Genomic DNA, 230,686 nt, shown 5'->3' with positions numbered 1-230,686 from the left:
TAGTAATAGCGCACGCATTTCCAACTGAGATTGATGAATCATATTTTCTACCATACCTAACTGTTTTTTCATTGTTTCATCTTCAGGGGGATTCATATCATTAATTGCTGACATCATCATAGAAGCAGCAAATAATTGCTGACTGACAGAATCATGTAATTCCCGTGCCAAGCGATTTCTTTCTTGTGCTACAACTTCTTGCAAACTCTTTTCTCGCTCTCTTGTTCGTTCCGAGGCTAATCGCTGCGCATGTTCTGTTTGCGATCTTATTTTATTTTGAATTTGATGCAAGTATCGTTGGATAGCTTCTAGATCTTTATATGTTTCCATATGAAACGTTATTCTTTGCCCTTTAATAATTTCGTCCATTTGTCTTTCAACTTGATGAATTCGCTGCCTCCAATAAAAACCAGTGACCGTGCCAATAATTAATCCAGCTCCAATCGCCACGGTAAATATGATGATGAGGAACGAGATATCACCGATTTGCTGTTCAAAGACAAGTGACCAGTCATCGATAAAGGCTACTAGTGTAAGACCGGTCACAACAATAGTTAATGCAATACTAAACATTACTGCAGTAAACACATGTCGTAAAATCAGATTCATATTCGTTTCACCTCAATATCGCCAGATAATAATGAGGTAATGACTTTTACTCGAGGGAATTTCGTATTATAGTTCTCCGTTTGATACAATAATGTTTTATTCATTAGCTTTTCATGAAAATGTCCAAAAATCAATGCACGCCCAAATAAGGAGCTATGGTGAATGCTTACCTCCACGTCATATGGTACATAGATTTCAATATTTCCAACCATATGTCGTATAGAGATAATAGCTGTATCATTTGGAAGTACGGTATTGCTTAAGTCAATAATACGATCACCAAACGCACCGTGGATATTGACATCTTTCCATTGATAAGAAGGTTCTTCGGTTCGCTGGTCATCAAATAATTTATGATCAAACAATGGCTGTTTTCTTATAATAGTTTCATTCGTTTCCTCCCGTTGTTTAAACTCCTTTGGGTGAAGATAAGCTGATTCTTTTTTGGACTTGGAGTAGTGAATAAGAAATAAAATAATTGCAGCAATAATTAAAAATCGTATTGCCAGCATATTAAGGATGGCAAACACGATCCCTACCACACCAACCCAAAAAATAACCTTTCCAAAAAGACTATGATATTTTTTTCGTCCAATATAAATCAACAAGGAGAAGAATAAAGCATTAATTAACATTCCACCGTGGTAAAAGGTAAGTTCAATGATAAAGAGGATTACTCCAATGATTAATATCCAGTTTAGCGTGTCTGTGGTTAATTGTCTAAACATGAAGTAACCTCCCTTCGTAATTATGTAAAACAGACGCAACCCCTTGCGCCTGTATAGTATATCATTTTTTTATTTATTGACGAAGGATTTTATGCTTGTTCTTTCTCCTTCATTTCTTTCTCCAAGTTAGCAATTTTGTTGTCAAAGGTACTACGATAGTATGAACTATTCACTTTATATTCTAGCGTTTCAATATACTTTTCCATTTCAGCGAACTTAGAGAAAGGTTTATCTGATGTTTGCTCCACTACTCGATTCATTTGATGGTTTGCACGAGCAACATTTTCTCGTCCCATTAATTCCATTCTTCGAAGATGCATGTCTTTCAATTTATGTTTCATATCTTCGTATTTTTTTTCTAATGCCTCTAATTCTTCGGCAGCTTCATCACGTGATGTCTTCATCCGATCTGCCCGAGCTTGATACTCTTGATGCTCCTTCATGGCAAATTCATGCATCTGTTCTTCGTTTGCTTTCTCAGCTATTTCAGCTTGCTTTAGGCGTTTGTCTGCTAGATCTTGTGCTAATTGCTGTTCTTTAATAAACTCATCTTTTAGCTTATATTGTCTTTCAACAAGCTTCCGAACCTTCTCTTTTTCCTGCTCGCTTTGGCGTAAATAATGGTTTAAAGCTGCAATTGGATTTTTTTGTTCTTTTTGATCCATCATATGATGAAGATCGCTCGACAACGTATCCTTTATACGAGTAAAAATATTTGTCATCGTCATCTACACTCCTTATTAAGATTTGTTTATTTCAGCCCATTGCCGTTCAAAGTTAGTAAATGGGTCATCATATTTCATTTCATCAACTATGGAATTATGATCAGCTTTCTTCCAGCTTTTATAAATGAGATACAGAGCAATTGCTGCTGCAACTCCGATCAATGCAAACATATTGGAGATGGTGAAGCTTAATACAATTAAACCCAAAATGACCCAGCCAATTTTTCCAGCTGTTGACTCACTTTTCATAAATTGCTTGAAAATCACATAAAGCAACCATATACCGAGTCCCAATAATACCATTGGACCAAGATTAGCTAATAAGATAATCAAAGCAGTTAATCCTGCTAGAAATAAGAGAAATTTCTTCACTGTGTTTCCTCCTTTCTTTAGCTTAATTTCATCATACAAGTTAATAGAATTAAGTGTAATGAACGCTAGGCATATTTTGCACTAGTACCTTAGACGTAGATTTTGTTGCTGAAGGAGAGAAACTAAATCCAAGGATAATAAACGCTATATCAGCTTGTCGTGAAAACCGCTAATTTTCCCCACGTTTCTTGCTATACACTCAGACCTTTCTCTTTTCGCGTACGAGCTCCCCGACTTCCTTGCGAAGTGATGCGCAATGATCTCGGATTAGTTGTTCTTCCGCAGGAGTGGAAGGGTTCTAGTTACTTAAGACAGAAAAAAACTCCCTTTCAGCTAACTCGACTTGGATAGTTGAAGGAGTCTTTTTCATGTTCTGGCATACTGCCTTAAGTAGTGCTTATTCACGCACATTCTATTATCCTTACAGGCGGCAATAACACACGCATGCAATTCTTTTGAATCAGCAAAAAACTACGCTCTACTTTTACTTTTCTCATTCGATACGGTCATTTAATATCCCGTGAGGAATTTGAAGCAATCTAAAAAAGCAGCACATAGCTAGTACCGCTTTTATTCACCGAGGAATGATACGTATTTTAATAATGTCCTTAGTGATGTAAATAAGAGATAGAAAATTCATGTTACTCCTGGCAGGTATTGAAATGAAACTTCTAACTAATGGGATCAGCTACATAAGAAACCAGCACATCCATTGCCATAACAATTTATAACACAGCTTCTGCAATTAATTCATACGAAGCTTTTCTTGATTGATAATCAGGTGTGATGGTAATGATCATCAATTCATTTGTTTGATAAGTAACTGCAAGGTTATGTAGCTCCACCCTTACATCACATGGATCTCCGATTATCATTTTTTGTTTTTGCTTTCGTATCCAATCTAGTTCATTGTTTGTATAGTTATGGCTTTTCGCCTCATTTTCTGTAGGAACAAAAGCATTTTCTTCCCCATTATTCTGTTGCATTTTCCATAAAAGGGCAGCTTGGGCAAGTTCTTGTGCTCGTTCATTTGTCTCTGCACAAATGACAGAGACAGCGACAATGGTATCAGCAGAACTCTGTTGTTTAAATGATTGGAGGATGGCAGGACCATCTTTATCTGTCATAAAATGACCAAATGCATAAGCCATCCCTTTTTCAGCAGCTAGTTTTGCACTTTTTTCACTTGTACCAAGTAACCAAGGAATGGAAGGAGTTGTTGGAACAGGCGTTGGGGCAACTTTGGAATACATGTGATTGTTCAAGAACGATTGATTTAGAAATGCTAACAATTCATCCAATAAATTGGGCATGTCCCGGACATTTTCTAAAAAATTTCCCGATAAGGCAATTGCTGCCTCTGCAGATGCACCTGGTGCTCTTCCAATGCCTAAGTCAATCCTATTTGGATACATGGTAGCTAATAAATTATATCTTTCAGCCACTGGAAATGCTCGGTAATGAGGGAGCAAAACAGCACCAGACCCGATACGAATCTTCTCTGTCTTACTCCCAATGATGCTCAATATCATATCAGGTGCAGGGCAGGCTAAACCTGGCATATCATGATGTTCGGCTACCCAATAGCGATAATAACCAAGCCTATCAGCGAGCTCGGCAAGTTCTAAAGTTTCCTGTATCGCCTGCTTCGATGAGCTATGGTTTAATAGAGGGACCTGATCTAAGATACTAAGTTTCATAAGTTATACACACCTTTATTATTACTTAGCTGTTATGGTTTCTGAAAGCAAATAATGATATAAAAGCAATTCGGTATTTTTTAATGAATCCTCATGTGTTCTCTCAAAAGCATGAGAAGAATCAATTCCGGGACCAATCAAGCCATGAATAATATCATTACCAGCTTTTATTGCAGCTGATGCGTCTGAACCATAATACGGGTATATATCTAATTTATAACTAATATGATGTTGCTTGGCGAGATTTACTAAGTGATTACGCAGCCCAAAATGGTAGGGCCCAGAAGCATCTTTAACACATATGGACACTGTATATTCATCGGTAGATTGACCATCGCCCATCGCTCCCATATCTACTGCTAAATATTCCGTCGTTTCTGGTGGGATATTCGAATTTCCACCATAACCAATTTCTTCATTATTGGAAATGAGAAAATGTGTTGTATAAGGGAGTTCGATATTCTCATCCTTTACACGCTTCATAAGTTGCAATAGGATTGCTACACTCGCTTTATCATCTAAATGCCGTGATTTTATAAATCCGTGGTCTGTTAATTGAACACGCGGGTCAAACGATACAAAGTCCCCCACTTCAATTCCTAATGCACGAATTTCATCAGCAGAAGCTACCCGCTCATCAATACGTACTTCCATGTTTTGTTGATTTCGTTCTGCTTTACCAGCATCTTTATAAACATGTACGGAGGTTTGATGCATTAAGATGGTACCTGTAAAACCCCTACCGTCTGCTGTATGAATCGTACAGTATTCTCCCTCAATAGAATTAAATTGAAACCCACCAATTAAGTCAAGACGCAATCTTCCGTTATCTTTGATTTCTTTAACCATCGCTCCTAACGTATCAACATGAGCGGTTAACATACGATGTTCCCGATTATCTTTCCCTGGCAATGTGGCAATTAATCCGCCCTTTAAATTACGCTTTGTCTCAATATTCCAATCATAAAGTAATCCCTCTACATAACGAATAACCCGATCGGTAAACCCTGAAGGGCTAGGAATAGTTACCAACTCTTGAATCATTAGCTTCGTTTCAGTGACATTTGGATATGTAGACATCGTTATGTTTTTTCCCCTTTCTTCATTTTATTTTTCATTTCTTTCGATAGCGTCCACAATCTTCTCAGCTGCTCTACGATAATAATTACTCATATTGACAAAAGAAGCAACTAATAGCAACTGTTTAAGGTAGTCGGCACGCTTGCTATCATACGCAGATGTATGGTCCTCTACTTCAGTTGTTAATTGCTTCATTTCAACTTTCAATTGTTGCATACGATCATTAGCGATATCGACATAGCTCTCGTATAATTTTGTTAAGTCAAAGTTTTCTTCTGTTATCATCTTGTTTAAAGCGTCTAATGTCATCCTGACGTCATTTATTGATAACGCACCTTTCATCTGATAAATCATGGCAATTAACATTAAATGGTTCTTTGAATATTTTTTGTTTTCGATTGGAAAAAATAGCTTTCCTTTTGCATAGTTGTTGATCATCGTTTTTGTAAGTACTTTTTCTTCCTCATCTCGTTTTAATATACCAAATTTATTCTCAAATAGCTGAATAACTTGATCCATATATAGATCCAAATCTGGAATTTCATCAAGCTTCAGTTGTTTATTTAGCTCCATTTTGTCAACGTATTCATATATATCCTTCATTTATTTAACCTCTTTTAGCTATTATTCAAATCTATTTTATTATACGAGATTAAGATTAACAAGTAAATCTTGACTACATATTAAAACAGCTATATGATTATTATATAGTTTTGAAAACTACATAAAACATGATGAAGGTGTGATTTCATGGGCGTATATATCCGGGAACCAATTAATGGACTGACCCACCTATTTGGAGCAGTATTATCATTTTTTGGTCTACTAGCATTAGTGATCAAAGCAACTGCTACAACCGAATCATTCTTAGCGATAACTGCAGTCATCATATTTGGAATTAGCATGACTTTATTGTATGCTGCTTCTGCTACATACCATATGGTGATAGCAAGAGATAAGGTTATCGCATTTTTACGACGAATTGACCACTCAATGATTTATGTATTAATCGCTGGGACCTATACCCCGTTCTGTTTAATTAGCTTAAAAGGATCCCTAGGTTGGACACTATTTGCAATTGTAAGTACCTTAGCCTTACTTGGAGTTGTATTTAAGTTAGTCTGGTTTCACTCGCCACGATGGCTTTCTACCGCCTTGTATATTGGGATGGGTTGGATTGTCGTATTCTTTAGTTCAGCACTAGCTCCGATTATTAATACAGCTGGTATGATTTTTCTCATTTTAGGCGGCATTTTTTATACCGTAGGTGGCATTATCTATGGCCTTAAACCGAAAGTATTATCATTTAGGCATATGGGATTCCACGAAATCTTCCATATCTTTATCTTAATCGGCAGCCTTTTTCATTTTATTTGTGTATATGGCTATGTATTATAAACGTTGGATTAGTGGTAGAACATGCAGTAGCATTCGCTACTGCATGTTTTTTGCTTCCAAATAAATACGCTGACCCTCATTAAAAAAAGTCAGCGTACCACATTTGAAAGTTTCACTTCTGTGGATCAGATGGATTAGAAATGTTTGACAAAGCTTGCCCTGCTTCATTTCCCAATTGGTTGTCGACAGCCAAGTCTCCTAATGCTACCATCCCAACAATTTGACCATTTTCCACAATTGGCAGCCTACGAATTTGCTGTTGGGCCATTAATTGTGCAGCTTCATGGGCATCCATTTCCGGGGTACCCTGAACTACTTGTTGTGCTGTCATTACTTGCGAAACAGGGGTTTGGGCAGCTTCTCCTTGAGCAGTGGTTCGCAACGTAATATCGCGATCTGTAATAATTCCTACCATGGTTCCATTCTGATCTACAACTGGAAGTGAACCGATATTATGTTCACTCATTAATGCAGCTGCTTCTTGAACAGATTGCATATCGGTCACTTTATACACATTTGATGTCATAAAATTACGTAACTGTTGTTGCATCGTTATAACCTCCTTTTTAACAATAGCATTCTTCTTTTATCCAATTTTTATTACAAAAATACATAAAAATAAAACGTGTCACGAACTTGTGACACGATCCAATCGAAATATGTCTATTTTTTAAAGAAAGTTGTAATGAATGGACTAACTTGACCATATAATTTTCCCATTTGCGACGCAACCTCTGTCATTTTATTAAAATCGAATTGACCATCCTGATCACGAAATTGCGAAATAATGTTTTCTGTAGTAGAAGGTTTTTGTCTAGGCTGTGGTGGTCTCCCAATCCAAGCTGGCTGACGTCTAGGAGTTTCTGGTCTCATCGGTCTTCTCGGTCTATTTGGAAACATACGCATATCACCTCTTCATCGAATTCTGTTATAGTTTATGTGCATCGATTGACAGTGATAAGGATGTTTATCCTATAATTACGCTTCTTCAATAAATTTCTTTCTATAATGAGCGAATGCCAAAAGTGGAAAAATATATTCATAGCTATGATAATGCATATAAAAATTACCTGGCAAAGCTTGCCCTTTGGGATATTCTTTCGTCCACTTATCCTTATTTTCTTGCTCCTTCAATAAGAAGTGAATGCCTTGCTTTAGTTCTATTGTTACTTTATCCTCAGCAGCAATAAGTGTATCTAATGCCCACGCGGTTTGTGTCTTGGTACTTGTTTGTAATGGGATATACGTTTTTGCTTGATCACTTTTACATGATTCTCCCCAACCACCATCTTCATTTTGAATCTGATACAGCCAATCAATTGCCTTTTTTACGGATGAATGTTCTCGGTCAACCCCAGCTGCTATTAATCCGGTGATTGCTGCCCACGTTCCATAAATATAGCAAATGCCCCATCTTCCATACCATGATCCATCTTTTTGCTGATTTTTGATTAACCAATTGACTGCTCGCTTCATAAAAGGATGAGATTGATTTAATTTCGTGTACAATCCCAAAAACTCCAAGGTTCTTCCGGTTAGGTCTGGGGTTGAAGGATCAAGTAAAATTAATTCTGCTCCTTTCACTGGGAGCCATGATAGAAATGGGCTATCTATGTCCTTTTCAAATGCCCCCCAGCCACCATTACCATTCTGCATGGATAAAAGCCATTCGATTCCTCTATCCCAAATGAAGCGATTGGTATTCTTATCAAGAACACTGGTCCGTAAAGCACGTAATGCTGCCGTTGTATCATCATTATCTGGATTGATTGTGTTGATATTTGAAAACCCCCACCCACCAGGTAATACATGAGGCGATTGGATTGCCCAATCTCCATATAAGTGGTGCTGTTTTGACCGAATATATTGTGCAGCTTTATGAATTGTCTCTGATGACGAAGATAATCCTGCCTCTTGGAGACTATAACTAATAAGGGAAGTATTCCAAACAGTTGCCGTAGTAAATTGGATATGTGGTTGATTATTTATGGATATTATGAAAGTTTTTAATCCTGCAACAGCTCGTTGAATAACCGGATGATTTTTTGCATATCCTCTTGCCAACAAAGCAAATATCATCAGAAACGTTGAACTAAAATAGCTATAAAAGGTACCATCTGGCTCAATACGTTGAAGCATATATGTTTCAGCTTGTCTTAACGCCAAATTATGTAATTCATGAGGTAGTCCGATTAATTTTGCTATAGCTTGTTTAATCAAGGAGAAAATGGAGTTCCAATTGCGAAAATCATCATCCCAATTCTCCGTTCTTTTCATGCTTAATTCCGTTAAGTCTGGAGTTAAAGGAGTCGTTACTTGTATTTTTTTATCAGCGATAATTAAAATTGGAGTTAAATGTGCGCGTGCATACATCGATAGATCAAAGAAATTAATTGGAAAAGAAGCAGGCAATAATAGACTTTCAATTGGTATTGGAATATGGTTTGGCCATTGAAGCTGGCCAGTTAATGCAAGCATGATTTTCGTAAATAAGTGAATACGGCTGAGCCCGCCTTTATTCATAATAAAGCGCTTTGCCAAGCGCATATGTCTATCATTTCTCGAATAAAACCCACTATACAGTAAAGCATAGTAGGCTTCCACAGTTGCTGTTAGATTTCCTCCTCCTTCTTCATCATAATATAACTTCCACGCCCCATTCGGACCCTGCTTGTTAGCAATACGTTCAGCTAATGACCAAATTAAATCATGGTCATCGATTTCCAACGAACGTAATAATATAATCATATAACTATCCGTTGATACTCCAGTCTCAAATGGATAATTCCATGAGCCATTAGGACGTTGCTTCTCTTTCAATTCATCCACCAATTCATTGATTTTCGATCCAATTCGTTTATCCATATAGTAGGTACTCCTTTTCAAATCATTATGCAAAAAACATATGTCGATTGCTCGAAGCATATGCCTTAAAAGGAGGTGCTTTATGATTAATTGTTTTAAAAAACGGCCCAAGATAAATCAGAAACTGAAAAAACAATTAAAACAAAAAGCAAAACAATTGCCTTCTTCATTTTCAAAATCAGATCTCACTCCATGGGAAATCAACATTATTGAACAGATAGATAAAAAAACAACAAAATTCAATAAAAATAATATAACTCGAACGAAAGCGTATTATGAATTTTATCGTGCTCATCCAGAAATACACTGGGCATTGCTTGGCCATTTAGTATCACGTAATGGTGGTTGGAATATGACGGATTTAAAAGGCGACCTATTGCCGAGGTTAATGACAAATAGAGAACGAGAGAATTTTTTTTCATTTTTAGAACGTGGAAACTGGTTAATCTTTCAAGATGTCTTCCCTCAATGCTTATTGTATCAACAAAGTCTTGCAAAACAAAAAAACTTATTCTACTTACTTCCTTATTTAGATGTCTCGATTTTCATGGAGGTGATTTGGAATAATTTTTGGGAGTACCGAGATTGCAGGCAATTAGCCATCGCCATGATTATTAATGAACAAAATTACCTAGAAGAACGTGTGATTCAAAACAAACATTTTCAGGACACGGTACTACATACGATCGAATTTAAACTATATGATACGTTTCGTTTTAATCACATTATCTTCCCTAAGCTTAATGAAATAACTGGGAGACCAAGTGTTGTTGGAGACACCCTCTATCAGTTTGACGAGCTTCATCAACGAATTAACATAGGTATTCGATTATACGACTTACTATTTCAACGTAAAGCAAGGTTACAAGCTATTATTCAATGGGCGGCCAAGCACCCTCATACTGGGTCTAGATCAGATTATTGGAAGGACCTCTTTCATCCAGTGAATGAATCTGCTCCAGGACCAAGTTACAAGCGAAGGACAAAAAACTGTAGATTAAAAAAAGGAAAAACAAGAATTTATAGCCCGCCATTACAGTTTGCTTGGGCAGATGTAGAACATAAAGAGGCAGAAAAGAAGGATTGGTTCCATGATTATCAAGTATTGTATTATTTAGATAAATCGGAAAAAGAAATAGGTGGGGAAATATATGATGATTATTGTAACGCACTTGAAAAAATCGAACTTGCAATCATCGCAAAAAATGCGATCTTTTTCAAATAAGTCTAATATAATAGCTTCTTGTTTGATTGCTTTATTTTCATGCATACTTGGTACATACTTAGACCTGTTTTTTGTTGGTAAAGGCCTTTATTCCTTCCCTGAACGACTTTTTCCAGAAGTATTTCAAGTAAATATTTTATTCACTATCTTCATTCTTCCAACAGCTACTGTTCTTTATGTCTATATGATCCGTTCGTTCCGAGGACTGTCAAGAATAATTTTTATATTCATATGTAGTTTGAGTGCTTTTATTATGGAGCATATTGCAGAACATTATGGGTTATTTGTTCATGCTGCAAATTGGAGTCATTTGTATAGCTTCGCTGGTTACTTCGTTTACTTCATAGCCATCTGGACGTTATACTCAAGGATTAAAAAGATATTAAAATAGACTAAGAATTACTTATTTTTCTCTGCATTTACCATTTATTTGACCATTATGTGAAAAAAAGACATTTTTAATGCTTTGCTAGCTTTTTTTGATAAAATGGAAGGGTAAGAAAGAGAGATGGTCAGATGCAGAAGAACGATAACCGAGTCGAATCCAAACAAACCTTGGTAAACGCACTCGCACAGACAGTAAAGACAGGGATTATAAAATCAAATTTAATCCCCATGTTTGCTGGATTATTTTTAGCTATTTATACCTATCAATATAGTCTAACTGAAAAACTTCCCGAGATTTTATTCGCTCTTATTGGGACAAGTTTAGTAATAGGAGCCGCTGGGGCATTAAATAATTTGTATGACCGAGATATTGATAAAATCATGGAAAGAACAAAAAATAGACCAACCGTTACTGGCAGAATTAAACCTAGAAATGTTTTACTACTTGGCATTACGATGGCTGTACTGGGTATTTTCATGTTGGCTCTAGCTACGCCATTAGCAGGTTTATTAGGATTTTTAGGGTTGTTCTTTTATACCGTACCTTATACGATGTGGAGCAAACGTCGAACAGTATATAATACAGAAATTGGGAGTATCTCTGGCGCCATGCCACCTCTCATTGGCTGGGCATCTATTTATCCTGATATCACCCACCCTGCTATTATTGGTCTATTTATTATATCAATTATTTGGCAAATGCCTCATTTCTATGCCATTGCCATACGCAAACACAAAGAATATCAAGCCGCAGGAGTTCCTATGCTACCAGTAGTTAAAGGAATACGTAGAACGTATATCCAAACCAATATTTATTTAATTGTTGTGGTAGCAACCAGCTTCTTACTAGGTACCTTAAGTTTAGGACTTCAATTAGTCGCTCTTCTTTTAAGCCTATCCTGGCTAACGCTTAGTATCCTTGGGTACCATAAGATGGACTCAGAGAAATGGGCAAAATCCATGTTTCTATTCTCTCTTATTTATATGACGGTACTATTCTCTACAGTTATTATCTATTCATTAATGGGGACAATATTTGATTTATAACGTATTAAAACCACCTTGGTAAGACTGAAAGGTGGTTTTCTTTTTTCTCTAATTATATATAACTTTATCCTAACTTATTGCTATAATATAACTAAAAAGGGAGAGATAACATGGAACAATGGGAGGTAGCTGCTGGGATTATAGAAGGAGAAGGAACAATTACGTTAACCAGAAACCACTCAAAAGAAAATAGAAGTATTTAATACTTTAAAAGCTATCTATCCTTATCTAAGAATCAGCAAAAAAAGAAAAAGAGCGAATTGGATATTAAAAACTATGAGTTGGTTACTCCAAGAAATGGAAAATATACTCCATCGGCTTTTAAAAAAAATTACTATTTGAAGAAGAATTCTTTCTACAATAAATTTAATAAACAATAAAAAACCACCAATTATGTATTGGTGGAGACGGTGGGACATGCACTCCATGCTTTCGTCATGGCACTGACTATATCTTGAACCCTTGTAAAGGTTCTTCGGCGTCTTATGTGAAATTTAGATTTACTTTACAAGCAGCATTTCACATCCTAGTACTACCTATAAGGTAGCCTATAAGTCGATACATGGCTGTTGAATTACTTCAATCACCACTCGGTATTGCCTTATTACTAATCAATATAGCAACTTAGGTTTCACCGATAAAGCCGAATTATCACTTTTACGTTACCGTAAAAGGCGACTATTTACTAATCGAACCCACGTCCAGAGATATCGCCACTCAGGCTTCTACACGCTTATTCGGTATATTATCATTTACTTACTCTGCAGCCTACCGACGGGCTTTAGAGAAGCTAGTCTGATTCGTTTCAACAACCATCCTCAGACGGCGAATGATTGTATAGCCCGTTTCATTTGAGACCCTTCAATCTGCTACACGGGCAATAGCAGGAAGGATCGCTTAGCAGAGCTTACGCAGCTGCTAAAGCAGGTTGATTGTTTTCTTTGCCAGTTATATTTAGGCATAACGTTTTACGAGCCGTAACCTCGACGTGCAACCTGAGCTCAATCTATCCCTGTCGAATCCGTAACGTCCCCATATAAAATAAGAGTAACGCTCGGAAGAATGAGCATATTTATATGATTGTTTTAACTTCCTAATGACAATTCCTATTATAGCATTTTTGGCGAAAAAGTCAAGTTACTAGTAAGGTTACAGCTAGCTTTATCGCGTCTGTTCTTTAATCGCACGATCAGCATCTCGCTTCATTTGCTTTCGTTTCAGATCCTCGCGCTTATCGTATTTCTTTTTCCCTTTTCCTAAACCTAGTAATACTTTAGCATATCCATTTTTAATATAGATCTTCAATGGAACAAGTGCGTAGCCCTGTTGTTGTGTTAATCCAATTAATTTATTAATTTCTTTCCGATGTAATAATAGTTTTCTTGTACGAGTTGGGTCGTGATTGAATCGATTTCCTTGTGCATATTCTGCTATGTGCAGATTAATCAATTTAACTTCTCCACGATCAATTCGGGCATGGGAATCTTTAATGTTTACTCGACCTGCTCGAATGGACTTGATTTCAGTACCTTGCAGAACGATACCTGCTTCATAGGTATCTTCAATAAAGTAATCATGAGAAGCACGTTTATTTTGTGCGACTGTATTTCCTTGTCCTTTTGGCATAAGAACTTCCTCCTACTGCTTGCATGCCCCTTATTTTATCAAATATTCTAACGTATTCCAATTATAATTGCGTCTTAATTTAATAATAATAAACTTAAAGCCATTACAGCCATGCCGCTAATAACACCATAAATAGAAAGGTGTGCCTCATCATATTTCTTAGCTGCTGGCAATAATTCGTCTAAAGAGATAAACACCATGATCCCCGCCACCATAGCAAAGATAATCCCAAACATTAGGTCTGTTAAAAACGGCATTAAAATAAGAAACGCGACAATTGCCCCAATGGGTTCAGCCAGTCCAGATAAAAACGATAAGCGAAAAGCTTTCCGTTTATTATTAGTTGCATAATAAATGGGTACTGATACGGCAATTCCTTCAGGAACATTATGTATTGCTATCGCTATAGCAATAGCTAAACCAAGCGCAGGATCTTGCAACGCTGAAATGAATGTTGCAATACCCTCAGGAAAATTATGAATTGCAATTGCTAATGCAGTAAAAACACCCATTTTTAATAAATCAGGATCATTTATTACTGCTTGGGGATGCTTCATATCTTCTACTTTTTTCAATTCATGCGGGTTAGTACTTTTAGGAATAAAACGATCAATGAAAAGAATAAATAGGATTCCAACAAAAAAAGATCCAACCGTGGCCCAGTTCCCATATCCATCGCCAAGTTCAGTTATTAAGGCATCTTGGGCTTTGACAAAAATATCGATCATGGAAACATAGATCATAACACCAGCTGAAAACCCTAATGCGTAAGATAAGAATTTAGTATTTGTCGTTTTCGTAAAAAATGCTAATAAACTCCCTATTCCTGTAGCTAAGCCAGCGAATAAAGTGAATAAGAATGCTACGATTACCTCCTGTGTCATGATCTGCTCCTTTGACTTAAAAACCGCTGACCGATTATGGCAACAGCGGCTTCTTCACTATTTTTTTGCTTTCTTTGCTTTTATTCGTTTCTTCTTTTTCGGTTTTTCTGCATAAACCATTTCAAAGTCTACCGTACGTTCATCTGTATTAACACCAGCTACTTTTACCTTCACTTCATCTCCAATGCGGTACATATTCGCTGTACGCTCACCAATCATGGCTTGACTTCGTTGATCATAGTGATAATAATCATCGGTTAAATAGCTAACATGAATTAACCCTTCAATCGTATTCTCTAGTTCAACAAATAAACCAAAATTGGTAATGGAACTAATCACGCCAATATATTCTTCGCCAATCTTATTTTGCATAAATTCTGCTTTTTTCAAATCATCCGTTTCACGTTCAGCATCTACTGCTCTTCGTTCTGCTTCCGATGTTTGTCTAGCAATTTCCGGCATTGCATCCTTCCATTTCTGCAATGTTTTCTGATCCATATTTTTTTGAATCAAGTACGTACGAATAAGGCGATGTACAGTTAAATCCGGATACCTGCGAATTGGGGATGTGAAATGCGTATAGAATTCGGTTGCAAGTCCAAAATGACCAATACTTTGAGGATCATATTTTGCTTGCTGCATCGAACGAAGCATTAACTTGGAAACAATCATTTCTTCTGGTTTTCCTTGTACTTCTTCTAATACTTTTTGTAATGCTTGGGGATGGATCTCATTATTTGCCCCTTTCACTACATAACCAAGACCAGCTAGAAATTCAAAGAATGTTTGTAATTTCCCGGGATCCGGATCTTCGTGAATTCGATGAATAAATGGTACATCCATCCAGTGGAAGTGTTCAGCTACTGTTTCATTTGCTGCGAGCATAAATTCTTCAATAAGACGCTCCGCAACAGAACGTTCCCGTAGCACCACGTCTTCCGGTTTGCCGTTCTCATCTACTAGCACCTTCGCTTCCTTGAAATCGAAGTCAATCGCTCCTCGGCCCATTCGTTTTCCTCGTAATATGGCGGCTAGCGCCTCCATATCTTCAAAGAAAGGTACTAATTCTTTATAATGGTTACGTAACTCCTCATCCTTATCCACTAAAATTTTGTTGACATCGGAATATGTCATTCGTTCATTCGTACGGATAACGCTTTGAAAAATTTCATGATCCACTACATTTCCAGAACGGTCTATTTCCATTTCACAACCTAATGTTAGACGATCCACCTGTGGGTTTAATGAACAAATTCCGTTGGATAAACGATGTGGAATCATTGGAATAACACGGTCAACGAGATAGACACTTGTACCTCTTTCTAGTGCTTCTTGATCAATTGGACTTCCTTCATCTACGTAGTAACTAACATCCGCAATATAGACACCTAATCGATAGTTTCCATTCTCTAATTTTTTTACAGAAACGGCATCATCCAAGTCCTTGGCATCGGCTCCGTCAATGGTGACAATGGTTTCATCACGAAGGTCTCTTCTCTCCTTAATCTCATCTTCGGATATGGTTTCTGGAGTATTAGCTGCTTGGTCCAATACTTTAGTTGGAAAGTCAACCTTAATTCCGTGCTTATGAATGATCGATATGATATCAATTCCCGGATCATTCTTATGACCAAGAATATGAATGATTTCTCCTTCAGCACTTTTTCTACCTTCAGGATACTTTGTAATATGGGCAATTACTTTATGTCCACTTACTGCACCGTTAGTCATGCTTTTCGGGATAAAGATATCATTTGGAATCCGCTTATCATCCGCAATGACAAAACCAAAGGAACGATTATCTTCAAACGTCCCAACAACTTGCAGCGTTGCGCGTTCTAATATACGAATAACGGTCCCCTCAGGGCGATTCCCATCCTTATCTCTTTTCTCAATACGTACTAACACTTTATCGTTATTCATCGCAGAAGCAAGATCAGAATGATGAATATACACATCATCTTGTTGTTCATTATCAGGGATTAGAAATGCAAATCCTTTCGCGTGCATCTGAATTCTACCACGAATTAAATTCATTTTTTCTGGCAGTCCAAAACGATTTTTTCGTGTCCGAACAAGTTCGCCTTCTTCTTCCAATTCATTTAGTGCTTTAACTAGTTGTTTAAATTCTACTGCATCTTCAATTTCTAATACTTCTTCTAATTCATCTACAGCTAATGGTTTGGTTCCATTTTCTTTGAAATAATTTTGTATTTTTTCTTTCACTTTCTTCACCTTCTTTCTTTTTATTGTTCACGTTCTTTGATAATTATAATCATTCTTCCCAATCCAATGTTTCAAGGAATTGATAAATATCTTCAAACACTTGCTCTTTCTCTTTATCCATGGTGATTACATGTCCAGAATTTTCGTACCAGTTCAAAGCCTTATGATCTGATTCTACATTCTCATAAATATAATTGGCGCTATCTGTATTAATCATTTCGTCCTGTCTTGCTTGAACAACCATTGCTGGTGTATAAATAGTGTCTACTTCATTTTTTACTTCTGTAATAAATTTGCCTAATTGCTGGAATACTTCCGTTGATTGCTCAAGTAATTCCTCTACTTCTTTTTCAATAACAGCTTCATCTTTCCCTTCTAATTGTTTGTATTCTTTAGAAAAAGTTTGGAAGCCTTTTGTAAGTTGTGTCTCATTGTCAAAAAACATTGGAGAACACATGGTTACTACTGCTTTTGTTTTTTCCGTGAAGGCTAATTTCAAGCTTAATACCCCGCCTAAAGATAACCCTGCCACCGCTATTTCCTCATAACCAAGTTCCTTCAGATGATTATATGCTTCTTTGACATCGGCCCACCATTCTTTTGGTGTAGCTTTTACTAGTTCTTCTGGTGGTAATCCATGACCACGGTAAATCGGGGCGTGACTCGTGTAACCCCTTTTTTCTAAATATCTTCCTAACATACGAACATCAGCTGAATGCCCAGTAAACCCATGTAATAATAATACCGCACGTGGTCCTGCTTCAAACGTAAAAGGTTGTGGTTGTTTTACTTTCATTCTTCCTGCAACTCCTTCTGCCATTCTTCTTTAGTACTTTACCCATATTCTAAAATTAAATCATAAAGCCTATTTTAAATGATAATGCAGACTACTCCCACATTATATAATAAAAACCCTTATCACTATTAGCGATAAGGGTTTCGTTATTTATTGTAAAACATATGCGCTTAGGAAAGCTAGTACAAAAAAGATAACTGCTGTTACAATTGTTCCTCGGTGTAAGACAAGATCAATCCCTCTTGCTTTCTGTTTTCCAAACAATTGCTCTGCACCACCAGAAATGGCACCAGACAGACCTTCACTTTTCCCAGACTGCAATAAAACAAGTACAATCATAATAATTCCATCAATCACTAATAATACGTTTACGATTCCTAGCATATTTGTATGATACCCCCTGTAACCTATACCAAAACCAAAAAATCTGGAATTCTTCCGCTGCTTGTATGTTAGTAGAAAAAACATACGTGAACTTATATTAACTTTAGCATAGTTTACTTTGAAATAGCAAGCTTTTTCCTATGCTCAGCGGTTAATGTGACACTTTTTAAAATTGCTATCTCCTATTCCTAGAAAAAGTGTAACGAATTATAATAAAAGCATATTAAATTGATGGGAGCTTATGATAATGATAAAAGAATCATTTTGGTATCCATCCAAGGATGGCACTTGCCTATTTACTAGGGTATGGAAACCGAATCTATACCCAAAGGCAATTATACAAATTGCACATGGTATGATGGAGCACGGTGAAAGATATGATGAATTTGCAAGTCATTTAGCTTTAAAAGGATTTATTGTATACATAAATGATCACCGTGGCCATGGTAAAACAGGAGAACGACAAGGGCAACTTGGATTCTTTGCAGACTCAGATGGCTTTATGAAAACAGTGGATGATCTTACCCAATTATCCAAAAGGATCAAAATAGCGTTTCCTGAACTTCCGCTGTACTTAATTGGTCATAGTATGGGTTCTTTTTTAATACGTATCTATCTTCAAACCAATAGTCACCTAGCTAACGCAGCTATTCTTTCTGGTACCGGCTATTTTCCATTTGTAAAGACTTTAGCAGGCAAGTGGTTTGCTTCTTTTTTACCAAGTAGAAAAGAATCCCCCCTTATGAATAAGCTTGTTTTTGGAACCTATAATAAAAAAATACCCCATTCGCCTACTGGTTTTGAATGGCTAAGCAGGAATGAAAGTACCATAAAAAACTATATGAAAGACCCTTATACTGGCTTTACTCCAACCGGTAGATTCTTTTATGATTTAATGAATGGGTTAATTGCCATGCAGAAAACAAAGCGGAACCGACAAATACGTCCTGATTTTCCAATTCTTATATTAAGTGGAGATCGTGATCCAGTTGGCAATTATACAAGAGGTGTGTGGAAAACAGCTACGACCTATAAAAAAGTTGGTCTAGAGAATGTAACTACCATGTTCTTTGCAAACGGACGACATGAATTATTACATGAGGATAATAGACAAGAAGTATTTGACTTACTAACAAAGTGGTTAGAGGCAATTAAAGAGAATGAAGAAGCCTAGTTGTTGTATTGGATAAAATTAACATTCCTTTTAAAAAAGCTATTTTTCTAGTTTTTTCGACAAACTTTTAAGAAATTGCCTCTGATTGCTTGTACCTAAAATGTCGACAGGTTAAAATAGAAAGTGATTGAAATGTAGAAAGGTTGGAAATGATTATGTCGAATGTTCAAGGAATTGCAGCATCTTCTGGAATTGCAATTGCGAAAGCTTATCAGCTTGAAACCCCAGATTTATCATTTGAAAAAGTCTCTATCGATAACCCAAATGAGGAAATCGAACGATTAAATAAAGCATTGGAAATTTCCAAGCAGGAATTAGAAAAAATTAAAGCCCATACAAAAGAGGCGATTGGTGATGAGCATGCGGAAATATTTTCAGCTCATTTGTTAGTTCTTAACGACCCTGAACTCATTAATCCAATTAAAGATAAGATTACTACCGAAAATGTCATGGCTGAAGCAGCACTTGATGAAACTGCTAATATGTTTATTGATATGTTCAAAAACATGGATAATGCATACATGAGGGAACGAGCAGCCGATATCCATGATGTAACGAAACGAGTAATGGCTCATTTATTAGGGGTTACTTTCCCCGATCCTGCTCTAATTAATGAAGAAGTAATTGTAATTGCTAATGACCTAACTCCTTCCGATACGGCCCAATTAAATCGCGATTTTGTAAAAGGGTTTGCAACAGACATAGGAGGACGTACTTCCCACTCTGCAATTATGGCAAGATCTCTTGAAATACCAGCTGTTGTTGGTACAAAAGAGGTTACTAAAATAATTAAACAAGGAGACCTCCTGATTGTTGACGGGAATGAAGGTGATGTCATTATCAACCCTTCTGAGGATCAAATTGCAAGTTACCGTCAGAAGCAACAAGAATTTGCTGAAAAGAAACAAGAATGGGCGAAATTAAAAGATGAACCTACATTTTCTTCAGATGGAGAACAGGTAGAGTTAGCTGCTAACATCGGAACACCTGAAGATGTTGCCGGTGTACTTGCCAATGGTGGTGAAGGTATCGGACTTTACCGAACAGAGTTTTTATACATGGGCAAAAGTCAATTGCCAACAGAAGAAGAGCAATTTGATGCTTACAAATCTGTCTTAGAACAAATGGAAGGAAAACCAGTGGTAGTTCGCACATTAGATATTGGTGGAGATAAGGAATTAAATTACTTAGATCTTCCAGAAGAACTAAATCCTTTCCTTGGATTTCGTGCTATTCGTTTCTGCTTAGAAAACGAACATGTCTTCCGTCCACAATTAAGGGCTCTTTTGCGTGCTAGCGCATACGGTAATTTAAAAGTGATGTTCCCAATGATTGCAACCCTTGAAGAATTCCGTAAAGCGAAAGCACTTTTATTAGACGAGAAAGAAGCTTTACAAAAAGAAGGTTATGATGTCTCTGAAAATATCGAGGTTGGAATTATGGTAGAAATTCCTTCTACAGCTGTTACAGCAAAACAGTTTGCAAAAGAAGTTGATTTCTTCAGTATTGGGACGAATGACTTGATTCAATATACAATGGCTGCGGACAGGATGAATGAACAAGTATCTTATCTTTATCAACCGTATCACCCGGCAATTCTAAATCTTATTCACAATGTGATTGAAGCTGCTCATCAAGAAGGAAAATGGGCCGGAATGTGTGGTGAAATGGCAGGCGATTCCATTGCAATTCCGATATTATTAGGACTTGGTTTAGATGAATTCAGTATGAGTGCAACTTCCATCTTACCAGCCCGTACACAAATTCTTCGCCTTTCTAAAGAGGAAATGACTGCTTATAAAGAACAGATTCTATCCATGGGAACAGCTGAAGAAGTAGTCGAATTTATTAAAGAGAAAACGCAATAACATATTTCCCCTATAGTTGATAACTATAGGGGTTATTTATTTCGCATATCCATCAAATCTTTCGCCTGTCATAATTGACATCAAATCGATATAGAACTTCTGGTAATCTAATTGAAAAGCAATGCGATGAATTTTTCCACCCACTGCTTCATCTGTTTGCATATCTTCCAAATTAGCATATGGACGAATATCGGCAATACTCTGTCCCCTAACTATACCGCTTTTAGCTTGCACAATATGAATAGGCAACTTTTGATAACTTAACATACCTGGTTTATAAACAGCCATTAACGTTAACACATCATGTAATGGGCTTCCCTGGATAGTTGGATTTCTTTTTTTATAAAAATCATAATAATAATCCAATAGTACTTTAACAATATGTACAGATCCCATTTGATCGATAAAATCAACCATTTGTGGTGTAGCGATAGCATATTTGGTTACATTTAAAGGGATTATCGTTACATTTTTTGCATTTTCTAAGACAATTTGCGCCGCAACTGGATCACCATGAAAATTCGCCTCAGAAACTGCTGTAATATTACCAGGGACCCAAAAAGCTCCTCCCATAATGTAATATGCTTTAATGGAAGACATGAGTGATTTATAAAGAATAAATAAACTTGCTAATGAGGTTAATCGACCAATATTTACAATAACCAATTCATCTTTATACCTATTGATTAATTCGACAACTTCAAAGAAGTTCTCACTTATTCCATTGCTCAAATGTTTTTTTGGTGGAGTAATTGGACCAAGGCCATATTCGCCATGGATCTCTGGTACGTATTCAGGAGCTTCCCCAGTCATCGGGATATGCGCGCCAGCAATAACTTTTATATCTTGCACTTCCTGTGTAGGAAATAAACTTCGTATATACAAGATATTAGCAATAGCATTATCTCTAGATACATTCCCATAATCCGCCACAATCCCAACAATCTCTATATCATCGTTGAGATACGCGTAAATTAAAGCAATGGTATCATCTATACCAACATCACCAAATAAAAGCACTTTTTGAACCATTCTACCCCTCCATCATCCAGCTTCATCCCATTTTGTATTATATTCCCAACACTTTTCGTCCTATGATTACCTTTTATCTATATTTAAAGCATAATCTAATTTTTTACTACGGCTTAGGCTTGTTTCAATCATAAGAAAAACCAAAAGTGACTTTACAAGAATTTTCGCATTATGCGGTATGGCCAGACTTATTGTGCTGATTGCTTAAGCCGGACGATGGGTAATTCACTTATTTCGTTAGTACAATTGTAAAATTTTATATTTCTTAGACCAATAAAAAACCTCTTGAAGCATCACCCTTCAAGAGGTTTTATTATAAGATTATTTGTTTAGATTATAGAATGCTGTTTTACCAGCGTATTCTCCCATACCTGCTAGCTCATCTTCAATGCGAAGTAATTGATTGTATTTAGCTACGCGATCCGTACGAGATGGTGCACCGGTCTTAATCTGTCCTGCATTGGTAGCAACAGCAATATCCGCAATCGTAGCATCTTCTGTTTCACCAGATCGATGTGAAATAACAGCAGTATAACCAGCACGTTTAGCCATTTCGATTGCTTCAAATGTTTCAGTTAACGTACCGATTTGATTTACTTTAACTAAGATCGAGTTTCCAATACCTTTTTCTATACCCTGGGAAAGTTTATTCGTATTGGTTACGAATAAGTCATCTCCAACAAGTTGGACACGTCCACCAAGACGATCTGTTAAGACTTTGAAACCATCCCAATCATTTTCATCAAGGCCATCTTCAATTGAAATAATTGGGTATTTATTAATCATATCTTCATACCAATCAACCATTTCTTCAGATGTACGAACGACTCCTTCACCTTTCAAATTGTATTTACCATCTTCGTATATTTCAGATGCTGCTACATCCATAGCTAGCTTTACTTCTTCCCCAGGTTTATACCCAGCTGCCTCAATTGCCTCAACAATTGTTTGTAGGGCTTCTTCATTGGAACCAAGATTTGGTGCAAAACCACCTTCATCACCTACAGCTGTATTATAGCCCTTTGAATTCAATACTTTTTTCAATGAATGGAAGATTTCAGCACCGGTACGTAACGCTTCCTTAAAAGATTCTGCACCAACTGGCATGATCATAAATTCTTGGATATCCACGTTGTTATCAGCATGTTCCCCGCCATTTAGTATATTCATCATTGGTGTTGGCAAAGTTTTCGCGTTAAATCCACCTAGATAGTTGTATAATGGCACTTCTAAATAACTAGATGCCGCATGCGCTACTGCCATGGAAACACCAAGAATCGCATTGGCACCAAGCTTCCCTTTATTTTCCGTTCCATCTAATTCAATCATTAATGCATCAATGATATTTTGACGAGTAACATCAATACCCAGTAGTTCCGGTGCAATCACTTCATTTACGTTTTGAACTGCTTTTTGAACACCTTTTCCTAGATAACGATCTTTGTCTCCATCTCGTAATTCTACCGCTTCATATTCACCAGTAGAAGCTCCACTTGGTACAAGTGCAGATCCAAATGCTCCAGATTCGGTAAATACTTCTACTTCCACGGTAGGGTTACCGCGCGAATCTAATACTTCACGTGCATAAACATCAGTAATGTATGGCATAATTATTCTCTCCTTTAGTTTTCGTTTTATTTTATTAATGAATTGCCAGTCATTTCTATTGGTTTTTCAATCTCTAATAGATCCAGTAAAGTTGGTGATAAATCTGCTAAAATCCCACCATTCCGTAAGGTAACATCTTGTTTCGTTACAATTACCGGTACTGGATTCGTTGTATGAGCGGTCATCGGTTTGTCGTCTACAGTAATTACTTCATCGGAATTACCATGATCGGCCGTTATAATGGCATTCCCACCAAGTTCTTTAATTTTATCAACGATTTTTCCAAGACATTCATCCACTGCTTCAATAGCATCAATAGTCGGCTGGAGTTTTCCTGAATGTCCAACCATATCTGGATTAGCAAAATTTAGGATAATCGCATTTTGTTCCCCAGTGTCAAGTTCTTTTAGTAACGCGTCCGTCACTTCATAAGCACTCATCTCTGGTTGTAAATCGTAGGTTGCTACCTTTGGTGAATCAATTAAAATTCGTTTTTCTCCTTCGAATTCTTGTTCACGTCCACCACTCATAAAGAATGTTACATGCGGATATTTCTCCGTCTCAGCAATCCGTAATTGTTTCATACCATGTTGCGATAACACTTCCCCAATCGTATTATCTAAGTTCACTGGCTCATATGCTACATAACCATCTACGGTTTCACTAAAGTTTGTTAACATCACAAAATCTAAATTCTTTGGTATATGTTCACCACGGTCAAATTCGCGAAAATCTTCGTTAGCAAACGTACGTGAAATTTGGATGGCACGATCTGGACGGAAATTATAAAAGATAATGGAATCCCCATCCTGTACTTTCCCTACTGCTTCACCTGTCTCATCTGTAATAACAGAAGGAATAACGAATTCATCATAGATTTCATTCGCATAGGAGTCATCAACGACATCGATTGGGTCTTGATATGCTGGCCCTTCACCGTAAACCATTGCATCATATGCTTTTTTCACTCGATCCCAGCGTTTGTCACGATCCATCGAATAATACCTACCAGAAATCGTGGCAAATTCTCCAACACCATAGTCGTTCATTTTTTCTTGGGTCTGTTTAATATATGTTTTTGCTGTTTGTGGACCGACATCTCGTCCATCAAGAAATGCATGAACATATACTTTTTGCAGTTCATTATCTTTTGCTAGTTTTAATAATGCGAATAAATGATTGATATGACTGTGCACACCACCATCTGATAGTAAGCCAAAGACATGCAGCGCTTTATTATTTTTCTTTGCATTCTCAATTGATTTCTTAAACGCTTCTTTTTCAAAGAAGTCTCCTTCTTTAATCGATACATTCACACGTGTTAAACTTTGATAAACAATACGCCCTGCTCCAATATTTAAATGACCAACTTCAGAGTTGCCCATTTGGCCTTCTGGAAGTCCAACAGCTTCTCCACATGCAGTTAATTGGTTATGCGCATAGGTATTCCAATATCGGTCAAAATTTGGGGTGCGAGCTTGCTTGACAGCATTCCCTTTTTCTTCGTCTCGAATAGCAAAGCCATCTAAGATGATTAATGCTGCTAATTTATCTTGTTTCATTTTGTACCTGCCTCCACTAATTGTAAGAAGGAATCTGATTTAAGGCTAGCTCCGCCTACTAATGCTCCATCAATATCCGATTGAGCTAACAATTCTTCAATATTAGCCGGTTTTACACTTCCACCGTATTGAATAACCACTTTTTCTGCTGTTTCTGGTGAAGTAATTTTTCCAATAACTTGGCGAATATGAGCACATACTTCATTTGCCTCATCACTTGTAGCTGTTTTACCTGTACCAATTGCCCAAATCGGTTCGTAGGCAATGATTGTATCTGCTACTTGTTGATTAGATAAACCTTTTAATGCTTTTGTAACTTGGTTCTCTACATGATCCATTGTTTCATTTGCTTCACGCTGTTCTAAAGTTTCACCAACACATACAATTGGAACCAAATGATGGTTAAACGCAGCATGTGTTTTCTTGTTTACCGTTTCATCTGTCTCGTTATAATATTCTCTACGCTCAGAGTGTCCAAGAACGACATGCGAAACGCCTAAATCTTCAAGCATAGTTGGGCTAACTTCACCAGTGAACGCTCCGCTTTCTTCATAATGCATCGTCTGAGCAGCAACTTTTAGGTTTGTATTTTTGGTTTTATCCACAATCGCTGCTAGAAATGGAAATGGAGCACAAACAATTGCCTCCACTTGTTTATCTTCAGGTACTTTCGCTGCGACCTCATCAACAAATTCATTTGCTTCGGTGGCAATTTTATTCATTTTCCAATTTCCAGCGATTACTTTCTTCCGCATCCGTCTCACCTCATTATCGTATTATTTGTCACTTAATGCTTCGACTCCAGGTAGTACTTTCCCCTCCATAAACTCTAAAGAGGCGCCTCCTCCTGTGGAAACGTGATCCATTTTATCACTTAAATCAAATTTTTCTACTGCAGCAGCAGAATCTCCACCACCAATTACAGTGTAACCTTCTGTTGTTGCTAATGCATCCGCAACAGCTTTTGTTCCATTAGCAAATGCTTCCATTTCGAATACGCCCATTGGTCCGTTCCAAATAATTAACTTGGAATCTGCCACTACCTGTGCGTATTTCTTTCTTGTCTCTGTACCAATATCTAGCGCTTCCCAATCAGCAGGAATTTGATCAATACCAACTTCTTTTGTATTCGCAGTTTCTGAAAAATCGTCTGCAACAATCACATCTACTGGAAGTATGAAGTTGACTCCCTTATCCTCTGCTTTTTTCATGAATTCTTTCGCTAGTTCAATCTTATCTTCTTCTAACAAGGATTTTCCAACTTCATATCCTTGTGCTTTAACAAAGGTATAGGCTAGTCCGCCACCGATAATCAAATTATCTACCTTATCAAGTAAATGATCAATAACATTAATTTTATCTTTTACCTTTGCTCCACCGATAATTGCTGTAAAGGGGCGTTCAGGGTTTTCTAATGCCTTGCCGAGTACTTCAATTTCTTTTTCCATTAAAAATCCTGCAGCGGCTGGTAATTTTTCAGCAACTCCTGTAGTAGATGCATGTGCACGATGCGCAGCCCCAAAAGCATCATTCACATAGTAATCAGCCATATTAGCAAATGCTTTTACAAGATCTTCACCATTCTTTTCTTCACCGGCTTCAAAGCGAACATTTTCAATTAAAATAATATCGCCTTCACTTACTTGGGAAATAGCTTCATTGACTTCATTACCATATACAGCATCCGTCTTCACTACTTCTTTTTCAATTAAATCACTTAAACGTTCTGCCACTGGATCTAGACGCAACTCTTCAACTACTTCGCCTTTAGGTCGACCAAGGTGACTTGCTAAAATGGTGATTGCCCCGTGATTTGAAAGGTATTCAATCGTTGGAAGTGCAGCTTTTATACGTGTATCATCCGTTACTTTACCTTCACTCATCGGAACGTTAAAGTCCACACGGCAAAATACTTTTTTTCCTTTGACATCAAGGTCTTTCAATGTTTTTTTGTTCATTTTATCTACCTCCCAATTTTAGGAATATGTACCATTTACTCTCATTTATTAGGGATTCCCTCAGGTGGGATCATTAATCATTCATTTAATTCAGCAGAGCTATTTTTACACATGGAAACGGAGGAGGATTTGGTTCCTCCTCCGCAACTCCTATTCTTATAGTCCTTGTTTTTTCAAGAATGCAGCTAAGTCCACACAACGAGAAGAATATCCCATTTCATTATCATACCATGAAATTACTTTTACCATATTATCTTCTAATACCATTGTAGATAAACCATCTACGATAGAAGAATGTGTGTTACCTACAATATCTGTTGATACAAGTGGTAGTTCACTGTATTCAAGAATTCCCTTCAATTCACCTTCAGCAGCTTCTCTTAATGCTGCATTCACATCTTCAGCTGTTACATTTTGATCTAATTCTGCTACAAGATCTACTAATGAACCATCTGGAGTAGGAACACGTACTGCTCCACCGTTTAGCTTCCCATTAAGTTCCGGTAATACTTTACCTACTGCTTTAGCAGCCCCAGTAGTTGTAGGAATGATATTTTGAGCTGCTGCACGAGCACGACGATAGTCTTTATGCGGCAAATCAAGGATTTGTTGGTCGTTTGTGTAAGAGTGGATCGTTGTCATTAAGCCACGTTTAATCCCGAATTTGTCATGTAATACTTTAGCATATGGTGCAAGACAGTTTGTTGTACAAGATGCATTCGAAATAATGTTGTGTTTAGCAGGGTCATATTGATCGTCGTTAACACCCATAACCATTGTAAGGTCTTCATTTTTACCAGGTGCAGAGATAATTACTTTTTTCGCTCCTGCATCAATGTGTTTCTGTGCATCTTCACCATTTGTAAAACGGCCAGTAGATTCAATTACTACTTCGACGCCAAGATCTCCCCAACCTAAGTCAGCAGGGTCACGTTCAGATAATACTTTAATCTCTTTTCCACCAACTACAATATTGGAACCATTAACCGTCACTTCTTCTTCAAGATGACCGTGAACAGAATCATATTGTAAAAGGTGAGCTAACATATTAGCATCTGTTAAATCATTAACTGCAACTACTTCCACCTCATCATTTTTTAGAGCTTGACGAAATACATTACGTCCGATTCTACCAAAACCGTTAATTCCTACTTTTACTGCCATGTATATTCCTCCTAAAATTTGTTTTTGACTATTTATATTTAAAGAGATTAATTTCCCTTTAAAATCTGTTCTGCGGCTGCTTCATCTGTAATAAGCAGATCGCTCTTGCCTTGTTTAAAATAGGATGCTATTGCCCGGGCTTTAGATTTCCCTCCAGCGATGGTGATTACATAAGGCATACGCTCTAAATCTTCTAGTTGAATTCCTACTGTACGCACCTTATGTACAACATTTCCTTCTCCATCAAAGTAATAACCGAATGCTTCACTTACAGCATGGTTGTCTTTTAACTTTTGAATGATAGCATCCGTTGTTTTTCTACGTTGTGCCATGGTTAGTGCGTCCCCAACTCCATGCATTGCAATGGTTGCACTTTTTATTTGCTGCAATGTTTCGTTGACAGAGGGTTCTTGAATAATAGACTGATAAGCTGACTCACTTAATGGATCTGGAACATAAAGTAGTCGATAGTCTCCATTGGCTTTGCGAGCCATTTCTGAAGCAATGGTATTTGCTTGATTTTCTACTTTTTCCCCTATTCCACCACGAGCCGGGACAAATAAGGGATCGCCTTGGTTTGTTAAAGCCGTCATCATTCTGGCAGCTGCAGCCATCGTTGTACCACCAGTAACTGCGATCGTGTTGTTATCACCTATGATGGTTTTTAAAAAGGCTACGCTTGCTTTTCCCATTTCTTGTTTGACCCATTCATGGCTATCACTATTACCAGGTACTACAATAGCACTCCTTACTGATAATTTATCCTGAAGCTGCTGTTCTAAAACACGCAAACCCATAATTTCGCTCATAAATGAAGCTAATTTTTCTAAAATTACTTTACCCTCTTCTGTGATAAACATTCCTTTTGCAGTAATTTGAATTAAATCCTGCTTCTGAAAAAAATCAACTTCACTACGAACACTTCGTTCGGTAATATTTGTGTTTTCAGCTAGCCCCCTTCTGCCGATTGGTTGAAGTAAGTCAATGCTACGCAGAATAGCATAGCGTTGCTGCATAATTTCTAAAACATCTGGCAATAATTTCTTTTGTAATTCAATTAACTCTCTCATTAAAGGACTCCTTCGCATGGACACAAATAGTCCCACATGGTTATATTATGTCCCGGAAGCATCAAAAAAATTAATCCTTCCTTCAAATTCATTATAGCAAAGATCAAAAATTTCACAACCAAAATGACTATAATAAGCAAAAACCCTATATTAACAAGGGTTCTACGCTCATTATAAGCATAGATCTGATCTTATTTCAATCCAGCTCGTTCGATTGTAATGCTTGCTCTAATGTGTTCCAATTCATTTGTGAACCATCAATCGTATGTTCTCCGATAATCACATAAGGTATTCGTAAGTGATAGTTTTCTAACCATTTTTCATTATGGTGTATATTTCGTTCTTCTATATCAAATTTGTATTCTTTCATTAGAAGTTCGAGCATCATCTTCGCGTCATCACATAAAGGACAATGGTCTTTTGTATAAAATATTACGTGGCTCATCTTAATTTTCCTTTCGCTTAGCAGAGGATGGAAGATTTAATTGTTTACGGTACTTCATAATTGTTCTCCGTGCTATTTCAATTCCATGCTCTTGGTATAGTTTATCCATTAATTTTTTATCTGATAAGGGCTTTTGTTTATTTTCATTATCAATAAATTCAGTGATAAGACGTTTTATAACAAAGGTTGAAGTCTTTGAACCATTTTTCTGCTGAATACCTGTCTGTAAGAAGAAATTTAACGGCAACACACCATTCGGTGTTTGCACATATTTATTAGAAATGGCTCTGCTTATTGTTGATATATGCAAATCCAGGTAATCAGCAATTTCTTTTAATGTTAATGGCTGAAGGAAATGGATGCCATTCTCAAAAAAAAGATATTGTTTTTCCATAATACATTGAATTACGCGCTCTAACGTATTTCTCCGATACGAAATTGCTTTTTTTAAATCTTCAACTTGTTTCCATTTATTCTTGAGATAATCTACCGTTTGCTTTTCCCTATCCATGAGTTGCTTGTAATCTTGATTTAGCTGTAATGTTGGAGAGCCCCATGAAAAGAATGTAACTACCCACTTACCACTTTCCTTGAAAATAGATGCCTCCGGAATAATGTAGCTCGACTGTTTAGTAGATAATAGCTGACCGGGTTTAGGATGGCAATTCTTGATTTCTTCAAGCAATTCGCTAATGTAAGATTCTGGCAGCTGGTAGCTAGATGAAATGGTAGGAATCTCTTCTTGAGCAATCCAATCCAGATGATTTTCCAACAGATCTTCTAAAAAAAGTGGATCGTGCATGGATGTGTCCAATTGCAAACGAATACACTCGCTTAATGATCTCGCTCCAATCCCTGCAGGCTCTAATGATTGGATATGCAAAAGCGCCTGTTCCACATGATTTATAGTGGAGTGACATTTCTCCGCCCAAAGCTCCATTTCGACTTCTAGGTAACCGCTTTCATTTAATGAATCGATACCAAATAAAACCAACGGCCTTATTTCCTCGGCAATATCCAGCATGAATAATTGCTTCTTTAGTTGTTCATACATGTTCAATTCCTTCGCATTAATTTCCCCAGCAGCTGTATTATTATCAGCTGATGAATGATAATATGTTAAATCATCCTGGTATTGGATTTCGTCAATTAATGGATTTTCTTTCTCAACTTCTTTGATATAATCCATTAATTCTATACTGGAGAATTGCAGAATTTGAATTGACTGCATAAGGGATTGATTCATCTTCCATTTTAGAACTTGTTCATTAACAAGTTGTAATTTCATACATACCCTCTCCCAAATCAACTGCCGTTTCTTTTATTTTGACACAAATTTGCTTTTCCTTCTAGTCTATTTTATACAGCGAAATTTTTTACTTCATAAAACTATGCTATACTTACTATTCAGAATGACTAAAAAAGGGGTAGATTTTCTATGATCGAAGTATACACAGATGGTGCAGCCAATGGAGATCCAGGGCAAAGTGGTGCTGGTATTTATATGAAACAAGGAAAATCAACCTTTGAGTATACAATTCCACTAGGCATTCTTTCCAATCATGAAGCTGAATTCTTTGCAGTTATAAAAGCATTGGAAATATGTAAAGAACAATTCCCTGATGAAATATTATCGTTTCGTTCCGATTCCAAATTGGTTGTAGAGACAATTGAAAAACGTTTTACAAGAAACCCAAAATATATGCCTTTATTAGAAGTGATTCTTACAGAAACTGAGCACTTCCCTTATTTCTTTATAAAATGGATTCCTGAAAAGCAAAATATTCACGCGGATAAATTGTCTCGACAGGCAATTCATTTACATTGAATCCCAATGAATTACGCTTCCTGTCCCCACCTCTAGCATAAACCTAAATTGCAATTTAATCCGTCGGCTTCCTTCACCGTGAGCAGAAAACAATACCTACCACAGATTGAACTTGCCCTCTACCTAGAACATTTACTTGGATACGGATTATAATAAGAATAAGGTATTCATTTTTTTAAAGCTTCTTAGAGAGTTTGTAGACACTCCTATCTTCTACACGGACTTTTAATCCAGGCTATATGGTGCCTCTACCCTAAACATTTACCCAGTATTTTGATCCATCTTTGTTTCGTTTCATAAAACCATAATCAATTAGATATCTTCTAATTATCGCAAAATCACGATAAATTCTTTTTAGTACATCATTTACTTCTTTCTCTGTATAATTTTTGGTTTGATCAAATCGAGTGATTATATGTTGTAAGATAATTAGCTTTCGTTTTTCTTTACTAGGAAATGTTTCAATTGGTCCATCTGCACCCTTTTTAAAAAACGTACGTAACACCTTTTCTTGTTCTTCCATAGTTGCAACATATCGTTTATCCAACCTTTTTCCCTCCTTGTGAAAATGTATAAATGCTCGCTATATATCTTTATCCTAATCACAACGAATGAAAATAGGCCTGACTCCAGCGGAACAACACGGATTATAAGCTCATAAGCTACACCCAGTGGAAGTGCTTTTACTTCCCGGGTTAGCCATTGCTGCGTCCGCAAAGAGCAGTGCCTATTTCAGTTGGTTTAGCGAATAAATCGATAATTACTAAGAGCTAAATATCTCATCCTCTGAAGTCATAATAAAATCACCGATCTATTATAGAATTTGGCTTAATCCATTGAAGGATGATTTCCTCCTTGTGAAATTATTGATCGTTGTTATTCACTCTCGATAACCTGTATTTGCTTTTACTTGTACCTCTGCAAATCGTTTTAAATCCGCTTCCTTCGAAAATACCGTTCCCAAGTATCCACCAATAAATCCTAAAGGAACAGATATTAAAGCTGGATTAGTAAGTGGAAAAATAGGTTCACCAACTAATATGGCGGCTCCTTCTGTAGGAGAAAATACATTTGGACTTATGGATACCAAGATAATGGCGGAAAGTAAACCAAATAGCATGCCTGTAATTGCACCAGTTGTATTGAACCGTTTCCAATAAATGGTATAAAGGATAACAGGTAGATTCGCACTAGCGGCTACACAAAACGCTAACGACACCAAAAATGCAACATTCATGGTTTGGGCGAATAAAGCACATAAAATTGAGAAAACAGAGACACCTAAAGAAGCATACCGTGCAGCAATCATTTGTTGTTTATCTGTGGCCTTTCCTTTTTTAATAATTTGGCCATATATGTCATGCGCAAATGCAGAAGCACCAGATAAAACCAATCCTGCAACAACAGCAAGAATGGTTGCAAATGCTACTGCTGAAACGAACGACATGAGTAGATTACCACCAAGAGCCTCTGCTAATAATGGTGCTGCCATATTCCCTGCTGGATTGGCTGCAGTAATAAGCTCTTCTCCTACAAAAGCAGCTGCTCCAAACCCTAAGAAGATGGTCAGTACATAAAATATCCCTACAACCCACGTAGCTGTAACAACAGAACTCCTTGCTGTTTTTGCATTTTTCACAGTAAAAAACCGCATCAAGATATGAGGCAATCCTGCTGTTCCAAGCACTAAGGCTAACATTAATGAAATCGTATCGAGTGGTACTTTATACTTTAAGCCAGGATTTAAGTAATCAGCGCCATGGCTTGTCACGGTTTTCATTTCACTAAACATACCTAGAATATTAAAGTTAAACTTAGCCAATACCATAAATGCTATGATTACTGTACCAATCATCAATAAAACTGCTTTTATTATTTGTACCCAGCTAGTAGCTGTCATTCCACCAAATAATACATAAATTGTCATCATGACTCCAACAATTAATACGGCTATCCAATAATCAATATCAAATAATAGCTGAATTAATGCACCTGCTCCAACAAGCTGTGCAATCATGTAAAAAATCACAATCGTAATTGTACTTAAAGCTGCGATCGCTCTTACTTTTTTAGCATCGAATCGTGCATTAATCATATCGGCGAGTGTGTATTTCCCTAAATTCCGTAATGGCTCTGCAACTAAAAACATTACAACTAAGTAGGCAATTAAAAAACCAATGCTATAAAAAAATCCATCGAAACCATAAAGTGCAATTGCTCCGGCAATACCTAAAAACGAAGCGGCTGATAAATAGTCCCCTGCAATAGCAAGTCCATTTTGCCAGCCAGTTAAACCTCCTCCTGCCGTATAAAAATCACCAGTCGTCTGTGTTTTTTTAGCAGCGTAATATGTGATAACTAGTGTGGCAAGGACAATTGCTAAAAACAATGTAATAACGGTCGCATTCATTCTCGTTCTCCTCCTAATTGATCTTCAATAATTTCATCCGATTGACGATCAAACTGGGCTGATTTCTTCACATAGATAATGCAGAAAACCCAAGTCATAATAAATTGCGCAAAAGCAAACAACCATGCCCACGATATATCCCCTATCGCTGGAGTATTCAAAAAGGTAGTATAAGAAGTTAGAACTGGAAGTAGAAAATAAAACACTAAAAAGAAAATGGTAAGGGGAATAATAAATCGTTTTCGTCTTGTAATTAAATCCTTAAATGAAGCACTTTCAGCCACCTGTTGATAATCAGGTTTTGTTTCTTGATACGACAATTCTTTGTAATCGCTTCCAACGTTCATATTGTTTCCTCCTTTTTTCCTGCTATTACTTAAAATAGCAGGCTTATTTTTCAATAACCAAATCGTATACTAATTTAAAACAATATTCAATAAATTATAAAAATTAAACCGGAATTTAGTAAAATAGTTGGATGCCTTCAAGGGACTCTTATAGCTTATAAACTTATCAATAAAATAAGGCCTTCCATACATATATGCTGGTAAGGCCTTTGTTATTATCATCGTAAAGATTATTCAACTACTTTATTTTCCATGTGTCCAATCTGTTCAACTTCAACTCCTACTACATCCCCATCTTGGAGAAACTGGGCAGGATTTCTAGCAAAGCCAACTCCATTAGGAGTACCTGTCATAATGATATCCCCTGGTTTCAATGTTATCAGTCTTGATATAAACTGGATAAGAAATGGGATATCGAATATGAGATTACTTGTATTCGATGATTGTCGTTCCTCACCATTTACAAATGATTTAATCTGTAAGTTCGCAGGATCTGTTATTTCATCAGTAGTTACTATACATGGCCCAATAGGTGTAGACCGATCTAACGTCTTTCCTTGCAGCCATTGCGGTGTCCGTTTTTGTAGGTCTCTAGCTGTTGTATCATTTCCAATGGTATATCCAGCGATATACTGAAATGCCTCATCCTTGAGTACTTTTGATGCCTCTTTTCCAATTACCACTGCGAGTTCTACTTCATAGTCAAGTTCTTTTGTAAACGCAGGCTTTTCAATATAAGCTTCTGGTCCAATTAATGCATTATCGTACTTGGCAAACAATACAGGAAACTCTGGAATATCTCCCTTCATTTCTTCTACATGATCAGCATAGTTTTTTCCAATACATATAATTTTTGAAGGAGAAGGAACTGGAGTTTCTAACCGTAGTTCTTCTCGGTTCATTCGTAACTCTATTGCTTCTTGCTCTAAGTTATAGTTTAATGCCTTTTGCGCTTTCTCAATTGCTGGGATACCTCTTGTAAAAAAATGTTGCGGATTAGATGGAAGTTCTTGTTCTAATTGGTCTACTGACTTCTCCTCATGTACGGAGATCAGATACTGTTTGTATGCATCTTGTAAATCCAATACTTGATCATTAATTAGGCAGCCAACTCTCGACTCATCCAATTCTTTCAACTGATAATTCACTAACTTCATTTCCTTACACTCCTTTCCTTTTTAAGGCAAACCATTGTAATATTTTAAAAATACAGGGAATTCCTCCTATTGTCTAGGTATAGTTTAAACAGGAAATTATCGTTCTTTTTTTATATAATGTTATATAAGATATTGTACAAGGAGGGTAAAAACTTGGACACCAATACGATTATTGAGTTAGCAGAGAGTGTTAACATACAGAATGAAAAACAATCATTAACCGTTGCTGAGAAACATCCATCATTAGAAGTTATTGGTGTAGGACGTAGTGCGGTTGTCTTTAAAATCAAGTCTACTTCCAAGGCCCTCAAAGTCTTTCCACCAGAATACGAACACATTGCATCAGAGGAAGCAGAAATTTATCAATTATTAAATGAAAACTCTTTTTTCCCTAAATTATATCAATCCGGAAAAAATTATCTACTAATCGATTATATTAATGGATACACATTATATGACTGTTTAACACTTGGCATTCCATTAACAGAAGAAAATATAAAAGAGGCAGACTTTGCTTTAAAACTCGCTAAACAGCAAGGGTTAAATCCCTCGGACATTCATTTACGAAATATTATTTTAACCCCAGAAGGAAATATAAAATTAATTGATGTTGCTCGTTTTCGACAGCTCTCACACGATCATCAATGGGATGATATTAAATTTATGTTCTCACGTATGTATTTTAGGAAATACAGCCCTAAAAAAGTACCTGCGTTTATATTAAATGGGATTGCGTATTTATATAAGAAAAAAGTAATACAAGTTCCGCTAATAAGATTGAAAAGGACTGACAATAAATAACAAAAAACTTCTATCGAAATGGTTTTTCTTTTTTGCAGGTGACATAAATAGCAGGTACAGGGTTTTTCCTGTACCTGCTATTTATTAAAATATACCTAGCGAAGCTAAAATAATGGCTACAATTACAGATATTACTGGAATCAAAACAGCTACTACAAAAATATCTTTATAACTATCTTTATGGGACATACCAGTAATGGTCAGCAAGGTTAAAACAGCTCCATTATGTGGCAGCGCATCTAGACCACCGGATGACAATGAAGCGATACGATGAAATGCTTCCGGTGAAATACCGGTATTCATAGCAATTTCGTAGTATTTTGACCCCAATGCTTCAAGGGCAATTCCCATCCCTCCTGAGGCTGACCCAGTTGCTCCAGCCAGCACATTGACAGCAACTGCTTCTGAAATTAACGGGTTTCCTTTGATGCCCATTAGGATTTCGGTTAGTTTCTCAAATCCTGGTACAACTTTTACCACAGTTCCGAATCCAACTGCCGCACTTGTATTTATAATAGCAATCACTGACCCTGTAGCACCATTATTAATCGCTTTAACAAAACTTTTTGCTTTGTGTAGATTTAAAAATAATAGCAGGGTAATACCCGAAATTAAGGCAATAACAATATCCCATTTGAAAACATTTAAGGTAATGAGAACGGCTAATAATGGTAAAAGAGATAATATAAAATTCGGTGTGGGTGCTTCCTTATTTTCGATATTATTCTCTTTCGGCTCTGTATAGGTTTCTCCATTCTTTGTTAATTTTTTCTCTCGCCAGCTTAGATAAAAATAACCACCGCCAGCCATTATTAAAGCTGCAATAATCCCCATTATTGGTGCAGCTGTGGCACTTGTCTGAAAGTAATCCATAGGAATTAAATTTTGAATTTGAGGTGTTCCTGGCAATGCAGTCATCGTAAATGTAAATGCACCTAATGCAACTGTTGCAGGAATTAGCCTTCTGCTTATATTCGCTTCACGAAATAATGTTAAAGCTAGTGGATAAACGGCAAACACCACTACAAATAAACTAACCCCTCCATAAGTCAAAACTGCTGATGATACTAATACCCCCAAGATCGCACGCCTTGTACCAATAATTTTCGTTAAAGCAACTGCAACGGATCTAGCCATCCCTGTATCTTCCATTAGCTTTCCAAATATCGCACCTAACATAAACACAGGAAACCATTGCTTAGCAAAAGATACAAATCCCCCCATGTATGTATCTTTGTATGCATCGAGCAAGTCTAATCCTCCTGTTAATGCAACCACTCCTGCTGCAATGGGTGCTACCCAAATAATTGACCACCCTAAGTAGGCTAACAGCATTAATACAATCAACCCCAGAATGATACCGATCATGAACAATCCCCCCCCCTATTTTCTTCTTGTTAACTGATTACATAACTTCTACTATCATGGCTATTCCTTGACCTCCGCCAATGCACAATGACGCCATGCCATGCGTTTTGTTTTTACGATGCAGTTCTTTAATAAGTGTATATAATACACGCGTTCCACTAGCACCAATTGGATGCCCTAAAGCAATTGCACCGCCATTTACATTGACTTTATCTCGATCTAGCCCCAGTTCTTTTTCTACGGCTAAATACTGTGCTGCAAAAGCTTCATTCACTTCGAAGAGATCAATGTCTGACAACGATAATCCTGCATTCGCCAATGCTTTTTTCATAGCAGGAACAGGGCCTATTCCCATAATAGAAGGATCTACTCCAGCTATCCCCCATGAAATAATTTTAGCTATTGGTTTTAAACTGTTTTCCTGAACAAATTGCTCTCCTGCTAACACAACAGCTGCTGCTCCATCATTAATACCACTTGCATTTCCCCCAGTTACCGTACCATCTGATGTAAAAGAAGGCTTTAGTTTTGCTAATCGCTCCATCGTTGTATCTTCTCGAATATGTTCATCGGTATCCATTAGGGACATTCCTTTTCTTGTTTTCACCTCAACGGGGACAATTTCATCGGTAAATATCCCTCGATTCCTTGCTTCAGCTGCACGACGATGACTTTCGTATGCATACGCATCTTGAGCTTCTCGGGAAATATCATATTTTTTCGCTAAATTTTCTGCAGTTACCCCCATCCCTGCTCCAATATATTCATCGGTAAGAGCCGCCCAAAGCATGTCATCCATTTTGGGTGTTCCTAATTTTGAACCAAACCTGCTGCCTCTCAATGCATATGGGGCTAAACTCATATTTTCAACTCCACCAGCCAGTGCTGCCTGTCCTTCTTGTAATTGAATTGATTGCGCAGCATTGATAACCGCTTGTAGCCCAGAACCGCATAATCGATTCACAGTTAGGGATGGACTTTCTAATGGAATGCCCGTTTGCAACGACAAATGTCTCGTTAAATAAGGGGCGTTTTTAGCTGAGTGAATCACATTTCCCATAACAGTGAAATCAATTGAACTAGCATCCATTTTACTTCGATTGAGTGCTTCTTTGCTTGCTATCACTCCAAGCTCCGTTGGATCAATATCTTTAAGAGCTCCACCAAAAGTACCAAATGGAGTTCTTGCGCCTTCTAATAGATAAACATTTTCCATGTCTGTTACTCCTCTCTTAATTATTGTGCTGTATAGCCGCCATCAATAACGATCGCCTGCCCAGTGACACCTTTCGCCTTATCACTTGCTAGGAAGATGGTATAGTCCGCAATTTCTGCCACGGACAATAACCGCTTTTGTGGAACCAGAGGATAAATAACTTCTTCCAACACTTTCTCCAGAGAAACATCTCGCGTTTTTGCCAGATCCTCCAGTTGATTACGAACCAATGGTGTATCCACATAACCTGGACAAACAGCATTCACCGTTATGCCATCTGAAGCACCTTCTAAAGCTGCAACTTTTGTTAGTCCAATTATTCCATGTTTGGAACTGTTATAAGCAGCTTTACCCGCAAATCCAATAACCCCATTAATCGAAGATATATTTATAATCCGTCCACTTCCTTGTTGCTTCATGATTGGGAAGACATGCTTCGTTGCAGCAAACGGTGCTACTAGCATTACCTTAGTCATAAACTCGAACTTCTCTGTCGGAAATTCCTCGATGGGAGATACATGCTGCAAACCAGCATTATTAATGAGAACATCAAGTCTTCCATAATGCTTAACTGTTTGATCTATTGCCTGTTTTAGTTGATTCTCATTTGTTACATCACATGTTAATCCGAGACAATCATAGCCTTGTTCCTTCAATTTATTTACTACTTCATTAACCTTTGTTTCATTTATATCTGTAAAAACAACGGAAGCATTACTTGTTAAAAACGCGACACCAATTTCATAACCAATTCCACTTGCTGCACCAGTAATAAATACTACTTGATTCTCTACCATTTTTAGTTCCTCCCATTTTTTAAAACGCTTCTTCAATTAGCTGTTTGCTTACATGGAGCTTAGCACCTGTTGATTCCTTTACTTCATCTATTGTCCATCCTTGCGCCGTTTCTTGTAAAACAAAGCCATCCTTGGTGACGTCAATAACCGCTCGATCTGTAATAATTCGATCCACTACATTTTTTCCGGTTAATGGCAACTGGCATTCTTTTAAGATTTTGGGTTCCCCATGCCTTGTCAAATGATCCATAATAATAACTATTTTTTTTGCACCGTGAACAATATCCATAGCCCCTCCCATTCCTTTAATCATTTTTCCTGGGATCATCCAATTTGCTAAATCACCCGATTCAGAAACTTCCATACCACCTAAAATGGCAAGATCTAAATGTTCTCCACGAATCATTGCAAAAGACTCTGCACTGCTAAAATAAGCTGCCCCAGTAACAGCTGTCACCGTTTCCTTCCCCGCATTAATTAAGTCTGGATCAACTTCATGTTTATCCGGAAACCTTCCTATTCCAAGCAAACCATTTTCTGATTGAAGAATAACTTTTTTATCAGCTTGAATATAATTGGCTACCTTTGTTGGCATGCCAATTCCTAGATTAACATAGGAACCGCTTACAATTTCACGCTCAGCTCTTATTGCGATTTTTTCTCTTGTGGATACCTTATCAAATTGTTTTAACATCATGATTACCTCCCTATTACTAATCTTCTTGTTGTACCGTTAATCTTTCAATTCTTTTCTCCTGTTTCCCTTCAATTATGCCATCTACATATATTCCTGGTGTATGGATATATGCTGGATCTATTCTACCTGTTTCCACTACCTGCTCGACTTCAGCAATTGTTACCTTACCAGCTGCAGCCATCATTGGATTGAAATTTTGTGCTGTTTTTGCATACTGTAAATTCCCGTGTTTATCCCCTATCGCTGCTCTAATAAGACTAAAATCGGATTTGAGCGCAGTCTCAAGCAAATAGTCTTTTCCTTCAAAACTCCGAATTTCCTTTCCTTCAGCTAAAGGTGTGCCAACACCTGCAGGCGTATAAAATCCTGGAATCCCGGCTCCACCTGCTCTAATTCTTTCTGATAACGTTCCTTGAGGGACAAGTTCCACCTTTAATTCTCCCGATAATACTTGGCGTTCAAATGCTTTGTTTTCCCCTACATATGATCCAATCATTCGATCAATTTGATGATTTTTTAATAATAAACCTAACCCCCAGTCATCGACTCCACAATTATTCGAAACAACCGTTAAATGCTTTACATTGGATTCAACTAAAGCCAAGATAAGATTTTCCGGAATTCCTACCAAGCCAAAGCCTCCTACCATAATTGTTGCTCCATCTTCCATTTTTTCTATAGCTTCTGTAAAGGTTTGATATATTTCCTTCATCCCTTAACACCCCTTTCCCTCATATATAGCAAAAATTATGCCAAATAATTTTTATTGCTTAACCACTGTCTTCCATTTGAAATGGATCTGCATAACAAAGGATAATTCCTTTTTTACAATTTGATTAATAAAAAAACCAATCTTCCACAAGAATGGAAAATTGGTTCATATCAGTTATATAAATAATGTAAGCACTTACTGTTTTCAGTATCCTACCAATGATTCCGAAAAGGTGGAATCTTTTCCGGAAAATCGGAACTAGGATATACCATACTTTTTTAGTTTTTCATATAGACTGGATTTCTTTATTCCTAAGGTTTTCATCGCGGCTTCTTTATTTCCTTTTGCTTTTTCAATTGCATATTGAATTGCTGCTTTTTCTGCGTTCTCCAATATTTCTTTTAAGTTACCAGTTTGTTTCACTGTGTTGATTTGTGAACGCAATCGATCTGGTAGATCATCTACACTAATTCTCTCCTGATTGGTTAAATGTATGGCTGATTCAATTACATTTTCCAATTCACGAATATTTCCTGGCCAGCTGTAATGAGTAAGTTGACTCATAGCTGCTGAATCAATATCCATTATACGCTTGCCTGTACGTTTTCTCACTTTGTGGAGAATAAACTTTGAAATCAAACGAATGTCATCCGGTCTTTCACGTAATGGTGGAATAAATAGTTGAACGACATTGATTCGATAGAACAAGTCCTCTCTAAATCGTTGGGTCTCCATTAACTCCTCTAATGGCTGATTGGTTGCAGCGATAATCCTCACATCTATCTTCTGAGGCGTTTCTGAACCAATTGATTCTATCTCTCCTTCTTGCAGGACTCGTAAGATTTTCACTTGTGCACTCAATGGCATATCACCAATTTCATCTAAAAACAATGTTCCTCCATCCGCTAATTGGAACTTACCTAGTTTTCCGCCTCTTTTTGCTCCAGTAAACGCTCCTTCTTTATAACCAAATAGTTCCGATTCAATTAGGTGTTCAGGAATTGCTGCACAATTCACTTTTACAAATGGCTTTGTATTTCGTTCACTTAAATGATGGATACTATGAGCAAACAATTCCTTTCCCGTACCGCTTTCTCCTCTGAGAAGTATCGAGACATCTCCAGGGGAAACTTTCTTTATTTTTTCTTTTAAATCACTCATTTGCTTAGAGCTTCCAGCTATATCATGAAGCGAATACGTAATACCATGTTGTTCCTTTAATTGATTGCGATAATGTTCTATTTCCAGCAACAAATCTTTAATATGACTATTCATAAGCATCCATTCTTTTGTATCTCGATACAGAACCGTCCCTACTGCACCTACTACATTTCCATTGGAACGAACTGGAATTCGATTGGCAATCATATGGTTACCGCGAATGTACTGAAGATCTGCTATTTCTTCCTTACCTGTTTGGACTACGATATGCATCCGCGTATTTTCGATCACGTTTGTGACATGCTTACCAATAACTTCCTGCTTATCCATCTCAAGAAAACGGCAATAGCTTTTATTCATGTAAGTTACTATACCATCCTCATCAACAACCACAAAGCAATGGTAAGCATTCTCGAAAACGGTTTCAAAAATCTCATCTTTATAATGGGATGTTAAGGTTGTCATGACACACTCCTCATTTCCATGTTATTAGTTATATTATAATTGGAATGTCAACGAAATTCATTTCTAAATAACAGCTATTTTCTGTAAAATCCTCTTGGCGAATATGTTGCTAGTAAAAAAGCAAGATCCACCTATAGGAGCTTGCTTTCATTTCAATTCTTTGAATGATAGTGAAGTCTGCCGAGTAAATATTTTAATTCTTCAGCTTCAATCTGACCTGGAGCAGAAGCTTGTTTACCTGAACCAAATGTTGCTGCTGATCCTACCATTTCTCCAGCAATTCTGCTTAGTAACCCCATTTGACCCATTGCTATTGTAATAAATGGCTGCTTCGCATAAGTCGTCTTCATCGTTTCTGCAACGGCTAATAGCCGCAAAACATCCATTATACACGTTGGCATTACCGCAATCTTTAGGATATCTGCACCAGCTTCTTGCATGGTAACTAATCGATTTATCATTTCCTCATTCGCAGGTGTTGCTTGAAAATCATGATTAGACATAATGACCATTATTTGCTGCTCTTTTGCCTTTTTCACCAGTCTCTTAACGATAGAAGATCCAATAAATAATTCAATATCAACCAAATCAGGATATTTAGATTCAATTACCGCTGTCAGCAAGTTCATATAATAGGAAGAACTGGTTTCCTTCTGCCCTCCTTCTTTGTACGAGCGAAAGGTAAACAGCAACGGAATTTCACCCAACGCTTCTTTTATTTCTGAGAGCACATGGATTACCGTTTCTAGCTTATCCCCTTCTATTAAAGCATCTGCTCGCCATTCAACCATATCCGGATTTTCTTTTTTCACTTCTTGGATTTCTATCTTTAATTCATGTGCTGTAGCCGCCATCAAAGGTATAATGACTTTCGGGATACCTGTACCAATTTGTACATTTTTTACAGATACAATATTCAACTTTTTCTCCCCCATTAACGTATTAACTATTTATTATAATCGTTACATGATATGTTGCCAACAAATACAGAACATCCTTTTTTGCCTCGTGCATAGATATTCAATTTGGTCTATAATTGGAAAAAATGATTGGAAAGAAAGAGGTAACGTATGAACGGACAAGATATACCATTACGACAAAAAAGTATTGTTTTGATTGGATTTATGGGAGTTGGAAAAACAACTATTGGCAAAGAAATAGCCAAAAAGCTGTTTCGAGATTTTATTGATGCAGATCAAGAGATTGAGGCAACATTTGGTTTACCTGCTTCTGAGATTTTTCAAACCTATGGCGAGCATGTATTTAGACAGAAAGAAAAAGAAATTATCCAAGGACTTTGTAATCAAAAGCTAAAAATTATTTCTCTAGGTGGCGGAGCATTTCTTCAAGAGGATATAAGGAAAATGTGTCTAGACAAGTGCATTGTCTTTTACTTAGATTTATCTTGGGAATCTTGGCAAGATCGAATTAGTTTACTTATTGACAGCCGGCCTGTCCTACAAGGGAAAAGTCTTGACGAAATAAAAGCATTATTCGAAGAAAGGAAATCCATTTATCAAGACCATCATTCAACCGTTCCCACTGACCAATTAATGATTGATGAAGCAGCCTCTTATATTGTGGATTCTTTAAAAACAGCTTGGGACATATATGAACCACAAAAATAATAACTTGGAGTTTTCTTTTTCTTTTTAGTGGGGTATAATATAATTAGTTAATCATAAGATAAGAATGGTCTTACTTTTGAAGAATGTAAAGACCGATGGTGCTGGTACACCATCGGCCATGTACAATAGCCCTTCAAGGGGGCGGCTCACACAGTTTATAGAAAATAACTACCCACTATGCTTGCCAGGCTTATGGGTGGTTATTTTTTTTGTGACAGCAATGCAACAACTAATGAACCAAACGAGATCATCAGCACAAGCGCTTCAAACACTGTCATAGGCATCACCCCCTCTCCTGCAATTCAGTCAGGGAGTGAAACCGCCACCCACGAAAGCCATATTGTACAGCTATATTGTAACAAAAATTATGCTTAATTCCTATTTTTGGATGTAATGCCCATCTACATCATTATTTAATCAACCCAGATATCTAGAATATTTATCCGTTCAATCGCCGTCTCATTGTCTAAGGTTAATCTATTTTTATTAATATTTTTTAATTTTCCTCTATGGGTTAAATAATCTCGACCATTATAATGCTTAATTTCAATTGTCAAATCATTACATATAGCTAATTGCAGTTGAGCATCCATTTCCACAAGCCGCTGTTCATCCAGGACAGGTTTTTCCTTATATTCCTGTTCCGCCCACATTCTATTCAATAATTCCACATGTTCAGGTAACATCATTGATGTCCATTTAATGGATCCACGATCATTCATACTCATTAAGCACTTTCCTTTCTTTTAACTGGTCCACATGAAAGAATGTTTTTAAAGGTAAACCTTCGCAGTTGTTGACGATAAAAACAATATGCCAATATGGAATTTCGGTTTATTTCTACCACCCTTATTAATCGTTGTGTTATCTGATTGTCGTGATCAATATAAACTAAAACGAGTTTTTGCTTTTTTTCTTTTGAACGTTGAAGTAATCCTATCACAATATGACACCTCTTCAAGAACGTTTGTTCTTATTGTATCACAAAAACAGAACATATATGCGTGTTTTTAACTAGTAATTTTTTCATATCTGTTTATTTATTTTTTTCTGTATCATCAGCTGTTGTTTCTTCTATCTTCATATTTTCTAAATCAAGCAAGGAAAGCATTTCACGAACCACTATGTTAATTTTTTTGTCGATCACTGCCTCCCCATATTTTTGCTTAGCAAGTTCGATGTTTTTTATTACATCCTCTCCAAATTGAATAATTGGAACATCCGTTTCTAAATTATTAAAAAGATCGATAAATTCATCCAAAGCCTTATCAAACCGTTTGCTTTCCATATCATTAGCCTTCATATTTATCACCCAGTATTAGGATAACCAAATATCATTATAGAAATCACCTCAACATATGAAAGAACGCTGCTTTTTAATACAAGCTTATTCACATGGCAACCGCATGGAATGGAGATGTTAGAAGTAAGGGTTCGAACCCACGTAAGACCAGGCCTTTGAGAAATGTACTGTACCATTCTCTGTATAAAAAAAATCCATCGAGCATCCCCTCGATGGACAAAACGATTCGTAATATCTTAGTCTTTCACTATTTAATTAAATGATTTGCTTGCAGTACTTCTTTTTGTTGTCTTCCCCGTTCAGTAATGTAATTATTTTTAAACCAAGCCCAAATACTAGCAAAAGCTGTAAATAACAAGGAAAGAATTTCACCCCAAAGTTCTTGGGAGCCAGGAATCGGATTTTTTCCTGCTGCAATAAGAAATTGATTAATTAATGCTAATACCAAAACAATCGTACGAATAAGCGTGCCTCGGTCCATGTTGTTCACCTCCATCTTGTAAAAATAAAGGTAAGCGAATTGCTTGTACTTATATATATGCCAAGAAGGTGTGACTTTATGGTAAAAACATTCGTAACATTTTTGCACCATTACCAATAGAGTTCTACGTTTATCAATAAATACGACAAATATCGCTTTCATTCCTGCTTACTTCTATCAAAATTAACGAAAAATTAATGCTCAATATAAAAGCACGTATAAACAAAACCTTTGTTTATACGTGCTTTTAAAGGATTAACTAACGCGCCCGGAGGGATTCGAACCCCCGACTCACGGTACCGGAAACCGGATTAAACACCGTATAAAGCCGGAATCCTTACGTAGCCTTGCGTCAGCTTTATCGGTGAATCAAACGGTTAAATTCGTATCTCACATTACTTACTACGTTCATGTAATTTTGCGTTTATTATACGGTATCATCCGAAAAAAGACAAGCCATATTTCGTAAATCACGATTTATTCCTAGAATGTATCAGTTGAAATAACACAACCTCATTCTTCCCGCTTATATGTGTACAAGTCATCGATGGATACTTCGAGTAAGTCCGCAAGTTTATGCGCATCCTCCATTTTAGGCGAGTGCTTCCCGGAACACCAACTCGATAAAGTATTCCTCGAGACTCCCATATAGTCCTGTATATACTCCCGTTTATATGGCGACTTCTTTATTAAATCTCCTATATGACTAATTAGCATAAATACCACCTCGAATACTTTCACGCAATTTATAATCATTTTTGCACAGAATTTTTGTGATAGACACGCATTATTTTACTAACTTAACTATAGTATATAGTGTATCGCAAAAACGGAATAGTTAAAATACTTGTACATATATTATCTTATCAACTAATTACCTATTTCAATCTCCTATTCCAGGTGGGAATACCTAAAAGAACACCTGAAGGATCAGAAAAAAGAATAGAAGGAGGAATATCTATGCTTACTAACTGGACGTATAAGAAACGCTTATCCGTCATCTTCCGTCGCACGAACTTTCTGCGAGAGTATCGCGATTTCCTAGGCAACTTAAAGGAAACTCAACCGCGTTATCTACAGACGAACAAAGAAACGCTATACACGGAGTATGTCTATTCGATTCCACTCGGAAAGGTATTAACGGACTCACTTGAGAAAGCGATTGTCGGGGCATTTGACCGCGTATGTAAGGTTAAAAGCGCAGGTGGCCGATTATACGTACGTATTTATAAGTATAAACTACCTGATCACGTCGCCTACGAGCAATTAAAGGAAATTAACGTAGATACTAAATACACCGTGCCTATCGGTTTAACTCTCGATGATCTAATTCTCCATAATTTCGACGTAACACCGCATATGACCGTAGCAGGAGCGACTAGACAAGGGAAAACGGTATTTCTAAAGCAATTGATTACGTACCTTTGCGAAAATAACCCTACGGAGGATATTCGCTTGTACCTAATCGATCTCAAAGGCGGACTCGAGTTTGGGCGATATGCGGATTTAAAACAGACAGTTCGAGTCGCAAGTAATGCTTGTGAGACTGCGAAATTGCTAGAGGAAGTACAATCGGAAATGAATCGCAATATGTCCGTATTTAGAAAGCTTGGTTATACAAATATCGTGGATACGCCAATTAAGACACGTACATTTGTTATCGTCGATGAAGCTGCGCAACTATCCTCGGAACCATTTATGCAACAGGAAACTAAGGAACAACTCGGCTATTGTCAACATGCTTTATCAGAAATAACTCGTATCGGTGGAGCGTTAGGATACCGTTTAGTATTCGCTACTCAATACCCTACGTCCGACACGTTACCTCGCCAAATCAAACAGAACGCAGACGCGAAGTTAAGTTTCCGTTTAACAACCGAAGTTGCATCGCGTGTTGCACTCGACGAACAAGGTGCGGAGAAATTAACAGTGCCTGGACGTGCAATCTATCGGACTATTGATAAAGTCGAGATACAAGTGCCGTATATAAGCGATAAAGAATCGGAGGAGAGACTGGCGAAATTTAAGGAGGTCGATCAACGTGACGGTGCATCATACGATAAAGTTTCAAGAACGGACGATGACGATCCTCTCCAAACTGGATGAGTTGGCGGTTGCTGACGGCAGGCAATTGCAGGAGATATGTGCGCTCGGAGGTAAACGAAATACTAATCGGATACTTGCTCGTATTGAATCGGAGGGGTATTTGCGATCATTTCGACGCCAGCAGAAAGTCTATGTATTATCGAAAAAAGGTCGCGAGGTAATCGGTAGTGAACGTAAAGTATCATCCGGAGGTTATCTCGAACATGCGTTAATGAGGAACGATATATACCTCGCATTAGATAAGCCGAAAGACTGGCGGATAGAATGTCCTGTAACATATACCGGCAAGTATAACCGCAAACAACGTATTATCCCCGACGTCCTTACTACCGTTAAAAGGCGATTAACGTTGATCGAGATTGATCGCACACAGCGTATGCAAGAAAATCGGAATAAAATAGCGCTGTATGCGGATTTACAGGCGCGTTATTATCGGAAAACGATGAAAACTCCGCCTGCTGTGCAGTTTTATACGGTAAGTGACGTTAGGGCGGAAAAGTTGCGGAGGATTGTGCGTGAGGTTAGTGCGATGGATATCGAGGTGATGCGGGCATAAAAAAGGCGAACAGTGATAAGTACTGTTCGCTAAATTCTTTTTATTTTTGCGCCCAAATGATTCCAAAATGTGAAGTAATGCTACTAAATGCAGTGGCGTTAGTATCTGATAACACCGGATGATTATCAGCAGAAGAGGAAGTTTTACAGTTATGTGCATGAATAGTTGATCCCCGATTTACCCTAAGGTCTTGCCCACTTGCCCCAGTTACAGTAGATTCCGTCACAACAATATTAGAACCTTTTTCAGAATAGACACCGTGACCCAACGATCCAGAGTGATTAATATCTGTTATTGTACATAAAGGTGCAATTATCTCTGATCCTCCGGTTGCATACAGTCCATAAGCATGGCAGTTCGTTACCCTGCCAGAGCCAAAACTTACTTTACCTCCAATATCAGCTACGACTCCATATAAAATACCATTACCAACGGTTGATTCAGAGCCATTTACCTCGCCGTATCTAGTTGCTTTAATACCTTTGTCAGTACAATTTAAAGCAGTTCCTTTAAAGAAATTAACTTTACTGTTTTGATCTGCAATTACTCCGGTTTCACTACCATCAACAACCGCTAACTCAGCGTCTATGATACTCGCGTTGTAAGACATAATCCCTGCTACTCCCGCATTTTTAGCTGATATACCGTTAGCGTTTAATATCCCCGCATCCCTTGCGTATATTCCATAGGCTCCGGCATTATCCGCTTGCGCGTCACGCGCATCAACTGAACCAGCATTGGTCGATCGAATCCCATGCCTTCCGCAATTGTTTGCAATCCCGTTTCTAAAAGACAACGATCCTCCCGCAGCGGCTTGCGCTCCGTAAGTTTTCGAATCACTTACATCCGCTCTTTCTGCGTGAATTGTTGCTCCCCACGCAAGTATTCCGGACCATCCTTCCGCTGAATTACCGGCTTGTGATCCATGTGTGAAAATACCATCGTCCGCGAATATTATCGATCCATATCTACCGTATAAGTTATTTTGGTTCGCGTATTTAAATCCTTTCCCTGCTCTGACTTCAAGGTGGGAATTATTATATACACCTAACCCGTTACGACAGTAGGCTTGACCATTAACTAGTATATTCCAAACTAATCCTCTAGCATTTTTCAATGTTAATAAATCAATATCTACACTAGGGAAAGAAGCTCCAACATTTACTTCCGTATCTGTACTAGTTATTTCGAATTGACTATAATCCCCATTGGATAAAATGATTGGATCATTAAGTTCGTAACCTGACTCCAAATTAATCTTTATCGTAGTTCCTTGATTCGTTCTTCGCTGACTTAAAGTATCGATAGCTATTTGTATATTTTCGAAATCAGACGGTACATTAACTATCAAATCAGCAAACTGTTTTTCCACTCTTTGATTTACTTTGTCATCGATAGTCTGATTAATTTCTGTAATATCTTGCATACTGGCTTTATTTGCTAGTTCCGTAGTTAGTCTGCTGTCTAATTCATTTATCGCTGTCGGATCAAACTCTTGTATTAATTCCCAATCAGAACCGTTATATCGATACACCTCTGCTACGCCAGCTCCATTATCACGTACCATAACAGCATCGCCTACATTAGCAGTTGAAGGTAGTTCTGATTTAGTTGCAACAGGTGCTAGCCAATTAATTTTTGCACTATCTATAATTTGTTGAACTGCTTCTTCGGATATGGTCCCAACTATATTATTTAATTTCGTATAAAGTTCTTCAAAATTGTGATTAATGTTGTTTCTTGACTCACGATCCCACAATGTATTTATTTCTTTTTTCCCCAATTAACATATCCCCTTTTTAACATAATAAAAAGGATCAAAACCAAGTTCTGACCCTCAAATTAGATATATTTTACTTACCTTTATGGAAAGTACCTCCCTATACTCGCATCTACCGCATTACCTTCGTTAATTTTTGCGCGTAACCATTCGTTATCGGCCTCGAGATTAACGTTTACTTCGCGCGTTCTTCGTAACTCGTCACGTATCTCCGCCAATATACCGTTATCAGTACCGCCGCTGTCTCCGTAGCTACCTCGATTTACTTCCGCCTGTAGCCTCGCAGTCATTTGCTTACTTTGTCCGCGGAAGTCTCCGATATCTATTCCGGCAAGTTTCGGCTGTTCTGGCGTTGCTGCTTCCGAAAGGCGTTGCGCCATTTTTGTAACGTTGGATATTTCGTCTTTAATACCTAACGCTAAGCCTTCTCCGAGCATCTTACCAATATCATTACGGAACATTCTTGAAGGTGATTTAATGCCGAAAAATCTTTTTGTAGCAGACTCTACCCGTCCAGCTACGGATTGGGCTGCGCTAACCACATCATCCGCCTTATCTTCAATACCTCGCTTTAATCCGCCTAATAGGTCTTTGCCTGCGTCAAACATATCACCGGCAAAGTCCCCGATCCCGTCGAGTAATTTGCCTCCGATTTCTGCCGCAGCTTCGCCAATATCCGGAAGCATGTCGAGTAAACCATCGATAAGTTCGCCTATTAACTCGACCCCAGCGTCAAATATATCCGGTAACATATCCATTAGCGCTTTTATCAGTTCGGTAATAAGTTTACCGCCTGCTTCGAGTAATTCGGGCAGTATTTCGATAATCCCATCGATAAGCGCGAAAAGTATCTCAACTCCTGCGTCAAACAACTTCGGTAAATTATCGATGAAAACATCAACTAACGCGAATAATATTTCGAGCGCCGCGTCCAATAACGTCGGCAAGATCGAAATAATTCCGTCTATAAGCGCCATTAAAATGTCAACGCCCGCTTGGAGTATGACGGGTAGGTTTTCGACGATTACGTCTAAAATCGCCATAATTAACTGTAACGCTGCATCTAGTAAAGCCGGTAAACTCTGAATAATTCCGTCAATAAGCGAAGTTAAAATATTGATACCTGCATCCACTACCCTCGGTAAATTCTCGACCAACGTCTGTATAATCGTCGTGATTAGCGTTATAGCCATCTCGATAATCAACGGTAAATTCGTGATAATCGCATCTATTAACGTCATCAATATTTGAATTCCGGTTTCGATAAGCATCGGCAATAACGTAAATATCGTTTCGACTAGCGTAGTAAATAATTTCGTTGCCGTTTCGATAACCATCGGTAAAGCCGACACAATGCCCTCGATAAGTTTAAGTACCAGCCCTAAGCCAGTCTCGATAAGCACCGGCAATAACTCCGTAAACTTTTCGATTAGTAACGTAATTATTTGCGTCGCTGTATCGATTAGTCCGGGTAAAGCTGCGGTAATCCCTTCGATTAGCTTTACGATAATATCGGTACCTGTTTCGATGGAGGCTGTTAACATCTCGGATAATTTATTGATAAACTGCACGACCATATCGCCCATATTTTCGATCGCTTCCGAGAACTCCATTTCTCCTTTAAATACCTTGATCATATCGGTTACTATGTTCGTCCTGGTTGCGAGGAAAGTTAATCCGCTGACGACCCATCCGATCGGACCGGCTAATCCGCCAAGTAGTATAACTAACGACGTCATAGGTCCGGCTAGATTACGAAGTACATCCGTTACGGTGATTCCGGATTCTTTTAATACGTCTAATCCTTTCGCCGCTAGCTCGCCAAGCGTACCTAATCCAGACAACGCCTTCTCAAACGCGCCGACGGAAAAATCCTTAACCGAATCCGCGAACTTTTGTACCGCTTTTGCAGCCACCGGAAACTTATCCGCAAATGCCTGCGCAAAATCTTCCAGTGATTCTTTAACCAATTTAGCAAGCGAAGCAACGGAGTTAGCTATCGACGTAGCCATGTCGGACGCTTTCGCCTTTATCTTATCGAAGTTTTTCGCAGCTACTACGATACCTGCGATTGCTGCCGGAAGTAATGTAAAGGCTCCTATTAACCCGAGAATGACCTTCCCGACAACAAGCGCTGCTCCTCCCAGTCCGCCAAAAGCTATAGAAGCTACGCCGATCGTACCGACTAGCCCACCTAGCGCCATTAAAAGCAAACCGATTCCTGCACCAATTGCAGCTATTACCGGTATAAGTAAAACAGCCGTTGTAATAAACGTTTTCATCGGCTGACTTGCATCGTTAAACCACTCCGCAAACCTTTCAACCGCGGAAATAACCGGGTCTAGTGCATCTAACATACCACTTAACACGTCCATAAATGGTCCGCCAATTAGTGAAGCTATGTTTTTCACCCTGTTACGTACCATTTTTAGCTTACTTATAAAAGTCTCGTAACGCGTGTTTGCTTCTTTTGCGAGCGCAGTGTTTTCTTTCCAAGCGTTAGAACCGATATTTAACGCGTCAGAAAATAAACCGGACGCTTCACTCGCTCTTAATAGCGTGTCTCTAACGCGAAGTTCCGAGAAGCCTAAGTCGTCCAATACTTTAGTTGTATTGCCGCCCTCTTTACCGATTTTGCCGAGTCCGGATAAGAAGGTTGTTATAGCCCCCGCCGCGTCATCTTCGAAAGCTGTAGCGAAATCATCGGCTGACATACCGGCAATCTTGGCGAATTTCTGTAACTCCTTGCCTCCGTCCATAACTGCGGTATTCATTTCGAGGAATACTCGCGAAAAGGCACTCCCCGCCATCTCTGCCTCCAATCCGACTGATGATAGTGCTGCGGAAAAGGCTAAAATATCCGACTCTGACAAGTTAATCTGCGCACCAGCACCGGCAAGTCGTTGCGCCATAGAAACAATCTTATCCTCATTTGTGGCCATATTGTTCCCCAAATCCACAATGACGCTTCCTAAACGGTCTATATCGTCCATCGACATTCCGACTACATTAGCGAATTGAGCTAACGATTGTGCCGCATCTTCGCTAGACAAATTCGTTGTTTCTCCTAAATCGACCATCGTACGGGTAAACTTTAATATGTCATCAGACTTAACGCCCAACTGTCCCGCAACAGCAGCAACCTCAGCGATACTATTCGCACTTGCCGGGACTTCTTCCGACATATCACGTATCCCTTTAGCTAGCCGCGCGAAATCCGCCTCTGTTCCGTCCACCGTTTTTCTAACTGAAGCGAACGAATCTTCCCACTCTGCGGCTGCCTTAACCGTGCTACCTACGGCTAGAGCGCTACCTGCAGCAATGGCACCGAAACCCGCCGCAATAGTCGAGCCTACAGAGCTTATATTCGATCCGAACTCTTGCATCCTATCCGCAGCTTTTTTTATATTTTTGTCATAATCGGAGATGTCTGCACCTATTCGTACTAATACATCGCCTATCATTTGCCGTCAGTCCTACGCGTGTAATCATTTGCGAGCCTTACCGCGTTGTTCATTTTACGCTTATGTTTGATTTCGTTTGCTTGTGCGCCAGCTTCTAGCGCTTGCCTGAGTTCCGACATAGCCTCGCGAAGCACACTTAAATGTCTTCGGTCGGCCGCAGATAACCTCAACCGCTTTAACTTTCGCTCGCCAGTTGCGACCATTTTCGCCGATTCTTTATATGTCTGTAAGCTCGGTCTGCTTTTAATTTTCTCTGTCGGCCCACCGACGTATTCCGCAATAATCTTCTGTATATCTTCCTTTGTATGTTTCATTGCTCCATCCCCTTAAAAAATAAATCCGAAAATAAATTGAATTCCTGCCAGTATCAACCCGAAAATCAGTAAAAAGAATCCCGAAAGTATTACAGTTGAAAATGCGTACGTGAAAAATCGTGTAAATTTCGTCATATAACCTCTCCCTTTCGTTTTGTTTGCGCATAAAAAAAAAAGAGATGCCCGCGGTACATCTCTTCACAAATCCCCTCCTGCATCCCCCAAGCAGTACAAACGGGATGTATTTAACTTTCAATTTCCTTTATTTGCTTTAGTTCCTCCATCATTCGTTTTTGCCACGTTAAGGCATCATTTGGCTTCTTTCGTTTCCTTACATCCTTATCACTGCGTAGTAGTTTATTCCGTTTTTTCAACGTTTTCACCTCTTTCTCTATAATCGTCAAAGTCCATCGACCATCCGCTGACTTCGACTTTGTCCGGATACCGCAAACCGCGCCTCGTTAACTCTGATAGCGTGTTGAAGATGTTACCGTAAATACCTTGCGCTAATGTTTGGCCGTCACAAATCAACGTATAATATCGGTTAGGCTTGTCAAGGACCAGCGTCAACTCTCCGCATATAAGAGGTGACTGATTGCCTTCCCTATCTTCTACGATTAGTTCTGTGTCACCGGAACCTAAGGCGCCCCAGTACGTATGTTTTTTATAGACACATCCTCGCATTTACTTATCCCCTTCCTTTACAATCAAAAAAGACCTACCATATAAGCAGATTTTCAAAGAAATTAGAGCAAATAAACCTTTTGTAATTAACTTCGTTAGTATTTATACCTTGGAAAGTTAAAACGGCTCAGATCGTTTTAAATCATTAAAAATCTGTCATGATAGTTTCACTCCAAATCGACGTTCTGCCTGCCTTCTATCCTCCATCGGGATTTTAAATTGCACTCCAATCAATTTACCTCGGTGGAAATAGTCACACATAATACGCCAATTTTTATTTGAGCGTTTAATATTACGAATAACATCTCGATCTTCCGTGTATGCTGCTATCCATCCAGATTCTAACTTCCATAACTCGTTCTGCATTTAGTTCCTCCCCAATAAAAAAAGACGCTTTGTGCGCCTCAGTTAAATTTTTATTTAAGAATCCCTTTTGTTGCTGCGTCTTTTTGTTCGTCATCTGCGATAAAGTAAATTTGCTTGTAATCTCCGTTTCTATGTGAACTTAACTCCGGAATATGTCCGCCAATATTAGCTTTATAGCCTTCGAGTTTGTGTATCCGCGCCCATAAATCCGCCTTTTGCTCCTCTAATTCGTCGATCTTCCATTGATCGCTGCGTCCTCCGCCCATAGATACGGAGCCGTCCGGTGCTAACCGATATAATTCAAGGTCTACTTCCTGCGCTTTTCTGCGTAGTTTATCAGCTTCACGTCCTATTGGTTGCGTCAATTCCGACAACGTATCATTTGCCTCCGAGACAACCTCGTTAATCTCATTTTTCAATCGGTAATGTGCGACCAAACTATCGAGGTACACTTTCTTTGCCTCTGCGATCGCCTCGCGCGCTTTTTCCTCTTCTGCCTTTTTACCATCGATTACTTTGGAAGCTTCGTCCTTTACTGTTTCAATATGCGATGATACCTCATCAAAGTCGTAATCCGGTGTGTCCTTTTTCGTCTGATTAAGTACGAAGATTTCCTTTTCCGCAGCTTCGATCTGTGCGTCGAGTTCGTCTATCTTTTTAGGGTCGAACGGCTTCAATGGATCGTAGTTCGCAATTATTTCCGACTTTTTAGCATCAAGGTCGGTTATGTTCGTTTTTAGCTCATGTTCGCGGTCTAAAAACGCCTGCTTTCGTTCTCCTTTTTTCTGTAAAAACTTCTTCGCTTTGTCTAAAAATCCCATATTATTCGTCCCCCTTAGTATTATTTGCTTGTTGAATTAACGTATCTATTCGCATTAGTTCCGCAGCTTGTCTTCCGGAACCTGCGCCGCCTTCGTAGGCTTCGGATTTCTCTGTATATAACTCTTTAAGTTGGCTAACCGTCATACCTCCGTATGGATCGCTAGGCTTGCCCGATTCGTGGTCACCGTTTTGAATTTGCGTGTAATAAGACATCACGTCACTTCTGGCTTGTCGGTACTCCGAATCTGATACTGTACGTTCGTATGGAGACAATGCGCCCTCATACTTCATTACCGTTTGCTTGGCGTCAATAAGATTACGCTCGAGTTCGGCGCGTTCATTGAGCCAGTTTGGATTCTCGCTTGTCATTTCGTTACTCCTCCCAAAAAAATTAATTATTGACATCCCGGACCTATTGACATATAATTATATTGGATCATAATATCCTCAATAAATAATCAAAAGTAAAAAAATTAGATTGCTAGTTTTTTGCTTCTTTCTAGGTAATCCATAAATTCTTCCGTAGGTTCAAATTTCATTGCAATCTTAGCTCTAATTACATCCGATACACCACGATTACCGGCCTCGATTTTAGATACTGTTGACTGAGCAACGCCTAAATACTCACTGTATTTTAGTTGACTCATACCCAAATATAGTCTTATTGCCTTAAATGTTTCTTTTTCCATTACATTCCCTCCTTTTTATGCCATATTGTACAAAAATTATCGGCTAAGACGCTGCCGGCTGGCGTCCTAACCCGTCTACTATTATAGGGATTTCCCCCACGGATATTCGGCATTTTATTAATATATTTTTCTAGTTTTTTCGACTTTATTTCTTCGCTCGTTAATTCCGATAAATAGTACGTCGTAACAGGATATACAGGCGGCTTTTCTCGTTTTAATGGCGCATATCTAATCGGTCGATTCTTATTTATTTCTTTCTCGAGCGAGTCCGTTTCTGTTGGCATATCCCGTCTACGTGTACGATCACCTACCGTATCATCTAACGCAGGCATATAATACCACCTCGGAAGATACGATCCGGTTTCTTTATAACGTTTTATTGCGTCGTGGTGTGCGTCCTTACACTTTTCACAGCAAAATCGACTATCACTACGTTTAACTCGCTTTCCTTTAAAGTTAGCGCTATCTATCGGATACATATTAAGGCAAAACTTATGCGCACACTTCCGCCACTTCTTCCGCTCTTCTTGATAATCCGCCCATGTTGCACGGTCATCTTCTATTTCGTCCTTATAATCGCTATACAAAGACATAATCGAATAATCTGCTCGTTCCACGTATGCTCGATCATAGACCGGAGGATTCGCCTTGATTCGTTCCTGCTCGGTGTGTTGTGCGTTCAAGATAAGTGTATTAGCTACGCCCTCTAACGTATTTAACGGCGCTCTCTTTAAGGTAACGTCAGCAACGTTGGCAAATCGTTCTAAGCCGGTATATGTGCGTTTCGGAAAGTCTGTGCTGTATTCTACGGCATGGCGGGCTTTGAGTTTTTTTATTTCTTTTAAGCTCATTTAATCGTCTCCTTTGCTGGTTTATAGTTAGGAGCCTGGAGTCGGCTAATTTTGAAAACTTTTATTATTAATTTTGAAAGTATTCTTTTAATCTTTTAATACCTCCGACAAATACCTATGTCCGCCTAATACTTAATAGGAAGGACTTTCGTCAGAAAGGACTTCCGGAATACAATGAGCGTAAGCGAATAAGTATTCCATTACTTGATAGTAAAGACATTCGATAGAATGGATTTACAGTGTTTTGATCTTTAATCGCTATTAGTATAAATCTTGCTAATAAATCTAGTTAAATAAATCTAGTTATACGGTAATTAGTTACCGGTGGTTAATTAATTGTTTTACCGTTAGATTTTTTCTATTTTACCGGTACTTCCTTTATATCCTACCACCACGCCTTCTTTCGGCATCCTCAGCTTGTTTATTATCGGTAAATTTTTTCTGCGCTTCTGGACATTTCTCGAACAATTCACGTTTACTTAGCGGCTTATATGGAACGTAAATTTTATTCCCTTTCGGTTTACTTATCTTGATTAATCCGAAACTCTCTAACGCACGTAAATGCGTACGAACCGTTTGGATACCTTTTCCATATCGTCGCGAAATTTGCCACTCGGTAGGATATGCGTACCCATAATCGACGTTATAGTAATCAACGATGATAGCGTATAAGTAGTTGTATTCCGGCTTATAATTCGGAACATGTACATAATGCATAATATCTGCGGGCATCTTTACGAAGAAACTCTCCTTACTTTTTTCCGATTTGTTAAATACTTCTTTTGTGCTTGGCAATAATAATTGTTGTGTCATAGTCATATCGGCTCCTTTTAATTATAGTTTTTGATGGATATTTTCTAGTGCCTTAGAGAATCCCGGAGTTAACTCAAATATAAACGCAGCGTTCCCTCGTACTTTCGTTGATGGTCTTATTTCAATTACCTGAAACCCTTGTTTTATAAGTGCGTCAGCAACTCTTAAACTTAAAATCACTTTTCGATGCTTCATTGGATCACTCTCCTTTACGCTGATTTAAAATACCTTATATATATATAAAGATGCATGAGAACGCCTTTAGCGCACAGAATCGAAAATTTCTTCAACTTTTTTGCCCTCAGTATGTAATACGCATCACTAAGACAACCCGCGCAATTTTTCATAAAATTTTTATTGCCCTTACTTGTAAATACGTATCTAAATCTATTCTGCGCACATCTCCACCAAAAAATATTTCCCACTATATAAGACGATTCAGTAAGCAATTCATCACAAAAAAGACGAAACAACTTTTGCCGAAATTGCTCCGTCTTTCCCCGTCCTTACCTACAGTTATCCGCGTACTTCGGTGCGCAAGGGATATACGGTCGAATCACGCCAGTTGCCGCTGCCGTAATTCCCGTATTCGCTCGCACAATTCTAATATCGTAAATATTCGTCCTATTTTAACCGGTAATGTTTTCCAATAACGATCAACGAGTTAATCCGTAATACAAAAACGCTAATACTATACCGAACATAACGAGGTATACTGCGTCCCATCCGTCTAATTTAAACGTCCAGGTTTTATCTAGAACCTTCCGCAAGTTTTCGCACCTCCTCGAGCATTACAGCCCATTCCGTGGCATTGAAATCACAGCCGAGCAATAAATCCTCGATCCAAGCCGGCAGTTGTCCGGGTGATACGTGCGTATACAGATACGCCCTTACTATCTCGTCATAGTTCGCTGATTGCTCCGCATATAACGCCTCTTTTTGCGGGTGTTCCTCGGGTAAGTCGTGACGTGCATCCGATTGTAGTCGGTTGTGCTTCGCCATTACCTCCGAATAGTTTGGCGCGAGTTGTGCGGGTTCCCCTCCGTCGATCCAAGTGATATTATTATTGCTTTCGTGATTGAAATGAGTTGCTTGCATGTTAACCTCTCCCTTTTTATTAATTTATTCGGTTTATCCGAATGATTAACCTAAGTATATATTCGGTTTAATCGAATGTCAAAGATAAATTTACGGTTTAACCGAATAAGTGTATAATTACATCATAAAATATCGATAAAGGAGCGTGCTTTATATGAAAGTACGGATACATTTGCAGGAAATTTTAAAGAGGGAAGGAGTCAGTCAAAACGAATTGGCCAAACGTTTAAATTTAAGTCCGTCAACTGTTAACGATATGTGTAAAAAAGATATCAAGAGAGTAAATACGGATACTATCGCTAGAATTGCAGAAATGTTTAATATTGAGGATATTCGAGAGATTATTTCATTGGATAATGTGGATAAATAATGGTGTTTAAATTTTTTTTTAAAAATTTCAGCCCATTAAAACGTTGATATACCAGTGTTTTTTAAATTTTGAGGATATAACACCATGTAATGAACTTAGCAAATCGACAATTCATGGGTTATAATCATTTCAGAGGCAACCGGTTGTATCTCTAATTTACTTTTCGGAGGTAATTATGGAGATATTTTATGCTATCTTAATCTTTCTTCACATCTCGAGAAAATTAAACATAACGATTACTATAAATAAAAAATAACATAGATTTCATAAACGAAAGTCGTTAGTCTTAAGCTAGCGGCTTTCTTATTTCCTTTACGCCGTATTTTCGACGTAAACAAAAAAGCGCCAATTACGGCGCCTTATTTTCCGATATTCTCTAACGCAGATTTATACTCGTTATACTTGCTTTCTTCTAAATCGCCGTTAATTTGTACGAGAACATTTTCGTGCTTAATCGTCCAAGAGAAGAGCATCGCAGTTTCTTCGCCTAAAGTGTCGTAGTACTCTTTCATTTCGTCTAAATCCGATTCATTCTCGTATGTAAATATGCGCCCTCCCGAATCTTCTCCAAGCGATGGAATAAGGAAACGTACACCCTCGTCTGCTTTCATCGGTGCGATTCCGTAGTCATCCTTTGTCATTTCTTTCGGTTCCTCCGCCTCTAGTCCGGCATCCTTAAAGGCGGATACGACATCATCCGTTGTTAAATCCTCCGAAGCACCAGCGTTATTACAAGCGGACAAGGTAACTAGAAATACGATACCAATAAATAAAATTAGATATTTTTTCATAGTAAAATAGACCTCCTTTTTATTCATATAGCTTACACTATTTCCAATATTATGTAAATACGGCCAAAGCGTTATTTTATATCCCGTATCAAAACTCTAGCTGACAACGATCTCTAACTACGGACCACCCCGGCCCCGATTAAATTTTTATACATGCGATCGTTTTGTTGCGAATATATTTAGCTATATTTAACGTATGTAATTCCGATTTCCAATTTGCTCGCTTGTTATCCGCTTTCATCTCCTTCTTTCCTCGTACACATTACTCACGGACTAGTACGAAGATAATCTTAATTATTATAATTAATTTGCTAAATAACATTTGCGCTAACATCCTCCGTATACTTCTGACTAAAGCATTCTAATATCGTAGTCTATAAAACGAAAGATAAATAGACGATTAGTTTCCGCTCCTATTTCACCGTATATTTACAGATAAACAGTCTATAAAATCGTTCATAAATCACAGTTGACTTTACCATACGTTTTATGTACTATAATTATAGGAATGAACGGAAAATAGACGGAGGTAATTGTGTATGAAAGTCGGATATGCTCGAGTTAGTACGAAAGATCAGTCGTTAGAGTTGCAGGAAGATGCGCTAAAAAAAGCCGGTGCCGAACGGATATACTCCGAGAAAGAATCTGGCGGAAAATGGGACAGAGTCGAGCTACAACGGACACTGGAAATGCTACGACCTGGCGATACATTAATCGTGTATAAACTCGATCGCCTTGCGAGAAGTACGAAGCAGCTAATCGGGATAGCCGATCGGTTGAAAACGGACGATGTTGAACTCGTAAGCCTAACGGAACAACTCGACACACGTACCGCAATCGGCAAGGCTATGTTCGGCATGATCGGTGTTATGGCTGAATTAGAACGCGATATGATACGCGAACGTACATCGGCAGGACTCGAAGCTGCTCGCGCTAGAGGTCGTAAAGGCGGTAGACCTAAAGCCAATCCAGCGAAGGTACGGAAGGCACTCGCATTGTACGATAGCAAGGCGTATACAGTACCGCAAATAACCGAGGAAACAGGCGTTAGCAAAGCGCTACTATACAAGGAATTGAAAAAGCGTAAAACAACGGAGGCTTAACGGCTTCCTTTTTTTTATGCGGATTTTCGACCCCTTCGTCTGGTGAACGGGTGCCCGACAATTCAAAGCGATCGGAGGGTCACGCGTCAGGCGGTGACGCCCGATAAAACGAACATAATCGAACATAAAATATCCGCGAAATAGTCCGATATAGTCCGGCAATAATAACGGACATTCTCCGACTTTCTTCTATTATGTGAACGCGGAAATATATAATCGGACTGTTGCCGAAATTTACGCTAATATCCGATGTTCTATAATTACCGACTACTACCGATAAAATGCCGTAAAATTTCGCATGAAATCCCAAGTTAAAATCGCCGTTAAATCGGAAATATTCGGAAGCCAATAATCGCAAATATGTAACCGAATGCGAATCGGTAATTCCGAGTTTCTTCTTATATTAGTGTCCGCTATTTTACCAGGTACTAATCGTTATACATTCACCATTTCCGACTAACCTATTTCGATAATTTTTACCAACTTGGGATCGTACGACATTACCCATTATTTTTACGCTTACAAACGATGCAACGTCCGTCATAAAATGAATAGCGATGTTTTCGGAATATCCAGCAGCCTATGATATATTTTAACCGCATAATGGGTTCACCTCCTCGAGGAATAGTTTGCGACTCAACTTGCGTATACTTGCGTAAATATAGCCGTCTAGGTTGCGAATTTCCCCGAGTTTGTACCGGCGAATACAATCGATTAAACATGCGGTAAATGCGGCTGTGTGCGTTTCTAAGCGTGTTTTAGCCGACTTTGCACGAAAGACAATGCCGACGTATTTGCGAAGTTCTGCGCCATAAAAGAATGGTGATAATATTTCGTAGAGTGATTTCGGAATGTTGTTGCGTGCTCCCGCGGCTTCCATGGTCTCTAGTACGTAATCTTTTAAATAACGCTTATTGCAAGGTTCATTTCCGGATTTAATACGGCTTTCCCTTTGCTCGCTTGTCTTATCGTCGACTTCACGCTCTGACAAACGATCTGACACGAATGGCAATAATTGAATAATATTCGCACCAACTCCGCCACTTTTCGGGCGTATCATGCCTATCCGTTTAATTATACCGAGCGTTTCAAGGCACTTTAATACACGGCGTACAGTACGATCTGACTTGTCGATAGATTCCGCGATTGTCGCAACCTTTAAATGCGCTGCACCTGCGTACTTGACACTGTACCTCGCAATGAAACGAAGTACCGTTCGCATAGTTGCGGTTAGTTGGTCCGTGTTATATTGCTCGTGTTGCTTGACGTGGTAATTAAGTTCTTGCGTATTATCAAACGTTGAATAGTCGGATAAATAGTGCATTGTCGTTTCTAACCTCCGATAGAGGCGCATTAACACGAATGTACGTTCGGTTATAAGCGTACAACAAATAAACCTTGCGAATATCCACTTTTTTCGATATAATTACCGTAGGCATAGGAGTTATATCGATTGTGAAGCAAGTCTTTACTTTCGGTATAGCGCCTTATTTTTTTGTTTAATTTTTGTATTTATTTCTTAGTCGAGAAATCGGACTAAACTGCGCATGTTGTTTCTTTAAGTCATCGTCCGTCATTTGTATATATTTTCTAGTAGTAGATATTTCTGCATGACCGGCGATCCTTTGAAGTGTAAATATATCTCCACCATTTAAAATATAATTACGACAAAACTGGTGTCTTAGCATGTGTGGAGTTACTCGCTTATCGATATTAGCTCGATTCTTATAAATAAAGAGCCTACGTCGAAAACTATTCTCTTGATACCTCTCTCCGAAATTTGAGACAAATACATAACTCGTATCGAAATTGGTCTTTACTTCCGAAATTAACTCCATAAGTAACCGTAATACTTGATTAGATAAGGGAAGTATTCGTGGCTTTCTGTTTTTACTTTTCGAAGCCGGCAAAAGTATCGCACGTTGCTTAAAATCCACATCTTGAATTTCAAGGTTAAACATTTCTTTTGATCTAATTCCGCAATCTAACATAACGAACATAGACACTAAGTCTCTAAACTGTGCGTATTCCCTTACGTCGGGCGCTTTAAGTAGTTTATTGATCTCATCGTCGCTTAAAGGCGTAAATGTATCCTCATCCACTTTCATTAATTTAATATTTAACGCAGGATTATTATTCGATATATTTTCACTTTGAAGCACGCTAAAAAATACTTTAAGAAATCGCAGTCGAATATTTACCGTATAAGGCGATAATCCTATACCACCCGTTTTTTCGTTTCTCTTTTCCTCGGATAGGTAAATAACATACTCTCGAATTAATCCTGGCGTACAATCATTAGCAGTAACAATTTCCGGATGCTCATTACATAACCACTCCGAAAAATAACCGTATAAATCGTAATAATCACTAACAGTGCGTTTTCTAACTCCCTCTGTCTTTTTAAAGGCAACGAAATACTCAAATGCATCATTTAACGGTAAGTTCATTGATTGATCGGAAAATATTTCGCTGGTTGATCGGTTGTTTTCTAAATTTGTACGTGTACGGCGCCGTATAATAGGCTTTCCTTTTCGTTCGCCCAACGTAAAAAACGCCCCTTTCCATTACGTAATAAGTAACGAAAAGAGACGTTTAACCGTCTTAAAGTATTCGAATTTATCCGATCGGAGACCGTGCGCCTTCCGACAAGCTTTCCGGTTGAATCAACGGCTATAAACCGTGTTATAATAACGTTTAACGCGCCCGGAGGGATTCGAACCCCCGACTCACGGTACCGGAAACCGTTGCTCTATCCCCTGAGCTACGGGCGCATGTACTATTATGTAAATGAGACACATAGAATATTATAACGTCAACTCAGCTGTTACACAAGTATTTTTTCTCTAAGATAGGTTTATTTTTTATTCAGATGGGAATGAATGTATGTGTATTTTCCTTTGCTATCATTGAAAGTTTTCGTTTGACCTTTTTTGACCTATTAGTTATGATAAGTATATCCGATCATATGGATACTTGAATAGATAAGGAGGATTTTTCATGAATTTAATTCCTACAGTTATTGAACAAACAAACCGCGGAGAGCGCGCCTATGACATTTATTCACGGTTATTAAAAGATCGTATCATTATGCTTGGTAGTGCAATTGATGACAATGTTGCTAACTCAATTGTAGCACAACTACTATTCTTAGAAGCAGAAGATCCAGAAAAAGATATTTCCCTATACATCAATTCACCAGGTGGATCGATTACAGCTGGAATGGCAATTTATGATACGATGCAATTTATTAAATCGGACGTATCTACAATTTGTACCGGAATGGCTGCATCTATGGGAGCATTCTTACTGACAGCTGGTGAAAAAGGTAAACGTTTCGCTTTACCTAATAGTGAAGTAATGATTCATCAGCCTTTAGGTGGTACTCAAGGTCAAGCAACAGATATTGAAATCCATGCTCGCCGAATCATTCAGATGCGGGAAAAAATCAATCAAATTCTTTCTGAACGCTCGGGACAGCCAATTGAAGTAATTGAACGTGATACAGATCGCGATAACTTTATGACAGCTGAGAAATCCGTAGAATACGGCTTGATTGATAAAGTTTTAGAACGTAAGCCAGAATAGTAAAAAAATCCCTTTCAGTCTTTGGACTGAAGGGGATTTTTTTACTTCTTCGAAACAAAAGAAACCAATTCGGTCATCGCTGTTTCTTCATCCATCCCATCAGCAATAAGCGTTATTTCTTCACCAGCAGTAACCGCTAAACTCATTAAACCCATAATACTTTTCGCGTTCACCTTTTTTCCATTCTTCTCTAAAAAAATATGAGCCGTATATCGGTTTGCCTCCTGAACAAATTCAGCTGCCGGTCTCGCCTGTAATCCTGATGGTAATTCCACTTTAATTATCTTCTCAACCAAAACCTCACTCTCCCCTTTTTGTAAGCGCTAACAAATTATAATGTATCTTCGATCTATATTATTCTCGTGAATCAGTAAGTATTCCCTACTAATCCACGATTTTATATAAATCGAGATCGTGTGTTTGGAAAATTCTTGCATTCAATGATTACACGTATTATAGCATGAATAGGAAGTAAAGAAAATAAATTTACTGTATACCTTCTCCACTTTTTATTTTTTCAGCAAATGCATCGATTTTCTTCAGTCGATGGTTAACACCAGATTTTGAAATTTTACCGCTAGAGACTAATTCTCCTAATTCCTTTAATGAAACGTCCTGATGTTTCACTCGGAGTATCGCTATCTCTCTTAATTTTTCTGGCAATTGGTCAAGACCGACTGTCCGTTCAATTAATTGAATATTTTCAATCTGTCTGAATGCAGCACCAATGGTTTTGTTTAAATTTGCTGTTTCACAGTTTACTATGCGGTTAACAGAATTACGCATATCTCGCACAATACGTACATCTTCAAATTTAAATAACGCATTATGCGCGCCAATAAGTCCAAGAAATTCAGTTATTTTCTCTGCTTCTTTTATATAAACAATGTATCCATTCTTCCGCTCATGCTTACGTGCATGAAGCTCAAAATCATTTAGAAGATGGCATAAAGAATCATTATGCTCTTGGTAGAAATTAAAGATTTCGAGATGGTATGAAGACGTTTCTGGATTATTAATTGAACCACCTGCAAGAAATGCTCCGCGCATATATGCCTTCTTACAACAGGATTTATCCATAAACTTCTCAGAAATCGTTCGCTTAAAAGCATAAGCTTCTTGTAATATATTTAAGTCAACTAATAACGAACGTACTTGCTCTTTCAAACGAACAATATATACATTATTTTTCTTAAGCTTCATCTTTTTTCGAACAAGCAATTCCACAGGCATATCATAAACAGCTTTGATTAGTGTGTAAATACGTCTCGCAATTGCTGCATTCTCTGTTTGAACATCTAATGTATAATTTTGTTTCGATAATGAGATCGCTCCATTCATTCGAATCAATGCAGCTAACTCAGCATATTTACAACAATCCTCTACTTCCATAGCGGTTAGTTCTTTTTTTATCTCCGACGCGAAGGACATCGAATCCCTCCCTTTATTGACTCTACTTAAAAATCAGTTGTTGTTTTTAATAAGGAATATAACAAAGATGAAACTTTCGTATTATCATGTCGTAATGTTGATCTGGTTGGATCAATGATATCCCCTTCAATAATTTGTAATCCCATATCTAATAACCGGTCCGTATCATAGATTACCGGAGCTGCATTTTCTTCAGCGTAAATAGCACGAACCGCTTGTTCAATTGGTTCATTGTGAACAACAATCGCATCCACACTTGAATCCCCAATATGGTCGCGAATAGCTTGAACATGATCAGCTGCTGTATATCCAGTAGTTTCACCTGCTTGCGTCATTACATTACAGACATAAACAACCTTTCCTGACGTCTCACGAATTGCTTCATCAATTTGCGGCATAATAATTGTTGGCATAATGCTAGTATAAAGACTGCCAGGTGCAATAACAATAAGGTCGGCTTTTTTTAAAGCTCGAACAGCATTAGGTAAGGGTTGTACGGGCTGCGGACTAAGAAAAACACGTTCAATTTTTTTATTCGATAAAGGGATATTTGATTCTCCGGAGACTACGGTACCATCTGTCATTCTGGCATGTAGCGACATATTATCATTAGATATCGGATATATCTTCCCTTTTACATTTAATACACGTGATATTTCCCGAATTCCCATATTAAAATTTCCAGTGATAGATGTCATCGCTGCTAATAGTAAATTACCCATCGAATGCCCTGATAATCCATTTCCAACATCAAACCGATGCTGAAATAATTCAATTAACATCGGTTCTGCGTCGGAAAGTGCAGCAATAACATTACGAATGTCCCCAGGTGCAGGGATAGCCATTTCATTACGCAATCTTCCTGTACTTCCACCATCATCAGCTACTGTCACTAATGCAGTCAGTTGGATTGGAAGATCCTTTAATCCTCGAAGCAATACAGGCATACCTGTACCACCCCCTACAACGACGACATGTGGGAGGTTTTCTTTAGTCATATTTAACGTCCCTTTCTTTTGTCAATATCACGATGACTAACATGAGTAATGTAATTCGGAGCTAACTCTTTAGAGAAGTGTTCTGCAAGAGCAACAGACCGATGTTGTCCTCCAGTACAGCCGATTGCCACAACCAGTTGTGACTTGCCTTCTTTTTTATATTGTGGAAGCATAAATTGAAGAAGGTCGAGGACCTTTGCAATAAATTTCTGTGTATCTGTCCATTTAAATACATAAGAAGATACATCACTGTTAAGCCCCGTTAACGGTTGTAAATTTCCAACATAGTGGGGATTTGGCAGAAAACGCACATCAAATACAAGATCAGCATCAATCGGCAATCCATACTTGAATCCGAAAGAGACCATGTGTACAGAAAATACTTCTTGTTCTTCCTCTGCATATTTTTGAACAATTTTTTCACGAAGTTCTTTTGGCTTCAGATTTGTCGTATCAATAATACGTTGAGCTCTTCCTCTAAGTTCATCTAGTATCTCTCTTTCTTGACGTATTCCTTTTAGCGGGAGGCCACCAACTGCTAATGGATGTGAGCGCCTTGTTTCCTTATATCTACTAACAAGCTTTTCGTCTTTTGCATCCAAAAAAAGAATATGTTCATCGAGCCAATCTTCTGTGGCCAGTACATCTAATGCATCGGATAATGTATCAAAAAATTCCCTAGCGCGTAAATCCATTACAAGTGCAACTTGTTGAATATTATTTGTAGAGTCTTTCATTAGTTCAATGAATTTAGGCAATAATGTAGGAGGAAGGTTATCCACACAATAATACCCCAGGTCTTCAAAACTTTGTACAGCTACCGTTTTCCCTGCGCCGGACATTCCCGTAATGATTACCAGTTTTGTTTCAAGTTTTCCGCTTCTCATTCTGTGACTCCCCTTTACCTCGTCCTATAATGGATCTATCCGATAATTAATTAGTTCATCTTCCTCTGTATAAGAAAAAGCTCCAGTTACTACCGTTTCATGTTGCAGTACATGTTCATATATCATTCGGTCACCTTCAGCCATAGGTAGAGATTTTATTCGGTCTATTTCAACCCACTCAAGTTCTCCTTCTCTACAAAAGTCCGTTAGCTGCCCCTCATAATGCTCACACACGAATGTATACATCATCCATTCACGTGTAGAAGTTGTGTCTTCCAAAATACTGAAAGTAAAGACTCCAGCTAATCTTGGATGGTGGAGAGACAGCTCTGTTTCTTCCTGATATTCTCGAATTACCGATTCCCGGATTGTTTCTCCCTGCTCCATTTTACCCCCAGGAATAGCATACCAGCCATGTTTTGGTTTTTTTATTACTAATATATGGTTATTATCTATTACTATGCAATTGGTCACACGTTGCATTCCAATTCACCTCAATACAAAAACGGTATTTCGTTCATTCCAAATTTAATTATACTAGTTCCGACAAAAAACTTCCATAAGCCTGTCCTGTAGTTATTTACCAACAACTTATTTCAAGCAAAAAAAAAGAGCACAGGTTACAACACCTGTGCCAAAAAACTAATCTATCTATTAAAAGGGGGTCAATTAGTTACTTCTTATTATACCCCATAATTATTGCGAATATATTACAACGCCATTAAAAACCAATTACTATTGGTAAATTTTTCTTAAAAACGGTATTTTGTTATTAAGAGTTCGCTGTTTTTAATTCTTCGTTAAGGTCTTCTACATATTTTATGGCAGCTTCTGCTGCAATACTTCCATCTCCGGTTGCAGTCACAATTTGACGTAAGGTTTTATCACGAATATCGCCAGCAGCAAAAATTCCAGAAATATTGGTTTCCATATGCTCATTTGTAGGAATGTAGCCTTCATCATTTGTTATTCCGAGAGACTTAAATGGTTCACTTAATGGCACCATGCCAATATAAACAAATACTCCATCGATTGCATGATCGTATTTTTCCCCAGTTTTATTGTTCTTTAAAGTTACGCTTCCGACTTTTCCGCCAGATTCGTTAATTTCTTCAACTACTGTATCCCAAATAAAATCAATTTTATCATTATCAAATGCTCGATCCTGAAGGATTCGTTGTGCACGTAAAGCATCACGACGATGCACGACAGTTACTTTATCTGCAAAGCGCGTTAAATAAATCCCTTCTTCTACAGCTGAGTCTCCTCCGCCGATTACAATAAGATTTTTCTCTTTAAAGAAGGCACCATCACAAACAGCGCAATATGAAACGCCACGCCCACCTAATTCTTCTTCTCCAGGGATGCCGAGTTTTTTATATTGTGCACCAGTTGTTATAATTAGTGCTCTGGTGTTATATTCTTTTTTACCAGCAACAACTGTTTTGTACTCACCGTGATCAATTACTTCTTTAATATCACCATAAGCATATTCTGCACCAAACTTTTTTGCATGTTCGAACATTTTATTTGATAAATCAGGTCCTAAAATATGGTCGTAACCTGGATAATTTTCCACATCTTCGGTATTTGCCATTTGACCTCCGGGAATGCCTCGCTCAATCATTAGCGTGTTTAGGTTTGCACGAGAAGCATACACAGCGGCAGTCATACCAGCAGGGCCAGCCCCTGCAATAATAACATCATACATTTGGTTTTCGGACATCACTATCGCCCCTTTTTCTATTATAATTCAGCCATACTTAGCTTATTAAAATCAACTGGATTCGTCTATTATTATGCTCAAGTATCCATTTCCCAAGGAGCTAACTCATTGGTTAAATTAGAATGTTTCTTTGTTCCTTCTTGCCAGATCAGTTCAGCCTTGGCTGTTTCACCGATATAATAAGCTGATAAAGCATACCATCTAAAGTAGGATGGATGACCAGCTACTTTTGGTTTTGCAAGTAACACAAACCGACGATAAGCTTCGACATGTTGTCTTGTTCTTGACAGCGTAACAGCAATCCGTAATTTTTGCTGTTCATGAATAGGATATACATTTAGTAATGTCTGAATATGAAAATCATATTCTTTATGATTATCCATTGTATAATAAAACAAAGCTAAATTTGTATGACTGTATAAAGAAGTAGGGTCTTCTTTAAGCTCATTTATTTCTAATTCAATTGCTTTAGCTTGATAACCGGAAAAGAATAGAGCTTGTGTATAATCATGCTTGGTGATTTTATGTTCAGGAAATAAATACATCATTTCTTCTAACAAAGGGATCGCTTTATCCCATTCTAAATTCTCCATATGATAAAAGACGGTTTCTTGATAAATGAGCAATTCATCTTCATCTTCCATTTCCCAATCGTCTTCATCATCTTCAATATCAATTAAATCTAATAAACGAAGCGTATCATCTTTAAAGTCACCTTCAGGCTGTTTTTCCAAATAAAGATCGGCATATTTTTTAGCATCATTTAATAAACCAAGATGCGCATAGTTGTTAGCCATTAAATAATAGCAATCTACATACTCAGATGATTGTAATACCTTCGTTAATAATTGATTGGCAGCATGATAAGCACCAATTTCTGTATATATAATCGATAGTTGGCATTTATATAATGGATCCGCTGGCTTTTGTTCGATCGCTTTTTTCATCCATTTAATTGCTATGTCGAATTTTCTTTTTTGAAAAGCTTCTACACCTTTTGTGAAATAAAAATCACCTTCAGGAATGAAAGGGAGAACATTGTTTTGTTTTCCACTTGATTTACTTGTAACCTGTTGCATGTGTATCCCCCTAGTTTGTAAACATACGAACAAAGTATATCATAAATAGGCGGGGAATTATATAGTAGTAAAATCGAACCATTTTCAAAAGCAAAAAGGAACACCTACGCGAATTCCTCAAGTTGTCTGGAAAGTCTTCGTAGGTATTCCTTTAAAGGCATATTAGTTAGCAACCGGATGTGTGGCATCATACATTAAGTCGTCCAACTGTTTTGTAAATACTTCTTTTTGGTCATCCGTCCAGTTCAGTGTTTGAGCCATATAGTCAATGACATTATCTTTATGTGATCTTACCCATTCAATGTCGAAGAATAATGCTCCTGTACGTCGAATAAAGAAGTCTACTGGTTTATAAGCCGCTTCGTGTTTAATAGCATATAGAAGTTGTGCAAAGACTACTGGATCGATATCTGCTTGTTTGGCTTCTCCTTGTTTTGTACGATAAAGCTCAAGAACAGTCTCAAAGTTAGCGCCATATTTTTGAATTAAATTACGCGCTGTTGATTCATCTATACCTTCTGCCACTGCTTCAGCAGACTTTCTTTCCATGAATTTTTTAAACCCTTGCGATCCACCAACTTCTCCACCAGATATAGGTAGATGTATCGTATCCGATTTAGAATACATAATACCTTCTTCTTCTTGAAGCTGTTTTGTTACCGTATTTACTGCTTGTTCAGCCATCTTACGATACCCCGTTAACTTACCACCAGCCATTGAAATTAAGCCAGAATCAGATACGAAAATTTCATCTTTTCTAGAGATCTCACTAGGATTGTCTGTTCCTTCTTCAGCAATTAACGGACGTAAGCCAGCCCAGCTTGATTCTACATGGTCAGCAGTAATATTTAATGAAGGGAACATATAATGGATTGCATTAATTAAATAATCACGATCTTCAACTGTCATTTTTGGATTGGCAATGTCTCCCTTATAGCTTGTATCCGTAGTACCTACATAGGTAATATTTTCTCTAGGAATAGCAAAGATCATCCGACCATCCGGCGTATCAAAGTAAACGGCTTGTTGCAGCGGGAAGATTTCTTTCGGAAATACCAAATGGATTCCTTTGGTTAGATGAAGTGCCTTTCCTTTTTTAGATCCATCTTTTTCTCTTAACTCATCAACCCAAGGACCACCAGCATTGATAATTTTTTTAGCAAAAATACGATATTCTTCACCATTGATTTGATCCTCAACGACAACTCCTTCAACCTTGTTGTTATCATTATAGATAAAATCAGTGACTTTCATATAATTAGCAGCTTGTACTCCCTTTTGTACAGCTTTCTTTAATACTTCAATTGTCAGACGAGCATCATCTGTTTTATATTCAACATAATAGCCTGCGCCTTTTAAATTATCTCTTTTGACCAGTGGTTCGCGATTTAAAGCTTCTTCAGGATTAAACATTTTACGCCGTTCATTTTTTTTAACCCCTGCAAGAAAATCATAAACACGAAGACCAATATTTGTTGTAAACGGCCCAAATGTTCCACCTTTGTGGAATGGAAGCATCATCCACTCTGGAGTGGTTACATGGGGACCATTTTCATAAACAATCGCTCTTTCCTTTCCGACTTCAGCTACCATTTTCACTTCAAATTGCTTTAAGTAACGAAGGCCTCCATGTACTAACTTGGTTGATCTACTAGATGTTCCAGCAGCAAAATCCTGCATTTCTAAAAGACCTGTTTTTAATCCTCTTACTGTGGCATCTAGTGCGATTCCTGAACCAGTTATTCCTCCACCAATGACAAGTAAGTCCAGTTTTGTATTTTCCATTTCCTTTAATCGTTCTGTTCGTTTATAACTAGAAAAGTTATTCACATGATCACTCCCCAATTTCCACTAATGTCTATACATATAAATACCCAAATTTATGGATAGTCATGTATGGGCAGACGGAAAATATTCAATTAATCAAAAAAGAAGCCGCAAAACAAACAAATATACAAGGTATATTTGTTGATTGCGGCTTCTCCTTTTCTCCGTCCACATATTAACTTAATTAGAAGTATAGCATATAAATTATGAAAGGTAAAGTGGTAAGTATTTTGGTCTGTACAGGCTTATTTAAATGATTGCGCTGCTTTCACCGCTTGCTTCCATCCATTGTACAACTCTTCTCGTTCTCCTTTTGAAATGGTAGAAGTAAAGGTTCGATCAATCTTCCATTGATTCGCGATTTCCTCTTTGCTTTCCCAGAAGCCGACCGCAAGTCCAGCAAGATAAGCTGCACCTAAAGCCGTCGTCTCATTAATAACAGGACGTTCAACATCAACATTCAACATATCACTTTGAAACTGCATAAGGAAATTATTTTGGACTACTCCACCATCCACTCTAAATTTCTTCACCTGCATTCCTGCTTCTTGTACCATTACATCAACAACGTCTTTAGTTTGGTAAGCTAATGCCTCTAACGTAGCCCGAACAAAATGTTCTTTAGATGTACCTCTCGTTAATCCGAATAGTGAACCTTTTACATCACTATCCCAATAGGGTGTGCCTAGACCGACGAAAGCAGGCACAAGATAAACTCCTTCTGTTGAAGAGACAGCATTCGCTAAGCTTTCAGTTTCCGAAAATGTATGAATAAGTTCTAAGCCATCACGCAGCCATTGGATTGCTGAACCTGCAACAAATATACTTCCTTCTAATGCATATTCTACTTTCCCATCTACACCCCATGCTATGGTTGTCAATAATCCGTTTTCAGACTTCATACCTTTTTCTCCAGTGTTCATAAGCATGAAACAACCAGTACCATAAGTGTTTTTGGCCATTCCTTTATCAAAACAAGCTTGGCCGAATAAGGCTGCTTGTTGATCACCTGCCATACCAGCAATTGGAACCTCATAACCGAAGAAATGATAATCCACTGTATTGCCATATACCTCTGATGATTGTTTTACTTCTGGTAGCATAGATGTAGGAATGCCAAGAATTTCTAATAATCCTTCATCCCATTTTAGATCATAAATATTATACATTAATGTTCTTGAAGCATTGGAATAATCCGTAATATGTTGCTTTCCTCCTGATAGTTTATAGACAAGCCAGGTATCAATCGTACCAAACAAAAGATCACCGTTTTCTGCTTTCTCTCTTGCACCTTCCACATGATCAAGTATCCATTTTACCTTTGTACCCGCAAAATATGGGTCTATAAGTAATCCTGTTTTATCACGAAATGTATCGCTATAGCCATCATGAATCAATTGTTCGCAGATATCTTTTGTTTGTCTTGATTGCCAAACAATCGCCTGATAAATTGGCTTACCAGTATGTCTATCCCATACAACGGTTGTTTCTCGTTGGTTAGTGATACCAATCGCCGCAAGATCCGAAGGCTCTATATCTGCTTTACGTAACGCATCAGAAATACATGCCAACATGGATGTCCAAATCTCATTGGCATCATGTTCTACCCATCCTGGTTTCGGGAAATACTGTTGGAATTCCTTTTGAGCCGATTCTACTACTTCTCCTTCATGATTAAAAATGATCGCTCGAGAACTTGTTGTTCCTTGATCTAAAGCTAGTATATAATTTTTCAATTCTATTCCTCCCCAACAATCAACTACTAATTTACCACCACTATGACGCTTTCTTCAACTCTTGTAGTAATGCAGTAGCAAATAATAATAAAATTCCTATGCTAAAGACCCAAAATATTATTGTACCATTTGTTTTAAAAATTGCCTCATAAAAAAGCCCGCCATAGATTCCACCAAGGGCCGGCCCAATTACTGGTATCCACGCATAACTCCAATTGGAATGTCCCTTTCCAGGAATTGGTAAAAACCAATGTGCAATTCGTGGTCCTAAATCACGAGCCGGATTAATAGCATAACCAGTTGTGCCCCCAAGTGACATACCAATAACCACAATTAATAAGCCGACAATTAATGGATTCAGTCCTTCGGTAAAAGTATTCGCCCCAATAAACAGCAGTCCCATGACTAATACGAATGTCCCGATCATTTCGCTAATTAAATTTGCCATCGTACTAGGAATCGCAGGTCCCGTAGAAAAGACACCAAGTTTGACAGCAGGATCGTTCGTTTCTTTCCAATGCGGCAAATAATGAAAAAACACAATGACTGCACCTATCATTCCACCTAACATTTGTGCACAAATATAGATAGGCACTTTCGCCCAAGGGAATTCACCAATCGAAGCAAAACCTAATGTAACAGCGGGATTCAAATGGGCACCGGTAATACTACCTACTGCATAGACCCCCATGGCAACTCCTAATCCCCAAGCAAAAGAGATAAGTACCCATCCTGAGCCTTCCGATAATGTTTTCTTCAAATTTACCCCTGCAACTACACCGCCCCCGAAAATAATTAAAATCATGGTACCAATTAATTCACCTATGAATTCAGACATATCCACACCTCATTTATCTAAGATAGCCGCTCTTTTGTTATTCCACAAATTGAGCAAACTTATAACAGGTATGTGCTTAACCAATTTGATTGCCTAGATTCCCACAAAAAAAAGCCATTTTTTGTAAATGGCTTTTGACCCGATCACTTCACATTCCAAAGCGCGGTATTTGAAGTTGAAACACCAATAGCTCCAGCAGTTAATGCTGCCTTTACTTCCTCTTCCTTTGTTATTAAACCTCCTGCTATCACCGGTAATTCTGTTTGCTCATGTATGTATTGAATCATCGTTGGTATTAAACCAGGTAATACTTCAATACAATCTGGACGAACTCGATTAATTAATTTTATATTTTGTTCCAATGCCAAACTATCCAATAGAAATACACGCTGGATGGCTAGTAATTGGTGCTTCTTTGCCATACTAATAACATTAGCTCGTGTTGACAGAATTCCATCGGGTTTGATTTCACGAATTAAAAATTCCATCCCATAATCATCAGATTTCAGCCCCTGAATTAGATCAAAATGAATTAAAATTTGCTTGTTTGCACGCTTCGAATAGTTTACCAAGCTTTTAATCTGAGATAACCGTGTTTCTAAAATAACAATAGAATCATGAGGAGTTTCTAATGCTTTATCAAAATCTTTCATCTTTCGGATCGCCGGTAATATACCAGTTGGCACATCCACTCCAATCACCTACTCTAATTTCTTTTTTCTTCTCGCTGTTCCATTTCTTCTTTTGTGTAAATCACTTTCATTGGGTTGCCGCCAACAAATGCACCTGCAGGTACATCTTTATGCACAAGGGTACCTGCTGAGACGATTGCATGATCGCCAATAGTCACTCCTGGTAAGATCGTAGAATTTGCTCCAATCATGACTTCGTCACCAATCATAACTTCTCCAATCCGGTACTCTTTTATCAAATACTCATGGGCTAAGATTGTTGTATTATAACCAATCACACTATTTCTACCCACTTTAATCTTTTCTGGAAACATAATATCTGGCATCACCATTAAAGCAAAAGCAGTATACTCTCCTACTTCCATGAATAACCATTTACGATAGAACCAATTTTTTATTTCGATGATTGGGGTATACCTTGCTAATTGGATGACGATAAAATTTTTCATTACTTTCCAAAAAGGTACCGTATTATAGATTTGCCATAAAGCATTTGTATCTTTTACAGGAAATCGTTTCGTTTTACGCATTTAACTACACTCCAGTTAATACTAAAAGATCACGAATATCTTCTAACATATAAGTTGGTTCATATTCCATTAATCGTTGTTTCCCTTTGAACGACCAAGCTACACCAGCGGTTTGTACACCTGCGTTTTTTCCAGATTCTATATCATGCGAATTATCTCCAACCATAAGGGTTGTTTCAGGATTTGCCTGTAACGTTCTCATTGCTTTTAGAACAGGTTCGGCATCTGGTTTAGGGTGATTAACATCATCGATCGTAATTACGGTACTGAAAAATGAATCTAGTCCAGTGAGCACCAGCCCTTTATTTACACTTTTTCTCATTTTTGTTGTCACAATCGCAAGTTGAATACCTTTATCCTTCAGCTGCGATACTGTTTCAACTACATTAGGAAAAGCTATTACATAATTATCATGTTCCTGTAAATTATGTTCACGGTACGTTTGAACCATGGCATCAGCTTGTATTGGATTGATTTTCTTAAAAGTATCGACAAGTGGAGGGCCATTAAATTCAATAATTTCTTCCCTTGAGAAGTCTAAGTTATAGAAATGAAACGTATGAATAAATGAAGCAATTATCAATTCATTTGTATCAATTAATGTTCCGTCTAAATCAAAGAGTATTGTACGTATGCTCATTCGTTGTTTCCCTTCTATGTTTCTTTTTATCCATATTTTTCCATACAAAAGCGATAGTCATTGTTAATACAATAGCAGTAATTAATCGAATTAGTAATAGTGGCCAAACAGGAATCCCCAATGGAATAAATACTAACGTATCTTCTACAACAGCATGACAGGATACGAGGAAGATAAGCGCAAGTATCATATCCTTTTTTTCTACACCATCTTCTTTTACAGCTTGAATCATTACTCCAGCTCCATATGCTAAACCAATTGTAAGTCCAGCAACCATAGTCATTGATGTGTTTTCTTTCATTCCAAGTACTTTTGTAAACGGAGCGAACTTGTTTGACAATATTGTTAGCCATCCTTTTTCACGTAAGAATTGCATGACCACCATCAACGGAATGACGATTAACGCTAATTGACCAACTGCAATAATTGCAGTTTGAATTCCTTGTAATACGATTTCTCCCCAACCATCTAAAGCGGGATCCCCATTAGAAATAAATCCATAAGCCGCTTGTTCTGAACCGCCATTCCAAACAAGATTGATAATAACTGCGGATACAATCGCTAAAGCTATTCGTATTCCTGCAATTAGCCACCAACTAACCCCGACTTTTGATGCTACCGCAGATTCAATAAACAAGTTATGGGAAAAGGATAGCATTACTGCCATGATAAATACTTCTTTAACTGTAAAATCAAAGGATACAATGGCTGCTATACCTGCATATAAATTTAAACTATTTCCTAAAACTAATGGTACTGCCGCCTCTCCAGATAGACCAATCAGCCCCATTAGAGGGGTTAACTGTTCAATAACCCATGGTAATACTGGTGTAAATTGTAGAATAGTCACAATTAACGTAATGGGAAAAATAACCTTGCCCAATGTCCACGTAGTATGTAACCCTTGCTGTAGTCCTCGATGTAAGATCCCATACATTCCATATTCCCTCTTTCATATGAAACTTTCGTTTATTTGAGTTACCAGACCTTATTTTTTCTTCTTCTTTTGCTTCGTTGTTTTCTTTCCTTTGCTGCCATTAGCTTTCATACTATTGTCTTTGTATCTTGCTTGAACTGTTTTGCGGCGATAAATAATTAAGATAATCGCTACAACAATGATGACAATAGAAATCAATTGTGCTTGTCGAAGTGAGCCTATTAAATAAAGACTGTCCGTTCTCATTCCTTCAATAAAGAATCTTCCAACGGAATAAGCAATTGCATAACCAAGGAATAATTCACCACGAATTGGATTAAATCTCCGAATCATTAACAGAAGGACAAACACCAAAATATTCCAAACGGATTCATATAAAAAGGTTGGATGATACATAACACCGTCAATACACATTTGATTCATAATAAAATCAGGTAGATATTGATGAAAATTGGTATATGTAGATTCCGCAATGGGGCCCCCATGTGCTTCTTGATTCATAAAATTTCCCCATCTACCAATTGCTTGACCGAGTATGATACTAGGTGCTGCAATATCAGCCAATTGCCAAAACGATACATCTTTTACTTTTGCATAAATAATCGCAGTAATGACTGAGCCAATTAATGCTCCATGTATTGCTATGCCGCCTTCCCATATTGCAAATATGTCTGTCCATGGTCCACCTACATAACGATCCCATTCAAAAATAACGTAATAAATCCGAGCAGATATTATGGCAATAGGTATAGCAAAAACAACTAAGTCAACCATAATATCTTTCTGCATGCCTAGTTTATTCGCTTCCCTATTTGCTAAAAATAAACCTAAAAAAGCCCCGGCAGCAATGATGACTCCATACCAATAAATTGGCAAACCGCCAATTTGTAAGAACACGCGATCCAGAGCAGGTGCTGAACAACTCATTCGATGTACCTCCTATACTTTATCTTCATTTTCCTGATCAATCATATTCGTTAAACGCTCGGAGAATTCTTCTGCTGCATTAACTCCCATTCGTTTTAAACGAAAATTCATCGCAGCTACTTCAATAATGACTGCTAAGTTGCGTCCAGGTCGCACTGGAATTGTAGCTTTTGGTAATTCTACATCCATAATCTTCATTTTATCTTCATCAAGGCCCAACCGATCATATTGTTTCTTTTGATCCCAGATCTCTAAGTTAATAATTAAGGAGATTTTTTTATTACTACGTACGGAACCCGCTCCAAAAAGTGTCATCACATTAATAATTCCAAGACCTCTTATTTCTAATAAATGTTCAATTAATGGAGGAGGATTACCAATTAGGCTGTCGTAGTCCTCCTGTCTGATTTCGACACTATCATCTGCTACTAGACGATGACCTCTTTTCACTAATTCAAGCGCAGTTTCACTCTTACCAACACCACTTTGTCCCATTATGAGTACACCGACCCCGTAAATATCCACAAGTACACCATGAATCGCAGTAAAAGGAGCAAATTTTGCTTCTAGATAGTTCGTCAAACGACTAATCACTCGTGTTGTTTTTCTTGGTGAATGAAGAATCGGCACACCAGATTCATTTGCTGCATCTATCATTACTTGGGGAATTTCCATATTTCGTGTAACGACAATACCTGGCGTAATATCCGTACATAAGTGATCGACTCGGTCCAGCATTTCTCTCTCGGTCAAATCTAAGAAATAAGCCATTTCCGTTCGACCAATGAGTTGCAGACGTTCTTTCGGATAATACTTAAAATACCCTGTCATTTCAATACCAGGTCTTGATATATCACTTGTCGTAATCTCTCTATGTAATCCATCTTCACCAGCTACAAGTGTTAGATTAAAATTATCTAATAAATCCTTGGTGCGTACGGTTGACATTTGTTTATCCTCCTTGTAGTAAGCATAACCATACTACCTTTTATAAAAACCAGCCTTATTAAGGTGAATTTTCTGATTGTGACATCGATATGTCATTGAAATGCTACCTGCTTTGTACATACGGTTATGAACTTGTCCTAAAAGGGGACAAGTTTTCTTCATTGTAGCATATCCCAATAAAAAATCGTAGGCAAATTGCCCACGATCTTACCTCACGGAATCTCTCACCAAACGATTTAAAAGTAAGTTTATCACCGAAATAATAATAGCAGCGATAATGGCCGTCCCAAATCCATCTATTACGAATGAATGATCCATTAGCGCTTGTGTGATCATTAATGTAACCGCGTTTATAATAAAAAGAAATAAACCTAGTGATATAACAGTAATTGGTAGGGTTAATATAACCAAAATTGGCTTAACAATAATATTTAAAATAGCTAAAATGAAACTCGCTAACAATGCAGTCACAAATCCATCCATGTGGAAGGATTCGAATAATTGCGCAACCGCAATAAGCGCAACTGCATTTAAAAGAATGGAGACTAGCCATTGTAACATCGTTAGTGAATCTCTCTTTCATTTGGAATAATAAAAATAGCCACTAAGTAAACCAAAGCAAAGGTAAATGCACTCATAAATAATAGAACAACGAATACAAGCCTTAATATGGTCGCATCGATATTAAAATACTCAGCTAATCCCCCAAGTACCCCAGCTATCATCCGCTGCGTGTTGGAACGATATAATTTTTTCATACAATATCCTCCTTTAATCATTATGAATAGTAACCTTTTCTTGTTATCTTTAAACATTATACGAATTAAAGGGGCAAAAGGTTTTCGTTTTCTTCTTCACTTTTATTCATACGGTTAGTTATCAAAGTTCCACGTATAAAACGTTTCTGTTCCAAATTGTTCTTTCGCTTGTTGTAGAACGTCATTACCAAGTTTTTTATAGTCTTTTAATTGACCAATAATCCCACCAGCTTGGGAATCATGACATAATATGGCTTCCATTTTCTTCTCAAATAGATCAAGCACATCATTTACGACATCCGGCTCACCAAGATCATCTTTAAATCCACGTGCAAATGCTTGCGTCCAGACAACCGGACGTTTTTCTACTTCCATTAATTCAACTGCTTTGATAGCTGCTGCACCTAATGCATTGTGATCTGGATGTACAGCATATCCCGGATAATGTGTAATTACCAGACTCGGTTCAATCTCATCTAATATTCCTTTTAAATGTTTAGCAATCTCCATGCGATCTTCAAATTCAATGGTTTTATCACGGTATCCAAGCATTTGTAACTTCATATCAAGCACCTGGCAAGCATTTTGTAATTCTTGTTTTCGAATTAACGGTAATGTTTCACGATTTGCAAATGGGGGCGTTCCCATATTTCGTCCCATTTCTCCCAATGTTCCACATAAGTATGTTACCGGTATGCCTTGACTACGAAAGTTTGCGATTGAACCCGCTGATCCAAAAGACTCGTCATCTGGATGCGGTAAAATAACAACAACATGTTTCTCCACGCTCATCACCTATCTCTCCTTCTCATTTTCTTAATAATCAAATGGGGTTTCACTAATTTGTAGTGCAACCATTAACTTGCCATCACGATCATGGCCAGCAAGTAATAATTTTGACTCCTCATGAATCACCCAATCCGTTAGTCCCTCGGCATAAATCCAGCCATTATCTGTTTTTAAGCCAACACGATGTGCGTTACCATCACCGACAATTTTCGCTTGTTGAAAGGTAATTTGTACATTTCTAACGTAGGCCCCAACATTATAGGCTTTATCATCAAAGTGACTTGCGTAAGCTCCGTTCGTCGTTTCAACATGTATATAGACTTGCTTATTTGTAAACGCATCTAACCAGTTTTGTACGTTTTCCATTTCGATTGGTTTCATTTCATGTCCTCCCAATTTACACTCTTCTTTTAGCTTATCGAAAGAACTGAAAACCGTCAAAAGATTGAACCATGATGACATTAACATGGGTTTGAACCTTCAACCTGTTTCACACTATAAAAAATAAGTGTAGAAAAACAAATAAGTTTTTCTACACGCTGTTTCTTTTATTTAGAGGCTACTTTTTCTTTGGACTCCATCGTTTCTTTCATCCGCTGTTGGTCACGCTCTAATACCGGCTTTAAATAGTTACCGGTATAGGATGCTTCTTCTTTTGCAATTTGTTCAGGAGTGCCAGAGGCAATGATTTGTCCACCGCGGGCCCCTCCCTCAGGTCCTAGATCAATTAAATGATCGGCTGTTTTTATAACATCTAAATTATGCTCAATGATTAATACACTATCTCCATTGTCAACCAGTCGATGTAATACCCTGAGTAATCGATCAATATCATCTGCATGTAAACCAGTCGTTGGCTCGTCTAAAATATAAAATGACTTCCCGTTCGACCTGCGATGCAGCTCGCTAGCTAATTTCACTCGTTGCGCTTCCCCACCTGATAACGTAGTGGCAGGTTGACCAAGTTTAACATAACCTAATCCTACATCGTAGATTGTCTGCAGTTTACGTTTAATTTTAGGGATATTTGCAAAGAATTCTAGCGCTTCTTCCACTGTTAACTCTAATACTTCTGAAATGTTTTTTCCCTTATATTTTACTTCCAATGTTTCTCGATTATAACGACTGCCATGGCATACCTCACAAGGTACATATACATCAGGAAGGAAATGCATCCCAATCTTTATAATGCCATCTCCACGACAAGCTTCACAACGGCCGCCTTTCACATTAAAACTGAAACGTCCTTTTTTGTAACCACGAACCTTTGCTTCATTTGTTTGAGCAAATACATCTCGAATATCATCAAATACGCCTGTATATGTTGCTGGATTAGATCTTGGAGTTCTTCCAATTGGCGATTGATCAATATCAATGACTTTATCAATATTCTCTATCCCTTTGATTTTCTTATGTTTTCCAGGCTTAACCTTCGCACGATGCAATTCTTTGGCTAATGACTTGTATAATACTTCATTGACGAGTGTACTTTTTCCAGACCCAGATACGCCTGTTACAACAGTCATTAAGCCGATCGGAAATTTCGCTGTAACTTTCTGCAAATTATTTTCCTCTGCTCCGACTACTTCAATCGCACGCTTATCTTTTTTTCGGCGCTTGGTAGGTAAAGGAATAAATTTCTCACCAGCTAAATACTGACCAGTTAAGGATTGCTTCTGTTTCATTACGTTTTCTGGTGTGCCGCTAGCAACAATCTCTCCACCATGCTCACCAGCACCTGGCCCAATATCTATTAGCCAATCGGCTGCTAGCATCGTATCCTCGTCATGTTCTACCACGATCAACGTATTATCTAAATCACGCATTCGCTTCAATGATGCAATTAATCGATCATTATCACGCTGATGTAAACCAATCGAGGGTTCATCTAACACATACAAGACTCCTGTTAATGCAGAACCTATTTGAGTCGCTAACCGTATACGCTGTGCTTCACCACCCGATAAAGTTCCTGATGCACGTGACAATGTTAAATAATCCAATCCTACATTATTCAAGAAATCCAAGCGATTATCGATTTCCTTTAAAATCATTTTAGCTATTTTAGCTTCCTTCTCAGAAAAGTCTACCGTATTAAAAAACTGTTTTGCTTCTACAATCGAATTATCTGTTACTTGACTAATATGCTTTCCATTGATAAGTACAGCTAGTGCACCTTCTTTTAAACGGTGTCCTTTACATGTCGGACAATTTTTTTGTGACATATATTTTTCTAGTGTTTCACGAATGAAATCAGAAGAGGTCTCTCGGTATCTCCGTTCGACATTATTGATAACTCCTTCAAATACAACATGACTATCACGAACACTACCAAAATCATTCACATAATGAAAATGTATTTTTTCCTTTCCACTTCCATATAAGATTTTTTCCATTTTCTCTTTCGGTATATCCTTCACAGCCTTATTCATATCAATATCATAATGTTCACAAACACTCTTCAAAAGCTGTGGATAATATTGGGAGCTAATTGGCTCCCATGGAGCAATAGCATGTTCTGTTAATGATTTCGTCCAATCGGGAATAATTAAATCTAAATCTACTTCTAAATTGGTACCTAATCCATCACAAGTCGGACATGCACCGAATGGGCTGTTAAACGAAAACAACCGCGGCTCCAATTCTCCAATTGAAAAACCACAAATAGGACATGCATGGTTCTCACTAAAGGTTATTTCTTCATCTCCTATGATATCAACAATGATATTCCCTTCTCCTAAAGACAAGGCTGTTTCAATGGAGTCACTGAGGCGGCCTGCTATCCCCTCTTTTACAACAATTCGATCGATGACTACTTCAATGGAATGTTTTTTATTCTTTTCTAATCTTATATCTTCCGTAACTTCACGCATTTCCTTATCAACACGAATCCGAACATACCCTTCTTGCTTCAATCTTTCGAATACCTTTACATGTTCTCCCTTTCTCCCTGAAACAACTGGAGCAAGGATTTGCATTTTTGTCCGTTCCGGGTATTCCATAATTCGATCAACCATTTGCTGAACCGTCTGTGAAGATATTTCAATGCCATGTTTAGGACAAGTCGGATGCCCGACCCTTGCGTAAAGCAAGCGCAAATAATCATATATTTCCGTAACGGTCCCTACAGTTGATCTAGGGTTTTTACTAGTTGTTTTTTGGTCAATTGAAATTGCAGGTGACAACCCGTCAATGGCATCAACATCTGGCTTATCCATTTGGCCAAGGAATTGTCTTGCATACGCAGAAAGAGATTCTACATATCTCCGTTGTCCCTCTGCATAGATCGTATCAAATGCTAACGAAGATTTCCCTGAACCGGAAAGACCTGTGAGTACAACTAATTTATTTTTAGGAATTGTAACATCGACATTCTTTAAATTATGAGCCCTGGCACCTTGAATATTAATTGATTTACTAGGCATTTCATCACCTTCCTGCTTTTAGTTCAAGTAGAATATCACGAAGCTCTGCAGCCTTTTCGAAATCTAGAGCTTTTGCAGCGTCTTTCATTTCTTTTTCCATTTGTTCGATTACCTTATCTTTATCTTCAGATGCTAACTTACTAATACTTTTGGTTTTTCCATCATCATAGTCTGCCTGCTCTTCTGCAGCAACGGTTGCTTTTATAACATCACGAACATCTTTTTTAATCGTCATTGGTGTAATATCATGCGCTTCATTATAGGCCATTTGTTTCTGACGACGGCGGTTGGTTTCTTCTATTGCTATTTGCATCGAGTTCGTTATTTTATCAGCATACATAATAACCATCCCATTTTCATTACGAGCTGCGCGTCCCATCGTTTGAATAAGAGAGCGCTCAGAACGTAAAAATCCTTCCTTGTCTGCATCTAAGATAGTTACAAGTGATACTTCCGGAATATCCAGGCCTTCCCTAAGTAAATTAATCCCAACAAGAACATCGTATTTACCAACCCTTAGATCTCGAATTACTTCTATTCGCTCTAATGTTTTTATTTCAGAATGTAGATAAGCAACTTTAATGCCGATCTCTTTCAAATAATCCGTAAGGTCCTCTGACATTTTTTTCGTTAACGTCGTCACAAGAACACGTTCATTTCGTTTGGTACGGTTATTAATTTCTCCGATTAAATCATCAATTTGTCCTTCTATTGGACGCACATCTACAACTGGATCTAATAATCCAGTTGGTCTGATAATTTGTTCTGTCATCTCTGGTGAATGCTCTTCTTCATATGGACCAGGCGTAGCAGATACATAGACAAGCTGATTGGTAGCTTTCTCAAATTCTTCAAATTTCAATGGCCGATTGTCCAATGCAGAAGGGAGTCTAAATCCGTGATCTACTAAAACTTGTTTTCTTGCTTGGTCACCATTATACATTCCACGAATTTGCGGTAAGGTAACATGTGATTCATCAACAACCACTAAATAATCTTCAGGGAAGAAATCAAGTAAGGTATAAGGTGTTGCTCCGCTTTCACGAAGCGTCAAATGGCGTGAATAATTCTCAATCCCTGAACAAAAACCCATTTCATTCATCATTTCCAGATCATAATGTGTACGTTGTTCCAACCGCTGCGCTTCCAATAATTTATCTTGTTCTCGTAATTCCTTTAACCGTTCCTCTAATTCCTGCTCGATATTTTTAATGGCTACTTTCATCTTTTCTTCTCTTGTAACGAAGTGAGAAGCAGGGAAGATTGCAATATGTTCCCGATCGCCAATAATTTCCCCAGTCAAGGCATCGACTTCACGAATTCTGTCAATTTCATCTCCAAAGAATTCGATACGAATACAATGCTCTTCCTTTGAGGCAGGGATTACTTCAACAGAATCGCCACGTACCCGAAACGTACCACGTTGGAAGTTAATGTCATTTCGCGCATATTGAATATCAACAAGTTCACGCAAAAGTTGATCTCTATCTTTTTCCATGCCTGTACGTATGGATAGAACCTGACTCTTATATTCTTCTGGAGAACCTAACCCGTATATACAAGATACACTCGCAACAATTAATACATCATTCCGTTCAAAAAGCGCTGAGGTTGCGGAGTGTCGTAATTTATCTATCTCATCATTAATACTTGCGTCTTTTTCTATAAATGTGTCTGTAGAAGGGACATAAGCCTCTGGCTGATAATAATCATAATAGCTGACAAAGTATTCGACAGCATTATTAGGAAAGAATTCTTTAAATTCACTATATAGTTGCCCAGCTAATGTTTTATTGTGGGCAATCACTAAAGTTGGTCGATTTATTTCTTTAACAACATTAGACATTGTAAATGTTTTTCCAGTGCCTGTTGCTCCCAATAATGTTTGATGACGCTGACCAGCCTTTACTTTCTCGACTATCTCTTTAATTGCATTTGGCTGATCGCCACGTGGTTCATAACTTGCCACCAGTTCAAACTTATTTTCCACTAGAAACTCCTCCGATCCTAATAACTACAACTATAATATCACACTTTCCATACATTTTAACACAAAAACGAACAGATATTCGATTATTTTGCTTTTCCTTCTTCTTCTAGCATTCCCTTAACACGAAATCAGGAACCATTCTATTCTAATAAAAAATCATTAGCATAGGATTGCCAATGATTTTAACTGTTCATGATTCGTTGTATTAGTTCTCCAATTGTTTGGTTTATTCGTTCTTCATCGTACCTTTTTAATTGATTCATAAAATAGCTATCATTACCTTCCATAAAATAACGATTTATTTGTGTTTCAAGTGCTTCTTCACCTAATTGATGTATTAAACCTAATTGAGATAATTCCTGCACATTTATTTTTTCTTGGCCAGGTAATGCATTGTAAATAAAGATCGGCTTCTTTTTTATTAAACATTCGCTAATTGTTACCCCGCCGGGTTTCGTGATGACAGCGTCTACCTTTTGATAAAGCTCATTCATTTCTTGCTTTGATTCGATATATGGAATAGGAGTGATCATCGGTAGTTGCTTTTGTAATAAATGTTGATATAATTGGCGATTCTGCCCACACAAAATATATAGATGCCATTGTGTAGGCAAATTACCAGAAGATAATAACTCATTCATTCTCCCCGTTCCAAGGCTGCCTCCTGTAACAAGGAGGGATTGACGAAATGCTGTCTGTACTCTGCTTTGACGGAAGACGGGATGAACTGGTATACCAGTTACAAAAATAGCATCTTCTCTAACTCCTAAACGAATCAAGAAATCCCTTACGGATACGGAGGGAACAAAATGAAAATCAATTCCATTAATCCCCCATAATCGATTAATAAAAAAATCAGTGTACACATTCACCGTAATGGCTGACAACTTTTTCTTTTGTTTTAATACACTAGCCATATTAGAGGGTAAAGCATGGGTAAAAAATAAAATTTCAGGATTTGTATCCTTTATTAGTTTATCTAAGAATGGTCGAAATAAGAGTTCGTAATGAAAATGACGGGTACGCTTTGTTGCCTTTTTAAATGCTAGTTGTTGATATAATCGATCATAAGAATCAGGAAAGTACTTTATCCAATTTGTATAAATGGAGGAAACAACTGCCTCTAGATTTCCATAGCTATAGGCTAATAAATCCAATTTAATCGATCTTTTTTGAGGATAAACCTGGTTATATTCTGTCATGAGCGTATCAGCTACATGATGATGTCCACTTGGAATTTGCAAAAAGGGAAGAAATAACGCTTCTGTATCTGATAATCGATTCATAATAAACTCCACCCAATAGACAAATTACTTCGTATTTGTCCCGTATTTGTTCAATAATTTATTTTTTGACATAAATAGATAAACAGGTTCTATACCTTTGTTGGAAGCTAATAGGTTTATTGGTAATAAGGTTGCTTTTTTATACATCCGATAATAACGATTGCATAGAGCTGATTTTTCAAATCCAAGTCTTTCTGCTCCCCGACATAAACTTGTTATCCCAATGATTCCTTTTATTTGTCTGCTGCTTGGATGGCTTTGTAAAAACATGGCTAAATTTGGCATCGCTTGTTTTATGCTATGATAAATGAAAACAGCTCGTTTCATTTCGTTTGGAATGGTGCTCAATTCCTTAATCAATTTTACATTATGAAGATGGATTTTTACTAACACATCATTTTTTTCGATGATGGTACCATCTGATAGTACAATTCTCGCTCCTTTATACTTTGTAAGGCGTACACGTAGAAGGGTTTTTTGCTGATTCGTATCCGCAACATACCTTAAACGTGTACATGCAAAATAAATTGGATCAACACTTCCCCAGAACCCTAATAAATACTCTCTCATTGGCATTTTACTCCACTCCAAAATATCACTTTTTATTATTTTGGATGAATTTATTAATAATATAAAAGGAAGTTTTTGGCTTCCTAATGGTCCACACCTACTTTCCTTTTCCCTTATACTGTTCAACCAATGCAATAATAAAAGATTTCATATCAACAATTCGAGAGAAACGTGGCTTCATCTTTGTACCGGCAATGATGAGTGGTACAAGCGATTCTTGTTTATGCAATGATCCATGTGCAGCTCCACTTAGGTGAAATGGTGTAGATTGCGCTTTAAATTCACAACCAGGTTTCGCATTTACGACAATACAATTTGCTTGTTGCGAAAACAAAGCTCCATATAAACGAGCAAGCGCATCAGGAAAATCCCCATATTGCAGCTTATTCCCTTGCCATGATATATCTAACAGGTCAAGCCTCCCTTCTAAACTCCAAAATTGACCATAAACATCTTGATCTTCTCCATTTGGATGAAAGGTTAATCTTCCTTTATTCATGCCTGATTCTACATAGACAGACCCTTTTTCCTTCCATGCGATAACATCAATTCGATGATCATGTTTTAATTGTTTAATAATCGCATGTGTCTGCACCTTATCATCTAATTTATAAATATAAGCCATGCGTTGATTAACACAAAAAGCCAGTTGGTCTTTCTTTTGTATGGAACGCTGAATTTTAGCGATGCGGTACTTGGTCAAAACCTTTCGTAAATCAATTACCACATCTTTATATTTAATCCCTGTTGCAGAATGGCCATTATCGCCAATAACAATCCAAATAGATTGTTTAATTGCCTCATTCCAATCCGAGTACATGTTTAAGATTTTTTGGATTTGACGATCCACCTTAACTATGCCTTTGATATCCATCGGTCCTTTAAAATGTAATCGTGCATCCATATCTTGAAAGATACAAAAAGTAAACGCTGGTAATTTATTTTTTCGTATTAAGTAACGAAGTTCTCTAGCGGTATATTTAAGATTACCAGCAGCGATCTGTGGGGTAAAACCCGTAGGTCGGATCTTGGAAAATGTCCCTAAAGAAAAAAGCGAGGTAGCTTGGGTGGACCATTCTCCGTTTTTAAAATATGTAAAGGCGCTTAGAAATCGAGGTGTTTTTAATCGATGTGGGACATTCCCCCTGTAGACAAACGAATTAATGGAACCAGAGGATATCCCCTCTTTAGCTAACTCTTCATAAATCGTACTTACATGATGACTTAAATGTTCATTATTCAAAGCATATAACATTTGATGTATCGACCTTCGCATGCCTAAGCGAAATGTCTCACGAAACCCTGTCCCATAATTAACAAACTGGTTTTTCTCCATATCGAACCAACTTAACCCAGGTATATGATGCTGATCAGCATACGTTCCGGTTAATAAACTACTATCAATCGTTACAGACATCGTAGGAAATGAACTAACCATTGCCGGATCATACAAGCCATTTTCCATTAAAAATTGAAGTGCTGGAGCACGACCAGTTTGAACGGCAAGTTCCAGGGGATGAGCCATTAATGAATCAATATTTAATAAAATAATAGGTTTTTTCTCCATGTTCTTCCACCCTTACACAGTTAATAACGCGCTTGTCCTTTGTTAATATGAACAACGCAGACGTTAATATACATGGACAATTTCACTCTATACAAAATGAAAAAAACCCCATTAAATAATAGGGTTTATCCTGTCAATCAAACATTATACTGCACCACATATCGATGGATTTCTGTTTGATAATAAGCTGTTGAATATTCGACTAACGTTTCATCTATATTATAGGAATACCTCATTCTTTTTAGTAATGGTTTTTGATCGACCATTAATTTAGATGCTACTTTATCAGAAGGAATTTCTACATCGAATTCATCGTTAAAACGATTCATAACTAACCCCTTCTCATAAAGTAATTCATAGAGTGAACCTTGAAATACTTCTAAATCTAAGGCTAAATGAGCAGTTATCGGAAAATAGTGAGTTAAATAAATATACGGCTGGTCATTTAACAAATATAGACGTTCTAAACAATAACATGCTTCTCCCATATGCTGTTGAAGAAATGGATTATCCTTCGTACGTACAGTAGAAATATTTATAGCTTCTTTTTTTAAATCAAATCCTTCCTTTATTAACAACTCTGAAAAATTCTGCCCTCTTGAAAGTTTCGGGGCAACTTTATTATCAATAACCTTGGTACCTATACCACTTCTTTTCTCTACATATCCTTCATTGGCTAACTGTTCAACAGCTTTGCGAATGGTTATTTTGCTTACAGAAAATTCTTGCTCAAGTACAGGCTCAGAAGGAATTAATTCATTTTTCGGATAATAGCCGCTAATAATTCTCTCCTTTAAAATATCTTTCACCTGAAAATATAAAGGTCCTTTTTTAGATGTTAGCTTCATAAAATCATCCCTTATCAGACTTCTTATCGCTTCTACCACAGATCTATTTTACTATAAATAATCGTTTTAACAAGAAAGATAAGCCTGATTCTTCGTATGTATGCGTGACAAGGCATCACTACGAGCTTGTGAGCCTTGCCATATTGGAATACCACTTAAATGAATATATCAATAATTAAAACCAATCCAAAAGCAATAAACGATAATAACGTTTCCAGGACTGTCCAGGTTTTAAAAGTCTCTTTTACTGTTAATCCAAGGTACTCTTTTACTAACCAAAAGCCGGCATCATTTACATGAGACAGCATAAGTGAGCCTGCTCCGGTTGCTATAACTAGTAATTCTAAATTAACACCTGACATATTTGCAATAACAGGCGATACAATTCCTGCAGCAGTAGTAAGTGCTACGGTTGCTGAACCGGTAGCTACTCGAATTAATCCTGCAACTACAAAAGCTAATACAATTGGAGATAGAGAAAAGTGCTGTGCCATTTGAGCAATCGTCTCCCCAACGCCACTTTCAATCAGAATTTCTTTAAATCCACCACCTGCGCCAATAATTAATATAATGGAACCAATAGGCAGTATGCATTCATCTGTTAATTTCTTGATTAACTGCTTATCCATCCCTTGTCGAAAACCAAGCAAATAATATGCTGCAAAGCAGGCAAGTAACAGTGCTATTACAGGACTTCCAATAAACACTAGAAATTCTGTAAATACGTCAGGTAATTCCAAGTAAGGTGCAAAAACAGATAGCAAGATTAATAGAATCGGCATTAAAATAATGAAAAATGAAACTCCAATACTAGGTAATTGTTGGGACGGTGATTCTGGACGAACAACGCTTGGCTCCCCTTTTGGAGCAACACGCTTATGTATCCACTTTGCAAAGAGTGGTCCTGCTATAATTGCTGGAGGAAGTGCAATGATGAGTGAATATAAAAGTACACTTCCTAAATTCGCACCATAAATGCTTATTGCGGTCATCGCTCCTGGATGAGGAGGTACGATACCATGTACAATGGATAAACCAGCAATTACTGGCAATCCAATCAACAATATATTTTGATTTGTCTTCTTTCGAATCGCAATGACCAGTGGCAATAATATAACAATTCCTACCTCAAAAAATACAGGTATCCCGATAATAAAACCTGAAAACAGCATCGCCCAGGGCAGTTTTTTCTCCCCAAAGAGTCGCACAAAGTAATTAGCTATTTGTACGCCCGCACCAGAATCCGACATCATCTTTCCTAAAATAGTACCGAAAGCTAGGATTCCGACTAAATGTCCTAATACGCTTCCAACACCCGATTCATAAGCTGTAACAATTGAATCCATGGATAAACCAGACATAATTGCCAAGAACATACTTGCAACGGTTAAACTAATAAATGCATGCCAGTTCCACCATGATACACCCAAAATAACAATGACAATCGAAAGCAATGTAATAATTAACAAATATATATCCATCGAGTTTACCCCTTTGCTGTTAGTCATAAAGTTGTTTCATGTAACATCATAAAGCAATTGAACAAGGCGTCCTAAATGAAGAGGGATGCCTATCTTTTTAAATCCAAAGAAGCGTGATTCATCGCTTGGAAAATGTCATTTTCACTTGCTGTAGGTGTATCTCCCACAACCGTATGAGCGAGCATAGCCGCAACGGTTGCAAACGCAACGGTTTTCTCAGGTGAAAATCCGTTGATTTCTCCATGTAAAATCCCACTTGTGTATGCATCTCCTGCTCCAATTCGATCAAGTACTTGAAAAGATACAGGCTCAGCAAAAGTAAGTGAATTATCCTTATACATAAAACCCTGCAAGGAATGGAAATTTGCACTGTCGATGACGCGATGCGTCCCAGCGATAACTGGAATTTGATACGTTTGTGCAACGATAGGGAGGAGATCGATCAATTGCTCCTTCCGTTCTAGCTTATTTGTCTTTAATTCAAGAATATATTTTGCATCTTGTTCATTCATCATTACCAAGTCAGACAAATGGAGCATTTCCTCATAATGTGATTTCGCTTTTTTATACCCACCTTCTCCCCATAAAGATGGTCGATAATTACAGTCAAATACCACTTTTCCTCCATTTGCTTTCACTGCTTTAGCAAGCGATTTCATTTGACTTCGTACTTGATCATTCATTGCTAAGGTTATCCCGCAAAAATGAATGACATCGATCTCTTCAGCAATCTTCTGAAAATGATAGTTATCCGTTGTCGCTGTATTAAAGCTACTTTCTTGCCGATTACAGTAGGTAACTTGACTAGGACGTACTCCAAATCCATTTTCTAAAAAATACATTCCGAGATTTTCACCATTACGCGATATATACGAAGGTACAATACCTAGTTTTTGAATAAATGACATTGCAGCATCACCTATCGGATTTTTCGGCAATGTAGATATCATGTAACCTGTATGACCAAGGCGTGCTACTGCTGAAGTAACATTGACTCCAGTCCCGGAGAAGGAATAATTCAATGTCCTTCCTTGTGCTAAAGACTCATACCCCGGAACCTGAAGTCGCATCATGACTTCCCCAAATGCTGCAATGTGTTTACTCATCGCTATCAACTAATTTCTTTGTCATTTGGATTAACTCTGCTACATCATCCACCTTTGTCTTCCCTGTAGCCTTGTCAATAATCGATGAATAAACATGAGGGATAATCTTAGGTACGTTTGCTTCTAGAGCGATTTGTAAAAGGCTTTCATAATTTTCTTTATCGATACCACCTGTTGGCTCTAGTGCAAATCCTTCTTCTCCACATGCGTTTGCAACGGCCCGGTACTCTTCTTCATAACGTAAGCCTTTCATCGGGAAATATTTTAATGCATCCCCTCCCATATCACGTACTAGTCCAATTGCTGTCTTAATCGGAACGATTGCTTGTTCATGTTGGGAGGCGCTAATTGGGCCTGTAGAAATATTCACATAACCAACTTTTCCAGTCGGGGAAACCAATGCATTAATCCAACTATCCTCTCCTCCTAGCTTAGCTCGCGTTGCACCAACTGCCGGAAAAACTTGGTTAATATGACTCCCTGGATATTGGCTGGCTATTTCAGCAACAACAGCAGCTTGACGATTATCACCTGCCCCAAGACCAATGGATACCGCCTCATCAATTGCTTTCCCATACTCCTTCATAGCCGCCACGGCTTGTTCAACTGTTTCATAATTTTTTGAAAGCACGCCAATTAATACGTAGCCATACGCAGCTTCAAAAACCTCTTTGGCATTCTCTATATCATCTGCCAAAACATTTAGAGCAACTCTGTCTTTATAGAATCGTTTTTTTATTGTAGACATCTTTATTCTCCTCCAATGATTTCTTTTAATCTTGCAGCTATAATCTGAATATCATCAGCTTGTAGTGGTCGTGGATCAATATCAAAGAAACCTTGTCTTATCCCATAATCACGGGTATAAATTGCAATTTCCCCATTGCGTAATTGATCTACTACATTACTTGCATCTATCTTTGCTAATTCAGGGTTCACTAGTATTCGCGCCCGATAGATATTCCTTCCTGCTTCATCTTGAACAATAGTTACATCTACTCCAGTTAATTCACCTAAAGGAGTTAAAGCTTGCAACATTTCTTTTTCTTGTTCTGAATTATCTTCTTTATTGCCATACTCTTCTAATGCTTGAAGTAAACCAAAAGTTGTTTCCTTACCTACCTTCATGCTTCGCCCGATGCCATGCATTTGAACCTTTAACCAATCAATGTACTTACGCTTCCCTCCGACAATTCCAGAAGTTGGTCCTTCAATTGCTTTTGAACCACTATAGATGGCTAAATCCGAATAGCAAACATATTTTTGTAAATCTCCTTCAGCAGCTGCATCTACAATAAGTGGCACCCGTTTATCCTTTGCTATCTTCCACGTTTCCTCTACAGAGATCATATTTTTTTGTACAGCATGGTGCGATTTCACATAAAGAATAGCTGCCGTACGTTCCGAAACTGCTTCCTCTATATGTACAGCTTTCCCTTCATTTGCGTAGCCTGCCTCTACAAGCTTCCCGCCGCCAAGATAAACCATTGTTTCGATTGGAGCACCATACTGAACGTTATGACCTTTTAAGATAATTACTTCATTTTTACTTAGTTCATCTTGATGCAGTCGTTCACTTTTGCGCTGATTACCTTCTGTAACAAGTGCAGCTACAGAAAGTGCTATCCCACTGGATGCGGAATTCACAACGATCGCAGCTTCCGAACCAAGTATACTAGCTGCATAATCTCCCGCCTTATCTACTAAATCTGCTATTTCTACATAGTTTTGTCCGCCATATTTCATTGCTTCCATAACCGTATCACTTGGAGACGAAACACCAAGTATACTCATACGTCCACTTGCATTAATGACACGTTTCATTCCATACTTAGCATTCAATGATTTCCCCATTAATGATCACTCCTTTAGGTTGAATTTGTTTAGAATAGCTTCGTTGTTCCCCTTCAGAATCAGTTAGTGCTGTCTGTTTATCTTTAATTGTAAATAGCGTTAAATTTGTTCGGTCTCCTACTTTAATTCGACCAAGCTCCGGCTTATCAAGCCAGTTAGCTGCATGAATCGTTACAGCATCAATTACATCTTCTAGTGAATATCCTAAATATAAGAACTTTGTCAGCACATGGGCCATACTGTATACTGGACCATTTACTCGATTACCACGATAAATATCGGTACTTATCGTATTGAATTTTATACCGTGCTGCTTCGCTGCTTCTGCATACTTAAATGAAAAACTAGATGTCCCATGGCCAACGTCTAAATGAACCCCTCGATTCACGGCATCTGTCAAGACCTTTAACGGTTCTCCATTTGCTTGAAATAAATTATTGGATTTACCGTTTAAGAAATGGGTGATAACATCACCTGCTTTTAAACAAGGAATAATATCTTCAACCTTTGGTGGTGCTGAACCAATATGTACCATTAAAGGTAATGCTGTCTTATTCGAAAGTTCTCTTGCGATTTTAAGAGGTTTCATCCCACTTTCTCCTACTACGCTTTTGCTCATTCTAGCCTTCAACCCGATGACAATATCATGATGGGTTTGTGCAGCATGAATGGCCTTTGCTTGATCAATCCAATTCAAATTGGATAGTTCATCTACTCTCGCTAATCCAATACGAGAAACATTTAAAAAAGCAAATAAGTTGGTTTTTGCTTGTCTTTTACTAGCCGCTAAATCTGCTATTCTATCAGCACCACAGCTACCAGCATCAACAATAGTTGTTACTCCTTGTTTAACTCCAATTTGATCAACCTCATCTCCATAAGGATCAAATTCTGGAAAAGCATGAACATGCAGATCAATCCACCCACTAGATATATAGTATCCGGAATAGTCGTATACATTTTCTCCTTGACCATATCCAGCTTTTGCTATATCTATGATTCTTCCTTTTTCTACTACAATGTCGATTATCGTTTCATCAGTACGTTTTACATTACGTACTACAAATCGATCCTTCATCTCCATTCACCTTTTCTAATATTTATCGATTTAAGAAAAGCATATCATGAAATTCTCCATAAGTAAATATAACGTTATAATGTTTGATGAAATTAGATGATTTACATTCTGAACATTGTTCCTACAGTACGACCACAACTAAGTTGGCAAGTCGCTTACCAAAGGAACCCCCACATTTTCACTTAACTGCTATTATACTAGCCAAAACTACGAATCAGCTTATTCTAATACAGATTGTAATCAAATAATTAAAAACCGAACGAAACCGAATAGAAAGGAACAAGTTCGAATTTCGTTCGGTTTTCTCTTAACTGGCATTTTTTTGTCCGACTTCCCGTTATTTCAAAAAATACAATCTGTTTTGCGATCAAACTGTACGATTAAATAGATTGAAAGACTCACTCCAAAAAAGAAAGTCACACCGGGTAATACATATAGTGATAGGATAAGACCTAAGAAAACGATCATATAAATAGCGTTATTTTTGGGATATAATAAAACAAGCATAAACGATTTCTTTATTTGTCCGATTATTTGTCCATTCAAATCAACTTGTCTGAAGAAATGAATCACACTTAACAATAGGAAACCTAACATCCCCAAAACCATCCATTTAAACAGTACATAATCGGGATGAATAATGACTAGATTTGTACTAATTAATAGGACCATTGCTTGCCAAAGCATACCTGCTTTATTCAATGAGAAAAACGATGTCATGTACACATGATGAAATTGCTGAAACAATGCTTTTGTCGTCGAAGTATCCGACTGAAAATCTTTCCAAATATGAAATAAGGCATAGGTGGCTGGGAAAATACCAAAGATGATACACCCGCAAACACTGAAAATTACCCAAAGTAGTTGTAAATATGCAAACCAATATAATTGTTGCAGTATATTCGTATATTTTTCTAAAATGACCCGCATTCATGACACCGCCCTTTATTGAATTAGCCTTTTACGGAACCTGCTACCATTCCTTTCATTATTTGCTCTTGGAAAAGAAGATACATAATAATGGTAGGTATAACTGCAATGGTCATTGCGGCCATTGTCAGCGCATAATCGGTACTGAAGCCGTCTGAGAAAATGGAAAGACTTAATGGAAGTGTTTTTAACGAATTGTCATTAATAAATACAAGCGCAAATACAAACTCATTCCAATACCTTAAAAAAGACAGTATTGCTACTGTAGACAATGCAGGTACACTTAAAGGAAGCATGATTCGAAAGAAAATTCCCCAATACCCTGTTCCATCGATGACAGCTGCTTCTTCTAAATCTTTTGGTATCGAACTCATATAAGCCACCGTCAAAAAGATCGCGATTGGAAGTTCGAAAGCAGTATACGGTAAAATCAACGCCCAATAAGTGTCCAGTAATCCAACTTGATTCATCATGGTAAACAGAGGCACTAATGTACTATGAATGGGAATTAGCATTCCTAACAAAAAGAACACCATTAAAAACGCCTTTAAACGAAAGGTAAACCGAGACAACACATATGCGGTTAACGCTCCAAGAAAAACAGTTAACGCAGTGGCTGATACGGTTACAATAACGGAATTAATCATGGCAGTTCCTAAGTCAGCCACTTCCCATGCTCTTGTGAAATTCCCCCAGGAAATACTTGTCGGAAAAGCATATGGTTCTGCAAAGAATTCCTCATTCGACTTAAATGAACTTGTAATTAACCAATATAGGGGATAGATCATCATTAGCGAAAATATGCTTAGAAATGTAACTTTTATTAAATGAAACCATCGTTTTTTCAATATCTATTCCCCCTCCTATCCATTTTTTCTTCGCATCAATAGTTGACTAATCCCTATTAGAATCAAGCTTAAAATAATAATCATTGTAGAAACGGCTGACCCATAGCCATAACGATAAACAAGAAAAGTATTATTATACATATAGGTAGCTAATATTTCTGTAGATTCGGCTGGTCCCCCGCCAGTCATTACAAATACTTGGTCAAACGCCTTTAAACTTCCAGAGATACACAACACGACTGCAACTTTAATTGTGGTCCACATATTTGGTAAGATAATATAAATTAACTTTTTCCACCCGGAAGCACCGTCAATCATTGCTGCTTCTTCCATTTCGGAAGGGATATTTTGAATAGCTGCAATAAAAATAATTAAGTATGGTCCTATATAATTCCAAATAATTGGAACGGCTACCGCATACATATTCACAGAAGGGTCGGAAAGCCAAGATTTCGTCCATGATTCTAACCCAACTGCTCGTAATACAGCATTGATAACTCCTAATTCAGGATCATAAATATACCCCCAAATTAATCCGACAACCACTGTGGAAATAACCATTGGTAAGAAAACCGCTGATCTTACCACTTTCTGAAACCAATTGCGCTTTCGTAACATTAATGCTAAAGCCAACGCAATTGGAACCTGTCCAAACACAGATGCAGCAACGATAATCATATTATTTTTAAATGATCTCCAAAAAACAGAACTTTGTATAACTTCCATGTAATTTTGAAATCCAATATATGTTGCCTCTCCTAACCCAGACCACTCAAAAAATCCATAGTAGGAAGACCAAAATATTGGAATAATGACAAAAAAAGAATAAAGCAAAAGGGCTGGGAGCAACGTAATGACCAACAACCCTTTTAGCTTTAAGTTAGCTTGCATATCATTTCCTCCCCATTTGCTGTGCCATATTATTCATTGGAAGCTTGAGCCTTTTGAATCGTTTCTGCTACCTTTTCAGGATCTCCACCTAACATAATTTCCTGAAGCCCATTGTTAACAGCTTCACCTGCTTCTGAAGTTAAGTACAAATCATAGACAGGAGCAAATTCTACCTCGCGGATTAAATTAAAGGCCTCATAGAATAGGGGGTTTACATTCTTTTTGTCAATTTCAACATCATACATTACCATGGAATTACTTTCTGCAATTTGTTTCTGTGCTTCGGCATTACTCAGCTTATAAATAAGATCGAGTGCTGCATCTTTTGCTTTTCCTTCTGTCTTACTACTAAGTAAGAATCCGCCACCAGGGCCTCCAGTAATGGTATTCCCAGATCCTTTTCCATCTTCAATTGTTGGAACGACAGTTACACCAATATTATTTAATACTTCTTCTGATTGGGAAGCACCTAAGCTACTCAATGACCAAGCGCCATTTATCATCATTGCTGCTTTTCCTTGAGCAAAATACTGCTCTGCCTGTGTATTGTCCATACTATTAGCTCCATCAGCATACGCACCTTTATCAACTAATTGTTTAAAACGATTTAATGCATCAAGAAAAATTGGATCGGTAAAGGAAGCCTCATCTTGTTCAACCGCATTTAGAAACCATTCTGTACCTGTAACCCGATCAGCGATTGCACCGAATGTCGTTGATTGCGCTACCCAAGGAGCTTTATTTCCGAGTGCTATTGGTGTAATACCTTGCTGATTAAAAGCCTCGATAACCTCCATCCATTCATTCCATGTCTTTGGAACAGATAAATGATGTTCCTCAAACATATCTTTGTTGTAATACAAGAATGACGTAGCTGACATCGCAACAGGTGCCGAGTACAATTCACCATCATAGTTATACGGCTCTAATGCACCGTCAAGAAATGCATTCTTCCAATCTGAATGCTCATTAAACAACGGAGTAATTGGTTGAATTAAATCACCATGATAGAATTCATCGGTAAAACTTCCTGCGTAGGTAAGGAAAACATCTGGAAGTTCATCAGCAGCAGCAACAGTACTTATTCGTTGCCGATAACCATCTACTGGGATCGCTTGTTCATCTACTTCTATGTTAGGATTCTTTTCCTCAAAGGATGCAATCATATCTCTAACTTTTCTTGCTCGTAAATCGTCACCAGCAAAGTTATGCCAAATAGATATCGTTGTTTTTCCACTCGTCTCTTCATTTGTTGTCTCACTATCCGCATTTGGAATACAGCCTGTCAGCATTAATACTATGACAAGTCCTAGCAGTGCTTTCTTCATAAAATCCCCCCTTATTAGTACTTAGCTTTAGTTTAAGAAAACCTTCCCCCCTCGTTAAGGGGGAAGAATATCATATCAGGGGTTAAATTTCTAAGTATTTTAAATAATCTTATATCATGTTTATCGTTAATTTCGACGGCGATATTGTGTTGGAGTGACACCATAATGTTTTTTAAAAATTTTTGTAAAATACTTTCGATCATTATATCCAATATTTTTTGCAATCTCTTTAACTGTTAAAGAAGTATACAGAAGAAAGTCAACTGCTTTCTGCACACGAAGTATGGTTACTAGTTCAACATAGGATTTTCCTGTTTTCTTTCTAATTAGTTCACTTAAATAATTAGGGTGGATTGAAATATATCCGGCCACTTCTTGTAAAGATAGTGATTGTCCAAGATGCTCCTCTATATAGTAAATGCTTTGTTCCACATAATTTGAATTCTTTTGTGCTTGCTTTTGGAAATCCTGCTGTAATTGGGAAAATCGTGCTTGCAATATTTCCGTAGGTCGTTGAAACCAACTACTTGCTGAAGGAATTGATTCGTAACGCCGTTCATGATCTTGAATTCGATTCATATATCTTATGGTTTCCATGTACAAATTTTGCACATAAAACTGGATAGAATCCGGAGTAGCTTGAGAATGCGAAAATAACCAAGTATGAAATGCATGCACCCAAGTAATTAAGTTGTCATATTCTCCATTATGAAGAAACGTTATAAGTTGCTGAAGAAACTCTTCTTTTCTCTCGTGATAGGCAATTCCGGTTCTTTCTTTAACCATTTGTTCACTGATGGTAACAGCATCTGTGAATATATATTTATATAAGTGAAGCTGCGATAGCTGTTCATATTTATACGGCAATTCATTTAAGGTTGATATAACGTTACTCATGAATATTGGCTGTTGGACCATCTGACGTATTTTTTTGATTGCCATTTGTAATAAATAACCGTCCTCTAAATAGGTATTTCGTTTTGTAAGTATCAACGTAAACCGGTCATCATGTAACCACGTTCCATATAAATACCCATTCCATATTTTTTCATAAGAATGTAATGTCTGCGTATCAAGGGTTGTCCCAATCAGAATAAGTTGATAAGGGGGAGTAGCTAATTCGGGAAGAGCTTCCGCCAATTTTGCTTGATCTTTCGAATCTCGTTGATGAAATAGAGTTTGTACTATTGTATTTTTCTCTTCTGAATATGCCGCGTTTGACCAACGATGATATTTTTTATCTTTTTCTAATCGTTTTTTTGCCCGGTTAACTGCAGTGATTATTTCATCTGGACTGCTAGTTTTTAATAAATAATCACATACATCCTGCCTGAGTGCCTCTTGAATATAGGCAAAGTCATCATACCCTGTTAGCAAAATACTTTCGATACAATAATTTTTCTTTCCAATATATGAAACAAGTTCAAGTCCGTTCATCTCTTTCATTTGAATGTCAGTGATTAAAATATCTGGTTTCTCCGTTTCTATTCGTTCTATCACTTCTTCCGCTGAAGCCGCAGGATCAAGTAATAGGAAACCATTTTCCTCCCAAGGAATCACATTTGCTATCCCTTCTCGAATAATAATCTCATCATCCGCAATTAGTACTTTCATCGGTCATCTTCCTTTTCTTGGAATAGAGAATTGGATTGTCGTACCGGCTAATTTTTCACTAAAAATTCGTAACCCACTAGCTTGTCCAAAATGTAAACACAAACGTAAATTGACATTACGAAGGCCATAATTTGTACCAATAACACCACTAGACAATGGATCTTCCAAAAATTGAGATTGTAATTCTTTCCTTTTCGCTTCCGACATCCCAGCACCATTATCCATCACTGCAAAATGAATTCGGTTATCCTTTTTTTCTGCGGTTATCTTAATCCTTCCATAATGTTGTTGGAGGGAAAAGAAGCCATGTTTAATACTATTCTCAACTAACGGCTGTAAAATAAGCTTTAGTATACAATCCTGCTTGATCTCTTCTGGAATATCGAGTTGTAAAGAAAATGTGTCTGGAAAACGTATTTCTTTAATGTCAACATAATGGCGAACATGGCCAACTTCTTGTTCAATCGTACAATATTCATTACCTTTATTCAGACTAAACTGTAAAAATGTACTTAAAGAAGATACGACTCTAGAAATATCATACGCTTGCGATTGTAATGCAATCCAATGAACGGATGCTAATGTGTTATATAAAAAATGTGGATTTATTTGGGATTGAAGCGCTTGCAAATCTGCTTGCCTTTTGATAGCTTCGTTCTTTTGAACTTGGCGCATTAACACCGAAATACGTTCATTCAACTGATTATAACTACTTATCAAATCGCCAATTTCATTATAGGAAAAACTATCAACTGCGCTTAACTTATCCCCTGGATTTGCTGTTCGAATCGTGTCCGTTAATTTAATTAGTGGGCGCAATACTTTAGAAATAAAGAAAATAACCAGTGCAGTTATTAATACCCCAGCGAGAATAACAGAATAAACGGTAAGCCATAAGATATATTTATTCTGCGAGCTATATTCTTGAAAAGGTATGACACTTACTAAATCCCAACCCACTGTTTCGATTTCTTTAGTAAAGATCGTGAATTTTTCTGCTCCTAATTCATAGGTGAAACGGTCCTGCTTTGTTTGATCAATAATTTGTTGTAATTCGCTGCTATCGACTTGTTGACTGACTGTTTGATTACCTGATAGTAATTTTCCATTATTGAGGATGAATACAGAACCATCCCACTCTAATTCCCCTGCATTTAAATACGCTTCAATCACTTTTACATTTAAGTTAATTGTTAAATAACCGATTTGCTCAAAGTCACTTGTACTACGAATGGGTCTGGTTAAACTAATTCTCTCCTGTCGTCCATCCACTGTCTCATTTTCTTTTCGATAAGACCACCATTTGTTGGAAGGAATTCGGTCAAAAATTCCCATTTCTTCTGTATCCATAACTAAATTCGTGGAAATTGGCGAATTCCCGTTTGATGGGTAAATAATAATATCATCAATATATTGTTTGGAAAAAGCTAGATTTGATAAAAACCCATATATCTCACGTTGAGGATAAATGGGATCTCCCTCCACCTGTAAATATTCTTGAACTGCCTGATTACCTATTAAGAACACGGACATATTTTCCACATCATTGATAATAAATGATATGGAATCTTGTATTTGTTCTAGAAAACTTTCACCAGAAATTTCCGCACGATCCTTAGATAGTTGAACCGTAGAATAATACGAAATCAGCCCTAAAATGATGATAGGAATAAGAACCACGATTAGAATAAAGGCAATGAGTTGATTTTTTAGTGAACGATGAAACCATTTTTTCATTTCGCATTGCATCCTTTATCAAAGAATACCAAATTCTATATTTAAATTTTCTGAATTAACCGTATTTTTACTATATCACCTTCATTTCCTTTCTACAAATGGGATCTCACTAGGAGCAAAAAAAATCTGCATAGAATGATTCATTCATGCAGACGCTGGTGCTTTCTTATACAATTTCTTTTTCTTTCTTGCGATGTGGGTTCGATGTAAAAATAATACCTAGCTCATGATGATCCCCTTCATACAACGCTCCTTGTAAAAAACGGTTTTCACCAGCTTTATCAAGAAGCTCTAATTTAAAATAAGCGCCGCTCTCTTGTAACGCTTCATAGAAAGCAGTTAAACTATATATTTTATTTCCATTTACTTTGGTTATGGTCTCCCCCGCCACAATTTCAAGCCGATCGGCAGGTGAACCAGGAAGAACAGCTAGAACTTTCAAACCTTTATCAGACGTTTGGAAGAATCCAGTTTTTTGCTGATCCATGGATCGATGTCGATAATTTATAAATTCTCTACCAACAATTGCAGAAATAATCCCAACGGCAGAAAACCAAGGATAATAAATACTAATAAACGCACAAATCCATATAACTATGCTTAAAGCTAAGGTAGTATTTGCTAATTTACCAGCTGCACGTACCGGGTCACTTCCTCTTACAAGGTGATTAAATCCAACAATAAAAGGGACAAGCAATAAACTATAGGATTCTCCCCCTACAGTAAAGTACGGCCAATAAGCAGCGAATGGAGCTATCGAACCCGATGGAATAAGAATAAAGAAAGGGATAATCGACATCTTTCTAATATGATGCTGACCCACCCAGCCACCTCTATTTCCTGAGGTAAGTTCCGGATATGTAGGACCTTTTCTAGCTTGCAGCAGTAACATACTTTCAGCAAATAGCAACATTGCTAATAATACGGTAAATCCAGAATAATCCACAGAGGAAAACAAGTCATTCGGGATAAAATCTTGTTTCTCTAATAAAAATGGTAGAAAAAGTAACAATACATAAGTAATTCCAAAGGTATAACTGGCCGATAAAAAGGAAAATTTACCTGTTATACTAACAAGAATTGTTACCAGGCAAAGCAATAATACGGTTGAATAAGAAAAAACAATACCCAACCCAATGGTAAGCGCAGATATAATAACACCTAAAATAATCGAGGTAGCCCATGTATATTTCCATTCGGAAAAGACATCGAATAGTTTAATACCGAAGTCTTTCCTTTCTCGTTTAATTCTTTGCATACCTGCTAAAACGATTAAGAAAATTGCCCAGTATAAGAGTGGATTTAAAAATAATTTCCCTATACCTTTCACCATTTCGGTGAACCATGCCTCTAACATATATCGATCACCTTCTTTGTGCAGTGATGTTTTGCTAAATTCGTATGCCATCATTTAATTCGACACGAAATGAAAAACTTCCTGCTATATAGTGTAAAAAGAGCTGTCTCAAAAGTCAGCTCACTATCAACATAATAAGAATATACACGATATGGAAATTGCCCAGATAAGCGCTACTTCTGGCAATAAGAGGAAGTACCACGTATATTCTATAACTAGTTGATAAAATTAAACGTCCTCATGAGACAGCACTTGCAAATTATTTATATATTTCATTTAATGCTTTTTCCATCTGTTGATCATCTTTGTCATTACGGATTTGATCTACTATTTGTGTTTCGATTAAAGCAGATGTTTGTTCATTGACTTCTCCTGTTGCTTTTAAATCATTATCAGATTGGAATTGTGTTATTGCTTTTTCTGTTTGTTCATTAAAATAACCATCGGTTCTACTTGGGTCATATCCCAATCCTTTTAACATAATTTGCACGTTTTTAACTTGATCTCCAGTCTGATCCTTCGTTAAAGGTTCTTCAATCTGAACTGGATTCGTATAGTAATAATCAGGTTGTTTCACATCAATAGTAGGTTTTACACCTTTTTCATGAATCCAATTTCCCTCTGGAGATAGCCATTTATAGAATGTTAATTTTATTGTACTTTCATCTCCTAATGGAACCGCCTGTTGAACAGTACCTTTTCCGAAACTTGTTTGTCCGACTACATCATATCCCATCTCTTTCATAGCAACTGCTAAAATTTCTGAAGCTGAAGCACTTCCCTCATCAATAACGACACTTATTGGATACTCTTTCTTTTCCGTTAACTCAGAGTAATAAGGTGTTTTCTTTCCGTTTTGATCTTCTACTTGTAAGTACGGCATATCTTCAGGGACAAATTCTTTTAGAACATCCTCTACAACATTTAATAAACCACCTGGATTTCCACGAACATCAATTACTAACCCTTCTATTCCATTATCTTCCAATTCTTGAAGTTGGTTTTTAAATTCATCTGCTGTTCGTTCAGAGAAATTGGTTATTTCCAAGACACCCGTCTTTTTCCCATCCACTTCTTCGGTTTTACTATAAACTGTTTCAACAGGTATGGTATCTCTTTCTATGGTAACATTAAAAGGATCTGAAACTCCTGCTCGCTGTATTTTCAATTCCACTTCCGATCCTTTTTCACCACGAATCTTAGCTACAGCCTCATTCAGGTTTAAACCTTCTAAACTCTCACCGTCTACTTGCAGCACTTGATCATTTGGTCGTAATCCAGCTTGCTCTGCAGGTGAATCCTTAATAGGAGCAACAATGGTAACTGTATCATTTACCATACTAACTTCTGCACCAATTCCTTCAAAAGATGATTCGATTTGTTCATTAAATTGCTCCATCGTCTCTACATCCATGTAAGAACTGTAGGGATCATCTAATGAAGATAGCATACCCTCTATTGCACCTTCTACTAACTGCTTATCATCAATTTCCTCTAAATAATTTTCTTTTATTAATTTAAATGCTTGATCTACCTTTTCCATGTTTTGTGGGGTACCTGAACCTGACGAATTCGTATCTTGATCCCCTTGATTTACTCCTGCATTATCCATTGCTGTAGGATCATCAGACTTTGCTAGTTCTACACCAGCATAACCGCCAGCAAGTCCAATTACTAATGCAGCAACTAAAAGCAATACAATATGTAACTTTCTTAATTTCATAATTTCACCCCAACACTTTTTATCATCATTGAACCTAGTAAACAAAGCATATCACTAACTTCTTCTTATTACTATGGTTTTAACTCCCTATTTATGTAATTATACACGTAATAGCAGAAAAAGACATCAAACCAATAAGGTCGATGTCTTTGTTTATAGTTTTTCTTTATTCTAATACATCCATTGGATCTATTGAATTACTCTTAGCAGCATTCCAACCGCCACGATGAACCTCGAAGTGTAAATGTGGTCCTGTGGAATGACCAGAGTTTCCAGAATTTCCGATAACTTGTCCAGAACTAATCGTTTGCCCAGATGAAACCGAAATGCTACTCAGATGTGCATAAAGCGTTGTATAGGATACACCACCAACGTTATGAGCAACTAAAACGACATTACCATAACCACTCATGCCGCCATCTGCTTCTGTGTTTGTTTGTACAACAACCCCAGGTGCAGCTGTTTTTACTGCTGTTCCTACAGGAGTTCCAAAGTCAATTCCAGCATGCAATTTGCCCCATCGATGTCCATAACCAGAAGTAACTCCGTAAGAAACTGGATAACTTAAAATACCACTTCCACTAGATTGGGAGCCCCCTTGAGAGCTTGGACTTGCAGTCGAGTTTGAAGATGAATTCGAACTCTGTTTTTCTTTTTGCTGTTCTTTCTGTTTCGCTAATTGTTCTAACTCGCTTTTTTCAGATTGTGCAAGTTTCTTAGCCTTCTCAGCTGCGGCAGCTTGATTAGCTAGAATTTCCTGTTCTTTTTCAATACTTACTTTATGTTCTTCTAATTCATGCTGTTCTTCTTCTAAAGAAGCCATGAGTGTTTCTTTTTCTGCCATTTGATCATCAAGTTGTCCTTTAAGTGCAACTAGATCATCCTTTTGATCCTGTAATGCTAGTTTTCTATCTTCTACTTCGCTTTTCTTGCTTTCTACGTCTGCCTTATTTTTTTCTAATGCAATCTTGTCAGCAGTATGTTGTTCCATTATCGATTTATCTTGATCCATAATGGTATTTACAGCTGTAGATCGGCTGATAAAATCTCCGAAGCTTTGTGATCCGAAAATCACTTCTATGTATTTCATTTCTCCACCATTTAGTTGAAGATTACGTAAACGATCTTTTAATAACTCTTCACGCTTTTTAATACGCTCTTGAAGCATGACTATTTCGTTCTTTAGTTCTTCGATTTGCGTTTCTAAATCGTTAATTTTAGTATTTGTTTCCGTAATTTCATTTTCCTTGGTTTTAATTTGTTCCATGGTCCCTTGCAGGTCTTCGTTTAATGAAGTAATTTCACTTTCCACGGAATCTTGTTGATCAAGATTTTCATTCATTTTCTTATCTGTTTCAGCAGAATCTTCACCTAAACTATCCTGTTGCTGTTCAAGTTCTTTTTGTTCCTGTTCCAAATCATTAATCTTTTTTTCCAGTTCATCTGTTGATTGAGCTGACACCGGCCCAGCATAAAAAGTGGCCGATGTCGATACTAACAAAACGGTTAATAAAGATGGAATTACCTTTTTCATTGCTCCTTTTTCCCCTTCCCTCGTAAAAAATCAAACTTATTTAAGCCAGTTACACTTTTAAGAATTTACGTACACTCATCACACTGCCCCATACGCCAATTAGAGCACCTATAGCAACGATAATTAGTGCAAGCTGAAATGCAAATGGGTTGAACGGTAAGATTTCAATAAAACTGTAATTGATATGCTGGCTAATGTTATTTACCAAGTAATAGTAGCCTGTAAGAATAATTGCTACTGGTATAATAGAACCTAATACACCTAACAACAATCCTTCTATAAAGAATGGCCAACGAATAAATCCATTAGTGGCACCAACTAGTTTCATAATGCCAATTTCCTTACTTCTGGCCATTATTGTAATTTTAATAGTGTTGGATATGAGGAAGATCGCTGTAAATACCAATCCTAGAATGAGTACCAACCCGATAGTCCTTGCATAACTATTAAATTCGAATAGCTTTTCGACCACGCCTTGACCGTAGTTTACAGATTGTATTCCTTGTAACTCATTGATTTGTTTAGCAACTGGAGCGGTATCCTGTGGATCTGCAGTTTTGACAACAAACACATGATTCAATGGGTTGTCCTGCTCAAACATTTGCCAGGCTTGTCCGTTTTCTCCCATGCTATCAATTAAACTATTTAATTGGTCATCTTTCGAAGAAAAAACAGCCGATTGTACGCCATTTATTTTTTCGATTTCATTTCCTAGATTTTGTATCTGTTCTTCATCAGCAGTCTGTTCAATCATGGCATCAATTTGTACATCGTCTTCAATATTATCCGCCATTTCATTCAGATTGAGCATTAACGCTAGAAAAGCTCCTACTAAGATTAATGTAGTCGTAACGGCACCAACTGAAGCAATCGTCATCCAACCATTACGCCCAATGTTCTTAAATCCTTCGCGTATATGACGCATTAATGTCCTAACTTTCATAGCCGTAATCACCTCGGTGTTCATCTCTAACAATTAATCCGTCTTCAATAGCAATTACACGTTTTCGAAATGTATTAACAATCTCTTTACTGTGTGTTGCCATTAGAATCGTTGTGCCTCGATCATTAATCTCTTCAAATATTTTCATTATTTCTCGTGAAGTTTCTGGATCAAGGTTACCAGTCGGTTCATCGGCAATTACAATCTTAGGATGATTAACAATTGCTCGTGCGATAGAAACACGCTGCTGTTCACCACCAGATAATTCATCCGGTAAAAATCGTGCTTTGTTTTTCAAACCGACAAGGTCTAATACTTCCATCACTCGTTTACGAATGACAGCAGGTGACTCTTCAATTACTTCCAATGCAAAAGCTACATTTTCATAGACTGATAGTTTGGGAAGCAGTTTAAAATCTTGATAAACAACACCTATATTCCGCCTTAAATATGGTACTTTTCTTTCCTTTAAATCATTGACATTTATATCATTTATGCGAATGGTACCATTTGATGGTTTTACTTCTCTAAACATTAATCGAATAAATGTCGATTTCCCTGCACCACTTGGTCCAACTATGTATACAAATTCACCTTGTTTTATATCGACATTTATACCGCTTAATGCAACGACACCATTGGCATATGTTTTATGAACATCCTTCATCAATATCATATAAAACTCACCTTTATCTTTTAGTTGTTTATCTTGATGTATGCTCTATTTATCTTTTCATCTACATAATTTAAATAGGATATGTACATGATACTTCATCATTATAACATCTTTCGCCACGATTTTTAGACATAAAATTATTACATTTGTATTTCAAAAGTCGGTGTTTCATGAAATATTTTGTCATATATTATAGAAAGAAAGGGAATTATGCTTAGAGAGGGATTTTAAACTAGGTATATTTACTCGTATAAGAACAAGCAATGTCTTCTGTAGTTCCGCTACAAAAGAGTCTGATTTCTTACCCATTTAAAAAGCTTGTCCAATTGTTTACAATTAGACAAGCTTCTAGGTTATTATTTCTTTTGAGCTAACCAATCTGCAAGAATTTGTACGTCCTCACCAGTAGCCATACCTCCTGGCATACTACCTTTACCATTTTTAATGATGTCTGCAATTTCATCTGATGAAAGTCGAGAACCAACTTGAGTTAAATCAGGTCCTTGACCACCAGAGAGATCAGCACCATGACAGGATGCACAATTACTTTCAAATACTTCTTCAGCTGCTGCAGTATCTACAGAACCACCTTCTCCGGAAGGTTCTTCCGTTCCTGTATCTCCGTTATCTGCTGGTTCTTCTGATGCACCGTCGTCCCCGCCGCCACATGCACCTAGCACTAAGGCAGAACCGAAAAGCATTGTTAACAACCATTTTTTCATAGCTTCAATCCCCCTAACAGAAATAGTGTAATGGTTTATCAATTTTATTATAACCATATCTGTTTATTTTAAAACACTTTCCATTTCCATTTTTTTCATTAAACTTAGCAGGAAAGCTGCAAGCCCAAGCCATTTACTATTTGTGTCTATTTTATGAAAAAAAGCGCTGTCTGTTATAGAGACTAAAGCTTTTACTTCATTTGATGACGTAAATAAGCATCAATAAACGGATCAAGATCTCCATCCATTACTCCCTGCGTATTACCAACCTCTACATTGGTGCGATGATCTTTTACCATGGAATATGGATGGAATACATAGGATCGAATCTGACTACCCCAGCCAATTTCCATCTGTTCGCCGCGAATTTCAGCCAACTCCTGCTGTTGTTTCTCTATTTCTAATTGGTATAATTTTGATTTCAACATCTTCATAGCAGCTTCCCTATTTTTAATCTGCGACCGTTCATTCTGGCAGGTTACAATTACATTAGTAGGTAAGTGCGTAATACGCACAGCCGAATCGGTTGTGTTTACATGCTGACCACCTGCACCACTAGCTCGGTAAGTATCTACTTTAATATCTTCTGTTTTCACTTCAATATCGACATCATCCGTCATTTCAGGAGTTACATCACAGGAAACAAACGATGTATGACGACGGCCGGAAGAATCAAAAGGTGATATACGCACTAATCGATGTACCCCTTTTTCAGCTTTTAAGTAACCATATGCATTATGCCCTTTAATTAATAGGGTTACACTTTTTAAGCCAGCTTCTTCACCGGCTAAATAATCCAACGTTTCCACTTTAAAGTCCTTCGTCTCTGCCCAACGCTGATACATTCGTAATAGCATACTTCCCCAGTCTTGTGACTCTGTACCGCCAGCACCTGGGTGAAGTTCAAGTATGGCATTATTCGTATCATAAGGTTCGTTTAACAGGATTTGCAACTCAAAATCATTGAGTTTTTTTCTTAGTGCTTTCATTTCGGATGTTAATTCCTCAAATAATTCGCGGTCATTTTCTTCTCTTACAAGTTCATAAGATACTTCTAAATTATCATGCAGATCTTCTACCTCTTTAAAATTGTTCACATATTCTTTTAGATTATTCACTTCAGCGATCACTGCTTGAGCGGTATCTTGATCATCCCAAAATTCTGGAGCCGCCATTTGTAGCTCTAATTCTTTAATCCGACTACTCTTTGTATCTAAGTCAAAGAGACCCCCTAAAATCATTAATACGACGCTTCATCTGATCCAGTTCATTTTTGATATCAACTAATTCCATTATTGATCACCTCAAGTATTATTCATTCATGAAAACACTCCACTACGATGCAGCGGAGTGTTCAATGATAGCTTTTATTTTCCGTGGCAATTTTTATATTTTTTTCCGCTACCACAAGGACATGGATCATTTCGTCCAATATCTTGCTGTTTCACAAACGGTTTTTTTGTTTTCTTTTTCTCCTCTTGATTACCAGAGACAGCTTGTGTATTCTTCACAACTTCCTGACGTTGTAGGTTGTCACGAATTTCAGCTTTCATAATATATTTGGCGACTTCTTCATCAATACTTTCAATCATTTCTTCAAACATGGCGAATCCTTCTAACTGATATTCACGAAGCGGATCATTTTGTCCATATGCTCGTAAATGTATCCCTTGACGTAGTTGATCCATTTGGTCAATATGGTCCATCCATTTTGTATCAACTGTTCGAAGCAAGATAACTTTCTCAAACTCACGCATTTGCTCTTCGGTTAGTTCATTTTCTTTTTCATCATAACGAGCTCTTACTTTCTCCATGATCAACTCATTAATTTCTTCTTGATCTTTTCCTTTCAAATCATCTTCCGAAATCTGCTCTGGATCTAATAAGTTACCTTGCACATACTCAGCAATCGCTTTGTAATCCCAATTGTCCTCATCATCATCCTGCGTATGTGTCGCCACTACTCGTTCTAATGTAGAAATAATCATGTTTTCAATAATCTCACGTAGATTATCTTCGGATTCAATCACATCGAAACGCTGCTTGTAAATGATTTCCCTTTGTTCGCGTAAGACATCATCATAGGATAACACCGTTTTACGAGCATCAAAGTTATTCCCTTCCACTCGTTTCTGTGCAGATTCAACAGCGCGAGAAACCATTTTACTTTCAATTGGTTGATCATCTTCCATGCCTAAACGTTCCATCATCGATCTTAGATTATCGGATCCAAATCGACGCATGAGTTCATCCTCCATGGAGAGGTAAAATTGAGACAAACCAGGGTCTCCTTGACGCCCAGAACGACCACGTAATTGGTTATCAATCCGTCGTGACTCATGACGTTCTGTACCAATAACTGCAAGTCCACCTAGGTCTACTACCCCATCACCAAGTTTAATATCCGTCCCACGACCAGCCATATTGGTAGCAATCGTTACTGCACCACGCTGTCCAGCGTTCTCAATAATCTCAGCCTCACGGAAATGGTTTTTTGCATTTAAGACATCATGCTTAACTCCAGCTTTCTTCAATAATTTTGAAATCAATTCCGAAGTTTCTACGGCAACTGTCCCTACAAGAACTGGTTGTCCAGCTTCGTGTCGTTCTTTAATTTCATCGACAACAGCGCGGAACTTCCCTTCCATCGACTTATAGATTAAATCTGCACGGTCATCACGAATAATTGGTTTATTCGTTGGAATAGCAATAACGTCCATATTATATATATTTCTAAACTCTTCTTCTTCTGTTTTGGCTGTACCAGTCATACCTGCCAGTTTATTATACATCCGGAAGAAATTCTGAAAAGTAATGGATGCCAATGTCATACTTTCGTTTTGAATCTGTAATCCCTCTTTAGCTTCAATTGCTTGATGCAATCCATCACTATAACGTCGACCTTTCATTAAACGTCCAGTGAACTGGTCAACAATAACAACTTCTCCTTCTTCGACAACATAATCATCATCACGATGCATGGAAACATGAGCTTTTAATGCCTGATTAATATGATGTGTTAGTGACACATTATTTAAGTCAAATAAATTCTCGATAGAGAAAAAACGTTCAGCTTTATTAATCCCTTCTTCAGTAAGTTGCACACCTTTTGTTTTTTCATCATAGGTATAATCACTTTCTTTTGAAAGTGTACTAACAAAACTATTCGCTCTTTGATACAGAGAAGCCGATTTTTTTGCAGAACCAGAAATAATTAATGGTGTCCTGGCTTCGTCGATTAAGATTGAGTCTACCTCATCGATGATTGCAAAGTTCAATGGCCGTTGAACCATCTGCTCTTTATAGAGGACCATATTATCTCGTAAATAGTCAAAGCCATATTCATTATTCGTACCGTACGTAATGTCCTGATGATAGGCCTCCCGCTTTTGTTCTTTAGATAAGCCATTTCCATTTAAGCCAACCGTTAACCCCAAAAATTGATAAAGTTCTCCCATTTCTTGAGCATCACGACTTGCCAAATAATCATTGACAGTAATAATATGCACACCTTTTCCAGATAGGGCATTTAAATATGCTGGCATCGTCGATGCAAGTGTTTTACCTTCACCTGTCTTCATTTCAGCGATATTCCCCTCATGTAATGCGATTGCACCCATTAGCTGAGTTTGAAAAGGCCGCATACCTAGCACACGTTTCGATCCTTCACGGACAACTGCGTATGCCTCAACAAGCAGATCATCTAAAGTCTCGCCATTTTGATAACGCGTTTTAAACTGTTCTGTCTTATTTTGAATTTCTTCATTGGAAAGCTTTTCTATCTCAGGTTCTAAAGCTTCAATTTCATCTACTGTTTTTTGTAATCGTTTCAGTTGCCTTTGTGTTCCATCACCAAATATTTTCTGCAGTATTCCTGCCATTGTTCATGCACCTCAATATTTATTATAAAAATGTTTACTATTCATTATTTCGTTCCGTTTACTGTTTAATAATAGAGTCCATGATCAATCATAACACTTTCTAGAGAAAGATGACAACTAAGGACATCACCAACAAATAGAACATAAAAAGAGTAGTTCGGGGATGAACCACTCTTTTGGGTGAGGATAGGAGAGGATACATTGGAAAGGAATGTTGCTTTTTAAAGCGGAGAATTTACATGTCCATTTACTTTTCTTTTACACTTGTTTCCAAAAACCTACGATTTAATGTAGATATCATTTCCACAAGCTTTACAAGTGTTATTTCATGCTGCTCTACTTTTTTACTCAAGTGACTTAGTTTTTCTTCACCGGTCAATGTTTCACCTCCTGTAGTACTAGCTAAGTTATAACATGAATATGAAAATGGGGCTAATGTCTATTTTTAAATTTTAGGTGTGTATTCGACAAAATTCTCGAGAAATTAGAACGTATTTATATTTGATAATGAAGCATTATATCAAAAAACATAGATTCGTCATTCCTGTTTTTGAAATTTAGTGTTTTAATCAACAAATTTCGACAACTCCTTCATTTTATACCTACTATTCTCAACTAAAAGAGGCAGCCCAATTGGACTGCCTCTCACTTCAATGATTATGCATTTGGTTCAATCAAACCATATTTTCCATCATTACGACGATACACAACATTTGTATCTCCGTTTGCTGCATTTTCAAATACATAAAATGCATGACCTAACATGTCCATTTGCAACACAGCTTCTTCAGAATCCATTGGCTTTAAATCAAACCTTTTTGTTCGAACAATTTCAATATCATCTGTTTCTTCTTCTAGAGCTACATTAGCTGCTTCCTTTTCTAATTCAGCAAATACATGCTTAGCAGCACCATTTTGTTTGAATTTACGGTTCACTTTCGTTTTATGTTTTCTAATCTGTCTTTCCAATTTGTCTACGACTAGATCAATCGCTGCGTATAGATCTACGTGTTGTACTTCACCACGTAGTAACAAATTGGTCATTGGAATGGTTACTTCGATTCTCTGTTCATCATTATAGACACTTAAATTAACATGTACTTCGGATGCAGGTGGTGTATCAAAGTATCTTTCTAGTTTACTTATCTTCTTTTCTACATAATCCCGAATAGATCCTGTGACCTCAAGGTTTTCACCACGAATGTTAAATTTCATGAAAGTGTCCTCCTTTTAAGCTTATAAGCTTCTATATATATTATACAACGTTTCCCAATGAAATTCCTTTCTAAACACATGAAATTGTAAATATAATTGATTGAAAAACCGTCAATTCCTTGCCTCCTATAGGGTTAGACGGTTTACAATTTCTTAATCAAATTTACAATCCCATAGTTACTTCTATCCTGTATAGAAATGATTTAAACATTGATAAAGCAGATGCAATATATTTACACGTATTGAAGAGCTATTCCCACTCGTTTCTTAGAAGAGAGAAACGAGGGCTTTTTTGAAGAACTATCCAAGCCACTCGTTTAACATGATAAGTTAACGTATATTTATTTTTTTCGATCCAAGAACATTCCATCAATGGATTGCATTTGTGCATAAGGGTTTTTATATTGTCGGTTCGATTTTTTCTGTTTTTTTACTTGACGCATTTCTGACTTCAACTCGTTAAATAGTTGATGCATTAATGTTTCAATTGGCTGATGTAATGCTACTATTGCTTTTCCCATCCGGTTTTCTTCATCAGAAAAAGGGGGGACTATCTGTTCCATTTCTTTGCCACGCTGCTCAATTAATGTATTGACCCTCGAAATAAGGGACTCTCTTTGTTTGTACTCTGAACTGTTATCTAAGACTTCTTTTAATTCTAATGTGATTTGATATAAAGTAGTTAACCGATTCATCAGACATGAGCACCCTGTGCATATTGTTTCTTTCTAATTTCCAAAATGACTTGCTTCCAAGTATCTCTAAAATCAGTAATCAATTCTAATACTTCTTGTAGGTATTCCACATTATTATTAATATTTGCTTCCTTTAATCGGAACAACATATAATCATAAAGCGGTAAGAATTGATTAGATATTTCGATCTTTGGATCTAAGGTTATAATTAATTCCTGTATGATGTTCTGTGCCTTTTGAATATTTGTATTTTTTTCTTCAAAATGATTTGCTTCCACATCTTTTATTGCTTGTTTAACAAACTTCATGCAACCGTTATAAAGCATTAAAGTAAGTTCTGCACCTGAGGCGGTATTAACTGCATTGTCTTGATACGCCTGATGTTGCTTATTTGGTGACATTCCATTCCCTCCCTCATCGTCAAATTACATCCCACTGCCAAACTGAGACATCAATTGCGCAGATTGTTGGTTCATTCTCGAAATGGCTTTTTCCATAGCAGTAAACTGGTTCCAATAACGCGACTCGACTTGTACTAATCGGTTTTCAAAATCAGAAATACGTGTATTTAAATCTTTCATTCTTTTTCCTAATGAATAATTCTCTAATGTTTGTCCTGTACTTCCTGCTTTTTCACCAATTCGGCCAATAGTGGTTGATAATGCATCATCGAGACGGTGGATAATTCCACGTGAAGCTCCCTCTTCATTATTTGAGAATAGCTTTTGAACATCTGCTGGATTTTCCCTTAATGCTTTTTTTAGTTCTTGTTCATCTACAATTAATTTGCCGCCATCTAAGTAATTACTAGATGTCTTCATTCCTACTTGCGTGATCGAATTATACTCTCCTCCAGTATCTACATTGGAATACCAGCTCTGCCTTAGATCAAATAATCCACTTGAAATAGTCGATTCTCCACGTAATAATCCACTTTTTGCCTTTTCTTCCCAGAGTTCAATTTCTTTATCTGACATCTCTTTCTTTTGTTCTTCTGTTAACGGTGGATAATCACGATACTTTTCTTCTTTTTGGGAAGAATTTAACGCCTCAACCACTTCATTATATTTATCAACGAACTTCATAATTGACTGGAATGAGCCTTCTACATCGTTGATAACCGTTAATGTTGCATTGGAATCATTTGTTGTATTTTTAAATTCAAAATTAATTCCATTTAATGAATATGCATTTGTTTTAGATTCCATCTCCAAACCACTGTTATTGTATTCAAACTTTGCATTTGTGCCGCCTTTTTCATTATCCATATTCATCTTAAGAACTGAGCTGAAAAACGAATTAGCTGTGAATTGAATTTCAGCTCCACGCTCATTGTAATTTCCAGTTCTTGACGTTTCCATTATCACTTTATTTGTCTGTTCATCATAAAACATCCGGACATTATTATCATCAGCAGATACGCGTTTTAGTACTTCCGTCAGTGTTTCTCCTTCTTCTACGGTGTACGTATATTCATTTGCTTCACCGTTTTCGTCAACGGTAGAGAACGTGATTTCCTGTCCAGCTGATATAGCAGAGGCATCAATTTCTTCCGCACTTACATTAATCGCATTCGTTGCTAATTCTTTAACATTGATTTGATACGTACCGTTAGCAGTACTTGTTGAAGCAGTAGCTATTACTGCATCCTCATGAGAAGAACTAACTGTTTTCGCATTATATGTAGGGCTCAATTTCATATCAAACATGAGTGCTTCTAACTCAGATAATTTTGTGTTGACCTCACGAAAAGCATCACGTTTCCATTCCAGCGTTGTTCGTTCTTGCTCCATTTTATCTAATGGTATACGTTCCGCACTCATTAGTTTATTTACTAAGTTATCAATATCCATCCCTGTTGCTAAACCACCAATACGCATAGTGATTCACCCCTTCGTTTTTAAGTTTTATTATCAATTAGTAACCCCATAAATTCTGCCATTCCGGCATATACATCAAGCATTTTCCTAGGTGGAATTTCCTTGAGTATTTCTTCTGTTAATGGGTTAATAACAGTAACATAGTATTCATTCAGTTTTTCATGATATTCAAACCGTAAATCAGTACGAAGTGGTTCAATGAAGTTATTTAGTTCATCTACGGCTGTTTTTATTTCTTCTTCATTTACAGATAAATCATTTTGAGGTTGTTCCGTCCCCCCTACAGGTTTGTCCTTTCCGCCTCCCAGTTGTATATGTGTACCCACATGAAGTCCATTTAACTGTATCCCCATATCCCTTCACAACCCTCTGTTTTCTCTTTATATCGGCCTGTCGCACTGGAATATGAAGCTCTTTCATTACTCTTCTTTTAACAGATCTACTAAATCGCTAGAGATATTCACAGCTTGATTGTTTGCGTCTTTAATATCTAAATAAATTTCTTTTCGATAGATATCAATTGATTTAGGTGCATGAATTCCAATTTTTATTTGGTCTCCTTCTATGGCTAACACTTTCACTTCAATTTTATCTCCGATTTGAATAGCCTCATTTTCCTTTCTTGATAGTACTAACATGATGATTCCCCTTTCACTTTGGAAGGATCATTCGTTGTAATCGGAGCTCTGCTCGGATATTCTACTGCATTTATAATATACTGCTTGCCGAGATTCCTCTTTGAATTAATAATAATTGGTGCTTTTAAGTTGACAGTACTTGTAGCAAAAGGACGCTTTAGTGTAACAATGGAGAGTACGACAATATCCTCTTCATTGGATAGTTGCAATGTCTCAATACTACTATCGTCTAACCTAAATTCGTAATGATGAAAAAGACTATACGGATTTATCACAAAAAACGCAGTATCCCTTGTATCAATTGATTGTAGAATTTGAAATAATGAATGGTCAGGAAAATCTAGTAAAATAAATTGGTTATCTTGATTAAATCCAGGTATGCCATTCTGAAATACGATTACATGTGCCGGGTCGATTTCTGTCTGACCGAAATATTTTGTGTCGACTAACATGGTGTCTTCCTCCTTTTATGATTCTAGTTGAATAACCTCAATGGTTAAATCCTGGTATTGCTTCATTTCAATCGCGACATTACCTCTTTCATATCGGTGTTCAACTTTATTAGGTGTTGCATTTATAATTGGTTGTTTTGTTTCTACTTCTATATTTACTTCTGCTGGCTGCGAATTCAGTTTCACTGAAAAGAGAGAAGGGATAAAGGTAATACCTAGTGTTTTCATTTTTGGGTGAGCATTTTGAACAGCTTGGTTCACTATCGGTGACCCTTCATTTTCTAATTTCATAAGCTCATTACCTTGCCTTACACGCCTGCTTATCCCTTCCAGCACACTGGTTTGTCCTTCTTGAGCAAATGCTTTATTGCGCTGGAATATATGCATTAAATTCATATCAGCAAACGCTTTGGACTGATCAATGCTTAATTTTGCAGGGGTAGTGGTAATAGAAACCTCCGGTTTGGGTTGTTGAATCGTAACATCTGCTTTGGGTTGGCGAATAGTTTGTTCCCCAGATTCTTGGCTTATTTGTATTTGAGCCATTTGTGAATGCATCCGTAATTGAGGTATATTCATAACCAATACCACCTTTTCCGAGTTAAAACCCCCACCCCTTATTAGGGGCAGGGGTCTCCAATTTGATTTATTGTAAGAAATCAACAAGAGAAGGTTGAATAATTCTTGAACCTGCTGATAAAGCTGCCCGATGTAGGCTCTCTTGTGTAATTAAATTTGTAATGGCTTCCTCATAATCAACATTTTCATTTTCTGCCATTGTGCTAGTAGCTATTATTTTTTGCTCACTGAGCCGATTTTCAACTAATTCTAACCTATTCATTCTCGCTCCTAAATCTGCTCGAGCATTAATAATTTGATTAATTCCGCCATCAAGTGTCTCAATACTGCTCTCGATTCCGGCTTGATCCCCTTCGCCTAACTGATTAATAAATGTATCAATATTTGCAAAAAGGTCATTACCGAATACATCTTCCCCATTAACATTTGCCTGCAGTTTTGTACCTGCTGCCACTTCAATAGATACTTTATCTAAATTCGCAGTAAAATTCCCATCTGCGTATGGAGGCTCTGTTGTATTAGTACCATTAAAGATATATTTCCCATTTACTTGTGTATTGGCTATATCGATTAAATGTTCCTTTAGTTGCTCTGCTTCTTTTTTTATATTTTCTCTTTCTTCCTCATCATATGTCCCATTACTTGCCTGTACCGCTAGTTCACGTAGTTTTTGCATTGTCTGAGTAGCTTTGTCCAATGCTGCATCAGAATTATCCATCCAATTGTGTACTTCATTCGTATTACGCAAATATTGATCTACTTCACTTACTTGGCTCCGATAATTTATCCCCTTCATTGCTATAACAGGATCATCGGAAGGACGGTTAATTTTCTTACCTGTACTAACCTGATTCATATATGTATCTAACTTCGCATAGCTATTTGACAAATTACGTAACATGTTATTTGATAGCATACTCTGGGTTATCCGCATCCATTCTCCCTACCTTCCTACAAGCCCCATACTATTAATGATTTTATCCAGCATTTCATCCATTGCTGTCATACTTCTGGCAGCAGCATTGTAAGCATGTTGAAACTTAATCATATTCGACATTTCCTCATCTAATGAAACACTACTAACAGCCATTCGTTGTTCTTGTACCTGTGAAGTTAAAGTGGCTGTATTTTTAGTCATACGATTAGCCTCTTGCGCCTCTACCCCCATCTCACCAATGAGAGACTGATAAAAACTATTAATCGACGTATTCTCTCCCAAAGGAGAGCCCGTTAACTGCTTATCATCAAATACATCCGCTAAATGAAGTGCATTATCGCCTTGACCATCTGTATCATTCGTACTTGCTGCTATTAAATCAGGGTGATCTAGTATGTCTTGGTTCACCACAATTCCTGCTGCTCCAGCTTTTCCTTCCTTATATTCAAAAAATGAAATACCTGTTGTACCGTCTAATCCTTGTCCACTTTGATGTACTTGGTTAAACGCTTCAATAAAAGCATTTGCCATTGTATCAAGATCTTCTAACATTTCTGTATACGTTCCTTCGATCTCTCCAGTTGCTTTGAAATCATGACCATAGGAATCAATTAATCCCTTTAGTGAACCATTAGAATGAAGTATATTAATAGGCTGCCCATTCACACTGACACCTTCAACAGCTGAATTCGGCTCTTCACCGTAACTTACAGATAATTCATTTACTTTGCCTTCACCATTATTTCCATCAAGTAATGTAACAGGTGGAGTAAATGAATTTCCTTTATCATCAATAACTTCTATCGTCGCCAAACCAGTTGCAATTTCGGGTGAACTTTCCCCGCTTTTCGAGTAACTCACCTTAATGTTCATCATGCCGGAAAGTTGATCGATTAAACGATCTCTTTCATCATATAAATCATTCGGCAAATAGCCGTGAGGCTCTAATTCCTTAATCTGATTATTGATATTATTAATTTGGCGCAATACAGAATTCGCGTCTTTAACACTTACATCAATCTGTTCCTTTAAATCTGAACGAATCGACGATAAGGAATCGGATAGGTAATTAAACGTTTCAGCAACCATCTGACCACGATTAGCAACCACTGTCCTTGCACCAGCATCATCCGGGTTAACTGCTAAATCTTGCAATGAATTCCAGAATTGGTCCATTGTATAAGAAAGCCCACTCTCCGACGGTTCATTCATGATACTCTCCATTCGGCTTAATGCATTCGATTTTGTTGACCAATAACCCGCTTTACTATTTTCCGCTCGATATTGATAATCTAAAAATTGATCTCGTATTCGTTGTACCGACCCAGCTTCTACTCCTGTACCCATCTGACCAGGAATTTGTGGACGATTTCTTGAAGCAGAAGGGTATGGATTCATTGTTTCAAAATTAACCCGTTGCCTTGTATATCCCTCCGTATTCGCATTGGAAATATTATGACCAGTTGTATAAAGTGCTGACTGTTGTGCAAATAATGCTTGTTTTGCCATTTCTAATCCGTGAAAGGTACTCATGTCTTACCTCCTGATTTACCTAGAATATTTACGCTTTTGAATCAAAGACGGATCTTTTAATGGAACCCGTAGACTCTGTTGCTGATCCCCCATAATTCATTTGACTTAAAGATGGGTTTAGAAGATCCATAGAAAGCTGAATAAATTGCATCGACTGATTAATTAGTGCCATATTTAACTGTTCTTGTTGTTTTAATGTTGTAATAGCTTCTGTCAATTGGTTCGTCGCTGCTGTTAACTCTTTTCTCGTTTCATCACAATTAATCGCTTCAACTAATCTTGTGATGGTTGGCTCTATATTAAGACGTTGGGATTCGAACCAGTCTGCTACAACAAGCTGACGGCCCTCTTCTGCTTTTTCTATTTTTCGTATTTGTTTTCGCTCATTAACTAAAACTTGCTGTAACTTTTCTAAATTCCCTGATTTAACTGCCTCTGTCTTTTGATTAGAAATAGCAATTAGTTCTTGATGTAGAGTGACTAATGTAAGCAATAACGCTTTAATCTTTTCTATAGACAAGTAAATCCCCCCTTACTGACTTACTATTACGATTCTTTTCCAGACCAATAATCCATCATTTTTTCAGCCGTTTTCTCGTAATTGATCCTATACTCTCCACTTTCCACTGCTTCTTTTATTTTCGCGACATGAGCTTCTCTTATAGGATTGGATTTCTCTTCTTCCTGTAGCTGCTTCGCTTGCTTAGAAATTTCCAGCTGATCTTGTCGCATTGCTTGCTTGGATTCTATTTGTTTTTGTAAATGCTGTTTATACGGATTAAAATTTGTTTGATTTGGTCCATTAATTTTCATTCGCATTCACCTCGTTAATAGCTCGTTTATATTCCCGTGCTTTTGATTCTATATTTATATCGACCAATCTTAAGAAATTGTTAAACGATTTATGAATCAAACATATAATATGTCTTTCTCTTTTCCATGCTTTGATTTGTTCGTTTTTCCTGTTCCTCAAATGATTCCAAGTCCCTCCTTAACGCTTCCGAACATTGCTTGCATACATTCCCAGAAGAAATTGGTTTCTTACAATGCGTACAAGGATATGTTAAATTGGGAAACGATGCTGGATGAAGTCGTCCTTCTTTTATGAATTTAATGATCAGTTGTTCTTCTACACCAGTTTCATCAACGATTTCTTCTAAGGTTGCTTGCCTGTTCTGTTGTTTACGTAAAAACGAAGAAACAGTTTGAAAACTAGCTTCTTCTTCCTTATAACAGTTGAAGCAAACGTTTCGAATTCCCTTGACAAATAAGCGGTCACATCTTGTGCAATTTGCTAATTCAGACATGAATTTCCCTCATTTCTTTAAAGTTTAACACACTATTTTATCCTCGGATAAGTGTAAATGCATAAACTTCCGGACAACCATATTCTGTTAATTTGTTTGATGCATGCCTTAACGTACTCCCCGTTGTATATATATCATCGACAAGAATAACGGGTTTGTTAATAGCTATTTTCAAGGAAAACGGATTGGTTGTATTTATTCGTTGCTTTCGTGTTTTCTTTGATTGTTTTTCACTATCTTTTCTCTCTAAAGCTGGCATGATCTTCATTGGCAGAAAACCAGCAAGCATTTCTGCTTGGTTGAATCCTCGTTCGCTTAACCTATCCCTACTAATAGGAATAGGAACGATCACTGCATGTTTTTTTATAAAGTTGAATCGCTTTTTGAAAGAATACACCATATCTCCTCTAAACGCATTCCCTAAATAAGCATCCCCACGATACTTCCATCGACTAACCATCTTCTGCATCATCTCATTATACGTAAATATAGAATAATTAAATTGCAGTGTATTTTGATGAGCTTTCCAATTGGAACAGTCTGTACAAAGCGCTGCTTTACAATTTTTACTACATTTTACACAGCGCTTATCTTCCAATTGGATTAAACGCAGATTACATTCTTCACACAGTGATTTACGTTTGGGAAGAATCAGACTACCCCATGACAGTTCTTGTATAATAAATTGTCCACACCAAAGGCACTGCATTTAAAAGCCCCCTCGTTTGTTCATTGTTTTTATTAATTGAATCGCTGCATTCATTGCCTTGGTCTTTCCATCGTGAAAAAAAACTACTTCTCCTGTTGGATCAGATGCACTTCTACCTGCTCTTCCAGCAATTTGTACAAGTGCTGCCTTATCAAAAACATGATGTCCTGCATCGATGACTACTACATCTACAGAAGGAAATGTTACACCTCGCTCTAGTATTGTCGTTGTCAGTAGAACCTTGACTTTTCCATTCCGAAAGTGATTAACCTTGCTCGCGCGATCTTGATCCGATGCATGAACTGCGGCGATTTGTTCATGACTAGAAATCATACGATAACACTTACACAAACCGGTTATCTTAGGTACTAATCTCTCTGTTAACTCAATCGTAGGAAGGAAGATAAGCAGTTGTCGTCCTTTTCTTTCTCTTTTCTGTAACCATTGTGAAAAAGCTCGGGGTAAATTGTTTTTACTAAGATCTTTTCGTAAAGGAAAACACATTTTTAATGAAGGAACTGGTAGTGGGTATCCGTGGAATCGTTTGGCTACGAAAATATGAGGTAAGCGCTTTGCCGTTAGTTCAAATTGTTGTTTACGTCGAGGGGTTGCAGTTAAATAAATAGTTGTACTTTTCAGCTTGGTAGCACGTTTGGCAACATAAGGAAGAGACGGATCGGCATGGAATGGGAACGCATCCAATTCGTCAATAATCATGACATCAAAAGCTTGGTCAAAACGTATTAATTGATGCGTAGTTGAAATAATAATTTGACTAGTTCCAGTTTTATCTTTACTCTCGCCATAGAGTCCTTGTATATCAATAGAAGAAAAGGCTGTTTGCATACGGGGAACTAATTCACGAACAACATCTGCTCTAGGAGTAGCTATACATATTCTTTTCCCTAGACGGAGTGCCTCTTCGATTCCATGAAAAAGCATCTCTGTCTTTCCTGCTCCACAAACTGCCCAGATGAGAAGTTGTTTTTGGTTTTGAACAGCTTGGACTACTTCGTTTGCTGCCACAGTTTGAGCAGAGGTAAGCTTTCCTTCCCATGTACATGCTGCTTTATGTTTTTTCCAAATTGGTTGTTTTCCATTCCAGCGATAGAGAGGTTTACTTTCAGTAACTTTTCCCATTTCAATACATTTACGACAATAATAATCGACCGTATAGTTGTCGTAATAGACTGTTTTAGCAAAAAGCGACTTTCGCTGATTTCCACATCGCTGACATATTCGAATAAACATGTTTTTTATAACAATAGATGGAACAGGAAGAATGAGATTTTGAGAAAGGTATGTTTGAAATTGAGATTCTTGAAGAGGGATTTCATTTCGTAATAATAGTTTTCCAGAACAATACAACTTTACATGTTCCATAGAAGAAATACGATCTTTTTCCAGGTGGCATCAACTCCTTTTAATATGTACTGCCGGATTTCCCAGCAGTACGTTGCTTTCATTATTTTCTATACCATGCAATTCCTAGGGCTCCTTCACCTAAATGCGTACCTATAACCGGACCAAAATAACTGATAGAAGTATCCATTTCCGAATATTTCTCTAGGAAGGAAGATTGTAATTCAATAGCTGCATCTTTTCTATTTGCATGAATAAAAACTACCTTTAAATTATTTCCTTTCGCAGCGTCCTCTTCAAGTAAGCCAAGAATGCGATTAATAGCTTTTTTCTTTGTACGAATCTTTTCATAGGGGACAATTACCTTATTAACAAAATGTAATATAGGTTTTACCTGTAATAGACTTCCAACAATAGCTTGGGCACCATTTAGCCGTCCACCTCGTTGTAAGTTACTTAAATCATCTACCATGAAATAAGCACACAACGATTCTTTCATTTGATCGAGCCGTTGAAAAATTTCTTCAGGTTCTTTCCCCTTTTGAATCATTTCAACCGCTTCTAGCACATAAAACCCTTGTGCCATACAGCTTATTTCTGAATCATACGTATAAACATCAATTCCATCTACCATCGTACCAGCACTAGCAACAGCCTGATAGGTACCACTAATGCCACTCGATAGATGAATCGAGATGACAGCATCATAATCCTTAGCTAATGCTTCTAATTTTTTTGTAATATATCCAATGGAAGGTTGAGATGTTTTCGGCAGGTCTTTTGATTCTTTTAATTTTCGGTAAAATTCGGTTGTTGTTATATCGATTTCCTCTTGATACGATTCCTCTTCAAATTGGACACTCAGTGGTACCATATGAATTTCGTATTGATCACGAATTTCTTTGGTTATATATGCTGTGCTGTCAGTCATTACAGCAACTTTCATGTAAACCTTCTCCTCTTTCTTAAGCATTAAAGATAAAGCTTTCACTTTTATAAGTACATAGACATGTTTATTTTACATGAACACGAAAAAAAATGCATTAATAAGATGATGCATATCATAAAAAATACTCTAAGATATGAAATCTTAGAGTATAGTATCTATCATATTTATAAGGAACAAGAACGAGAACCATAACAATCAAAAGAAATAGTTGTTAGACTACTTCCACCCATCCTTTACGTATAGCTGAAACAACAGCCTGTGTACGATCATTAACATTCATTTTTTGTAAGATGTTGCTAACATGGTTTTTCACCGTTTTTTCACTAATATAAAGTGTTTCTGCTACAGCACGGTTACTCTTTCCATCTGCTAATAATTGCAACACTTGACATTCTCTTTTTGTTAATAGATGTAATGGTTTACGGTATTCAATCCCATTCTCTGAAATATTCGATGAATTCTCTTTAGCTAATCGACGATATTCCATTACTAAGTTATGTGTTACTTTAGGATGTAGGTAAGAACCTCCATCACTCACTACCTTAATTGCATCAATTAATGCATCTGAATCCATCTCTTTTAATAGATATCCTTGTGCACCTGTTTTTAAAGCGTGGGTTACATAGCTTTCATCATCATGGATGGAGAGAATGATTACATTTGTATTAGGAAAGTAACGAACAAGATCAGATGTAGCTTGAACGCCGTTCATATTTGGCATGTTTATATCCATTAAAACAACGTCTGGGTTATTTTCTTTAACTAACTTAGCAGCTACTGTTCCATCGTCCCCCTCAGCTACAACTTCAAAGCTAGGTTCGAAGTCTAATATTCTTTTAACACCTTCACGAAAAAGCTTATGGTCGTCAATTAAAACAATACTTATTTTTCTTTCTGTATTCATTCTACATGTTCCTCCTACATCATATATTCTATTTATTTACCCTAGTAGTTTACTATGATAGAACAGTTCTTTATCTATATTTTATAAAATCTTATAAGGTAGTTAGTACTTTTATTTTACCTATTATACCTTTAAGAAGGCACATAGGGAACCTTAATTAATATAGTTGTACCTTTTCCAATACTAGAATTAATCTCCATTGTCCCTTCTAGCATCTCTACACGTTCACGCATACCAATTAAACCAAAAGATTTATCACGTTTCATCCCAGGATCGAATCCTTTGCCATTGTCCTTAATCACCATGGTTAAATTATTCTTACCTATTTCAAGTTTAACTTGAATTAATGAAGCTTCTGCATGTTTTACAGCATTTTGTAAAGCTTCTTGAACTAGCCGAAAAAATGCGATTTCATATTTTTGGTTTAAACGCATTTCTTCACCCATTGAGTTAAATTCAATCTTGAGATCATGATAATCAGAAATGGTCGCGACATATTTTTTTATCGTTGGGATTAATCCTAGATCGTCTAAGGCCATTGGTCTGAGATCATAAATAATCCTCCGAACTTCATACAATGAAGAGCGAATCATTTTTCGTACACTCTTTATTTCACTTAATGCTTGATCCACTTCTCGTTTCCGGAAAGTACGTTCTACTATTTCAGACCGTAATAATATATTAGCAAGCATCTGTGCTGGTCCATCGTGAATTTCCCTAGATATTTTTCTACGCTCTTCTTCTTGGGCTTCGATAATTTTCAAACCAAATTCTTGCTTTTCTTTTGCTTCTTCAATCATTTCATTCACTTGGCGGAAATCATCATGTAAATAATTTAGTACAACGGAAATTTTTCCAGCTAATCCTTCTGCTCTCTCAATCGTTTGACTTAAAGAAATTAATCGTCGCTCTAAATCATCTCGTTTTTCACGCAGTACACTTTCTTCTTGACGCAGAACCGCTAATTTTGTTTGCATGGCATGAGTCATCTCATAAACTTCTCGGATCTCATTTTCAGAATAGCGATCAAAATATTTACTAACTTCGGCTAATCGTTGCCTGGAAAATCTGACTTTTTGCTCTAGCTGGTCTCCATCATCAATATGTTGCGCTACTTTGACCTTTGTCTCTTTTAATTCTTTGATGAGGTGCTCGTGCTCTTGTCTAGCTTCTTCACTTATATTAAAAATCTCGTCTTTACTGTTTTCTACTACTTCTATCATTTCGTTAATGATAAAATCTAATGCTCTATCACTAATTCTCTGCGCCATTTCTTCCACCAACCTATGTTATAATTATACGCAACTATTCATATTTTTTATAGGGTCTTTTAGCATACTTACGGATTAATTATAATGAACCTTTTTACTCAATTATATTAACTTTTTAGTTCTAATTCTATCATGCTTGATAAAAGGGAGAGAATGCAAGTTGTTAGATAACTACTTCACTGTAAAAAAACAAGGGAATGATGAAATCATTATCCAGAAATCGCGATTTATAGGCTATGTTAAACGAGCAGAAACAGAACAAGAAGCTCAAGCATTTATTCAGGGGATTAAAAAAAAGCATCACGATGCAACTCATAACTGTTCTGCCTATTTAATCGGTGAGCATGACCAAATTCAAAAAGCGAACGACGATGGCGAGCCAAGTGGTACTGCAGGTGTTCCTATTTTAGAGGTGCTGAAGAAACAGCAATTAAAAGATACTGTCGTAGTCGTAACACGTTACTTTGGCGGGATTAAACTTGGTGCAGGTGGATTAATTCGGGCTTATGGAAATACCACTACACAAGCAATCAAAACAACAGGTGTTATCCAACGACAACGCATGCAGGGTTTTTCAATAACTGTTGATTATACTTTATCTGGAAAACTAGAACATGCTTTACGTCAGTCCGAGCATATCGTTGAAACAATCAATTATAGTGATAAAGTTGAATTTATTGTCTATGTAACTATTGGGGAAGAACATACGTTTAAAGAAATGATCATTGAACTTACAAGTGCTCAAGCAACTATTCAAAACACAGATACAACGTATATTGAAATAGACAGAGCGACGTAAAAGATGTTGAGATATAACCTAAACGAATAGCTCTAAATCTGAAATAGACCGTGCTTTTCCCGAGCACGGTCTCAACTGACTCGGTATCGGGTAAGTATAACCACTCATCCGTGTGGATGATCACAACCAAAGGGTTCCCACTGGAGCCAAGCCTTTTTCACTTGCTATAATTTACGACAACGCTATTCGTTAGGAATTAAAAAACGAACAATCCGAACTACCTGCCAAATATACTCGTATATGCAGATAAATCGTTCGGATTATTCTTTATCTAAACTACCTTTGACTTGCTTTTCGGTTGTAAAAAATTATAAAGATGAACACGCAGCTACATCCGCTATTATTCGTACATTTGGATGCCTATTAAGGATAGAGGCAGGGAAATCTTCCGATACTTCACCGTCCATCAACCTTGCAAGTGCTGCTGCTTTACTTTCTCCGGAGACTAATAAAATAATTTCGTTGCTTTCCATGATTGTTTCAATCCCCATCGTGATTGCCTGCTCAGGAACTTCATTAATGGATGAGAAGAAGCGTGCATTGGCTTCACGAGTAGAATCATCTAAATCAACAACATGGGTTCTACTTGAAAATGGAGTTCCTGGTTCATTGAATCCAATATGACCGTTTAAACCAAGTCCAAGAATTTGTATATCTACATTTCCCGTTTGTTGGATAAGCGACTCGTAATCTGAAGCTTCTTGCTTGAGATCAGGAGCATTCCCGTTTGGCAGGTGTGTTTGTTCACGCGGAATACCTATGTGTTTAAATAATTTTTCATTCATATAGTAATCATAGCTATTTTTATCAGCTTTGGGCAGTCCAACATATTCATCTAGGTTAAATGTATGTACATGGTTAAATGAAGCTTCATCATTTTGATAAGATCTTATTAAATGTTGGTATAAACCTTCCGGCGTTGATCCAGTGGCTAATCCTAACACCGGTAATGATGTATGATTTATTTTTTCAATGATAAATGAACATGCCCGTTCACTCATTTCATCATAATTGCTAACTTTTAATAATTCCATCCTTTGTATCCTCCTTATAAGCGACTACTCCTCGGCAAATGGTATACTTTATTGATAAGTTATCATCAACTAATAAAATATCTGCATCCTTTCCGATTGCTATACTACCTTTTGATTCGTACATATGAATTTGCTTAGCTGGGTTCTTCGCCGTCATTTCAATAATATTGTCAATAGTAACATCACTAAAATGAAGCATTTGTTGGGCACCTTCATACATCTTCAGGATACTTCCAGCTAAAGTTCCGTTTGCTAATAATGCTCGATCAGAAGTAACATTAACAGGTTGTCCACCTAATTCATATCCACCTGGAGGCAAGCACTTTGCCCGCATCGCATCTGTGATTAAAATAAGTCTTTCACTGCCCATATTTTGATAAATCATTTGCAGCATTTCATCCGTAACATGAATTCCATCTGCTATTAATTCTGCACGTAAGTCTTCGAGTTTAAACGCAGCACCTACTGCCCCAATATCCCGATGATGTATTCCATTCATTGCATTACACAAATGAGTAAGTTGACTGACGCCATACTCAACGGCCTTTTTTATTGTGTCAAAACCTGCATTTGTATGTCCCGCTGAAACATTTATCCCAGCATCTGCTAGTCTTTTTATAAATACTCCTTCCGGATCCAGCTCTGGTGCCATTGTAATTGTTTTAATGCAGTTTCCAGATATAGCTTGCCATCTTTCAAAGACATCTTCATTCGGTTCAACAATATATTCCATTGGCTGTGCCCCAGCCTTTTTCTTTTCTATAAATGGTCCTTCTAAGTGCACACCAATTATTTCTGCCTGACCAGCTTTACTCGAATATTGGGCAACATTTCGTAACGCTTGATCTATATTTTCCGGTGACTGCGTAATCGTTGTTGCTAAAAAGCTCGTCGTACCTTCTTTAGGCAGTACAGAAGCCATTGTATCTAACGCTTCCTCTGTAGCATCCATTACGTCTGCACCATTCGCACCATGAATATGACCATCAATGAATCCTGGAATCGCATTTAATTTGTTCCCATCTATAATCTGCACATGATCTGGTAAACTTTTTGGCTGATTATCTGAATAATAAATAGCCTCTATTTTTCCATCCATTAGTAAAATGGAACCTGATTTCACCATTTCATTTTCTGCATAAATCGATATGTTTTTAATAAAAATAGGGATAGTCTGCACCATTTATAACAACCAACCTTTCCTTCACTTTCATTAAAGTAGCACAACCAACAGGGAATGTCTAATAAACGTGAAATACACTGACTTTATTTTCTCCATCATTCACTTCCATAACAATGCTTTTACGTAAAGCTTTTTTTAACAAGGTCTATTTTACCATAATTTATGGATATAAAAAGCAGTGTTTTCTATGTAGAAAGAAAACACTGCTTTTATTAATCCGCGAATGACTGCTGTTGCGGAAGCTTCGTTAATTGGTTATTGCCAAGTTCATGAACTAACGCTTTCACCATTTCTTCGGAAGTTTGTATTTTATGATTTTCTGTTTCTTGAATTACTTTTCTTAGCAAGTTCTTATACTTCTCTTGCTCGCCCATTATATTCCCGCCCTTTACCTTTTCATTAAATTATAGATAAATAGCACTATAACATAAAACAAGACAATGATCTGTCGAACGATGTCGTATTTTTGAAAATTTAACGATATTTTAATAAAACATACGTAAATGATGCCTTTTTTCTGACCCATATGTCGATTTTTAAATTTAAACAAAAACCACCGAAGTTCTTTCTCCCTCTCCTCTATCCTATGCAAGAACCGAAGAAAATGGTAACGGAGAGCGCCTAAAGTCTTTAATAGTTCTTTTTCAAATCATAAAAAAGCCACAAGCATTTAGCCGTGGCAATCAATTTTTATTTATTCTCCATTTGTTAAATTCCAGATATTCTTTGAACTGTTCCTTTGACACTCCAGACTCCATTGCCTCTTGAACAATTTCAAGCCACTCATCGTCCAATTCCTCATGATGCTTTTTAGAATTTTCTTTTATTAACTCATTTACGGAGACGCCTAGGACTTTGCTAATCTTTTCGATAAACTGGATCGATGGATTAATTTGTATACTGCGTTCAATTGAGCTTAAATAAGATTTAGCAACTCCAGCCTTTTCAGCTAATTCTGAAATAGACATATTCTGGTTTTTCCGTAATTTTTTTATTTTTTCACCGATCAAGTTCTCACCCTCTTTCAAGTCGGATTATACCATAAATCAGGTGAGATATACTATAACCATTTCTCGTTCAAGGTCAGGTATTCTTTCCTTTACGCGTATGACGTAAAAATAATTGGATATCTGTTATAGGTATCCCCATACTTTTGGCCTGTTTTATTAATTCTACCCACTCTGAATCTAACGATACTTGCTTCATCAACGTTATCATCCCCCAATTAATATCCAGGAAGTCCAGCCATCATAACATGTATGTTTTAGATCTGTGACTTTGCGCCCGTACCTTTCAGCACGTTTGCCTTTTTCTGTCCACCTTTCTTTATGACTATCATACTATATTAAGTGTATGTAATCTCTAGCTTGTTTTGTCATAATTCAACTAGTTTTGTAACGTTGAATTTAAAAATTGAGACTACTTGTCGAGTTTTTGTACAACTATAGCTTTGATGATACATTCATTCTTTTCATCATCCTTATTATAAGATATAAAAACCCGCCGATAGCAATGAATATAAAGCCAAGTGTTACATAAAGAAATATATTTGTCGCTGTATTTGGAAGCGTTCCTCCGTCATTATTCCCATTATTATCACTATTAACTTTGCCTACGATATGTTGTTCATCCGTGCTATTCCCTTCCCCTTCTGCTATAAATACAAGTGAAAATGTAGTATTCAATGCTTGATAGTTATTTCCAAGGTGTTCAGGAAAGCGTACCGTAAATGTTACCTCTTGTTGATCCGAAGGGGACAAATCTTGAAATGTTAATTGTTTAAATTCATGTAATTTCCCTTCATAAAATACTTTATTTCCACTATTCACATGAATGTCTAATTGATTAAAAAGTTTCTCAGAGCCTTTATTTTTAAGCACAACCGAATAATCAAATGAGTTAGCACCATTATTAGTCACTTCAACAGTACGAGGAGCCCAATCCCCTGGTTTCATATTTTCAATATCAAATAGTATCTTATTTGGGGTAATTTCCATCGATAACGAATCATCAGCATAAGCGATGAACTGTCGATGTATTCCAAACCATGTAAAAACAAAAGTGAGTATTAACAACAAAAGAACTTTATACCTCATCTTATCTACCTCGCCTATTCATGCCTACTGCTGCTTAACTTCGGCATTATCCGATTTTTTGGTATCTTCCAGTTGGGCCAATGCTCTCCAAATCGAAAATCCTGAATAAACTAACAACAACACTCCTGGAAGAATTAATAATAAAATACTCCCATTCGGCGATTGTGTAAAATCGATAAAATAACCAAGATAAGGAATTGTAAATCCATGGTAAATCCCTACGACATTCTCTGCCAAAACTGGGCTTGTATCCACTGCGTTATTATTATCTCCTTTGGTTCTATAAACGACAGCGTTTTTTGTTTCCGTTACCTCTGTTATGCGGTGGGTCACTAATTTATTATCTTCCTCCATAAATGTAATAATATCTTTGTCTTGGAAATTAGAACCATCTTCTACCATTTTAATAGCAATAATAGAGCCTGTTTGGATCCCCGGCTCCATGGATCCAGATAGCACGGTTTTCAACTGATAGCCAAATAGTTCTGGTTCACCGCCTGTTATTTTAGTAACGGTTACGATACCTGCAACAGTTATCAACATGATAAATAATATGGCTGTTATGATATGATTAGACCATTTAAACCATGTTTTACTTCTCATTAATCTTCCTCCTTATTTGCCTCTTTTTCTTTTAAATCTGCTGCCTCACTGGGTTGTTTTCCTTGGTTTTGAATTTTCTTATCATTTGATGTTTCAGCTTGTTTCTCTGGAGAGGTTGGCTGTTGTTCAGTTGAAGGGTTTGATTTTGAGTCCTGTTCTTTTTCATTTCCTTTTTCTTCAATTGGGTTCTCCGTACTAGATTTATCTTTGTCGATTTCCTTTTTTCTTTCTTGTGACTCCCCGTGCTGATCGCTTTTTTTCTGGCACTGCACGATTATTTTCTCACTCCACGTTGTTTGACCATCCGCTTGTATAACTGAAAATTGGTAAATCCCTGGACGACTTACAGTTACAGTTAGCTCAGTTACCTCTGTACGCTTTAAGGCCGTAACACTGCCTTTGTCTTTCTCAAGATTCACTCTTTCACCATGTTTTCTGGGAGTCCCTTGTTCAGCATAAAATACGTTATACGTTGCCGATTTCAACATATCTCCCTGGCCATCATTCCTTATTTTTGTCTTTAACATGGTCGAGTCACATGATTTGTTTTTTTGCGTATGGGAATTGATAAATGTCAGCAAAACGTTATTTTGTGGTTCTGGTGTTTTTTCCCAATTGTCTAATTCTATAATTCCGCTCATTTTCTCCCTATCATTAAAATGGGCCGTTGTGCTTGAAGTCATGTAGCTTCCTAGAAAAATAATAAAATAACATAAGAGAACAATCTTAAGGATGAGATACCAGCCAAAAAATTTTTTCTTATATTTATTTAATCTACTTCTTCTCATGACGCCCTTCCCACCTTTTTTCTTTGCCATTTTTGTGTCATATATTTAAACGGATAACATAATTGTTTTACGTTTAAATATATGACACATCGGAGGGAACAGAACTTTCCCTCCGCTATTAATCTGGTTTTATTGGACATTTGACTTTCCCTCTCGCTGTTTTGCCTCGAATATCCATGTCAATTCTATAGAATCCCTTTGGAAATGATTCTGATTTCCTTCATTATCCACAAATGTACAACGAATCGAGAACTTCTCTTGATTCCCCCCGGTTGGAAATGCATCTAATATAGGAAAGGGCTTCTTCTTCAAATCAGATAATTTCTTTTGAAAAACAACCTTTTCTTTCCCTTTCACATGATGTAGTAGTTCGACATGTATATAATCAGCAAGATTATCCCCATTGTTATTCTCACTTTTATCAATAACTTTATAGTCGGTAAGAAATTGTATTTCTCTCATGTCAATCGTTCCATCATTGGTTAAGGTAAAGTCACTTTCCATCGTGTCACCGGGTACAATATCTTTCATTTGAATAATCGATTGCTTATTGATTCCTAATTCCAATAATCCTGTTGCGAACGTATTCATTGTCTCTTCCTGATCATTGAAATACGAATAAGTTCCTCCACTAATTAAACTCACTCCAAGTAATGCTGTTGCCATGCTCATTGCCATTTTTTGTTTTAATGACATGCCATTGCCTCACTTTCTAATTAATGCTGTTGTGTGGAAGAAGTATGTAGAGGAAGTATGAAGCATAGCTTCTCTTCCTCTACAACTACTTTAACGCCGTTCTCCATCCGTCTGTTCTGCTTCTAGATGAAATTGAACATCTAATCCCGCTCCTTGTAAGAAGTTCTGATCCTCTCCATTATCAACAAAGGTTATTTTAATACGAATGGTATCATCGGTTCCCGTTGGAATTCCTTCCCCTTCCCTTACAAATGGCCACCATATCCAAAAACCTGGTGTAATATCGAGTTGATCCATTGTTTCTAATTCAGCAATGGTTTTTCCACTTAAATCATTAATTGGTTTTCCATCACTTGTTAGAAAATCCACTCGTAAATGATCTTTAAATTCGTCTGTTCCAGATGCTGAGGTGTTCATTAGTACTTTCCCAATATTTAATGTCCCTTCATTTGCCATATGAAAAGAACGAGTCATATAGTCGCCTGGTTTTAAATTTTCAATATCAAATGCAATGGTCGGATCAACCCCTAAATCTAAGGTTCCTGCAGCAAATGTATTATCAACCACTTCTTGATCACTGAAATATGCAAACGTACCTCCGCCAATTAATCCAATTCCTAACACAGCAGTAGCAATACCCATTCCCAGTTTCTTTTTAAAATTCATTTTTTTCCTCCTCTATCATAAAATATAAAATAAAAGCAAATATCATATTTCTTCATAAAACTCCCCCGCTATCCTCCCTTTTCAATTTAATATGTTGTTCTCTTATACGGTCATATCGTTTTTTATAACGAACAATACTTGCAGTATAGGTCATTTTTCTTAGATTGAAAACATTGAAAAACAAGCTTTATTTCTATATAACGAACAAAATACTTTTAATAACTCCTATTTACTTAAATTTAATAAGTTTTTTATTTTTTTGTTCTTTACTAAGATCGGAATAGAAATCTACGGCGCTTTTTTTATTTCAACCATTTCAGCTTTTATTCCATGTATGTTTTTTATATACTTAAAGAAAATGTGTAAGGAGTATCTCTATGAAAAAATTTGCCTTGCTGCTTATTTCAATTGGTTTTGTTTTTTTATGTTTTGGCGGCTATCAATGGTATACGACAGAAAAACAGCAGGAGGCATCTTTAACAAAGGCTAAAGATTTAGTGAAACAACCTAATTCAAGTACAACAAGTTTAGAGAAAGACAATATTAAAAAGGCTTTTACACCTGCAAAAGGAGAAACAGCTGGAATCTTACATATACCAAAATTAGAAGCCGACTTACCTATTGTTGAAGGAACGGATGAAGACGAACTAGAAAAAGGTGTTGGCCATTATGAGGGGACTGCTTACCCTAAACAAAAAGACCAAATTGTATTATCTGGTCATCGGGATACCGTATTTCGAAGAATGGGTGAACTAACGGTTGGGGATCATTTAACAATACAAGTACCCTATGGTGATTTCACCTATAGAATTACAGATACCAAAGTAGTTGATGCAGATAATCGTTCTATTATCATGTCAACAGCTCCCAAGGAAGTACTAACCTTGACTACGTGTTATCCATTTTCTTACGTCGGAAATGCCCCTGATCGTTATATTATTACTGCAATACCAATAAACAATTAATAGTTGTGAAATAAGACATAGACGAATATCACTATTTTCGATATAATTTATCAATGAATTATTTTTATTTTCAAACATTGCTGTCACTAAGTTAATAAAGAGGTGAATCAATTGAAGTCACGAGTCGAAAAACATAAAAAAAAACGTAGGTGGCCAATTTGGCTTGGTGGTATTGTACTTGCATTCATTATAGTCATTGGTGGCTTCTTATTTTATGTTTGGGATCAAATTGGCGATACCGTTGAATCCATGCATAACCCACTTGAAAGAGATAAGGACCCAGAACAACAGCAAGAATTAGAAGCTGTCTTTAATAATACAGAATCAGTAAATATTCTACTGCTTGGTGTTGATGAAAGATCTGGTGATAAGGGAAGATCTGATACGATGATGCTTTTATCCCTTAATCCGAATACAAATGCGATTAAAATGCTAAGTATTCCTAGAGATACTTATGTAACGATTCCTGGACGAGGTAAAGATAAAATTAACCATGCATATGCATTTGGTGGTGTTGAACTTTCAGTAGAAACCGTAGAAGATAATCTAGATATTCCCATCCATTATTATGCACAGGTCAATATGGAAGGCTTTAAACAAGGTATCGATGCACTCGGAGGCGTTACAGTAACTAATGATACTGCATTTTCTCAAGGTGGATCTCAGTTTCCTGTGGGGGAAGTTCAGTTAAATGGGGAACAAGCTCTTGACTATATTCGCATGCGCAAAGATGATCCACGTGGGGATTTAGGCAGAAACGAACGGCAACGAAGTGTCATTACAGCAGCAATTAATAAAGGCGCTCGTTTTTCCAGCATTACAAAAGTAGGGGATATCCTTACTATTCTAGGTGATAATGTCCAAACAAACCTTGATATGGATGACATGCAAACACTATTTAGTAATTATCGTGGAACAAGAAAAAATATCACTTCTATGGAGATAGAAGGTAATGGGCAACGCTTTGGTCAGCCAGAACGGTGGTATTACGTCGTATCTGATTCAGAATTCAATCGTATTACAACAGAGATTAAAGAGCATATGAATGAAAAATAGCTTCATATAGATAAAAACGTGGTAAAACATGGATGAATCATTCATCCATGTTGCTTCACGTTCATATGATTGATAATTGATGTGATTATGTTATGAAATAGGGGGTCATTATGAGAAAATTATTCGCAAGTTTCTTCGTTCTTTTTGTTGGCTTGCTTGTTGGATGTTCAGAGGACGAGGCTACACCAAATGATCGTTTCGAAACGTATGTAAACCATTGGAACGAACAGGAGTTTGATTCCATGTATAAAATGCTTCACTCCGATGCAGCCGACACGTATTCAACTGAAGAATATGTGGACAGGTATAATAAAATATATGGAGATTTAAATGTCTCGAAGCTTAACGTAGAATTTGATAAATTAAGTGAAGAAGCCATCGATACAGCAATGGATGAAGGAAAAGTAACAATTCCCTTTCATGTGAGCATGGAAACCATTGCTGGGCCAATATCCTTTGACTATAAAGCGAATCTTATTCAACAGGGAGAAGATGAAAATAAAAATTGGTATATTGCATGGAACCCTGGCTTTATCTTTCCAGAAATGAAAAATGGTGGAGAAATTTCTATTCAGTCAACTGCCCCAGCTCGCGGAGAGATTCGTGATCGTAATAATATGCCTTTAGCAATGAACGACACCATTTATGAAATTGGAATTATACCGGAAAAGTTAGGTGAAAACTCTGAACAAAATAAGAAAAAGATAGCAGAACTACTCGGCACTTCAGTGGAGGCAATCGATGAAAAACTAAATGCAAGTTGGGTAGAGCCAAATTTATTTGTACCAATTGCAAAAATCCCCAAAACCGAAGAAGCACTTTGGAATAAGCTAGTAGAGATCAATGGGATTACTAGACAAGAATCTACTGGACGTATCTATCCAGGTGGGGAAGCTGTTGGATCTTTAGTAGGTTATATTGGACAAATTACAGCTGAAGAACTGAAAGAGCAAGAACCTGGAGAATATGCAGCATCCGATGTCATTGGCAAACGGGGATTAGAAGAATTATATGAAGATCGTTTACGAGGAAAAAAAGGAAATAAGATTGTTGTAAGCAAAGATGGAAAAGAAACAGTACTTGCAGAGACAGAAGTTAAAGATGGTGAGAATGTTAAGCTCACAATCGATATTAATGTTCAAGAGAAAATATATCAAACATTAGATGGGGATATGGCAAGTGCGACTGTCCTTGATCCTAAAACAGGTGAAACGCTTGGATTAGTAAGCAGTCCATCATTTGATCCTAACGAAATTCTCTACGGAACAACACCTAACCTGTGGCAAAAGTTAGAAGATGATGAACGTAATCCATTACTTAATCGTTTCTATTCTACGTATGCCCCTGGGTCTGTTATGAAGCCAATCACAGCTGCAATTGGCCTTAAAAATGGCTCCATTGATCCAGAAGAAGGATTAAAAATTAATGGATTGACATGGAGTAATGGAGAAGGTTGGGGAGAGTATGAGGTTACTAGAGTATCCGAATCGAATGGTCCGGTCGACTTACATGACGCGCTTGTGCGATCAGATAATATTTACTTTGCCATGCAGGCAGTTCATATGGGATCTGAAGCTTATGTAACAGGTTTGAAAGACTTTGGTATTGGCGAAGATATTCCATACGAATATCCTATTACAGCTTCAACGATTTCATCCTCTGGAAATTTAGATGATGAAGTATTGCTTGCAAACACGAGTTATGGACAAGGCGAAATCGAAATGAGTTCCTTACATCTTGCTGCTGCTTATACCACCTTTATAAATAGTGGAGATATGATTAAACCAACATTTCTTGCTGATGAGGAAAAGTCACAAATATGGAAAGAAGATTTATTAACTTCGGAACAAGCGAAACGGATAAGTAGTGATTTACGAGATGTAGTAGAAAATGGAACAGCAGCATCTTATGCAGATGAAGCCAACTTTGATCTATCCGGAAAAACCGGTACTGCTGAGTTAAAACTAACTACAGAAGGGGAAGGGGAAGAAAATGGTTGGTTTGTTGGTTATCCAACAAAAGAACAAGATATTTTAATTTCGATGATGATTGAGGAAACAAAGGAACGCAGTGGAAGTGGTCATACTACTAAAAAAGCGATAGAAATTTTAAACAAATTGAAAGACTAGTTTAGCACAAAGCAAAAAGGAACTCTCTTACTTGAGAGTTCCTTTTTGCTTTGCTTCTTTAAAGTAATTTAAGTAACTCATTAAATGCATGTTCATCTTTATTATCTAGCGCTTTATCAATTAATCGCTTCACATTCCATTGTTCTAATTGGTCAATGATTAAATCGTTTGTATAATTAGAGGCGTAGGCAGCTGTTTTAATAGCGTAATCTCTATTTGCTAAAATGATATTCAGCTCTTTTACAAAGCTAGGCATGTGTAATAAATAGGATAAATTTAAATAGATGGTCTCTGTTCGATGTCCAAAGGCAAATAGAGTTCGAGCATTCTCAAGTGCTAACGTTTTTTGATTGATAATTATTTCCTTTCCTGCTGATGGAACATAGGTAAAAGTTTTACCATTATAATTAAAGGAAAAATCGATGTTTCTTATGTTAACATAAAGATAATCTTGATCGAATTTAATACTATTTGGCCTACTACTTTTAGCATATCGCATTTTACTGCCTCCTTATTAAAATCGATTTATTTTGTTCTTAGATAAGAACATCTAATGACAGTATAAACGATTATTCTGCAAATTCAAACAACCAAATACGGGTTTATTGACTTAATAAAGAACAATTAGTTAGAAATACTAGAATATTCTCAATTTAGCGCAAAATAACTACTTTTTTACTACAAGAGGATATATACCTAGATAAGCAACTTAAAATAATGTATAAGGCGATTTAGCAAACATAAAAGAGGTCCGCATGTATCGCGGAACCTCTCTCAATTTAATTCCATTTGTTCTGCTTCGCTAAATACGCGTGATCTTGTTAAAAACCGTTTTCCTTCTGGTCCTTCAAGTGAAAACATCCCGCCTCTACCATCAACTGCATCTATGATCAGCTGTGTGTGTTGCCAATACGCATATTGATCTTTAGAAATGTAAAAAGGGGTTTCCCCTATACTGCCTAATAATACATCAGATTCCCCTACTCTAAATTCATCTCGTGGGTAGCACATTGGTGAACTGCCATCACAGCAACCTCCAGATTGGTGGAACATTAAATCACCATGAACTGCTTTTAATTTTTCTATTAAATCAAGGGCTTCATCTGTTGCTGTTACTCGTTTAATCACATTATCACCCCTTCATTAAAGTTAAAATAATCCATCCGGCTGTTCACTATAACTTACTAATAAATTCTTCGTTTGTTGATAATGTCCAAGCATCATTAAATGATTCTCTCTTCCAATTCCTGATTTTTTATAGCCACCAAATGCAGCGTGCGCAGGATATTGGTGATAGCAATTTGTCCATACTCGCCCAGCTTCAATACCTCGTCCAAATCGATAAGCAGTATTCATGTCACGCGTCCATACACCGGCACCTAGGCCATACAAGGTATCATTAGCAATTGACATGGCTTCTTCTTTATCTTTAAAAGTTGCGACCGATAATACCGGGCCAAATATCTCTTCTTGGAAAACACGCATATTATTTTCACCTTTAAAGATAGTTGGTTCCACATAATAACCATTTTCTAGCTCTTCATCTTCTAGCTTATTCACATTCCCACCAATTAAAACATCAGCACCCTCTTGTTTACCAATATCAAGATAGGATTGGATTTTTTCCATTTGCTCTTGGGATGCCTGAGCTCCCATCATTGTGTTCGTATCAAGCGGATGACCAATCTTAATTTGTTTTACTCGCTCAATCGCACGTTCCATGAATTCGTCATAAATGGATTCATGGACGAGTGCACGTGATGGGCATGTACAGACTTCACCTTGGTTCAAGGCAAACATGACAAAACCTTCTATTGCTTTATCTAAGAAACCATCATCTTTGGCCATAACATCTTCAAAGAAGATATTTGGAGATTTACCCCCAAGTTCCAGAGTTACAGGTATGATGTTTTCCGAAGCATATTGCATAATTAGGCGCCCTGTTGTTGTTTCACCAGTAAAGGCAATTTTAGCAATTCTACTATTCGATGCTAGTGGTTTCCCTGCCTCTACTCCAAAGCCATTGATGACATTCACGACTCCATCAGGTATGAGATCCTTTATTAAATCCAGCCAAACATGAATCGATGCTGGAGTCTGTTCTGCGGGTTTCAATACCACACAATTTCCTGCTGCTAACGCTGGTGCAAGCTTCCATGTTGCCATAAGTAATGGAAAATTCCATGGAATAATTTGCCCAACTACCCCAAGTGGTTCATGGAAATGGTAGGCAACCGTATCATGATCGATTTGGCTGACTCCACCTTCTTGGGCACGAATTACACCAGCAAAATAACGGAAATGATCGATTGCAAGTGGAATATCTGCTGCTAAGGCTTCTCTTACTGCCTTTCCATTGTCCCATGATTCAGCTACTGCTAGCTTCTCTAAATTTTCTTCCATACGATCAGCAATTCTATTTAACATCAATGCCCGTTCTGTTACGGAGGTTTTTCCCCATGATTCTTTTGCTTCGTGTGCAGCATCCAAAGCTGCCTCTACATCTTCTTTTGTAGATCTTGCCATTTCGCAAAATACCTTTCCCGTAACCGGGCTCACATTCTCAAAGTATTTCCCATTTGCAGGTGGACGATATTCTCCACCAATAAAGTTATCATACTTTTCCTTGAAGTCTACCACAGCACCTGCTGTGTTCGGATTTGCATATTTCATATATGATTTCTCCTCCTTTTCCAAAGCTCACTTATGGTGAGATCTAGTATGAACATCTATAAAAAATATAACAATATGTTCTAAATTATTCCAACATTTTGACCACAGAAAATTGAAATAAAAAACCCCTGATTTACTTATCAGGGGGTAGACCGAACAACCTTTTATTTAGAGATACTGTGGCATGCTATTTAACCTCAGGAAGTACTCTTACTTCCTGCTTCATGGAAGATTGGCATAATGGACACCTTGGTTCATCTTCAAAACTATACGATTCCCTCATCCAACCTTGACAATTGTCACTCGTGCATGACCAGACATTTGTTTCCACTTTTTGAACCGGCTCTTTTGGTCCACGTGAAAATGACATGAAAGCATCTCCTTTCCTGTAACACTTCTATTATACGCCTTTCCTCTTAATAAAGAAAGATCCTTGGATCCATTACAGGTATAAACTACATTGGCATCGTTTTGCTTATCTTATATAGGATAGACAAATTACATGAAGCTTATACTCTCATTTTTCCACTTACTAATAATTTATGAAAGTTTAATAATTAGTATGTTAATAAAATAAAAGCTGACAAAAAGTCAGCTTTTTCAATAGGACTGAAATATACACTTTTTTCTTTAGAAATATCGCAAATTCAACCAAATATCATCAGTCAATGTATATTTTTATAACACAAACCGTTCAATTACTTTTGCAACACCATCTTGATTGTTCGTATCCGTTACAAAATCAGCTGCTTGTTTAATTGCATCCTGAGCGTTCCCCATTGCTACACCAATTCCAGCTTCTTGAATCATCTTCATATCATTTAAGCTATCCCCAACAGCCATCATTTCTTCCATAGTAACACCTAATTTACTACATACGGTATGAAGTGCACGTGCTTTACTTACGCCTTTTGGATTTACTTCCATGTTTGTAGGCAGGGAGTTTGTTAATTCTAAGTCCTTCATATACGATAACTCTTTCATCATCTGATTTAATTTATCTTTATCATAGGATTCACAACCAAACTTCAACCATTTATGTTCATGAAAATCTTCCGGTTTTGTGTTACGATAAACACCGTCTGTAGATATCATCCAGCTGGATAAACCTAATTCTATCGCTAAATCATACATTTTTTCAATTTTATCTGTAGCTAATAAATGTTGTTCTACTAATTCTTTTTCTACTGTCCAAATTTCTCCGCCATTTGCTGTAACCATAAAAGAAGTTAATTGCAATGACTCTGCATATGGATAACAGGATTGTAAGCCTCTACCGGTACTCAATACAACATGGACTCCTTTGTCCATAGCTTCAGCAATTGCTTTACGTGTGGCTTTAGACACTTTATGTTCATTTGTTAGTAATGTGCCATCCATATCTAATGCGATTAGTCGAATTACTTTCTCTTGTTCGTCCATTATATATCCTCCAGCCTTTCGTTTCTTCTTCTGAATGCTCTCGTTTTTCAACCTATGTAGAATATTAAATATCTATTTATATCTACGTTATTGTAAACCATTTTTCTTACAGTAGCAATTATCCTCACTTACAAACAAGCAATAGATTCCCACACAGCTTTAGCTAAATCTTCATTTGACCAGCTGGGTACATTTCTTTCCAATCCCAATTCATGAGATGCTGGAATATGAATAAATCCTGACGGTCGATGAAGTTTTTGTTCTTTAAAATAATGCAGAGTGTGGTACATAACATTATTGCACAGATAAGTTCCAGCAGTATTAGATATTTCAGCTGGTAAATTCGCTTTTTTGATGTTCTGTACCATATGTTGGATTGGTAACGTTGAAAAATAACCATCTGGACCATTTTCAACTATCTTCTCCCCTGCCGGTTTGTATCCACGATTATCTATTGGTCCATCATTACAGTTGATCGCGATTCGCTCTGGAGTTACTAATCTCCTGCCTACTGCTACTCCTAAAGATACTACTGCATCTGGGTCATAGGTTTCAATTAATCTAACCATGTCAGATCCAGATTGTTGAAATTCAACTGTCAATACATGTCCAATAACCGCATAGTCACTGATAACTTGATTATGTAATTGTTCTACAATGTTTGTGGTTGGATTAACCGGGTTATCTAAAAAAGGCGCAAACCCTGTTAGTAACAATTTTTTCATGATCGTTACTCCCCCTATTATTTATAAATCTTTACGAAACATACTCCATTGATAGAATTGATTATTCAATTCTATTTGCCTTTTCTGTGCGTCTTCTAAAGATATTGGATAAAATGAGATTTTTCCTTTTGGTGCCAATTGGGCAACCTTAGGAAGATCTGCGCTACAGATAGTTCCTATCCGTGGATAGCCACCAGTTGTTTGACGGTCTGCCATTAGAATAATTGGTTGACCATTTGGTGGGATTTGTATTCCGCCAAATGGGACAGCATCAGACCACAGAACAGTATGACTTTTAGTTACAATTTTCTTGGATTGTAACCGGTATCCCATACGATTCGAATTTGTTTCTACCACATGCGTTTGTCTAAAAAATAAATTTCTAGCTTCCATAGAGAAATGGTCTGTATGGGGTCCCTCAATAACCCCTACCTTAATGGATTTCTGATACCTTGGCCGGACAGACTCTGATAAACCAATTTTTTTAGGAGCATGTCTTGGATAACCATAAATACATGGTACATTATCTAATGTGGTTCCAAATCCACTCTTTATATCTACTGATTGGCTACCAAAGAAAGAGGGACTATCAAGTTCACCGGCAATCGCTATATACGAGCGTACGCCATTCCGGTGGCCCTCAAATGTCAACACATCTCCTGCCTGAATTTGAATGGATGTATACATAGGTGCTTCTCTTCCATTTATTTTAGCTTCTAAATCTGCTCCAGTGATTGCTATTGTAATCGTGTCACAGGCTTCCAGTTTTGGGCCAACCAGTGTAACTTCCAAGCATGCAGTATTTCTTGAATTACCTACCACTATATTTGCGGCTTGTAATGCAAAATAATCCATCGCCCCCGATACAGGAACACCAAACTGCTGATATCCATAGCGACCAAGGTCCTGAAAGGTTGTATATATCCCAGGTTTATGTACTTTAAACAAAGCTATTCGTTCATACATGATACATTCCCCCTACTTCTCACCTAAACGCTTTATGGTAATTCCATTGTTAGATAAAGTAGTTTGCAATGCTTCAGCGAAAGCTACAGCATGTTTGCCATCCCCGTGTATACAAATCGTGTCTGCTTTTAAATCTATAATGGTACCGTCGATCGCTTTGACCTTCTGATCAACGACGATTCGTTTCATTTGTTCCGCTGCGTCTTTTACATCATAGATGAATGCTCCCTTTACATTCCTTGGTGTTAAAAACCCTTCAGCGGTAAACGTACGATCTGCAAAAACTTCTGAGGCTACGTTTATACCAGCTGCTATTCCAGCAGATAATAAAGCACTATTCGCTAATCCGATCAGTATCAGATTGGAATCCAAATCATATACTGCTCTTGCTATTGCGTCTGCAACCTTCTCGTCACGTGCTGCAAGATTATACAACGCTCCATGTGGCTTAACATGTTTTAATGTCACATCGTGTACCGAACAAAAGGCCTGTAATCCTCCGATTTGATAGATTATTAGCTGATAGATTTCTTCTTCTGTGAATTCCATCATACGTCTGCCAAATCCAGCGATATCAGGGAAACCTGGATGTGCCCCAATTCCAACCCTGTTCTTTTTTGCTAAACGTACGGTTCTCTCCATTACATGTGGATCTCCTGCATGCATCCCACAAGCTATATTCGCTGAACTAATATAGTTCATAATTGTTTCATCTTCACCTACCATGAATGCTCCGTAACTTTCCCCCATGTCACAATTAATGTCAATTGTTGTCATCAGAAGCTCCCTCCTTAATGGATACGTTAAAATCTCCTGCTTCAACCAAATTGAATATATAGCTATAATCATTTTCGCTTATGGCATAAAATTGAATACGATCTCCATTTTTAAATAAGAATGGCGCCTGTTTATCATACGGATTAAATAATTGCAGTGGACTTCTTCCAATTATATTCCAGCCTCCTGGTGATGAAACTGGATAAACCCCTGTTTGTTCCTGTGCAATGCCAACAGAACCCTTAACGATTGATGGGCGTGGTTCTTTTCGTCGAGGTGTGGCTATTTGTTTATCTAGACCGCCTAGATACGGGAAACCTGGTAGAAAGCCAATCATATAGATTAGATACGCAGGTTTTTGATGGATAGCTACCACATCATCGGGAGTTAATCGGTTATATGCAGCAACATATTCTAAATCAGGGCCATATTTCTCTCCATAACAAACAGGAACATGCACCGTTCGAACCGAAGACGTTGTACGGATCGATAGATTTGTCAACATTTCTTCCAGTTTTTTGGTTATTCTTTGAAAAGATATATCAATTGGTTGGTAATAGATCGTGACAGAATTATAAGCAGGAACCCATTCAATAACACCAGAAATAGATGCTTGTTCCAACTTATTACAAATACTTCGGATTTGGGCATTCATATATTCTGTTACTTCCCCAGCTGCCTGAATTTTAACAGCCGAATCACCAACCGCTTGTAAACGATATTCCATATTCATTCCCCCAACATCCTATTAGTAAAATGATATCATATTTTAGCTAAAAATGACTGAACCTTTGGTATTTTAGGGAATCACTTATTGAAAGCGCAACCAAAAATTCTTGATCAACATTAAATCTACGAATATAATAAATACTATGAATATTAAAGGAGGTAGGAACATGATTTCGACAACATGGAAATGGATGTGGGAAAAACATGATGAAGTAAAAGATATGTTTTCCTTTTTTGTTAAGCCCAAATCCTCCAAAATTTCTACCGGGAGATCGATTGATCCCTCAGGTTCATCTAACGGAAATGGTGATCACAACGGGGGACATCGTAATTATAAACCTGCACAATTAATCGGATTAATTCTTGGTCCATTGCTGTTTATTTTAACTTTACTTGTTTTTTCTCCCGAAGGTCTCTCAAAAGAAGGATTAGCGGTGTTAGCAAGTACTATTTGGATCGCTGTATGGTGGATGACTGAAGCGATACCGATTCCTGCTACCTCAATACTTCCAATCATCCTATTCCCATTAACTGGTGGATTAGACATTGATACAACTACATCTTCTTATGGTAGCGACACGATCTTTTTATTTATGGGCGGGTTTATGATCGCACTTACAATGGAGAAATGGAATCTACATAAACGAATTGCGCTTAACATTATTTCTGTCATTGGAACTAATACGAATCGAATTATTCTTGGGTTTATGGTTGCTACCGGATTTCTATCGATGTGGATTTCTAATACAGCAACAGCTATGATGATGGTCCCGATTGGTTTAGCAATTATTTATCAAATCTCAGATGCATTAAAGGATGATCCTTCCATCGATACTTCCAAGGAAAATTTCGCATTTGGTAAGGCCCTGATGCTTAGCATAGCTTATTCAGCATCAATTGGGGGAATTGCAACGTTAATTGGAACGCCACCAAATGCGGCACTTGCTGGCGTTATAAACGAAATGTACGGCATTCAACTATCATTTGCAACCTGGATGTTATTTGGTGTGCCAATTGCATGGATATTTATCTTTATTGCATGGATCTACCTGGTTAAAATTGCTTACCCTCCGAAGCTAAAACAGCTGCCTGGAGGAAAGGCAGTTATAACGGATGAAAAACGGAAGCTGGGAAAACCATCTGTTGAAGAAAAAGCTGTATTTGCCGTATTCATCTTAACTGCACTAGCTTGGATTAGCCGTTCATTTATTTTAGTTGAATGGAATGAGAATATCAATGACGCAATCATTGCGATGACAGCAGCACTTATTTTATTTATCATTCCATCTAAGAGTAGACAAGGAGATTTTTTATTAGATTGGAAAACAGCTGTAAAATTACCATGGGGCATTTTATTGTTGTTTGGTGGTGGACTTGCAGTAGCAGCTGGATTTACTGAATCGGGTCTTTCCGAATGGATTGGAAATCAATTAACTGCATTACAAGGGATTCATATTTTCATTGTTTTACTTGTCGTAACAGCATTAGTTATTTTCCTAACTGAAATCACCTCCAACACTGCAACAGCTAATATGATGTATCCGATTATGGCTGCACTTGCAGTCGCGCTTGGGGTTCATCCATTTGTAGTGATGATAGCAGCAGGTGTTGCGTCTTCTTGCGCATTTATGCTCCCAGTTGCTACACCACCGAATGCTGTTGTGTTTGGATCGAATTATTTGCGAATCCCAGATATGGCAAAGGCAGGAATAGCCCTTAATTTATGCGGAATCATTCTTGTAACCATTGCTGTGTATTTCTTGCTTCCCGTTGTTTGGGGCATCGATATTAATCACCTCCCTGACTTTGTAAAATAACCCCCTTCTTATGAAAATGAGGGAGGATGAGTAAATTAAAACGATAATACAAAGATTCTTGATAGTGCGGCTACAGCTTTTTTGGCTAATATGCAGCATTTACTAGCCGAAAGAATCTTCAAACGCGTATAGTTTTGAATGGAGTCGCCAAAAAGATTAAAAAATCGAACGTTTATCCGAATTCATTTTAACTCGGATAAACGTTCGATTTTACTTATTTTATGATTGCTTTCGAAAGCTTTTAGGGAAATTAAAGAGAATAAGGACAATTCCGATACCTAAGCTAATATAAGGAAGCATTAGCTTCGAATCTTCATAGATGTAATAGGCTCCTATCGCCGTAAGTATCCATCCGAGCGCTTCAATAAGGAGATGTTTAACCAAATGTTTATGCCCCCTTTCTAGCTGACTTTTTTTGAATCATACGTTGTAATAATTGAACAACAAAAAGGTAGAAAATTGGTAAGACAGCTATAAATAAAATTAATCCTTGCCAGCCATAGTTCCCCCAGATTGGGGAAAGAGCAGAACTACCAAGTGAAACACCTATATAATAAGATACGAGATAAAGACTTGAAGCACTTCCTTTATGATGTGTCGCTTGTTCACTTACTGCGGTAGCTGTTAACGAGTGCGCAGTGAAAAATCCTAAGCAAGTGACACATAATCCAACGATAATCCAAAACAAGGAAGCACTTAACGTCATTGCTATCCCTATCGATAAAACAGTAATCCCGGATATACGAACTTTCTTCAATCCGAAAATACCAGCTAACCAACCTGCAAACGGAGAACCAATGACGCCTAACCCATATGCAAAGAATAAATATGAAATAGCTTGTAAAGAAAGGGAGAACGGTTCACCTTGCATATAAAATGGCAAGAACGTCCACACCCCTGTGAACGATAACTGCAAAATGATACCTAGCCCAAAAACAAGAAGTAAACTTGGATCTTTTAAATGAAATAGAAATCCTTCTAAATCTTTACGAAAACTCAAACTACTAGACTGAAAGAAACGTGAGCTTGGGAGCATGAAATGGACAAGCATAAGGATAAGCATTCCGAACACCGCTAATCCAATAAACGCAATTTCCCAGGAGAACGTATCTGCTACATAACCAGTTGCCACTCTCCCAACCATTCCACCTAAAGCATTGCTAGATATATAGAGAGCGGTGGCTACACCTGCACTCCTTCGATCAATTTCTTCACTGAGATAGGCTAAAGCAGCTGCCGGCAATCCAGCAAGTGCAAATCCTTGGATAAATCTAAGCATTACGAAGATAAAAAAAGAATCCGTTAATGGCATAAAAAAGAATGGAAGTATGGAACCAATCAACGATAGTTTAATAAATATGGTTCTCCCTATTCGATCCGATAAGAAACCTAAAATAACTAATCCAATAATTAAACCTACAATCGTCATCGACAATGTTAAACTGGAGGCGGAGACTCCTATATCAAATGCCGTAACAAATACAGGCAGTAGTGGCTGTACGGCATACATACTCGCAAATATAAAAAAAGAAGCTAAAGCCAAACTAAGGGTGATTTTCCAAAAATAGAAATCCTTCATGCTATAAGCTCTCTCCTGCATAGTGTCACATCCAATACTTAAAATTGTACGCTCTGATTTATTCATCAAACACAAATTTATCTCTGCCAGCCCCCATACCAAATAAGATAACAATAATGGCAATAGTAACTAAAGTTATCAATGGGATACCCCATGTATGTGTTTGATCATAGAGAAAGCCTATAGAAAATGGTCCGAACGCAGCTAAGATATAACCAAATGATTGCGCCATTCCTGATAATTGTGCTGCTTCTATACCATTACGGGCTCGTAAACTAAGAATCGTTAACGCTAATGGAAATGTCCCACCGAGAGCCACCCCAATTAATACAACACTGAGTATCAGCATAAATGATGATTCTCCAAATAACAATGCTGTATAACCAGTAACAGAAAACAGTCCCATTATTAATACAAGCCCTTGCTGTGACCTAAATTTACCAGCCAACATTGGGACGATAAAACTAGCTGGCACTCCTATAAATTGCATAATAGACAACATCCAGCCAGCAGTGTTCACAGTAAATCCAGACGCATGGAGAATTTCGGGCAACCACGAAATCGTAACATAAAATAGAAAAGATTGAAAACCCATAAATCCAGCTACTTGCCAAGCTAATGGCGATTTCCAGATTCGATTGGATACAGGCTGAACATAATGGTATAAGGATCGTTCATTTGCACGCTTTTTCACTAGATAACCCCAAACAATGATACCAATGAGTGCTGGTACTGCCCATACAAAGAGAGCAATTTGCCAGCCCAGGTTAAGTCCGCTTGCTATCGGTACACTTAAGCCAGAGGCTGTTGCTGCAAATCCCCCCATAATTGTAGAATAAACACTAGTCATAATTCCTACCTTCGCTGGGAATTTTTCCTTTATGACACTAGGAAGGAGTACATTACAAATAGCTATACCAAACCCTATTAATAAAGTCCCTGCAAACAGAAAAAATATAACCGATAAGCTACGTAAACTAACTCCAATAAATAAAACAATTAAGCCAATTAACATTACACGTTCATTCGTATATCGATTACTAATCTTTGGCACGAGTGGGGACATGATTGCAAAAGCAATTAGTGGCAAACTAGTTAGAAACCCCACACTCCCGTTCGATAAGTTTAACTGATCTCGGATCGTTCCAATGATAGGTCCTACAGAGGTAATGGAAGGTCTTAAATTAAAGGCGATGACGACGATTCCAGTTACCAAAAGAATTTGATAAAAAGCTGGTTTTTGCTGATTTAATTGCTGCGTCTCCAATTGCTGTATCTCCCTTCTCAACATAATCCTTTTCTTAATATAGCATATCTTTGCTTTTAACTTTAAGGAAGAGCACTTATCCTTTCCTTTAGTCATTACTAATAAACAGCAAGACCCTTGTTCCATACAACAAATATAAGCACCCGCAACATAAAAAAGGTGTCGATATGTTTAATCGACAGCCTTTAGAATTGTTTCTATGGTTATCATTCCATATTTTTAAGGTATGTATCCAGCCAATTCATTTGCGCGCCAATCCAGTATTCGCGACCTTTATAGAATGAATAACAATTGCACTGATACCTTTCGTGATATACAACGGATGCTAAATAACAAATTTGTTTTTGATGATAAGGAATCTGACAAGCACTTGTTTTGTGAGGATATACGTGTATACCGCGTTCTTTCTTATCTTCCGATTCTGCTTGCATTTTAGTACCTCCTTTATTTCTCCCTCCTTTTTGTATATACCAGTTGTCGATGAAGAGGCAGGTTTCATACTGATACAAATCCATTTTTTCTATAATTTGTAAAAATAATATGACTATATTCCTATTATCTCATATTCGTCAAGGTTTTGCTTTGTTAGCAATTTTGTCGATTTTGTATCGAATAACTATCGATATCCTGTTAAACATCGTCAAACTATGTCAATATATGTTTCATTATCTAGAATCAAAAATAAGATTTTAGCGAAATTTGTTATTTATTATCATATGTGACAAATTTGTGAACTTTTTATTTACATATGATGCCAAGAACAAATAAGTCGGCTTATTCTTTTTGTTTGTGGTATACTATGGGTAGAAGGATGCATATACTAAAAAAGGACCACAGCGGCAACTGTGGTCGATGATAAGCGGTTCCTAAGGGATCGGCTATCCTGAAATAGGCCTCTCCGTTCATGCGTTAGTGTCGTCGTAAGGGAGGTCTATTTTTTATTGATGATTCGAATGATTAGTGTCAAAAAAGCGACCAAAAAGGTGCCAAACGAAAACATCACCATAATCACTTCATAAATGTTCAATTGGCTCACCCCCTCCTTATCAATAGGGCTAGCCTTGTAATCCCAAAGAACATTATCTGTTAATAGTATACCATAGATGAATGATTAAATACGTAAAAACAGAACATTTGTTTGGTTTCCTGGTAATTTTCTCTTTTTACTATACAAACAGGCCTTACTTACTGCTTGTATACTGCATTGTATGTCATTTTTTATGTACGATGTAATGCATTTGATGTGTTTTCTATGCAATTTGGTTATTGTTATCAGTAAATTTTATTGAAAATTGATTCATCTTCTAATAAAAACCTAATCATTTTCTATTGCGTCTTACTAGCTATTAACTCATAACTTAGGAATTTAGACAATCTAAAAAGGGTGCAGCTCATGAGCTGCACCCTTTTCCTATTCTTCTTTTGTTTCTTGATCTTGATTTGGATTCTCTTCATCAGGACCACCATAGAAATAATTATCTGTATCTACTGGCTCCCACTCTTCATTTGGTGTATAGAAGCGTAACAAGTCACCATATAAGACTTCATCCGACAGTTCTAGTTCTTTGACAACTTGATCTTCCATTTTCTTCATTTCTTCCGTAGGTTCTTTGATCACTTCTTTTGTCTCGTTATCATAATACTTCCCATCAACATAACTATATTCATCGGTCATAAAGTTACCATTACGGAAAGGAACAAATTCTTTATGATCCTCTGAGAACATATCTGTACCGAATTGGATATAATCACTAGCGTCGATACCTAGAATATGAAGAAGTGTTGGCATAACATCGATTTGGCCGGTATATTCATGGTTAATTCCTTCACTTTCCACTCCAGGTACTTTAATCATGAATGGAACACGTTGCAATTCAGCGTTTTTCAATGGTGTAATTTCTTCGCCTGTTATTTCTTTCATCGCTCGATTATGGTTATCACTAATTCCATAGTGGTCACCGTAGATCATGATAATCGAGTCTTCATAGAGACCTTTTTCTTTTAGATCATTAAAGAATTGCTCTAACGATTCATCTAAATAGCGTGCCGTTTGGAAATAACGGTCAACAGAACCATCCCCAGTTTCTGCAGGTTCAATAGATGCATCTTCTTCATCAATTAGATATGGATGATGATGCGTCAATGTCATCATGTGTGCATAGAAAGGTTGTTCCATATCTTCTAAATATGGCATGGATTGTTCGAAGAATGGTTTATCCTTCAAGCCATAGTTAATGACATTTTCTTCACTCATATCATAATAGTCTTCATGATAAAACTCATTAATACCTAAGTGTTTATAAACCTCATCCCGGTTCCAAAATGACTTCCCATCTCCATGGAAGACAGAACTTGTATACCCTTGCTGCTGCTCAAGAATTGCTGGCAGTCCTTGGTACGTATTATTTCCTTTTGTTACAAACGCTGATCCTTGTGGTAAACCATATAGTGACGTATCGGTTATTAATTCAGCATCAGCTGTCTTTCCTTGCTCTGTTTGATGGAAGAAGTTATCAAAATACGTAAAGCCTTTTTCTTGATCATGTACTAGATCATTCAGAAATGGCGTTACTTCTTCGCCATTCAATTTATAGTCAATTAGGAATGACTGGAATGACTCTAAGTGAATCTTGATAATATTTTTCCCTTCTCCTTTACCAAAGTATTTCTCATTTGGTTCTGCATATTTTGCATCGGTATATTCTTCTACTTTGGTAATGTCATTGCTATCAGCTAATACACGTCTTGTTGACGTCTTAGCACTTTGAATAGCATCATAGATTGTAAAGTTAAACGCACCTAAATATTTTACTAGATAGTTTCTATCAAATGTACGTTCTAATAATTGTGGACGATCAGCTTCAGCTAATCCTAGATTAATAGTAAATACTAATACCCCTGTTGCTAATACCATAAAAGGCTTACGCAACTGCATACGGCTAACGGTCCAGCTTTTACGTACGAACGTAAACAATACAATAAGGAATAAAATGTCTACTGCGTAAAGCAAGTCATGCATTTGTGCTAGATCGGCTATACTTCCACCAATACTTCCAAAGTTATCCGTCTGCATCATGGTCGGAATTGTAATAAAGTCACTGTTGAAACGGTAGAAGACGACATTAGCATATAGTATAAAGGTTAAAATGGTATCAACAATGATGATCCAAATACCAGCTCTTCTACCTTTCGCAAATAATGCTAGTCCGAGAAAAATTAATCCAGAACTAAGAGGGTTTAAGAATAATAGAAATTCTTGCATCGCCCCACTTACACCCAGACTAAATTCCGTTTTATATATTGCATATGTTTTTATCCAGAAAAGCACTAGTGCAACCGCGAAGAAGCCCATTTTGGTTGATAAAAATTTCTTCACTTTTTTCACCTCGAATTTAAAACTCATTTAGTTAGTCATTATCTTTTTTATACCCTGTTCATTTACCTTTTAATCCATAAATTTTTCTAATAACGATTTTTAATTATAACTCAATCTAAAGATTTGGTCAAAGTTTTTTAAGGTTGTTTTCTTGACAAGTTTTGGTGTTTTTTGTCGATCATTACTCTCCCAAGGACTGCAATCAAAAAAATCATGGATTTTTACCATGATTTTCTTGTTCATTATATACCTAAGTTAGTCAAAAGATGTATTACAATATGTTTAATAGCCTGTTACAGGTTAAACCGTTTCATTAATTCATTTAGTTCATCTGCCAAACTAGCAAGCTGTTCTGCATTTGCAGTTACTTCCTGCATGGAACTACTTGTTTGTTGTGTAGAGGCAGACGTTTGTTCAACACCTGCAGCTGATTCTTCCGATATCGCTGCAATTTCTCCGATAGATCCATTCATATCCTTACTTTTAGTAGAAATACGGGCTAAATGATTTTTCACAGTAGAAATACTGGCTGTCATTGTTTTTACAGAGGAATGGATAGAATGGAAGGTTTCCCCGGTTGTTTCCATTTGTTTTGTTCCTTCTTGTACTTCACTATACCCTTCCCGTAGAGATGTAGCAACTTGATTCGTTTCTGACTGAATGTTACCAACCACATTGGTAATATCTTGCAAAGAGGAAGAAACCTGTTCAGCCAATTTCCTTACTTCGTCTGCTACAACGGAAAAACCTTTTCCATGCTCTCCTGCCCTTGCAGCTTCAATCGCTGCATTTAGAGCAAGTAAATTCGTTTGTTCAGCAATCTCGCTAATAACCGTTACTAAATGAGAGATTTGTTGCGATTGACTATCTAAACCTTGTACACGTCTAACAGCAGTCTGTACCAATTGATCAATTGTCTTCATTTGTTGTTTAGTTGTAGTCATCACCTTTTGACCACCTTCTGCCTGTTGAAGGATATCCATCGAAGCAGATTCAATTGATTCGCTTTTCGTATTGACCTCTTGAATACTTGTATTAAATTCGTTCATAACTCCCGCAAGATCTCCTGCATGGCTAGCTTGCGATTCCGAACCAGTTGCTAATTCCTGCATGGTCTCGGCGACTTGTTCTGTCCCTTGTTGTACTTCATTAGCAGCTTGTTTTAGAGCATCGCTCTGTTCATTTACTGTATCTGATACACGTTTAACACGATGTAACAAATCCTGAAGGTTTTCATTCATCGTATTCGTTGCAATCATCAATTGGCCAAGTTCGTCTTTTGATTTTGTTTCCAGCGGTTCATGATGAAGGTCTCCAGCAGCAATTAGATTCATTCGTTCCTTTAAATGCTGCAATGGTCGGGTAATGGTTCTTGAAGTTAAATACGCAATCACAATTCCTAATACTGCAACCGCAATGGAAACAATTCCTCCAATCATAACTGTCTGGTCACCTGATTGTATAATTGTTTCCCCCACCTCATTGATCTTTGTCTCTTTTGCTTTCGCTAAATCACTAAAACCTTGAATTAATTCATTAGCTATTGGCTGCACTTCATTTGTCATAATTAATCGTGCTTGATCTTCATTTCCATTATCGTATTGTTTAAATACTTCATCGGTGAGGTGCCCCCACTCAATCTTCTTATCTATTAGAGCTTTTGCTTGCTCTGAATCACTGTTTTCTAAGACAAAATTCTCTAATTCCATTGTTGCTTCTAACGTATCATTAAATTCCTGCTTATATTTTTCTTCTCCATATAATAAGTATCCACGAATAAGACTTGTACGTTCTGCCATATTAATCGCAAGCTGTTCATCAGCAACTAACACTGGCAATTCTTCTTTAATAATTTCATGAGTATCTTGGTTATTGTTATTGATTACAATATAATTGGTCACTCCCAATACGAAAACAAATAAAGTAATAACGGAAAATGCCACAAATAACTTCGTCTGTAAATGTTTAAATTGAAATAAGCTCTTCACTCTACTTCCCCCTTATGTCTATTACCTTGTTGATTCATTTTGACTTCCTGTATTAATTTCATAATTCGGTAAGATAAGAACCTCAACTCTACGATTTTTTGCCCGATTTTCGATCGTTGTATTTGGTACAGTAGGTTGGTGTTCTCCAAACCCTTTTGCACTGAATCGCGTTGGATCTAATTTTTCATTCGTTAATAATAAATGCATAAAATTAACCGCTCTTGTTACACTTAATTCCCAATTTGATGTGAATTCTGCATATTTGATTGGTTTATTATCCGTATGGCCACTTATGACAATTTGATGAGGTGGGTCCGTATAAAGAAATTCAGACAATTCCTTGGCAATTTCCTCCCCATTCGCTGTCACTTCTGCACTTCCAGAATCGAATGTGACATCATTTAAAATGGTAATCAGCAGGCCTTCATCTGTTAATTGGGTAGCTAACATGGCATCTAAATTTTTTTCTTCTATATACTGGTTCATCTGCTTTTGTAGTGTTTGTAATTCATGTAGCTCTTGTTCATTGGCACTCTGTTCCGTTTGTTTATCCTCTTCTTGTTCTTCATTCGGTAATTCTATTGCCTTATTACTCTCTTCAAGTATCGATTGGCCGCCAGAAAATTCATTTTGAAACACCCGAGATAATTCTCGGTATTTTTGCGAGTCGACTTCACTCATCGCAAATAACACAATAAATAATGCTAATAGTAACGTTAGTAAATCAGAATAAGGAAGTAACCATGACTCATCGATATGATGCGAATTTTTCTTTTTATTTCTACGCATCAGCCTCCTCCCCTTGTAAGGTAATAAACGCTTTCGTGGATAAATACGATCCTAGCTTGTCTCTTACTACTAATGCTGAATCACCTACAGTAATGGAAAGCATCCCTTCTAACATAATTTCTTTCACTTGAATTTCTTTCCTCGACTTTTCACGGAGCTTATTAGCGAAGGGATGCCACAAAACATATCCAGTGAAAATACCTAACAATGTTGCGATAAAAGCTGCCGAAATAGCATGACCTAGCACGTCCATATCCTGCATATCTCCAAGTGCAGCAATTAAACCAATAACAGCACCTAGTACTCCTAATGTTGGTGCATACGTTCCAGCCTGGGAAAACACGGCAATTCCTTCTTGATGTCTATTTTCAATCGCATTCATTTTTTCGATCATAACTTCACGAATAAACTCTGGAGATTGGCCATCTACCACAAACTGTAAACCGGATTTTAAAAACGGATCGTCTACTTCCTGCAGTTGTTTTTCTAGTGACAGGATCCCCTCTTTTCGTGTTTGATCAGCTAAATCAGTAAACATCAAGACAACGTCCTTGGGATCATCATGCTGATCATTAGAAAAAATGATCTTAAATAAAGATGGTACTTTTTTTATCGTACTCAACGGAAATGCAATACAGACTGATGCTGCCGTCCCGACAAGAATAATTAGAATGGCTGCGGGGTTCACAAGAGCTCCAATATGTACTCCTTTTAATACCATTCCTACTCCTACCGCAATAATTCCTAAGATAATACCTATAACTGATGTCTTATCCAATGTGCTACCTCCTCGTTTTCATAAATCAATGGCTGCTCCATAACGATAACTTCAGACAAAAAACGATCGTAGTGAACCGTTTCACTTTTCACGGATTGTTTAGCTAAATATTGTACCAGCCTTTAAATAAACCCCTTATGCTCTCAACTTTACACGCAACAAACGGATGAAAATTGTTGTTGGCACCATTGTAATCCTTTTGTTTAAAAGTTAACTTGTTACCTATCCTTGTTATCGGCTCTTATTACAAAAGGTAAAGAATAAATTGGTAATCGTTGTTATTTTTTATTGAGACTTTTATCCTATTTATGTATATTTTGTGTACAAAGTCCCACTCCCTTTCAACAACCAGCCTTTCCATCCGATACAAATGGAGAAACAGTGTAACTGGAAGTTTAAAAATTGATAAGGAGTGAATAGATAAATGGTAGTGTCAACAAATGAAGAATTAGATGTACATCCATTATTACAAGCATTTGTAACGGTGGGCCCGTTTCTTCAGGAATTAATTAATGATGATATAACGATTGGCATTTATGATACAGAGAAATTAGTAATTAATTTTCCAGCGAAGACATTTTCTCTAAAAGTAACACCTGGTGACCCATTAATGGACGGAGATATTGTTACAAACGCTATTCGCCAGAATCAAAATCAAGCAGCGATTGTTCCTGCTGAGTTATTTGGAGTGAATTTAATCGCTCGTGCTGTCCCGCTGCATGACCAATCAGGGAATGTTATTGGAGGAATTGGAGTTGGGTTGAGTGTACAAAAAGCGAATCAACTGTCCGAAGTAGCTTCCAACTTATCCATGGTATTTGATGAAGTGACCAATACGATTCAAGATATGGCGGAATCAATTACCGGCTTAGCTAGTAATATGTCGTTTGTTTCTGAAAAAGCGACCGAAGTGACAAATCGGGTAGAAAATATCGAAAAGGTGTCTAATGTCGTAAAGGGCATTGCAGACCAAAGTAATTTATTAGGTTTAAATGCAGCAATTGAATCAGCACGAGCTGGTGAACACGGAAGGGGATTTACCGTTGTTGCTGATGAAATACGAAAAATGGCAGCAAGCTCCAAGGAACAAGCCTCAGAAATTCATGCAATTACCGACGATATTAAAGGAGTAATCTCGAATTTGGATTCGTATATACAAGATGCGAACTTAGAATCAGATAGCCAGTCAGCGGCAATTGAAGAGCTTACTGCAACCATGCAGGAAATTAATAGTAATATTCATACATTAGCTCAACTTGCAAAAGAAAATCTCGAATTAAAAAACTAACTAGGAGAGATACCTATGAATTTCAATGAATTAAGTAGTCAATACATTAACGGAGAATGGCGCGAGGGTACTGCTTCAACAAAGATGGAAAATACGAACCCTTATAATGGCGAACCTATTGCAACTTATCAAGCTGCTAGTATCAATGATTTAGATCAAGCCTATCAAGCATCTGCCAAAGTCCAGAAAATCTGGGCCAAAGCAAATCCAGTAGTTCAACGTGAAGTATTTGAAAAAGCCGTCACGTATATCGAACAAAACCATGAAGCAATTGTTGCAATTATTATCGAAGAAATTGGTGGAACTAGATTAAAGGCTGAATTTGAAATCGGACTAGTAATAAATATTATTAAAGAAGCTTCCACCTTTCCATTCCGTATGGATGGAAAAATACTCCCATCACCTATTGATGATAAAGAAAATCGTGTATACCGAATTCCTGTAGGTGTTGTAGGAGTTATCAGTCCATTTAATTTTCCGTTCTTTTTGTCCATGAAATCAGTTGCTACTGCATTAGCTGCTGGGAATGGCGTTGTCCTAAAACCTCATGAACATACACCAATTACAGGTGGAACGATGATTGCAAAAATTTTTGAACAAGCTGGGCTGCCAAAAGGGCTATTAAATGTCATTACGACAGAAATTGTTGAAATTGGTGATCAATTTGTCGAGCATCCTATTCCACGTGCTATTTCCTTCACTGGTTCTACCAAAGTTGGAAAACATATTGGCGCAGTCGCTGGAAAACATTTGAAAGAAACCCATTTAGAATTAGGAGGAAACAGCGCCCTTGTCGTGCTTGATGATGCTGATGTTGATCTTGCAGTAAGTGCTGCCGTGTTCAGTCGCTTCACCCATCAGGGTCAAATTTGTATGTCTGCAAATCGTTTAATTGTCCACGAGAATGTTTATGATGAATTTGTAGAAAAATACGCAGCGAAAGTAAAAACGTTAACCTGTGGTAACCCGAATGATCCAACGACTATTATTGGGCCTCTGATTAATGAGCAACAAGTGAACGCAACGGTCGCTTTGGTTGAAAAAGGAATTAAAGAAGGTGCTACTCCTCTTGTTAAAGGAAACGTGGAAGGGAATATCGTTGAACCTGTTGTCTTTACCGATGTGACACCAGAAATGGCAATAGCGAATGAAGAACTATTCGCGCCCGTAGTATCCATTTTAAAAGTTTCGAGTGATAAAGAAGTAATTGCTTATGCGAATAATAGTGACTATGGCTTGAGTGGAGCAATTCATACGAGCAATGTGGAACGTGGTGCTGAACTTGCTAAGCAAATGGACACTGGTATGATCCATATTAATGACGGAACCATTAATGACGAACCAAATGTTGCATTTGGCGGGGTGAAAAATTCTGGACTTGGTCGTTTAAATGGTGACTGGAGTTTAGATGCTTTTACAACATATAAGTGGATTAGTATCCAACATAAAGCACGACAATATCCATATAGTTAATTTTAGATGAAACAACCACTTGAGAATGCCGGTTTTTGAATAAGAATATATTAGAATTACTATTCATCTAAAAATCTTTCTAAGCTTTTCGCTTAGAAAGATTTTTAGTTATCCAGCATTTATTTCGTCACAAAATCATTAACATAACGGATAATATGCTTAGATAGTTCGAATTTATCGTAAATATAATTGGGTCCAAGAGGATGTGTTTCTAATAAAAATAGATTCTTTGATTCATCCAATCCTAATTCTACAACTACCTCTGTAATTTTTTCCCCATATACCCTTTTTAAAGAACTAGCAGCTTTACTTGAAAGCAATCGTATATCCTTTTCGATATGGTTCATATCTTGGCTATCTTCTTTTGAATGAAGGTAATTCGTTAAACTCACCTTTTCATTACTACTTTTTGAACAGCTATGAAGTTTCACATAACTACTAACCATTTCCCATTCATGAAATGGATTCTCCATTAGATGTACGCTAATTGTATTCAAATTTTCTCTTGGATCCTCTTGGATAACCAAATTTGTTTCGCTGATTAATTTTTTGAATTTATTTAATAGAGGTAATTCATTATATACCTTACATGATTTATCATGCGATAATTGGTACTTCCCGTTCTCCATTTTTTTAATATAATGAGCTTCCCCCAAAAACGAACCCGTTTCCGTTCGTAGCATAACTTTTTTATATTTATCTAGATATTGAAATATATCTCTGGTTCTAGTTACACTTTTAAAAGCTGGCATACAGTTGGCAAGGTTATCTTCCTCTAGAAGATTTTGATAGATATTTGATCGTAACTGATATTCAACAGGCCATTTATTAATAAACTGAATATCACTTAACTCTCCATATAAGAACGAAACGTTTGTATTTCCTCTTAAATTTGTTCTGTCGTAGATAACCTCTGGATATGTGACGATTTTTGCTACCCATTTCCCATTTTCAAAAAAATTACCTTTTATTAGCATCTCATTATAGTCAATATCATTTGGTGTAAATGTGAAAAAATTAACTTCCTCTTTTCTTGCAGTTTGCGCTAATTCAATTAGAAAATTTTCTTCTTCCTTATTAATATTTGGTTTTTCAAGGACAGCTAATCGTACATTCCCATTCGTTGGAGCAAAAGCTAAGTTAGATATATTGGCTTGGAAGTCACTATTAACAACCGTGTCTTTATGAACAATCTTATTTTTTGCTATATACCTCGCATAGGCGATTGTATTAATTGCTCGCTTTTCTTCATGATAAGCCGTTTGTGGTCCATTATTCGCTTCATGCATCCAATATTTCCCATGTTCGTCAATCGCTAAGTCGATCCCAAGCTCATCCAATGCAAAATAATGAAGTTTATCAAGGTACTGTGCTAGTTCAAGGGAAAGACGTAAGATATCATGTTCATATGTTGCCCCATTTTTTCCAAACTCTTGTTCTAAAAAAGCATGAAAGTCTTCCACTCTACCATCTGTAGCAACATTACTTAAATTACTTTTTTTATTCCCTACACGAGGATAGATATGAGTTAATACCCAAAGACCTTCTCCATTCTTTTGAACATGCGCTCGAATATGATAAGGTTCACCATTCTTTGTACGCGTATGAATATAACGCTGTATAATGAAGCGATCTTTCTTTTCTAAAATAACGGTCCTCAGCCAATTAGTAAAAGCATCATAACTTAATACTTTTTCTTTTTTATGTTCGGATAAAATATATCTGGAACCCTTTTTTGTAACGAAAAAAATATTCTCTCCTCTATTACTTGAGAGTGCTTTGAATACGACTTTATTGTTTTTTTGAAGAAATTCAAAAATAATATTTTCATTTCTGCATAGCTGAAAAGGTACTAGTAATTCTGCATATTTTCTATGCTTTGCAATTAGTTTCGGCAGTTGGAACTTATTACCTACATGATAGCTTGTGAATGGAATAACCCTTCTTAACTTCCTTTCAGCTAATGACCGTTTTCCCGTTCCCACATTATTTATTACATCCGGAAAGGGAACACGAATGCGTTCCCAATTACTATTTACACATATGTCGGCATTAATTTCATTCTTAGTAAAGTCAATATCCGTTGACTCAAAAAATAACAATCGAGCATGTTGCCTCTCACTTTCTTGAATTAGCGCATTTAAACGAGGATTCGGAATAAAACGTCTAGGATTGCCATGCGAAGAAAAAACTCCAATTGTACAAACCTTATCTTCTTCTATTTCAACAAATTCTTTCGAAGTAATATCACATATCGATTTCAATAGTGGTAATAATGTAAATTGTAAAACTTCGCTTATCTTTGTAGTATTTCCCTTTTCCAACAATTGAGCAGTTTGAAGTAACTGTGCCTCCAATTTTTTTCGCTTTTTATCTAACTCATTGCTATGTGATGAAATCACATTACTGACTGAACTAAACCCCTCAACGATGGAACTAAGTGTATAAATACTTTGATTCATTTCTTTACGTTTTATAAGCTCGTGAAAGTGTTCAGTCGCTTCCAACAACGTCTGAACAATATTGTTTACCTGTGAAAGTTGTTGATCTGTCAGCTCATTCAAATCTATTCCTCCTAAGATTCACCATAAAAATCACTCTAAATTTATTATCGGACGAAGAAGGGAATAGTTTGATTCAAATTGCGAATTAATTGTAAATAAAAAAGGAATCATTCGCTAATAGGAATGACCCCTTTTTTCTACTATTTGTTATTGTTTATCGAAGTAGTTGTAAAACGCCTTGCGGTTGTTGATTAGCTTGTGCCAACATACTTTGCGCAGCCTGTGTCAAAATGTTATTTTTCGTAAAGTTCATCATTTCTTTAGCCATATCAACATCACGTATACGTGATTCAGCAGCTGTTAAGTTTTCAGCAGATGCCCCAAGGTTGTTAATCGTATGCTCCAAACGGTTTTGAACTGCACCAAGGTTAGAACGTTGAGTGGAAACAGTGTTAATTGCTTCGTCAATGCTCTCTAATAAACCATCATAACCAGCAGTGTCTAATGCTTCACCACTCTCATCTACCACAGAAATTTCATTTACACCTAAGCCCTCTGCACTCATGTCAGCAATTTCAACAGTTAACTGCTGTCCTGCGTTGGCTCCAACTTGGAAAGTCACACCGTCAGTAGCTAGACTGCCATCAAGTAAGGTTTTTCCGTTAAATTCTGTACGGTCAGAAATACCTTTACTACCAGTTTCTCCACCTAATTCTTGAATAAGTGACCCGATTTCATCTTGAATTGCTTGTAGATCTTCTGATTCCTGTGTTCCTGTGTTAGAAGCTTGAACAGTAAGTTCACGCATACGTTGTAGAATAGCGTGTGATTCGTTTAGTGCGCCTTCAGCAGTTTGAATCAATGAAATGCCATCTTGGGAGTTTTTAGAAGCCATTTCCAAACCGCGAATTTGACCTCGCATTTTTTCAGAGATTGCAAGACCTGCTGCATCATCACCAGCCTTGTTAATTTGTAGACCAGAAGAAAGTTTCTCCAAAGAATTTTGTACTGCACTGTTGTTACCAGATAGTTGGCGGTGCGTGTTAAGCGCCGCAATGTTGTGATTAATAATCATAATTTTCTTACCTCCATGTAAGTAGTGTTTTTGAGGTACGTCCTTGTGCCTCATCTATAACAGCTCTTGTATGAGAGCTATTATCCAATTTACGAATGTTTGGCCGAAACATTCATCATCAAGATGATTACATTCCTTATATCGGCATGTTGGAAGAAAGTTTAATCATTTTTGGATAAAATATTTTCTTTTTCATAGGAAAATAGAATATAATGTAGAATACTGATTTGTTATGATTTAAGAAAGCGCTTTTAGTAAAGAGAAAGAAGCGGCTGGTTAGTGCCGTAGGAATGGCACTAAGTACTCAGTTAATTCGGAATGCAGCTAGCTTGATCCAAATGAGGCTAGTAACATAAGTAAACAATTTACTCATTATCAAGCAATCTATGAAGAGAGGAGTAAATCGATGAAAGCAATTACGCGTTTTTGTGATCGAATGGTGCAGCGTTATTTACCAGATGCATTTCTATTTGCCATTCTATTGACGATTATTGTGTTTATTCTTGGTGTACTATTCACTGACAGTTCGCCAGTAGAGATGGTGTCGTACTGGGGAGGTGGTTTTTGGGATTTATTAGCATTTGCTATGCAAATGTCGCTCATTGTTGTCACAGGTTACATTTTAGCCAATACCCCCATTGTGAAGCGTTTATTAAGTAAGCTTAGTACAATAGCGGATACGCCTTCGCAAGCTATTTTATTGGTAACCTTTGTTTCCTCTGCTGCATGCTTGATTAACTATGGGTTTGGTCTCGTTGTTGGTGCATTGTTTGCAATCCATGTAGCCAAACGAGTTCCAACGGTTGACTATCGTGTGCTAATGGCTAGTGCATACAGTGGTTTCCTACTGTGGCACGGTGGATTATCTGCTTCCATTCCGCTTTTAATTGCCACACCAGGCCACTTTTTGGAAGATACGATTGGCACCATTCCTGTTTCTGATACCTTGTTCAGCAGTTTCAACTTATTTATAGTAGCAGTGCTATTATTTACATTGCCATTTTTGAACCGCTTTTTAATGAAGGCAAGAGATCCGCTACATAATACGAATGCGACCCTTTGGAGACCCGAAGAGATTAATCATTCCATCGACAATTCAGAAGAACCACTGGGAGAGCTAACGCCAGCGGAACGATTAGAAAATAGTAAAGTATTATCCCTGTTAATTGGCGTATTCGGTCTAGCATTTGTCGTTTTTTTCTTTATCGAAAATGGATTTGATTTAAATATTAATATTGTCAACTTTATCATGTTGTTTCTAGGGATCCTTTTTCATCGGACGCCTCGACGCTTTCTTAATAGTGTCACAAGTGCGGTTAAAAATGCGGGTGGTATTATTGTTCAATTCCCTTTCTATGCAGGGATTATGGGAATGATGGTAACATCTGGTCTTTCCGAACAAATGTCGATGGCGTTTGTGAATATATCAAATGAATTCACATTCCCGTTATTTGCATTTATCAGTGCTGGTATCGTCAATTTCTTTGTCCCTTCTGGCGGTGGCCAGTGGGCGGTTCAAGCTCCGATTATGATTCCCGCTTCCCTAGAATTAGGTGTGGACACAGCCAAGACAGCAATGGCAGTTGCCTGGGGAGACGCTTGGACAAATATGATTCAACCATTTTGGGCATTGCCATTGCTTGCAATTGCTGGATTAAAAGTACGTGATATCATGGGATTTTGTGTACTAATACTACTATATAGCTTCTTTCCAATTGCTATTGGCCTATTGTTCTTTTAATTTTAACTTGCTTTGCTGTCTGAAACGAGCTTTTAGACAGCAAAGTTGAAAAACTTGGTGGAGACTATTACGGGTGCACAACATCACATCAGCCTCCTTAAGAGCAAATACAGCTTTTAGGGAGGCTGATGTGTTACCCGATAAACGTATATTCCATTGTGTAACACTTTACCTCTATTAATAATACCTAGTTAAAAAAGTTTTTATATCTAAATTAATCGATGAGAGATACTCATCAGATGGAAAATGCCCCATATCATAGGAATGAAAGCTTATGAGGTTAGGAATGATACTTCGGGCTGTCTTGAATATCTTAACGCCGGGAAAGAAAACATCTGATTCCCCAGTAATAACCATGGTTGGTGCTTGATAGTTTACTAGTTCTTTTCGTTTCGTCAACTTCGGCATATTTCTTTCCAGTTTTACATATCTAAATATCTCGCCAATCAACTGTTGATCTTGTTGCCTCATCATACCAGCAGACATATGGTCTGTAATTTTTTGTAAATGTGTTTCTGAATTAGTTCGATGAAAACGTACCAAAGGAATAAGAATCTTTCTGACCATGTCTTTCTTGGGACCTAAATGAATTCCCGCAGGGTTTACGAGAATTGCGCAATCTATTTTTTCAGGAAAATTAGCTGCTAACCGAAGAATAATCCCCGCACCATATGACGGGCCAATAAACGCACTTCTTTCTACTTGAAAATACGACATAATATCTAGTATCCAATTTGCAAAGCTCTTGTCTTTAGCAGAAATGCGAACTTCATCACTATAACCTGGATGTCCGATAGTATCAGGGGCTATGATTCTATAATGCTTAAATAATTGCCGAAACCACTGTAACGTCATCGGATTAATTGCATTTCCTCCTTGTAAAATAATTATTGGTTTGGCATTCGTCGGACCTGTTGTCAGTACATGCGTCTTACCATATCGTGTGTTTACATATGTTCGCTTATATTCTATTGCCAACGTATCTAAATACGATTCATAGTACGATTGAATACGTTGCTTCCCATGCTTCCATCGATATATTGATTCAGATATCACTTGTCATACTCCCCCTCTTCTATACAAATACCGTGGCAAATTAGGTTGCTTTAATTATCATATCTTAAATACAAATAGAACGATTAAACCGAGCATATTTTATTCTTAGAAAAAATAACACTTTCAAACGGAGGTACCATTTCTACTTACTCTTCTAAAGGTTTCCCACGCATAGGTTGATTAATTTGCGCAATAATGATGCCAATAATGATCATTACTGAACCCGCAAACACACCAAGTGTAATTTTTTCACCTAGTAAGAAGCTGGAGAAAATTAAACCAAACATCGGTACTAATAATGTCGAGATGGTCGCAGATACCATATCGATTAAACTAAGGATAAGAAACCATACCGTAAAACAGAGCGCCGAGGCAAAAATACCTGTAAATAATATGTAATAGATACTTTGAGCATTTAATAAAAGCTGCTCATTGGGTTCCATGATTAGCGTAACAACCATAATGGCAATCGTTCCAAAGAACATTTGGAATGCGGATACTTGTAACTGTGGGAGATCTTGTACTTTCTTTCGATAATAGATGTTTGCTATTGCCCAGGAAATAGCGGCTATAATAATTAATACTTCCCCGATAATAATCTCGATTGATTGCCCCATCCAAATATCCCATCCTAAGATAGTTAATAATCCAAGCATACCAATAATCAGTCCAGAAGATTTGGCTAGGGTTAATCTTTCATTTAAATACTTTGCTGCTAACAAACTACTCCACATTGGCATGGAATAAAGCAATACCGATGACTTACCAGCATCGACAAAACGTAAGCCATACATGACAAGCAGGAATACGATAGCCGTTTGTAATATACCAATGACAAATATATGTTTCCAGTAATGCTTCGGTGGCAGCCCCACTTTCATGATCCAGGCCACTACTAATAAGGTAATAGCTCCTACACCAAATCGAAACGAAGAGAAGGTGAATGGACCCATGTAGTCCAATGCTTGCTTCATAAGCACCCAAGCATATCCCCATAATAACGTTATGATTAATATTAAACTTCCAATGAGTGTACGATTCTTTTGTAATTTTTCTATGAATTGTTTGGAGCGTTTCCCCATTCTCTCCCTCCTTTTTTCATTCATCATAGCAAAAAAACCTTTCAAAGAACATGGAGTATCTCTCGCTTATGAAGTAATTCCTTTCTTTAAGGCGGCGATTTATAAAGGTCAAACCACCAATTTTTCTATTTTTCCTTACATAAAAAAATAAGCCTGCAGATGCACGCTTTTTAATAAACTACCTTTCGTGCTATTAACTTTTTTGTGCCTTGCTGTAAATTCCCTTCTGTTACAACTGCTATCTTTTCATTTATATGTTTTATGTTCTTTTCTAGTCCATGAATATGTAGCTCCATGTGGTTCATCTTCGTTTCTAGATTGCTGTATAGTTCGTCAATTTGCTGGCTATTTGTTTGTATATCCTCTAGTTCATCCATGACATCAGTGATAGCATGCAACAGATCGTCCACCATATCTTTGGTCAACCTGTCTCCTCCTTTACACATTCTGTAACTTTATCGTAACAATTTGTAATAAAAGCAACAAGTGTATTTAGAATGATTTTCCTCTCAGATGTTTACTTTTAACTAGCTGAAAATGACCAAGCAAGATGAACTACTCAAACAACTTAAAGGCTTAAGCATCAAAATTGTGACACTTAAGCCAATAAATAATTTCTACCTGTTTCATTTTTTCTGTTTATGGATGATATTTCCAGCTAAAGCATATAACACGGCATACGTTACAAAATGGGAAGAATTATCATTCGTATCCTGTTGAGGGTACACTTCTACATAATCCATTCCTTTTATCCCTTGTTTGGCAAATTCATGAATAAGTTCTAATAACTCGAAAGATGTCAACCCATTCCCATCAACAGGGCCACCAGGATTAAATGCAAAATCTAATACGTCACTACAAATACTTAAGTATACCGCTTCGGTCCCTTTACTAGCAATGGCGTAGGCTTCCTTAGCTAGCTGTGCTATATCGGTAGCCTTTCGAACATCCCGTACCGAAATGGTAGTTGCTCCTACCTCTTTTGCGTACTTTCCTGTTTCAGGAGCATTCCTCGGTCCATGAATTCCCATATGCACAATACTTTCATTGCGTACACTTTCACTTTCATAAATGCGATGGAATGGTGTACTTCTTGCATAAAGATCCCCATCATAATCCTTATAATTATCATAATGAGCATCTAAATGAATGATGCCAACTTGACCGTCGACTTGCTCACTTAATGCTTTCACGATTGGATAGGTGATGCCATGATCTCCACCAAATGCAACTGGGAAACGCTTCGAATCCCATACGCTGCTTGCAAACTGTTCAATACGTCTCATCGTCTCAATCGTATCTGCCGGCACCACATCGACATCGCCTAAATCAGCGAGTTGATAATGGGAGAGTACGTCAATATGATCAAGTTCTGGCAAGTACCCCGAATAGCGAGCTGAATTTAAGCGGATGGCTTTTGGTCCTAATTCACAGCCTGTGTAATCACCCCAAGTAACAGCACCTTCCCAAGGAACACCGTAAATTAATACGTCATAATCTTGTATCTGTTCACTACTTATTTTTAACTTGGTTGCCCCTAAAAAGCATGGTGTATTTCCATAAATTTTTTCCTGATTCATGTTGTACCACTCCTAGTATTTATTTAACTCCTGTGACTTTATCGTACTCATCTATCATTTCTTTTGATGGTCCTTTTCCAACGAGGCTAAATAAGACAATAGCAATACTTGATAAAACAAATCCTGGTACCATTTCATAGAGCTCGGAGCCAGTTAACGGCCATAGGAATACAGTAATTCCACCAATTAATATTCCTGCCACTGCACCATTTCGGGAGGTCTTTCGCCAAAATAAAGAAAATAATATGGCGGGGCCAAATGTAGCACCAAATCCAGCCCATGCATAACTTACTAAATCAAGGACGGAACTCGTTTCATTCCATGCAATCATAACAGCAATAACGGCAATAACTAATACCGAGATGCGACCAACCCATACGAGTTCTGTTTCACTAGCATTTTTGCGGAAATACCTTCTGTAAAAATCCTCAGATAGAGCACTAGATGATACTAGTAATTGGGAATCAACCGTGCTCATAATGGCTGCAAGTACAGCAGCTAATAAAACTCCTGCGATCCAAGGATTGTATACCACTTGTACAAGCTGAATAAATACTTGCTCGGAATCCGCAAGCGGCTGATCAAAGGTTACAATTCCAAGCATTCCAACAATCAACGCCCCGTAAAGTGGAATCACTAAGCCCATCGATACACTAATTAACCGGGCTTTACGAACTTCCTTATGAGATCGAATCGCCATAAATCGGGCAAGTATATGTGGCTGCCCAAAATATCCTAATCCCCAAGCAAGAGCAGAAATGATTCCCACTGCTCCAATTGCACCTGCAGATTCCCAAAGAACCCCTTCCACTTGATTGTATTCGGTTGCGGCAAATGCATCGATTAGACTTGGTGTTATTTGACCTAGTTGATTAAACAATTCCCTAAATCCACCAATCTCAATCAATCCATAAATAGACGTAAAAAGAAGTGCTGCAGACATTAATGCACCTTGAATAAAATCGGTGTAGCTAACAGCCAAAAACCCTCCCAAAAAAGTATACGCAACAATAATAATTGCTCCAACCGTTAGTGCTAAATGATAATCCATATCAAAGGTTCCCTGAAAAAGCTTCGCACCAGCAACTAAACCAGAAGCAGTATAAAAAAGGAAAAAAGCTAAAATAAATGCTGCTGAAATGACTCGCAATAAATGAGAGTTATCTCTGAATCGATTTTCAAAATACTGAGGAAGCGTAATAGAATCATTTGTATATTCTGTATAGATTCGAAGTCGCTTTGCAACATACTGCCAATTAATCATGGCACCAATCGCTAAGCCAATGGCGATCCATAAACTCCATGTACCAAGACCTGCTGCATAAGCAGCTCCAGGTAAGCCAATTAACAGCCAACCGCTAAAATCACTAGCTGAAGCTGAAAAGGCAGTAACCCAACTGTTTAATTTTCTTCCACCTAAGACATAATCCGATAAGGTATTTGTCATACGGTATGTAATAATACCAATTACGATCATTACGATAAGATAGAAAATAAAAGTTAAAAGTGTAGGATTCATTTATCTTCTTTCCCCCTCTCGCTAAAAAAGGTAATGATTGCCCAAACAACAAGTAATGGCATTGGTATCGCAAACCAAAATAACGTCCATCCACTAATTGCATATTCCATCTTTTTCCTCCTTTTTTGATGAAATTCCCCTTTTTTATTACCTTATACCTAGTTTATCTTATCATAATAATTAGAAAATTTCATTTTATCTAATTTTATGCATTAGTCTTTACTTTTAATCTGATGGATTGATTTATATGTCTTCGTACAGCTTGTATCACGCTATACATGAACTCATCTTACAGGAAATAAAAAGAATCCATTTTTTACAAAATGGATTCTTTCTCCGTTATATAAGAGATCGAAATATTCTCTACCTTTACTTAAGAAGCGTTCCATCATGCAGAAAGACATAATTCTCTTCATTTCTTAAATTCGTAAACTGCCCGAATCTATTGATAGATTCGGGCTTAAATTGGGATAATTCTTAATCTAAACAGTTTTTCCCAGTCCTATTACATCATTCATATTGATAGTATTCTATCATATAGTTGGTATCAGCAAGCACTTCTTCATAAGCATCCGTTGACAACCAACCTCGATCGTTTAATTGTTCGATTAATGTCTTAAATGTTAGTAAATGTTTGATTAGCTTATCCTCTCTTTGTTTCTTCTCATAATAGGCGAGAACATCTAAATGCCTCTGAATAGAACGAACCGTTCGATCGTTTGCGAAATCCCCACGTTCTGCCAGTTGTTCAACTAAGGATTGCATCCCACGAATCGAGCTAGAATGATTCCCTGGGATAACCTTCACTTCCGCAACAACAGGAAGATGATCAGCAGCATTCGTTTGATAAGTATGCGATCCTTCCACTTCCATCCGTTGAGAAGTGAAGATATAATCGATTCGCCGATCTGGATTGGTAGCTGGATAGGTAAAACCTGGCGCTTCATTTATTCCCCACGCATCAGTAAATCGTTGAAAGAGTGGCGATAATTCAGGAGCAGTTGGCCTGGCATTCATATCGCCAACTAATATAGAATATGTGTTTTCAAACATGATATCTCTCATATCACTTACTTGCATTTCTCTTACAAACGGGTCCGAACGATAATCTAAATGTGTAACATAAACCGATACATGAGCACCATTCACATTAACCGTAGCTTCTAGAAATCCTGGTGAAAGACTCGGTGCTGGATTGGGATCCTGTGTAGAAAGCCTGGTAATTTCTCGATTGGCAGCATCAATAATGGGATATTTACTAAGTAGACCTACTCCGAATTGTCTGCGTTCTTCCCTACCAGTTTCAGGGGCCAAATCGTAAATTGTAGCAAAATAATAATACATATCTAATTCCTCAGCAAGCCTTTCCATCATATGATCATAATTACTTCGATTCCCCCAATGGATATCTACTTCCTGCAGCCCGATAATATCAGCTTCTGTCTCACGGATGGCTTCTGCAATTCGCATTAAATCATACGCCCCATCTGTACCTCTACCAGCGGCAATATTATAAGTTGCAACGTTCATAGCTATCTGATTATTATTTTCTGCTACCACCACATTTTCAGACTTGCCGAACATCGTAATAATCATTAAACTAAATAAAAGTATAACCAATCGCTTCATTAAAAACCGCTCCTTTACCCATGAAAGATTCATAAAAACAAGAGAAACCCATTGTCACTTCTAACACATATGCTGTTTGTTGTAGGAAATGGCAAAATACAACCACTATCACTCCCCATTGTAAATAACCTGAAAAAAGTCCCCATTTATGAAAGGGGACTACTCTATTTGTTTTATTTCCATTGATTCATCATATCATTGGTATAATCCATTAAGCTTTTATACGCAGCTTCCGTGATATTTTGTTCTTCTTTTTGCTGATCAAGCAATAACTTGAATCCATTCAGATGTTTTCTCACTTTAGCTGCTTGACCTTGTTCTTCATACTGAGCAACTGCTGTTAAATGCATCAATAATTTACCTTTGGCATCTCCTTCAAATGCTGATCTATCATCCCATTCTTCTATTGCTGTTTGCACATCTTCAACCATCACTTTATAGATTAAATAATCCCTTCTCGTTCCTTTAAATGTTTCTAAATCTTCTGACCATGTATCAATCATTTGACCAACCGTTTCACCATTTTCAATTGCCTCACGTACCCATCCGTTACCAATTAAATTATCAAAGAAGGATATTCCATTACTATTTTCAGCACGGAATGAAAAATCTTCTGGATACATGTCATGAATCATCTTTACAATATGAAGTCCAGTAACTACTGGCTGATAAGCCTCTTTATCCATTACATGAATCTGTACGCCATGAGATAATGTCCCACTATGTTTGGAAAAAGTTGGTGTGAATGATGCTGCCCGGAAAATAACGCCAGGTAATTTCAAATCGTTCATTGCCTGAGCAAATTCCGTACTATTTATAAATGGCGCACCGATTAGTTCGAATGGTTTCGTTGTTCCACGTCCCTCTGACACATTCGTTCCTTCAATGAGTGCTGACCCTGGATAAACGAGTGCTGTATTTAGTGTTGGCATGTTGGGCGATGGCAATACGAATTCTAAGTTCGTATCATCATAATACATCCCTCTTTCCCAGCCATCCATCCCTACAACCGTTAAATCGGCACCGATTTCAAATTCCTCATTAAATAAATTTGCTAATTCGCCGACGGTTAATCCATGACGTAATGGAATTGGATAATTCCCTACAAATGAAGCGTACGCTGGATCAAGTACCGGCCCTCCTACTTCATAACCACCTAATGGATTTGGACGATCCAATACAATAAATTCTTTGCCATTCTCTTGTGCAGCTTGCATTGCATAGGCCATGGTGTAAATATACGTATAAAAACGTGCACCGACATCTTGAATATCGAATAAAAGAACATCTACATTTTCTAACATTTCTGGCGTTGGTTTTCGTGTTTCTCCATAAAGACTATATACAGGCAGCCCCGTTTGTTCATCGATATAGTATTCAACGTATTCCCCTGCTTGTGCGTCACCTCGAACGCCATGCTCCGGTCCATAAAGTGTAGTTAAATCCACGTCCGGATCATTGTGTAGTCGGTCAACAATACTGTTTAAATTTTGATCTACCCCGGTAGGATTTGTAATTAATCCAACACGTTTTCCTTCAATTAATTCCTTTTGATCATCCAATAAAACTTCTACCCCAAGTTTTAATTGTCTTGGTTCCGATTCATTTGTTTCATTAGCTTTATCTGCCATAACAACGGATAAAGAGTAGACAACAAAAGCGATACTTAACAGTGTAATGACTACTTTCTTCATTGTTTCCCCCTCCTATGGAATCTTACATTATTTTGGGCTGATTTTGAAAAAAGAAGACAGCTGGTCCCACTATCCTATTTCCACGTGAGTTCCTAGCTGTCTTCATATCCGTAGATCAACTGACGAAAAACATAGCTACATCCTTATTTAGTTTTGCCATTTATTTTGTAAATAAGCAGTATTATTCGCTAATGTCGTATACGCCTCTTCTGTTATCATTTCCTGATCTAACTGCTCATCGATAAGTTGTTGGAATCCTTTTAGATGCTTAATAACTTTATCTGACTTATCTAGCTTTTCGTACCTGCTTACTGCAGTTAAATGAAGCTGAAGGGAATAGGCAGCCCGATTCGTAGCAAATGCATCTTTCGTTTTCAATATCTCAACCATTTCCTTCATTTGTTCTGCACTCCATGAATGAATAGCAGCTGCAGTTTGTTCAGAGACTTCTCTACGGATTGGATTAGTCGAAACAGTTTCCCGCGTAGGGTGAACGCGATTCGTTAATAGAACCGCAAGGCTATTCTGGTTTGGGCTGACAACAATGGATGTGCCTGTATAACCCGTATGCCCCATCGTATTAACTTCAGCTAAATCATCCATGTACCAACTCTGATTTAACTCCCAGCCTAATCCTTGATCTTGTCCTGGAAAAGCCTCATTCCAATTTGTTTTCATCAGTTCTACTGCTTTATCAGAAAGAATTTGTTCGCCTTTGTAATTGCCATCTTGAAGCATCATTTGAGCAAAAGCTGCCAAGTCAGTAGCTGTACTGAAGATACCAGCTTGTCCTGCAACGCCATCTAGTGACCAAGCATTTTCATCATGAACGCTTCCCCATACAAGACCTCGTTCTGTCCATGGCTGGTATTCTGTAGCAGCTATCCGATCTCTTAATGAAGCAGGTGGATTGTACATTGTATCTTCCATATCTAGTGGCTCGGTGATATATTCAGATACAAAAGCATCTTGTCTAACTCCACTTAACCTTTCTACTAACACACCTAATGTTAGATAATTGACATCGCTATAGACATACTCTGTATTTGGCTGATTTTCCAATGGTTCTTCCAGTACAAAGTCTAGTCGATCCTCCCGATCCCCTTCTATTAAATATAGTGATTCTGAAGGACTTGGCGCGAAACCAGACGTATGGGTAAGCAATTGACGGATCGTCACTTCTTCCTTCTCATTGACAGCGAATTCTGGTATATACTCTGCTACAGGATCATCTAATTCAAATATTCCTTGATCCCATAACTGCATAACAGCAGTTGCTGTAAATAATTTAGATATCGATGCCATATCGAAAATGGTGTCTTCTTGCATCATGACCGGATTCTCCATTTCTGTAAAATCAGCATCCGTATAGCGCGCCGCATAACCATAAGCGTTATGTTTAACGATTTTTCCGTTTTTAGCCACCAACACCACTGCTCCAGGCATGACTTGCTCTGAGATAGCTTCTTCTATCGCTTGATCAATATCTGCTAATGGCTCTTCCAGCATTTGTACTTGATTGGGGTTATCTGGAACTAATTGGTTTGCAGCTGCATGACTCATGTCCATGCTAGAAATACAAAAACTAAGGATCAACGTCATAACTATCATGAAAGGGATGGTTCGTTTTTTCATTTCAACTCACTACTCCTATCTATTGCTAGTTCAATTATTTTTCCTCACCAGCACTTTGTGTCGCAGTGAAAGTCCATTCTAAATTCAAAGAATCTCCTTGAAACTGATTTTGATCTTCTCCGTTATCCACAAAATTAAATTTAACGACCAAATCATCAATCGAATCAACAGGAAGCCCTTGTTCTCCAAGCAATGGATCAAATACGTGTTCGTTAACGGCTTCCGGTGTCATTTCTTTTAACTCAGCTAATGTCGTTTCATAAATAACTTCATCCAATTTATCTGCATTATATAAAAACTCTACTTGAATATGTTGACCAAAATCTTCTGTATTATCGCCACTCGCATCCGCAACGTTATAATCTGTAGCAAGTAACACTTTATCAATATCCAATGATCCATTATTTTGCAGTTCAAAATCACGAATCATCGAATCTCCTGGTTTAATATTTTCAACTTGAATAATTTCAGTAGGCTCAGCTACCAAATCTAGTGTGCCAGCAGCAAACGTATTATTCGTCGTTTCACTATCACTGAAATAAGCATAAGTTCCTCCGCCAATAAGCGATAAACCGAGTGCCGCTGATAGAATCCCTGTTCCTAATTGTTTTTTAATATTCATTGAAAATTCCTCCCCTATATTCATAAATGGTATAATCTGTGATTCACTCTGTTCGCATATTTTTATCATCAATTAGTTGTTTCACTTCTTTAATGGTTCGGCGAATAGTAAATAATGCATAACCAAGCAGAAGAATTCCAGGTAAAATCAACAATAATGCTGCTCCTTCTTTTGTTTCAGCAAAATTCATAATGTAACCAATATACGGAATCGTAAATCCGCTATACGTACCAACAACATTTTGGGAAAGAACTGGATTTAAGTCTTTTCCATCATTAGCATCGCCTTTTGTAATATATTGATTGCCATTATCAATAACTTCTACTATACGATGGGTTACCAGCATATCGTCTTCTGTCCTAAACGTAATGACATCACCTGAATGGAATTGTGTTTTATCCCCTTCCGTATGAATAGCTATTATTGAGCCTGTTTCAATATTCGGCTCCATGGAACCAGATAAAACCGTCTTTAGCTGATAACCAAATAAATTCGCCTCATTGCCAGTTGCCTTTGATACAAGAACCAGAAATAGCATACAAAGCAACAGGATAAATAAAAGAGTAGTGAGTAAATTACCGATTCGCTTCAGCATCTGTCTGCTGTTCATTTGGCTTATCACTCCCATCTGAATCAGAGGCCTCGATGTCTACTGTACTTGATTCGTCGTTTGCATCTTGAGCTTCTGTTTTGTCTTGATTTATATTTGAGGATGGTTTGGGTTCGGATTGTTGGTCCTTAACTGTTTTCTTTTCCAGTTGTTCTTTTTCCTCAACCGTTTCTTTCTTTTGTTCTTTATCTTCTTTTTTCTGATCTAACCCTTGTTCTTCTGAACGTTCTTTTAGCTCTGGTTTAGAATCATCAGATGATTCCTTTTTCTGTTTTATCTCCTCTGCATGATCTACTTGGATTATTTCATGAGCTGTCAAACTTCCTTGAACAGTACTTGTTGCCGTAAAGGATGCACTAGTAGGAGATGACAATTGGCTCACGATGATAAACATGAGATACAGTAATGTTATGAATCGAATGGTGATACGTTTAGAAAACGGTTTATTTCTGCTCTCTCTCTGTTTGTTATTCAACGTATATTCCTCCTGCTATTTGAAACAAGTCAATCGTTTTCATTCCAGGTTTCTATTAAGTGAATAGCTTCTGTATCTAGATAGCTAAACGCTTTGTCGGAGATCGCGTTATTTGCTAGTTGATGCTGAATCAAATCTTGAAAACCTTCCATATGTTTCACCACTTTATCTGCAGCTTGTTTACGTTCAAATCGACTGACAGCTGTTAAATGAAGAGATAATTTACGTTCCACATCACTCGAAAACTCGCCTTGACTAGCAAGCTCCGCAGCTAACTCCTTCATTCCATCTGCACTAAGCTCCGTATCAATATAGTCTATGCTATGACCAATCTCATACATATCTGGGATCGTCACAGGTAATTTCCCAAATGGGTTTAGCTCGCCAGTGAGTACATTAGCAACAGCATTTATGGATACATCCATATAACTATAGGTACTTAGATACCCCTCCACTTCAGGAAATGCCATTACATCATACGGATTCCGATGAGCGGAAACAATTACTGGTTTTCCTGTGTCTTCTAATGCTTGAACGAACTGCTGCTGCTGTTCATTGGTATTGGCTGTATAGGTTGTGACTAGCACTTTATCAGCCTCTTCAGCCCGTGCAACAGCTTCATTAATCTCTTCCTCTGTTGGCGAAGCAGCTGTCGAAAACCCTTCCACATGAATTCCTTGATCCACTAGTAAATCTGTTAGTCTATCTGGCTTAGCCATAGATGGACCTGTCACAAAAACGGAGTCGGATGATTGGAATGGGAGAACATCGTCACTATTTTTTACTAGTGTTACACTACGATCTGCCATCTCCTGAGCAGCATTTAAATGATCTGAAGATCCAATACTCTCTATTGCTCCAGGATCTGTATATGGGTCATTAAACAACCCATTATTCATTTTGGCAGCTAGTATTCGATGAACGGATGCTTCCAACCGTTCTACACTAATTTCACCAGTTTCTACTGCCTCTAGCATAGAATTAAAAGCAACCTCAACATTCGGTGGATTGAGTAAAATATCAGCACCGGCTTTAAACGCTTCTACAGGAACGCGTTCTGGTGGAACAACATTGGCACCTGACATTCCAAGACTATCTGTAATAATTAATCCTTCAAATCCCAGTTCTTCACGCAATAAATCAGTTAAAATCGGTTTCGATAGCGTAGCAGGCAATCCTGAATCATCTAATGCAGGAACTACGATATGACCAGTCATAATTGATTGTATTCCGTTATCGATCGCTTCTTTAAACGGTTTCAAATCTACTTCATGTAATGTTTCCAAATCATGATCTATAATCGGTAAACCATAATGAGAGTCAACAGCTGTATCACCATGTCCTGGAAAATGCTTTGCAGAAGCAATCACGTTTTGATCTTGATAAGCATTAATTTGAGCAGCACCTAATTTAGAAACAAGATCTGGATCTTCGCCAAACGAACGGACACCTATAACTGGATTTTCTGGATTCATATTGACATCCACTGTTGGTGCGAAATTCATATTAACTCCTAAACTCGTTAATTCATTGCCAAGTATACTTCCCGTACGGGATGCATAGGCTTCAGAGCGGGTCGCACCTAGTGCCATATTTCCTGGAAAGACAGTTCCTGGACTTGTTACCCTTTGAACAATTCCACCTTCTTGGTCTGTTGAAATAAATAATGGAATTTCTGCCGACTGATCCATTGCAATTTGTTGTAATCCATTTGATAAGCTATTTACTTGAACCGCATCGAGCGGCATGCCGATATTATCCGTCCAGTTAAAATAAATAATTCCACCGACATGGTAATTTTCGATGACTTCCTGAAAGTTCTTCCCTCCGCGATTATTTCGAAGATTTATCTCCTCATAATCAGAATCTGTTGGGGTTTGTCCATAAACATGAACAATAAAGAGTTGTCCAATTTTTTCTTCTAATGTCATCCCATCGATGATTTCCCTAATCTCATCGTCACCTGTTCCTTCCTTGTTTGTCTGATTTGCTGAAATCTTAGAGAACGGTCCAATAACCAAAACAAGGATTACGGAAAAGAGTAAAATCGCTCGGTAACGTTTCAATGGTATTACCTCCTTCAATGGTTACTACTAAAATGGAAGTCTACCTAATAACATGCTGCATCTAACAATCAACGTTTTACATTACATAAAAAAGAATGTGATATTCGAAACAAAAACACCTGCCTTCCCGAGCGTATTTCAGGTCATCGATGCAAAGAGCACAGTATGTAATTGATTAACTTGACAATAGCAGATAAATTTTGAAATATCTGCACAAATTTGTCGAATAAATCAAATTTTTAGAAAAATGATTCTATTGAACTAGAATATTTCTAACTACCATTAGGACAATAGTTGAAATCCTATTCCTAGAGCTATTAAAAAAGCACTAGGAACACATCTATTTCGAATTGGGTAACTTCATGCTACACTTTACATATCTGAAAATCGATGGAAGAAGGAGATGCATTATGACAAATTTTCCAATTATAGATGGTCATAACGATACCCTTTTACGCCTTTATGAGGAAAATGAGGATAAAAATAGTTTCTTTAGCAAAGGTGCGAATGGGCATATTGATTTACCTCGTGCTCGTAACAATCAATTTGGTGGCGGATTCTTTGCGGCCTTCACTCCAAACGCCAATTATGAAATCGCCCCTGAAAAGTATGTAACGTCGACTGGTTATGATATGCCGCTGCCACCTCAGATTGATCAGCAAACAGCGTTAAATCATACCATGCAACTTGCTTCTATGTTAGTTGAGCTAGAAGCAACTTCTAATGGCATTTTTCAAACAGTCACGAATACACAAAAACTAGCGTTCTGTCTAGAGAATCAGATTTTAGCAGCTATCTTCCATATTGAAGGAGCCGAAGCGATCGATACAGATTTCTCTGCATTACAAGTTCTTTATCAAGCTGGCTTGCGTTCACTTGGAATTGTATGGAGTCGACCAAATGCATATGGAGAAGGGGTCCCTTTTCGCTATCCATCTTCACCAGATATCGGAGGAGGTCTTACTGAAGCTGGTAAGGATCTAGTTCATGCATGTAATCAGTTGGGTATTATGATTGATACCACTCATTTGAATGAAAAAGGTTTCTGGGATGTAGTCCAACAGAGTGATGCACCTATTGTTGCAACACACTCCAATGTACATGCAATCTGCCCGATTTCTCGTAATCTTACAGATAAGCAACTTCAAGCAATTAAAAAAAGTAATGGGGTGGTAGGTATCAATTATGCAGTAAATATGCTAAGAGAAGACGGACAATTCGACACCAATATTCCCCTCGATACAATTGTCCAACATATTGCATATATCGCCGAAAACTTTGGAATTGATCATGTGGCTCTCGGTTCTGACTTCGATGGGACAACCGTTCCTGATTCATTAAAAGATGTCACAGGTTTACCTAAACTAATGAAGCGACTTCAAGCACATGGGTTTACAGATAAGGATTTGGAAAAAGTAGCCTATAAGAATTGGATACGGGTATTGGGAGCTACTTGGAAAGATTGATAATAGCCGATATACTTATACCCCCAAAGTTGAATAACAGGTACAAAACGTAATTAATAATACTTCTTCTCGAAAGTTCCCATCATCTGCTTAGTGAGGTGGGATTGAAGGAGAATCATTTTCAATATAGGGATGGAATATACTGCGAGACATCGAGCCCCACAGTGGCGTTTTATTCCACGATGAGACTCGGGGTGTTCGTCCGCAGTACGTGTGAGACTGTGGACAATCAAAAATGTTATGCAAATCAAGGTAATTCTACAGACAAGGTTCCTTCTACCTTCTTATGTTTTTGCGATTTCTTTACCCCTTAATTGCACCTTCTGTCATTCCTTTGGCAATTCGCTGCTGGAAGATGGCATAAAGGATAATCACTGGAACAATCGCAATCACCAAACTAGCAAATAATGTTCCCCATGCGTTCGTATATTGCGCCTCACTACTGATATAATCAATAGCTAACGCAAGGGTATAATTCTCACTGCTCTGTAAAAAAATAAGTGCCATGAAATACTCATTCCAAAATTGAATTGCATTCATAATCGTCACTGTTATGATTCCTGACATACTTAATGGTGTGACGATCTTCCACAACACCCGATATGGAGACATGCCATCCATTGCTGCGGATTCTTCTAATGACTTAGGAATCGTACTTATAAAACTTGTCAAAACAAAAATAGAAAACGGCAATTGACTTACTGCATAAACAATTGCTAGCCCAAAGATATTATCCAATAAATTTAATTGCATTAATAGGAAAAACAATGGGATCCACCCCAACACCATTGGGATCATCATCCCAGAAACATACAACGTAAATAGCAGTTTACTCCCACGAAAATTAATTCGTTCAATTGCATATGCAGTCGGAATCGCCATAACTAGTGTTAAAACTGCACCAATAGCAGTTACAATTAAACTATTAAAAACGCTGATATCAATATTGTAATTGGTCCATGCTTCTACAAAGTTTTGTAGATGAAAAGATTCTGGTATTCCCCACGGATTTCGATAAATTTCTGCATTGGATTTAAATGAACCAAGAAACATCCAAAAGATCGGATATAATACAGCAATGGTCCATAAAACAAGTGGAAGCCGAATCCCAGTTCTGCCTAAGATCTGCCCGATACTTCGTTTCACAAACATATCCCCCTCTCAATTTACTTAATACTCGACTTTATCTCTACGCAGCAAGAAATGTAATATTAATACAGTTAGCAAGGAAAGAATTAAAATCATCACACCAATTGTGGCACCATAACCAAAATTATATTGAACAAATGCTTGTTGATATAGATAAGATCCCATAACATGCGTTGAATTATTCGGTCCTCCTCCTGTCATAACTTGTACGATTATAAAAGAACCGTTTAATGTTGTAATAACAATATAAAGGACAGAAATTTTTATTTGCGGCCAAACAAGCGGCAAGGTGACTTTCCAAAACTGTTGCCATTGATTGGCTCCGTCAATCTCAGCAGCCTCATAATAACTCTTTGATACATTTGCAATTCCTCCCATGAGCATAAGCATAAACAAGCCAATCCCAGCCCAAATGGAAGGAAGAACAAGACTTGGGAGTGCCCAATTCTCATCCCCAAGCCATGGCCGCGCCCAATTCTCTAGTCCAAGGAATTCTAAGCCTGAATTTACTAATCCTAAATTGGGGTTATAAATAAACGTCCATAGAATTCCAATAACCACAACAGACATGATATTAGGAAAGAAAAAAACAATTCGATAAAAAGGTGCTTCCTTAATTTTCAACTGCGTTAAGGCAACCGCAAAGAACATAGCAAGAATCATGATTCCAATTACCTTTGTTATAACTAGAAAATAATCATGAATTATCGTATTTGGTATAATTGCATCTTTGATTAATGTTATGTAATTTGCCAAGCCAATAAACTCTTTATCTTGCGACGCACCTGACCAATCGAAGAATGAATAATAAAGTCCACTGAATAAAGGGTAGAGGGTAAAGACTGCGAACATAATAAATGTCGGGACCAAACAAAAAGCCAGAAATGTATACTTCTGTTTTTTTGACTGTACCATCCAATCACTCTCTCTGTTAATCGTTAGAAAACTTGACTATTTACATAAAATAACGAAAAGCTAAATTGTACTTATAACTGATTTGCTTTACATGTTTATACCTAACTCCTATTTGGAAAAGCCATCAGCAGAGGTATACAATTCCCTGCTGATGGACGGTCATGTTAATTACTATTCCGATAAGTTTTTGCCGCTTTTTCTGCCTCTTGAACAAATTCCTCCGCTGTCATATTTCCTAACATTAATGACATCAGCGCATTACCAATTGGTGTTTCCAAATCAGCACTCATCGGGTGTGGCTTTTCGTAAATTTGTACTTGTTCTGTATCATTGATCATTTCATTTGCTTCTGTTAAGTAACTTGGGATCTTATCACTTTGCGTTAAGTCCACCTCTGTGAGGTTCATGATCGCACCAGTATGTTCGGAGAATGACATCGCATAATCCCTTGTGAAGACAAATTCGACGAATGCTTTAGCAGCTTTTGGGTTCTCTGCATTTTCTGCAATTGCCAATGGTCGTAAATCCGGTACAATCGCAAATGGCTCTCCAGCATCCTGCATAGGTGATGGGATAAATCCAAATTCAAAACCATCAGGAATATCATTCTTCATCTCATTTGGCAGCCAGAATCCTACAGGAATAAAAGCATTTTCATGCAACAGAAAATTCATTTGAGATTGTGTATGATTTAAAGCACCTAAACCTTGATCAAACATGCCTTCTTGTTGCATTTTCTCCACTTTTTTCATCGTCTCTAACACGACATCACTTGTCCAAGCCCCTTCTTTCCCAGTAATTAGATCAGCTAGAAGTTCATCCCCGCCAGCTGCTCCAAAAGCCGGGTATAACATGCCTCGAAGGAAATAATATGGATGTTGACCAGAAGTAACAAATGGATCGATTCCTTCTTTATCTTTAATCTCAGTCATGGAACTCATAAAACTATTGAAGTCTGTCGGTACCTCATATCCTTTTTCTTCAAACAGTGCACGGTCATACCATGTACCCCAAGTATCAAACACCAATGGAAGTGAATAAATGTCACCATCGAATTTACCTGGATTTACGATAAAACTATCGATTAATTTATCCCCATTATCTAGTTCAATTCCCTCTACCCATTCCGTTAAATTCATTAGTTGTCCATCTTCCACCATTTGTGTTTCACTTGATCCTGCGCCATCGATATATACAACATCTGGTGGATCATTGGATACCCAACGAGACCGCATTTCTTCGTTAATATTCGGTCCGGCATGTTCGATTACGTTTACATCTGGATATTTCTCTTTGAAGTCAGCAATTACTTCTTTCCACCATGTATCGCCATATCCCCCAACAAAATACTGAATTTCTAAATCACCAGAAATCCCCCCTTCTCCACTAGTTTCTGAAGAATCCGTTGCCTCCTCTTCTTCTGATTCATCATTTGAAGAACAAGCAGCAACAACACCGATTAAAACTAAAGCCAGTAACCCAAGTATCCATCGGCTTTTACGGAACTCTTTCACTGTATAATCCCCCTTTATATGCCTTTTTTATATGAACACATGAACAGAAGCACTCTATTCATGGAGTCCAACAACCTGAAAATATCTATTAATTTATTGTATGTAAGGAACATGCATTAATGCCTAGTAATCCAGATGCTACTAGTTATATTCTCACACCCTTATCTGGCGAAACCATCATTACTGATTTGTTACCTTACCAAATCATGAATAAAAATTATTTAAAAAAATAATACAAATTAAGTTTTCTAATATATTTATAATAGGGATTTTTTTATGATTAAGGAATCGTTGGGAAGAAATAGTTAAAGATTCTAGAGATTAAAAAGCTGCTTTTCATCTCTAAAAAAATGCGAAGGATAATTTCCAGTTTGCTATGGAAAGTATGAATCTAACATAAGGAGACCTGTTATGAGTTATATTATTGGAATCGATGGTGGCGGGACAAAAACACTTGCGCTTTTAGCTGATTTGGAAGGAAATATAATATCCACTTGTATCACTGGTCCCTCCAATCCGAATACCGTTTCATCAAGAGCGTTATCACATACTTTTGAAACGATCTTCTCTCAATTCAAAGAAGAAGCACCCGAAGCTTTTTCCAAACTCATTGGCATATTTGCTGGTATTGCTGGTGCTGGTAGCTCGATGATTCAAACACAACTATATCAACTACTCGATGCCTTATCTCCATCAGCTTGTAGGGTGACGGTTCAACCGGATGCCATTAATGCTCTTTATTCTGGCACATTAGGAAAGCCCGGCGTTGTTCAAATTTCTGGAACTGGATCATTAACTTTTGGGATAAACGAAAACCAACAACAGAGTCGTATTGGCGGTTGGGGGTATTTACTGGGAGATGAAGGAAGTGGTTATGATATTGGAAAAAAAGGAATAGCTGCTGCATTGCATTATCTAGATGGTAAGATAAATAAAACAATGCTTTTAAAGATGCTTTATGATTATTTTCATGTGGATACTGGACGTGATTTAATTGATCAGATTTATCATAATGCCGATCCTAAGCGTTCGATTGCATCTGTATGTAGGCTTGTTTTTCAAGCATATCAATCTGGAGATAAGGCTGCTTCAATTATTATAGATGACGCTGCTTGGGAAATTGCTAGAAACATTCACCTTCTTCATAAACGGCTATTTTCAGTAGGAGAACAAATAAATGTTGTAGTATGTGGCGGTGTATTCCAAAACAGTATATTTCCAACATTAATCAAACAGGAATTAAACAAAATTGTTTCGGGTATAACCGTTATCACACCTAAACTTCCCCCAGTATGTGGATCTGTGATTGGAGCATATTTGAGTGAGGATATGAATATATCCACCGATTCAATGAATCGTCTACAAAACTTTCAATCAAATAAATAACCGGAGGAAATCATATGAAAACGTTGATTTCCTCCGGTCTTATTATTCGCTTCGGAAAACTTCAACTCATGTTCCAGCACCGTTGCTTGTTGCAACGGAATCACGGTGGACAATTTGGTGTGGTATAATAATCCGTTTAGCTGGCTCATCTTTTGTCTGCGTTTTTTCAATTAATGCTTTAGCCGACTGAGCACCCAATTGATAGATTTGAATATCTACAGTTGTCAGTGACGGACTCGTAATTTCTGATAAATACACATTATTAAAACTAACCAAAGATATATCTGCAGGGACATCTACACCAAGTTCTTCTAAGGTACTAAGTACTCCAAGGCTCATCAAATCATCCGTTACAACAATTCCCGTTGGTCTCACTTTGAGAGATAGCAATTGCTCAACTGCTTCCCTTCCTCCAGACTTGAGGAACTCAGTATGAATACGGTAAGCTTTGTCCGCGGCTATTCCAGCTTCTTTTAAGGCTGCTTCATATCCTGCTTCCCGATCCATTGTAACAAACAAATCCCTTGATCCACCGATAAAGGCAATCCTTTCATGACCTTGTTGAATTAAACAGGAAGTAATGTCCTTACCGGCAGTAAAGTTATCGTTATCCACATGGGTAATCTCATTCAAATGATCATACGGCTTGCCGACAATAACAAACGGAAAATCTTTCTCCCGTAGAAAATTCACAATTCGATCATTAACACGTGAATAAAGTAAGATAATCCCATCTACATAACTGCCATAAACCATTCTTTCCACTTCCGTAAATATTTCACTTTCTGTGCCTCCGCTAGAAAGTGTCATCGAATATTGTAATTGGTGAGTAATCGATCCAATTCCCCGAAGTACTTCTGGAAAAAACGGATTTTGCAATGACTTATCTGCTGATGAAGGCAATACTACACCGATTGCCTTTGTTGACTTTGCAACTAAGTTCCTAGCGTTTACGTTGGGATGGTATCCCAAATCCTTCATAACCTTTCGAACCTTCTTCTTTGTATCTGGGCTAATTCTCGGGTTATCTGCAATGACTCTAGAAACAGTAGAAGGTGATACCCCCGTTGCCTTTGCTACATCTTTTATTGTTACCACTGCGTTTTTCACCCTCTGTCTCCGGTAGGTTTTCCTAAGATAATGTTTTAATAAGATTCTAGCTTGTTTGTTCATTTATTATAACAAACTAAATACATATTGTGGATGAATTTTAAACTATCCCTTGGTTGCCCCTGATGTAAGCCCAGAGATTAAATATCGCTGTAAAAGTAAAAATACAAGCGCAATTGGTATAGCTATTAGTATTGACCCAGCAGCAAAGCGGGTAAAATTAGTGGAAAATTGATCATTGATAAAATTATATAAACCTAAAGCCAATGTATATTTTTCTGGACTAGTTAACACGATACGTGGCAATAAAAAGTCCATAAAAGGTGCCATAAAATTAAACAAAGCCACTACTGCCAAAATAGGCTTAGCAAGAGGTAACATAATCGTCCAAAATACCCTTAAATGCCCAGCTCCATCCATTTTTGCAGCTTCATCAAGTTCTTTAGGAATCGTATCGAAATACCCTTTCACTAGCCACGCATTAAAAGGTATTTGCCCTCCTAGATAAATTAGCATAAGTCCATATAACGAATCCGTTAACCCAATCGTGTTCAACAAAATATAAAGTGCTACCATTCCCATTAAAGCAGGGAACATCTGTAACAGTAAAAACATATATAAGCCATATTTTCTACCAATGAATTTATACCGAGAAAATGCATATGCAATTAACGAAGTAATGATAACTGATCCACCCGCATTAACTAATGCAACATATAGACTGTTTTGGTACCAAATAACATAATCACTGTTTGGATCCATAAATAACCATTTATAATGTTCTAGTGTTGGAGATTCAGGAAATAGATCGGTTACCAACATATTAGAGCCTGGATTCAGACTCATCATTAACGCCCAAAATAAAGGATAACCAATAATTATGAACATAATAAGAAAAAACAAGTAAATGAACGTTACCTCAATTTTCGATTTTTTCTTTTGTGACATAGCCATTAGTAACGTCCCTCCTCTTTAAAGGATGCTGTTTTTCTAAACTGGAAAAACGCAAATACAGAAATAATAATCCCCATAATGATTGTAATTGCAGCAGCCATATTGTAATTATTTGTCTCAAATGTAAGTTTATAAACCCAAGAAATTAGAATATCTGTCCCACCTGCATTTTGCCCACGCACAGCGGGGTTCCCTTCATTAAATAAATAAATGATGTTAAAGTTATTGAAGTTCCCTGCATATTGCATAATTAATAATGGTGCTGTTGCAAATAACACATGTGGTAATGTAATATGACGGAACTTCTGCAAACGGCTTCCCCCATCAACATCAGCTGCCTCATACATATCTTGTGGCACACTTTGGAGCACACCAGTAAATAAGGCAAATACAAATGGAAATCCAAGCCAGGTTTGAATCATAATCAATGCTACCTTTGCCCAAAATGGATCGGAAAGCCAAGGAATCATGGTTTCAAATTGACTTAGTATATCTCGATTAATTGCACCAAAAGTAGGATTAAATAAAGCAGAAAAGATTAAAATCGATACAAATGCTGGTACCGCCCATGGTAGAATTAAAATAGTCCGAATCGTTCGTTTAAATTTAATTCGTTTATCATTAACTAATAATGCTAGAAACAATCCTAAAATAATTTGAAAAGACGTTGCCACTACTGTCCAAACTACAGTCCAAGTAAATACGCTCAAAAATGTATCTTTCCAAATACCCACATTAGCTAAATCTACAAAGTTATTCAACCCAACCCAGCTCAATAAATGACGTGGTGGAGCATTGTATTGATTGTAATCAGTAAATGCCAAAGCTAGCATAAACATTAAAGGTACAACTACGATAAATAAAAGCATCAATAAACCAGGCAGAATCATAAAATATGGAAAACCATTGTTATAAAAGGCAGCCATACCTTGAATTAAAGTTGGATTTGATCTATGATTCTCCCTAGCAATTGCATCTGATCTAGCATCTTTCAAATTATAAAGATAGATTGCAATACCAAACCCTAAAATGATGAGTGAAATTAACCCTTGTATAAGTAATTGAATCGAATGATGGTCACGCGGAATAGTTCCTAGTGTGAATAATCCCCATATTCCAATATCAATATAGTTCCATGTTGTAATTAAGAATGAAACCGTCACAATCAATAAGCTAATACCTTTCAAAAAACGACGATTATAAAATTGTCCTAATCCTGGAATAATTGATAAAATCGTAGCAATATTACGAGGTTTTTTTATCCAGGCACTGCCACTATTATGATTTGTTGCCATTCCAGTATCCTCCTATATTTCCCGAATCACTTGATCATTCTAAAATGATCAAGTGAAACATTTATGGTGAGTTATCTCCCCATAGATTGTTCCTAATTTGCTCCAGAAGCGTCTATTTGACCCTGAATGGTTTCAACAGCTTCATCAAGGACATCTTTCACTGGTTCTCCTTTAGAAATAAAATTTAATGCATCGTTGATCGGATCCCAAACTTGCTGCATTGCAGGAACACTTGGCATTGGCTCTCCAAACTTTGTTTGTTCTGCAAATGCAGAAAAGATCGGATCCTCCGCAATAGCTGGATCCTCCATTGCATCATCACGGGCTGGGATTTCCCCAGCAATATCGTAATATGTCATAGAGTTTTCATAGTTTGTAATATATGCCATTAAATGCTCAGCCCACTCTTTGTTGTCTGAGTAATACGACAACATATATGATTTAACTCCTACAAATGATTTCGGGTTTTCTCCATTGTCCAAAATAGGTAATGGAACTGCACCGAGGTCGTTGCCTAGCGCCTCCGAGTATTCTCTTACCATCCAAGGCCCATTGATAACCGTTGACACTTTTCCTTCTTGAAATAATCCATTCATAATATCTGGAGTTAAATCTTGAGGAATATAGTTGTTATCGAACCATTTCTGAACAAGTTGACCACCCTCTACAGAACCTTCATTAGCTAATCCAATATCTGAAATATCATAGTTTCCATCTTCATTTGCAAACACATATGCTCCATTCCCAGAAAAGAAAGGATAAACAAAATAAAAATTAGCTGCTTCCATTAAAAATCCAAATTGGTCTTTGCTTGTATCTGTATCTCTCTCTGCAATTGACATAACATCTTGTATCGTTTCCGGAGTTTTTTCTACTAACGATTTATTATAATACATCGCATACGTTTCAATGACGGCAGGATATCCCCAATATTCATCTTCAAATTGAACTGCTTGCAGTGCGGTATCAGTGTAACCGCTTTCTTTATTTCCAAAGTTAACTGGATCTACTAATCCTCTAAGTACTAGATCACCAATTCGATCATGTGGTTGAAAAATAATGTCTGGACCATTCCCTGCAGGTCCTTCCACATCAAGCTTTTCCACTTGTTCCAGCATATCCACAGGAACCATATCTACCTTAATCCCGGTTTCCTCTGTGTATTTATTTGTAATTTGTTGAACTGCTTCTTGCTGTTTTTCCTCGGCATTTACCCAAAGTTTAAGAGAATCTGGCTTCTCCGGCATTTCATCCCCTGCTGCTTTCCCTTCATTGGTAGAATTTTCTTTTGGTTCGGTATTATCTGGACCACATGCAATTAAAATCACAGCTACCAATACCATTGTTAATGAATAAATCAAGCTCTTTTTCACTTGTACCCCTCCCATGATTTAATAGAGAACTGCATAAATAATGAAAACGTTTGCGCAATCATTATAACTTAATTATACATATTTCCCTAAAAATTACAACTCCATTTTAGAAACTTCTAATTATTTAATTAATAACTAATAAAACGCTTACATTATCATAGCATTAATGCTATGATAATTATAAACATTGGTAATGTATTTAAAAATTAATTAGTATTTAGCGCAAACGATTGTACAGAGGGAGGTAAAAAATGAATAAAGAAGCAATCTATCATCGTCCAAAAGATAATTTTGCGTATGCCTATGATAATGAGACCCTTCATTTAGTACTACGGACCAAAAAAAATGATCTAGAAATGGTGGAACTTGTATTTGGTGATCCTTATGATTGGATAGATAATCAGTGGCAGAGCGTGTCAAAACACATGAAAAAAACCGGTACAACAAGCTTACATGACTATTGGTTTATTGCTGTGAAACCGAATTATCGTAGAATGCGCTATGCGTTTATTTGCTCGAATGAACACGAATCTTGTATTTATAGTGAAGGTGGAATATTTGCAAGTTTCCCCTCGGATATTGCTAATTATTTTTGTTTTCCTTACTTAAGCTCCATTGATGTATTTAATGCACCAGATTGGGTGAAAGATACGGTATGGTACCAACTATTTCCTGAACGATTTGCTAATGGTAATGAACAGTTAAATCCAAAAGGCAGTTTGCCATGGGGCTCTGCAGATCCAACACCTACTAATTTCTTTGGGGGAGACTTGGAAGGAATTATTCAACACCTCGATTACCTTGTCGATTTAGGAATCAATGGGATATACCTAACCCCTATCTTCAAGGCATATTCCAATCATAAATACGATACGATCGATTACATGGAAATTGATCCACAATTTGGAGATAAAGCTACATTTCGTCTATTTGTCCAAGAATGCCATCAACGAGGAATCAAAGTAATGCTAGATGCTGTCTTTAATCATAGTGGATATTATTTCCCACCTTTTCAAGATGTGTTGAAAAATCAAGAAGTGTCTATCTATAAAGATTGGTTTCATATTTGGAATTTCCCTATAGTAACCAAACCACGTCCGAATTACGATACATTTGCATTTGTGCCTACAATGCCTAAATTAAATACGAAGAATAAGGAAGTCAGAGACTATTTATTAAAGGTCGCAACATATTGGGTAGAAACATTTGATATCGATGGCTGGCGATTAGATGTTGCAAATGAAGTGGATCACCATTTCTGGAGAATGTTTCGACAAGCCGTCAAAGAAGTGAAATCAGATGTTTATATTCTAGGTGAAATCTGGCATGACTCTATGCCATGGCTACACGGTGACCAGTTTGATGCCGTTATGAATTACCCATTTACTAATGGAGCGATTGACTTTTTTGCTAAACAAAACATGAATGCTGCTACATTCACCGAGACCATCACTAGTGTTTTACATATGTATCCACAAAATGTGAATGAAGTCGCTTTTAATCTATTGGATAGTCATGATACCCCACGCATCTTAACTTTAGCAAATGACAATGAAGCCCGTGTAAAGCTATTGTACCTTTTTCAATTATCCTTTGTTGGAACACCTTGTATTTATTATGGTGATGAAATAGGAATGGCTGGTGATACAGATCCAGGGTGTCGTGCATGTATGCAGTGGAACCCTAACCAGCAAAAACAAGAACTGTATCGATTTGTCCAGTCTCTTATTCATTTACGCAAGACAAATCCACTTTTTGGTAACCATAGTGACATTCAATTTCTCCAATCGAATGATGCAAGCAACACCATTGTATATGAGAAAAACGACGGACATCATCGGCTCGTCTTCTTTCTTAATGCGGGTGAAAAAGAGGCAAACATAACTAGAGATATCCTACGTATAAGCAGTTGTAAATATCTAACTGAATGGCATATTCAAAACCAGCAAGCAAGGAAATATAGAATTGATGAATTACCAACTTCAATTACGGTACCCCCTCTTCATTTCCGTATTTTTGAAATTGTATAAACTTAAATTAAAAAAATACTTTTTTGGGAATTTCGAAAATTATCTTGACAGCCACATTCGTTTCTAAGATAATGAGTACAATCAAAATTTCATATTAACCTATCAAGAGTCAGGGGAGGAAACTGGTCCATTGATCCTGCGGCAACCATACTCTATTTGTTATTCCGAGTAAAGGTGCTAAATCCAGCAAACGAAACTTGTTTGAAAGATGGGAATTGTTTAGTAAACAATAATCAAACCTCTTTCAATCGAAAGAGGTTTTTACTTTTTTACTTGATAGGTAATGTTAACAAATTAAAGGAGGAATGGGATGGCTCGAATCGACGACAAGAAAATCAATGACATTACTGAAGCTCTAGAGAAGATTGAATTCGGATCATTAGCAATTACGATACATGAAGGAGAAATTACGCAGATTGACACAACGGAAAAGAAACGGTACCCGTTACAATCAAAACGAAAAAAACATGTAAACGGGTAACGACGTGCTTATTGGAACACCAAAAGCACAGTTAAAGATTATTTACAAGGGAAACCGAATAAACGATTAACATGCTAATTAGACGACTAAAGGCATCCATTGAAATTAAGGTATTTGTATTTCCTTTATTAATTTGGATGCCTTTTTTTAACTTTCATATGGAAAGGAGACGTAACATGGACTTGTTAGCCGAATTAGATAAACGAATCTTAATCGGCGATGGTGCAATGGGAACTTTACTTTATTCCTATGGGGTCGATCATTGTTTTGAAGCATTAAATCTTTCTCATCAAGAACAAATTGCACATATTCATGAATCTTACATTCATGCAGGTGCTGATCTTATTCAAACTAATACATATGGGGCAAACTATATGAAGCTCGCAAGATATGGTCTTGAAGATCAAGTAAAAAAGATAAATACCGAAGCCATAAAAATTGCGAAACAAGCTGCAAATGAAGAAACTTTTGTTCTTGGCACTATCGGTGGTATTCACGGCACACAAACGCTGCAAGCCAAAACAGATGAAATCAAAAGAAGTTTTCGAGAACAGTTGTACTGCCAATTATTAGAAGGTGTAGATGGACTTATCTTAGAGACCTATTATGATCTTGAAGAATTAATTACTGTTTTAGAGATTGCAAGAGACGAAACAAATCTTCCAATTATTGCAAATGTATCAATGCACGAACCTGGTATCTTACAAAATGGGATACTTCTACCCGATGCACTAAAGCGATTAGAGAATACTGGCGCGGATATCGTGGGGATTAACTGTCGACTTGGCCCATTTCATATGCTTGAATCACTGAAAGATGTCCCATTACTAGATAAAGCATTTTTAGCAGCTTATCCAAACGCTAGTTTACCAGCTTATCGTGACGGCAAATTAATCTACGAAGATGAACCGAACTATTTCAAAAACTGTGCGACCGATTTTCGCAACGAAGGCATTCGCTTACTAGGTGGGTGTTGTGGAACTACCCCAGCCCATATAAAAGCAGCAGCTGATGCCATCAAACATACAAAGCCAATTAAGGAAAAGATTGTACCAGTTAAGCCACGCCCCATTAAGGTCAGCGAACAGAAAGAACAATCAGAGTCAGGTCTAATTGATATTGTTCAACAACGACATGCTGTAATTGTTGAATTCGATGCACCAAAACATTTAGATACATCCGAGTACTTAAATGGGATTAACGCCTTGAACGATGTAGGGGTAGATGCGATCACATTAGCGGATAATTCGCTAGCTACACCACGAATTAGTAATATTGCTGTAGCAGCAAAAATCCAACAAGAAATTGGGGTAAGGCCGCTAGTGCACTTAACCTGCCGAGATCGCAATCTCATTGGACTGCAATCGCATCTTATGGGATTACATACCTTAGGAATCCATGAAATACTTGCTATTACTGGGGACCCTACTAAAATCGGGGATTTTCCTGGAGCAACTTCCGTTTTTGATGTTACGTCATTCGATTTAATAAAATTAATCAAACAATTTAACCAAGGGATATCGTTGTCTGGAAAATCCCTAAAGAAACCAACAAACTTTCAAGTTGGTGCTGCATTTAATCCGAATGTAGCCCACATAGATAAAGCGGTAAAACGAATGGAACGAAAAATGGAACGTGGAGCGGATTATTTTTTAACACAACCTGTTTATAGCAAAGAGACGATTGTTGCGTTGGCTAACAAAACCAAACATATTGATAAACCGATATTCATTGGGATTATGCCGCTTACATCTTCGAGAAATGCTGAGTTCCTGCATAATGAAGTGCCGGGAATTAAAATGCCAGATGTGATTAGAGAAAGGATGAAAGCAGTAGCTGATGATAAACAACGTTCTATTGATCAAGGAATTCAAATTGCAAAAGAACTGCTTGATACGGCATTGGAACACTTTCAAGGAATTTACATTGTAACGCCATTTATGCGTTATGACATAAGTATTGAATTGGTTACGTATATGCAAGCGCGTGTACAACTTCTTTCCACATCGAAAATGACATAATTAAAAAAATAGTATTGGAGGAATTGATAATGACTGCTATTAGTTCAAATCTTGGTTATCCGAGAATCGGGGAAAAGAGAGAATGGAAACGAGCGTTAGAGAAGTTTTGGAAAGGTGAAATTACTGAAGCACAATTAATCTCAGAAACAGATCAAATTAGACTTCAGAGCTTAAAAAAGCAACAGGACATTGGTGTAGATCTTATTCCTGTAGGGGATTTTTCTTTCTATGATCATGTTCTTGACACATCGGTAATGTTTGGTATTGTCCCAGATCGCTTTAATTACCAAGGAGGAAAGGTTGACCTAGAAACGTATTTTGCAATTGCTCGAGGCACAAAAGATGCCGTTGCATCTGAAATCACTAAATGGTTTAATACCAATTACCATTATATTGTTCCTGAATTAGATAACTCGAAGCCTACGTTAACGGAGAACCGCCCCCTTACTTTTTATCAGGAAGCAAAAGAAAAATTAGGTATCGATGGGAAACCTGTCCTTTTGGGACCAATTACGTACTTACATCTTGCAAAAGGCTATCGAAAGGAAAACCTTTTGGAATTAATCGATACATTCGTTCCATTATACGTACAAATCTTAGAGGAACTTCAGGCAGCGGGAGCTTCTTGGATACAAATTGACGAGCCTATCTTCGGTACCCAGCTAGACCAATCCATTCTTTTAAAGGCTGAACAAGTCTATCAGCAATTTGCCGAAGCCGCTCCAAATTTAAAGATCATTTTACAAACCTATTTTGAACAAGTAATTCATTATCAAGCAATTAGTAACTTCCCTGTTCATGCTATTGGACTTGATTTTGTTCATGGTAATACATTGGAGCTAATTGAGCAATATGGATTTCCAAGTAATAAAGTGCTTGCTGCTGGAATTATTAATGGACGAAATGTATGGAAAGCTGATCTTGAGGAGAGACTTTCATTCCTTGAGTCTATTCGACCTTATGTGAGTACAGACCAAATTATATTACAGCCATCCTCCTCCCTCTTGCACGTACCAGTAACGAAGAAGTTAGAGGAGAAACTAAATAACGATATTAAAGCCGGATTATCATTTGCTGATGAGAAATTAACCGAAATTGTTACGTTAATAAATGGCTGGAACAATGGAAAAATAAAAATCACCAATGCCATTAAAGAAAATCGTGTAGAGCGGCAACAATTCATTCGTGCATCTTCACGTTCAAATGAGCAAGTGAAACAAGCATTAGCTACCTTGACTGCTTCTGATGCAGTACGCGATTCCTCCTTTGCTGAGCGAATAAAACAACAACAAACGAAGCTAAATCTACCATTACTTCCAACAACGACAATTGGCAGTTTGCCACAAACTGCAGTTGTTCGACAAACGAGGACGAAATGGCGTAAAGGAGATATTACCAATCAGGAATATGATCAATTTATTAAAGAGAATATAAGGAAATGGATTGCAATTCAAGAAGAATTGGGTCTGGATGTTCTTGTTCATGGAGAATTCGAACGGACCGATATGGTAGAATATTTTGGAGAAAAACTAAATGGATTTGATGTTACTGAGTTTGGCTGGGTTCAATCTTACGGTTCGCGTTGCGTTAAGCCTCCCCTTATTTACGGGGACGTATCTTTCAATAAACCAATGACAGTAAAAGAGAGTGTCTATGCCCAATCATTAACTAAAAAACCAGTTAAGGGAATGTTAACTGGCCCTGTTACAATACTAAATTGGTCATTTGTCCATGAAGATGTGGCCCGGTTTACCGTACAAAATCAAATTGCATTCGCTTTACGTAAAGAAGTGCAAGTGCTAGAAGAAAACGGTATTCAAATTATTCAAGTAGATGAGCCCGCATTACGTGAAGGTTTACCTTTGGATGAGCGAAAGTGGAAGGGGTATTTAGAAGCTGCTGTTTATGCCTTCGGCTTAGCTACTTCTGGTGTAAGTAACAGCACCCAAATTCATACACATATGTGTTATTCTGAATTCCAGGATATCTATGATACGATCGATGCCTTGGATGCTGACGTAATCTCGATTGAAACATCTCGTAGTCATGGTGAAATGGTTGGTTCGTTTGAAGATCACACATATGATAAAGAGATTGGACTAGGCGTTTATGATATTCATAGTCCACGAATACCTGCCAAAGAAGAAATTCTAGAAAATATTAACCGAGCTTTACAGAACATTTCTCCGAAGCAGTTTTGGATCAATCCAGATTGTGGATTAAAAACACGAAGCGAAGAGGAGACCATTCAAGCTCTAAAAGTCATGGTCGATGCAGCAGCAGAAGTTAGAAATGAAAAATTGACATATCAAAATAACTAAATTTACAGCGCCAACACAAATGTGTTGGCGCTACTTTTACGGAAATTACTTGTTGTGTTGCAGATACACGAATTCCCTTAGAGCAAAGTCCGAGATTATTCCGTAAACAACCAACGCTGCAGACGTAAATAGCTTGATTATACTGGGAAGATTCCTCACTTTATAAAGCGAATTCTTTCAAACACTTCATGAATAATTATTATCGGTACCTACAACGTTCTATTTGCAAGAAAGGCATCCACTTGCTGTTGATGATGCTGATCATGCTAGATAAATCCTGCAATATAATTAAACATTGTATGTGAGTAGCCAGAGTAAGGGTCTATAGTTTCCCCAATAAATGCAAAAGGCGTAAAGAAATCATCTTCCGTCTTATTACGTAAATCCTTTATTAGTTTTTCCCGCATTATTTTTTGTTGACTAATTAAATTATGACCAGAAACGCCAGATAAAGCATATTCAGATGCTTAATTATTCCATGCGTCAAATCCAACACTACTAATTTCTGCATCTTGTTTCATTTGAGGTAGCGTTTCTTCTATTATGTAATTATCCCAAAAGGTCAGATGACAAATTATTTCAGCTGAGGTCTACTCTCCTTCTCCAATGGGCTCAAACAAAAGTCCTTCATTTATGGCTTTCAAGTCTTGTACCCAGCAACTACTTTCACTAAAATCATGAATTAAATTCGCTATCGAATACATTTGCTCCCCCCTATTTTACTTTTCTATTCTTTCGCTATGTTGTTTATGAATTCCTGATTTTTAACCGAAGTACTTGATAGATATAAAGAATAGGAGTATTATAATTCATGTGGAAAATTTGCTGGTGTAGCACAGCTGGCAGTGCACTTCACTCGTAATGAAGGGGTCGGAGGTTCGAATCCTCTCACCAGCATCCGATATGCACATTGACATAAAGCGATTCTTGATACTATCAGGAATCGCTTTTTATTTTAATTTGTCGACATTTTTTAGTGATTCATATTGAACAGAAACTCTTATTAAACAATGAGTTTTTTAATCTATTCATACAACAATAACACAAATCATCCCTATTATAATTATTAATTTACAGCTGTGGCTTTGATAGAAATTAAAATCAAAGGGGAATTACAGCAAAAGAGTAACATTTATGATGCGCTGAAAAATCTGGAGAAGCACTAGGGCAGATTGTTTAACAGAAAAGAAATTGGGTTAAATAAAAGAGAAGTTATATTTTATCAAATGAGACATAACGACGGGTTTCCTTATCTTGAAAATAAAGTTAAACTTGTTGACTTTACGTTTATTATAGGAACGATATAAAGTGGTACTAGGAAATGTTATGCCAGTTTGAAAACTCCTATATCTACATGAGCAATATAAATTCAATAAAATTGAGTATTCTTTGCACTACCTGTGTTAGTGAATGCCAAGGGAGGAATTATTCAGTATGATAACAAGAGAAACCATCTTTAAGCACGCCAAAGAAAAATACGGCACATCACCTGATTATCCATTTCAAAAATTCCCAAACTATGCAATCTTAAGACATGCATCTAACAAAAAATGGTATGCCCTTATAATGAATGTTCTCCCTAAAAAACTAGGACTAGAAGGAAATGAAGAAATAGATGTTCTGAATTTAAAATGCCCCCCTGAAATAATTGATGGTTTAAGAAATGGAAAAAATATTCTACCTGGATATCATATGGATAAAGAAAATTGGATTTCATTTGTTTTAGATCGTACCGACCCAAACGAAGAGGTTTATAACTTAATCGAGCAAAGTTTTAATTTAACCAAGAAAGAATAAAAAGTTTTTTTAATTAAGGTTTTTCGTCCTATGCCACAATAGGCTAAATTGTTGAATACAGAGTGTTAAAAAACAAATCACGGATACAATAATCAAATTGATCATAATACCTCTAATTGAAGGGGCTAAATGGTCAATTTAAACAATTTTTCCTTAGCCCTCTATCAGTACAGAGGGCTATTTTACTGTTGATTAGGTAAAGGAAGGAACCCGTAGGTTCCTAAAAAATTTTAATAGTATCTTCCACAACTCTTGCAATGCTTTTTCTTTTTCTTCTTTTTGCATGGATCGTCATGATAACAAGGATCGTAGTAATAATCTTCTTCATAACAACAATCATATTTCTTTTTACAGCAATCACAATAGTGGTGATGCTTCTTTTCAAAAGGATCATAATAATACATAAGATAACCCTCCTTTCTTTTACTACATAGTATGAGCGTAAAAGAAAGTTGATTGGACAAGTTTCTTAGTCAAAGAATACAATTTTTGGTTTAGGATGATCAATATATAGAAATACTATCATTGACTCAAAAGTCTTTAACACCTTTACTCTAGCCCCCTGTCCTCGCATAGATCAGAAGGGGCTTAAACATGTAAAGAAAACGTAAAACTTATAAAGATTATCAAATTTAGAGTAGGGAAATTAATAAGTGAGCAGCCCCTTTCCCTAACTATCCCCCAAGTATATTGCGGGGAAAAAAACTTAAAAGGTATCATTAGATGCCTTTTAAGTGCTGCTCATTATACATATACTAGACATTGACGGTTCCTTTTCAACTCGCATCTTACGAAATTTGTTCACCCTATCATTGAGGATTATTACAACGGATACTCTATGGATCTATGTATATGTGGTTGGCTGTTACTGCAATTTCACTTTGGAAAACAGAGAATTATATTCGAAGAATAAAATGGTGATGGCTCCCCTTTTGAAAGGAAATTATCTGACTTAAAAATTTCCTCATTTCTGTCGATAGTAACAATAAGCCAAAAGCTCTCATCTTCCTAAAGATATAGTATAAAAGGATACTTTCCCTTTCTAATGTACAAAAATTGGTTAAGTCCGTCTAATTTGAAGCGTAAATAGTAGAAAAAATGATAAGTGAGGTAATACTATGAAAAAAATCACTAGAACTAATCCCGAGTTTATGCCAAAACCAGTAGGAAACTACAGTCACATCACTAGAGTGCCAAAGGGTGCAGGTTTAGTTGTAACATCAGGCCAAGTAGGAACGGATATGGATGGTAATATTCCTTCAAGTTTAAACGCCCAAATAACAAATACTTTTGCAAACATGAAAAAGGTACTTGAATCAGAAGGTTTGACTGAAGAAAACGTTATAAAAGTTAATATATGGGCAACAGAGGAAATAGACTGGGATCATTTATATCCTCAATGGGGTAAGTTATTCGAAACTTCATATCCATCTATGACAGTTGCTTATATTTCTGCTTTAGGATGGCCGGAGTTAAAAATTGAAATCGAACTTTGGTGTGCTATAGTATAATATTATTAAATCTGTATTATTTTTACATTCACCATAAACATGAAGTAAAGCCCCACAAGCGTGAGGGTTATAGCTTTTTCAACTCTAGCCTATAAAAGGATAGTTTTCTAAACTTAATTACGTAATTGTTATTATCCGTATAAGACACGATCATTTTTGTTTATACTCCTTCGACCGGTAATATAACCCTTATTAATTACTCTAGTACTTATAAAATCCTAGCTGACTACGGGGGGCAGCTTTTTTGTTACAACATTACTTGAATAAACTTAAATATTTAAACCCTTATAGACGTATTGCCCTATGTTATTATAAACTCTAATAAGTTAACCATGGACAATTTTCTGAGGTGATCGTGATGAAGCGAAAGAACACGGATAAAGAAACACATATTATCAAAACAGCTATGAAACTTTTTTCATCGAAAAATTACAACCGAACATCGATGCAAGAGATTGCTAATATTTGTGGAATTTCCAAAGGAACATTATATATTTATTTTAAATCGAAAGAGGACTTACTTTTACATATTCTCAAGTATTACTTTCATTCGATTGAAGAACAAATTATCGCTCTTGAACAGGACACATCCTTGACGGATAAAGATAGATTTATTCGAGAAATTGAAATCAAATTAAATCATTACATGGAGAATCAAGCATTTTATCGACTGCAAATTCAAGATTTACCAGGATTGTCTGACCAAAACATCTATCAGTTTTTACGACGACAAAATATTGTACAAATTAAACGTATCAAAAATTATTTAATCGCTATATATGGCCAGGAAATTAGTGGTTTTGCAGCGGATGGGGCATTTATTTTGACTGGTATGCTTAAACAATATATGGAACTAATTATGTTAAAACAGCTTCCAATCCCTATCAAAAAAGTACTTCCTTTTTTAGTAAAACAAATGGATTTTATCATGGAAGGGGTAAAGCATCAAAAAGTGGAAGCCATTGTAAATAAAAATTTATGGAATATATACTTAGAAGATGTGAATCAAGAAGAAGTTAATCCGCTAGAGGTAATTCAACAAATGAAATTGAAACTAAATAAAAGTACGTTTACCGAAGCAGAAAAGGAAGATGGCATCCAATCCTTATGTATAATGGAAGAAGAACTGATGAAGCTACAACCAAGAGCTGTTATTCTTAGAGGAATGCTTCATAATCTTAAGAACTATCCATTTCTCGATGAATTACGAATGAAATTAAACAACAACCTGCCATACCAAAAAACATAAACACCGTGCCAAGGCCAGCCCTTGGCACGGTTATTCTTTATGAATGTAATTTTAATGGCAGCTGTTTCAAAGACTGACCAGCTGCAGATTCAACTAAATTCTCCTCCAGCTGAAAGGATTCAGTCGGTTCAATCTTCGAAAATTGGGTTAAAAATGTTTTTAAAGCAATTTTTAATTCTAATCGAGCAAGAGGAGCACCCAAACAAAAATGGGGACCCTTTCCAAACGTCATATGCCGTTTATTATTCTCTCGGTGAATATTTAGTGTGAAAGGATCTTCAAATATTGCCTCATCCATATTTGCAGCACTCATCCAAGCAATGACTAAATCGCCTTTTTTAAGGTTCACACCTAATAGATTATTGTCCTGTGTCACCGTACGATCCCGCTTAGAAATTTGAAATCGGTAGCGAAGCATTTCTTCAACTGCCTGAGGTACCAGTTCTAAATCATTACGAAGCTCTTCATATAGTGACGAATCGTCATAAAGTAACGAGTAAAACGTATTTGCCAACATATGGCCAGTCGTTTCTACCCCTGCACCTAAAAGCGCCATGGTTACGCGAACAATTTCATCATCCGTAAATTGTTCTCCATCTACTTCTGACCTGATAAGATCTGAAATAATATCATCGGTAAGATTTATGCGCTTTTCCGCTACGATTGGATAGAGATATTGATAATACTCTTTGGCAGCTATTTGTTTCTTCTCTTCTACTTCTTTGGCATTTTCCTCCGTGTAAGGTTGGAATATTATATCTACCCAATGCTTAAATTGATCTCTATCTTTAATCGGTACACCAAACAACTCTGCAATTACTAAACTCGGTAAAGGTGCAGCGAAGGATTGGACGATATCAACGGTGTCCTTCTCCTTTATTTCATCCACAAGTTCGGAAGCGATTCGTTGAATTTGAGGTTCCCAATTTTTTAAACTTCGTGGTGTAAAAGCTGCTGATAATAACGAACGACGCTTTCGATGGTCTGGTGGATCAACAAAGTTAACATTGACTTTATCTGGGATACTCCCTTCTTTATTACTTGCTCCAACAGGAATAGTTGTTTTAGCTCCCTCACTAGAGAAGTATTCATAATTACTTAATACTTCCTTTACATCATTATATTTAAAAACATTCCATGTTTTCGTTGGTTCATGATAATAAACAGGCTGATTATCAAGCATTTCTTTATACCAAGCTAATGGAAAAAATTCTTCCGACCGTGTACCAAATGATTTCACTTCATTTAATAAAACTACCTCTTTATTCATAGAGAAGACTCCCTTCGAAATAATTTGTGTAACACAAACGTTACTTAAACGGCTGCTCAGCTACAATAATGGAATCTGTAGGGCATTCTTCTTGAGCTTCTTCCAGCTGCTCTAGTTTTTCTTCCGTAATTGGTGTTACCCCTTCATTTTGATCTACTTTTACATAGGCCAGTCCTTCTTCATCCAATTCGAAAATTGTTGGAGCTACATCTTCACAGTTTCCACAAGCAATGCAGGTATCTTGATTAACAATTGCATATTTTGGCACTGTACCTCCTCCTTTTCCTTCACAGAACTACAAAGTTCTATAAATGACTATGTAGTCAATTAAAGATTATCATAATCAATAATTTCCAATCAATGGTAATTTAGTAGGGTTCAAAAAATATACTAGAGTAAGGATGAATCTAAAACTGATTCCTATTTATTAGATAGCAAAAGTGTTAAAAGTTGTAGTAACGATTCCTCTCATAATTTATTTCTCTGTTAAAGAATTTCAACATTCCTTCTATTGGCCTATTTATAAATCTTCACTCTAAAAAACAAAAAAGCTTGTAAAGAAGAATCTTTACAAGCTTTCTATAACATACAGTTGTTTATCTAAAACACAATGGTTTTATTATCATGAACAATAATACGATCATCTAAGTGCCACTTTACTGCTTTTGCTAAAACCGTACGTTCAATTGTCTGACCAATCTTTTTCATATCTTTACTGTTATCTCGATGATCAACCCGACCAATATCTTGTTCGATGATTGGCCCCTCATCCAAGTCGTTCGTAACATAATGAGAAGTAGCGCCAATCATCTTCACCCCACGTTGGTAGGCACGTTCGTAAGGTTTCGCACCAACAAACGCAGGTAAAAATGAATGATGTATATTGATAATTTGACTTTTATACTTATCGACAAAATCGCTAGTGAGAATTTGCATATATCTTGCTAAAATAATTAAGTCAATCTGATAAGTTTCCATTAATTCCAACTGCTTTTTCTCCACTTCTTTTCGAATCGATTTATTTGCAGGAATATAATAGAACGGGATACCTAGTGCCTCTACTGTCTCACGGGAGGACTCATGATTACTAATAACTAAAGCAATATTAGCCATTAAATCTCCGCTTTGATATTCCCATAATAATTCCAATAAACAATGTGGTTCATTTGAAACAAAGATAGCCATATTTTTTAATTGGCTCACATAAAGCAGCTTCCAATCCATATCAAATTGGGTAGCAATAGGTTGAAATTCTGCTTCTAATGTTGCTGCTTTTGTGTTTAAATCTGGACATTCAAACTCAACTCGCATAAAAAACTGTCCACCCTCTGGATTGATGGTATACTGATCAGACGCAATGATATTAGCGTCATGGTTATATAGGAATTCTGAAATCGCAGCGACTATTCCTGGCTGGTCTGGGCATTTAATTAGGAAGCGTGCTTTATTTAAATGAGCTTCTTTAAATTGGTCAATACTTTCTTTCATATAGTGATTCATAGAAAACATACCTCTACATTTCTTTTTAGTTAATACTTTATGTTACCATAACGAAGAAAGTCAAGAAAAGATAAACTACAAATTAGAGAGCATTATAGTTGTAAATAGTGTCATTATTTATTACAATATCTTTTGTTGGATTTTTTAGTTTAACATAGATTCATAGATCTGATTTGGAGAAATACCCAAGTCTGGCTGAAGGGGATGCACTCGAAATGCGTTAGGGCGTGCAAGCGTCGCGTGGGTTCAAATCCCACTTTCTCCTCCATAATTTATACAAATATCGTAAATGTACGAAATGAAAGGTACTCTTGATGGGTACCTTTTTACGTAAATATCTTTCCTTCCTTATTAATTCCTGTTGCTAAATGAAGGTTTTACTTGTTTGGAAACCTTTTATTTCGTGTATAGTGTGAATAGGAAGGAAGTGTTTACAATGCCAAACCAGTTGCAAAAGGAAAAATCACCTTACTTATTACAGCATAAGGATAACCCGGTTCAATGGTATCCTTGGGGCGAAGAGGCTTTTCAACTTGCCAAAAAACAGGGGAAGCCCATTTTTCTTTCAATCGGATACAGTACTTGCCATTGGTGTCATGATTTTTATTACACTTTTATAAAATGCTGGTATACCAAGGTTTCCAATGGTTTCATAGTTTTATATACATCCTACTCAATAAGGCTTAGAGAAAATTTACATTAATTTCCCCCTCATCCTCTTTAGTAGGTCTTTTTAACTCTACATAACTTAAAACTGATTTAAACACCCTATTTCTATCTTTCTCAGATACAAGCCCATCAAAATTATCTAATACAGCATCAAGTAGAGCAATTTTATCCTTATCCTGTACTGTATCTTGCTTTTTAAGTTGCTTGTTTAACAGATCAAGCTCAGTCTCTACATCTTTCTGCTTGTTAGTCAGTTTTTCCATTCTTGACATATATTTTTCTTTTGTATAGATGCCATCCTCTAGTAAGTCATCAAGTCTATCCTGTTTTACCTCAATAGACTTTAGCTCTTTCTGTAGGTCTGCAACTTCCTGCTGTAAATACTCTTTATTATTATCCTTGCCCTGACCTTGTTCTAGTATTTGAGCTAGTTCATCCCTATAGTTTTTTATCTCTTTTAGTATTTCCTCAGTAATTTTACTTTCTGCAATTCCCTTATTAATACATTTTTCTCCTACAGGACTCTTATACCAACAATTTCTAATAACATTCTTAATGTACTTTCTTACTGTTCTATCTGAGATACCTAACAATTTACTAAATGCTGACTGAGTAGCCTCAAAATGTACTTTACAATAGGCAAAGCATAAAGCTACATCTAAGGAGGTAGAAGGCTTTTGCTCCTCTATGAAAGCCTCCATTTCTTTTTGTTTGTCTGCCATGCTGTCTAGCTCCTTTCTAACTTTAGTTAAAATATTTAATCTATCTCTCTGTCTCATGCTCTTAAGCCTCTTGCTCTTTTTATATTAAAATTAAAGGATATGAAAAAGGAGCAGACCTGTTAAAAGCCTGTTCCTTTCTCATCTTATAGTGCATCTCTCATAACCTGACTAAAGTAATTTTGGTGAAAAAGTTTATAAAATTACATATTTTTTATTCAGGATTAACATAAAATTCAAAGCCAAGTGCCTTAGGCTCTCCTGCCTTTCTGTAAACTACAAAAGGATTAGCTTTTACTCTTAACTCTTTAATGTTGCCTACCTTAGTTCTTGCAAAGACATATTTATTGTCATAAACAAGATTAGTAAGTTTCTGAGCTGTCTTTTGTCTGCTTAGTCCTTGTACCTGAGCTAAATCATCTATAGTTAAATACTCAGCCTTACTGTAATCTCTCTCATTAGGATTTTTCACTAGATAATTACTGTCATAGTGAACAAAAGGAATAACTTTATAAATAAAGCCAATGTCAGCAGGTTTAAAATCTCCCTGAGCATATACCTCCTGTAAGCTACTCATAAAGACTTTTACTGCTTTATCAGTCTTTCTCTTTCTGCTGTCTCCTGATATTCCTTTTCTGAAACAATATTTATCTGCAATAAAAAAAGCCTTATGCTGTTTTCCATAAAGCCCTACCTTTTCCTCATATAACAATCCTTGTTTTTTAAATCTCTTTACCAAGTTTACTAATGTTTTATTGGAGCTGATCTTTAATACCTCCTGCATCTGCTCTCTAGTCATAGGGAGGTTACTATCAGTAGTTGACTTAATCATATTCTTATAATCAATGTAAGTCTGTAATATTAAATAGTATCCTAAATCTTTATTATTCAACACCTCAAGACCTCCTATATTCATTTCTGTAAAGATAAAAGGATTATCTGCCCTGTTTTTTGCTGTCTCTTTCTTTTTTATTTCTCTATATGCTTTGTCTTGCTCAGGAGTCCTGTAAGATGATACCTCTATAATCTCTCCTGTATCTGCATCTATCATTCTTTTAGTCATGTTGTTTTTCCCTCCCTTATGTTATTTAATTCTTGCATTACCTCAGCTCTTTCTTTTGTTAGTTCAGCTACTTTTTGATTGACTGACTCTATCAGGCTATAATCTCCTGCATTAGCTTTCTCAATCATTAAATCTTGCAAAGTCCTATGAGCAGGATGCTCAGCATTAACAAAAGGATAAACAATGTAATTTATCTGTAGCTGTAGTTTATTAGCTTTTTCTATAAGCCTTACCTCTGTAGTTTTCATAAATAAATGCCTCCAATAGTGTTATAGTCTTTCTCACTATATAGGTCACCTCTCAAGAGGCATCTAAAGTATTCTGATGTAGAAAGTAATAAAAATATTTATAAATACATTTGTATAGTGCTAGTATCCCCCTTTTGCATTACTGATTGATAGCCCTGACATTTTGTCATTGCTGTACAAATCCCTGACAACCTCCTTTTGACTTTACCAACGAGAGCACTTCCTTTGAGGAAGGTCTGTCTATCTCAGCTATAACAGATTTACCTTACCTCTTTAGCTACCTCAGAATCTCTCAGCAACATACCTACTCTGAGGATTGCTCTTTTAGGGAAAAGGCTGTTTCTTACATTATTAACCTTTACCTCATTTCCTTGATTATCAGTAATGAGAAAATAGCCTTGTTTCTGTTGAATTTCTGTTGAGGTCAAGTTGACCTTTACAAACTTTCCTGACCCATTAACAAACCCATCAGACTTTAGCTCTGTTTTATTTCTTTTAAGTACAGTTTTAATAGTATCAACACTGACCTCATAAAAATCTGCAACCTGCTGAGTAGTAGCCATTTCCATATTAGGTAACAACAGTAATGTCCAAAACAAGGGGGAAAGAAAATATAAATCCAAGAGAGAGGCTGTCATGTGTCACCTTTTTTACACTTTTTAAAAATAGGGATGAGACTAAGTGGCTCTAAGTCTGAGGAGGGATTTTTGAGAGGAGAATACCTCTTATCTTTAGTGAATACTACAAAAACCTTATTATCCTTAACAGGCTAGGAGCAAAGCTCCCTAACAATAATTAGAGACCTTACTACTTAAAGACCTGCTACAATAGCTCAGCCATTAAACAGCTAGAACAGTTAGGACAGCTCATATTGTTCAGCATATATTGTAGTTATGTATAAAGTTTATAGTTCTTTTTATCAGGAAGTTGAGGAGCTTTAGCTCCAATCCCTTTAGAGATTATTACAGCAAAGGTATCAGGATTGACAGGAGTAGCAGGGGATACTGTCTCAATAATTGGTATGGAGTATTACATACAGTAAATAAACAGTTAGATATATAGTAGCTGTAAAGATAGGTACAATAAATTGGTACACTATCTCTATACTGTTACTGTATTTGAGACAGAGGGGGGCTATATTGTTGTAATACCAGTTAAGGAGGCTCTTATACTGTTGTATTCATTGGTACAGTAAAATAAGACATTACCTTTAAATAACAGTTAGTAGATAGATATATAACTGTAGGGGTAGTAATACCCTTACCTAGTCTCCTTTATGTTGTGTATTGTTGTAGATGCTACAAGCTCTATAAGATTACTGACAAGGCAGAGAGGATAGCTCATGATTGTACTTACTTACAGTAACTACAGCTAAGGCTATTCTTTCTCTCCTTTTCTAAAAAGTATTACATTCTAATAAGGCATGTAACATGCTTTTTCTGATGAAAAATCACTTTCTGATTTTATTTAACATATTTAATCATGTATTGATTATCATGCTCAGACAGGTTATTGACAGTATTTAGGACTATCTGTAAAGATACTCTTTAGACTGTTGGTAGCCTGTCCTTTTTTTTGTATGTAATTGACATGCTACAGTATCCTCAGTCATGTATGCCCCATGTTTTCTGATAGACTTGAGCATAACTTTTACCTCTTTTTTAAATGCTTTAGCTATAGGTTTTCTACTTTGCATCAGTACCTCATACAGTCCATCCTCTGTTAAGAACCATGTATTTCTATTTTGACCTGATAGGAATAATGTTCCCATCAGCTTTTCATCCTCATCCACTGAAACAACCATCTTTCTAGTATCACTGTGACCAATCATTTCAGCAACATCCTTAGCCAAGAACAAAGGGAAAGTGTTACTGAATATGAGACAGTAGGAGTCTAATAGAGTCTGTGAGGCTGATAGATTTAGGGGTAAGAATACTGTAAATACTCAGGAAAGCTCCCTGCCAAAAGCCTCCTCCAACCAGTATATTTTAGCTAGGAACTGTAAAGTAATTACCCTTTACATATTGCTATTACTGTATTTATTAGCTGACCTGTAACCCTTCCTGATAATGTCTCAGTAGGAATAACAGTACATAAGAGAGCCACAATATTAAATCCAGTATAGTATAGCTCTAACTCTCCCCCTTCAACTCTTATTGTTACTGAGAATAAGAGTTGAAGGGGGAGTCTTTTTACAGATGGAGGGGAAACATTGTCAAAAGGTGGGAGTACCTTTACAGGATAGAGGGATATACATTTGATACAGGTTAATGAGACAGACCTAGCCCTGCTACAATAAGGGTACTCTGATAGTATCAATAGCTACTGTATTTGAGACAATAATACAGAGGGGAGAGTACTATAACAGATAAGCTACAAAGCTAAGCCCCTGCCAATACTATCTATTATTGTAACTGATACTGTTAGACCTGATGCAATTACAGTATATATTGTAGTACTTGCTATGGCATACAATAGTACAGAGACATTAATAATATAGAGTTATTCTGAGAGTTACTGACAGACTTGCTGATATGCTCTGATATACTTACTAGACTTTATTGTGATTATTAATATTGTTGCTGAGAAAGGCTTTATAAGGCTCTGAGACAGGCTGACAATGTAGCAGATAGAGACTGAGACAAACAGAGGCAAGCAGGGAGTATAGGGGGGGCTATGGGATATATTCTGCTACAAGTAGCCAAGTAAATTTACTTATTCCTTTTAACTAAATCAGGTAGGCTCTGCTTAGCCTGTGAAATAAATTAACAAGCTAAGACATACCCTGCATAATAACAGGCAAAGGCTTATAAAATTTTTCTATACCTATTTTAAATATTCAGTAGGCAAGGCTTTTGCAATCTGCAAAGACATAAAAAAGAGAAAGACACTAAGCCTTACCCTCTTTTCCTTAAAGTCTCTATTTTTCATCCTAAACTCATAGTATTCTTTGCTGTACTTATTCATTTCCTCATCTTCTAATAAAAGGTCTAATTGTTCCTCGTATAGCAATACATTTACACTCCAATTCTACTAAAATAATTTAATTTATTGACTCATGATAGCACAAGCTATATAATAACCCTATGTAAAGTTAAAATAGTTTTTAACTGCAAGGAGGGTTATGATGCAGTACACTATCAGTAAAGAAAAAGTAAGATTACATATGAAAAAACATGGTATAACTACTCAAAAAGAGTTAGCAGAACAACTAGGACTTAGCAAGAACCAACTATCCATGTTATTGTCTCCTAACTATAATCCTATCAAATCTAATGCTCTAAAGCTATGTGAAACTCTTGATGTTAGTTTTGATGATATAGCTGAACAGATGGAGCTTGATTTAGGAATTGATGAACAAAGTTCTAAAAAAGTTATCTACAAAAAGGGGAAGAAAGAAAATCAAGATGATAGTAATGATTTTGTTGAGGTAAGAAATATCAAACCTAATAAAGAATATAAAGTTTTAGAGTTATTTGCAGGAGCAGGGGGATTAGGATTAGGTCTTGAATATGCAGGCTTTGAGTCTATTGGCAATGTTGAAATAGATAAACATGCTTGTAATACTTTAAGAAAAAACAGACCTAGTTGGAATGTTATTGAGGAAGATATTGAGCAAGTAACTGAAAAAGGCATAGAGAATTACATTGATGCTCCTGATGTTGGTGAGCTTGACTTACTTTCAGGAGGCTACCCTTGTCAGGCATTTAGTTATGCAGGAAAAAAAGGTGGATTACAGGATGCTAGAGGTACAATGTTTTTCCACTATGCTAAAATCCTTGATAAGCTAAAACCCAAAATGTTCTTAGCTGAAAATGTTAAAGGACTTGTTAATCATGATGGAGGAAATACCTTAAAGACTATGCTAGATGTTTTCTCTGATATTGGTTATATAGTAAAATGGAAAGTCCTTAGGGCATTAGATTATGATGTAGCTCAAAAAAGAGAAAGAATTGTTATTGTAGGAATCAGAAAAGATTTAGTAAACAAAGAGGGATTAGAATACTTTTTCCCTAAATCTTATGGCTATGAGCTTACATTAAAAGACATCCTTAAAGATGTTCCTGAGTCTGTTGGAACAAATTATCCTGAGTCTAAAAAGAATGTGTTAGACCTTGTACCTCCTGGAGGTTATTGGAGAGACCTTCCTGATGAAATAGCTAAAGATTATATGGGTAAGAGTTATTATTCAGGAGGAGGTAGAACAGGAATGGCTAGAAGGTTGTCATGGGATGAGCCATCATTAACACTTACCTGCTCACCTGCTCAGAAACAAACTGAAAGATGTCATCCTGATGAAACTAGACCTTTTACAGTTAGGGAGTATGCAAGGATTCAAAGTTTCCCTGACAGTTGGGAGTTTGACTGCTCTACAGGTAATGCCTATAAACAGATAGGAAATGCTGTACCTGTAAACATGGCTAAAGCTATAGGATTATCTATTGTTAATACTTTAAATAAACTCAATTAAAAAAGGGATGGATGCTGTAAATTGCATCCTCCCTCTTTTCATTTAAACATCATATGTACCTTTTCCATCAGCTATTTCTCTAACCTCTACATCTAACTGCTTAGGGTCTAGACTTTTCTCAATCTCTTTTGCCAATGAGGTAATAACTTTGTCCATTAGTTCAGAACCATCATATTCAGATGCAACATCACCAATAGCATCAGTTAGCCTTTGATAAAAGTCCTCCTCACCTGTTAGCCTGTACCAAAATTCAGCTCCAATAATTACAGTATACTCTTGAGCAATCCTTTTATAATGCCCACTTAAATCCTCAGGAGTACCATAAAAAACACCTACAATAAGGTCATTAAATCCAACATTCAGATTATTAGTCCTTGCAAGGTTTTTAACTCCTGCAAAATGCCCTTTTATTGTCTCTACATCATCTTTATTGATTGTATTTGGCCCTGCCTTAATTTGGCAATACTTTCTCCTACCATCTACCTTATCAATAAATTCTATGTCAATCCCTGATGTAGTTGATGCAAAGCCCTCTAAGACCTCACTACAAAACTTTTGTAACTTGTTACCAAATGTAGTATTTATGGATGTACCTAATACTCTTGGATAGACTAGAGCTTTTGCTATGCTCTTAGGGTCATCATTACCTGTTAAAAAACTTGCTTTGTACTTATCCAAAAATGGATTAAGATTAAACTGTTTTAACTTGGTGAGCTTTTTTGTATTAGCAATATGACTAGGAGCAATTTCTTTTCTAAAAAACTCTTTTGCTTTTTCAATAATCTCATCATAATTATTACTCATTTAACCCCTCCACAATTTCCCTTTAAAAATCATCTTACCATTTCTTCCCTATATTGCCTAGCTTTCAAGGTCATACTTAGGTAATAGACTGTTAGGTCAATAAGGTTTTTTAGGTCTTTAATATCCTTATCCCCCCATTTCCTAACATAATGAGTCTCATCATTCCCTAACCATACTGCTCTCTCAGCCATATCTTTTATGTCAGATTGCTCTATGTACTTTTGGATACATTGCTGTAGAGGCATTTTTTCTATCTTATCAGCATCATCAGGATATTGCTGTATAGTAAAATCTTTTATTAAATGCTCTAGAGCTTTTCTGTACCCTACTCCACATATCATATCTAGACCTTCCTGTTCTGAATGATAAGCCTGACTATAAATTTCTACAAAGTCAGGAGATAACTCAATTACTTCCTCAGGGAAATCTTTTTCTACCTTGCTGTATGGATAAAATCTAGAGAAGATAGGATTATTTGTACCCTCATAGACTGCAAAGAATAGTGACCTACAAACCTCTCTTGGACATCCACAAAGTAGCTCAGTTGTGAAATGGTTTTTATGATATATTAGTAAATACTCAGGAGAAAGTGAATAGGAACACACAGGACATTTATCAGGTAAAAATGACAGATAATTATAGTTTGTAATAGGATTATTATCTTTGTGTATAAGTTCTATTGCATCCTCTTCATGATAATTAACAGCCAATACAATCAGCTCCTTTAATATTTGCTCTGACTTTATTCTACCAAATAATACAAATTTTTTAATTAAATAATACAAAAAAAACAGATAAGTTATTAACCTATCTGCTCCTGTTTAGCTTGTTCATTCAATTTCCTATATAAAGTAGCCTTACTGACTCCTGTTATCTCAGCTATTTCTTTTGTAGTATGTTTACCTGCATGGTACAACTCAATAGCATGGGCTACCTTTGTCTTATTTTTAGTAGGTCTGCCAAACTTAACACCTTTCTGTTTTGCTACAGCAATACCCTCATTGATTCTCTTATTAATCATAGCTCTTTCCATTTGTCCTAAAGCTCCCATTACAGTTAGGAGAAAGTCTGACATAGGATTGTCTGAGGATGTATCTAGCCATGTATCTTGAATAGACTTTAAGGATGCTCCTCTGCTCCTGATGACCTCCACAATGTCTAGTAAGTCCTTAGTACTCCTGCTAAGTCTGTCAATGCTGACAATATGGACTGTATCCCCTTGCTTTAGTTCCTGTAGCATCTTGTCTAGCTGAGGTCTGCTCCTCTTAGAGCCTGACATTCTATCAGAGTAAATAACATCTATACCTAAAGCCTCTAGCTGAGCCTGTTGCCTGTCAAACTTTTGAGCATCATTGTCTGTACTTATTCTCATGTATCCTAAATCTGCCATGTATATTTCCCCCTATTGTATATAAATGCCTTATTGAGTTAAACTAAACCTAAATACTAAACTAGAAAGAAGGTGATGCCATCATGTCTAAAGAGCAGTTTACAAACAGATTGGTTAATGAAAAGAGTCCATACCTGTTGCAACACTCTGAGAACCCTGTAGATTGGTATGCTTGGGGTAATGAGGCTTTTGCAAAAGCAAAGGCTGAAAACAAGCCCATATTCCTATCTATAGGGTACTCCTGACATGGTGTAACAATTCACTTGCCATTGGTGCCATGTTATGGCGCATGAATCATTTGAAGATGCTGAGGTTGCCTCCATTCTCAATGATAAATATATCGCGATTAAGGTAGATCGAGAAGAGCGACCGGATATTGACTCGATTTATATGAAGGTATGTCAAATGATGACAAGGCATGGGGGTTGGCCCTTATCCATCTTCATGACACCAGATAAAATTCCGTTCTATGCAGGAACTTATTTTCCCAAACATAAAAAATATGGGATGCCAGGGTTTGTTAATATCCTACAACAACTCTATCGCAAATTTAAACAAGATCCGGAGCATATAGACGAAGTAACAGAGAGTGTCGAACAAGCTCTTAAACAAAGTCTTGGCTCAAAAAGCAACAATCGTATTTCCAAAGAACATATAGACCAAGCATTTCAACAACTTGGCAAAAGCTTCGACTTTGTACATGGTGGGTTTGGACAAGCTCCCAAATTTCCAATGCCACAAAATTTATTATTTTTACTCAGATATGCTTATTTTTCTAATAACAGTGCTGCTTTAAAAATTACCGAAAAATCACTTCAATCCATGGGCTCTGGTGGGATCTATGATCATATTGGCTTCGGATTTGCTCGATATGCTACCGATGAGCAATGGCTCATCCCTCATTTTGAAAAGATGTTATATGATAATGCACTTTTGCTAATTGCATATACAGAAGCCTATCAACTTACGCAACGTCCCTATTACAAGAATATTAGTGATCAGCTAATTACGTTTATCTTGCGTGAAATGACCACCAAAGATGGGGCGTTTTATTCAGCTATTGATGCGGATTCAGAAGGTATAGAAGGAAAATACTATGTCTGGGATTATCAAGAAATCATCGACATACTTGGGGAAAAACTTGGTGACATCTATACAAGATGCTATGATATTACACCTGAAGGTAATTTTGAAGGAAAAAACATACCGAATTTGATTGAAGCTAATATCGAACAACTGGCTTCAGAACTGAAACTCCCAGAAAAGATGATCATGAATAAATTAGAAACAGCCAGACAGGCTCTTTTTACGGAAAGACAAAAACGCGTATATCCCCATGTGGACGATAAAATACTAACCAGCTGGAATGGCTTCATGATTGCTGCATTTGCTAAAGCCGGCAAAGCTTTTCAAAACCAAAATTATATCGCTACATCTGAGAAAGCAATATCTTTTATAGAGGATCATTTAATTGATCATGGTCGTTTGATGGCCAGGTACCGTGATGGGGATACAAGATATCCAGCTTATATTGATGACTATGCTTTTCTGTTATGGGGCTATATCGAGCTATATGAAGCGACATTTAAGCTTGCTTATTTACAACAAGCAAAACAGCTAGCAGATCAAATGCTTGCGTTATTTTGGGATAGGGAAAATGGTGGTTTCTACTTTACTGGTGAAGATAGTGAAGCACTAATTGCTAGAGATAAGGAAGTATATGATGGTGCAATTCCATCTGGAAATAGTGTTGCAGCTGTTATGCTAGCTCGTATCGGCTACTTAACAGGTAACACCACTTATCTCGACCATGTAGAAGAAATGTTTTATACGTTTTATGAGGATATCGAAAGGCAAGCATCTGCTAGCCCCTTCTTTATTCAAAGCCTTCTACTTATTGACAGACCTACAAAAGAAGTCGTCGTAATTGGATCAGATACCGACCCAAAAAAACAAGCGTTTCTACAACAATTACAAGAAATGTTCTTACCTGATGTTTCTGTCTTATCGCTCGAAAACAAAGAGCAAGCAAAAGGAATTGCTGACTTTGCAACTGCTTATGAGCAAATCAACGACGCCACAACCATCTATATATGCGAGAATTTTGCTTGTAAGCAGCCAACAACAGATTTAGCTGAGGCCTTAAAAGCAATTACAAGTTAACATAAAAGAATCATTTCATTTAGAATTACGTTCACATAAATTCATCTAATCTATTATTTCCTGATTTCATGCTATAATTGGATTAGTTTAACAAAGGGAGTAATTAAGAATGAAGGTTAAGATGAATGTACAAACAGCTTATCATGGTGATCTCCTTCGTGCAGGAAAAACGTATGTTGTTGATAAGGAAACAGCAAAACGTTGGATTGCCAGTAAACTAGCAATTAGAGTAGAGGATAACGAAAAATAAGAGTAGAGGCTGGGACATCATTAGCCAAGAACAAGCTAAAGCGGGTTTTATTATCGTATTTTGATGATCGAACCCGCTTTTGTGTGGGTTGTTCTTAAGATATGGATACGGCAGCTGAGTGAAACGAAAGCTGTCTGACTAAAGCCGTGCCCGCAGATAGCAGGCAGGCATCTGCAGTGTAAGTCACCCTAAGTGTATAGGATAAATGTCAGACAGTTCTTATCATTAGAAGATTCGCCTTACCAGGGTTTTGTCCCAGCCTATACTTTTACTTTGATAAATATAAAAGCCGAATCACCTAGATAGAGGCGATACAGCATATATAAGTAATCAATCGGATTGCTACTTGTTTGCAAAAAATGCTTCTGCTTTTTCTAGGAAAACTTCCTGTTCTTCCGTTATATCATATTCTTCTTCAATTGCATCTACTGGGCAAACTGCTTTGCAGGCACCACAATCAATGCAAATATCAGGATCGATGTAAAATTGATCAGGGCCTTCTTCTATACAATCAACAGGGCAAACACTTACGCATTCACCTGACTTTTCACTTTGACATGGATCTAAGATTACAAATGCCATCTAGTTTAACCTCCTTATCTCTTTAAAAACAAGTCTTGTCCACTTCTTATTTAATGATACATGACGTATGCATTGCAAGTAAACAGCTTAGAGATAATTCAGTCTATAGATAAATCTCGACACCAAGACCAAATGGAATACCTAAAAATACAAATAACAGTAATAATACGATCCAGGTTAGTAAGAAACAGATTGAATATGGTAACATAAGGGCAATTAATGTACCGATACCCGCTTTTTTATCGTATTCACGCATAAAGGAAAGTACGATAATAATATATGGATTCATCGGTGTAATAATATTTGTTGAAGAATCTGCAATACGATATGCTGCCTGAATAAACGCTGGGTGATAATCCAAGAAATAGAACATCTTAATAAATATAGGCGCCTCTAGCGCCCATTGTGCAGACCCGCTGAAAATAAATAAATAAATTCAGTACCGCTGTTAATATCACAAAGCCAATAACGACCGTAATCCCTGTGAATCCGATGGACTCAAGAAAATTAGCACCGCTGACAGCTATCCATGATCCAATATTTGACCACTCAAAATAAGCAATAAATTGCGCCGCAGCAAAAATGAGTACGATAAAACCAGACATATCTTTCATCGCTTCCCCCATATATTTTCCGATGTCCCTTGAGCTTGTAATATTTTTTACGGTTACACCATATGCAACTCCAGCGATAATAAATAAAATTAAAATTAGTGGGACAATTCCATTTAAAAATGGAGAAGGCACAATACTTCCATCTTCACTACGAAGTGGAGAGTTTGGTAAAAATAGTACAATTAAAATAAGGGCTATATAGGCAATGCTGGCAATTGCTGCATTTTTCAACCCCTTAATTTCCATTGGTTTGGCTGCTTCAAATTCCTTCTTCAATTCCCCTTCATAATTGCCTAAACGAGGTTCTACGATTTTTTCAGTCACAATTGCTCCGATAATAGATAAAACAACGACGGGCGCAATCATGAAATACCAGTTATCAACCGGCGTTACAACGATGTTTTTCATCTAATGTTTTCATAACTTCAGTGGAAATACCTGATAACAATGCATCGGTTCCTGTCACCATAAAGTTGGCAGTAAAACCAGCACCTATCCCAGCAAACCCTGCAGCTAAACCGGCTAACGGATGTCGACCTATATTATAGAAGACCATTGCTGCCAGCGGAGGTACAATAACAAACGCAGCATCCGAAGCAATATTTCCAAGGATGCCTGTAAAAATAACAGCATAGGTTACGAATGCAGGTGGGGCTTTTAATATCGTACTTTTAATCCCCGTTTCTAATATTCCAACTTTATCGGCTAATCCAATTCCCAACATCGTTGCTAAAACAATACCAAGTGGTGCAAAACCTACAAAGTTATCCAACATAGATGTGAGGATATACTCTAAACCTTCTTCAGATACTAAACTCTTGATGGCTACTTCCTGTCCATCTCCAGGCTGGGTAAATGTCACGTCAAACCATGAGATGATCCAAGATAGTAAAATGACAATTCCGGCTAAACTGATAAACAGTATAAATGGATCAGGCAGCTTATTTCCAACCCGCTCAATTCTATTTAAAAAGCTAGTCATAAATGATTTCTGCTTCTTTGCTGCCATTCTTTCCATCCTTTCCAAATCATTTATTGCTGTGATTTGTCTGTATAATGTTCGTTAGTGCTTCCACAGCAACTGGCAATACATCTTCTTGAAAATCAAACGAAGGATGATGATGTGGAAAATCTAAAGGTGTACCAAACAGCATATAGGTGGCTAACCCGTTATTTGCTTGAACACGATTCATCATAAAACTTGCATCTTCGGATCCAGAAACAAGAGCTACAGGCCAAACCTGTTCAATATACTTACCTTTATCACAGGCTATTTCAATGGAAGATATAAGTTCGTTGCTACCTTTTAGTTGTTCTGTTTGACCAACAGCTTCTATTTGATATTCTACCCCTTGCATCATCGCTGAAGCCTTAATAATGCGTTTAGCTTCATTTTGCATATAGGAATTCATTTCTTCTGTTTCACCACGTGTCTCGATTTCCAAATAAGCATCAGCAGGTATGATGTTTCGCCCACTACCTGCCATCATTTTTCCTACATTTATCCTGGTAATTCCACCGCTGTGACGGGAAATTCCATATAAGCTGGAAACAGCAGACGATGCTGCTAGTAAGGCATTCTTGCCGAGTTCTGGTTTCATGCCAGCATGAGAGGATACACCTTTAAATGTTACATTTAATTTTGAAGATGCTAAAAATCCATCTACTGTTGCTGCAACTGTTCCTACCGGCAACGATTCGATTCCAATATGGCCCGAATAAAAATAATCGACATCATCAAGCCAGCCATTTGCTGTAATCGCCTTCGCTCCCCTGCCTCCTTCTTCAGCAGGCTGGAACAGTAAGGTGAATTTACCACATAACCGTTCGTGGTAATCCGAAATGAAAGATGCTACACCTAGACCAATGGTCATGTGGCCATCATGTCCACATGCATGCATTACTTGCTCATTTAAGGAAGTAAAGCCTTGTTGATGAGGGAAATGGGAAGTTTCTCTAGTTTCTTGGATTGGGAGTGCATCTATATCAAATCGTAAGGCTACATGATCTCCGGGCCTCCCTGTATTCCAGGTTGCGATTACTCCTGTCATACCACCTTGCATACGATCAAGAATGTCTTTTTCTACCCCATGCTTGATTGCCTTTGATTCATAAAATTGAAGCTCTTTTGATGATGGGATACCAAGCCGTGCTTCTTGTTTCATAACATCTTTTCCAATATGGATGGTAAACCCTAACCGCTCTAATTCCTTAGCCAATTTATAGCTCGTGACATATTCGGTAAACCCTAATTCTGGATATTGATGAAAATCACGGCGCCATTGTATGAGCTGAGGTGTTATGCTTTCAATAAATCCCTTCATTAGCTATCACCCTTTGCTAACGCATTTAACGTATCAAGAGCAACTTGTACGAACATTGAAGTTCCAAGTGGCAATGCACGTTCATCTAATTGGAAATGAGCATCATGAAGGGGTGCCTGTTCATCAGCATTTTCTATTTGGGTTCCTAGCCAAATAAATGCACCAGGATATTTTTCTAAAAATCTACTAAAATCTTCACCCGCTAAAGAAGGATTCACTTCTGGTGTTTCTCCTTGAACGCGAGCTGCAGAAGTTCGAGCAAGCCTTGCCCATTTTGGTGTATTAATGGTAGCTGGATACCCATCTAAATAAGTAATATCTGCCTTTGCTTCAAAGGTTTCTGCGACTTGATTGGTAATCGTAAAGAACCGTTCCTTTAATCGTTTACGAATATGGGGAGCATAGCTACGAATTGATCCTTGTAGTGTTACTTGATTCGGAATGATATTCGGTGCTTCTCCACCCTCGATTGTTCCAATGGTAACAACAGATGCTTCTAATGGATCTAAACTTCTGCTCACAATCGTTTGCAAACTTGTAATTAAATGGCCTGCCGCAACCATCACATCATTGGTTTGATGTGGCATGCTTGCATGTCCACCTTTTCCTGTTAAGATGATTTTAAAGCGATCGGAAGCTCCCATCATTTCTTTATCGCGGATACCAATCTGTCCTACTGGTAGGTCTGGCCATACATGCTGTCCATAAATAATATCTGGTGTATACTCATGAAACACCCCATCATCTAACATGACCTTCGAGCCACCAACAGGAGAATCCTCTTCAGCAGGTTGAAAGACTAATAGAACTGTCCCATGTAATGATTCCCGCATCTGTTGGAGGACATAACCCGCCCCTAACAACATAGCAGTATGAGCATCATGTCCACATGCATGCATAATCCCTGCATGTTTTGAAGTGAAATCGTGATTATTTAACTCTTGTATTGGCAGAGCATCCATATCAGCTCGCAAGGCTACTGTCTTTCCCGGATGCTTTCCTTCAATAATTCCTAACACACCATATTTAGCAAAACCAGCTTGAAAGGTTACTCCATACGTTTTCAGTTTTTCTTGTATAAAACGGGAAGTTTCGGCTTCTTGGTTGCTTAATTCTGGGTTTTGGTGTAAATGACGGCGCATTTGAATAACGTCATCTTGGATATGATGTAAAAGACTTTCTCTTATGCTCGCCACTGTTTCATTCCTCCCTGTATTTTGCGACATTATTCTAAAAACTTTATTACACAAAAGTATACCGAAAAATTCAGACAATGTATATTATTTTAGGAAAATTTATAAATATGAATTGATTACCAATTACGGTTTTAAATTTGTAAAATGCGGGAATTCCATAATTATCACTAGATAAAGATAAAGGAGTTTTAATAATGAAAACATATACGGTAACACCAAATGTAGATGCAACAGGATGGTTCGTAAAGTTAGAGGATGTAGCTCCGGAAGAGTTATATGATGCAAAAGATGAAGCGATTAGCGAAGCAACACGAATGGCGAAAGAAAACAGTCCTAGTAAGGTTACAATATTGGATAAATTCCACAATATTGTCGAAGAAACAAGATATTAAATAGAAAAAACGTGTCAGATTTAATCTGACACGTTTTTTATTTATTTTTAAATTTTGCAAGTTGTTCGGCAAGGGCATTGTTACTGAACCCTTCATCTTGTTTCTTCAAATACTTATTGACTTCCTTTCGGGAAACATTATGTTTCTTTTCTTTATCTTTACGTGCTTGAAACGTTGATAATTTTTCACGATGCCCACATTTACACATGAAGATTTGTCCATCTCCTTCACCACGTAGCTCAAGGCGTTTATGGCAATTCGGACAACGTGCATTTGTTTGTTTAGCAATGTTTTTCTTATGGCCACAGGAACGATCCTGACAAACAAGCATTCTTCCTTTTTTGTTTGCAATTTCTAACATCAACTTTCCGCATTCTGGACATTTTGTTCCAGTCATATTATCATGCTTGAATTTTTCCTGACTCGATTTAATTTGCTGAACTACTTGCTTCGTATAACCTTTAATTTCAGACATGAACTGGTTTTTGTTTAATTTGCCATCTGCAATTTTTGTCAATTTATCTTCCCATTCTGCTGTTAATGCTGGAGAACGCAATTCTTCTGGAACCAAGTCGAGTAATTGCCTTCCAGTCGATGTAATAAAAATGTACTTTCCTTTCATTTCCATATACATGTTATTAAATAATTTCTCAATAATATCAGCTCTGGTTGCTACTGTACCGATTCCACCCGATTTGTTTAACGTGTTTGCATGTTTTTTGTCATTTGAACTCAAGTAACGTACAGGATTTTCCATTGCCTGTAACAGCGAGCCCTCGGTAAAACGTTCTGGTGGTTTCGTTTCACCAGCTGTTATGGTATACGTTATATTTGAAAGGGTTTGACCTGTTTCTAAAGCAGGTAACTGTTGATCATCTTCTGCTTCCCCCTCATCAAAATGATGATTATAAACTTCTTTCCAACCTTGTTTTTGAATGACTTTTCCTCTAGCTGTAAACTGTTCTCCCTCTGTTTCTGCATAGATGGTTGTTTGTTCATATTCAAATGGATCAGACAATACAGCTAGAAAACGTTTCACTACTAAATCATAAATTTTCCGCTCTTTATCATTTAAATCAGCAAGCACAACATTTTCTTCTGTTGGAATAATTGCATGGTGATCCGATACTTTGGAGTTATCCACAACCGATTTTGTTAAATTTAAATCTTTGTTTAGAATTTTATACGCTGTACGAGCGTATTGATCGACACCACAAGCTTTGACACGATCCTTCAACGTAGAAACAATATCGGTTGAAAGGACCCGTGAATCGGTTCTCGGGTATGTTAAAACCTTATGTTGTTCATATAACTTCTGCATGATCGATAAAGTCTGTTTCCCAGAAAAATGAAACATACGGTTTGCATCACGCTGCAATTCTGTTAAATCATAAAGTTGAGGGGCTGATTTTTTCTTGTGTTTTTTATCAATATGTTTAATTGTCAGTGGTTGATTGTTCACTTTCTGTTCGATTGTTTGTGCTGCTTCTTTGGAAAATATTCGTTTATTATTTTTATTATCTTGCCAAGTTAACGAAAAGCCTCGATTTGTTCTGGCAGCTATTCCATAATACTTCTTTGGAATAAAGGATTTGATTTCCTCTTCTCTTGCCGCTATCATCCCAAGGGTTGGCGTTTGTACTCGGCCAGTAGATAATTGGGCATTATATTTCGTCGTCAATGCCCTTGTAGCATTTAAACCTACATACCAATCGGCTTCTGAACGTGCAACCGCTGATGCATAAAGGTTTTCAAACTTCGTACCTGACTTTAATTGATGAAAGCCATCACGAATGGCTTTATCCGTAACAGAGGAAATCCATAAGCGTTTAACCGGCTTATGAACACGTGCTTTTTCCAAAATCCAACGGGCAACAAGCTCTCCTTCTCTTCCTGCATCTGTGGCGATAACGATTTGATTCACATCACTACGATGAAGCTGTGTCTTAACAACATTAAATTGCTTGCCGGTTTTCTTAATTACCGATAGTTTTAGATTAGACGGAAGCATAGGCAAGTCTTCAAGCTTCCATGTCTTGTATTTATTATCATATACTTCAGGGTCTGCTAATGTAACAAGATGACCTAACGCCCAGGTTACGATATATTGGGAACCTTCCATAAAACCATTGCCTTTTTTATTACACTTTAAAACTCGAGCAATATCACGGCCAACGGAAGGCTTCTCAGCTAAAACAACTATTTTACTCATCTTTAAAATCCTTTCTTAAAAGACCTATCCTTTATCTTATCACATTTCACCTTCCGTTTCAGATTAAAGCAGCTAAACTAACTCATGATAAAAAGTTGGATACGCACAACAAATATAAAATAACCATACAATACCTTAGAAATAGATAAAGGAATTGGTGCCATGCTTTTTTATACTGGTTTAATTTTTTTAGTTATTGCAGTTAGCTTAGACGGGTTTGGAGTAGGTATAACTTATGGCATGCGAAATATTCGTGTACCATTAAATGCATTACTTATTATTATGCTTTGCTCAGGTATTATCGTTTTGCTGTCAATGACGATTGGAAATATGTTAACTTCCATTCTTTCTCCAAATATTGCTGGGATGCTTGGTGGAAGCATATTAATTATACTAGGGAGCTTTGCGTTATTTAATTTGATCACTCCCAGAAAAGAAATAGAAGAGAAAGATACCAATCAAAATATTTTGTCCACTGTTCTATCTACTCCAGATAAAGCTGACTTAGATCGCTCTGGTGTTATTTCTCCAACCGAGGCAATCCTGCTAGGTTCGGCATTAGCGCTTGATGCATTCGGTGCTGGAATTGGCGCCTCTATGTTAGGCTATGGGGCATTTTTAACAGCTGGTTTAATTGCAATAATGAGTGGTACATTTCTATTTTGTGGATTAAAAGCAGGGATATGGTTAGCTAAAAGCAGACAATTACAACGAATGACGTTTCTTCCGCCACTTCTATTAATTGCTTTGGGAATAACTAGCCTATTCCACTAAGAGTGCGAATATAATGGGAAACACAATGTAAGGAACACTGGGTTTCCCTTTCACTCTAAATTATAAGGATTTTATTAACCCGCCATCAACAATTAGTGACTGCCCAGTAATATACGTATTGGAAGCTGAAGCTAAAAACAGGATTGCTTTTGCAAATTCTTCTGGTCTTCCATAACGTTTCATTGGTATTTGGGCCTCTGCTTTGTTCATTACTTCTTCTTCTGATACCCCTAGCTTTCCAGCTTGTTTTCGATTTAAATCAAGAATTCGGTCTGTCTTTACTGAACCAGGCCCCACAGTATTGATTAATATATTGTCCTGGCTTAGTTCCTGAGCCAATGTCTTAGATAATCCGACAATACCTGGACGCATTGTATTTGAAAGCACCAAATTATCTAAGGCTTGCTTAATTGATGACGATGCAACATTGACAATATGACCGGCTTGCTGCTGTTGCATTTGTGGTACTACCGCTCTAATCGTTCGTATAAAACTAAGTAAGTTTAATTCAAAGGCATGATACCAATATTCATCGTTCATTTCTAAAAAACTTCCTGCTGGAGGTCCTCCTGCATTATTAATTAACACATCAATTGTTTTCCGTTGGTCTAAAATAGAGTGAATCATTTGCTTAATCGCTTGAGGATCTTTCATATCACAAACAACATAAGAAACGGAATTATTACCCGTCTTCTGTTTGATCTCTTTCACTGCCTGCTTGAGATTTGTTTCATTACGACTGCTAATATAGACAACTGCTCTCTCTTCAGCAAACGCTGTAGCAATAGCTTTCCCCAAACCTTTACTCCCAGCTGTTACAATGACTGTTTTATCTTGTAACTGCATATCCATGTAATCATCTCCTTCTACATATAAAAACCCGAAATGACTTTCCCTTCATCCATTATAAAGGAAGTATTTCGAGTTAACTATTTAAAAGTTTGAATCTTATCGTTAATTAGAATAAAGAGACGATCCAACCAATTACGACAATTGCTCCAATAATCATTAAAATCGTACGTATCATCTTTCTCATCCTTTCGTTTTATCCGTGTTAGTTGAATACCCCTAATACACCCATAAGAAACATTTCATTTCGTTATCAAACATTAAAACTCCATACCTTCTTGACATTTCAAACAGTATATGAGAATATAATAAGGTTAATAAACCGAAGTAACAGATAAGTGATCTGGCATTCTACAATGTTTTTGAAGATGCTTATTCACACTGGCGCGACTTCGGGGTCGCAAGGACGTAAGAGCAGGCAGGGCTTACGTTGCTTAAGTTAGAGGACATCCAGTGGAACATATACCGCGGTTAAAGTGAAATTCGAAATAAAAATCATCGAAGATGAAACAAAGAGAAATATGGCATGCTGCATATTTCATACAGTTTAATTAATTTTAACATTGGATAATAAGAATTTCCCACCCGATGAACATTTATCGGGAGTAAAAATAAAAGGAGTAAAAGCTTTATCCAGCTTTTACTCTCAATAAAATGAAAAACTTATGTGTTACTTTAAAAACAAAGGGGTACTCTTAAGATGAGTATCCCTTTTCCAATACATATAGAAAGAAGGTAATGTAATTGAAACATTTAATCGGAACTACCCAAACGATGATCGTTGATCGAATTATTGATACAGGCTATGTACTAACATTTGAAATGGATGAAGTTCTTTTGCATTACAATGAAGCAAAGAATGAATTAAGACCGAATCAAGAAGTAAATGTTTTTTTATACATGGACAAAAAAGGAAAGGTTGTTGCCACTTCCTATTTGCCTAATGTCAAGATGGATGAGTACGGTTGGGGACAAGTCAAAAACGTCCTCCCTAATCTTGGTGTTTTTGTTGACATTGGTACGACAAAAGAAATCCTCGTTTCTAAGGATGATCTTCCTTTATTTGAGGAAGTTTGGCCACAAATGGATGATCGTCTTTTTGTCACATTAGGCAAAGACAGGAAAGGACGACTACTAGCAATACCAGCATCAGAAGGGGTAATGGCAAGAATGGTGGAATTAGCACCTGATTCGCTCTTAAATACTACCATACAAGGAACCGTATACCATACAAGCAGAGAAGGGTCTGCAGTTATTACGAATCAAGAATACCGTGGGTTTATTCATCATACCGAGCGAAAAGAGGAACCGCGTTTAGGGGAACAAGTTACTGGCAGAGTAATTGAAGTTAAATCTGACGGCACATTAAATATTTCACTTCGGCCATTAAAACAGCACAGTATGTATGAAGA

221 protein-coding genes, 3 tRNA genes, 1 other RNA gene, 4 pseudogenes and 2 riboswitches (2 of these 231 cut by a window edge) are annotated in these 230,686 nt (G+C 37.1%); of the genes and pseudogenes, 40 read left to right on the top strand and 189 right to left on the bottom strand.

The window, feature by feature from the left end; translation table 11 throughout:
- From BN990_RS06755 to BN990_RS06725, 7 genes are all read right to left on the bottom strand, one after another.
- Positions 1-609, bottom strand: partial view of a sensor histidine kinase gene (locus tag BN990_RS06755; RefSeq protein ID WP_038243055.1) — the 5' portion only. It extends 432 nt beyond the left edge of the window; only the first 609 of its 1,041 coding nucleotides appear in the window; its start codon is at positions 607-609; the stop codon falls past the left edge of the window.
- Positions 606-1,337 (bottom strand): cell wall-active antibiotics response protein LiaF, encoded by a 732-nt coding sequence (gene liaF / locus BN990_RS06750; RefSeq protein WP_038243054.1) that lies wholly within the window; start codon positions 1,335-1,337, stop codon positions 606-608. The genes BN990_RS06755 and liaF overlap by 4 nt, the downstream gene beginning before the upstream one ends.
- Positions 1,338-1,426: 89 nt before the next feature.
- The gene (locus tag BN990_RS06745) at positions 1,427-2,059 is read right to left on the bottom strand and encodes a PspA/IM30 family protein (RefSeq protein WP_021289006.1); all 633 of its coding nucleotides are present in this window, start codon (positions 2,057-2,059) and stop codon (positions 1,427-1,429) included.
- 18 nt (positions 2,060-2,077) lie between these two features.
- Positions 2,078-2,434, bottom strand: coding sequence for a lmo0954 family membrane protein (locus tag BN990_RS06740; protein ID WP_038243053.1), 357 nt, complete (start codon positions 2,432-2,434; stop codon positions 2,078-2,080).
- A 725-nt stretch (positions 2,435-3,159) separates the two neighbouring features.
- The gene (locus BN990_RS06735) at positions 3,160-4,134 is read right to left on the bottom strand and encodes an MsnO8 family LLM class oxidoreductase (protein ID WP_038243052.1); all 975 of its coding nucleotides are present in this window, start codon (positions 4,132-4,134) and stop codon (positions 3,160-3,162) included.
- A 21-nt stretch (positions 4,135-4,155) separates the two neighbouring features.
- Positions 4,156-5,214 carry a M42 family metallopeptidase gene (locus BN990_RS06730; RefSeq protein ID WP_021289009.1) on the bottom strand — a complete coding sequence of 353 codons (1,059 nt, stop codon included), beginning with the start codon at positions 5,212-5,214 and terminating at the stop codon, positions 4,156-4,158.
- A 27-nt stretch (positions 5,215-5,241) separates the two neighbouring features.
- A complete protein-coding gene (locus BN990_RS06725) occupies positions 5,242-5,817 on the bottom strand; it encodes a DUF1836 domain-containing protein (RefSeq protein WP_021289010.1) in 576 nt (191 codons plus the stop codon).
- Between the two features lie 147 nt (positions 5,818-5,964).
- Between BN990_RS06725 and trhA the strand changes: the two genes are divergently transcribed.
- Entirely contained in the window at positions 5,965-6,612 is a 648-nt protein-coding gene (trhA, locus tag BN990_RS06720; RefSeq protein WP_021289011.1) for a PAQR family membrane homeostasis protein TrhA, read from the top strand.
- 112 nt (positions 6,613-6,724) lie between these two features.
- Here the strand turns inward: trhA and BN990_RS06715 are convergent, their stop codons facing one another.
- The 3 genes from BN990_RS06715 to shc form a co-directional block, all read right to left on the bottom strand.
- Positions 6,725-7,162 (bottom strand): CBS domain-containing protein, encoded by a 438-nt coding sequence (locus BN990_RS06715; protein WP_021289012.1) that lies wholly within the window; start codon positions 7,160-7,162, stop codon positions 6,725-6,727.
- A 113-nt stretch (positions 7,163-7,275) separates the two neighbouring features.
- On the bottom strand, positions 7,276-7,512 hold the full coding sequence (locus BN990_RS06710) for a YppG family protein (RefSeq protein ID WP_038243051.1): 237 nt from the start codon (positions 7,510-7,512) through the stop codon (positions 7,276-7,278).
- Positions 7,513-7,590: 78 nt separating this feature from the next.
- The gene (gene shc / locus BN990_RS06705) at positions 7,591-9,477 is read right to left on the bottom strand and encodes a squalene--hopene cyclase (RefSeq protein ID WP_038243050.1); all 1,887 of its coding nucleotides are present in this window, start codon (positions 9,475-9,477) and stop codon (positions 7,591-7,593) included.
- An 82-nt stretch (positions 9,478-9,559) separates the two neighbouring features.
- Here shc and BN990_RS06700 point away from each other — a divergent pair, with 82 nt between their 5' ends.
- The 3 genes from BN990_RS06700 to cyoE all read left to right on the top strand — a co-directional run bounded on the left by BN990_RS06700 (position 9,560) and on the right by cyoE (position 12,136).
- Positions 9,560-10,702 carry a DUF2515 family protein gene (locus tag BN990_RS06700; RefSeq protein WP_038243049.1) on the top strand — a complete coding sequence of 381 codons (1,143 nt, stop codon included), beginning with the start codon at positions 9,560-9,562 and terminating at the stop codon, positions 10,700-10,702.
- On the top strand, positions 10,629-11,093 hold the full coding sequence (locus BN990_RS23600; RefSeq protein ID WP_021289016.1) for a CBO0543 family protein: 465 nt from the start codon (positions 10,629-10,631) through the stop codon (positions 11,091-11,093). The genes BN990_RS06700 and BN990_RS23600 overlap by 74 nt, the downstream gene beginning before the upstream one ends.
- Before the next feature lie 125 nt (positions 11,094-11,218).
- Entirely contained in the window at positions 11,219-12,136 is a 918-nt protein-coding gene (gene cyoE, locus BN990_RS06690) for a heme o synthase (protein WP_038243048.1), read from the top strand.
- A gap of 686 nt (positions 12,137-12,822) precedes the next feature.
- Here cyoE and ssrA read toward each other — a convergent pair.
- The 6 genes from ssrA to secG all read right to left on the bottom strand — a co-directional run bounded on the left by ssrA (position 12,823) and on the right by secG (position 18,052).
- Positions 12,823-13,162, bottom strand: a transfer-messenger RNA (tmRNA) gene (gene ssrA, locus BN990_RS21845).
- 135 nt (positions 13,163-13,297) lie between these two features.
- Positions 13,298-13,762, bottom strand: a complete 465-nt coding sequence (gene smpB / locus BN990_RS06685; protein ID WP_021289019.1) for an SsrA-binding protein SmpB — start codon at positions 13,760-13,762, stop codon at positions 13,298-13,300.
- Between the two features lie 74 nt (positions 13,763-13,836).
- On the bottom strand, positions 13,837-14,646 hold the full coding sequence (gene zupT / locus BN990_RS06680) for a zinc transporter ZupT (protein ID WP_021289020.1): 810 nt from the start codon (positions 14,644-14,646) through the stop codon (positions 13,837-13,839).
- Positions 14,647-14,703: 57 nt separating this feature from the next.
- Positions 14,704-16,872, bottom strand: coding sequence for a ribonuclease R (gene rnr / locus BN990_RS06675; RefSeq protein ID WP_021289021.1), 2,169 nt, complete (start codon positions 16,870-16,872; stop codon positions 14,704-14,706).
- A gap of 49 nt (positions 16,873-16,921) precedes the next feature.
- Positions 16,922-17,668: an alpha/beta hydrolase gene (locus tag BN990_RS06670; RefSeq protein WP_021289022.1), complete on the bottom strand. Its 747-nt coding sequence runs from the start codon at positions 17,666-17,668 to the stop codon at positions 16,922-16,924.
- A gap of 150 nt (positions 17,669-17,818) precedes the next feature.
- On the bottom strand, positions 17,819-18,052 hold the full coding sequence (gene secG / locus BN990_RS06665; protein ID WP_021289023.1) for a preprotein translocase subunit SecG: 234 nt from the start codon (positions 18,050-18,052) through the stop codon (positions 17,819-17,821).
- A 247-nt stretch (positions 18,053-18,299) separates the two neighbouring features.
- Here secG and BN990_RS06660 point away from each other — a divergent pair, with 247 nt between their 5' ends.
- Both BN990_RS06660 and ptsP read left to right on the top strand, forming a co-directional pair.
- Positions 18,300-19,226 (top strand): alpha/beta fold hydrolase, encoded by a 927-nt coding sequence (locus BN990_RS06660; protein ID WP_038243046.1) that lies wholly within the window; start codon positions 18,300-18,302, stop codon positions 19,224-19,226.
- Positions 19,227-19,381: 155 nt separating this feature from the next.
- Complete coding sequence (gene ptsP, locus BN990_RS06655) at positions 19,382-21,094, top strand: phosphoenolpyruvate--protein phosphotransferase (RefSeq protein WP_038243045.1); 1,713 nt, start codon at positions 19,382-19,384, stop codon at positions 21,092-21,094.
- Between the two features lie 36 nt (positions 21,095-21,130).
- Here ptsP and BN990_RS06650 read toward each other — a convergent pair whose 3' ends face one another.
- The 9 genes from BN990_RS06650 to rpoN form a co-directional block, all read right to left on the bottom strand.
- On the bottom strand, positions 21,131-22,126 hold the full coding sequence (locus tag BN990_RS06650) for a nucleoside hydrolase (RefSeq protein WP_038243044.1): 996 nt from the start codon (positions 22,124-22,126) through the stop codon (positions 21,131-21,133).
- A 321-nt stretch (positions 22,127-22,447) separates the two neighbouring features.
- The gene (eno, locus tag BN990_RS06645) at positions 22,448-23,734 is read right to left on the bottom strand and encodes a phosphopyruvate hydratase (protein WP_021289027.1); all 1,287 of its coding nucleotides are present in this window, start codon (positions 23,732-23,734) and stop codon (positions 22,448-22,450) included.
- Between the two features lie 26 nt (positions 23,735-23,760).
- The gene (gpmI, locus tag BN990_RS06640) at positions 23,761-25,296 is read right to left on the bottom strand and encodes a 2,3-bisphosphoglycerate-independent phosphoglycerate mutase (protein ID WP_021289028.1); all 1,536 of its coding nucleotides are present in this window, start codon (positions 25,294-25,296) and stop codon (positions 23,761-23,763) included.
- On the bottom strand, positions 25,293-26,051 hold the full coding sequence (tpiA, locus tag BN990_RS06635) for a triose-phosphate isomerase (protein WP_038243043.1): 759 nt from the start codon (positions 26,049-26,051) through the stop codon (positions 25,293-25,295). Before tpiA ends, gpmI begins: the two co-directional genes overlap by 4 nt.
- A 21-nt stretch (positions 26,052-26,072) precedes the next feature.
- On the bottom strand, positions 26,073-27,254 hold the full coding sequence (locus BN990_RS06630; protein WP_021289030.1) for a phosphoglycerate kinase: 1,182 nt from the start codon (positions 27,252-27,254) through the stop codon (positions 26,073-26,075).
- Between the two features lie 156 nt (positions 27,255-27,410).
- Positions 27,411-28,418 carry a type I glyceraldehyde-3-phosphate dehydrogenase gene (gene gap / locus BN990_RS06625; RefSeq protein ID WP_021289031.1) on the bottom strand — a complete coding sequence of 336 codons (1,008 nt, stop codon included), beginning with the start codon at positions 28,416-28,418 and terminating at the stop codon, positions 27,411-27,413.
- Between the two features lie 47 nt (positions 28,419-28,465).
- Positions 28,466-29,488, bottom strand: coding sequence for a sugar-binding transcriptional regulator (locus BN990_RS06620; protein WP_021289032.1), 1,023 nt, complete (start codon positions 29,486-29,488; stop codon positions 28,466-28,468).
- 196 nt (positions 29,489-29,684) lie between these two features.
- The gene (locus BN990_RS06615) at positions 29,685-29,933 is read right to left on the bottom strand and encodes a glutaredoxin family protein (protein ID WP_021289033.1); all 249 of its coding nucleotides are present in this window, start codon (positions 29,931-29,933) and stop codon (positions 29,685-29,687) included.
- 1 nt (position 29,934) lies between these two features.
- The gene (gene rpoN / locus BN990_RS06610; protein ID WP_021289034.1) at positions 29,935-31,221 is read right to left on the bottom strand and encodes an RNA polymerase factor sigma-54; all 1,287 of its coding nucleotides are present in this window, start codon (positions 31,219-31,221) and stop codon (positions 29,935-29,937) included.
- Positions 31,222-31,371: 150 nt separating this feature from the next.
- On the opposite strand from rpoN, the gene BN990_RS06605 reads away from it, so the two are divergent.
- Positions 31,372-31,761, top strand: coding sequence for a ribonuclease HI family protein (locus BN990_RS06605; RefSeq protein WP_021289035.1), 390 nt, complete (start codon positions 31,372-31,374; stop codon positions 31,759-31,761).
- Positions 31,762-32,014: 253 nt separating this feature from the next.
- Here BN990_RS06605 and BN990_RS06600 read toward each other — a convergent pair whose 3' ends face one another.
- The 4 genes from BN990_RS06600 to BN990_RS06585 form a co-directional block, all read right to left on the bottom strand.
- A complete protein-coding gene (locus BN990_RS06600) occupies positions 32,015-32,308 on the bottom strand; it encodes a DUF2087 domain-containing protein (protein WP_021289036.1) in 294 nt (97 codons plus the stop codon).
- A 333-nt stretch (positions 32,309-32,641) separates the two neighbouring features.
- Positions 32,642-34,171 (bottom strand): solute symporter family protein, encoded by a 1,530-nt coding sequence (locus tag BN990_RS06595; RefSeq protein ID WP_021289037.1) that lies wholly within the window; start codon positions 34,169-34,171, stop codon positions 32,642-32,644.
- A complete protein-coding gene (locus BN990_RS06590) occupies positions 34,168-34,518 on the bottom strand; it encodes a DUF485 domain-containing protein (RefSeq protein ID WP_021289038.1) in 351 nt (116 codons plus the stop codon). The genes BN990_RS06595 and BN990_RS06590 overlap by 4 nt, the downstream gene beginning before the upstream one ends.
- A 230-nt stretch (positions 34,519-34,748) precedes the next feature.
- Positions 34,749-35,675 carry a fumarylacetoacetate hydrolase family protein gene (locus BN990_RS06585; protein ID WP_021289039.1) on the bottom strand — a complete coding sequence of 309 codons (927 nt, stop codon included), beginning with the start codon at positions 35,673-35,675 and terminating at the stop codon, positions 34,749-34,751.
- A gap of 153 nt (positions 35,676-35,828) precedes the next feature.
- Here BN990_RS06585 and BN990_RS06580 point away from each other — a divergent pair, with 153 nt between their 5' ends.
- Positions 35,829-36,476, top strand: coding sequence for a hypothetical protein (locus BN990_RS06580; protein WP_021289040.1), 648 nt, complete (start codon positions 35,829-35,831; stop codon positions 36,474-36,476).
- A gap of 84 nt (positions 36,477-36,560) precedes the next feature.
- Here the strand turns inward: BN990_RS06580 and BN990_RS06575 are convergent, their stop codons facing one another.
- From BN990_RS06575 to aroD, 7 genes are all read right to left on the bottom strand, one after another.
- Complete coding sequence (locus tag BN990_RS06575) at positions 36,561-37,844, bottom strand: GntP family permease (RefSeq protein ID WP_038243040.1); 1,284 nt, start codon at positions 37,842-37,844, stop codon at positions 36,561-36,563.
- A gap of 37 nt (positions 37,845-37,881) precedes the next feature.
- Entirely contained in the window at positions 37,882-39,060 is a 1,179-nt protein-coding gene (locus tag BN990_RS06570) for a thiolase family protein (protein WP_038243039.1), read from the bottom strand.
- Positions 39,061-39,080: 20 nt separating this feature from the next.
- Complete coding sequence (locus tag BN990_RS06565; protein WP_038243037.1) at positions 39,081-39,857, bottom strand: 3-hydroxybutyrate dehydrogenase; 777 nt, start codon at positions 39,855-39,857, stop codon at positions 39,081-39,083.
- Positions 39,858-39,876: 19 nt separating this feature from the next.
- The gene (locus BN990_RS06560) at positions 39,877-40,551 is read right to left on the bottom strand and encodes a 3-oxoacid CoA-transferase subunit B (RefSeq protein WP_038243036.1); all 675 of its coding nucleotides are present in this window, start codon (positions 40,549-40,551) and stop codon (positions 39,877-39,879) included.
- A gap of 19 nt (positions 40,552-40,570) precedes the next feature.
- Positions 40,571-41,266 (bottom strand): CoA transferase subunit A, encoded by a 696-nt coding sequence (locus tag BN990_RS06555; RefSeq protein WP_021289045.1) that lies wholly within the window; start codon positions 41,264-41,266, stop codon positions 40,571-40,573.
- 258 nt (positions 41,267-41,524) lie between these two features.
- A complete protein-coding gene (locus BN990_RS06550; protein WP_021289046.1) occupies positions 41,525-42,892 on the bottom strand; it encodes a sigma-54 interaction domain-containing protein in 1,368 nt (455 codons plus the stop codon).
- A gap of 152 nt (positions 42,893-43,044) precedes the next feature.
- Positions 43,045-43,812 carry a type I 3-dehydroquinate dehydratase gene (gene aroD, locus BN990_RS06545; protein WP_021289047.1) on the bottom strand — a complete coding sequence of 256 codons (768 nt, stop codon included), beginning with the start codon at positions 43,810-43,812 and terminating at the stop codon, positions 43,045-43,047.
- A gap of 150 nt (positions 43,813-43,962) precedes the next feature.
- Here aroD and BN990_RS06540 point away from each other — a divergent pair, with 150 nt between their 5' ends.
- Complete coding sequence (locus BN990_RS06540; RefSeq protein WP_021289048.1) at positions 43,963-44,520, top strand: shikimate kinase; 558 nt, start codon at positions 43,963-43,965, stop codon at positions 44,518-44,520.
- A gap of 200 nt (positions 44,521-44,720) precedes the next feature.
- Here BN990_RS06540 and BN990_RS23595 read toward each other — a convergent pair whose 3' ends face one another.
- From BN990_RS23595 to BN990_RS06515, 5 genes are all read right to left on the bottom strand, one after another.
- Positions 44,721-44,771: a putative holin-like toxin gene (locus tag BN990_RS23595; protein ID WP_373867247.1), complete on the bottom strand. Its 51-nt coding sequence runs from the start codon at positions 44,769-44,771 to the stop codon at positions 44,721-44,723.
- A gap of 162 nt (positions 44,772-44,933) precedes the next feature.
- Positions 44,934-45,248, bottom strand: coding sequence for a YolD-like family protein (locus tag BN990_RS06535; protein WP_021289049.1), 315 nt, complete (start codon positions 45,246-45,248; stop codon positions 44,934-44,936).
- Between the two features lie 308 nt (positions 45,249-45,556).
- Positions 45,557-45,823 (bottom strand): hypothetical protein, encoded by a 267-nt coding sequence (locus BN990_RS06525; RefSeq protein WP_021289051.1) that lies wholly within the window; start codon positions 45,821-45,823, stop codon positions 45,557-45,559.
- A 247-nt stretch (positions 45,824-46,070) separates the two neighbouring features.
- Positions 46,071-46,304, bottom strand: coding sequence for a phage holin (locus tag BN990_RS06520; RefSeq protein ID WP_021289052.1), 234 nt, complete (start codon positions 46,302-46,304; stop codon positions 46,071-46,073).
- A gap of 513 nt (positions 46,305-46,817) precedes the next feature.
- Positions 46,818-47,021 (bottom strand): helix-turn-helix transcriptional regulator, encoded by a 204-nt coding sequence (locus BN990_RS06515; RefSeq protein WP_038243034.1) that lies wholly within the window; start codon positions 47,019-47,021, stop codon positions 46,818-46,820.
- A 243-nt stretch (positions 47,022-47,264) separates the two neighbouring features.
- Between BN990_RS06515 and BN990_RS06510 the strand changes: the two genes are divergently transcribed.
- Entirely contained in the window at positions 47,265-48,410 is a 1,146-nt protein-coding gene (locus BN990_RS06510; protein ID WP_051739041.1) for an FtsK/SpoIIIE domain-containing protein, read from the top strand.
- Positions 48,385-48,966, top strand: coding sequence for a replication-relaxation family protein (locus tag BN990_RS06505; protein ID WP_232620899.1), 582 nt, complete (start codon positions 48,385-48,387; stop codon positions 48,964-48,966). Before BN990_RS06510 ends, BN990_RS06505 begins: the two co-directional genes overlap by 26 nt.
- Positions 48,967-49,006: 40 nt before the next feature.
- On the opposite strand, the gene BN990_RS06500 is transcribed toward BN990_RS06505, so the two are convergent.
- The 12 genes from BN990_RS06500 to BN990_RS06450 form a co-directional block, all read right to left on the bottom strand.
- Positions 49,007-50,749, bottom strand: coding sequence for a right-handed parallel beta-helix repeat-containing protein (locus BN990_RS06500; protein ID WP_038243011.1), 1,743 nt, complete (start codon positions 50,747-50,749; stop codon positions 49,007-49,009).
- Positions 50,750-50,829: 80 nt separating this feature from the next.
- Positions 50,830-54,210, bottom strand: coding sequence for a phage tail tape measure protein (locus BN990_RS21495; RefSeq protein ID WP_051739040.1), 3,381 nt, complete (start codon positions 54,208-54,210; stop codon positions 50,830-50,832).
- Positions 54,207-54,524 (bottom strand): hypothetical protein, encoded by a 318-nt coding sequence (locus BN990_RS06490; RefSeq protein WP_038243009.1) that lies wholly within the window; start codon positions 54,522-54,524, stop codon positions 54,207-54,209. Before BN990_RS06490 ends, BN990_RS21495 begins: the two co-directional genes overlap by 4 nt.
- Before the next feature lie 245 nt (positions 54,525-54,769).
- The gene (locus BN990_RS23355) at positions 54,770-54,898 is read right to left on the bottom strand and encodes a hypothetical protein (protein WP_269778085.1); all 129 of its coding nucleotides are present in this window, start codon (positions 54,896-54,898) and stop codon (positions 54,770-54,772) included.
- Between the two features lie 466 nt (positions 54,899-55,364).
- Positions 55,365-55,574, bottom strand: coding sequence for a hypothetical protein (locus BN990_RS06480; protein WP_038243003.1), 210 nt, complete (start codon positions 55,572-55,574; stop codon positions 55,365-55,367).
- 50 nt (positions 55,575-55,624) lie between these two features.
- Positions 55,625-56,395 (bottom strand): hypothetical protein, encoded by a 771-nt coding sequence (locus tag BN990_RS06475; RefSeq protein ID WP_038243000.1) that lies wholly within the window; start codon positions 56,393-56,395, stop codon positions 55,625-55,627.
- A gap of 1 nt (position 56,396) precedes the next feature.
- The gene (locus BN990_RS06470; RefSeq protein WP_238323671.1) at positions 56,397-56,687 is read right to left on the bottom strand and encodes a hypothetical protein; all 291 of its coding nucleotides are present in this window, start codon (positions 56,685-56,687) and stop codon (positions 56,397-56,399) included.
- 182 nt (positions 56,688-56,869) lie between these two features.
- Positions 56,870-57,085 (bottom strand): helix-turn-helix domain-containing protein, encoded by a 216-nt coding sequence (locus tag BN990_RS06465; protein ID WP_038242998.1) that lies wholly within the window; start codon positions 57,083-57,085, stop codon positions 56,870-56,872.
- A complete protein-coding gene (locus BN990_RS06460; RefSeq protein WP_051739039.1) occupies positions 57,085-57,936 on the bottom strand; it encodes a hypothetical protein in 852 nt (283 codons plus the stop codon). Before BN990_RS06460 ends, BN990_RS06465 begins: the two co-directional genes overlap by 1 nt.
- Positions 57,937-58,314: 378 nt before the next feature.
- A complete protein-coding gene (locus BN990_RS06455) occupies positions 58,315-58,749 on the bottom strand; it encodes a helix-turn-helix domain-containing protein (protein WP_038242990.1) in 435 nt (144 codons plus the stop codon).
- A gap of 21 nt (positions 58,750-58,770) precedes the next feature.
- The gene (locus BN990_RS22505; RefSeq protein ID WP_158295223.1) at positions 58,771-58,944 is read right to left on the bottom strand and encodes a hypothetical protein; all 174 of its coding nucleotides are present in this window, start codon (positions 58,942-58,944) and stop codon (positions 58,771-58,773) included.
- 555 nt (positions 58,945-59,499) lie between these two features.
- The gene (locus BN990_RS06450) at positions 59,500-59,847 is read right to left on the bottom strand and encodes a hypothetical protein (RefSeq protein ID WP_038242989.1); all 348 of its coding nucleotides are present in this window, start codon (positions 59,845-59,847) and stop codon (positions 59,500-59,502) included.
- 154 nt (positions 59,848-60,001) lie between these two features.
- On the opposite strand from BN990_RS06450, the gene BN990_RS06445 reads away from it, so the two are divergent.
- Complete coding sequence (locus BN990_RS06445) at positions 60,002-60,217, top strand: helix-turn-helix domain-containing protein (protein WP_038242988.1); 216 nt, start codon at positions 60,002-60,004, stop codon at positions 60,215-60,217.
- 359 nt (positions 60,218-60,576) lie between these two features.
- Here BN990_RS06445 and BN990_RS06440 read toward each other — a convergent pair whose 3' ends face one another.
- Positions 60,577-61,008: a hypothetical protein gene (locus BN990_RS06440; protein WP_038242987.1), complete on the bottom strand. Its 432-nt coding sequence runs from the start codon at positions 61,006-61,008 to the stop codon at positions 60,577-60,579.
- A 539-nt stretch (positions 61,009-61,547) separates the two neighbouring features.
- On the opposite strand from BN990_RS06440, the gene BN990_RS06435 reads away from it, so the two are divergent.
- On the top strand, positions 61,548-62,111 hold the full coding sequence (locus tag BN990_RS06435) for a recombinase family protein (protein ID WP_038242986.1): 564 nt from the start codon (positions 61,548-61,550) through the stop codon (positions 62,109-62,111).
- Between the two features lie 592 nt (positions 62,112-62,703).
- Here the strand turns inward: BN990_RS06435 and BN990_RS06430 are convergent.
- From BN990_RS06430 to BN990_RS06420, 3 genes are all read right to left on the bottom strand, one after another.
- The gene (locus BN990_RS06430) at positions 62,704-63,435 is read right to left on the bottom strand and encodes a helix-turn-helix domain-containing protein (RefSeq protein ID WP_051739038.1); all 732 of its coding nucleotides are present in this window, start codon (positions 63,433-63,435) and stop codon (positions 62,704-62,706) included.
- Between the two features lie 175 nt (positions 63,436-63,610).
- The gene (locus tag BN990_RS06425; protein WP_051739037.1) at positions 63,611-64,657 is read right to left on the bottom strand and encodes a tyrosine-type recombinase/integrase; all 1,047 of its coding nucleotides are present in this window, start codon (positions 64,655-64,657) and stop codon (positions 63,611-63,613) included.
- 155 nt (positions 64,658-64,812) lie between these two features.
- Positions 64,813-64,885 (bottom strand) — tRNA-Arg (locus tag BN990_RS06420).
- Positions 64,886-65,111: 226 nt separating this feature from the next.
- On the opposite strand from BN990_RS06420, the gene clpP reads away from it, so the two are divergent.
- Positions 65,112-65,699, top strand: coding sequence for an ATP-dependent Clp endopeptidase proteolytic subunit ClpP (gene clpP / locus BN990_RS06415; protein ID WP_021289053.1), 588 nt, complete (start codon positions 65,112-65,114; stop codon positions 65,697-65,699).
- A 41-nt stretch (positions 65,700-65,740) separates the two neighbouring features.
- Here the strand turns inward: clpP and BN990_RS06410 are convergent, their stop codons facing one another.
- From BN990_RS06410 to BN990_RS06100, 64 genes are all read right to left on the bottom strand, one after another.
- Positions 65,741-65,995, bottom strand: a complete 255-nt coding sequence (locus BN990_RS06410; RefSeq protein WP_021289054.1) for an HPr family phosphocarrier protein — start codon at positions 65,993-65,995, stop codon at positions 65,741-65,743.
- A 190-nt stretch (positions 65,996-66,185) separates the two neighbouring features.
- Positions 66,186-67,130, bottom strand: coding sequence for a DNA-binding protein WhiA (whiA, locus tag BN990_RS06405; protein WP_021289055.1), 945 nt, complete (start codon positions 67,128-67,130; stop codon positions 66,186-66,188).
- 26 nt (positions 67,131-67,156) lie between these two features.
- Positions 67,157-68,128, bottom strand: coding sequence for a gluconeogenesis factor YvcK family protein (locus BN990_RS06400; protein WP_021289056.1), 972 nt, complete (start codon positions 68,126-68,128; stop codon positions 67,157-67,159).
- Between the two features lie 2 nt (positions 68,129-68,130).
- Complete coding sequence (gene rapZ / locus BN990_RS06395) at positions 68,131-69,015, bottom strand: RNase adapter RapZ (RefSeq protein WP_021289057.1); 885 nt, start codon at positions 69,013-69,015, stop codon at positions 68,131-68,133.
- A 24-nt stretch (positions 69,016-69,039) separates the two neighbouring features.
- Complete coding sequence (locus BN990_RS06390; protein WP_021289058.1) at positions 69,040-69,498, bottom strand: NUDIX domain-containing protein; 459 nt, start codon at positions 69,496-69,498, stop codon at positions 69,040-69,042.
- A 289-nt stretch (positions 69,499-69,787) separates the two neighbouring features.
- Positions 69,788-70,741, bottom strand: coding sequence for a thioredoxin-disulfide reductase (gene trxB, locus BN990_RS06385; protein WP_021289059.1), 954 nt, complete (start codon positions 70,739-70,741; stop codon positions 69,788-69,790).
- Positions 70,742-70,818: 77 nt separating this feature from the next.
- Positions 70,819-71,820, bottom strand: a complete 1,002-nt coding sequence (locus BN990_RS06380; RefSeq protein ID WP_021289060.1) for a tetratricopeptide repeat protein — start codon at positions 71,818-71,820, stop codon at positions 70,819-70,821.
- Positions 71,821-71,982: 162 nt separating this feature from the next.
- On the bottom strand, positions 71,983-73,650 hold the full coding sequence (locus BN990_RS06375; protein ID WP_021289061.1) for a glycerol-3-phosphate dehydrogenase/oxidase: 1,668 nt from the start codon (positions 73,648-73,650) through the stop codon (positions 71,983-71,985).
- A gap of 242 nt (positions 73,651-73,892) precedes the next feature.
- Positions 73,893-75,383 (bottom strand): glycerol kinase GlpK, encoded by a 1,491-nt coding sequence (gene glpK, locus BN990_RS06370; protein ID WP_038242984.1) that lies wholly within the window; start codon positions 75,381-75,383, stop codon positions 73,893-73,895.
- 40 nt (positions 75,384-75,423) lie between these two features.
- A complete protein-coding gene (locus BN990_RS06365; RefSeq protein WP_038242983.1) occupies positions 75,424-76,221 on the bottom strand; it encodes an MIP/aquaporin family protein in 798 nt (265 codons plus the stop codon).
- A 143-nt stretch (positions 76,222-76,364) separates the two neighbouring features.
- On the bottom strand, positions 76,365-76,913 hold the full coding sequence (locus tag BN990_RS06360; protein WP_038242978.1) for a glycerol-3-phosphate responsive antiterminator: 549 nt from the start codon (positions 76,911-76,913) through the stop codon (positions 76,365-76,367).
- 14 nt (positions 76,914-76,927) lie between these two features.
- On the bottom strand, positions 76,928-77,443 hold the full coding sequence (locus BN990_RS06355; protein ID WP_021289065.1) for an acyltransferase: 516 nt from the start codon (positions 77,441-77,443) through the stop codon (positions 76,928-76,930).
- 4 nt (positions 77,444-77,447) lie between these two features.
- Positions 77,448-78,083 (bottom strand): pyrophosphatase PpaX, encoded by a 636-nt coding sequence (gene ppaX / locus BN990_RS06350; protein ID WP_038242977.1) that lies wholly within the window; start codon positions 78,081-78,083, stop codon positions 77,448-77,450.
- A complete protein-coding gene (locus BN990_RS06345) occupies positions 78,058-79,020 on the bottom strand; it encodes a nucleoside recognition domain-containing protein (protein ID WP_021289067.1) in 963 nt (320 codons plus the stop codon). The genes ppaX and BN990_RS06345 overlap by 26 nt, the downstream gene beginning before the upstream one ends.
- A 51-nt stretch (positions 79,021-79,071) precedes the next feature.
- Positions 79,072-79,947, bottom strand: coding sequence for a prolipoprotein diacylglyceryl transferase (gene lgt / locus BN990_RS06340; protein WP_021289068.1), 876 nt, complete (start codon positions 79,945-79,947; stop codon positions 79,072-79,074).
- 12 nt (positions 79,948-79,959) lie between these two features.
- Positions 79,960-80,895, bottom strand: a complete 936-nt coding sequence (hprK, locus tag BN990_RS06335; protein WP_021289069.1) for an HPr(Ser) kinase/phosphatase — start codon at positions 80,893-80,895, stop codon at positions 79,960-79,962.
- Positions 80,896-81,102: 207 nt separating this feature from the next.
- Positions 81,103-81,456 carry a phage holin family protein gene (locus tag BN990_RS06330; protein ID WP_021289070.1) on the bottom strand — a complete coding sequence of 118 codons (354 nt, stop codon included), beginning with the start codon at positions 81,454-81,456 and terminating at the stop codon, positions 81,103-81,105.
- A 2-nt stretch (positions 81,457-81,458) separates the two neighbouring features.
- Positions 81,459-81,653, bottom strand: a complete 195-nt coding sequence (locus tag BN990_RS06325) for a PspC domain-containing protein (protein WP_021289071.1) — start codon at positions 81,651-81,653, stop codon at positions 81,459-81,461.
- Positions 81,654-81,767: 114 nt separating this feature from the next.
- Positions 81,768-82,439 (bottom strand): bacillithiol biosynthesis deacetylase BshB2, encoded by a 672-nt coding sequence (gene bshB2, locus BN990_RS06320; RefSeq protein WP_031334975.1) that lies wholly within the window; start codon positions 82,437-82,439, stop codon positions 81,768-81,770.
- A 30-nt stretch (positions 82,440-82,469) separates the two neighbouring features.
- Positions 82,470-82,823: a YojF family protein gene (locus BN990_RS06315; RefSeq protein WP_021289073.1), complete on the bottom strand. Its 354-nt coding sequence runs from the start codon at positions 82,821-82,823 to the stop codon at positions 82,470-82,472.
- 167 nt (positions 82,824-82,990) lie between these two features.
- Positions 82,991-85,867, bottom strand: coding sequence for an excinuclease ABC subunit UvrA (uvrA, locus tag BN990_RS06310; RefSeq protein ID WP_021289074.1), 2,877 nt, complete (start codon positions 85,865-85,867; stop codon positions 82,991-82,993).
- A 4-nt stretch (positions 85,868-85,871) separates the two neighbouring features.
- Positions 85,872-87,857, bottom strand: coding sequence for an excinuclease ABC subunit UvrB (gene uvrB, locus BN990_RS06305; protein WP_021289075.1), 1,986 nt, complete (start codon positions 87,855-87,857; stop codon positions 85,872-85,874).
- 182 nt (positions 87,858-88,039) lie between these two features.
- Entirely contained in the window at positions 88,040-89,143 is a 1,104-nt protein-coding gene (locus BN990_RS06300) for an MGDG synthase family glycosyltransferase (RefSeq protein ID WP_021289076.1), read from the bottom strand.
- A 24-nt stretch (positions 89,144-89,167) separates the two neighbouring features.
- Positions 89,168-89,719, bottom strand: a complete 552-nt coding sequence (locus tag BN990_RS06295) for a YkoP family protein (protein WP_021289077.1) — start codon at positions 89,717-89,719, stop codon at positions 89,168-89,170.
- A gap of 91 nt (positions 89,720-89,810) precedes the next feature.
- Entirely contained in the window at positions 89,811-91,280 is a 1,470-nt protein-coding gene (locus BN990_RS06290) for an alkaline phosphatase family protein (RefSeq protein WP_021289078.1), read from the bottom strand.
- 137 nt (positions 91,281-91,417) lie between these two features.
- Positions 91,418-92,128, bottom strand: coding sequence for a GntR family transcriptional regulator (locus BN990_RS06285; protein WP_021289079.1), 711 nt, complete (start codon positions 92,126-92,128; stop codon positions 91,418-91,420).
- Between the two features lie 155 nt (positions 92,129-92,283).
- Positions 92,284-93,609, bottom strand: a complete 1,326-nt coding sequence (locus BN990_RS06280) for a GntT/GntP/DsdX family permease (RefSeq protein WP_021289080.1) — start codon at positions 93,607-93,609, stop codon at positions 92,284-92,286.
- An 89-nt stretch (positions 93,610-93,698) separates the two neighbouring features.
- Entirely contained in the window at positions 93,699-94,715 is a 1,017-nt protein-coding gene (locus tag BN990_RS06275; protein WP_031334979.1) for a sugar kinase, read from the bottom strand.
- Entirely contained in the window at positions 94,708-95,463 is a 756-nt protein-coding gene (dagF, locus tag BN990_RS06270) for a 2-dehydro-3-deoxy-phosphogluconate aldolase (RefSeq protein ID WP_038242976.1), read from the bottom strand. Before dagF ends, BN990_RS06275 begins: the two co-directional genes overlap by 8 nt.
- 2 nt (positions 95,464-95,465) lie before the next feature.
- Positions 95,466-96,569 (bottom strand): DgaE family pyridoxal phosphate-dependent ammonia lyase, encoded by a 1,104-nt coding sequence (locus BN990_RS06265; RefSeq protein ID WP_038242975.1) that lies wholly within the window; start codon positions 96,567-96,569, stop codon positions 95,466-95,468.
- Positions 96,547-97,647 carry an amidohydrolase/deacetylase family metallohydrolase gene (locus tag BN990_RS06260; RefSeq protein ID WP_021289084.1) on the bottom strand — a complete coding sequence of 367 codons (1,101 nt, stop codon included), beginning with the start codon at positions 97,645-97,647 and terminating at the stop codon, positions 96,547-96,549. The genes BN990_RS06265 and BN990_RS06260 overlap by 23 nt, the downstream gene beginning before the upstream one ends.
- A 342-nt stretch (positions 97,648-97,989) precedes the next feature.
- Complete coding sequence (locus tag BN990_RS06255) at positions 97,990-98,577, bottom strand: DUF624 domain-containing protein (RefSeq protein WP_021289085.1); 588 nt, start codon at positions 98,575-98,577, stop codon at positions 97,990-97,992.
- A gap of 23 nt (positions 98,578-98,600) precedes the next feature.
- Positions 98,601-99,368 (bottom strand): carbohydrate ABC transporter permease, encoded by a 768-nt coding sequence (locus tag BN990_RS06250; protein WP_081674659.1) that lies wholly within the window; start codon positions 99,366-99,368, stop codon positions 98,601-98,603.
- Between the two features lie 72 nt (positions 99,369-99,440).
- Entirely contained in the window at positions 99,441-100,316 is an 876-nt protein-coding gene (locus BN990_RS06245) for a carbohydrate ABC transporter permease (protein WP_038242968.1), read from the bottom strand.
- Positions 100,317-100,345: 29 nt separating this feature from the next.
- On the bottom strand, positions 100,346-101,644 hold the full coding sequence (locus tag BN990_RS06240) for an extracellular solute-binding protein (protein ID WP_038242961.1): 1,299 nt from the start codon (positions 101,642-101,644) through the stop codon (positions 100,346-100,348).
- 126 nt (positions 101,645-101,770) lie between these two features.
- Positions 101,771-103,258: a response regulator transcription factor gene (locus tag BN990_RS06235; RefSeq protein ID WP_021289089.1), complete on the bottom strand. Its 1,488-nt coding sequence runs from the start codon at positions 103,256-103,258 to the stop codon at positions 101,771-101,773.
- Positions 103,259-103,261: 3 nt separating this feature from the next.
- On the bottom strand, positions 103,262-104,995 hold the full coding sequence (locus BN990_RS06230) for a cache domain-containing sensor histidine kinase (protein ID WP_021289090.1): 1,734 nt from the start codon (positions 104,993-104,995) through the stop codon (positions 103,262-103,264).
- A 166-nt stretch (positions 104,996-105,161) separates the two neighbouring features.
- A complete protein-coding gene (locus tag BN990_RS06225) occupies positions 105,162-106,406 on the bottom strand; it encodes a PDZ domain-containing protein (RefSeq protein ID WP_234447033.1) in 1,245 nt (414 codons plus the stop codon).
- 205 nt (positions 106,407-106,611) lie between these two features.
- Complete coding sequence (locus BN990_RS06220) at positions 106,612-108,075, bottom strand: S41 family peptidase (protein WP_021289092.1); 1,464 nt, start codon at positions 108,073-108,075, stop codon at positions 106,612-106,614.
- 166 nt (positions 108,076-108,241) lie between these two features.
- A complete protein-coding gene (locus tag BN990_RS06215; RefSeq protein ID WP_021289093.1) occupies positions 108,242-109,609 on the bottom strand; it encodes a murein hydrolase activator EnvC family protein in 1,368 nt (455 codons plus the stop codon).
- 49 nt (positions 109,610-109,658) lie between these two features.
- Positions 109,659-110,552, bottom strand: coding sequence for a permease-like cell division protein FtsX (gene ftsX / locus BN990_RS06210; RefSeq protein WP_021289094.1), 894 nt, complete (start codon positions 110,550-110,552; stop codon positions 109,659-109,661).
- A complete protein-coding gene (gene ftsE / locus BN990_RS06205; RefSeq protein WP_021289095.1) occupies positions 110,542-111,228 on the bottom strand; it encodes a cell division ATP-binding protein FtsE in 687 nt (228 codons plus the stop codon). The genes ftsX and ftsE overlap by 11 nt, the downstream gene beginning before the upstream one ends.
- Positions 111,229-111,584: 356 nt before the next feature.
- Positions 111,585-111,950, bottom strand: a complete 366-nt coding sequence (gene cccB / locus BN990_RS06200; protein ID WP_021289096.1) for a cytochrome c551 — start codon at positions 111,948-111,950, stop codon at positions 111,585-111,587.
- A gap of 191 nt (positions 111,951-112,141) precedes the next feature.
- A protein-coding gene (prfB, locus tag BN990_RS06195) for a peptide chain release factor 2 (protein WP_101953529.1) occupies positions 112,142-113,243 on the bottom strand; the annotation gives its coding sequence in 2 pieces (ribosomal slippage) (positions 112,142-113,170 and positions 113,172-113,243; 1,101 coding nt in all).
- Between the two features lie 74 nt (positions 113,244-113,317).
- Positions 113,318-115,831 carry a preprotein translocase subunit SecA gene (gene secA / locus BN990_RS06190; protein ID WP_021289098.1) on the bottom strand — a complete coding sequence of 838 codons (2,514 nt, stop codon included), beginning with the start codon at positions 115,829-115,831 and terminating at the stop codon, positions 113,318-113,320.
- A 247-nt stretch (positions 115,832-116,078) separates the two neighbouring features.
- Positions 116,079-116,210 carry a hypothetical protein gene (locus BN990_RS23350; protein ID WP_021289099.1) on the bottom strand — a complete coding sequence of 44 codons (132 nt, stop codon included), beginning with the start codon at positions 116,208-116,210 and terminating at the stop codon, positions 116,079-116,081.
- A gap of 278 nt (positions 116,211-116,488) precedes the next feature.
- The gene (hpf, locus tag BN990_RS06185; RefSeq protein WP_021289100.1) at positions 116,489-117,046 is read right to left on the bottom strand and encodes a ribosome hibernation-promoting factor, HPF/YfiA family; all 558 of its coding nucleotides are present in this window, start codon (positions 117,044-117,046) and stop codon (positions 116,489-116,491) included.
- 341 nt (positions 117,047-117,387) lie between these two features.
- Positions 117,388-117,741, bottom strand: a complete 354-nt coding sequence (locus BN990_RS06180) for a flagellar protein FliT (RefSeq protein WP_021289101.1) — start codon at positions 117,739-117,741, stop codon at positions 117,388-117,390.
- The gene (fliS, locus tag BN990_RS06175; protein ID WP_038242958.1) at positions 117,741-118,142 is read right to left on the bottom strand and encodes a flagellar export chaperone FliS; all 402 of its coding nucleotides are present in this window, start codon (positions 118,140-118,142) and stop codon (positions 117,741-117,743) included. The genes BN990_RS06180 and fliS overlap by 1 nt, the downstream gene beginning before the upstream one ends.
- Positions 118,143-118,166: 24 nt before the next feature.
- Positions 118,167-119,621: a flagellar hook-associated protein 2 gene (locus BN990_RS06170; RefSeq protein ID WP_038242957.1), complete on the bottom strand. Its 1,455-nt coding sequence runs from the start codon at positions 119,619-119,621 to the stop codon at positions 118,167-118,169.
- Positions 119,622-119,641: 20 nt separating this feature from the next.
- Entirely contained in the window at positions 119,642-119,974 is a 333-nt protein-coding gene (gene flaG, locus BN990_RS06165; RefSeq protein WP_021289104.1) for a flagellar protein FlaG, read from the bottom strand.
- Positions 119,975-120,040: 66 nt separating this feature from the next.
- A complete protein-coding gene (gene csrA / locus BN990_RS06160; protein WP_021289105.1) occupies positions 120,041-120,259 on the bottom strand; it encodes a carbon storage regulator CsrA in 219 nt (72 codons plus the stop codon).
- The gene (gene fliW, locus BN990_RS06155) at positions 120,253-120,711 is read right to left on the bottom strand and encodes a flagellar assembly protein FliW (RefSeq protein ID WP_021289106.1); all 459 of its coding nucleotides are present in this window, start codon (positions 120,709-120,711) and stop codon (positions 120,253-120,255) included. The genes csrA and fliW overlap by 7 nt, the downstream gene beginning before the upstream one ends.
- Positions 120,712-120,726: 15 nt before the next feature.
- A complete protein-coding gene (locus BN990_RS06150) occupies positions 120,727-121,290 on the bottom strand; it encodes a DUF6470 family protein (protein ID WP_021289107.1) in 564 nt (187 codons plus the stop codon).
- 67 nt (positions 121,291-121,357) lie between these two features.
- Positions 121,358-122,224, bottom strand: coding sequence for a flagellar hook-associated protein FlgL (gene flgL, locus BN990_RS06145; RefSeq protein WP_021289108.1), 867 nt, complete (start codon positions 122,222-122,224; stop codon positions 121,358-121,360).
- Between the two features lie 9 nt (positions 122,225-122,233).
- Entirely contained in the window at positions 122,234-123,760 is a 1,527-nt protein-coding gene (flgK, locus tag BN990_RS06140; protein WP_021289109.1) for a flagellar hook-associated protein FlgK, read from the bottom strand.
- Positions 123,761-123,788: 28 nt separating this feature from the next.
- Positions 123,789-124,280 carry a flagellar protein FlgN gene (locus BN990_RS06135; protein WP_021289110.1) on the bottom strand — a complete coding sequence of 164 codons (492 nt, stop codon included), beginning with the start codon at positions 124,278-124,280 and terminating at the stop codon, positions 123,789-123,791.
- Between the two features lie 26 nt (positions 124,281-124,306).
- Positions 124,307-124,573 (bottom strand): flagellar biosynthesis anti-sigma factor FlgM, encoded by a 267-nt coding sequence (flgM, locus tag BN990_RS06130; protein WP_021289111.1) that lies wholly within the window; start codon positions 124,571-124,573, stop codon positions 124,307-124,309.
- An 89-nt stretch (positions 124,574-124,662) separates the two neighbouring features.
- Positions 124,663-125,067 carry a TIGR03826 family flagellar region protein gene (locus tag BN990_RS06125; protein ID WP_021289112.1) on the bottom strand — a complete coding sequence of 135 codons (405 nt, stop codon included), beginning with the start codon at positions 125,065-125,067 and terminating at the stop codon, positions 124,663-124,665.
- 37 nt (positions 125,068-125,104) lie between these two features.
- Positions 125,105-125,776 carry a ComF family protein gene (locus BN990_RS06120; protein ID WP_038242956.1) on the bottom strand — a complete coding sequence of 224 codons (672 nt, stop codon included), beginning with the start codon at positions 125,774-125,776 and terminating at the stop codon, positions 125,105-125,107.
- Positions 125,777-127,159 carry a DEAD/DEAH box helicase gene (locus BN990_RS06115; protein ID WP_021289114.1) on the bottom strand — a complete coding sequence of 461 codons (1,383 nt, stop codon included), beginning with the start codon at positions 127,157-127,159 and terminating at the stop codon, positions 125,777-125,779.
- 82 nt (positions 127,160-127,241) lie between these two features.
- On the bottom strand, positions 127,242-128,084 hold the full coding sequence (locus BN990_RS06110) for a DegV family protein (protein ID WP_038242955.1): 843 nt from the start codon (positions 128,082-128,084) through the stop codon (positions 127,242-127,244).
- A 214-nt stretch (positions 128,085-128,298) separates the two neighbouring features.
- Positions 128,299-128,991: a response regulator gene (locus BN990_RS06105; protein ID WP_021289116.1), complete on the bottom strand. Its 693-nt coding sequence runs from the start codon at positions 128,989-128,991 to the stop codon at positions 128,299-128,301.
- Positions 128,992-129,122: 131 nt separating this feature from the next.
- Positions 129,123-130,262: a sensor histidine kinase gene (locus BN990_RS06100; protein ID WP_021289117.1), complete on the bottom strand. Its 1,140-nt coding sequence runs from the start codon at positions 130,260-130,262 to the stop codon at positions 129,123-129,125.
- A gap of 160 nt (positions 130,263-130,422) precedes the next feature.
- Here BN990_RS06100 and BN990_RS06095 point away from each other — a divergent pair, with 160 nt between their 5' ends.
- Entirely contained in the window at positions 130,423-131,061 is a 639-nt protein-coding gene (locus BN990_RS06095) for a YigZ family protein (protein ID WP_038242952.1), read from the top strand.
- Positions 131,062-131,369: 308 nt separating this feature from the next.
- Here BN990_RS06095 and nagB read toward each other — a convergent pair whose 3' ends face one another.
- The 10 genes from nagB to BN990_RS06055 all read right to left on the bottom strand — a co-directional run bounded on the left by nagB (position 131,370) and on the right by BN990_RS06055 (position 138,127).
- Positions 131,370-132,095: a glucosamine-6-phosphate deaminase gene (nagB, locus tag BN990_RS06090; RefSeq protein ID WP_021289119.1), complete on the bottom strand. Its 726-nt coding sequence runs from the start codon at positions 132,093-132,095 to the stop codon at positions 131,370-131,372.
- Positions 132,076-133,278 carry an N-acetylglucosamine-6-phosphate deacetylase gene (gene nagA, locus BN990_RS06085; RefSeq protein ID WP_038242951.1) on the bottom strand — a complete coding sequence of 401 codons (1,203 nt, stop codon included), beginning with the start codon at positions 133,276-133,278 and terminating at the stop codon, positions 132,076-132,078. The genes nagB and nagA overlap by 20 nt, the downstream gene beginning before the upstream one ends.
- A 212-nt stretch (positions 133,279-133,490) precedes the next feature.
- Positions 133,491-133,652, bottom strand: a complete 162-nt coding sequence (locus BN990_RS22900; RefSeq protein WP_021289121.1) for a hypothetical protein — start codon at positions 133,650-133,652, stop codon at positions 133,491-133,493.
- Positions 133,653-133,961: 309 nt separating this feature from the next.
- Positions 133,962-134,288, bottom strand: coding sequence for a helix-turn-helix domain-containing protein (locus BN990_RS06080; protein WP_021289122.1), 327 nt, complete (start codon positions 134,286-134,288; stop codon positions 133,962-133,964).
- Positions 134,289-134,361: 73 nt separating this feature from the next.
- A complete protein-coding gene (locus BN990_RS21840) occupies positions 134,362-134,484 on the bottom strand; it encodes an anti-repressor SinI family protein (RefSeq protein ID WP_148530708.1) in 123 nt (40 codons plus the stop codon).
- Between the two features lie 26 nt (positions 134,485-134,510).
- Positions 134,511-134,595, bottom strand: a riboswitch (cyclic di-GMP riboswitch).
- Between the two features lie 125 nt (positions 134,596-134,720).
- Complete coding sequence (locus BN990_RS06075; RefSeq protein WP_051739036.1) at positions 134,721-135,374, bottom strand: hypothetical protein; 654 nt, start codon at positions 135,372-135,374, stop codon at positions 134,721-134,723.
- Positions 135,375-135,398: 24 nt separating this feature from the next.
- Positions 135,399-135,977, bottom strand: coding sequence for a signal peptidase I SipW (gene sipW / locus BN990_RS06070; RefSeq protein ID WP_038242950.1), 579 nt, complete (start codon positions 135,975-135,977; stop codon positions 135,399-135,401).
- Positions 135,977-136,795, bottom strand: coding sequence for an amyloid fiber anchoring/assembly protein TapA (gene tapA / locus BN990_RS06065; protein ID WP_081856119.1), 819 nt, complete (start codon positions 136,793-136,795; stop codon positions 135,977-135,979). Before tapA ends, sipW (BN990_RS06070) begins: the two co-directional genes overlap by 1 nt.
- Positions 136,796-136,894: 99 nt before the next feature.
- Positions 136,895-137,461, bottom strand: a complete 567-nt coding sequence (locus tag BN990_RS06060; protein WP_021289128.1) for a TasA family protein — start codon at positions 137,459-137,461, stop codon at positions 136,895-136,897.
- 90 nt (positions 137,462-137,551) lie between these two features.
- Positions 137,552-138,127: a TasA family protein gene (locus BN990_RS06055; protein WP_021289129.1), complete on the bottom strand. Its 576-nt coding sequence runs from the start codon at positions 138,125-138,127 to the stop codon at positions 137,552-137,554.
- A gap of 377 nt (positions 138,128-138,504) precedes the next feature.
- Between BN990_RS06055 and BN990_RS06050 the strand changes: the two genes are divergently transcribed.
- The 3 genes from BN990_RS06050 (at position 138,505) to BN990_RS06040 (ending at position 142,277) form a co-directional block, all read left to right on the top strand.
- Positions 138,505-139,092, top strand: a complete 588-nt coding sequence (locus BN990_RS06050) for a class D sortase (protein ID WP_021289130.1) — start codon at positions 138,505-138,507, stop codon at positions 139,090-139,092.
- A gap of 111 nt (positions 139,093-139,203) precedes the next feature.
- Positions 139,204-140,148 (top strand): LCP family glycopolymer transferase, encoded by a 945-nt coding sequence (locus BN990_RS06045; RefSeq protein WP_021289131.1) that lies wholly within the window; start codon positions 139,204-139,206, stop codon positions 140,146-140,148.
- A gap of 110 nt (positions 140,149-140,258) precedes the next feature.
- Entirely contained in the window at positions 140,259-142,277 is a 2,019-nt protein-coding gene (locus BN990_RS06040) for a penicillin-binding transpeptidase domain-containing protein (protein WP_021289132.1), read from the top strand.
- A 58-nt stretch (positions 142,278-142,335) separates the two neighbouring features.
- On the opposite strand, the gene BN990_RS06035 is transcribed toward BN990_RS06040, so the two are convergent.
- The 9 genes from BN990_RS06035 to pxpB form a co-directional block, all read right to left on the bottom strand.
- Positions 142,336-142,776 carry an IDEAL domain-containing protein gene (locus BN990_RS06035; protein WP_021289133.1) on the bottom strand — a complete coding sequence of 147 codons (441 nt, stop codon included), beginning with the start codon at positions 142,774-142,776 and terminating at the stop codon, positions 142,336-142,338.
- A 275-nt stretch (positions 142,777-143,051) separates the two neighbouring features.
- Positions 143,052-143,405, bottom strand: coding sequence for a DUF779 domain-containing protein (locus tag BN990_RS06030; RefSeq protein ID WP_021289134.1), 354 nt, complete (start codon positions 143,403-143,405; stop codon positions 143,052-143,054).
- A gap of 21 nt (positions 143,406-143,426) precedes the next feature.
- Complete coding sequence (gene exaC / locus BN990_RS06025; RefSeq protein ID WP_021289135.1) at positions 143,427-144,950, bottom strand: acetaldehyde dehydrogenase ExaC; 1,524 nt, start codon at positions 144,948-144,950, stop codon at positions 143,427-143,429.
- A 187-nt stretch (positions 144,951-145,137) separates the two neighbouring features.
- Positions 145,138-145,320 (bottom strand): cold-shock protein, encoded by a 183-nt coding sequence (locus BN990_RS06020; protein WP_021289136.1) that lies wholly within the window; start codon positions 145,318-145,320, stop codon positions 145,138-145,140.
- 308 nt (positions 145,321-145,628) lie between these two features.
- The gene (locus BN990_RS06015; protein WP_021289137.1) at positions 145,629-146,372 is read right to left on the bottom strand and encodes a Cof-type HAD-IIB family hydrolase; all 744 of its coding nucleotides are present in this window, start codon (positions 146,370-146,372) and stop codon (positions 145,629-145,631) included.
- Between the two features lie 128 nt (positions 146,373-146,500).
- The gene (locus BN990_RS06010) at positions 146,501-147,097 is read right to left on the bottom strand and encodes a pyroglutamyl-peptidase I (protein ID WP_038242941.1); all 597 of its coding nucleotides are present in this window, start codon (positions 147,095-147,097) and stop codon (positions 146,501-146,503) included.
- 21 nt (positions 147,098-147,118) lie between these two features.
- Positions 147,119-148,063, bottom strand: coding sequence for a 5-oxoprolinase subunit C family protein (locus BN990_RS06005; RefSeq protein ID WP_021289139.1), 945 nt, complete (start codon positions 148,061-148,063; stop codon positions 147,119-147,121).
- Positions 148,064-148,075: 12 nt separating this feature from the next.
- Positions 148,076-148,840, bottom strand: coding sequence for a LamB/YcsF family protein (locus BN990_RS06000; RefSeq protein ID WP_021289140.1), 765 nt, complete (start codon positions 148,838-148,840; stop codon positions 148,076-148,078).
- On the bottom strand, positions 148,827-149,567 hold the full coding sequence (gene pxpB / locus BN990_RS05995; protein ID WP_021289141.1) for a 5-oxoprolinase subunit PxpB: 741 nt from the start codon (positions 149,565-149,567) through the stop codon (positions 148,827-148,829). Before pxpB ends, BN990_RS06000 begins: the two co-directional genes overlap by 14 nt.
- Before the next feature lie 169 nt (positions 149,568-149,736).
- Between pxpB and BN990_RS05990 the strand changes: the two genes are divergently transcribed.
- Positions 149,737-151,386 carry an SLC13 family permease gene (locus tag BN990_RS05990; protein ID WP_021289142.1) on the top strand — a complete coding sequence of 550 codons (1,650 nt, stop codon included), beginning with the start codon at positions 149,737-149,739 and terminating at the stop codon, positions 151,384-151,386.
- 219 nt (positions 151,387-151,605) lie between these two features.
- On the opposite strand, the gene BN990_RS22500 is transcribed toward BN990_RS05990, so the two are convergent.
- From BN990_RS22500 to motA, 9 genes are all read right to left on the bottom strand, one after another.
- Positions 151,606-151,770, bottom strand: coding sequence for a hypothetical protein (locus tag BN990_RS22500; protein WP_021289143.1), 165 nt, complete (start codon positions 151,768-151,770; stop codon positions 151,606-151,608).
- Between the two features lie 4 nt (positions 151,771-151,774).
- Positions 151,775-152,986, bottom strand: coding sequence for an MFS transporter (locus BN990_RS05985; RefSeq protein WP_031334991.1), 1,212 nt, complete (start codon positions 152,984-152,986; stop codon positions 151,775-151,777).
- A gap of 37 nt (positions 152,987-153,023) precedes the next feature.
- Entirely contained in the window at positions 153,024-154,253 is a 1,230-nt protein-coding gene (locus BN990_RS05980) for a CynX/NimT family MFS transporter (RefSeq protein WP_238323670.1), read from the bottom strand.
- Between the two features lie 185 nt (positions 154,254-154,438).
- Entirely contained in the window at positions 154,439-154,663 is a 225-nt protein-coding gene (locus BN990_RS05975) for a hypothetical protein (protein WP_021289146.1), read from the bottom strand.
- Positions 154,664-155,163: 500 nt separating this feature from the next.
- Positions 155,164-155,259 (bottom strand): putative holin-like toxin, encoded by a 96-nt coding sequence (locus BN990_RS21835; RefSeq protein WP_081674573.1) that lies wholly within the window; start codon positions 155,257-155,259, stop codon positions 155,164-155,166.
- Positions 155,260-155,643: 384 nt separating this feature from the next.
- Positions 155,644-157,608 (bottom strand): LTA synthase family protein, encoded by a 1,965-nt coding sequence (locus BN990_RS05970; protein WP_021289147.1) that lies wholly within the window; start codon positions 157,606-157,608, stop codon positions 155,644-155,646.
- Between the two features lie 293 nt (positions 157,609-157,901).
- Complete coding sequence (locus tag BN990_RS05965) at positions 157,902-159,596, bottom strand: methyl-accepting chemotaxis protein (protein WP_021289148.1); 1,695 nt, start codon at positions 159,594-159,596, stop codon at positions 157,902-157,904.
- 21 nt (positions 159,597-159,617) lie between these two features.
- Positions 159,618-160,385 (bottom strand): flagellar motor protein MotB, encoded by a 768-nt coding sequence (gene motB, locus BN990_RS05960; RefSeq protein ID WP_021289149.1) that lies wholly within the window; start codon positions 160,383-160,385, stop codon positions 159,618-159,620.
- Complete coding sequence (motA, locus tag BN990_RS05955) at positions 160,378-161,163, bottom strand: flagellar motor stator protein MotA (RefSeq protein WP_021289150.1); 786 nt, start codon at positions 161,161-161,163, stop codon at positions 160,378-160,380. Before motA ends, motB begins: the two co-directional genes overlap by 8 nt.
- Positions 161,164-161,587: 424 nt before the next feature.
- Here motA and BN990_RS05950 point away from each other — a divergent pair, with 424 nt between their 5' ends.
- Positions 161,588-162,451, top strand: a complete 864-nt coding sequence (locus BN990_RS05950) for a methyl-accepting chemotaxis protein (RefSeq protein ID WP_021289151.1) — start codon at positions 161,588-161,590, stop codon at positions 162,449-162,451.
- A gap of 15 nt (positions 162,452-162,466) precedes the next feature.
- The gene (locus BN990_RS05945) at positions 162,467-163,924 is read left to right on the top strand and encodes an aldehyde dehydrogenase family protein (protein WP_021289152.1); all 1,458 of its coding nucleotides are present in this window, start codon (positions 162,467-162,469) and stop codon (positions 163,922-163,924) included.
- A gap of 119 nt (positions 163,925-164,043) precedes the next feature.
- On the opposite strand, the gene BN990_RS05940 is transcribed toward BN990_RS05945, so the two are convergent.
- Complete coding sequence (locus tag BN990_RS05940) at positions 164,044-166,488, bottom strand: YheC/YheD family protein (RefSeq protein WP_038242934.1); 2,445 nt, start codon at positions 166,486-166,488, stop codon at positions 164,044-164,046.
- A 154-nt stretch (positions 166,489-166,642) separates the two neighbouring features.
- Positions 166,643-167,503 carry a flagellin Hag gene (hag, locus tag BN990_RS05935; RefSeq protein WP_021289154.1) on the bottom strand — a complete coding sequence of 287 codons (861 nt, stop codon included), beginning with the start codon at positions 167,501-167,503 and terminating at the stop codon, positions 166,643-166,645.
- Between the two features lie 406 nt (positions 167,504-167,909).
- Between hag and BN990_RS05930 the strand changes: the two genes are divergently transcribed.
- Positions 167,910-169,244: a short-chain fatty acid transporter gene (locus tag BN990_RS05930; protein ID WP_038242933.1), complete on the top strand. Its 1,335-nt coding sequence runs from the start codon at positions 167,910-167,912 to the stop codon at positions 169,242-169,244.
- Positions 169,245-169,421: 177 nt separating this feature from the next.
- Here the strand turns inward: BN990_RS05930 and BN990_RS05925 are convergent, their stop codons facing one another.
- From BN990_RS05925 to BN990_RS05870, 13 genes and pseudogenes are all read right to left on the bottom strand, one after another.
- Positions 169,422-170,300 (bottom strand): alpha/beta fold hydrolase, encoded by an 879-nt coding sequence (locus BN990_RS05925; protein WP_038242932.1) that lies wholly within the window; start codon positions 170,298-170,300, stop codon positions 169,422-169,424.
- 146 nt (positions 170,301-170,446) lie between these two features.
- Entirely contained in the window at positions 170,447-171,382 is a 936-nt protein-coding gene (locus BN990_RS05920; RefSeq protein ID WP_038242931.1) for a DMT family transporter, read from the bottom strand.
- A gap of 170 nt (positions 171,383-171,552) precedes the next feature.
- Entirely contained in the window at positions 171,553-171,807 is a 255-nt protein-coding gene (locus tag BN990_RS05915) for a hypothetical protein (RefSeq protein WP_021289159.1), read from the bottom strand.
- Positions 171,808-172,008: 201 nt separating this feature from the next.
- On the bottom strand, positions 172,009-172,962 hold the full coding sequence (locus BN990_RS05910; RefSeq protein ID WP_021289160.1) for an agmatinase family protein: 954 nt from the start codon (positions 172,960-172,962) through the stop codon (positions 172,009-172,011).
- 19 nt (positions 172,963-172,981) lie between these two features.
- Entirely contained in the window at positions 172,982-174,481 is a 1,500-nt protein-coding gene (gene putP, locus BN990_RS05905; protein WP_021289161.1) for a sodium/proline symporter PutP, read from the bottom strand.
- Between the two features lie 510 nt (positions 174,482-174,991).
- The gene (locus BN990_RS05900) at positions 174,992-176,110 is read right to left on the bottom strand and encodes an endonuclease/exonuclease/phosphatase family protein (protein ID WP_038242930.1); all 1,119 of its coding nucleotides are present in this window, start codon (positions 176,108-176,110) and stop codon (positions 174,992-174,994) included.
- 173 nt (positions 176,111-176,283) lie between these two features.
- Positions 176,284-176,541, bottom strand: coding sequence for an FIMAH domain-containing protein (locus BN990_RS23590; protein ID WP_373308302.1), 258 nt, complete (start codon positions 176,539-176,541; stop codon positions 176,284-176,286).
- Between the two features lie 6 nt (positions 176,542-176,547).
- A pseudogene (locus BN990_RS05895) lies at positions 176,548-177,804 on the bottom strand (exo-beta-N-acetylmuramidase NamZ family protein); the annotation flags it as partial.
- 147 nt (positions 177,805-177,951) lie between these two features.
- Positions 177,952-179,439 (bottom strand): serine hydrolase domain-containing protein, encoded by a 1,488-nt coding sequence (locus tag BN990_RS05890; protein ID WP_021289166.1) that lies wholly within the window; start codon positions 179,437-179,439, stop codon positions 177,952-177,954.
- Positions 179,440-179,473: 34 nt separating this feature from the next.
- Positions 179,474-180,061: a CalY family protein gene (locus tag BN990_RS05885; RefSeq protein WP_038242928.1), complete on the bottom strand. Its 588-nt coding sequence runs from the start codon at positions 180,059-180,061 to the stop codon at positions 179,474-179,476.
- A gap of 43 nt (positions 180,062-180,104) precedes the next feature.
- Positions 180,105-180,671, bottom strand: a complete 567-nt coding sequence (gene sipW / locus BN990_RS05880) for a signal peptidase I SipW (RefSeq protein ID WP_038242926.1) — start codon at positions 180,669-180,671, stop codon at positions 180,105-180,107.
- Positions 180,637-181,146, bottom strand: coding sequence for a hypothetical protein (locus BN990_RS05875; RefSeq protein WP_021289169.1), 510 nt, complete (start codon positions 181,144-181,146; stop codon positions 180,637-180,639). Before BN990_RS05875 ends, sipW (BN990_RS05880) begins: the two co-directional genes overlap by 35 nt.
- 29 nt (positions 181,147-181,175) lie before the next feature.
- Positions 181,176-183,212, bottom strand: a complete 2,037-nt coding sequence (locus BN990_RS05870; protein WP_074436638.1) for a glycoside hydrolase family 3 protein — start codon at positions 183,210-183,212, stop codon at positions 181,176-181,178.
- Between the two features lie 410 nt (positions 183,213-183,622).
- Between BN990_RS05870 and BN990_RS05865 the strand changes: the two genes are divergently transcribed.
- Positions 183,623-184,678, top strand: a complete 1,056-nt coding sequence (locus BN990_RS05865) for a dipeptidase (protein ID WP_021289171.1) — start codon at positions 183,623-183,625, stop codon at positions 184,676-184,678.
- A gap of 303 nt (positions 184,679-184,981) precedes the next feature.
- On the opposite strand, the gene BN990_RS05860 is transcribed toward BN990_RS05865, so the two are convergent.
- The 3 genes from BN990_RS05860 to BN990_RS05850 all read right to left on the bottom strand — a co-directional run bounded on the left by BN990_RS05860 (position 184,982) and on the right by BN990_RS05850 (position 188,229).
- Positions 184,982-185,824 carry a carbohydrate ABC transporter permease gene (locus BN990_RS05860; RefSeq protein WP_038242925.1) on the bottom strand — a complete coding sequence of 281 codons (843 nt, stop codon included), beginning with the start codon at positions 185,822-185,824 and terminating at the stop codon, positions 184,982-184,984.
- A gap of 24 nt (positions 185,825-185,848) precedes the next feature.
- Entirely contained in the window at positions 185,849-186,742 is an 894-nt protein-coding gene (locus tag BN990_RS05855; RefSeq protein ID WP_038242924.1) for a carbohydrate ABC transporter permease, read from the bottom strand.
- A 164-nt stretch (positions 186,743-186,906) separates the two neighbouring features.
- Positions 186,907-188,229, bottom strand: coding sequence for an ABC transporter substrate-binding protein (locus tag BN990_RS05850; RefSeq protein ID WP_370459211.1), 1,323 nt, complete (start codon positions 188,227-188,229; stop codon positions 186,907-186,909).
- Between the two features lie 438 nt (positions 188,230-188,667).
- On the opposite strand from BN990_RS05850, the gene BN990_RS05845 reads away from it, so the two are divergent.
- Positions 188,668-189,642, top strand: a complete 975-nt coding sequence (locus BN990_RS05845) for an N-acetylglucosamine kinase (protein ID WP_038242922.1) — start codon at positions 188,668-188,670, stop codon at positions 189,640-189,642.
- 66 nt (positions 189,643-189,708) lie between these two features.
- Here BN990_RS05845 and BN990_RS05840 read toward each other — a convergent pair whose 3' ends face one another.
- The 4 genes from BN990_RS05840 to BN990_RS05825 form a co-directional block, all read right to left on the bottom strand.
- Positions 189,709-190,740: a LacI family DNA-binding transcriptional regulator gene (locus BN990_RS05840; RefSeq protein WP_038244975.1), complete on the bottom strand. Its 1,032-nt coding sequence runs from the start codon at positions 190,738-190,740 to the stop codon at positions 189,709-189,711.
- A gap of 117 nt (positions 190,741-190,857) precedes the next feature.
- Positions 190,858-191,700 (bottom strand): sugar ABC transporter permease, encoded by an 843-nt coding sequence (locus BN990_RS05835; RefSeq protein ID WP_031335001.1) that lies wholly within the window; start codon positions 191,698-191,700, stop codon positions 190,858-190,860.
- Between the two features lie 5 nt (positions 191,701-191,705).
- Positions 191,706-193,001, bottom strand: a complete 1,296-nt coding sequence (locus BN990_RS05830) for a carbohydrate ABC transporter permease (RefSeq protein WP_021289178.1) — start codon at positions 192,999-193,001, stop codon at positions 191,706-191,708.
- Between the two features lie 92 nt (positions 193,002-193,093).
- Positions 193,094-194,374: a sugar ABC transporter substrate-binding protein gene (locus tag BN990_RS05825; protein WP_021289179.1), complete on the bottom strand. Its 1,281-nt coding sequence runs from the start codon at positions 194,372-194,374 to the stop codon at positions 193,094-193,096.
- Between the two features lie 251 nt (positions 194,375-194,625).
- On the opposite strand from BN990_RS05825, the gene BN990_RS05820 reads away from it, so the two are divergent.
- The 6 genes from BN990_RS05820 (at position 194,626) to BN990_RS05800 (ending at position 203,024) form a co-directional block, all read left to right on the top strand.
- On the top strand, positions 194,626-196,404 hold the full coding sequence (locus tag BN990_RS05820; RefSeq protein ID WP_038242921.1) for a glycoside hydrolase family 13 protein: 1,779 nt from the start codon (positions 194,626-194,628) through the stop codon (positions 196,402-196,404).
- A gap of 96 nt (positions 196,405-196,500) precedes the next feature.
- A riboswitch (SAM riboswitch) is annotated at positions 196,501-196,619 on the top strand.
- A 95-nt stretch (positions 196,620-196,714) separates the two neighbouring features.
- Entirely contained in the window at positions 196,715-196,885 is a 171-nt protein-coding gene (locus tag BN990_RS21830; protein WP_021289181.1) for a YezD family protein, read from the top strand.
- A 176-nt stretch (positions 196,886-197,061) separates the two neighbouring features.
- Positions 197,062-198,906: a bifunctional homocysteine S-methyltransferase/methylenetetrahydrofolate reductase gene (locus BN990_RS05815; protein WP_038242920.1), complete on the top strand. Its 1,845-nt coding sequence runs from the start codon at positions 197,062-197,064 to the stop codon at positions 198,904-198,906.
- A 26-nt stretch (positions 198,907-198,932) separates the two neighbouring features.
- Complete coding sequence (metE, locus tag BN990_RS05810) at positions 198,933-201,227, top strand: 5-methyltetrahydropteroyltriglutamate--homocysteine S-methyltransferase (RefSeq protein WP_269778086.1); 2,295 nt, start codon at positions 198,933-198,935, stop codon at positions 201,225-201,227.
- 824 nt (positions 201,228-202,051) lie between these two features.
- Positions 202,052-202,124 (top strand) — tRNA-Thr (locus tag BN990_RS05805).
- 537 nt (positions 202,125-202,661) lie between these two features.
- Positions 202,662-203,024: an MmcQ/YjbR family DNA-binding protein gene (locus tag BN990_RS05800; RefSeq protein ID WP_021289185.1), complete on the top strand. Its 363-nt coding sequence runs from the start codon at positions 202,662-202,664 to the stop codon at positions 203,022-203,024.
- Between the two features lie 230 nt (positions 203,025-203,254).
- On the opposite strand, the gene BN990_RS22490 is transcribed toward BN990_RS05800, so the two are convergent.
- Positions 203,255-203,428 (bottom strand): spore coat protein C, encoded by a 174-nt coding sequence (locus tag BN990_RS22490; protein ID WP_158295221.1) that lies wholly within the window; start codon positions 203,426-203,428, stop codon positions 203,255-203,257.
- A gap of 714 nt (positions 203,429-204,142) precedes the next feature.
- Here BN990_RS22490 and BN990_RS05795 point away from each other — a divergent pair.
- Together BN990_RS05795 and BN990_RS05790 are read left to right on the top strand one after the other, a co-directional pair.
- Entirely contained in the window at positions 204,143-204,535 is a 393-nt protein-coding gene (locus BN990_RS05795; RefSeq protein WP_021289187.1) for a RidA family protein, read from the top strand.
- Between the two features lie 358 nt (positions 204,536-204,893).
- Complete coding sequence (locus BN990_RS05790; RefSeq protein WP_038242908.1) at positions 204,894-205,784, top strand: TetR/AcrR family transcriptional regulator; 891 nt, start codon at positions 204,894-204,896, stop codon at positions 205,782-205,784.
- Positions 205,785-205,821: 37 nt separating this feature from the next.
- On the opposite strand, the gene BN990_RS05785 is transcribed toward BN990_RS05790, so the two are convergent.
- From BN990_RS05785 to purU, 3 genes are all read right to left on the bottom strand, one after another.
- Entirely contained in the window at positions 205,822-207,054 is a 1,233-nt protein-coding gene (locus BN990_RS05785; protein ID WP_021289189.1) for a cytochrome P450, read from the bottom strand.
- A 40-nt stretch (positions 207,055-207,094) separates the two neighbouring features.
- Positions 207,095-207,322, bottom strand: a complete 228-nt coding sequence (locus BN990_RS05780) for a ferredoxin (protein ID WP_038242907.1) — start codon at positions 207,320-207,322, stop codon at positions 207,095-207,097.
- Positions 207,323-207,654: 332 nt separating this feature from the next.
- Positions 207,655-208,554, bottom strand: a complete 900-nt coding sequence (gene purU / locus BN990_RS05775) for a formyltetrahydrofolate deformylase (protein ID WP_021289191.1) — start codon at positions 208,552-208,554, stop codon at positions 207,655-207,657.
- Between the two features lie 175 nt (positions 208,555-208,729).
- Here purU and BN990_RS05770 point away from each other — a divergent pair.
- Positions 208,730-208,822 (top strand) — tRNA-Ser (locus BN990_RS05770).
- A 168-nt stretch (positions 208,823-208,990) separates the two neighbouring features.
- Positions 208,991-209,152 (top strand): annotated as a pseudogene (locus BN990_RS23585) (DUF255 domain-containing protein); the annotation flags it as partial.
- 85 nt (positions 209,153-209,237) lie between these two features.
- Here BN990_RS23585 and BN990_RS05760 read toward each other — a convergent pair.
- The 5 genes from BN990_RS05760 to BN990_RS05740 all read right to left on the bottom strand — a co-directional run bounded on the left by BN990_RS05760 (position 209,238) and on the right by BN990_RS05740 (position 213,105).
- Positions 209,238-209,945 carry a hypothetical protein gene (locus BN990_RS05760; RefSeq protein ID WP_148530686.1) on the bottom strand — a complete coding sequence of 236 codons (708 nt, stop codon included), beginning with the start codon at positions 209,943-209,945 and terminating at the stop codon, positions 209,238-209,240.
- 211 nt (positions 209,946-210,156) lie between these two features.
- The gene (locus BN990_RS05755) at positions 210,157-211,005 is read right to left on the bottom strand and encodes a hypothetical protein (RefSeq protein ID WP_038242903.1); all 849 of its coding nucleotides are present in this window, start codon (positions 211,003-211,005) and stop codon (positions 210,157-210,159) included.
- The gene (locus BN990_RS05750; protein ID WP_038242901.1) at positions 211,002-211,253 is read right to left on the bottom strand and encodes a hypothetical protein; all 252 of its coding nucleotides are present in this window, start codon (positions 211,251-211,253) and stop codon (positions 211,002-211,004) included. The genes BN990_RS05755 and BN990_RS05750 overlap by 4 nt, the downstream gene beginning before the upstream one ends.
- Positions 211,254-211,513: 260 nt before the next feature.
- Positions 211,514-211,816, bottom strand: coding sequence for a hypothetical protein (locus BN990_RS05745; protein WP_038244973.1), 303 nt, complete (start codon positions 211,814-211,816; stop codon positions 211,514-211,516).
- A gap of 965 nt (positions 211,817-212,781) precedes the next feature.
- Positions 212,782-213,105 (bottom strand): BRO-N domain-containing protein, encoded by a 324-nt coding sequence (locus BN990_RS05740; RefSeq protein ID WP_238323668.1) that lies wholly within the window; start codon positions 213,103-213,105, stop codon positions 212,782-212,784.
- Positions 213,106-214,380: 1,275 nt separating this feature from the next.
- On the opposite strand from BN990_RS05740, the gene dcm reads away from it, so the two are divergent.
- A complete protein-coding gene (dcm, locus tag BN990_RS05730) occupies positions 214,381-215,724 on the top strand; it encodes a DNA (cytosine-5-)-methyltransferase (RefSeq protein ID WP_051739031.1) in 1,344 nt (447 codons plus the stop codon).
- 42 nt (positions 215,725-215,766) lie between these two features.
- Here dcm and BN990_RS05725 read toward each other — a convergent pair whose 3' ends face one another.
- From BN990_RS05725 to BN990_RS05715, 3 genes are all read right to left on the bottom strand, one after another.
- Entirely contained in the window at positions 215,767-216,528 is a 762-nt protein-coding gene (locus BN990_RS05725) for a PmeII family type II restriction endonuclease (RefSeq protein WP_038242897.1), read from the bottom strand.
- A 29-nt stretch (positions 216,529-216,557) separates the two neighbouring features.
- Positions 216,558-217,238 carry a DUF4145 domain-containing protein gene (locus BN990_RS05720; protein WP_038244970.1) on the bottom strand — a complete coding sequence of 227 codons (681 nt, stop codon included), beginning with the start codon at positions 217,236-217,238 and terminating at the stop codon, positions 216,558-216,560.
- Positions 217,239-217,330: 92 nt separating this feature from the next.
- A complete protein-coding gene (locus BN990_RS05715) occupies positions 217,331-217,918 on the bottom strand; it encodes a recombinase family protein (protein WP_038242895.1) in 588 nt (195 codons plus the stop codon).
- Between the two features lie 83 nt (positions 217,919-218,001).
- Here BN990_RS05715 and BN990_RS05710 point away from each other — a divergent pair.
- Together BN990_RS05710 and BN990_RS22885 are read left to right on the top strand one after the other, a co-directional pair.
- Positions 218,002-220,081, top strand: a pseudogene (locus BN990_RS05710) (thioredoxin domain-containing protein).
- A gap of 109 nt (positions 220,082-220,190) precedes the next feature.
- A complete protein-coding gene (locus BN990_RS22885) occupies positions 220,191-220,331 on the top strand; it encodes a hypothetical protein (RefSeq protein WP_187370449.1) in 141 nt (46 codons plus the stop codon).
- A 342-nt stretch (positions 220,332-220,673) separates the two neighbouring features.
- Here BN990_RS22885 and BN990_RS05705 read toward each other — a convergent pair whose 3' ends face one another.
- From BN990_RS05705 to BN990_RS05690, 4 genes and pseudogenes are all read right to left on the bottom strand, one after another.
- Entirely contained in the window at positions 220,674-220,913 is a 240-nt protein-coding gene (locus tag BN990_RS05705; RefSeq protein WP_021289194.1) for an indolepyruvate ferredoxin oxidoreductase subunit alpha, read from the bottom strand.
- Between the two features lie 103 nt (positions 220,914-221,016).
- Positions 221,017-222,536: pseudogene (locus BN990_RS05700) on the bottom strand (AbgT family transporter).
- Between the two features lie 19 nt (positions 222,537-222,555).
- Positions 222,556-223,851 (bottom strand): amidohydrolase, encoded by a 1,296-nt coding sequence (locus BN990_RS05695; protein WP_038242891.1) that lies wholly within the window; start codon positions 223,849-223,851, stop codon positions 222,556-222,558.
- Entirely contained in the window at positions 223,851-225,047 is a 1,197-nt protein-coding gene (locus tag BN990_RS05690; protein WP_038242889.1) for a M20 metallopeptidase family protein, read from the bottom strand. Before BN990_RS05690 ends, BN990_RS05695 begins: the two co-directional genes overlap by 1 nt.
- Before the next feature lie 194 nt (positions 225,048-225,241).
- On the opposite strand from BN990_RS05690, the gene BN990_RS05685 reads away from it, so the two are divergent.
- Positions 225,242-225,439, top strand: coding sequence for a DUF2188 domain-containing protein (locus BN990_RS05685; RefSeq protein ID WP_021289197.1), 198 nt, complete (start codon positions 225,242-225,244; stop codon positions 225,437-225,439).
- A 37-nt stretch (positions 225,440-225,476) separates the two neighbouring features.
- Here BN990_RS05685 and BN990_RS05680 read toward each other — a convergent pair whose 3' ends face one another.
- Complete coding sequence (locus tag BN990_RS05680) at positions 225,477-227,651, bottom strand: DNA topoisomerase III (RefSeq protein ID WP_038242886.1); 2,175 nt, start codon at positions 227,649-227,651, stop codon at positions 225,477-225,479.
- A gap of 162 nt (positions 227,652-227,813) precedes the next feature.
- Here BN990_RS05680 and ytaF point away from each other — a divergent pair, with 162 nt between their 5' ends.
- Positions 227,814-228,425, top strand: coding sequence for a sporulation membrane protein YtaF (ytaF, locus tag BN990_RS05675; RefSeq protein ID WP_038242877.1), 612 nt, complete (start codon positions 227,814-227,816; stop codon positions 228,423-228,425).
- 60 nt (positions 228,426-228,485) lie between these two features.
- On the opposite strand, the gene BN990_RS05670 is transcribed toward ytaF, so the two are convergent.
- Positions 228,486-229,277, bottom strand: a complete 792-nt coding sequence (locus tag BN990_RS05670; RefSeq protein ID WP_038242875.1) for an SDR family oxidoreductase — start codon at positions 229,275-229,277, stop codon at positions 228,486-228,488.
- A gap of 741 nt (positions 229,278-230,018) precedes the next feature.
- On the opposite strand from BN990_RS05670, the gene BN990_RS05665 reads away from it, so the two are divergent.
- On the top strand, positions 230,019-230,686 hold the 5' portion of the coding sequence (locus tag BN990_RS05665; protein WP_021289201.1) for a CvfB family protein. 187 nt of this gene lie beyond the right edge of the window; only the first 668 of its 855 coding nucleotides appear in the window; its start codon is at positions 230,019-230,021; its stop codon lies off the right edge, out of view.

This window comes from Virgibacillus salexigens, from assembly GCF_000723585.1.
Taxonomy (GTDB): Bacteria; Bacillota; Bacilli; order Bacillales; family Amphibacillaceae; genus Virgibacillus; species Virgibacillus salexigens.
Note: the sequence above shows the minus strand (reverse complement) of the source record. Positions and strands in the feature narration are given on the sequence as shown.

What these genes read in the sequence shown, in the direction of transcription:
- liaF (WP_038243054.1), bottom strand. Translation starts at nt 1,337, where the DNA reads ATGTTTAGACAATTAACCACAGACACGCTAAACTGGATATTAATCATT.
- BN990_RS06745 (WP_021289006.1), bottom strand. Translation starts at nt 2,059, where the DNA reads ATGACAAATATTTTTACTCGTATAAAGGATACGTTGTCGAGCGATCTT.
- BN990_RS06735 (WP_038243052.1), bottom strand. Translation starts at nt 4,134, where the DNA reads ATGAAACTTAGTATCTTAGATCAGGTCCCTCTATTAAACCATAGCTCA.
- BN990_RS06730 (WP_021289009.1), bottom strand. Translation starts at nt 5,214, where the DNA reads ATGTCTACATATCCAAATGTCACTGAAACGAAGCTAATGATTCAAGAG.
- BN990_RS06725 (WP_021289010.1), bottom strand. Translation starts at nt 5,817, where the DNA reads ATGAAGGATATATATGAATACGTTGACAAAATGGAGCTAAATAAACAA.
- trhA (WP_021289011.1), top strand. Translation starts at nt 5,965, where the DNA reads ATGGGCGTATATATCCGGGAACCAATTAATGGACTGACCCACCTATTT.
- BN990_RS06715 (WP_021289012.1), bottom strand. Translation starts at nt 7,162, where the DNA reads ATGCAACAACAGTTACGTAATTTTATGACATCAAATGTGTATAAAGTG.
- BN990_RS06710 (WP_038243051.1), bottom strand. Translation starts at nt 7,512, where the DNA reads ATGTTTCCAAATAGACCGAGAAGACCGATGAGACCAGAAACTCCTAGA.
- shc (WP_038243050.1), bottom strand. Translation starts at nt 9,477, where the DNA reads ATGGATAAACGAATTGGATCGAAAATCAATGAATTGGTGGATGAATTG.
- BN990_RS06700 (WP_038243049.1), top strand. Translation starts at nt 9,560, where the DNA reads ATGATTAATTGTTTTAAAAAACGGCCCAAGATAAATCAGAAACTGAAA.
- BN990_RS23600 (WP_021289016.1), top strand. Translation starts at nt 10,629, where the DNA reads ATGATGATTATTGTAACGCACTTGAAAAAATCGAACTTGCAATCATCG.
- cyoE (WP_038243048.1), top strand. Translation starts at nt 11,219, where the DNA reads ATGCAGAAGAACGATAACCGAGTCGAATCCAAACAAACCTTGGTAAAC.
- smpB (WP_021289019.1), bottom strand. Translation starts at nt 13,762, where the DNA reads ATGCCAAAAGGACAAGGAAATACAGTCGCACAAAATAAACGTGCTTCT.
- zupT (WP_021289020.1), bottom strand. Translation starts at nt 14,646, where the DNA reads ATGACACAGGAGGTAATCGTAGCATTCTTATTCACTTTATTCGCTGGC.
- BN990_RS06670 (WP_021289022.1), bottom strand. Translation starts at nt 17,668, where the DNA reads ATGAAAGTAAAACAACCACAACCTTTTACGTTTGAAGCAGGACCACGT.
- secG (WP_021289023.1), bottom strand. Translation starts at nt 18,052, where the DNA reads ATGCTAGGAATCGTAAACGTATTATTAGTGATTGATGGAATTATTATG.
- BN990_RS06660 (WP_038243046.1), top strand. Translation starts at nt 18,300, where the DNA reads ATGATAAAAGAATCATTTTGGTATCCATCCAAGGATGGCACTTGCCTA.
- ptsP (WP_038243045.1), top strand. Translation starts at nt 19,382, where the DNA reads ATGTCGAATGTTCAAGGAATTGCAGCATCTTCTGGAATTGCAATTGCG.
- BN990_RS06650 (WP_038243044.1), bottom strand. Translation starts at nt 22,126, where the DNA reads ATGGTTCAAAAAGTGCTTTTATTTGGTGATGTTGGTATAGATGATACC.
- eno (WP_021289027.1), bottom strand. Translation starts at nt 23,734, where the DNA reads ATGCCATACATTACTGATGTTTATGCACGTGAAGTATTAGATTCGCGC.
- gpmI (WP_021289028.1), bottom strand. Translation starts at nt 25,296, where the DNA reads ATGAAACAAGATAAATTAGCAGCATTAATCATCTTAGATGGCTTTGCT.
- tpiA (WP_038243043.1), bottom strand. Translation starts at nt 26,051, where the DNA reads ATGCGGAAGAAAGTAATCGCTGGAAATTGGAAAATGAATAAAATTGCC.
- BN990_RS06630 (WP_021289030.1), bottom strand. Translation starts at nt 27,254, where the DNA reads ATGAACAAAAAAACATTGAAAGACCTTGATGTCAAAGGAAAAAAAGTA.
- gap (WP_021289031.1), bottom strand. Translation starts at nt 28,418, where the DNA reads ATGGCAGTAAAAGTAGGAATTAACGGTTTTGGTAGAATCGGACGTAAT.
- BN990_RS06620 (WP_021289032.1), bottom strand. Translation starts at nt 29,488, where the DNA reads ATGAGAGAGTTAATTGAATTACAAAAGAAATTATTGCCAGATGTTTTA.
- BN990_RS06615 (WP_021289033.1), bottom strand. Translation starts at nt 29,933, where the DNA reads ATGAGCCACGTAATATTTTATACAAAAGACCATTGTCCTTTATGTGAT.
- rpoN (WP_021289034.1), bottom strand. Translation starts at nt 31,221, where the DNA reads ATGAAATTACAACTTGTTAATGAACAAGTTCTAAAATGGAAGATGAAT.
- BN990_RS06605 (WP_021289035.1), top strand. Translation starts at nt 31,372, where the DNA reads ATGATCGAAGTATACACAGATGGTGCAGCCAATGGAGATCCAGGGCAA.
- BN990_RS06595 (WP_021289037.1), bottom strand. Translation starts at nt 34,171, where the DNA reads ATGAATGCGACCGTTATTACATTGTTTTTAGCAATTGTCCTTGCCACA.
- BN990_RS06590 (WP_021289038.1), bottom strand. Translation starts at nt 34,518, where the DNA reads ATGAACGTTGGAAGCGATTACAAAGAATTGTCGTATCAAGAAACAAAA.
- BN990_RS06585 (WP_021289039.1), bottom strand. Translation starts at nt 35,675, where the DNA reads ATGAAGTTAGTGAATTATCAGTTGAAAGAATTGGATGAGTCGAGAGTT.
- BN990_RS06575 (WP_038243040.1), bottom strand. Translation starts at nt 37,844, where the DNA reads ATGATCGGTATCATTCTGGGGTTGATTGTATTAATGCTGTTAGCCTAC.
- BN990_RS06570 (WP_038243039.1), bottom strand. Translation starts at nt 39,060, where the DNA reads ATGGAAAATGTTTATCTATTAGAAGGCGCAAGAACTCCATTTGGTACT.
- BN990_RS06565 (WP_038243037.1), bottom strand. Translation starts at nt 39,857, where the DNA reads ATGGTAGAGAATCAAGTAGTATTTATTACTGGTGCAGCAAGTGGAATT.
- BN990_RS06560 (WP_038243036.1), bottom strand. Translation starts at nt 40,551, where the DNA reads ATGTTAAAACAATTTGATAAGGTATCCACAAGAGAAAAAATCGCAATA.
- BN990_RS06555 (WP_021289045.1), bottom strand. Translation starts at nt 41,266, where the DNA reads ATGAAGGAAATATATCAAACCTTTACAGAAGCTATAGAAAAAATGGAA.
- BN990_RS06550 (WP_021289046.1), bottom strand. Translation starts at nt 42,892, where the DNA reads ATGACAACCTTAACATCCCATTATAAAGATGAGATTTTTGAAACCGTT.
- BN990_RS06540 (WP_021289048.1), top strand. Translation starts at nt 43,963, where the DNA reads ATGAACGGACAAGATATACCATTACGACAAAAAAGTATTGTTTTGATT.
- BN990_RS06535 (WP_021289049.1), bottom strand. Translation starts at nt 45,248, where the DNA reads ATGAGTATGAATGATCGTGGATCCATTAAATGGACATCAATGATGTTA.
- BN990_RS06525 (WP_021289051.1), bottom strand. Translation starts at nt 45,823, where the DNA reads ATGAAGGCTAATGATATGGAAAGCAAACGGTTTGATAAGGCTTTGGAT.
- BN990_RS06520 (WP_021289052.1), bottom strand. Translation starts at nt 46,304, where the DNA reads ATGGACCGAGGCACGCTTATTCGTACGATTGTTTTGGTATTAGCATTA.
- BN990_RS06515 (WP_038243034.1), bottom strand. Translation starts at nt 47,021, where the DNA reads ATGCTAATTAGTCATATAGGAGATTTAATAAAGAAGTCGCCATATAAA.
- BN990_RS06510 (WP_051739041.1), top strand. Translation starts at nt 47,265, where the DNA reads ATGCTTACTAACTGGACGTATAAGAAACGCTTATCCGTCATCTTCCGT.
- BN990_RS06505 (WP_232620899.1), top strand. Translation starts at nt 48,385, where the DNA reads ATGACGATCCTCTCCAAACTGGATGAGTTGGCGGTTGCTGACGGCAGG.
- BN990_RS21495 (WP_051739040.1), bottom strand. Translation starts at nt 54,210, where the DNA reads ATGATAGGCGATGTATTAGTACGAATAGGTGCAGACATCTCCGATTAT.
- BN990_RS06490 (WP_038243009.1), bottom strand. Translation starts at nt 54,524, where the DNA reads ATGAAACATACAAAGGAAGATATACAGAAGATTATTGCGGAATACGTC.
- BN990_RS06480 (WP_038243003.1), bottom strand. Translation starts at nt 55,574, where the DNA reads ATGCAGAACGAGTTATGGAAGTTAGAATCTGGATGGATAGCAGCATAC.
- BN990_RS06475 (WP_038243000.1), bottom strand. Translation starts at nt 56,395, where the DNA reads ATGGGATTTTTAGACAAAGCGAAGAAGTTTTTACAGAAAAAAGGAGAA.
- BN990_RS06470 (WP_238323671.1), bottom strand. Translation starts at nt 56,687, where the DNA reads ATGAAGTATGAGGGCGCATTGTCTCCATACGAACGTACAGTATCAGAT.
- BN990_RS06465 (WP_038242998.1), bottom strand. Translation starts at nt 57,085, where the DNA reads ATGGAAAAAGAAACATTTAAGGCAATAAGACTATATTTGGGTATGAGT.
- BN990_RS06460 (WP_051739039.1), bottom strand. Translation starts at nt 57,936, where the DNA reads ATGAGCTTAAAAGAAATAAAAAAACTCAAAGCCCGCCATGCCGTAGAA.
- BN990_RS06455 (WP_038242990.1), bottom strand. Translation starts at nt 58,749, where the DNA reads ATGACACAACAATTATTATTGCCAAGCACAAAAGAAGTATTTAACAAA.
- BN990_RS22505 (WP_158295223.1), bottom strand. Translation starts at nt 58,944, where the DNA reads ATGAAGCATCGAAAAGTGATTTTAAGTTTAAGAGTTGCTGACGCACTT.
- BN990_RS06450 (WP_038242989.1), bottom strand. Translation starts at nt 59,847, where the DNA reads ATGCAAGCAACTCATTTCAATCACGAAAGCAATAATAATATCACTTGG.
- BN990_RS06445 (WP_038242988.1), top strand. Translation starts at nt 60,002, where the DNA reads ATGAAAGTACGGATACATTTGCAGGAAATTTTAAAGAGGGAAGGAGTC.
- BN990_RS06440 (WP_038242987.1), bottom strand. Translation starts at nt 61,008, where the DNA reads ATGAAAAAATATCTAATTTTATTTATTGGTATCGTATTTCTAGTTACC.
- BN990_RS06435 (WP_038242986.1), top strand. Translation starts at nt 61,548, where the DNA reads ATGAAAGTCGGATATGCTCGAGTTAGTACGAAAGATCAGTCGTTAGAG.
- BN990_RS06430 (WP_051739038.1), bottom strand. Translation starts at nt 63,435, where the DNA reads ATGCACTATTTATCCGACTATTCAACGTTTGATAATACGCAAGAACTT.
- clpP (WP_021289053.1), top strand. Translation starts at nt 65,112, where the DNA reads ATGAATTTAATTCCTACAGTTATTGAACAAACAAACCGCGGAGAGCGC.
- whiA (WP_021289055.1), bottom strand. Translation starts at nt 67,130, where the DNA reads ATGTCCTTCGCGTCGGAGATAAAAAAAGAACTAACCGCTATGGAAGTA.
- BN990_RS06400 (WP_021289056.1), bottom strand. Translation starts at nt 68,128, where the DNA reads ATGACTAAAGAAAACCTCCCACATGTCGTCGTTGTAGGGGGTGGTACA.
- rapZ (WP_021289057.1), bottom strand. Translation starts at nt 69,015, where the DNA reads ATGAGAAGCGGAAAACTTGAAACAAAACTGGTAATCATTACGGGAATG.
- BN990_RS06390 (WP_021289058.1), bottom strand. Translation starts at nt 69,498, where the DNA reads ATGCAACGTGTGACCAATTGCATAGTAATAGATAATAACCATATATTA.
- trxB (WP_021289059.1), bottom strand. Translation starts at nt 70,741, where the DNA reads ATGTCCGAAAACCAAATGTATGATGTTATTATTGCAGGGGCTGGCCCT.
- BN990_RS06380 (WP_021289060.1), bottom strand. Translation starts at nt 71,820, where the DNA reads ATGCAACAGGTTACAAGTAAATCAAGTGGAAAACAAAACAATGTTCTC.
- BN990_RS06365 (WP_038242983.1), bottom strand. Translation starts at nt 76,221, where the DNA reads ATGTCTGAATTCATAGGTGAATTAATTGGTACCATGATTTTAATTATT.
- BN990_RS06355 (WP_021289065.1), bottom strand. Translation starts at nt 77,443, where the DNA reads ATGCGTAAAACGAAACGATTTCCTGTAAAAGATACAAATGCTTTATGG.
- ppaX (WP_038242977.1), bottom strand. Translation starts at nt 78,083, where the DNA reads ATGAGCATACGTACAATACTCTTTGATTTAGACGGAACATTAATTGAT.
- BN990_RS06345 (WP_021289067.1), bottom strand. Translation starts at nt 79,020, where the DNA reads ATGTATGGGATCTTACATCGAGGACTACAGCAAGGGTTACATACTACG.
- lgt (WP_021289068.1), bottom strand. Translation starts at nt 79,947, where the DNA reads ATGAGTTGTTCAGCACCTGCTCTGGATCGCGTGTTCTTACAAATTGGC.
- hprK (WP_021289069.1), bottom strand. Translation starts at nt 80,895, where the DNA reads ATGTCAACCGTACGCACCAAGGATTTATTAGATAATTTTAATCTAACA.
- BN990_RS06330 (WP_021289070.1), bottom strand. Translation starts at nt 81,456, where the DNA reads ATGTTACAATGGCTAGTCTCCATTCTTTTAAATGCAGTTGCGCTTATT.
- BN990_RS06325 (WP_021289071.1), bottom strand. Translation starts at nt 81,653, where the DNA reads ATGAAAAAATTATATCGTTCCAACACGCAGCGGATGATAGCTGGGGTA.
- BN990_RS06315 (WP_021289073.1), bottom strand. Translation starts at nt 82,823, where the DNA reads ATGAAACCAATCGAAATGGAAAACGTACAAAACTGGTTAGATGCGTTT.
- uvrA (WP_021289074.1), bottom strand. Translation starts at nt 85,867, where the DNA reads ATGCCTAGTAAATCAATTAATATTCAAGGTGCCAGGGCTCATAATTTA.
- BN990_RS06300 (WP_021289076.1), bottom strand. Translation starts at nt 89,143, where the DNA reads ATGAATCGATTATCAGATACAGAAGCGTTATTTCTTCCCTTTTTGCAA.
- BN990_RS06295 (WP_021289077.1), bottom strand. Translation starts at nt 89,719, where the DNA reads ATGCCAATGAGAGAGTATTTATTAGGGTTCTGGGGAAGTGTTGATCCA.
- BN990_RS06290 (WP_021289078.1), bottom strand. Translation starts at nt 91,280, where the DNA reads ATGGAGAAAAAACCTATTATTTTATTAAATATTGATTCATTAATGGCT.
- BN990_RS06285 (WP_021289079.1), bottom strand. Translation starts at nt 92,128, where the DNA reads ATGAAGCTAACATCTAAAAAAGGACCTTTATATTTTCAGGTGAAAGAT.
- BN990_RS06280 (WP_021289080.1), bottom strand. Translation starts at nt 93,609, where the DNA reads ATGGATATATATTTGTTAATTATTACATTGCTTTCGATTGTCATTGTT.
- BN990_RS06275 (WP_031334979.1), bottom strand. Translation starts at nt 94,715, where the DNA reads ATGAGTAAACACATTGCAGCATTTGGGGAAGTCATGATGCGACTTCAG.
- dagF (WP_038242976.1), bottom strand. Translation starts at nt 95,463, where the DNA reads ATGTCTACAATAAAAAAACGATTCTATAAAGACAGAGTTGCTCTAAAT.
- BN990_RS06265 (WP_038242975.1), bottom strand. Translation starts at nt 96,569, where the DNA reads ATGGGGAAATCATTGAATGCTAAGTATGGAATGAAACGTGTCATTAAT.
- BN990_RS06260 (WP_021289084.1), bottom strand. Translation starts at nt 97,647, where the DNA reads ATGAAGGATCGATTTGTAGTACGTAATGTAAAACGTACTGATGAAACG.
- BN990_RS06255 (WP_021289085.1), bottom strand. Translation starts at nt 98,577, where the DNA reads ATGCGGGTCATTTTAGAAAAATATACGAATATACTGCAACAATTATAT.
- BN990_RS06250 (WP_081674659.1), bottom strand. Translation starts at nt 99,368, where the DNA reads ATGATGATCTATCCCCTATATTGGTTAATTACAAGTTCATTTAAGTCG.
- BN990_RS06245 (WP_038242968.1), bottom strand. Translation starts at nt 100,316, where the DNA reads ATGCAAGCTAACTTAAAGCTAAAAGGGTTGTTGGTCATTACGTTGCTC.
- BN990_RS06240 (WP_038242961.1), bottom strand. Translation starts at nt 101,644, where the DNA reads ATGAAGAAAGCACTGCTAGGACTTGTCATAGTATTAATGCTGACAGGC.
- BN990_RS06235 (WP_021289089.1), bottom strand. Translation starts at nt 103,258, where the DNA reads ATGAAAGTACTAATTGCGGATGATGAGATTATTATTCGAGAAGGGATA.
- BN990_RS06230 (WP_021289090.1), bottom strand. Translation starts at nt 104,995, where the DNA reads ATGAAAAAATGGTTTCATCGTTCACTAAAAAATCAACTCATTGCCTTT.
- BN990_RS06225 (WP_234447033.1), bottom strand. Translation starts at nt 106,406, where the DNA reads ATGATGGCATACGAATTTAGCAAAACATCACTGCACAAAGAAGGTGAT.
- BN990_RS06220 (WP_021289092.1), bottom strand. Translation starts at nt 108,075, where the DNA reads ATGAAATTAAGAAAGTTACATATTGTATTGCTTTTAGTTGCTGCATTA.
- BN990_RS06215 (WP_021289093.1), bottom strand. Translation starts at nt 109,609, where the DNA reads ATGAAAAAGGTAATTCCATCTTTATTAACCGTTTTGTTAGTATCGACA.
- ftsX (WP_021289094.1), bottom strand. Translation starts at nt 110,552, where the DNA reads ATGAAAGTTAGGACATTAATGCGTCATATACGCGAAGGATTTAAGAAC.
- ftsE (WP_021289095.1), bottom strand. Translation starts at nt 111,228, where the DNA reads ATGATATTGATGAAGGATGTTCATAAAACATATGCCAATGGTGTCGTT.
- cccB (WP_021289096.1), bottom strand. Translation starts at nt 111,950, where the DNA reads ATGAAAAAATGGTTGTTAACAATGCTTTTCGGTTCTGCCTTAGTGCTA.
- secA (WP_021289098.1), bottom strand. Translation starts at nt 115,831, where the DNA reads ATGGCAGGAATACTGCAGAAAATATTTGGTGATGGAACACAAAGGCAA.
- hpf (WP_021289100.1), bottom strand. Translation starts at nt 117,046, where the DNA reads ATGAAATTTAACATTCGTGGTGAAAACCTTGAGGTCACAGGATCTATT.
- BN990_RS06180 (WP_021289101.1), bottom strand. Translation starts at nt 117,741, where the DNA reads ATGAATCGGTTAACTACTTTATATCAAATCACATTAGAATTAAAAGAA.
- fliS (WP_038242958.1), bottom strand. Translation starts at nt 118,142, where the DNA reads ATGTCACCAAATAAGCAACATCAGGCGTATCAAGACAATGCAGTTAAT.
- BN990_RS06170 (WP_038242957.1), bottom strand. Translation starts at nt 119,621, where the DNA reads ATGCGTATTGGTGGTTTAGCAACAGGGATGGATATTGATAACTTAGTA.
- flaG (WP_021289104.1), bottom strand. Translation starts at nt 119,974, where the DNA reads ATGGGGATACAGTTAAATGGACTTCATGTGGGTACACATATACAACTG.
- csrA (WP_021289105.1), bottom strand. Translation starts at nt 120,259, where the DNA reads ATGTTAGTACTATCAAGAAAGGAAAATGAGGCTATTCAAATCGGAGAT.
- fliW (WP_021289106.1), bottom strand. Translation starts at nt 120,711, where the DNA reads ATGTTAGTCGACACAAAATATTTCGGTCAGACAGAAATCGACCCGGCA.
- BN990_RS06150 (WP_021289107.1), bottom strand. Translation starts at nt 121,290, where the DNA reads ATGAATATACCTCAATTACGGATGCATTCACAAATGGCTCAAATACAA.
- flgL (WP_021289108.1), bottom strand. Translation starts at nt 122,224, where the DNA reads ATGCGGATAACCCAGAGTATGCTATCAAATAACATGTTACGTAATTTG.
- flgK (WP_021289109.1), bottom strand. Translation starts at nt 123,760, where the DNA reads ATGAGTACCTTTCACGGATTAGAAATGGCAAAACAAGCATTATTTGCA.
- flgM (WP_021289111.1), bottom strand. Translation starts at nt 124,573, where the DNA reads ATGAAAATTAATGGACCAAATCAAACAAATTTTAATCCGTATAAACAG.
- BN990_RS06125 (WP_021289112.1), bottom strand. Translation starts at nt 125,067, where the DNA reads ATGTCTGAATTAGCAAATTGCACAAGATGTGACCGCTTATTTGTCAAG.
- BN990_RS06120 (WP_038242956.1), bottom strand. Translation starts at nt 125,776, where the DNA reads ATGCAGTGCCTTTGGTGTGGACAATTTATTATACAAGAACTGTCATGG.
- BN990_RS06115 (WP_021289114.1), bottom strand. Translation starts at nt 127,159, where the DNA reads ATGGAACATGTAAAGTTGTATTGTTCTGGAAAACTATTATTACGAAAT.
- BN990_RS06110 (WP_038242955.1), bottom strand. Translation starts at nt 128,084, where the DNA reads ATGAAAGTTGCTGTAATGACTGACAGCACAGCATATATAACCAAAGAA.
- BN990_RS06105 (WP_021289116.1), bottom strand. Translation starts at nt 128,991, where the DNA reads ATGAATACAGAAAGAAAAATAAGTATTGTTTTAATTGACGACCATAAG.
- BN990_RS06100 (WP_021289117.1), bottom strand. Translation starts at nt 130,262, where the DNA reads ATGGCGCAGAGAATTAGTGATAGAGCATTAGATTTTATCATTAACGAA.
- nagB (WP_021289119.1), bottom strand. Translation starts at nt 132,095, where the DNA reads ATGGAATTATTAAAAGTTAGCAATTATGATGAAATGAGTGAACGGGCA.
- nagA (WP_038242951.1), bottom strand. Translation starts at nt 133,278, where the DNA reads ATGGTGCAGACTATCCCTATTTTTATTAAAAACATATCGATTTATGCA.
- BN990_RS22900 (WP_021289121.1), bottom strand. Translation starts at nt 133,652, where the DNA reads ATGGGCGAGCAAGAGAAGTATAAGAACTTGCTAAGAAAAGTAATTCAA.
- BN990_RS21840 (WP_148530708.1), bottom strand. Translation starts at nt 134,484, where the DNA reads ATGAAGCAAGTATCGTTAGATTCAGAGTGGGTAGAATTAATAAAACAG.
- BN990_RS06075 (WP_051739036.1), bottom strand. Translation starts at nt 135,374, where the DNA reads ATGAGGTATAAAGTTCTTTTGTTGTTAATACTCACTTTTGTTTTTACA.
- sipW (WP_038242950.1), bottom strand. Translation starts at nt 135,977, where the DNA reads ATGAGAAGTAAAACATGGTTTAAATGGTCTAATCATATCATAACAGCC.
- tapA (WP_081856119.1), bottom strand. Translation starts at nt 136,795, where the DNA reads ATGGCAAAGAAAAAAGGTGGGAAGGGCGTCATGAGAAGAAGTAGATTA.
- BN990_RS06060 (WP_021289128.1), bottom strand. Translation starts at nt 137,461, where the DNA reads ATGTCATTAAAACAAAAAATGGCAATGAGCATGGCAACAGCATTACTT.
- BN990_RS06055 (WP_021289129.1), bottom strand. Translation starts at nt 138,127, where the DNA reads ATGAATTTTAAAAAGAAACTGGGAATGGGTATTGCTACTGCTGTGTTA.
- BN990_RS06050 (WP_021289130.1), top strand. Translation starts at nt 138,505, where the DNA reads ATGAAAAAATTTGCCTTGCTGCTTATTTCAATTGGTTTTGTTTTTTTA.
- BN990_RS06040 (WP_021289132.1), top strand. Translation starts at nt 140,259, where the DNA reads ATGAGAAAATTATTCGCAAGTTTCTTCGTTCTTTTTGTTGGCTTGCTT.
- BN990_RS06035 (WP_021289133.1), bottom strand. Translation starts at nt 142,776, where the DNA reads ATGCGATATGCTAAAAGTAGTAGGCCAAATAGTATTAAATTCGATCAA.
- exaC (WP_021289135.1), bottom strand. Translation starts at nt 144,950, where the DNA reads ATGAAATATGCAAATCCGAACACAGCAGGTGCTGTGGTAGACTTCAAG.
- BN990_RS06020 (WP_021289136.1), bottom strand. Translation starts at nt 145,320, where the DNA reads ATGTCATTTTCACGTGGACCAAAAGAGCCGGTTCAAAAAGTGGAAACA.
- BN990_RS06015 (WP_021289137.1), bottom strand. Translation starts at nt 146,372, where the DNA reads ATGGACGAACAAGAGAAAGTAATTCGACTAATCGCATTAGATATGGAT.
- BN990_RS06010 (WP_038242941.1), bottom strand. Translation starts at nt 147,097, where the DNA reads ATGAAAAAATTGTTACTAACAGGGTTTGCGCCTTTTTTAGATAACCCG.
- BN990_RS06005 (WP_021289139.1), bottom strand. Translation starts at nt 148,063, where the DNA reads ATGTATGAACGAATAGCTTTGTTTAAAGTACATAAACCTGGGATATAT.
- BN990_RS06000 (WP_021289140.1), bottom strand. Translation starts at nt 148,840, where the DNA reads ATGACAACAATTGACATTAATTGTGACATGGGGGAAAGTTACGGAGCA.
- pxpB (WP_021289141.1), bottom strand. Translation starts at nt 149,567, where the DNA reads ATGGAATATCGTTTACAAGCGGTTGGTGATTCGGCTGTTAAAATTCAG.
- BN990_RS05990 (WP_021289142.1), top strand. Translation starts at nt 149,737, where the DNA reads ATGATTTCGACAACATGGAAATGGATGTGGGAAAAACATGATGAAGTA.
- BN990_RS05985 (WP_031334991.1), bottom strand. Translation starts at nt 152,986, where the DNA reads ATGCAGGAGAGAGCTTATAGCATGAAGGATTTCTATTTTTGGAAAATC.
- BN990_RS05975 (WP_021289146.1), bottom strand. Translation starts at nt 154,663, where the DNA reads ATGCAAGCAGAATCGGAAGATAAGAAAGAACGCGGTATACACGTATAT.
- motB (WP_021289149.1), bottom strand. Translation starts at nt 160,385, where the DNA reads ATGCGTAGAAATAAAAAGAAAAATTCGCATCATATCGATGAGTCATGG.
- BN990_RS05950 (WP_021289151.1), top strand. Translation starts at nt 161,588, where the DNA reads ATGGTAGTGTCAACAAATGAAGAATTAGATGTACATCCATTATTACAA.
- BN990_RS05945 (WP_021289152.1), top strand. Translation starts at nt 162,467, where the DNA reads ATGAATTTCAATGAATTAAGTAGTCAATACATTAACGGAGAATGGCGC.
- hag (WP_021289154.1), bottom strand. Translation starts at nt 167,503, where the DNA reads ATGATTATTAATCACAACATTGCGGCGCTTAACACGCACCGCCAACTA.
- BN990_RS05930 (WP_038242933.1), top strand. Translation starts at nt 167,910, where the DNA reads ATGAAAGCAATTACGCGTTTTTGTGATCGAATGGTGCAGCGTTATTTA.
- BN990_RS05920 (WP_038242931.1), bottom strand. Translation starts at nt 171,382, where the DNA reads ATGGGGAAACGCTCCAAACAATTCATAGAAAAATTACAAAAGAATCGT.
- BN990_RS05910 (WP_021289160.1), bottom strand. Translation starts at nt 172,962, where the DNA reads ATGAATCAGGAAAAAATTTATGGAAATACACCATGCTTTTTAGGGGCA.
- putP (WP_021289161.1), bottom strand. Translation starts at nt 174,481, where the DNA reads ATGAATCCTACACTTTTAACTTTTATTTTCTATCTTATCGTAATGATC.
- BN990_RS05900 (WP_038242930.1), bottom strand. Translation starts at nt 176,110, where the DNA reads ATGAAGCGATTGGTTATACTTTTATTTAGTTTAATGATTATTACGATG.
- BN990_RS23590 (WP_373308302.1), bottom strand. Translation starts at nt 176,541, where the DNA reads ATGGTTGAAGATGTGCAAACAGCAATAGAAGAATGGGATGATAGATCA.
- BN990_RS05890 (WP_021289166.1), bottom strand. Translation starts at nt 179,439, where the DNA reads ATGAAAAAACGAACCATCCCTTTCATGATAGTTATGACGTTGATCCTT.
- BN990_RS05885 (WP_038242928.1), bottom strand. Translation starts at nt 180,061, where the DNA reads ATGAATATTAAAAAACAATTAGGAACAGGGATTCTATCAGCGGCACTC.
- sipW (WP_038242926.1), bottom strand. Translation starts at nt 180,671, where the DNA reads ATGAACAGCAGACAGATGCTGAAGCGAATCGGTAATTTACTCACTACT.
- BN990_RS05865 (WP_021289171.1), top strand. Translation starts at nt 183,623, where the DNA reads ATGACAAATTTTCCAATTATAGATGGTCATAACGATACCCTTTTACGC.
- BN990_RS05855 (WP_038242924.1), bottom strand. Translation starts at nt 186,742, where the DNA reads ATGGTACAGTCAAAAAAACAGAAGTATACATTTCTGGCTTTTTGTTTG.
- BN990_RS05845 (WP_038242922.1), top strand. Translation starts at nt 188,668, where the DNA reads ATGAGTTATATTATTGGAATCGATGGTGGCGGGACAAAAACACTTGCG.
- BN990_RS05835 (WP_031335001.1), bottom strand. Translation starts at nt 191,700, where the DNA reads ATGTCACAAAAGAAAAAATCGAAAATTGAGGTAACGTTCATTTACTTG.
- BN990_RS05830 (WP_021289178.1), bottom strand. Translation starts at nt 193,001, where the DNA reads ATGGCAACAAATCATAATAGTGGCAGTGCCTGGATAAAAAAACCTCGT.
- BN990_RS05820 (WP_038242921.1), top strand. Translation starts at nt 194,626, where the DNA reads ATGAATAAAGAAGCAATCTATCATCGTCCAAAAGATAATTTTGCGTAT.
- BN990_RS21830 (WP_021289181.1), top strand. Translation starts at nt 196,715, where the DNA reads ATGGCTCGAATCGACGACAAGAAAATCAATGACATTACTGAAGCTCTA.
- BN990_RS05815 (WP_038242920.1), top strand. Translation starts at nt 197,062, where the DNA reads ATGGACTTGTTAGCCGAATTAGATAAACGAATCTTAATCGGCGATGGT.
- BN990_RS05800 (WP_021289185.1), top strand. Translation starts at nt 202,662, where the DNA reads ATGATAACAAGAGAAACCATCTTTAAGCACGCCAAAGAAAAATACGGC.
- BN990_RS22490 (WP_158295221.1), bottom strand. Translation starts at nt 203,428, where the DNA reads ATGTATTATTATGATCCTTTTGAAAAGAAGCATCACCACTATTGTGAT.
- BN990_RS05795 (WP_021289187.1), top strand. Translation starts at nt 204,143, where the DNA reads ATGAAAAAAATCACTAGAACTAATCCCGAGTTTATGCCAAAACCAGTA.
- BN990_RS05790 (WP_038242908.1), top strand. Translation starts at nt 204,894, where the DNA reads ATGAAGCGAAAGAACACGGATAAAGAAACACATATTATCAAAACAGCT.
- BN990_RS05785 (WP_021289189.1), bottom strand. Translation starts at nt 207,054, where the DNA reads ATGAATAAAGAGGTAGTTTTATTAAATGAAGTGAAATCATTTGGTACA.
- purU (WP_021289191.1), bottom strand. Translation starts at nt 208,554, where the DNA reads ATGAATCACTATATGAAAGAAAGTATTGACCAATTTAAAGAAGCTCAT.
- BN990_RS05760 (WP_148530686.1), bottom strand. Translation starts at nt 209,945, where the DNA reads ATGGCAGACAAACAAAAAGAAATGGAGGCTTTCATAGAGGAGCAAAAG.
- BN990_RS05755 (WP_038242903.1), bottom strand. Translation starts at nt 211,005, where the DNA reads ATGACTAAAAGAATGATAGATGCAGATACAGGAGAGATTATAGAGGTA.
- BN990_RS05750 (WP_038242901.1), bottom strand. Translation starts at nt 211,253, where the DNA reads ATGAAAACTACAGAGGTAAGGCTTATAGAAAAAGCTAATAAACTACAG.
- BN990_RS05745 (WP_038244973.1), bottom strand. Translation starts at nt 211,816, where the DNA reads ATGGCTACTACTCAGCAGGTTGCAGATTTTTATGAGGTCAGTGTTGAT.
- dcm (WP_051739031.1), top strand. Translation starts at nt 214,381, where the DNA reads ATGCAGTACACTATCAGTAAAGAAAAAGTAAGATTACATATGAAAAAA.
- BN990_RS05725 (WP_038242897.1), bottom strand. Translation starts at nt 216,528, where the DNA reads ATGAGTAATAATTATGATGAGATTATTGAAAAAGCAAAAGAGTTTTTT.
- BN990_RS05715 (WP_038242895.1), bottom strand. Translation starts at nt 217,918, where the DNA reads ATGGCAGATTTAGGATACATGAGAATAAGTACAGACAATGATGCTCAA.
- BN990_RS22885 (WP_187370449.1), top strand. Translation starts at nt 220,191, where the DNA reads ATGAAGGTTAAGATGAATGTACAAACAGCTTATCATGGTGATCTCCTT.
- BN990_RS05705 (WP_021289194.1), bottom strand. Translation starts at nt 220,913, where the DNA reads ATGGCATTTGTAATCTTAGATCCATGTCAAAGTGAAAAGTCAGGTGAA.
- BN990_RS05695 (WP_038242891.1), bottom strand. Translation starts at nt 223,851, where the DNA reads ATGAAGGGATTTATTGAAAGCATAACACCTCAGCTCATACAATGGCGC.
- BN990_RS05685 (WP_021289197.1), top strand. Translation starts at nt 225,242, where the DNA reads ATGAAAACATATACGGTAACACCAAATGTAGATGCAACAGGATGGTTC.
- BN990_RS05680 (WP_038242886.1), bottom strand. Translation starts at nt 227,651, where the DNA reads ATGAGTAAAATAGTTGTTTTAGCTGAGAAGCCTTCCGTTGGCCGTGAT.
- ytaF (WP_038242877.1), top strand. Translation starts at nt 227,814, where the DNA reads ATGCTTTTTTATACTGGTTTAATTTTTTTAGTTATTGCAGTTAGCTTA.
- BN990_RS05670 (WP_038242875.1), bottom strand. Translation starts at nt 229,277, where the DNA reads ATGGATATGCAGTTACAAGATAAAACAGTCATTGTAACAGCTGGGAGT.